Source organism: Microbacterium sp. BDGP8 (assembly GCF_029991045.1).
Classification (GTDB): Bacteria; Actinomycetota; Actinomycetes; order Actinomycetales; family Microbacteriaceae; genus Microbacterium; species Microbacterium plantarum.
This window is the reverse complement of record NZ_CP120712.1, coordinates 852,326-1,081,621: the sequence shown is the minus strand read 5'-3', so window position 1 is coordinate 1,081,621 and position 229,296 is coordinate 852,326. Positions and strand designations below refer to the sequence as shown.

Below are 229,296 nucleotides of genomic sequence, written 5' to 3'. Positions count from 1 at the left end.
GTCGCTGGCTCTGGAGTCGCCTCACGCCACGGTGTGGGCCGTCGATGTCAACGAACGGGCTCTCGACCTGGTGCGACGCAACGCCGCTGATCTGGGACTCGATAACGTCAACGCCGTCCTGCCCGACGATGTTCCCGACGACGTCGTATTCCGGACCATCCGCTCCAACCCGCCGATCCGCGTGGGCAAGAACGAGCTCCACGGGATGCTGCAGCGCTGGATACCCCGTCTGGCTGAACGCAGCGACGCGTGGCTCGTCGTGCAGCGCAACCTCGGTTCGGATTCCCTCCAGCGCTGGCTGGCCGCGACGTTCGACGACGGCTACGGCGTCTCGCGCGCCGCGACCGGACGCGGATTCCGCGTGCTTCGGGTGCGCCGGCACGGCACTCCCCCGACGGGCGCGATCGAACTGCCCTGACCACGGGCCGTCCGGAAACCGCGGCGCTCGGATCAGTCGGCGAGGGTGACCTGCCCCGAGAAGACCAGCGTCGCGGGGCCCGAGAGCAGCACGTGCTCGCCATCGGCCTGCCGCACGATGCGCACGCCCAGCGTTCCGCCCGGCACGTCGACGGTCCAGCGGTCGGGTGCCGCAGCCCCGGCCCAGTGACGCACGGCCAGAGCGGATGCCGCGACCCCGGTGCCGCACGACAGGGTCTCTCCCACGCCGCGCTCGTGGACGCGCATCCGGATGGCCCCGACACCGTTCTGAACGAGCGGCTCGGCCGGAACGACGAACTCGACGTTCGCGCCGGCGGACGGACGAGGCTCGAGGGTGGGCTGTACCGTCAGGTCGAGGCCCTCGAGTTCATCCTCCCCGGCGAGCGCCACGACGACGTGGGGGTTGCCGACGTCGATCCCCTGCCCGGGGCGGGCGACGCCGAGCCCGCGTGCGCGGACGAGAACGTCGCCGTCTTCGGCCCGCCAGGTTCCGAGGTCGACCTCGAAGCCGTTGTCGACCCGGGTGATCGTCTTCACTCCGGCACGCGTGCCGATGCGGAGGCCGGCATCGATCGAGGCGAGGCCGGCGTCGGCGAGGTAGCGCGCGAAGACCCGCGTTCCGTTGCCGCACATCTCGGCCTTCGAGCCGTCGGCGTTGCGGTAGTCCATGAACCACTCAGCGCCGGCGGCAGCGGCATCCGCCCCCTCGGGGATCGCGGCCGAGCGGACGACTCGCAGCAGCCCGTCGGCGCCGATGCCGACATGGCGATCGCAGAGCGCTGCGATCTGCGCGTCGCTCAGGTCGAGGTCGCCGTCCGGGTCGGCCAGGATCACGAAGTCGTTGCCGGTGCCGTGCCCCTTGGTGAACGCGAGAGTCGCCATGAGCCCAGCTTAGGCGGGGCCGCCCGGGCCATCGACGACGAGGCGCTTGCCCGCGGACCACACGGTGAACGGCTCGTAGCCGAGCTCGTCGTAGAAGCCGCGCACCGCCTCGTTCTCAGGCCGCACCATGAGCTGCACCTTCGGACACCCCATGGCCTCGAGCAGGCGCTCGGACTCGGTGACGAGCAGGCGCCCGATGCCGAGCCCCCGGTGAGACCGAGCCGAGGCGAGGTAGTAGAGCCAGCCGCGGTGTCCGTCGTAGCCGGCCATCACGGTGCCGACGACGGCTTCAGCCGTCCCGTCGACAGGCTGATCGACGGCCACGAGGAAGAGTTCGGGCTGCAGGGTGAGTTTCCGCCTGATGTCGGCACGCGGGTCGTTCCAGGGACGGGTGAGACCGGCCTCGTGCCAGAGCCGGATGACGGCTTCTTCATCGGCGAGCGCGAATGCGCGCACGGTGATGCTCACTGTTCCTCCCCTTCCGACCGGGGCGCTGCCTCGCCCGGTCCGGCCACCGCCCCGATGAGGGACGCCGCGTCGACCTCGCGGGCGTCGACCCACCGCACGCTCTCATAGCGCTTGAACCACGAGACCTGCCGGCGCGCGTAGCGCCGCGTGAGGGCCTGCGTCTCGGCGATGGCCTCGTCCTCGCTCAGGTCGCCGCGCAGCTGCGCGAGTGCCTGCGCGTAGCCGATCGCCCGGCCCGCCGTCACACCGCGTTCGAGGCCCTGCCGTCGCAGCGCCTCGACCTCGTCGAGCAGCCCGGCAGCCCACATCCGTTCCACACGCACGTCGAGCAACGGGACGAGCTCGTCGCGCGGTACCGCCGTGCCGATGATCCGCGTCCGCGGCATCCAGAGCACCGGCGCCTCGGGCAGGGCTCCGCCGTGCGTCTGTCCACCCGATGTCAGCACCTCGAGCGCGCGCACGATGCGGCGGCCGTTCCGCGGGTCGATGCGATCGGCCGCCTCCGGGTCGGCCGCGCGCAGGCGCGCGAACAGATGTCCGGCACCGTGTCGCTCGAGTTCGTCCTCGAGAATCGCGCGCAGCCCCTCGTCGCGCGGCGGGAAGCGGAAGTCGAACAGGACGCTCGACGCATACAGCCCGGAACCGCCGACGAGGATCGCGTCGGCTCCGCGGCCGTGGATCGCCGCGATCGTGTGGCGCGCGACTTCCTGGTACCACGCGACCGCGGCGTCCTCGGTGACGGCGAGCGCATCGAACAGGTGGTGCGGGATGCCGCGGCGCTCGGTCTCGGGGAGCTTCGCCGTCCCGATGTCCATGCCGCGGTACAGCTGCATCGCGTCGACGTTGACGACCTCGGCCGGGCGGCCGCGTGCGGCGAGCGCTGCGGCGAGGTCGAGGGAGAGACCCGTTTTGCCGGTGCCCGTCGCCCCGACGACGCCCCACAGGATCGGCGCTCCGGCAGCCTCGCTGCCGCCGGCGCCCGGGCCCGAAGCTGTCGTCACACTCCGACGCGCAGGGACGGCAGTCCCAGCGAGATGGAGCGCGGACCGCCATCCGACGAGGCCGGAGCCGGCACGCCGCACGACTCGGCCAGCGAACGGTCCCACGCGTCGCCGGCTCGGGTACGGCGGACGCGCAGCGGCGAGCCGTCCGTGCTGTCGGCCAGCAGGTGGAAGGGGGCTGCGTGCGTCACCGTCACCGTCACGACATCCCCCGGTCGCGGGGTATCGGAGCCCTCCGGCACCTCGAAGTGCACGAGGCGGTTGTCTTCTGCGCGCCCCGTGAGCCGGTGCGTCTCGGCGCCCTTCTTGCCTTCGGCCGACGAGACCAGCACCTGGACCTCACGGCCGAGCTGCTTCTGGTTCTCCTCGAGCGCGATGCGGTCCTGCAGCGCGACGAGGCGCTCGTAGCGCTCCTGCACGACGGCCTTGGGCACCTGGTCGGGCATCGTCGCGGCGGGTGTGCCCTCGCGGATCGAGTACTGGAAGGTGAATGCGCTCGCGAACCGGGACTGCTCGACCACCCGCAGGGTGTCTTCGAAATCGGCGTCGGTCTCGCCGGGGAACCCGACGATGATGTCGGTCGAGATCGCCGCGTGCGGGATGCGCTCGCGCACGCGGTCGAGGATCCCCAGGAATCTCGAGCTGCGGTACGACCGGCGCATCGCCTTCAGGATGCTGTCGGAGCCCGATTGCAGCGGCATGTGCAGCTGCGGCATGACTGCCGGCGTCTCGGCCATGGCGTCGATGACGTCGTCGGTGAACGCCGCCGGATGCGGACTCGTGAAACGGATGCGCTCGAGGCCGGGGATCTCCCCCGCTGCGCGCAGGAGCTTGCCGAACGCCTGTCGGTCGCCGAACTCGACACCGTAGCTGTTCACGTTCTGGCCGAGGAGGGTGACCTCGATCGCCCCGTCGTCGACCAGCAGACGGATCTCGTTCAGGATGTCGCCGGGACGGCGGTCCTTCTCCTTGCCGCGAAGGTGCGGCACGATGCAGAACGTGCACGTGTTGTTGCATCCGACCGAGATCGACACCCAGCCGCTGTAGACCGAGTCGCGCTTCGTCGGGAGAGTCGAGGGAAAGGTCTCGAGCGATTCGAGGATCTCGAGCTCGGCCTCGCCGTTGTGCCGCGCTCGCTCGAGCAGGCCCGGGAGGGCCCCCATGTTGTGCGTCCCGAAGACGACGTCGACCCACGGCGCCTTCTGCTGGACGGCCGCCTGGTCCATCTGCGCGAGGCATCCGCCGACGGCGATCTGCATACCGTCGTGCTTGTCTTTGCGCGACTTCAGGTGCCCGAGGGTGCCGTAGAGCTTGCCGGCCGCGTTGTCGCGCACCGCGCAGGTGTTGATGACGATGACGTCGGCCTCGGTGCCGGGATCAGCCGGGAGGTATCCGGCGCTCTCGAGCGAACCCGACAGGCGCTCGGAGTCGTGGACGTTCATCTGGCAGCCGAAGGTGCGCACCTCGTACGTGCGCGGGCGGCCGTCGGCGGCGCGCGCCGCGAGCGACGGCGCGATGAGGGTGGGTGCGCTCGAGGGAGTCGACATGATTCCCTCATTCTACGAGCGTGCTCGTGGGGTCGACCCGCGAAGGCCGACCCCACAATCGGTGATGGGCACCGTCAGGGCGCAGTGACCGGACCCGCCGACGCCGTGGCGAACGTCGTGGCCGCGATACCGCCGAGGCCGTCCGCCAGTCCGAGCCGCAGGGCGGCGACCTTGTACTCGGCGGTCGACTCGCCCGACGCCGCCGTGAACGTCGCGTCCGGCGGCGCGTTCGGCTGATCGGGCTGGACATTGACCATCAGCGATACCACCGACGGCAGAGCGTCGACCACGGAACCGAGTGCCGTGATGACTGCGGTCACCGCCGTCGCGAGCGTGCCGCCGAGGGTCGTGAGCGCCCCGGTGATCGTGGTCGAGACGGTGTTCGCAACGGCCGTCGTGAGCGGCGTCGCCAGCCCCGACACGTCCCGGACAAGCTGGCCCACGGTGGTGCCCAGGCCCAACGCGCGTAGGAGGGTGTCGATCGTGCCGCTCAGACCCGCCGCCTCGGCTGTGACCGTCAACGTTGGCGAGGTGCCGTCGATGAGCGCCCCCAACGGCCCCACGAAACCGATGTCAGTCGTCAGCACATTCAGGCCGGGAAGGATGCCGATGCCCGGCGCAGTCACGACGGCTTCGAGCGCGACCGTGACCGTCGCCTCGCGGAGCTCCGCGGTGAGCGCGGCGACGATCTGCGACGACCAGTTGTCCAGCAGGACGCCGGCGCGATCCACGATCGGGTTCAGCACGGCGTCGTTGAGGACGATCTCGGTGTTCGGCGCAGCGTTGTTGAGGGAGGGCAGAAGGGCGTCGAGGTCGACGTCGATCGTGCCCGCCTGCAGGTTGATCGTGACGACCCCGTCGGTGAGCGGCGTGTTCAGCAGCGTGGCGACCGATCCGAGGAGGTCGAGTCCGGTGATCGAGACGTTTCCACCGACCGTCGTGGTGAGGATGCCGGGCAGCCCGGCGTCGACCCCGGCGCCGATGGACGAGCCGATGAGCCCGCCCGGCCCGGTCAGCTGACCGACCACGCCGCCGAGCGTGTTCACGGCGGTGGTGGTCGTGCTGACGAGACTCTGGACGACCGGGGCGTCGAGCTGCAGTCCGAGCCCGGCGATGCCGTAGTCCCGCACGACGGCGCTCGCGGGCGCCGTCTCTCCCCACAGCTGATCGCGCAGCAGCGCGCACCCGTCGACCTGCGAGCTGGCCGCGACCGCGCCGACCTCGAGGTTGGCGTCGGCGATCCCGGTGACGGCCGGGAGGATGCCGCTCAGCCCGACGCGCGCACGTGCGGGCAGGGATGCCGGGGGCGTCGTGTCCGACACGAGCACGGCCCCGGAGTCGTTGACGAGCCCGGACGCACCTGCCACCGAACCGTCGGCGGTCACCCTCGCATACTGGTTCACGGCGCCCAGCGCCGCTCCCGGCAGACCGACGGTGAAGCCGGTCAGGTCGACGTTGATCGCGCTGAGAGCCGTCACGTCGAACGGGTTGGCGTAGACGTACGATTCCGGCGGTGCCGAGCCGAGGTCGATCGCGTTGGACGGTGACACCGTGACGTCGCCCGCGCCGTCGAGGGCGAGGACCATCTGCTCGAGGTCGGCGAGGGGATCCAGGTCGAGCTCGAGGAGCGAACCGCTCAAGAAGCGGCCGGAGGCGACGGAGGCGAATCCTGTGCCGTCGGTGCAGTCGAGCGTGGAAGTGCCGACCTCTCCGTGTACCCACTCCGCCGTGTTCCAGGCGGCCGTCGTCGCCGTGACCGTCATCGGGACACCGACGACGGCCACCGCCGCGATAGCCACTACGGATCGGGTTCGAGTCTTCATGCGCGGGCCTCCCGGCGGTGCAGGCGCAGGGCGAGCCCCGCGGCGAGGAATCCTCCGGCGAGCGCCAGAACGGCGGCCAGAGCGGACAGGTCGCCACCGGTCGCCGGAAGCCCGGGCAGACCAGAGCCGGGAGCCGGTGCCGCCGGGGGCTGCGGTTGCGGCGGGACGGTGTCGTCGATGGCGACAGCCGTCAACACGAGACCGACGTCACCGGTCAGCCCCATCAGGGTCGTGTCGGCGCGGGCTTCGTCGCTGTCCTCGACCCCGATCGTGACAAGAAGGCTCACCGGCTCCGCCGCAGCGAGGTCGGGCAGGTCGAAGGTCGGGCTGGAGAAGCGGTAGTCGTCCGTAGGAGACGCCACTGTCACGGGTGCAGCACCCGATGCGCAGACCGGCGCGTCGGGCAGTCCCGTCCACTCCTCGGCACAGGACTGCACCCCGATCTCGAGGCCCCGCGGGTGCGCGACGAGGTCGCCGTCTTTCCGCAGCTCGAGCGCGAGAGTCGCGGTCGACGCATCCTCCAGTCGTGCCTGCACCTGCCACGCGCGCGTCTCGCCAGGGCTCAGATCTCGGAACTCCGCGGGATAGGGGTCGGCGGCGAGCACGAGGCGTCCGGGGGTACCCGTCTCGGGCACCTCCACGAGGGCCGCGTTCGCGGCGCCCGCCAGCAGGACCGTGCCCGTCATCAGGAGCGCGACGGAGCCCGCGGCAGCCGAGACGACGGCGACGCGATGACCGTGCGACGATGCACGTTTCATGGGTGGTTCTCCTTGTTCAGGTCTCGTGGGCGTCGGTGTCGGCGCGCGTCGGGGTGGGCCAGAGCGCCCAGGCGATCGCAAGCGCGATGGCGACACTGGCCGCGATCATCACGGGCGGCGTCTGCGCCCACAGCACCACCGAGCCGAGTGCGGGCGCGCTCGCGAGCACGCGAGGCGCTTCATCGACGACATAGGTCTGGCTGTCGGCGAACTCGTTGTCGTCTCCCTGGAGCGTCAGCTCGCGCTGGGCCGGCGCGGCCGCGACCTCGTCGATCGCGACGATCCGATGCGTCACCGGCTGCCCGGTGTCGGGGCGAGGCACCGTGACGACGTCACCGATACGCAGGTCCGCGGCATCCGTCAGCTGTGACACCGCAGCCGTTCCGACGGGCATGGTCGGCGACATCGAGCCGGTGACGAAGACGACGATCGAGAGTCCCCACAGCCAGGCGGCGAGAAGCCAGGCGATCGTGACGATGCCGATCACGCCGATCAGCGTGATCACGACATCGCGGATCCGGCCGAGCCGGGAGGGGCCGACGGGATCGGCTCCCCCCGACTCAGTCATGCCGCCGCCGTCTCGAGCCGCCGCAGGCGTCGTCGAGGATGGCGTGCGTGGACATGGGATCAGGACTCCGCCTGGAACTCCCACGCGGGGGCCACGGTCAGCCCCATGTAGTCGTCGATCGTCGTCCCCGGCGCGAGCGTCAGGGGATCGGGGAGCGAGATCTCGAAGCAGTACACCTGAGTACTGCCGGCGTCCTCGAGGAGCGACTGGCCGGCGCTGCCGCCGGTCGTCGCGAGCGGGCCGTCGGCGATGAGGGTCGTGGTCGTCCCTGCGGCGAAGGCGGTCGCATCGCACGTGAAGGCGGCCGTGGCCGTCGCGACGCGCACGTTCAACGCGCCGAAGAGCAGTCCCGCGGTGTCGTTGGTCGTCACGCCTGCCGCCGGAACGGCGGGCTGCAGATCGACGTCGCCGGCGACCGAGCCCGGCGCCGTGCGCAGTGCGACGGCCGCGTAAACGGTGTCGCCCGGAGCAAGGTCGAGGGCATCCGGACCGAAGACGATCTCCCCACCGGGGTTGGCGGGCTCGTTCACCCAGTCCGCTGCCGTGGTGTAGGGCGCGACGGTGTTCTGTTCGACGGAGAACGTCGACGTGCCGACCCCGGGGCCGCCGGCGCCGTCGCCGCCGAAGACCCATTCGGTGTCGGTCCAGGCCGCGAGCGTGGCGGTGACGCCCAGCCCCAGTGCTGCCCCGCCGGCAGCGATGGCGAAGACCTTGCGGCGGGTCGTCCCCCGTGTGGTGGCAGTTTTCATGGTCGGAGTTCCCCTCGTGTCTACCGGCCTCGTGTCAGCCGGATCCGGTGTGATTCGAGGCGACGCTAGGGCGGGGCGACAGCGCCACGACAGCGATCGACCGGCGCCTCAGTGGAGAAATGAGTAGCGCCGCCCCCGCAGGCCGCCGTGGTGCGACCGCGGTGTTCGCGAATCAGTAGAAACTCAGCCCAACCTCAGTAGTCCACGGGGCACCTACCGATAGCCGCGCCAGGATCGTCTGGGTAGGTTGTGAGCGTGAGCCGGATCTCGCTGGGGAGAGGAGCTGAGGCATGGCAGGGTGGGAGCGCCCGGAGGAGTCTCGAAGCGGAGATGACGCAACAGGCGACGTCATCGGAGACGGGAGGCTGCCGGATGCCGTCGCCGGCGCACTCATCAGTGGTCGATCGATCGTCATGGGCGGGCCGCTCGGATCGGGGAAGAGCTTCCTCCGGTCACGCGTCGTCGACGTGCTACAAAGCCGCGGCGTCGATCCCGTCGTCGTCCGAGCGTCAGCGGTGCTCCGTCGCACCTACGCCAATGTGCTCGAGGCGGCATCCGACCCTCGCGCCCTCGCACTCCTCCACGACGGGTCGGCCACGGCCACCCCGATCGTGGTCGTGGACGACGCGCAAGAGCTCGACGCGGTGTCGCTCGCCGCGCTGTTCCGAGCGGTCCATTCGGGGCGTGCGACCGTTCTCATGGCGGTGACCGAGCCTCGCCTCCCCACGAGCAGGACCGACGAGGTCGTCGACGTCATTCACGACCTGTGGCTGTCAGGCTCGGCCGATCGGATCGAACTCTCCCGGCTCTCCCCCCGGGACGCTGACCGGCTCCTGACCGTGTTCGCACCCGGCGACCCGTTCGACAGCGTGACGCGCGCCGCGATCCTGTGGTCGGCAGATGGTTCGCGGCTTCTGCTCCGCGCGCTCGTCGACGCGAGTCTCGCGGCGCTGGCGGAGGACCGTGACCCGATCACAGCCATCGCCGACGGCGCATCCTACGAAACCCTCGCGGCCGCGCTCCACGCCCACGTGCGAGATCTCGATGACGACCAACTGCGTGCGCTCGTCCTCATCGATCGAGCGCCCGGCATCTCCCGCTCCGAGGCGACCCGGCTCGTGTCCGCGTCGGTCGTGAACGAACTGCGGGCATGCGGACTGGTGTACGACGACAACAGCGCAGGTCATCGGCTCAGCGCCAACCGCGTGCTGGCGCGCGCTGCAGCGCGCGCACTCGGCAGACAGCGATCCGAGGCGGTGATCACCGAGGCGCTGGATCGGCTGTTGCGAGACGACGGTCGCTGGTGGAGCGCTCCGCTCGCCCGTCTCCTGGCAGACCGCTGGTTGCGCACCGTCGCGCGTCCCACCGACCTCGACGGCATCTCGCCGGACTTCATCGAGCGCGTGATCCTCGACGCGGCCCGTGAAGCGAACGACGCCGGCGATGCAGCCGACGCCGGCGCTTACGCCGCGTGGATCACGAGCGACGTCGACACACCCGCGATCCGGCTCGAGCACCGTGTCGCGACGGCCAGCCTCGATGACGGGCACGCGGCGCTACCGGTCCTCGACCTCGCCGACAGCGAACGGCGGCGGGCGCACGCACTCGTGACGGTGCGGCCCGCCGATGGTGAACGCGCAGCCGCGGACCGACATCACACCGTTCCCGACGACGCCCTCGTCCGATCCCGCCAGGCCGTCGCCGATCTCCGCCTGCGCGACGCGGTCGTCTTGACCGAGCACGTCCGCCGCAATCCGGCCACATCGCTGCTGCGCGATCGGGTCGATGTCGAGCTTCTCGCCGGCATGGCCCGTGCCTACCTCGGCGAGACCACCGCGATGCGCGAAGCCCTGGACCGCGCACTGCGCCCGTTCGCGTCGGGATCGAACCTCGACGACACCCTCGATCGTCTCGCGGCGCGCTCGTACGACCTCGCGTGCCACACCGTCGCGGGAACCGATGACCGTGAAGCGGTCGACCGACTGAATTTCGAACGCGACATGGCCGTGCGGGCGGGCGGCCCCGCGCTCGCGGCGGCATCGCTCGCGGCCGTCTTGGTAGAGGTCAGACGTGGCCGCGCCCTCGCCGCGCGACGTGAACTGCGCGCGGCCGCCGACCGAGCGCCTCACCTCGGCGGCGAATCATTCACGATGATCGAGCTCGAGACGGCGTACGGCCTCGCTCTGTTCGATCATCCGCGGGAGGCGCGGCAGTTGCTCGGCGCCATCGACGTGTCGTCCTCGGCGAGCCGGATGCTGCGGCAGTCTTTCGCAGCGACGTCGTCGGTCGTCGCCGCAGCCGACGGCAGGCTCAGTGAGGCGCATGCCCATGCCGCAGAAGCCTGGGCGCTCAGCAGCGTGACGGATGCCGTCATGCTTCAGGTCCGGGACGTGCACCGTCTCGCGGTCCTCGGCCACCCTCATGTGGAGCAGACGCTCGACGTGATGCGCGGGACGATCGCGGGTGTCGAGGCCCCGTGCGCGCAGGCGCTGCTGCGCGACGCCGAGTCAGCCGCTGCGGAAGGCGAACGCGCGATGGCCGTGTCTGCCGGTACGCTGCAACGGTTGCGCGCAGCCCTATCCATCCGCGAGGGTCGCGACGTCGCCGCGGTATCCGCACCCCACAGCTCGTCCAAGCTGCTCACGACGCGCGAGCGCGAGATCGCTCACCTGGTCGCAGACGGCTTGTCGAACCGCAGGATCGCCGAGGTCCTCTTCGTGTCCGTGCGGACCGTGGAGTCGCACATCTACCAGGCGCGGGCGAAAGTCAACGCTTCGACGCGACGAGAACTCGCCGCAGCCGTCGCAGGCGAACACAGGCCCGAGAAGCGGCCGACGTCACCGCCCTCGCAAATGAACGCGCGGCGGTGATCGTTCGGATCCGTCAGCCGTCTTGCTCCGAGAGCGCCTGACGAGCTGCATCCAGCGCGACGGACCCGCGGAAGCCCCGGCGCGCGAGTTGCCCGTGCAACCGCCGAAGTGCGACGTCGTGATCGAGCCCCGACATCCCGCGCGCGCGCTGCCGAGCGAACTCGAGCGCGCGCTCGGCTTCGTCGTCGGGCAGCGACGCCATGGCGATGTCGATGACCTCGCGGTCGAGGCCGCGACGAGACAGGGTCTGCGCGATCGCGGTGGCGCCTTGCGCCTTGCGCCCGAGCGCCCCGTCGAGCAGTTGCTCCGCCAGCCGACTGTCATCGAGATAGCCGTTGTCGAGGAAAGCGGCGATGACGGCATCGGCGTCAGCCTCGGCGAGTTCCGCCTCGCGCAGGACGTCGCGAGCCTCGCGCACGGACAGCGACCTGCCGCGCAGGCGTTTGAGCAGCGTGCGCTCGGCACGCGCGCGCACGGCGGCATCGTCCGCGGGGGCTTCGTCAGCGGACCTCACCGCTGCCGGCTCGACGGGAGCCGGTCGAACCGCGGGCGACGGACGGGAAGCAGCTGTTCGCGGTTCGGTGGTCCAGGTGGTGTGCCACTTCTGGCCGTCATCCGGGACGCGCGCGCTTCGCGGGCGAGGCGCCGACGGGGCGGCATCCGCTTGCCCGAAGAGCGGGATGACGGGGGCGAGGCGCTCGGCCTCGCCCCCGTCGTGATCCGTAGCGCTCACGCCGGGCGGCGCGCCGCGAGGTCGTCGCCCTGGACCGGAGCAGGGGCAGCGGGCTGACCGATATCGAGCTTCTGCTTGATCTTGTTCTCGATGTCGGCGGCGATGTCGGCGTTCTTGATCAGGAAGTTGCGGGCGTTCTCCTTGCCCTGACCGAGCTGCTCACCGTCGTACGTGTACCAGGCGCCCGACTTCTTGACGATGCCGTGCTCGACACCGAAGTCGATCAGGCTGCCCTCGCGAGAGATCCCGACGCCGTAGAGGATGTCGAACTCGGCCTGCTTGAACGGCGGCGCCATCTTGTTCTTGACGACCTTGACGCGCGTGCGGTTGCCGACCGCTTCGGTACCGTCCTTCAGCGTCTCGATACGGCGGATGTCGAGGCGAACCGACGCGTAGAACTTCAACGCCTTACCGCCGGCGGTCGTCTCGGGCGAGCCGAAGAAGACACCGATCTTCTCGCGCAGCTGGTTGATGAAGATGGCCGTCGTCTTGGTCTGGTTCAGGCCACCGGTCAGCTTGCGGAGCGCCTGCGACATGAGGCGTGCCTGCAGACCGACGTGAGAGTCGCCCATCTCGCCCTTGATCTCGGCCTCGGGAACGAGCGCAGCGACGGAGTCGATGACGACGAGGTCGATCGCCCCGGAGCGGATCAGCATGTCGGCGATCTCGAGCGCCTGTTCACCTGTGTCGGGCTGCGAGACCAGCAACGCGTCGATGTCGACGCCCAGCTTCTGAGCGTAAGACGGGTCGAGCGCGTGCTCGGCGTCGATGAACGCCGCAATACCGCCCGCACGCTGCGCGTTGGCGATGGCGTGCAGGGTCAGCGTCGTCTTACCCGATGACTCGGGTCCGTAGATCTCGATGATGCGGCCACGCGGGAGACCTCCGATGCCGAGAGCGACGTCGAGGGCGATCGACCCCGTCGGCACGACCTCGACGGGCGCGCGCTCGTCGGAGCCGAGGCGCATGACCGATCCCTTTCCGAACTGACGGTCGATCTGGGCGAGGGCCGATTCGAGGGCCTTCTCGCGGTCAGCGGGTGATGGCATGGCGTGCTCCTTATGCTCGCGTTTCCGACGCCTGTAGGCTGTCGCGCTCCCGGCTCGGTGCCGGGATGCTGCGACAAGGCATGGTGTGTCTCTCGACGCTGTCCACGGTACGGAGGGCCTCCGACATTCGTCGGCTACCGGGCCGTATCCGGGGATCCTCGACGGGATGAACCACCTGTGCAGGACACTACGCCCGTTTCGAACGAATATTCGACGACACGCCGCAACATCCGGTTCAGCATCGAACACGCACGGCGTCGGCGACCGCACGTGGGACCGTCAGCGTTCCCGCGGATCCAGCCGCCCGACCCCGTAACGTCGGGGCTCGGGTACGTCGGCCTCGACGCACAACGCGAGCCATACGGCGCGAGGCGGCTCGCCGTCGGCCAATGCCTGGCGCGCGGTGCGGTCGCCCAGCGGCCCCAGCGCGAGATCGTCGATCAGAGCAGGACCGCGGCCGGCGAACTCCGCCTCGACGGCGCGATCGAATTCACTGCGACGCATCGGACCGCGCGAAGCTCAGTGCAGCGAGAGCTCGGGTGCGATGAGGTCGTTGTCGAGACCCGCGATGTCGTCGGGCACGACATCCGAGAGCACCGGCAGCCCCTCCAGCACGGAGATGCGGTCGCCGACTTCGCGCATGATGCTCGAGATCGGCACGTCGAGGGCTTCGGCCACCGCGGCGAGGATCTCGCTCGATGCTTCCTTCTGACCGCGCTCGACCTCGCTCAGATAGCCGAGCGCGACGCTGGCGCGGCTGGCCACCTGCCGGAGCGTGCGACCCTTCTGCAGGCGGAGGTCACGCAGAACATCGCCGATCTCCTGTCGAACCAAGATCATCTCGGACCCCCTCCTTCGTCGTGGTGCTGGCTTGTCCCGGGTGGACAACGGTATCTCATCAGCACGCCACCCTAGCCCGCACCTGCTGTGGGTCGGATGAGAGTTGACATGCGCTGCTCACGATGACAAGAACCGCGATCGCCGCTCGTCTATTCCGTCACAGCGCGTCGAGCGCCAACCGGATCGCCCGGGCGGTGGCCTCCGCGCGGATCTGCGCACGGTCGCCCCCGAGGTGCAGGCTCTCGACCCGCACACCGAGCGCCGTCGCCACCGCGATGTGCACCGTTCCGACGGGCTGTCCATCAGGTGAGCCCGGTCCCGCAATACCGGTCGTGGCGATGCCGACATCCGCCACTGCATCGCCCGGCCCGAGCGCGGCGCGCGCACCCTCGGCCATCTGACGCGCGACCCGCGGGTGCACCGCCCCATGCGCCTCGAGCAGTGCGCCATCGACGTGGAGCAACCGCTGCTTCAGCTCGGTCGCATAGGCGACGACTCCGCCGCGCACCACCGACGACGCTCCCGAGACCGCGACGAGCTCGGCGACCACGAGTCCGCCTGTCAGCGACTCGGCCACGGCGAGCGTCCACCCCAGCTCGCCGAGTCGCTCGATGAGGCGCTCAGCGTCGGTGCGCCGACCCGGCGAGACGAGTGTCGCCTCGACATCATCCGGGAGGTCGTGGACATGCTCGCGCGCCGTCACGATCCCACTCCGCTCCGTCGCGCGCCGCGGACGGCGGTGATGACGTAATCGATGCCGCTCGCGGCGGTCAGCAGCACGGCGATCCACATCGCGATGCCGTTGACCACGTGGATCCAGTCGCCGACGATCGTCCACAGCGGCAGGAGGGCCAGTGACAGTGCGATCGCCTGTGCGACGGTCTTGAGCTTGCCCATCCATGCCGCGGCGACGACGTGATCGCCCGCGACGATGAGCCGATGCACGGTGATGCCCAGCTCGCGCACGAGCACGACGATGGTGACCGCCCAGGGAAGCTCGCCGAGCATCGAGAGCCCGACGAAGGCCAGGCCGGTCAGAACCTTATCGGCGATCGGATCGAGCAGCTTTCCGAGATCCGTGACGATGCGGTACTTGCGGGCGAGGTACCCATCGATGCCGTCCGTCGCGATCGCGACGATGAAGAGCACGCCGGCCCACCAGCGCAAAGCGCCGTCCGCTCCCCCGTCGACCAGCAGCAGCCAGAGGAAGACGGGGGCGCACAGGATGCGCGCGATCGTGATCGCGTTGGGCAGTTGCCGAGGGATCGCCACGGAGCCGAGCCTATCCGTCAGTCGCGTCCGGTGAGGCCCCAGGCGTCTTCGGAGGCGTCGTCACCGTCGACAACCTCCAGCCCCTCGAACTGCGCTTCGACGGGGTCGACGGCGCCGCCGGCGGGAGCGGCAGCCGCGGGAGCCGGCGGGTCCTCTCCCCGCAGCCGTGCCAGGACGGCCGGCAGCTGGTCGGGGGTGACGAGGACGTCACGCGCCTTCGAACCCTCCGAGGGCCCGACGATCTCGCGAGATTCGAGGAGGTCCATGAGGCGTCCGGCCTTGGCGAACCCGACGCGCAGCTTGCGCTGCAGCATCGACGTCGACCCGAACTGGGTCGACACGATCTGCTCGGCGGCGGCGAGCAGCAGCTCGAGGTCGTCACCGATGTCGGCGTCGATCTCCTTCTTCTCGGCGACCGCGGCCACGTCGGAGCGGTACTCCGGCTGGGCCTGGCCCTTCACGTGTGCGACGACCTTCTCGATCTCCGACTCCGCCACCCACGCGCCCTGCACACGGATGGCCTTCGACGTGCCCATCGGCAGGAAGAGGGCGTCGCCCTGACCGATGAGCCGGTCGGCGCCGGGCTGGTCGAGGATGACGCGGGAGTCCGTGACGCTCGTGACGGCGAACGCGAGCCGTGACGGCACGTTGGCCTTGATGAGGCCCGTCACGACGTCGACCGACGGTCGCTGGGTCGCGAGCACGAGGTGGATGCCGCTGGCGCGTGCGAGCTGGGTGATGCGGACGATCGAGTCCTCGACGTCGCGCGGAGCGACCATCATGAGGTCGGCGAGCTCGTCGACGACGACCAGGAGGTAGGGGTACGGCTTGAGCACGCGCTCGCTGCCCGCCGGGAGCTGGATCTCACCGGCCACGACGGCCTTGTTGAAGTCGTCGATGTGACGGAAGCCGAAAGACGCGAGATCGTCGTACCGCATGTCCATCTCTTTCACGACCCACTGCAGCGCCTCGGCCGCCTTCTTCGGGTTCGTGATGATGGGGGTGATCAGGTGCGGCACGCCGGCGTAGCTCGTGAGCTCGACGCGCTTGGGGTCGATGAGGACCATCCGGACGTCGGTGGGCTTCGCCCGCATCAGCAGGCTCGTGATCATCGAGTTCACGAAGCTCGACTTACCCGATCCGGTCGAACCGGCGACGAGCAGGTGAGGCATCTTCGCGAGGTTCGCGACGACGAATCCGCCGCCGACATCCTTGCCGACGCCGATCGTCATCGGGTGGGTCGACGAGGTCGCGGCGTTCGAGCGCAGCACGTCTCCGAGCGTGACGATCTCGCGGTCGGTGTTGGGGATCTCGACGCCGATCGCGCTCTTCCCGGGGATGGGCGCGAGGATGCGAACCTCGTTCGAGGCGACGGCGTAGGCGATGTTGTTCGTCAGGGCCGTGATCTTCTCGACCTTGGTGCCGGGCCCGACCTCGATCTCGTACTGCGTGACTGTCGGCCCACGCGAGAACCCGGTGACCTTGGCGTCGATCGAGAACTGCTCGAAGACACCGGTGATGGCCCGCACGATCGCGTCGTTCGCCTCGGACCGCGTCTTGGCGGGGGTGCCGGCGCCGAGCGCCGCGACGGCGGGCAGGCGGTACGGCGTCGCCGGGGGCTGACCGTGGAAGTCGCCGCCGAGGCCGGTGAGCCCGGGCAGCTCTTCGATCTCACCGGTGTCGTGGTCATCGCGCACGGCGGTGTCGGCCGGCCGGCCGGAACGGGCGGCCGTGGCCGCCCGCTCGATGACGGAGGGGTCGATGATCTCGGTCGGCGCGTCGGGAAGCGGGGGCGGCGTGGCGACGGCCTGCTCGAATCCGCCGGCGACAGAACCGGCGACGGAGGGGCCGAGAAGCTCGGTGAGGTCCTGCGACGCACTGCCGTCGTCGGGATCCTCCTCGCGGCCGCTCTTGTTGCGACGCCACCACGGCAGCGCGTCTTCGTCCTCGTCGTCGTCCACTTCCGCGGGCGTCGCCTTCTTGCCCTTCTTCGGCGAGAAGGCGACGGTCGGAGCGTCGCCATCGGGGTCGGCGGCCGGACGCTCGGCGCCGAACATCCAGGCGTACAGGTCGCCGAGGCGGCTGCCGATACGGTTCGGCGGCGTCTTGGTGAGGATGAGGATGCTGAGGACCGTGACGAGACCCAGGACGGCCGCAGCCCCGTAGACGGTGAGAATGGTCAGCGGCTCCCCCACGGCCCATCCGAACAACCCGCCCGACGCGCTCAGCTCGAGCGCACCGGCCTTGGGCTCGGGGCGCGTGCCGAAGACATGGCAGAACCCCGCCACAGAGAGGATGAACAGGCCGAAGCCGATGCCGATACGCCCGTTGTTGTTGACCGACGCGGGATGCCGGAACAGCCAGCCCGCGAGGAAGAGCAGCAGCACCGGCATGATGAACGCCTCACGACCGATGAGGAAGCCCACCGTGTAGGCGCTCACGAGCGTGCCGGCCTCGGTTCCGATCATGAACCATTCGACCGCGGCGCCCGCGATCGCGAGCAGCACGAGGAGGAAGGGCAGCCCGTCGCGACGCTGGTCCTTCTCGAGCGTCTCGGGTCCGAATGCACGGAACATTCCGCCCGTGGCGTGGGCGAGCCCCATCCAGGCGCGCGCGATCACCGGAGGCCGGTCGGCCTCGTCGACGTATCGCTTGGGTGTCGGTTCGCTCTTGCGGGCGCGCGAGGTCGAGGTCTTCGCCGGTGCGCGGCGTCCGGAGGGCGCGTTCGTGCTCCTGGCCATTCCTCCACGGTACGCGGGGGTTCCCCCATTACCGCGGAACGACGCGGGTCAGGCCTCGATGACGACCGGGACGATCATCGGGCGACGTCGGAGCGACTGATTCACCCAGCGGCCGATCGTGCGGCGGACGACCTGTGAGAGCGCGTGGTTGTCTCGCGTCCCCGATTGCACGGCCTCCGCGAGCGCAGCCGCGATCTTCGGCTTGACGCCCTCGAACACCGCGTCGTCCTCGGCGACACCACGCGCGTGGATGTCCGGGCCGCTCACGACTCGTCCCGTCTTGCCGTCCACGACGACGATGACCGAGATGAAGCCTTCCTCGCCCAAAATCCGACGGTCCTTGAGATCGGCGTCGGTGATCTCGCCCACGGTCGAGCCGTCGACGTACACGAAGCCGATGTCGAGCTGGCCGACGACCTCCGCGACGCCGTCCTTGAGGTCGACGACGGTACCGTTCTCGGCCAGGATCGTGCGATCCTCCGGAACGCCGGTGTCCTGCGCGAGTTTCGCGTTCGCCATCAGGTGACGGTACTCCCCGTGCACCGGGAGCACGTTGCGCGGCTTGAGGATGTTGTAGCAGTACAGCAGCTCGCCCGCGGCGGCGTGTCCCGACACGTGCACCTTGGCGTTGCCCTTGTGCACGACGTTCGCGCCGAGCTTGGTCAGCCCGTCGATGACGCGGTAGATCGCGTTCTCGTTGCCCGGGATCTGGCTCGACGCCAGGATGACGGTGTCTCCCGGCCCGGGCTCGATCGCGTGCTCGAGGTTGGCCATGCGCGAGAGCACGGCCATCGGCTCGCCCTGGGAGCCCGTCGACATGTAGACGATGCGATCGTCGGGCAGGTCCTTGGCCTTCTTGTAGTCGATGAGCACGCCGTCGGGGACGTTGAGGTACCCCAGGTTCTCGGCGATGGTCATGTTGCGGACCATGCTGCGGCCGAGGAAGGCGACGCGGCGACCGTTCGCGGCCGCGGCATCCACGACCTGCTGCACGCGGTGCACGTGGCTCGAGAAGCTCGCGACGATGACACGGCGCGGCGACTTGCTGATGACCTGGTCGAGAACGGGACCGATGCCGCGCTCGGTCGGCGTGAAGCCGGGGACGTCCGCGTTGGTGGAGTCGACGAGGAACAGGTCGACGCCCTCCTCGCCCAGTCGCGCGAAGGCACGCAGGTCGGTGATGCGGCCGTCGAGCGGGAGCTGATCCATCTTGAAGTCACCCGTCGCGAGGACGAGCCCCGCGGGGGTACGGACGGCGACCGCGAGCGCGTCGGGGATCGAGTGGTTGACCGCGATGAACTCGAGGTCGAACGGACCGACCTGCTCCTCCTGCCCCTCGGTGACCGTCAGGGTGTAGGGGCGGATGCGGTGCTCCTTGAGCTTCGCCTCGATGAGGGCGAGCGTGAGTCCCGAGCCGATGAGGGGGATGTCACCCTTGAGCTTGAGCAGGTAGGGAACCGCCCCGATGTGGTCCTCGTGGCCGTGGGTCAGGACGACACCGACGATGTCGTCGAGGCGATGCTTGATCGGCTCGAAGTCGGGCAGGATCAGGTCGACGCCCGGCTGGTGCTCCTCGGGGAAGAGCACGCCGCAGTCGACGACGAGGAGCTTGCCCTCGTACTCGAAGACGGTCATGTTCCGGCCGACCTCGCCGAGGCCTCCGAGCGGGTACACCCGCAGCGTTCCGGGTTCGAGAGCGGGCGGGCTGAAGACGTTCGTGGGCATTGGCACGCTTCCTCGGGACGCCGACCTATGCGGCATCCTCATTTGTTTTCGTCTAGCGGGTCGTCCCGTGCACCTTGGGCAGGGCACCGCCGGCGGCGGCGTTACGGTCGGGACGGAAGTTGGAGAAGTCGGCGCCGGGGACGCCCGAGACGAGGGCGAGCTCGTCCTCGATGATGGCGGCCTCCCACTCTTCGGGGCCGACGAGGGGCAGCCGCACGCGTGGGCTCGAGATGCGGCCCAGGCCGTGCAGGATGTACTTCGCACTCACGGTGCCCGGGACGTGCGTCATGACGGCGCGCACGAGGGGCTCGAGGCTCTTGTGCGCCGCGGTCGCCGCGGCGAGGTCGCCCCGGTTCACCGCGTCGACGATCGTGCGGTACGGGGTCGCGGTGATGTTCGCCGTGACGCCGATGAGGCCGCTCGCGCCGATGGAGAGGTGCGGCAGCACGTTGGCGTCGTCACCGGAGAAGTACATGAGGTCGGTCTGGTTCAGCACGCGGCTGACCTCGCTGAAGTCGCCCTTCGCGTCCTTGACCGCCAGGATGTTGGGGTGCTTGGCGAGGCGCAGGATCGTCTCGTACTTGATCGGAACACCCGTGCGTCCGGGGATGTCGTAGAGGATGACCGGCAGGTCGGTCGCATCGGCGACGAGGCGGAAGTGCGTCAGGATGCCGGCCTGCGTGGGCTTGTTGTAGTACGGCGTGACGATCATGATGCCGTCGGCGCCGGCCTTCTCGCTGGCCTTGTACAGCTCGATCGCGTGCGCGGTCTCGTTCGAGCCACCGCCCGTGATGATCTTCGCGCGACCGGCGGAGACCGACTTGCCGACCTCGACGAGGCGGAGCTTCTCGGGGTCGGTGAGCGTGCTCGTCTCGCCCGTCGTACCGGTGACGACGATGCCGTCGGCGCCGGCGGTGATGACGTCGTCGATGTGCTTCTCGACGGCGGGCCAGTCGACCTCACCGTCGGCGGTCATGGGAGTGACCAGCGCGACGAGGACCTGTCCGAAGGGATTGCCCGAGTGCGTCATGGTCTCAGGGTATCGGTTCCGCCTTTGCATCGCGTATGACCGACGGGCTGACTCCTGGTCGCCGATACGTTCGCAGGACCGGAGGTGCTGGTGGCGGCATGGCAGCGCCGCGAGGCGACATCCGCCCCGCCGGTCCGACGGATGTATCGCGACTGCGTCAGCGGCGTCGGCGGATCGCGTCGAGACGCGCGAGGACGGCTCGCTCGACGCGGGGCCAGTCGAAGACGACGAGGGCATAGTCGAAGCGCAGAGTCTCGTAGCCGATCGCCGCCGCTTCGGCGTCGCGCACGAGATCCTTGTGCCGCAGCGACGTGCCCTCGTGGTTGAGACGGCCGTCCACCTCTATGATGAGGCACCCCGCGACGAGGAAGTCGACCCGCCCCACGCCCGGGATGAGCACCTGACTCTCGACGGAGATGCCCAGCCGCGAGAGGCGCAGCCGCAGGAGGGACTCGAGCCCGCTGTCGGCATCGGGACGAGCGAGATCGACGAGGTATCGGAAGCGGGCCGGGAGCGCCAGGCGCACCTCCGCCCGGTCTGCGCGCGTGAGCAGGCCGAGCCGCCACGCCGACTCGAACGCCACGAAGAACACCTCCGCACCGAGGCATGAGGCCGCCTGCACGAGCGCGTGGACGAGCGAGACGGCACCGAATGCCGCTGGGTCCCCGTCGTGATGCGTGACGCAGCGGCATCCCGGGTGCGCGTGCACCCGCCCTGCACGCCCGACCCGCACGTGCAGGCGTCCCTGCGGCTCGAGCACCCACACGCCGCGCCGTCGCAACGCCGAAGCGCAGCACACCTCGCCGCCGTGGGCAGCGGCTTCGAGGACAGCCGGCTCGGCATCCGGAACCGCGTAGACACCGTGCCGGACCCTGATGAGCGCGCCCCTCTCGACCGCCCGCGCCAGCTGCAAACGAGTGACGCCTCGCGAGGTCAACCAGCGCGACCGCACGCACCCGCCCATCGCACGGATTCTCGTGGCCAGTTCGTATCCGGTCATTCACCGACGTTCGCCGCGAACGCGATCTCGTCGCTCCGGACATCGGCCGTCTGTGGAGGGAGCGGACCCGCTGCGGACTGGGGAGGAGCGCCGAGCGACCTCGAGTCGGATACAACCGTCGGACTCGCGGTGCAGGATGCGCCTCAGGGGCCGGCCGACGCGACACCAGCCCCGCCGGTCCGACAGATGTATCGCGGGGCGAGGGGCCCCCTAGGGTAGCGGCATGGCGTGGACGACGCGAAGCACCCGCACGACGTACGAGAACCGGTGGATCTCCGTTCGCGAGGACGAGGTGACCGGGCCGGCGGGAGACGGAATCTACGGCGTCGTCGAGATGCGGCATCCGGCCGTCTTCGTCGTGGCCGTCGACGAGCAGGACCGAGTCTGCTTCGTGGAGGTCGACCGCTACACGACGGGGCGTTCGCTCGAGGTGCCGGCGGGCGGGACTGACGGCGAGGAACCGCTCGTGGCTGCGAAGCGCGAACTGCTCGAGGAGACGGGCCTCGTAGCCGCCTCGTGGGAGGCCATCGGCCGGATGAATGCGCTCAACGGCATCGCGGTCGCCCCGGAACACGTCTTTCTCGCGCGCGGCCTCGCCGAGGCGGAGGACGCGGCGTCATCCCAGCGGGAAGAAGGCATCGAGCGCGTCGTGTGGATCCCGTTCGCCGAGGCCGTGCGTCAGGTCGCCGAGGGACGGATCGACGACGGCGAGACGGTCGCGGCGCTCGCGTACGCGGGCATCAGCCTGGGCCGATTCGTCTGAGTCGGTCCCGCGACGTCGCCCTCCGACCCGTCAGGGAGCGACGCGGCCGTTGGCGTTGAATGCCGCATGCGTGAGCGGCATGAGCTCGCGCCAGAAGGTCTCCATCTTCTCGGCGCACATCTCGATCTCGCGCTGCGGGAACGACGGGAAATGCGTTCCCTCGACCTTGGTCCGCAGCGACAGGAAGTTCATCAGCGAACGGGCGTTGACCGTCACGTACATCGACGAGTAGATGTTCAGCGGCAGCACGATGCGTGCGACCTCGCGGGCGACGCCGGCATCCAGCATCAGCCGGTAGGCCTCGTACGCCTGGATCGACGCCTGGCGCGTGCTCTCGTCGACGACGGCGAACTGCTCGTCGGTGCCGGGCAGGAACTCGTACGCGCCCGGCTTGCCGACCTGGTTGAGATTGCGCTCCCGGGCGGGGACGTAGAACACCGGGCGCAGCTCGCGGTAGCGGCCGGACTCCTCGTTGTACGAGGCCATGCGGTGCCGCATGAACTCGCGGAACACGAAGATGGGCGCCTGCACGTAGAAGGTCATCGAGTTGTGTTCGAAGGGCGAGCCGTGGCGGTCGCGCATGAGGTAGTTGATGAGGCCGCGATCGCGACCGGAGGCCTCGGTGCCGGCGGCCGCGGCATCCAGGGTCTGCTCCCCCTGCGTCGACACGCGAGCCGCGAACAGGACGTCCGAGTCGGCGGCACTCGAGCGGATGAGCTCGACCGTCACATCGCTGCGGAACTCGATCTCGGGGCTGGTCGGGGTCTGCTCGGCGTCGCTCACACTCTCAGATTACCCCCGGCGCCCGAGTGCTTCCGGCTCCCCCCGAAGGTCTACTCTGGGCTGTTGTGGAACTCATGGCGGTGGCGGTCGTCCTGGCCTGTCTGTTAGCGGTAACAGGCGGGATCGGAGTCTTCCTGCGGTGGCGCGCCTCACGGCCCTATCCCATCCCGCGTTTTGATGTCGTCGACCCGCGTCGACTCGGCGCCGACCCCGATGCCCTCGGTCGAACGGCGACGCTCCTGCAATTCAGCAGGGAGACCTGCCACCGGTGCCCCGCGGTGCATCGCACGCTCTCGGAGATGGCCCGGGAGACCGACGACGTCGTCCACCTCGACATCGACGTGACCGACCGCCCCGACATCGCGCGTCGATTCCAGATCGCGCAGACGCCCACCACGCTCGTCCTCGACGGACGGGGGGTCGTGCGGACCAGATTCGGCGGCGCACCGCGACGGGATGTCGTGCACCTCGAGATCCTGCGACTGCGGGCCGACTCCGCCTCGGTCTGAGCCCGCCGACGGACCCTGTCAAGACGTTCCGACGGGCGGCCGACCGACTTAGGCTCGACGCGAGCGCACACCGCGCCGTCTCGATACGGCACCCGAGGTGCCATCTGCGAACAGGAGAGTCATGAGCGTCACGAGCGAAGCAACCACCAGCTGGAAGGGCAGCCTCACGGAGGGGTCGGGACAGATCGCCCTCGAGAGCTCGAACCAGGGCCCGTTCGAGGTCAACTGGAAGGCGCGCAGCGAAGGCTCCAGCGCGGTGACCACCCCCGAGGAGCTGATCGCCGCCGCCCACTCCTCCTGCTTCTCGATGGCTCTCTCCCACGCTCTGGCCGAGAACGGCACGCCGCCCGAGTCCGTTGAGACGACGGCATCGGTCACCTTCATCCCGGGCACCGGCATCACCGGCTCGCACCTGAACGTCAACGCCGTGGTCCCGGGCCTGTCGGCCGAGGACTTCGACCGGCTGGCCCAGGAGGCCAAGAGCGGATGCCCCGTCTCAGCCGCCCTCGCGGGCATCGAGATCACCCTCGAGGCGACGCTTGGCTGATCAGGGCTCGGCGGGCCGTGTCGTCGTCGCGGGTGCGTCCGGTCTGATCGGACGCGCCCTCGTCGACGCGCTGCGCGGTGACGGGATCGAGGTCACGCGTCTCGTCCGCCGCTCCCCTGTCGCCGCCGACGAGGTTCAATGGTTCCCCGGAGAGCGCCCGCTCGACCCCGCGGTGCTCGACGGGGCCCGCGCCGTGGTGGGGCTCAACGGCGCGAGCATCGGTCGCTTCCCGTGGACCCGTTCGTACAAGCACGAGCTCGTGTGGTCGCGGCTGCTCCCGACCGAGACGCTCGCAACAGCCGTCCGCGCGCTCGGATCGGATGCGCCGGTGTTCTTGTCGTCATCGGCCGTCGGCTACTACCCGACCCGGCCCGGCGTCCGCATGACCGAGACCGCGCCGCGCGGCGACTCGTTCCTCGCCGATCTGTGCGGGGAGTGGGAGGCGGCTGCACTGACCGCTCGTGAGCACGCGCGCGTGGTCCTCCTGCGGACGGCGCCGGTCGTGCATCCCGAAGGCGTGCTGAAGCCGCTCATGCTGCTGACCCGAGCGGGTCTGTCGGGACCGATCGGTCGAGGCACGCAGGTGTGGCCCTGGATCTCGCTCGTCGACGAGGTCGCAGCCATCCGTCACCTCATCGACGCCGACGTCGCCGGTCCGGTCAACCTCACCGGGCCGACGCGCGCGACGGCCAACGACCTGGGCTTCGCTCTGGCCATGAGGATGAACCGCCCATACCTGGTCCGCGCTCCCGAGTGGGGGCTCCGCCTCGTCCTCGGACGCGATGCGACCGAGGCGCTGCTGACCAACGACACCGACGTGGCTCCAGCGGTCCTGCAGAAGTCGGGCTTCGTCTTCACGCATGAGCGCGTGGAGGACGCTATCCGCGCCGTCGTCCCGCCGCGCTGAATCAGGCGTTCCGCTCGGCTCGCTCGAGGGCGATCGCCGTACGGACCGCCTGTCGTGCGCGCCGGCGGTCGCCGGCGCCGTCGTAGGCGAGGCCCAGCCGGAACCACGCTCGCCAGTCCTCGGGCGCCTGCTCGACCGCTTCTCGGTAGCGCGGGAACAGGGCGTCGGCCTCGGCGCGGTCCGGTCGGCCGCTCGGAGCGAGATCGATGGTCTCCACGGGAAGCGCCGCCTCCTGCTCGAGCCGCTTGCCGAGCCGCGACGCGCTCGCGCCGAACACCAGCTCGCGCCATAACGCCCATGCGGCGATGACCGGAAGGACGATCAGCGCGACGCCCATCGCGATGCCCACGGGCTCGCCGGACATGACGAGCAGCACGGCGCGTTGCGCGACGAAGACGATGTAGATGGCGAGCAGCGCCGCCATGATCAACGCCAGGATGCGGGCGCTCATGCTCCGGTGGCTCGCGCGACCTGACCCGGGACGTCGCCCTCGTCGGTCGGCGCGTTCTCGTTCGTCGCGGCGGGCGGCCGGATCCCGATGTCGATGAAGCTGTCGAGCCCGACGGTGATGCCCCGCGCGTCTCGGGCGGCGTCGAGCGCGATTCGGATGCCGGGCTCATAGGCTCGCGCGGGCTCGATCGTGTCGTGCACGATCGACAGGGCCTCGCCCGGGCCCGAGAGGATCGTCTCCTGGCGGGCGATGACGCCGGGCCGGCGCAGCGAATGGATCGGGACGCTGGCGACCTTCTGTCCGCGGGCGCGCTGGTCCGCGTGGGGCGACTCGACCGGACCGACGCCGGTGCGGGCAGCGGCGATGAGCTCGGCCGTGCGGACTGCGGTACCGCTCGGAGAGTCGACCTTGGTGTCGCGGTGCGCCTCGATGATCTCGATCGAGGGGAAGAGCGAGGCGGCTGCAGCGGCGAGGGCGCTGCCGACGACCGAGCCGAGCGAGAAGTTGGGGATGAAGACGACTCCGACGCCCGCAGCATCCGCAGCGGGGCGGATCTGCGCGATCCGCTCCTGCGACCAGCCCGACGTGCCGACGAGCACATTGAGGCCGCGCTGGATGGCTGCACGCACGACATCCGTCGACACGGCCGGGGTCGAGGCGTCGACGACGAGGTCGGCGCCGTCGAGCTCGTCGAGGCTGCTGCGGCTCGTCAGGACCGCCGAGATCTCGAAGCCCTCCGACGCCTCGATGACGTCTCGGATGATGCCGCCGAGCTTTCCGGTGCCGCCCACGAGGGCCACGCGCGTGGTCATGACCACCAGCCTACGCGGGCGCGAACTGCATGAACGTGTCCCAAGCGAGCTTCACGACGAGGATCGACAGCACGACGAGGAACACGATCCGCACGAAGCCGCTGCCGTTCTTCGTCGCCATGCGAGCGCCGATGAACCCGCCCGTCATGTTCGCCGCCGCCATGACGACGGCGAGCAGCAGGAGGATCTCGCCGTGCACCCCGTAGACGAGGAGCGCTGCGAGATTCGTGGTGAGATTGGCGATCTTGGCGTTGACGCTCGCCTGGAGGAAGCCGTATCCGAGCACGGCGACGAGCAGGATGACGAAGAACGAACCGGTGCCGGGACCGAGGATGCCGTCGTAGAAGCCGACGACGATTCCGATGAGCGCCGAGCGCCACACGATCGCCGCACGCGACTCGTGGCGCGGCTCGTGGTTCAAGCCCATCTTGGGTTTCAGCAGCGTGTAGATCGCGACCGCCACGACCGCGACCAGCACGATCGGCGTCAGCAGTTCCCGCGGGACGTAGCGCGACAGCGCGGCCCCCACGGCCGACCCCCCGAATGCGCCGGCCACAAGCGGCACGAGGAGGACCAGTTGCACGCGGATGCGGCGCAGATAGACCCAGCTGGCCGAGAGCGTGCCCGCGAAGGACGACAGCTTGTTCGTCCCGAGGATGAAGGGCGTCGCGACATCCTTGGGCACGCCGATGACGAGGGCGGGGAGCTGGATCAGCCCTCCCCCGCCGACGACCGCGTCGACCCAGCCGGCCACCCCGGCCGCGACGATGAGGAAGATCAGCGCGGAGACGGAGACGGGAAGCCAGTCGGCGAGCAGAGGACCATCGAGCACCGATCGATTCTCCGGTTCGGTGCGCGCCGCGTCCAATCGGCAGGAGCCGGGCTCGCGCCGCGGATCAGCCGTGCATGTTGCTGAAGAACGCCGTCTTCGCTCGGGTGTAGTCGTCGTAATCGGCCTTGCCCGCGTTCGCAGCCGACAGTCGGCGCTTGAGGTCCTGATAGTGAGCGCTGAGCACGGGGTCGGCACAGAGGGCGTCGCGGAATCGCACCGTCTCGCGCGCCCATGGCGAATCGGAGCGGCGCACGTGCAGGATCACGTCGGCGCCGCGCGCGACGAACAGCCGCTTCTCCCAGACCTCATCGGGAACGTCCTCGGCACCACGCGGGATGTCGCGGCTGACACCGGGAGAATCAGGCCGAGACCCCCACTCGCGACGGAAGCCCACAGGTCCCAGTCGCGCGCTGAGCTCGTCCTCGGCCGGCAGGGGAAGGATGCTGACCTGGAGATCGATGATCGGCTTGGCGTCGAGTCCCGGTACCGCGGTCGACCCGATGTGGTCGAAGCGGGCGGCGTCGACTCCCGGCAGCCCGACGAGAGCGTTGTGGACGCGATCGAGGATCGCCCGCGCCTCGACGGCCCACGCGGGATCATGCGGCTGAAGCTGCGCGGGGTTACGGGGCTCTTCGGCGGGCGCCTCGGCCATCGGCTCAGACGGGAAGGATGTCGGGAAGGCCGGTGCGCAGCTCGACAGGGAGGTGCGAGAGGTCGTTGTGCGAGACCATCGTCCAGGGGCGGCCGGGGCGCTGCGCGAGCACGGTCAGCCCGCAGTGAGCCTGGTTGATCGTCAACCACCGCCAGTCGGGCGCCTGCAGCACCTCGCGCACGAACCAGGCGATGACGAAGTTGTGGGTGATCAGCAGTTCGTGGGCGTCGGGCTTGCGAGCGAGGAACTCCCCCACCGCATCCGCCATCTGCGCTGCGCCCGCCTCGGTCTCGGCCTCGGTGTACGACCCGAAGAAGGGCTCGTAGGCGGCGGGCGTATCGGGCGTCATACCGGTCGGGACGCAGTCGAACAGCAGAGACGACGCCTGCGGAGCCAGGGCCGGCAGGCGCTTGGCGACGGCGCGCGCCGTCTCTTGGGCGCGCTCGAGCGGCGAGTGCCAGACGGCGTCGAGGGGAACGCCGGAGATGCGATCGGCCAGCAGCTCGGCTTGACGGCGTCCACGCGGCGAGAGCGGGCCGTCTTCGAGACCGTGCTCGGCGTCCTGATGCTCTCCGTGGCGCACGAGGTAGAGATACTGCGTCACAGAAGCTCGATTCGAAACGATGAACAGGGCGCCATCCACCCTACGTCACCCCTCCGACAGGCGCTCCGCGGGATCACAGATCGGCTCACTCCACGGCGCGCGCGATCTCCGCGAGGTGCGAGCGACCGAGCCGGGCGCCGACACCCTGCACGAGCTGGTCGACGTGCGCGGGCCGGCTCGCATTGACGATCGGCGCCGTGACGACGCGCTGCGCGAGGAGCCAGGAGACCGCGATCGCTGCCGTCGAGACCGACAGCTCCTCCGAGATGCGGTCGAGCGCCTTCAGCGTCCGGGCGCCGCGACGGTTCATCCATGCGGCGAGCTGCGAGCCGCGCACCGATGACGACAGACCGGAACGATCGCGATGGCTCCCGGTGAGGTAGCCGTGCTCGAGAGCCTGCGAGGGCGTCACCGCGAGGCCCTGGGCGCCGGCGATGAGACGCAGGTCACCGTCGAACTCCGACCGGTGCAGCAGGTTGTAGGGAACATCCAGTGCGGCGAAACGCGGGTATCCCGCGGAGGACAGGATGCGGGCCTCGACGAGCTGCATCGCGGTGTATCCGGCCGCTCCCAGCGCTCCGACCTTCCCGCTCTCGACGAGCCATTCCGCCGTCGCGAGAGTGTCTTCGAGCGCCGTGACGCCGTCGGTCGCGGCATCCAGGTACAGCAGGTCGATGCGATCGATGCCCAGCCGGCCGAGCGACGCCTCCACCGACCGTACGAGATTCACCGAGCCGAGCCCAGGATTGTCGGGGTTGCCCCCCACCCGCACCGTGACGACGATGTCGTCGCGGTTTCCCCGACTGGAGAGCCAGCGGCCGATGATGTGCTCGCTGCGACCCGAGGCGTAGCCGTCGGAGGTGTGCAGGGCGTTGCCGCCGCGCTGCACATAAGCGTCGAGGACGGCGTGGCTCGCTGCGAGATCGATGGTCCACCCGAACTCGGAGCCGCCGAGGATGAGGGGGAAGATCCGCTTGCCGGTCTCGGCCAGGTCGACGCGGATGTCGGCGCCCACGGGCTTGCCGTGCACCGGGATCGGGCTGGAGGGATGCACGGCCGCGGCGGGCGCACCAGCGGCTGCGACCTGAGCCACCCGGTCCCCCGACATCACACACCTCCGTCGACACCGAGGAATCGCGGGGCGCGGCTCCTCGGCGCGCACTTCGAGAGTAGGACACCCCGCACCGGTGGGCGCGTATTGTCGCGAACGGGCCGTGAATTCCAGATAACTGTTTCATCACGGCCGCTCTGGGAACGACGGATGCCCGCCCCCGAGACGGGGACGGGCATCCGGGTGATCAGGAGATTCAGCCTTCGGCGGGAGCCTCGGGGCCCTCGCTCGCAGCGGCCGAGCCGTCCTGGTCAGCGGTCTCTTCGAGAACCGGCTCGAGGGAGAGCTTGCCGCGGTCGTCGATCTTCGTGATGCGCACGAGGATCTTCTGGCCGACGCCCAGGACGTCTTCGACGTTCTCGACGCGCTTGCCGCCGGCGAGCTTGCGGACCTCGCTGACGTGCAGCAGTCCGTCCTTGCCGGGCAGGAGCGAGATGAACGCGCCGAACGTCGCGATCTTCACCACGGTGCCCAGGAACTGCTCGCCGACCTCGGGGTTGGTGGGGTTGGCGATCGCGTTCACGCGGGCACGAGCGGCCTCGGCCGAGGGGCCGTCGGTCGCGCCGATGTAGACGGTGCCGTCCTCCTCGATCGAGATGTCGGCGCCGGTCTCGTCCTGGATCGAGTTGATCGTCTTGCCCTTGGGGCCGATCAGCTCACCGATCTTGTCGACCGGGATCTGGACGCTGATGACGCGCGGGGCGGTCGGTGCCATCTCGTCGGGACTGTCGATCGCGGCGTTGAGGACGCCGAGGATCGTCAGACGAGCCTCCTTGGCCTGGGTCAGCGCGGCCGAGAGCACCGACGACGGGATGCCGTCGAGCTTCGTGTCGAGCTGGATGGCCGTGACGAACTCGCTCGTGCCGGCGACCTTGAAGTCCATGTCGCCGAGCGCGTCCTCGGCGCCGAGGATGTCGGTCAGCGCCGCGTAGCGGGTCTCACCGTCGACCTGGTCGGAGACGAGACCCATCGCGATACCGGCGACCGGGGCGCGCAGGGGCACACCGGCGTTCAGCAGCGAGAGGGTCGAGGCGCACACCGAGCCCATCGAGGTCGAGCCGTTCGACCCGAGGGCCTCGGAGACCTGACGGATCGCGTACGGGAACTCCTCGCGGCTGGGCAGCACCGGCACGAGCGCGCGCTCGGCGAGGAAGCCGTGCCCGATCTCGCGACGCTTCGGGCTGCCGACGCGGCCGGTCTCACCGGTCGAGTAGGGCGGGAAGTTGTAGTGGTGCAGGTAGCGCTTGCTTGTCGTGGGCGACAGCGAGTCGATCTGCTGCTCCATCTTCAGCATGTTCAGCGTGGTGACGCCCAGGATCTGGGTCTCACCGCGCTGGAAGATCGCCGAGCCGTGGACGCGCGGGATGACCTGCACCTCGGCGTCGAGCGGACGGATGTCGGCCAGGCCGCGACCGTCGATGCGGACGCCCTCGCTGAGGATGCGGCCGCGGACGATCTTCTTGGTGACCGACTTGTACGCGGCGGAGAACTCCGCGAGCGCGGACGCCGGGAGCTGCTCGGCCTCGACGGCAGCGGCGACCTCGCCCTTGACGCGGTCCTTGATCGCGTCGTCGGCGTTCTGGCGCTCCTGCTTGTCGGCGATCTGGTAGACGCTCGTCAGCTCGCCGTAGGCGCGCTCGGCGACGAAGTCGTAGACCTCCGGGGCGTACGGCGGGAAGACGGGGTAGACGCCCGGCTCACGCGACGCGGATGCCGCCATCGAAGCCTGCGCCTCGACGAGCTGCTTGATGAAGGGCTTGGCGGCCTCGAGGCCCTGTGCGACGACCTCTTCGCTCGGCTTGACGGCGCCGCCCTTGATGAGGTTCCAGCTGCCCTCGGTCGCCTCGGCCTCGACCATCATGATGGCCACTTCGCCGTCGGGGAGGACCCGGCCGGCGACGGTGAGGTCGAAGACGGCCTCTTCGACGACCTTCTGGTTCGGGAAGACGACCCACTGGTCCTCGTGCTCACCGTGACCGGGAACGAGCGCCAGGCGAACACCGGCGATCGGGCCGGAGAACGGCAGGCCCGAGATCTGCGTCGAAGCGGATGCCGCGTTGATCGCGAGGGCGTCGTAGTACTCGCCGGGTGCGATCGAGAGGACCGTGATGACGATCTGGACCTCGTTGCGCAGGCCGTCGACGAACGACGGGCGCAGCGGGCGGTCGATCAGACGGCAGACGAGGATCGCCTCGGTCGAGGGGCGTCCCTCGCGGCGGAAGAACGAGCCGGGAATCTTGCCGGCGGCGTACGAGCGCTCTTCGACGTCGACGGTGAGCGGGAAGAAGTCGAAGCCTTCGCGCGGGTGCTTTCCGGCGCTGGTGGCCGAGAGGAGCATCGTCTCCTCATCGAGGTAGGCGGCAACGGCGCCCTGCGCCTGCTGTGCCAGGCGTCCGGTCTCGAACCGGACGGTGCGGGTGCCGAAGCGGCCGTTGTCGAGGACGGCTTCGGCTGCGGTGATTTCTGGACCTTCCAAGAGGTCCCTCCTTCTTTGTTTAGACTCGCACGCGCGTTTCGCGCACGAGATCGTGCGAAGGAGCGGGGCAGATATGGGCGCGCGGACGAAACCGCGAGAACCGCCTGCGCTGGTCACCAGTCGAAGATCACCATCTCCGCGATCGGCATTCGATCGGGATGGGAACCCACCACAGGGGACCAGCTTCCTGCCGGATCCGCTCCATGAGCTCAGTGTTGAATTGAGCGGGTGCCGGACGGCAACCTGCCCCAGCCTACCAGCGAGACCCTCGCCTGCGTATCGTGGCCTCATGAGCGAAGCAGACAAGCCCGCGGGCGCGGCATCCGACGATGTGAAGCGCAAGTTCCGCGAGGCGCTCGAAAAGAAGAACGCCCAGCACCGCACCGGAGAGGCACACCTCGACGGCGATTCGTCGGTGCACGCGTCGCACGGTGCCATGACGAAGCGGGAGTTCCGCCGCAAGAGCGGGTGACGCCGAACGGCCGCCCGCGAACGGGGCTCGGATGCTGACGCGTCCGAGCCCCGCCTGTATTTCTCGGGCGCTTCGGGGTGTGTGCAGAGTGGCGGGGCGATGTCGGAGGTTCGTGACAGTATTCGAACATGCATTCGAATGATGGGATCGGTAGCCGGGCAGGCTGCGGGATGGGCAGCGACAGCGATGTCGACGCGCTCGCTCAGCTGGTCGCGGATGCCGAGGGCGTTTCGGATGCCGCGCGAGCCGTGCAGATTCGTGAAGTTCGGGTGCTCGCAGCGGCTGGGCTGCTGGCCGAGAAGCAGGCCGCGGGTGCGTCGGAGAAGGTCAAGGCGCGCGAGATGGCGCTGCGGGGCATCGCCGCGGAACTTGCCGGAGTGTTCGTCACGACCGACCGCACTTTGCAGCGGCGGATCGACGAAGCGCGGGACCTGGTTGAGAACTACCCGGTGACGATGGCGGCCTGGGAAGCCGGGCGCATCGTCCGCGGGCATGTCCGGGTGATTCAGGAGACGGGATGCCTCGTGCCCGCAGAGGGCCGGGCGGAGTTCGAGCGGGTCGCGATCGAGCGGTGCGAGGGCGAGAGGCCCAACCGGGTGCTGGAGACATTGCGGATGCTGGCGGAGCAGATGCACCCGCGGTCGTTCACCGAGCGGCACGAGGAGGCCGCGGCGGGGCGGTGCGTGCGAGTGCAGGTCGGAGCAGACGGGATGTCGGACCTGATCGCGACGCTGCCGACCGTGATCGCCGACGGGATCGTGGACCGGCTCACCCGGCAGGCCCGGGAGATCATCAACGCGCGGGCCCAGGCTGACGGGGCGGGTGGCGGCGCTGACGCTCGAGCCGACGCCCCTGACGCTCGAGCCGAGGCGCCTGGCGTTCGAGCCGACGCGAACGGCGGCTCACCCGGCGCCGACACGACGATTCGCGACGGGTCGTCGTTCGTCGACGATGCCCGCACGATCGATCAGGTCCGCGCCGACGTGTTCTGCGACCTCCTCCTGACTGGATCGCCGGCGCTCGACCCGACTGGCACCGGTGACGGCGGCGGAACGCTCGGGGCGATCCGGGCACACGTGCAAGTCGCCGTGTCCGCGCTGACACTCATGGGGCAAGACGAGGGGCCTGCCGATCTGGCGGGGCGCTCCCCCATCGATGCGAACACCGCACGCGAACTCGCCGGCAACGCGACCTCCTGGGACCGGCTTCTCACCCACCCGGTCACCGGAACCGTCCTCGAATGCGACAGCTACCGGCCCACCGCTGCCATGGTGCGGCTGCTGCGAGCCCGAGACCGGCACTGCCGGTTCCCCGGATGCCGGCAACCCGCCATCCGCTGCGAGATCGACCACACCATCGCCGCATCCGACGGCGGCGCGACGCACGTGTGCAACCTCGCGAACCTCTGCAAGAGACACCACGACGTCAAACACCACACCCGATGGCGAGTACGACAACTCCCCGGCGGAAGGCTGATCTGGACCTCACCCACCGGGCGGGTCTATCGCGAAGACGCACCACCACCCCTCGTCGCATTCACGGTCGCCTTCACGTCCACAGAGCCACCCGGCCCCGGGGCCCCGCCATTCTGAGCGGTCGCGTTCCACCTTCTCCTCGCGGGGCCCGCCGCCCTGCGCGCCGACGAGCCGGTTTCGCCTGCCGTCGAGAATGCCGGTGGCCACGGCATCCGATTTCTCGGATCCGCGGCCACCGGAGATCGGGAACCGTCAGCGCGTCGCGGCCTCGCGGCGGAGGCGAGCGCGCTCTTCCTTCGCCGCGGCCTCCTCGAGGGCGGCGTCACCGAGTCCCTGCGTGTTGACGGCGCCGGTGTCGTTCGACATCCCGTCGTGACCGTGACCGGTGAGCATCGCCTCGTCGAAGGGGCGCTCGCCGCTGAGCACGGCGCGGGCCTGGTCGCGGTCGAACTCGCGGGTCCAGGTTCCGATGAGGATCGTCGCGACCGCGTTCCCGGTGAAGTTGGTCAGCGCGCGACCCTCCGACATGAACCGGTCGATGCCGACGATCACGCCGACGCCGTTGACGAGGTCGGGCCGGTACGCCTGCAGACCGCCGGCGAGGGTCGCGAGGCCGGCGCCGGTGACTCCGGCCGCGCCCTTCGAGGCGATGATCATGAAGACCAGCAGTCCGATCTGCTCGGGGATCGACATCGGAGCGCCCATCCCGGCGGCGATGAACAGCGACGCCATCGTGAGGTAGATGGCCGTCCCATCGAGGTTGAACGAGTATCCCGTGGGGACCGTGATACCCACGACCGGCTTCGAGACGCCGACGTGCTCCATCTTGGCGATCAGGCGGGGCAGCGCGGACTCGCTCGACGAGGTCCCGACGATCAGCAGGTACTCGCGGGCGAGGTACTTCATCAGGCTGAAGATGTTGATCCGCGCCACGGCGTAGAGCAGCGTGCCGAGCACCGCGACGATGAAGACGATGCACGTGATGTAGAACGCGATCATCAGCACACCGAGGCTCACGATGGCGGCGACACCGGTCTTGCCGACCACCGCGGCGATCGCACCGAAGGCGCCGATCGGAGCAAGCCACAGGATCATGCCGAGGATGCGGAAGACCAGCGTCTGCAGGTTCTTCACGGCGCTCATGATCGGGGCGCCCTTCTCGCCGAGTCCCTGCAACGCGAAGCCGACCAGCAGCGCGATGAACAGCACCTGGAGCACGCTCTCACCGGTGAACGCCGAGAAGAACGTGGTCGGGATGATGCCGAGCAGGAAGTCGGTCGTCGACTTCGCCTCGGCCGCCGCCCCGGCGTCGTAGACCGCGCTCTGCATGTTGAGCCCCTCACCCGGGTGGATGATGTTGCCCACGATGAGTCCGATCGCCAAGGCGAAGGTCGACATCACCATGAAGTAGAGCAGCGCGAGACCGCCGATGCGCCCGACCGTCGCGGCCTTCGCGATCGAGCCGACCCCCACGACGATCGTGCAGAAGATGATCGGCGCGATCATCATCTTGATGAGGTTGACGAAGCCCTTGCCGAGCGGCTCGAGACCGACGGCGAAGGAAGGCCATACGAGGCCGACGACCGCGCCCAGCACGACCGCCAGGATGACCGAGACGTAGAGCCACGTGTGCTTGTCCCAGGCCTGCTTGCCTTTCCGGGCGTTGTACCCCGGCAGGCGGAAAGATGATGTGAGAGCCATGGTCTCCTCCAGCTGAACAGTCGTTGTCCGATGCCGACGTCTCTGTCGGTGCGCTCTCAGCGTCCGGCTGTTCCGCCCGGACGCCGATTTATGGTCGTATTGGTCACGGCCTGCGACGTGGCAGCACCCGACGACGACGACGAGAGCGAGAGCGGCATGACAACGCGCACCCGCAGCGCCGCTTCGCTCGTGTTCGTCGCGGTCGCGGTGGCCGTGGCGCTCCTCACCCTGGCGATCGCCGGCATCCTCATCGCCGACGGCCAGCGGTCCGCGCGGTCCGAGGCCGAGCGCGTCACCCAGGCCGTCGCGCAGACCGTCGCCGACTCGGCGCAGGTCGCCGACCTCCTCGCCGCCGGCGACCGCGACCTCGCATCCGCGGAGCTGCAGCCCCAGGTCGAACAGGTGATCGTCGATGCCCGCGTCGACTTCGTCACGATCATGGACCCGAGCGGCATCCGGATCACGCACCGCGACGCCGAGCGGATCGGCGAGCGCTACCTGGGTTCGATCCCCACCACGTCACGCGCGTTGACGGAGGAGTTCACGGGCACCCTCGGCCCCTCGATCCGCACCATCGTGCCCGTGGAGAGCGGCGGCGCCGTCGTCGGGTGGGTCTCTGTCGGCGTGACCATCGGCAGTATCGCGGCGACTCTGGGGCCCCGCATCCTCGTCGTCGTCGGCATCGCGGCCGCGCTCCTGGCGGCTGGTCTCGTCGGAGCCGTCGTCGCGCGTCGGGCGACGCGGCAGGTCACCGGAGACCTGCCCGCCGGCGCCGTCCGCGACGCCGTCTCGTCGTTCGAGTCGCTCCGTACGCTCGGCGAAGCCCTGCGGGCGCAGACCCACGAGCACGGCAACCGCATGCACACCGCCATCGCCCTGCTGGAGCTGGGTCGCACCCCCGAGGCGATCGAGATCCTCGCCGAGACCTCGCGGCAGAGTCAGGTGCTGGTCGACGAGGTCGCGGCCCGCCGCGAGGGCGACCCGACCGTCGGGGCGCTGCTGCTCGGCAAGGCCTCGCAGGCCAAGGAACGCGGCATCCGGTGGCGCTCCCGCATCGAACCCGACGCGCCTCGCTCGGTGCTCTCGCCGGTCGACGCCGTCTCGGTCGTCGGTAATCTCATCGACAATGCGCTCGACGCCGCCGCCGGCGGGCCCGAACCGCGCTGGGTGGAGATCAGGATGACGCGCACCGAGGAGGACGAGCTCGAGATCGCCGTGTCGGACTCGGGAACCGGCGTCCCTCCCGAGCTCCGGCGCCGGATCTTCGAGCACGGCTTCTCCACGAAACCCGCCGGCGCCGAAGGACGTGGTGTCGGTCTCGCCCTCGTCGCAGCGATCGTCGACGACGCCGGCGGTAGCCTCACCCTCGATCACGACCCGACGACGTTCCGCGTCATCCTGCCGAGGAGGGAAACATGATCGGCGTGCTGCTGGTCGACGACGAAGCCCTCACCCTCGACCTCCACCGCCACTACATCGAGCGGCTGGACGGATTCCGGGTCGTCGCCGAGTGCAGCGGCGCACGTGCCGCCCTGCGAGCCCTCCTCGACAGCCCGGCCACGGACGAGATCGACCTCGTGCTTCTGGACATGACGATGCCCGACGGATCGGGACTCGACGTCCTGCGCCATGTGCGCGCGCGAGCCCGGGATGTCGACGTCATCGCGATCACCTCGGTGCGGGATGCCGACGTGGTGCGCCAGGTCGTCGGCCTCGGCGCGGTGCAATATCTCGTGAAGCCTTTCACCTTCGCCGACTTCCAGGAACGGATGTCGCAGTACGCGCGCTACCGCGAGCGCGCGAGCGAGACCACGGGCGCGGCGACCCAGGCCGAGATCGACGCGATGCTGGGGGCGCTGCGCCCGGTCACGGCGCCCGTCCCCAAGGGGCTCTCTCCCGAGACGCTCGAGCGCGTGTCGAACCGGCTCCGCGAGGCCGGAGCCCTGTCCGCCCGCGAGGCTGCGGAGGCGCTCGGGATGTCGCGCGTCGCGGCGCGACGATACCTCGAGCACCTCGCCGACGCCGGCCGCGCCGAACGGGCCCAGCGCTACGGGGCCCCCGGCCGGCCCGAGGCCGAGTACCGCTGGCGCCCCTGACCGCGCGTCGCTCCCGGCGGGGCGGGGCGGGGCGGGGCGGGTCGGGGCGGGCTACTGCTGCGGGAGGGACGAGCGGCGCGGGGCCGTGGGGCCGATGCGCACGTAGGCGGGGAGCTTGGGGGCGACGCCGTCGCCGGCCGTGCGGCCGCGCAGGCGCCGCCACATCCACGGGAGTGCATCGCGACGCAGCCACGTTCCCGGCACGACGGGATCGTCGTCGAGATGGAAGGCCTCGTCGAGCTCGGCGAGCGCCTCGGCGTGCGGCACCCCGAGCGCTTCCGCCGCGCGATAGGCCACGAGCCGATGCCCGCGCGAGCGCAGATGCACCTTGTCGTCGGCCCACAGCTCGAGGCGGGCGAGTTCCGGCACAGCCTCGAGGTCGACCAGGATGGCGCCCGTCCTCGACGCGATCGTTCGCAGCCGGGCGTTGTAGGCGGCGAAGCGCCGCGCGAAGATGCTCGCTGCGGCCCGCCCCGGAAGGAACACCGTGGCGAGCAGCACGTCCGCCCCGGATTCCCGCAACCGCCGGACCGCGATCTCGACCTCGTCGGCGACGCTCGCGACGTCCACCCGGGCCTGCACGAGGTCGTTGGCACCGATGAGCACCGAGACGAGTTCGGGCCGCAGCGCCAGGCACGCCGGAACCTGCTCGTCGACGAGGTGCCGTACCCGTTTGCTGCGCACCGCGAGGTTCGCGTACTGGAAGGCTGCGGTTCCCCCACCGGCTCGCGGCGCCGCCGAGGCGAGCAGCTGAGCGAGACGATCGGCCCATCCCCGGTGCATCCCCGCCGGCATGCGCGACGTGTCGCAGAGCCCCTCGGTGATCGAGTCGCCCAGCGCGACGTAGCGCCGCCACAGCGGGGGTCCGTCGCCCGCGGCGGGCAGCTCGGCGCGCGGCCACACGCGAGCCCGCCGGGCACGGTCGATCGCATGCAGCTCGCCCGCACGCTCGTAGTGGCCGAGCAGGGCATCGCCGAGGCTCTCCCAGGTGCGCCCGGCGACGGCCTCCCGGGCCGCCGCGCCGAACGCGCGCCGCTTCGCCGCGTCCCCCGCCAGGTCGGCGACCCGGCTGCGGAGGTCGTCGGCATCGCCGGGCCGGTAGAGCCACCCGTCGACACTGCTGCGCACCAGGTCGAGCGGGCCGCCGCGACCCGTCGCGACCACCGGTACACCGCTCGCCTGCGCCTCCTGGATGGTCTGGCCGAACGTCTCGCTCTCGCCCGGGTGCACGAAAATGTCGAAGCTGGCCATCACGGTGGCGAGCTCGTCCCCGTGCAGATGGCCGAGGAAGACGGCATCCGGCAAGAGGCTCTCCAGACTCATCCGCGAGGGCCCGTCGCCCACGATGACCAGTCGCACGCCGGGCAGCGAGCTGAGCGCCGCCAGGTCCTCGATCTGCTTCTCGGGGGCGAGCCGCCCGACATATCCGACCACGACGTCGCCGTCGGCCGTTTCCGGAACGACCCGCCCGCGCCACGCCTCGTCGCGGCGGTGGGGCGCGAAGCGGATGCCGTCGACCCCGCGGCCCCAGATCGCGACGCGATCGACACCGAGGTCCTGCAGCTGCCGCCGTGCCGCGTCGGCGGGAGCGAGCGTCAGCGTCGCGCGGCGATGCAGCCGCCGCACGTGAGCAGCCGTGAGCGCCGTGGCGTGGGGCACGCCGTAGCGCTCGGTGTAGGCGATGACATCGGTCTGATAGACGGCGACGCTCGGCAGCCCGAGGCCCTCGGCGGCGAGAAGCCCCTGCCAGCCGAGAAGGAACGGCGATGCGAGGTGCACGACGTCTGGGCGGAACTCTCGCAGCGCCCGCGCGACCGAGACCACGGGCGGGGCCGCCACGCGCACGGCGGGATACCGGGGCATCGGGATCGACCGCACCGCTCGACCCGGAACGGCGAGCGGATGCCGTCGCCCCGCGCCAGGCGCGACGACGAAGGCCTCGTGCCCGCGATGCTCGAGATGCTCGAGCACCCGCAGGACCGAACCGGTCACGCCGTTCATGTGGGGAAGGAAGGACTCGGTGACCACCGCGACTCTCACAAGACCAGGGTGTCGCCGACGGCGCGCCACTGTCTGCTGAACCAGCCGGAATCGCGCACTGTTCACACGATCCTCCGCGCTCGGTCACCTCGCGGACGCCTGACCGTCGCCGTTCCCGCTCCGTTCATCCACGGCTGATAGGGATGCCGCGTGCTCGACGACCTGCTGACCGCGATGTCCGGCGGCCCCTGGCTCCTCGTCGCGGTCTTCGCGCTCGTCCTCCTCGACTCCGTCCTGGTCGTCGTCCCCGGCGAGATCGCGGTGACGGCGGCGGGAGCGCTCGCCGCGTCGACCGGCGATCCCCCGCTGGCGGCCGTCGTCGGTGTCGCCGCATCCGCTGCGTTCTGCGGGGATGCGCTCTGCTACGCCGTGGGGCGTCGGATCGGCCTCCGCCGGTGGCGGTGGATGCGGCACCGGCGCGTGCAGCGCGCGTTCGCGTGGGCGGGGGGTCGGCTGCAGCGGGGAACCGCGACGGTCGTCTTCACCGCCCGCTTCATCCCCTTCGCGCGCCTCGCGGTCAATCTCACCGCGGGCGCCACGCGAATATCGGCCGTGCGCTTCCTCGCCATCGCCGGAGTCGCGGCGACGGCCTGGGCCACCTATCAGAGCGTCATCGGCGCGGCGATCGGCGCGCTCCTGCCCGATGCCCCGCTGCTTGCGGTGCTCCTGTCGGTGGCCGCGGCGCTCGCGCTGGGCGCCGCGATCGATGTGATCACGGCCGCCCTCACGCGGCGCCGCGAGCGGGTCACTCCCCGGCGAGACCGCCGAGCAGGTGACCGAACGACTTGCCCTCGCCCAGGTACGAGGCGGGGTCGAACGGATCCGCGTCCGTGACGGGCGTGCGTGCCACGACGGCCGCAGCGAGCTCCCGTGCGCCGCGCTCGACCCGCGCGCTCAGCGGAGCGACCTCGTCGGCCTTGCTCCCCCAGTCGCTCGACGCCGCGAAGACGCCGGTCGAGACCGGGGCCGCGTGCAGGTACGCGAACAGCGGCCGGATGGCATAGTCGATCGCGAGCGAGTGACGAGCCGTGCCCGCGTTCGCCCCGATGAGCACGGGCTTCCCGGTGAGCGAGTCGGGGTCGAGCACGTCGATGAACGACTTGAACAGCCCGGAGTAGCTCGTCGAGAAGATCGGCGTCACAGCGATGAGCGCGTCGGCCGAGACGACCGAGTTGATCGCCGACTCGAGGGCGGGCGGGGCGAAACCCGTCAGCAGGTTGTTCGTGATGTCGTGCGCGAGATCGCGCAGCTCGATGACGTCCGCTGTCGCGGTGATGTCGGATGCCGTGAGCTCGGCGATCGTCGCCGTCGCGAGCCGGTCGGCGAGCATGCGGGTCGACGACGGGTTCGACAGGCCGGCCGAGACGACCGCGATACGCCGCGCGCTCATCGTGCCGCCGCCACACCGAAGGCCGAACCTGCGGGCGCGGGAGCGTCCTGGTAGGGCGAGGGGCCGCTGAGGTTGTCTCCGCGATTGGCGCGGGGCCGCGCTTCGCGCGCCGGGCCGTCGCCGTACACCTCACGGACGCGCGCGGCGTGCGTCGGGGCGTCGGGCACTGCCGCGCCACGACCCTGCGCGAGCTCCTTCCGAAGCACCGGGACGACCTCGCCGCCCAGGATGTCGAGCTGCTCGAGCACGGTCTTCAGCGGCAGGCCCGCGTGGTCGATGAGGAACAGCTGACGCTGGTAGTCGCCGAACGTCTCGCGCATCGCCGCGTACCGGTCGATGACCTGCTGCGGCGACCCGACGGTGAGGGGCGTCATCTCGCTGAAGTCCTCGAGCGAGGGGCCGTGACCGTAGACGGGGGCGTTGTCGAAGTACGGGCGGAACTTCCGAACGGCATCCTGCGAGTTGGCGCTCATGAACACCTGGCCGCCGAGACCGACGATCGCCTGCTCGGGCGTGCCGTGGCCGTAGTGCGCGAAGCGCTGACGGTACAGGTCGATGAGGCGCTGGTAGTGCTCCTTGGGCCAGAAGATGTTGTTCGCGAAGAAGCCGTCGCCGTAGTAGGCGGCCTGCTCGGCGATCTCGGGGGTGCGGATCGAGCCGTGCCAGACGAACGGAGCGACGCCGTCGAGCGGACGGGGCGTCGAGGTGAAGCCCTGCAGCGGAGTGCGGAACTTGCCCTCCCAGTCGACGACGTCCTCACGCCACAGCTTGTGCAGCAGGGCGTAGTTCTCGATCGCGAGCGGCAGGCCCTGACGGATGTCCTTGCCGAACCACGGGTAGACCGGGCCGGTGTTGCCGCGCCCCATGATGAGGTCGACGCGGCCGCCCGACAGGTGCTGAAGCATCGCGTAGTCCTCGGCGATCTTCACCGGGTCGTTCGTCGTGATGAGCGTCGTGGCCGTGGAGAGGATGAGGCGTTCGGTCTGCGCCGCGATGTAGGCGAGCGTCGTGGTGGGCGACGACGACCAGAACGGCGGGTTGTGGTGCTCGCCGATCGCGTAGACGTCGAGCCCGACATCCTCGGCATGCTTGGCGATGGTCACGGCGGCGCGGATCTTCTCCGCTTCGCTCGGGGTGTGGCCGCTCGTCGGGTCTGCCGTGATGTCGCTCACGGAGAAGATGCCGAACTGCATCCCCGACCAGCCGGTGTTTTCGCTCGTGTGCGTGTTCACGTCGGTCCGCCTTCCCGGATGCCGCGGCATCCGTTTCATGCAAATGAATATAAACCATGCAACGCGGTCGCGCTCGGACTATTCCCCCGGGATAGTGTTTCATCCACGATGACGCATCCCGCCACCGGCACGACCGGAACGCGCCCGAAGCGGCGCGTGCCCTTCTGGGACAACGCCCGCTTCGCCTGTATCGTGCTGGTGGTGCTGGGTCACGCGATCCAGCGCCTGACGTACGACTCCGACATCGCGATGGCGATGTACCTCGTGATCTACGCGTTCCACATGCCCGCGTTCGCGATCATCTCGGGCTACTTCTCCAAGTCCGACCCGCAATCGCGGCGGCAGATGGCCCGCGTCATCACCGACATCCTCGTGCCGTACGTGATCTTCGAGGGACTCTGGACGCTCACGAAGTTCCTCGTCGAGGGCCACGCGAACCCCAACCCGACCCAGCCCTCGTGGACGCTGTGGTTCCTGCTGGCGCTCGGGATCTTCCGCCTGGTCCTGCCCTACCTCGCGCTCCTGCGGTGGCCGCTCCTGTGGGCCTTCGCGATCTCGGTCATCTCGGGGTACCTCCCGAACATCGATTCGACGCTCTCACTGTCGCGAACGCTCGGCTTCCTGCCCTTCTTCGTGCTCGGCTGGTGGCTGCGCGACCGCGACGTCGTCGACCGGTTCGACCTGCTGCGGCGCACCCCGACGACCGTGACGGCGGCCGTCGCGACGCTCGGGCTCGCGGGATGGGCGGCCTGGGCATTCATCGGAACATGGCGCGACATCAACCTCGGAAAGTGGATGTTCTACGACGCGAGCTACTCGGATGCGGGCAGCTCCGAATGGTGGGCGGGAGCCGTGCGGGTCGCCCTGCTGCTCGTGGCGCTCGCCCTCACGGCATCCTTCCTGGCCCTCGTCCCCCGCGGTTCGCACCGCTGGACCCGGCTCGGGCAGTACACGATGTACATCTACCTGCTGCACTCGTTCGTGCTGTACCCGTTCCGGGAGTCGGGCGTGCTGCGAGACGCCGAACCCACGTGGGTGTGGCTGCCGCTCGTCGTCGTCGCGTCGATCCTCATCGCTCTGGGTCTGGCCACGGCTCCGGTTCGACGAGTGTTCCGGCCGCTCGTCGAGCCCCGCCCGGCGTGGCTCTTCCGCGACCCGCAGCTCGCGGGCCGCGAGGGCCGGCGCAGCGACCCGACGGGGTCGCGTCGTCCGCGCGAGGCCGGCGAGGTCATCCCGCGCAACAAACGAGCGGATGCCGCAGAGGGCTCGTAGCCTCACTGCATGAGCGAGCTCTCCCTTCCCGTTCTCGACTTCTCCCAGCTCGACGGCGACGCCGCCGATGTCGCCCGCTTCCGCGACGAGCTGCGCGCCGCGACGCACGACGTCGGCTTCTTCTACCTCACCGGCACCGGCATCCCCGCCGGTCTCGAGGACCGGCTCCACCGCGTCGCGCGCGAGTTCTTCGACCTGCCCGAGGCCGACAAGCTCGCGATCGAGAACGTCAACAGCCCGCACTTCCGCGGCTACACGCGCGTCGGCGGCGAGCTCACGCAGGGCCGGGTCGACTGGCGCGAGCAGATCGACATCGGTCCCGAACGGTCCGCGGTCGACGACCCCGACGCGCCCGACTACGCCCGGCTCATCGGCCCCAACCTGTGGCCGGCCGCGCAGCCCGAGCTGCGCGAGGTCACCGACGCGTGGGGCGCGCACCTCTCCGAGGTCGCGCGGCGCCTGCTCCGCGCCTGGGCCGAGGCCCTCGGCGCCCCCGCGACGTACTTCGACGACCACTTCGGCGAGCCCCAGACCCTGCTGAAGATCGTCCGCTACCCCGGCAAGGACGACCCCACCCCGCAGCAGGGTGTCGGCGCGCACAAGGACTCAGGCGCCTTGACGCTGCTGTGGGTCGAGCCCGGGAAGGGTGGCCTGCAGGTGCAGCGCAACGGCGAATGGGTCGACGCTCCGCCGGTGCCGGGAGCCTTCGTCGTCAACATCGGCGAACTGCTCGAGTACGCGACCGACGGCTATCTCATCGCGACGAACCACCGCGTCGTGTCGCCGCGCTACCCCGACGACCGCATCTCGGTGCCGTTCTTCTTCAACCCCGCCCTCGACGCCCGATTCCCGCTCATCGACCTGCCCGCCGAACTCGCCGCCGAGGCGAGAGGCGTCACGAAGGATCCGACCAACCCGATCCACGGGGTGCACGGCGAGAACGCGCTGAAGTCGCGCCTGCGGGCCCACCCCGACGTCGCCGAGCGCTGGCACGCCGATCTACTCGCCGCGGCCCACCGCTGAGCACACACCGCCGAACACCCGCCGCCGAACACGCACCGTCTCCGCGACAACGCACCAGACGGCGTACGTTCTCGCGGTGAAGGTACGTTCTCGCGGCGCGGGCTCGGGAAAAGCCGAAGGCCGCCCCACACCTGGGACGGCCTTCGCAAGAATGTTTTGCGCGATTGTGCGCGGAGTCGCTCTCCTTAGCGGCGGAGACCGAGGCGCTCGATCAGCGTACGGTAACGCTGGATGTCGAGCTCCTGGAGGTAGCCGAGCAGTCGACGGCGCTGACCGACGAGCAGGAAGAGCCCACGGCGCGAGTGGTGGTCGTGCTTGTGGGTCTTGAGGTGCTCGGTGAGGTCCTTGATGCGCTGCGACATGAGCGCGACCTGCACCTCGGGGGATCCGGTGTCACCGGGGTGCGTCGCGTACTCTTCGATGATCGCCTTCTTGACGTCTGCTTCGAGTGCCATAGATGGGATCCCCTTCCTTCTCATTGCGCGGCGCCCGTCACCCGATGTGCGAGCTCTCTTTATCCGCGGCCGATCGAACGGCAACCGCTCTACTGTACCAGTCATCTAGGCTCGCATGATGCGCCTGCGTCGGGATCACCTCATCGATCTGCGGCCGTTGACCACCTCCCCCGCCTTCGCGCGCATGTGGGTCGGCTCGACCCTCGCCGGCCTCGGCGGGCAGTTGACCATCGTCGCGATCATGCTCCACATGTACGACCTCACGGCGTCGACGTTCGCCGTCGCGATGATCGCGGTCGCCGGGCTCGTGCCGATGATCATCGCCGGCCTCTACGGGGGCATGCTCGCCGACGCGTTCGACCGGCGCCGGGTCGCCATCATCGCGGCATCCGTGACCTTCGTCTCGACGGCCGTCCTGATGGTGCTGACCTGGAGCGGCGGCGAGACGGTCGCGTGGCTCTACGCCATCGCGGTCGTGAACTCTGCTGCCAATTCGGTCGTCATGGCGGCACGGCAGGCGATCGTGCCGCGGCTGATCCCCCGCGAGCTGCTGCCCGCAGCCTCGGCGCTCGGCGGCATCACCATGGGGATCATGGTCTCGGTCGGGCCGGCCGCGGCCGGGCTGCTCGTGGCCTTCACCGGCTACGGCTGGACCTACACGATCGACCTCGTGCTCATGAGCGCCCTCTTCCTCGGCCTCTGGTCGTTGCCCAGCATCCGCCCGGAGGGCGCCGTCGTCCGCCCGGGCCTGCGATCGCTCGCCGACGGCTGGCGCTTCATCAAGCGCGCGAAGAACATCCGGCTGCAGTTCATCCTCGACATCATCGCGATGACGTTCGGTCAGCCCACCGCCCTCTTCCCCGCCGTCGGCGCAGTGCTGCTCGGCGGCGGCGCGATCACGACAGGGCTCCTCACGGCCGCCATCGCCGTCGGCGCGTTCTTCTCGAGCCTGTTCTCGGGACCGATCGCGCGCTATCCCTTGCACGGCCGTGGCATCGAGAGGGCGATCATCGCCTACGGCGTCACGATCGCCCTGTTCGGCGCCGTCCTGCTCGCGGGGTCGTTCGGTGTACTCGCCCCGGGGACCGTAGGCGAGGAGTCCGCGAACGTCGCCCTGATCGCCCTCGCCGGCCTCGCGCTGGCCGGTTCCGGCGCGGCCGACAACGTCAGCTCGATCTACCGCAACACGATGGTGCAGGCCGCCGTCCCCGATGCGATCCGAGGCCGACTGCAGGGCCTGTTCATCGTGGTGGTCGCCGGCGGTCCGAGGCTGGGCGCGCTGTACGCCGGGACGCTCGCGACCGTCACGGCACTGTGGTTCCCGCCACTGTTGGGCGGCTTCATCATCGTCGGTCTGGTGGCGCTCCTCGTGCGCCTCGCCCCCGCGTTCCGCGCCTACGACGCGGCCCACCCGACCCCGTGAGCCGGACGACGCGCCCCCGGAGACACGACGAGGGGCGGATGCCGCAGCATCCGCCCCTCGGAGAGAACCGGGCGATCAGGCCTGGATGGAGCCCTGCAGGTCGAGCTCGATGGTGACGTCCTTGCCGACGAGCACGCCGCCGGTCTCGAGCGCGGCGTTCCAGGTGAGGCCGAACTCCTCGCGGTTGATGACGGTCTTGGCCGTCGCGCCGGCCTTGTAGTTGCCCCACGGGTCGGTGCCGAAGCCGCCGAACTCGACCTCGAAGGTCACCGGCTTGGTGACATCCTTGATGGTGAGGTCGCCGTCGACGAGGAAGTCGCCGCCCTGCTGACGCACGCCGGTCGAGACGAACGTGATGTTGGGGTAGTTCTCGACGTCGAAGAAGTCGGCACTGCGGAGGTGGTTGTCGCGCCCCTCGTCCTTGGTGTTGATCGAGGCGACGTCGACCTTGGCGTCGAGCGTCAGCTCGAGCGGGTTCTCGGGGGCGACGATGGTCGCCTCGGCGACGGCGAAGGTGCCGCGCACCTTCGAGATCATCATGTGGCGGACGCTGAAGCCCACCTCGCTGTGGGAGGCGTCGAGCACCCAGGTGCCAGCCTTGTAACCGGGGATGTCGGTGGTCGTGGTCATGATCGTCCTTCGTCGTAGGTGTCCGGGAGGGCTCCGGCGTACAAGGGGTCGGCAACGCGGCCCGCGCACAGCCTATTCCCGCGAATGTAAATTTCCGGTGCCGAATGGCGACGGGCGGATGCCGCGCTGTGCAGCATCCGCCCGTCGAGCGGTGTCCGTCGGGTCAGCCGACCGCGAGCAGGTCGATGATGAAGATCAGGGTCTTGCCGCCGAGGAAGTGACCGCCGGCGGGGCCGTAGGCCAGGTGCGGCGGGATCACGAGCTCGCGGCGTCCGCCGACCTTCATGCCCGGGATGCCGTCCTGCCACCCCTGGATCAGACCGCGGAGCGGGAACTGGATGCTCTCACCGCGGTTCCACGACGAGTCGAACTCCTCGCCGGAGGTGTACTCGACGCCGACGTAGTGAACGGTGACGGTGTCGCCGGGCTTGGCCTCGGCGCCGTCGCCGACGATCAGGTCGCGAACGACGAGGTCATCGGGCGCGGGCCCCTCGGGGGCGTCGATCTCGGGCTTGGTGCGGTCGTCAGTCATGGTGTCCATCCAACCCGAGGGCGGGGACGGGTGCAACGCGACGCCCACCCGAGCGCACCTCTTGACGCGGCGCGGCGGCGGGAGGATCATGAGGGCAGGCCAACTCAGCGCCCGGGAGACATGCAGGCATCGCCGCAGCACCGGGCGCTGAGTCTTTCCCGGGCGGTGTCGTCCCGGTCGAGGGTCACGGTCGCAGCAGGGCCTGTCGCAGGCGCGTGGCCCGGGCGAGATGCTCGCGCTCGTCGGAGAGCGCCCGATCGTCGCGGCCGGTCAGCGCCCGCTGGCGTGCGGCAGCGAGACGCGTCGCCTCGGCGATGAATGCCCGCATCGTCTCGGTGCGGTCGCCGGGAAGTGTCCGCGCCCAGGCCAGCGCGCGCCTTCGGCCTCCCCCGGTGGCGAGCAGGTCGACCTCGACGGGGGTGAACCAGCCCGCCGCGGCGTAGTCGTCGAGCCGTTCGCGGGTGAGGCGCGCCTCCTCGCGGCGCAGCAGCAGCACGCCGATCACGAACCCGATGAACAGAGGCACCTGGAGCGTCACGTAGAGGGCGAAGAAGTCGGCGAAAGCAGCCGAGCCGTTCCAGAGCGCGTGCAGCAGGATCGCGACGGCGAGGCCGGTCGCCCAGGGCCCGAACACGGCGGCGCCCCGTGCTCCCCGCCGCACGGCGAGTCCGACCGCGAAGCCGGTCGCGGCCGTGAACATGACGTGGGCGAAGGGCGAGAGGATGCCGCGCAGCACGAACGTGACCGACACCTGAGCAAGACCGCCGGTGATCAGGCTGTCGGCGAAGTAGAGGATGTTCTCGGTGAAGGCGAACCCCGCCCCGATCATCGCCCCGTAGACGACGCCGTCGACGGGTCCGTCGAAGTAGCGGCGCCCGAGACGGAGCATGAGGAGGATGCCGAGCCCCTTCGCGATCTCCTCCACGATGGGCGCCTGCACGACGCTCTTCATCGCCTCGAGGAGCGGGTCACGCGCCGGACCGGTGGCGATGGTCACGAGAAGGTCGACGCCGAGCGCGATGACCACCGACGCGACGGCGCCCCACAGCAGCGCGATCCACAGCAGCCGTGGCGGCTCGGGCTCCCAGCGATCGACGATGCGGACGACCCACAGCACTCCCAGCAGCGGCAGCAGCGCGAGCACGGCTCCCACGATCGAGGCGAACCAGCCGAGGAACGACACGAGGTAGGCCGCCAGTCCGAGGAGCAGCACCACGAGGACCGCGCCGACCCAGAGCGCCGCCCAGCCGCCGGGACGCGCCCGAACGGGGACGACGGGCGGCGAGGTCGGCGCGGCCGGGATGGGACCGGGGTGACCGGGCTGCGGCTGCGAGAGAGGCGACGGGAACGACACGCCCCCACCCTAGAGCGCGGGCGGCGTCCGCCCTATGGCGAGGACGTCGCGCCGCGACCGAGTCGTGAGCCGGGTAGCCTGAGAGCATGCGCTTTGCCCACGTGATGACCGCGGGGGCCGACGATCCCCGCCTCGTGCTCGTCGAAGACGACCGGGCCACGTTCGTCGGCGACCTGTTCGCCGGCGCACCCGAACGACTGCAGCAGCTCATCGAGCTCGGCGACGACGGGCTTGCGCGCGTCGCGGACGCGTCGACGAGCGAGGGCGTGGCGTGGCACGACATCACCGGCTCGGCCTTCGCATCGGCCGTTCTGGCCCCGCCGATCGTGCTGGCCGTCGGGCTGAACTACGCGGCGCACTCGAGCGAGCTGGGCCTGAAGGCCGACACCGCGCCCACCGTGTTCACCCTGTGGCCGAACTCGCTCACCGCGCACGACGCAATCACGTCGTGGCCGCGGAGCCTCAGCGAGTCGGTCGACTACGAGGCCGAGCTCGGCGTCATCATCGGCACGGCGGCCAAGGACGTCCCTGCAGACACGGCTCTCGACCACGTCTGGGGCTACACGGTGGTCAACGACATCACCGCGCGCGACATCCAGTTCTCCGAGGCGCAGTGGTCGCGCTGCAAGTCCTTCGACGGGTTCACGCCGACGGGACCCTACGTGGTGACCGCCGACGAGGTCCCCGACCCGCAAGACCTTCACATCTGGGCCGTCGTCGACGGCCAGACGGTGCAGGACGCCTCGACGGGACAGATGATCCGCTCGGTCGCGACGCTTGTCGCGCACCTCTCGACGGCGGCCACGCTCCTGCCCGGCACGCTCATCTCGACCGGCAGCCCGGGCGGCGCCGGCTACTCGCGCGACCCGCAGATCTTCCTGCGCGACCGCTCCGTCGTCACCGTCGGGATCGACGGGATCGGTGAGCTGCGGACGCACTGCCGCATCACGGACTGACCGGGCACCCGCAGCTTCCGCCGACCCGGAGCCCCACCTCGACGCGCACGCTGCGCCGCGCCGAGCCGTCTCCCGGATCGGTCAGCAGCAGGTGGGCGGCGATGCGCCCCATGAGCTCCATCGGCTGGCGCACGGTCGTCAGCGGCGGCGACGACATCCCGGCCGCCTGGATGCCGTCGAAGCCGGCGAGCCGCACATCGCGGGGCACGACGATGCCCCGGGCGTGCAGCACGTCGAGCGCGGCGAGCGCGATCTGATCGGTCGCGCACAGCACCGCTTCGGGGAGCGTGCTCTCGCGTGCTCGTGAGCTCAGCCCCGGGAACACCGGTGCGCGCTCGAGCTCGACGGTGTCGATGATCTCGGCGCGCGCGCCGGGGTGAGAGGCGACGGCATCGAAGAAGGCGGCGCGGCGCTCGTCGGTGTCGAAGCCCGCAGGCGCGTCGATCCACCCGAAGGTGGAGACGCCGTGGACCTCGACGAAATGATCGACGAGCATCCGCTCACCACCAGCGTTGTCGGCGAGGACATGGTGCGCGTCACCCAGCGGCGAGCTCAGCACGGCGACCGGGAGCGTCGACGACACCGAGCCGAGAGACGCGGTCACCGTCGGGCCCGGCAGGATCGCGAGGCCGTCGACCTGCCCCGCCGTGTCGGCGATCTCGGACGCCCCCAGCCCCCCGGTGCTGAGCAGCACCGCGGTGCCGGCCCGCTTGCACTCGAGCACGAAGCCGCGCTGGATCTCATCGACGTAGAGCGGGAACGTCCGGGGAGCGCTCCGGCGGACGTCCTCGTCGGCGTCCCACGCGATCAGGTCGACGTCGAGGTCGAGCTCGGCGAGATCGGTGAGCCCGGGCGGCGTCGGCCGCTCGGGAGCCGCACCCGAGGTCAACCCCGTCTCGACGGGCGGCGCCGATTCGACCAGCAGATCGAACAGATGCAGCCCGAGCACCCCGGTGCGGCCGCGCGCGAGGTTCCGGGCCGAGCCGCTGGGGACGTACCCCAGCTCGCGTGCGACCCGCAACACCATGTCGCGGGTCTCGGTGCGCACCTTGTCGGGGCGCCGGAACGCGAATGAGACCGTCGCGATCGACACCCCGGCACGTTCCGCGACGTCGTAGACCGTGGGTCGTCCGACCACCATGACTACCTCGATTCCCCGGGGAGTCTACCGACGCACCTCACGCCGGCACGATCGACAGTCCGGTCCCCCGCGGGAAGATCGGCTCGTCCGTGTCGCCCGGGACGTCGGTCCGGGAACGGCGCACGGCGTCCATGGATCGCGGGATCTCGACGGGCAGCGTGCCACGTGGCGGCACCGCGCCGGTGAGCGCGGCGAGCACTGCGGCATCCGAGCTGCCGTAGTCGGCGACGATCGCCGAAGCGACGGGAACGAAGGGGGTGAGGACCGCGGGCCGGTCGAGGCCGACGACCAGCACGAGAGGGGCGTGCGTCGCGACACGACCCAGTCGCGACACCAGCCCGGGGCCGAAGTCGAGGGAACCCTGGTGGAACCACTTCTCGAGGAACAGGTCGTCGCGAGGCTCGAAGGGCGCTCCGACACGGACGATCGCGACGTCGGCGTCCTCGGGCCGCTCGACGCGGTCGCCGTACGGGGCGATCGCGGCGTCGCCGACGTTCTCGGCGTAGATCCTCGGGCGGGGCGCCGAACGGATCGGCAGCACCTCGTCGCGGTTCTGCAGAACGGTCAGCGACTCCGCCTGCGCGCGGGTGCCGAGCGCGCGGAAATCGGCGTTGCCGACGATGCGCTCGGCCTCGTCCTCGTCGACGTACGGGTCGTCGAAGAGGCCGAGCCGGAATTTCACGAGCAGGATGCGCCGGGCCGAGACGTCGATGCGCTCGAGCGGCACGGTGCCGGATTCGACGAGGCCGACGAGCAGCTCCGTGCACTCCTCGCCGCCGAACTGGTCGACACCGGCGTCCAGGAGCCGCAGCATCCGCTCGGTCGGGTCGAGCTCCTCGACGCCCCACGCGCGAGCGGGCAGCACCTGGTCCCCGACGTGGTTGTCGTTGACGAGCTCCCAGTCGGTGACGACGACGCCGTCGTAGCCGAGCTCGTCGCGCAGGAGGTCCGTCACGATCTGACGGTTGTAGGCGAATCCGACCTCGGCGATCGGCACGCCGTTCCGTTCGAGTCCGACCGGCATGCCGTAGTACGGCATCATGCCGGCCGTGCCGCGCCGGATCGCCTCGCGGAAGGGCTCGAGGTGATAGTCGAACATGCCGCCCGGGTAGACCTGCTCGCGTCCGTACGGGAAGTGCGCGTCTTCACCGTCGAGCTGCGGCCCGCCGCCCGGGAAGTGCTTCGTCGTGCACGCGACGCTCTCAGCGCCGAGCACGTCGCCCTGGAAGCCGCGCAGGTAGGCGGCGGTGATCTGCGAGACCCGCTCGGCGTCGAAGCCGAACGTCTGGGCCTGACGACCCCAGCGAGCTTCGGTGGGGAGGTCGATCTGCGGGTGCAGCGCCGCCCGGATACCGACCGCGCAGTACTCGCGACGGGCGACGTCGGCGAACTGCTCGATGACCTCGAGGTCGTCGAGCGCGGCGAGCCCCAGCGGCTCCGGCCACTGCGAGAAGGGACCCGCGGAGAAGGCGACGCCGGTGTTCTCGACGAACGCGTGCCGCGGATCGGTGCTGATCGTCACCGGGACGCCGTGCGGCGTGCTCTCGGCGAGTCTCTGCAGGTTGTTGTTCCAGCGAGCGCCCTCACGAGCCGTGCGGATGGCGTGCACGTTGAAGTGCGTCATGTTCTTGCCGACCACGACGTCGGTCGTCGGCGACTTCGAGATGGCGCCCGGTGTCTCGAGGAGCTCGCCATCGGGACCGATCTCGATGACGGTCTGGAACATGAGGCCGATCTTCTCGGCCGGCGACATCCGGCTGAGCAGATCGTCGGTGCGCTCCTCCGGGGTCAGGCGGGGGTCCTCGTAGGGGTCGAGGACGCCGTTGCCGTTGAGGTCGCGGAAACGGGTTCCATCGGGCGCGGTGTGGAATTCGGGTCGCATGAGGTGCTTTCGCTTGTGGGGGGACGGATGCGGCGACGCGGAGGTCGGCGCGTGGGTCACTTCAGACCGGTGGTGGCGACGCCCCGGATGAACCAGCGCTGCAGGAAGACGAACAGCACGATGATGGGCGCGATGACGAGCACGGATCCGGCCAGGAGCAGTCCGTAGTTGGTCGCGTTCTGTCCCGTCGAGTAGAGCGAGAGCGCGACGGGAAGCGTGTACATCTCCTCGGTCTGGGCCGCCACCAGCGGCCAGAGGAAGTTGTTCCAGGAGGCGAGGAACGTCAGGATGCCGAGGGTCGCGAGCGGCGGCCCGCACAGCGGCATCACGATGCGCGAGAAGATGCGCCACTCCCCCGCCCCGTCGAGGCGGGCGGCCTCGAGCAGCGCGTCGGGGATGCCCATGATGAACTGCCGCATGAGGAACACGCCGATGGGGGCGGTGATGAAGGGGAGGATGAGCGCGGGGTAGGTGTTGACGAGCCCGAGCGAGGAGACCATCACGAACAGCGGCACGAAGGTGACGACCCCCGGCACCATGAGCGTCACCATCACGAGGAGGAAGAGCACCTTCTTGCCGGGGAACTCCATCTTCGCCAGGGCATAGCCCACCATCGAGCAGAACACGATGTTGCCGAGGACGGTGACCACCGCGACGATGAGGCTGTTGGCGAAGAAGTGTCCGAAGTCGAGAGGCCCGAACCACTGCGCGAAGTTCTCGCCCGTCGGGTTCTCCGGGAACCACGTCGGCGGGCGGCGCAGAATCTCCCCCTGCGTCTTGACCGATCCGAGCACCATCCACAGGAACGGGATGAGCCAGAGGGTGAGTCCGACGGCCAGCACGGTGTAGGTGATCGCACGCGGACCGAACCGACGGCGGCGGCGCCGCGGAACGGGCGGCGGCGTGACGGTGTCCACCACGGGAGCGGGGATGGTTGTCATCGGGTCAGTCCTTCGAACGGAGCAGTCGGAACTGGAGCAGGCTCAGCAGAGCGATGGCCAGGAACAGGACGTAGCTGGCGGCGGAGGCCAGTCCGTACTCGCCGAAGCCGAACTGCTGGAAGGTGTAGTACGCCACGGACAGGGTCGAGTCGAGCGGCCCGCCCTTGGTCATGACGAACGCCTCCTCGAAGAACTGCAGGTAGCCGACGGAGATGAGGACCGCCCCGAGGAGGATCGTCGGGCGCAGCAGCGGCAGGGTGACCGAGATCAGGCGCCGCCACGATGACGCGCCATCCATCGTCGCCGCCTCGTTGACGTCCTGCGGAACGGCCTGCAGGCCCGCGAGGAAGATCACCATGAGCGTGCCGACGTTGCGCCACACCGCCATCATGATGAGCGAGGGCAGGGCGAAGGCGGGGTCGTTGAGCCAGTTCGGGCCATCGATGCCGACGAGCGCCAGGGCCGAGTTGAGGAGGCCGTCCGGCTGGAGGATGTAGCGCCAGACGACCGCGACCGCGACGATGCTCGTGACGACCGGCGCGTAGAAACCCACCCGGAAGAACGCGACGATGCGGCCGCCGCCGCTGTTGAGGGCGAGCGCGAGGGCGAGCGCCAGCACCATCGTCACGGGGATGCCGACCACGACGAAGACCGCGGTGACCCCGAGGGACGTGATGAAGCGCGGGTCCCCGAAGAGCGTCGCGAACTGGTCGAGCCAGACGAAGTTCACCGCGAACGGCGAGGTGATGTCGCGAGCGGTGAAGTCGGTGAACGACATCGCGAACGACCCGACGATCGGGAAGAGCATGAAGACGGCGAACACGGCGACGAAGGGCAGGCAGAACGCCCAGGCGATGAGTGCCTGACGCTTGCGCAGCCGTGCGTGCAGCCCGTCGGGGCGGGAGGCCCCGCGGCCGGAGTCGGCTCCGGCCGCGGGGAGGGTGGTGGTGGACATCGAGGTCACTCGAGTCCGATCGCGTCGGCGTCGGCCTGCAGCTTCTGCAGCACCGCGGGAACATCCGCTCCGCCGCGACGCAGCTGCTCGAGGGCCTGGTCGCCCTTGGCGGCCACCTGCACCCAGCTGGTCGTCACGGGCGGGGCCTTGGCGGTCTGCAGCTGCTCACCGAAGGTCGTCAGGCTCGCGTCGTCGGCAAGGGCGGGCGCATCCCACGCGGCCTGGAGAGCGGGCAGGTCACCCGTCGTCTCGTAGAACGCCGCCTGAGTCTCCGGCTCGCTGAGCCAGCGGACGAGCTTCCACGCCGACTCGGCGTTCTTGCTCTGGTTGAACACGACGAGGTTCGCGCCGCCGCTGAAGGACACCGACCCGGTGTCGGCGGGCAGGACGGCCGTCGCGTACTTCGAGGCGAAGTCCGCACCTCCGAGCAACTCGAGCTGACCGCGCAGGAACGGCCCCTCGACGACCATCGGCGTGGTTCCGGCCACGAACTCCGCCTCTGTCGCGCCGGCGGAGATGTCGGCGTTCGCGTCGGCGAGCCCCTTGTCGAAGAAGCTCTTGTAGTACTCCAGCCCCTTCGTCATCTCGGGGGTGTCGAGGGTCCAGGCGTCACCGTCGGTGAGCTCGGCACCGGCGGACCACGGCATCCACATGGCGCCCTGGAACGAGTCGTTGCCGCCGGGCATCCGGATGCCGTACTCGGCGCCCGCCTTCTCCTTCATGTCGGCGGCGAGCTGCTGCAGCTCGTCCCACGTCGTCGGAGCCTGGGACCAGCCGGCCTGCTGCGCGAGGTCGGTGCGGTAGTACAGCACGCGCGTATCGACGTACCACGGCACACCGGCGGCGCGGTCGTCGAACTCCGTCGTGCTGAGGGCGCCGGGGAAGAAGCCGTCGGTCGCGATCTCGGCCGGGACGGTGGCGAACGCGTCGCCGAAGTCCGCCATCCACGTCGAGCCCACCATGGCGACGTCGGGGGTGTTCCCACCCGCGATCGCCGTCTGGAACTTGTTGTGCGCCGCGTCCCACGGAATGGCGGTGACGTCGATCTTCACGTCGGGGTTGGCTTCCTGGAACTCCTTGACGAACTCCGGCAGGGCCTCGCCCTCCGCACCCATCGCCCATACGCTGATCGTGCCCGTGGCCGGGCTGTCATCGATCGTCGTGACCTCTGCGGGCCCGGCCGCCGACTCGTCTGCACGGCCGCAGCCGGTCAGGATGAGCGACACCGCAGCGAGGGTGGCGATGCCGCCTGCCACTGTCTTGAACTTCACGTCTTCCTCCTTGAATCGCGGGATCGCCGCGGCGATCAAAGCGCTTAACCATTGCGCTAGCGACGAGTTTAAGCGCTTTGACTGCGCGGACGCAAACGTCCCGAGCGACTCCTGAGGTGGGCAGACGAAGAGCCCCCGCGGACGTTGTCCGCGGGGGCTCTTCGGGACGCGAACTACCGCACGGAGGAGCAGGACTGCGTCTGGCCCCACACCGTCACGGTGTCGGCGCCCTCGACCACGCAGGTCTGATAGATCTCGTTCGCCGCGTTGCCGAAGACCGAGAAGAGGACGATCGCGACGACCACACCGATCACCATGAAGACGGCGCTGATGATGATCGCGGCGAGAGCGAGGCCGTTCTTACGGCCCGCCTTCTTGCTCTGGACGAGCGCCACGATTCCGAGGATGAGACCGACGAGCTGCAGCCCGACGGGAACCAGCGCGAGGATGAACGCGACGATGCCGAGGGTCTTTCCCGGCACCGGGGCGTTCGGGTTCTGGTACGACGCGTCGGAAGACGACGTCGGGTACGCCGGCGGCTGGTAGGCCGGAGGCTGCGGCGCGGACGGGTTGTTCGGGTCGGTCATGGGATCCCCCGGTCGGTCGGAAAGCGATGAACAGCCTCGACGTTATCGACAGCGGGCCCCGCGGCACAAAGCCTTGTCAGCCCGAGACGCTCTCCTCGGCGTCGGCGAGGACGATCGGGATGGCCGCTGTCACGGCCTGCAGACCCGACAGGCGCGCGGGCGAGAGCTGCTTGTCGACCTCTTCGCGCGACATCAGCCCCGCCTCGACGACGAGATCGCCCACGTTGCGGTGCGTCAGCAGCGCGGTCTTGGCCAGGGCCGCTGCCGCGGCGTAGCCGATGAAAGGCGTCAGAGCCGTCACGACACCGACCGAGGACCCGACCATGGCCCCGAGGCGCTCACGGTTCGCCGTGATGCCGTCGACGCAGTTGACGCGGAGCGTCCGCATCGCCCGCCGCATCCAGGTGATCGACTGGAAGATGGAGTGCGCGATGATCGGCTCGAAGGCGTTGAGCTGCAGCTGACCGCCCTCGACCGCCATCGTCACGGTCAGGTCGGCGCCGGCCACCGCGAAGGCGACCTGGTTGACGACCTCGGGGATCACCGGGTTGACCTTGCCGGGCATGATGCTCGACCCCGCCTGCCGGGCCGGCAGATTGATCTCACCGAAGCCAGCCTGGGGTCCGCTCGAGAGCAGCCGCAGGTCGTTGCTGATCTTCGACAGCTTGATCGCGTTGCGCTTCAGCGACGACGAGAACGACATGAACGAGCCGGTGTCGCTGGTCGACTCGACGAGGTCGACGGCGCTCGACAGATCGAGGCCGGTGATCTCGCGCAGATGGCGGACGACAGCGGGGCGGTACTCGGGATGGGTCGTGATGCCGGTGCCGATGGCGGTCGCGCCCATGTTGATCTCGTAGAGCAGCGAGGCGTTCTCGCCGAGGCGGGAGTGATCCTCCCCCAGCGTCGTCGCGAAGCCGTGGAACTCCTGCCCGAGCGTCATCGGGACGGCGTCCTGGAGCTGCGTGCGACCGACCTTGAGGACGTCGTGGAACTCGACGGCCTTCGTGAGGAACGATTCGCGCAGCAGCGCCAGCTCGTCGAGCAGCCCCTCCAGGTCGAGGGCGAGACCGACCTTGATCGCCGTCGGGTAGACGTCGTTCGTGGACTGGCTGCGGTTCGTGTGGTCGATCGGCGACAGGAACGCGTAGTCGCCCTTGGGACGCCCCGCGAGCTCGAGGGCGATGTTGGTGATGACCTCGTTCGCGTTCATGTTCGTCGAGGTGCCGGCACCGCCCTGAACGACGCCGACGACGAACTGGTCGTGGTACTCGCCGTCGATGACGAGCTGAGCGGCACGGTCGATCAGGTCCGCGCGCTCGGCATCGAGCACCCCGATCTCGCGGTTCGCGCGCGCCGACGCCTGCTTGACCATCGCCAGGGCCCGGACGAGGTCGCGATAGACGGAGATCGGCCGCTGCGAGATCGGGAAGTTCTCGAGGGCACGAGCGGTGTGCACGCCCCAATAGGCGTCGGCGGGAATCTCGAGCGAGCCGAGCGAATCGGTCTCGGTGCGGGTGGCGGGAGTGGACGACATCATGCGCTGGTCCTTGTGGGTCTCACGGCGATGGGAGGGACGGTCCCAGCCTAGTCAGCGCTTGCGCGAAAACGCCTCGAGACGCTCCTGCGGCGACAACCGCGCCATGTCGGCGACCCATTCGGCGGAGAAGTACTCGCCGGTCGGAGCCTCGACGACGGGCACGACGGTGTGGGTGATCACCTCGTCGTAGACGTGCACGAGCTGGAACGCCTGGCCGGCGTCCATGCCGTTGACCGCCTGCGGCGGGCGCTGGAGGTTCATCGTGTAACACGTGGCGGAGGCGACGGAGACGGGAATCCCCGCGAAGGTGCCGGACGTGGAGTAATGCAGGTGACCCGCGAGGATGCCGCGCACGTCCGTCCCTGCGATGGTCTCGGCGAGGGCGTCCTGGTCGCGCAGCTCGAGGATGTCAAAGAAGGGCACGTGGCTGGGCAGCGGCGGGTGATGCATCGCGAGGATCGTGCCGTGTGGCGCGGGCTCGGCGAGGATCTCGTGCAGCCAGTCGCGCTGACGCGCGTCGATCTCACCGTGGTGCCAGCCGGGCACCGTGGAGTCGAGGGCGATCAGGCGCAGGCCCGCCAGATCCCAGACCCCGGTCAGCGGTTCCTGCGTCGGGGGCCCGCCGAACAGCCCCACGCGCATCGCGTCGCGCTCGTCGTGGTTGCCGGCCACCCACACGACCGGTGCACCCAGGCGGTCCGCGACGGGCTCGACCGCGTCGCGGAGGCGGCGGTAGGCGTCCGGCTCGCCGAGGTCGGTCAGGTCGCCGGTGAAGACCAGCGCGTCGGGTCGGACGCCGGTGCGCTCGATCGCCGCGAGCGTGGCGTCGAGATTGGCCTCGACGTCGTAGCGCCCGCCGAGCGCGGCCCCGCCCGCCAGGAGGTGGGTGTCGCTGACGTGGACGAGGACGTGCGCCGCGGGCTCGTGACGCCCGAAACGCACGGATGCCGCGCGGTCGCGAGGCTGCGTGGAACCGTCCGACGGCACTGCTGAGGTCATGGCCACAGCCTATTCCGGGGGTCCTACCGTCCCGCCACGATGAGGACGATGCCGCCGAGGACGGCGAGACCGCACAGGGCGAAGGCGCCGTAGGCCGTGACGAGCGCGATCCTCTTCTGCCCCGCCGTCAGCGGATTCTTCTTCGCCGCCTTGGCCGCTGCCTTCGCGTGGCGCCGTGCCTGCTTCTCACTGATGACGGCGATCGCGTCGGTGAACTCCGCGGGAGTCACCACCGGCACCCGGCCCGCGCGCACCAGCATCCGGAGCCCGAGTGCGTAGAAGCCGACGACGAGCACGGCGCCCGTGATGGCCGCCGCGAACACCTGGACGAAGGCGAACCAGTCGATCGAGACGTTCATCGCTCGCCCTCCGTCTGCTCCGAGCCCGAGCTCTTCGCCGCGGCCGCCGCCTTCGCGCGCCGCTGCCGCCGCGTGGGCGGCGGATCGGAGGGCACGTCGACGGCCAGGCCGGAGTCGGCGACCTCGCTCATGGCGTTGCCCGCGTGCACCTCGTTGCGGCGCGAGCGGAGGAACAGCGCCAGCACGATCGCGACGGCGGCGATCGCGTCGATGACGATGCCCACCGGGCCGAGCCACACGACCAGGAGCGCCGCCACGGCGCCGACCGCGCCCGACGCGGGGAGCGTCAGCAGCCAGCCGACGGCGATGCGGCCGACCGTGCCCCAGCGGACCGTCGAGCCGCGGCGTCCGAGTCCGGAGCCGATCACCGAGCCGGATGCGACCTGCGTCGTCGACAGCGCGAAGCCGAGCGCGCTCGAGGCGAGGATCGTCGACGCCGTCGACGCCTCGGCCGAGAAGCCCTGCGCGGGCTTGACGTCGGTGAGCCCCTTGCCGAGGGTACGGATGATGCGCCATCCGCCCATGTAGGTGCCCAGCGCGATCGTGACGGCGCACGCCACGATGACCCACAGCTGCGGTTCGGCGTGCTCGGCGCTCTGCCAGCCGGCCGCGATGAGGGCGAGCGTGATGACGCCCATCGTCTTCTGAGCGTCGTTCGTACCGTGGGCGAGCGCGACGAGCGACGACGTGAAGATCTGGCCCCAGCGGAATCCGTCGCGGCCGTCCGGCTTTCCGTCGTGGCGACGGGTCACGGCGTAGGCGACCTTCGTGACCGTGAAGGCGATGAGGCCGGCCGTGACGGGGGCGATCAGCGCCGGGAGGATGATCTTGCTCAGCACGACGCCGAAGTCGATGGCCATCGCGCCGACGCCCACGAGGGTCGCGCCGATGAGGCCGCCGAAGAGGGCGTGCGACGAGCTCGACGGGAGGCCGAGCAGCCAGGTGAGCATGTTCCACGTGATGGCGCCGATCAACCCCGCGAAGATCAGCGGCAGCAGCGCGGTGGCGGCGAGCTGATCCTCGTGGATGATGCCGTGCGAGACGGTCTTGGCGACCTCCGTGGACAGGAAGGCTCCGACGAGGTTGAGGCCGGCGGCCAGGAGGACGGCGACCTTCGGTTTCAGGGCCCCCGTCGCGATCGGCGTCGCCATCGCGTTGGCGGTGTCGTGGAAGCCGTTGGTGAAGTCGAAGAAGAGTGCCAGTCCGATGACCAGCAGAAGAATGAGTACAGCGGTTTCCACTGTGCGCTCTCTGTGCGTGCGGGCCCGCGAGCGCGGGTCCTCGAGTACGGGTCGGGATGCCGCGGCAGCGGCGGGCGCGAACGAAGAGTTCACCGTCTGTTCAGGGTCCGGCAACCGGACCATCGAATCCTGCCACACCATCGCCGTCACCGTGAATCCGAGCGGCCGGATCAGGCGGCCGCGGCGCTAGCGTGGAACGGTGACCGACACCCGCGACATCCCCACTCCGTCCCCCTCCGACGCGCCGGCGGCCCCCGTTGCAGCCGTGCGCGAGCACCGCCGTACGCACCACGACGACGAGTTCGTCGATCGCTACGAGTGGCTGCGCGAGAAGGAAGCCGGCGAGGTCGTCGCGCACCTCGAGGCCGAGAACGCGTACACCGACGCCCGCACGGCGCACCTGAGCGGGCTGCGCGAGCGGATCTTCGAGGAGATCAAGGGGCGCACCCTCGAGACCGACCTGTCCGTTCCGAGCCGCCGCGGCGACTGGTGGTACTACAGCCGCACGGTCGAGGGCAGCCAGTACGGCATCCACTGCCGCGCTCCCCTGGTCTCACCCGATGACTGGACTCCCCCGCAGCTCGAACCCGGCGTCGACGTCCCCGGCGAGCAGGTGCTGCTCGACGGCAACCTCGAGGCCGAAGGAGCGGAGTTCTTCTCGCTGGGCAGCTTCGAGGTCTCCACCGACGGTTCCCTGCTGCTGTACGGCGTCGATACCGAGGGCGACGAGCGGTACACCCTTCGCCTGCGCGACATCGCCAGCGGCGAGAACCTCGCCGATGAGATCGCCGGCACCTTCGCCGGAGCCTCGCTGTCACCGGACGGCCGGTTCGTCGTCTATTCCACCGTCGACGACGCCTGGCGACCCGACTCGGTCTGGCTGCACGAGATCGGCACCGACACGGCCTCCGACGAACGCCTCTTCCACGAGCCCGACGAACGGTACTGGGTGGGTGCCGGCTTCACGCGCAGCGACCGGTATCTGGTGATCGAGGTCGGCTCGTCGATCACGAGCGAGGAGTTCCTCGTGCCGGCCGACGACCTGCGGGCGGAGCCGCGCTCGGTGTGGCCTCGCCGTGAGGGCGTGGAGTACTCCGTCTCGCACGCGATCGTCGACGGCGCGGATGTGCTCTACGTCCTGCACAACGACGACGCGCTCGACTTCGAGCTCGTGCGGGTCTCGGCCGAAGACCCGATGGGTGCGCGCGAGGTCGTGCTCCCCCACCAGCCGGGACGCCGTCTGGAGGGCCTCTCGACGTTCCGCGACTGGGCGCTGCTCGGCTACCGGCGCGACGGGCTGCAGCGTCTCGGCATCTTCGACTACGCCTCGGGCTCGGTCACCGAGCTCGAGTTCGACGAACCCCTCTACACGGTGGGCTCCGGCGGGAACCCCGAGTGGGCGCCGCCCGTCCTGCGTCTCGGCTACGGCTCATTCGTCACCCCCGGCACCGTCTACGACTACGTCGTCGCGACCGGAGACCTGCTGCTGCGCAAGCGCCAGCCGGTGCTGGGCGGCTACGACCCCGCGGACTACGAGCAGCGACGGGTGTGGGCGACGGCCGATGACGGAACGCGCATCCCGGTCTCGGTCGTCTGGAAGCGGTCGTTCGGAGACCCCGCGGACGGGGCGAGCGGTCAGCCCCGCGCCCTGCATCTGTACGGCTACGGCTCATACGAGCACTCGATCGACCCGGCCATGTCAGTGGCGCGCCTGTCGCTCCTCGACCGCGGCGTCGTATTCGCCGTCGCTCACGTGCGCGGTGGCGGCGAGATGGGGCGGCAATGGTACGAAGACGGGAAGCTGCTGCACAAGCGCAACACCTTCACCGACTTCGTCGCCGTCGCCCGCCACCTCGTCGAGACCGGCTACACCTCGCCCGACCGGATGACCGCCGAGGGCGGATCAGCGGGCGGACTGCTCATGGGCGCCGTGGCCAACCTCGCCCCCGAGCTGTTCGCCGGAATCCTCGCCGCGGTCCCCTTCGTCGACGCGCTGACGACGATCCTCGATCCCTCCCTGCCGCTGACGGTCATCGAGTGGGACGAGTGGGGCGACCCGCTGCACGACCCGGACGTCTACGCGTACATGAAGTCGTACTCGCCGTACGAGAACGTCCGCGAGGACGCGACGTACCCGCGCATCCTCGCGGTCACCTCGCTCAACGACACCCGCGTGATGTACGTCGAGCCCGCCAAGTGGGTCGCCCGCCTGCGCGAGGTCGGTGTCGACGCGTTGCTGAAGTGCGAGATGGTCGCCGGTCACGGCGGCGTGAGCGGCCGGTACAACTCGTGGCGCGAACGCGCCTTCGAGCTCGCCTGGCTGCTCGACGTCGTGGGTCTCGCAGACCAGCGGGCCTGACCCCGCCTCGAGGGATGCCGTCAGAGCTGGCGGCGTCCCTCGAACGCCCGGCCCAGCGTGACCTCGTCGGCGTATTCGAGGTCGCCCCCGACGGGAAGGCCCGATGCCAGGCGCGTGACCCGGATCTCGAGGGTCGTCAGGAGGCGGCTGAGGTAGGTCGCCGTCGCCTCGCCCTCGAGGTTCGGGTTCGTGGCGAGAATGACCTCCTGCACGGTGCCGTCGGCGAGGCGCTGCATGAGCTGCGCGATGCGGAGGTCGTCGGGGCCGACGCCGCCGATGGGGCTGATCGCTCCGCCGAGCACGTGGTAGAGGCCCCGGAACTCACGGGTGCGCTCGATCGCGGCGACGTCCTTGGCGTCCTCGACGACGCAGATGAACGTGCCGTCGCGCCGCGGGTCGCGGCAGATCGCGCAGCGGTCCTGCTCGGACACGTTGCCGCAGATATCGCAGAACCGTACGCGTTCGCGCAGCTCGCCGAGCAGGTGCGAGAGCTTCGAGACGTCGAAGGTCGGGGTCTGCAGGATGTGGAACGCGATGCGCTGCGCCGATTTCGGTCCGATGCCGGGCAGGCGGCCGAATTCGTCGATGAGGTCCTGGACGATGCCGTCGTACATGGCTTAGCCGAATCTCGTGGGTGAGGTGAAGGGTTCTTCGCGGACGAAGGTGGCACCGAGCATCTGGCGCACGACCGCCTCGCCGTATCGCTCGATCCCGCCCCGCGCGGGCGCCGCGTTCGCTCGACCGTTCGAGGGCGCGGCAACGGGGGCGGCAGCGGGCCGTTCGGGACCGGAGCCGTTCCGGTCTGCGGTCGGAGGCGCGGCCGTGGGCCGCTCCACGGCGACCGGCGCGCGCGGGGGCAGCGGCGCGTAGTCGTCGACGGGCGGCGGCGGGTAGTCGCGGTCCTCCTCGTCGATGGGCGGCAGAGGCTCGGGGTACGGGTCGACGTCACCGTCGTGGGGGGCCGTGAGCGTGCGCACGGGCGCCGCGACGGCATCCTCGGGCTCGTCGTCCACCGCGAACTGCGGCGCCGGGTCGCCCTGCGGAATCGGCGCAACCGCCCACTCCGTGACGGGGGCGGCGTAGGAGGAGGAGCCGGAGGGTGACGCGGTTGCGGTCGGGCGGCCGCCCGCCGGCGCCGAGGGGGCACCCGCGGCCCGCTGACCGCCCGGAGCCTGCTGCGACGAGGGCGCCTGCACCGGCTGCCGCTGATCCGTGGAGGGCTGCTGCCGGGGAGCGCCGCCGGGCTGCCCGCCGGCAGGCGGAGGTGTGGGCCCGCCCGGGGCCGGTCCGCCGCCGGGGTCGGAATCGTGACGAGCGACGTACTTCACTCGCACCCCGAGAACGCCGAGGATCGCGCCGCGCAGGTCTTCGCTCGGGCCCTTGCCGGCGTTGAGCTTCTTGAACTGCAGGACGTCGGACTGGCTCTGGAACGAGAGGGTGAGCACGCCGGTCTCGGAGAAGGCGACGGGCGAGGCGACGGAGGCGATCATCCACGAGGTGCGGCTGATCGTCTCGAGACGCTGCAGCACCTCGGGCCAGGCGTCGCGCATCTGCGCGAGCGTCACGGTCGACGGATCGCGCGGTTCCGCCGGGGCCGCGGCCGCCGAGCCGGATGCGGCCGCCGCAGCGCCGGTCGCCGGCGCGGACGGCTGTGCCGTGGGAGCGGGCGAGGCCGCTGCACGGTCGGGCTGCGCGGAGGCCGGAACCTGCGCCGGAGCGGGGGTGACGATGCGTGGCGGGGCTGCGGGCGCGGACGCGGGCGACGAGGCATGCGACGCGGGGGCCGCGGCGACCGGCGCCTGATCGGCTGCGGGAACGCCGTGCTGGGCCGCGGCGAGCACACGCGCGACCAGCAGCTCGAGCTGCAGCCGCGGTGATGTGGCCCCCGACATCTCGTCGAGCGCGGTCACGACGAGATCGGCCGTGCGCGAGAGACGGTCGGTGCCGAAGAGCGCGGCCTGGCGTCCCATCCGTTCGAGCTCTTCGGCGGACACGCCGCGCAGCACGGCGGATGCGCCCTGGCCGGTCGCCGAGACGATGATGAGATCGCGGAGGCGCTCGAGCAGGTCGTCGACGAACCGCCGCGGGTCCTGGCCCGTCTGGATGACGCGGTCGACGGCCGCGAAGGCCGCCCCAGCGTCGACGGCGCCGAACGCCCCGACGACCTCGTCGAGCAGCTCGGCGTGGGTGTAACCGAGCAGGGCGACGGCGCGCTCATACGCGACGGCGCCGTCGTCGGAGCCGGCGATCAGCTGGTCGAGCAGCGACAGCGTGTCGCGCGGCGACCCTCCCCCGGCACGCACGACGAGCGGGAGGACACCGGCTTCGACCTGCACGCCCTCCTGGGCGCAGAGCTGCTCCACGTACTCGAGCATCGCCGCGGGCGCGACGAGACGGAACGGATAGTGGTGCGTGCGCGAGCGGATCGTGCCGATGACCTTCTCGGGCTCGGTCGTCGCGAAGATGAACTTCACGTGGGCCGGCGGCTCCTCGACGAGCTTCAGCAGGGCGTTGAAGCCCTGAGCCGTGACCATGTGCGCCTCGTCGAGGATGAAGATCTTGAAGCGGTCGCGAGCCGGGGCGAAGACGGCGCGCTCGCGCAGGTCGCGAGCATCGTCGACACCGTTGTGGGATGCCGCATCGATCTCGACGACGTCGAGCGATCCACCGCCGCCGCGGCTCAGCTCGACACAGCTGTCGCAGGTGCCGCACGGGGTGTCTGTGGGTCCCTGCGCGCAGTTGAGGCAGCGGGCGAGGATGCGGGCCGAGGTGGTCTTGCCGCAGCCGCGGGGACCGGAGAAGAGGTACGCGTGACCGACGCGGTCGGAGCGGAGCGCCGTCATCAGGGGTTCGGTCACCTGCGACTGGCCGATCATCTCGCCGAACGCTTCGGGACGGTAGCGGCGGTAGAGGGCGGTGGTCACCCAGACAGACTACGGCGTACCGCTGACACCGGCCCTGTCGGCATCCGCCACCGCGGGAACAGCGCGCGCCCGCGCGCGGTTGCACCGGGCATGGAAGCCGCCCGGGTCGACGTCGTCGTGATCGGCGCAGGGCAGGCCGGTCTCTCCGCCGCCTACCATCTGCGGCGTCGCGGGTTCGTCCCGGTCGCCCCCGGAGACGCACCCTCCGATGCGCCCGTGCGAACGTTCGTCGTGCTCGACGCCGAAGACGGCCCCGGCGGCGCCTGGCGGCACCGGTGGGAGTCACTGCGGATGGAGACCGTGAACGGCATCCACGAGCTGCCGGGATTCGCCGTGCCGCCGGCCGATCCGCGGGCTCCGGCACGCACCGTGCTGCCGGCCTACTTCGACGACTACGAGCGCCGCTTCGACCTCCGCGTGCATCGCCCCGTGGAGGTGCGGCGCGTCGAACGCGAAGACGCCGATCCGCGCGGTCGTCTGCGCGTGGTGACGGGCACCGGGTCATGGTCGGCCCGCTGGGTCGTCAACGCCACGGGGACGTGGCGCCGCCCGTTCTGGCCCCGCTACCCGGGAGCCGAGACATTCGCCGGCCGTCAGCTGCACGTACACGACTACGTCTCGGCCGACGAGTTCGCCGGGCAGCGGGTCGTCATCGTGGGCGCCGGGATCTCGGCCATCCAGTTGCTCGACGAGATCTCCCGCGTCGCCGACACCTTCTGGGTGACGCGCGACGAGCTGCGGTGGGATGCCGGCGGGTTCGACACCGCCGCGCGCATCGCGGCCATCGCGGGGGTCGAGGAGCGCGTGCGGCAGGGGCTTCCTCCCGGTAGCGTCATCTCGGTCACCGGCCTGCACTGGAATCGCTGGGCGGAGTCGGCGCAGCAACGCGGCGTGCTCGTGCGGCATCCGATGTTCGAGCGGATCGAGCCGACCGGGGTGCGCATGCCGGACGGCGGTCTTGAGCGCACCGACGCCATCCTGTGGGCGACGGGATTTCGAGCCGACATCCCCCACCTGGCACCGCTGGGCCTGCGGACCGCCGCCGGCGGCATCCGGGTCGCGAACGGGCGGTCGGTCGACGAGCCGCGGCTCTTCCTCATCGGCTACGGCCCGTCGCAGTCGACGGTCGGAGCCAACCGCGCGGGCCGCGACGCCGTCCGCGCGATCATGACCGACGCGACCGCCACGGCCGCCGGGGCACGCGAGGTCGCTGCGCGGGCCTGACCCGCCGTAGACGAGGACCGGATGCCCCGGCGTCCGTCAGGAGTCGGTGCTCACCTGCTGGTCGGCGAAGGTCTGCGCGTAATCATCGACGACGGGGATCTCGCCGGTGATAACGGGGACCTCCGTCGTCACCGTGGGGATGGACGTCGTGACGGTCGCATCCGGGATCGACGCCGACAGCAGCGACCCGTCCTCGCGCCTGGCGTCGGCGAGCTGACGCAGCGACGGCCGCCCCGAGAGCAGCGGGCCCTGACCCGCGAGCGGTATCCGGACGGTCTCTCCGCCCTCGACCCGCACGTCGCGTCCGCGGACGGAGAATTCGACCGCGTCGCCGGGGCCGGCGGCGACCGTCATCGCATCGGCCGTGAGCGTGATGTCGAGGCGCGTGCCCTGCCAGTGCAGCGTGTACTCCAGCGAGGGCCAGTCACGCGGCAGACGCGGGTCGAAGCTCAAGGCGCCGTAATGGTCGCGCATGCCGCCGAAGCCCGACACGAGGGCGGTCCACACACCGCCGGCGGAGGCGACGTGCACTCCGTCCGACGCGTTGCTGTGGAGATCGCCGAGGTCGACGTAGATCGACTCGAGGAAATACTCCAGCGCGAGGTCCTGGTATCCGACCTCGGCCGCGAGGATCGACTGCACCACACCCGACAGAGTCGAGTCGCCGGTCGTGAGCGGGTCGTAGTACTCGAAGTCGGCCAGCTTCTCCTCGTCGGTGAAGTGGTTGCCCTGGAGGAACAGCGCGAGCACCACGTCCGCCTGCTTGAGCACCTGGTAGCGGTAGATCACGAGCGGGTGGAAGTGCAGCAGCAGCGGACGTTGGCTGTCGGGGGTGTTCTCGAGGTCCCACACCTCGCGTTCGAGGAAGACCGCGTCCTGAGGATGGATGCGCAGCGACTCGCTGAACGGGATGAGCAGCGCTTCGGCCGCCCGCTCCCACCCGTCGGCCTCGGCCGGGTCGAGGTCGAGGCGCTCGGTGAGGGCACGGTACGCCTCCGGCGCCTGCTCGGCCATGTCGCGGACCGTGCGCGCCGCGAAACGCAGGTTGAACCGCGCCATCACGTTCGTGAACAGGTTGTCGTTCACGACCGTCGTGTACTCGTCGGGGCCGGTGACGCCGTGGATGTGGAACGACTCGGCGTCACCGTTCTCGCTGAAACGCCAGAACCCGAGCGTGGACCACAGCCGCGCCGTCTCGACGGCGATGTCGACCGCCTCGCGGTAGAGGAAGTCGACGTCACCGGTCGCCCGCACGTACTTCGCGAGGGCGAAGCTGACGTCGGCGTTGATGTGGTACTGCGCGGTGCCGGCGGCGTAGTAGGCCGACGCCTCTTCGCCGTTGATGGTGCGCCAGGGGAACAGGGCGCCCGCCTCGTTGAGCTGCCGGGCGCGGCGGCGTGCGGCCGGCAGCATCAGGTAGCGCATGCGCAGCGCGTTCCGGGCCCAGAGGGGCGTCGTGTAGGCGAGGAACGGCAGGACGTAGACCTCGGTGTCCCAGAAGTAGTGTCCGCTGTACCCCGAACCCGTCACACCCTTGGCGGGGACCCCCTGCCCGTCGGCGCGGGCGGCCGCCTGCGCGAGCTGGAACAGGCACCACCGGGTCGCCTGCTGCAGGTCCTCGTGGCCGCCGATACGGACGTCGGAGCGGCGCCAGAAGTCGGCGCACCACGCCGCCTGCCGCTCGAACTGGACCTCGACGCCCTCCTCGCGAACCCGGTCGAGCACGCGACGGCTCCGCTCGACGAGCTCGCGGGCGGGCACGCCGCGCGAGGTGTGGTAGCTGACGAGCTTGGTCACGGTGATCGGAACGCCCCGGCGCGCGTTGACGCGGAAGACGTTCTTGGCGATGTCGGGTTCGACGAGTCGCCGTGTCGAGAACTCGTTCTCGGTCTCGATCAGATGATCGGCGACGACCGACACCGTCATGCCCGAGTTGGACGACTTGTACGACAGCACCGACCGGCCGTCCTCGTCCTGCCAGTACTCCTGGGGCTGGAGGACGCGTTCCTCGATCTTCTCGGTCTTGCGCGGGTCGAAACCGGGAGCAGCACGGCCCGGCGCCGAGCCGCCGTAGACGTCCTCGCCGTCCTGGCGGTTGACGATCTGGCTGCTCACCGACACCGGAGCGTCGGAGTTGAGCACCGTCACCGTCAGCCGCATGATCGCCAGGTGCTTCTGCTCGAACGACACGAGGCGCTCGAAGTCGACCTGCACTTCCTTGCCGCTGGGGGTGACCCACAGCAGCTTGCGCGTGAGGACGCCGGTGCGCATGTCGAGCACCCGCTCGTAGTCGCGGATGTCGGCGATGTCGAGCGAGAGCGGCTCGTCGTCGACGTAGACGCGCATGACCTTCGCGTCCGGCGCGTTGATGATCGTCTGACCGACCTCGGCGAAGCCGAAGGCCTGTTCGGCGTGGCGGATCGGGAAGATCTCGTGAAAACCGTTGATGAAGGTGCCGTGCTCGTGCGCGTATCGCCCCTCGGGGTGATTGCCGCGCAGCCCGAGGTAGCCGTTGCCCACGGCGAAGAGCGTCTCGGTGACGCCGATGTCCTCGACCGAGAACCTTCTCTCGACGAGACGCCAGGGGTCGACGGGGAAGCGATCGCGATCGATCATGATGGCCTTCCGGAGGACGGGTTCCCGCTGCTGGAGGCGGGCGATGCGGGCGGGTGTAGACGTGATCAGACGAAGGCGTCGAGGTCGTCGACGACGACGTGGGCTCCGAGCGCACGCAGCGCATCGGCGCCGGCACCGCGATCGACGCCGACCACGAGAGCGTAGCCTGCCGCGACGGCCGACTCGACACCCGAGTGGGCGTCCTCGATGGCGACGGAGCGGGCCGGGTCGACGCCGAGCATGCGCGCCCCCTCGGCGAAGACGTCGGGCGCGGGCTTGGAGGGCAGATGACGCTCTTCCGCGACGACGCCGTCCATGACGACGGGGAACCTCTCGAGCAGGCCCGCGACGGCGAGGACCTCGCGCGCGTTCTTCGAGCTCGAGACGACCGCGATGGGGGTCCCGGCTGCCTGGAGCTTGTCGACCAGGGCGAGCGATCCCGGGTAGGGCGCGATGCCTTCGGACCGCAGGACGCGCTCGAACACGGCGTTCTTGCGATTGCCGATGCCGCAGATCGTGTCCGCTGACGGGTCGTCGCTCGGATCGCCCCACGGCACCTCGACGTCACGCGAGCGCAGCAGGCTCGCGACGCCGTCGTACCGCTTCTTGCCGTCGAGGTGGCGGAAGTAGTCGTCGGCGGTGTACGCCGGTGTGATGCCCCAGGCGCTGAAGAGCTCGGTGAACATCGTCTGCCAGGCGTGCATGTGCACGTCGGCGGTCGGAGTGAGCACGCCGTCGAGGTCGAACAGGACGCCGTCGTAGGTGGTCAGGTCGGGAAGCTCAGCCGAGGTCACGGAACCAGCGTAATGAGTCGGGCAGTCACTCCGTCACGGCGATGGTCTGCCGGGCGATCTCCAGCTCCTCGTTGGTCGGGACGACCAGGACCTCGACGCGCGAGGCGTCCGTGGAGATCCGGCGGATGCCGCGCCCGCGCTGCTCGTTGCGGGCCGGATCGATCGCGATCCCGGCGAACCCGAGCGTCTCGAGTGCCGCGGCACGCACCTGCGGAGAGTTCTCGCCCACGCCCGCGGTGAAGGAGATGACGTCGACCCCGCCGAGCTCCGCGAGGTACGCGCCGGCGTAGGCGCGCAGCCGGTGGGCGTAGACCTCGAACGCGAGCGTGGCCGCCTCGTCGCCGCGGGCGACGCCCTCCTCGATGTCGCGCATGTCGGAGACCCCGGCGAGGCCGAGCATTCCGCTGCGCTTGTTGAGGAGGTCGTCGAGCTGCGGGATGGTCATCTCGGCGCGTCGGGCGAGGTGGAAGATCACCGCGGGGTCGATGTCGCCCGAGCGCGTGCCCATGACGAGGCCCTCGAGGGGCGTCATCCCCATCGACGTGTCGACCGAACGACCGCCGTCGATCGCCGTGACGGATGCGCCGTTGCCGAGGTGGAACACGATCTGGCGCAGCTCGGCGAGCGGTCGCCCGAGGTGAGCGGCCGCGGCTTCGGAGACGAACTTGTGGGAGGTGCCGTGGAAGCCGTAGCGGCGGACGCGGTGGGCCTCGGCCAGCGCGGTGTCGATCGCGTAGGTGTAGGCGGCAGGTGGCATCGTCTGGTGGAAGGCGGTGTCGAAGACCGCGACGTGCGGCAGGTCGGCGAAGGCCGCCTTCGCCGCGCGGATGCCCTGCAGCGCACCGGGGTTGTGCAGCGGCGCGAGCACCGACAGCTCGTCGATGTTGATCTCGACGAGAGGCGTGATGAGCGTGGGCTCGAAGAACCGCGCGCCACCGTGGACGACACGGTGGCCGACGGCGACGGGCGGATGCTGCTCGAGCGACGGGCCGTTCTCGGCGAACGCGTCGAGCATGAGCTGGAAGCCGGCCGTGTGGTCGGCGATCGGCAGCTCGCGCTCGGAAGTGGCGTCGGTGGCGGTCACGGCAGGCTCGCCGGCAGCGGCGGGCGGGAAGAACACGGTGTGCTTGACCCGGCCCTGCTCCTGCCCGATGCGCTCGACGAGACCCGATGCGTGAGGGATGCCGGTCTCGGCGTCGATCAGCTGGTACTTGAACGACGACGAACCGCTGTTGATGACGAGCACGATGCTCATGCGGATGCCCCTCCCTGGGCCTGGATCGCGGTGATCGCGATCGTGTTGACGATGTCTTCGACGAGGGCTCCGCGGGAGAGGTCGTTGATGGGCTTGTTCAGGCCCTGCAGGACGGGGCCGATCGCGACGGCACCGGCCGACCGCTGGACGGCCTTGTAGGTGTTGTTGCCCGTGTTCAGGTCGGGGAAGACGAACACCGTCGCCTTGCCTGCGACGGACGACCCGGGCATCTTCTTGGCCGCGACGGCGGCGTCGGTCGCCGCGTCGTACTGGATGGGGCCTTCGACCAGCAGCTCGGGAGCGCGATCGCGGACGAGGGCGGTGGCCGCGCGCACCTTGTCGACGTCGGCGCCGGTCCCCGACTCCCCCGTCGAGTACGACAGCATCGCCACGCGCGGGTCGATGCCGAACTGGCGGGCCGTCTCGGCCGACGACACGGCGATGTCGGCGAGCTGCTCGCTCGTGGGGTCGGGGATGACGGCGCAGTCGCCGTAGACGAGGACGCGGTCGGCGAGCGCCATGAGGAAGACGCTCGAGACGACCGAGACGCCCGGCTTCGTCTTGATGATCTCAAAGGCCGGACGGATCGTGTGCGCCGTCGTGTGCGCGGCACCCGAGACCATCCCGTCGGCGAGACCGAGGTGCACCATGAGCGTGCCGAAGTACGACACGTCGGTGACCGTGTCGGCCGCCTGGCCGTACGTCATGCCCTTGTGCGCGCGGAGGCGCTCGTACTCGCGGGCGAACTTGTCGACGTGCACGGCGTCGAAGGGAGAGAGGATCTCCGCTCCGCGCAGGTCGAGACCGAGCTCGAGCGCGCGCGAGCGCACCTCGATCTCCTCTCCCAGCAGCGTGATGTCGGCGATGCCGCGGGCGAGCACGATCGAGGCCGCGTGCAGCACGCGATCATCGTCGGCTTCGGGGAGGACGATGCGGCGGCGGTCGGTGCGGGCCCGCTCGACCAGGCCGTAGGCGAACATCAGCGGGGTCACGACGGTCGAGCGTGCGAGCCCGAGTGCCTCGGTGAGCTCATTGGTGTCGATGTGCCGCTCGAACAGGGCCGCCGCCGCCTCGTAGTGGCGCCGGGAATCGGCCGCGAGGCGCCCGCGGGTACCCATGATGCGGGCTGCGGTCTCGTAGGTGTCGAGGTCGGTCGCGATGATCGGCAGCGTCTCGCCGACGCCGTCGATCAGACGGTCGACCGCCTCGGGCAGGGGGAATCCGCCGTTGATGACGATCGCCGAGAGCGAGGGGAAGGTCCCCGACCCGTGCGCGAGCAGGGTGGCGAGCAGAACCTCGGCACGATCGGAGGGGATGACCACGACCGAGCGCTCGCTGAGCCTCGGCAGCACGTTGACCATCGACATCGCACCGATGACGACCCCGAGCACCTCGCGCCCCAGGAGGTCGGCGTCGCCCTTGACGAGCGACCCCTCGACGGCGGCGAGGACGGTGCTCACCGACGGCGAGACGAGGAAGCGGTCCTCCGGCACGGCCCAGACCGGGACGTTCTGCGGTACCGCACCGCGCACGGCCTCGACGATCTCGTCGAGACGATCGCCGTCGGCACGGTTGGCGACGACGGCGAAGAGCTCGGCGCGGTCGCCCCGCAGCTCGGCGACGGCCAGCGAAGCGATCTGCCCCATCTCGTCGGGGGTGCGTGCCGGGGCCGAGCCGAGCTTCTCGCCGCCGCCCTGGCCTGCTCGGCCGCCGAGCACCAGCAGGACCGGCGCCCCGAGGTTCACGGCGATGCGACCGTTGTAGCTCAGCTCGGCGGGAGAACCGACATCCGTGTAGTCGCTGCCCATGATGACGACGGCGTCGCACTTGGCCTCGACCGACTTGTAACGCTCGACGATGCGGGAGAGCGCACCGTCGGGGTCGCGCCGCATGTCGTCGTAGGTGACCCCGATGCACTCGTCATACGCGAGGTCGACGCCGTCGTGGTCGAGCAGCATCTCGAGGACGTAGTCGCGTTCCTCCGTCGACCGGGCGATCGGCCGGAAGACTCCGACGCGAGGCGCGACGCGGCTGAACGCCTCGAGCACCCCCAGCGCGATGATCGACTTCGCGGAATGGCCTTCTGCGGACGTGATGTAGATGCTCTGAGCCACGGGTTCAGCCTAAGAGGGAGAGGCCTGACCACGAGCCGTGAATATCCCCACGGGTCGTGGCGGCGGGTGCCGCAGGCCACGACGGTGGGGGAAAAGTAAGACTCTCCGCGAACCCGGCAGAGCCCGGTTACCCTTGCTACGTTTCCGTCCTGGGGGAGTTGGCCTGGATGCCGCCTCGCGGAGAGCTGTCACCATCCTAACCCGGAACCTGAGTCCTCCCGTCACCGGGGACGGTTAGGCTCTCGCCAGATGGGCGCGACGCGGCGGGGCACGCGGCGCCGAGAACGAGGGGATCGCATGACCAACGACGGCACCCAGGCGGCTTTCGGCCCGGACCGGTTCGCCGCCACCACCGAGGCGATCTCGGCGAGCATCGCCCGCGTCATCGACGGCAAGCCCGAGGCGGTGCGCTCCGCGCTCGTGTGCCTCCTCGCCGAGGGGCACCTCCTCATCGAGGACGTGCCCGGGGTCGGCAAGACGATGCTCGCGCGGGCGCTCGCCGCGACGGTGGATGCCACGGTGCGCCGCATCCAGTTCACCCCGGATCTGCTCCCCGGCGACGTCACGGGCGTGAGCGTCTTCAACCAGGCCGATCGCGAGTTCGAGTTCAAGCAGGGGGCGATCTTCGCCCACATCGTCATCGCCGACGAGATCAACCGCTCCTCCCCCAAGACGCAGTCGGCGCTGCTCGAGGCGATGGAGGAGCGTCAGGTGACGGTCGACGGCCGAACCCACGCGCTGCCCGCGCCGTTCCTGGTGGTCGCGACGCAGAACCCTCTCGAGATGGAGGGCACCTACGCCCTGCCCGAGGCGCAGCGCGACCGCTTCATGATGCGGATCTCGATGGGCTATCCCGATGCCGCCTCCGAGGCGCGGATGCTACGCCAGCGCGACACCGTCAACCCGCTCTCGTCGCTCGCTCCGGTCATCACCGCACGCGAGGTGCAGGATCTCATCGCGTGGGCCCGCAGCCTGCACGTCTCACCCGCTGTCGAGGAATACGCGGTCGCGATCGCGCGGGCGACCCGCGACCACCGCGACCTGCGCCTCGGGGCCAGTCCGCGAGCCACGCTGCAGCTGGTCCGCGCCGCGAAGGTGTGGGCAGCGCTCGACGGGCGCCCCTTCGTCATCCCGGACGACATCGTCGCCCTGCTGCAGCCGGTCTTCGCTCACCGACTCATCCCGGCACGCACGACCGGCGCCTCCCGCGGCAAGAGCGGTGCCGAGGTGGTCGAGGCCGCGCTCGCCGACATCGCCGCGACGGTGCCGGTGCCTCTCCCGGTCCGCTGAGCCCGCCATGTCCGCTTCTCCCGCCCCGGCTCGACGCCGGCTGCACCCGCTGGGACGCGTTCTCCGACGGATGTGGCCGCTGACGCCGCGCGGGGTCGGCGCGGTCGTCATCGGCATCGCCGCCATCGTCTGCGCCCACGCCTTCGGCGTCGTGGAGCTGGTGTACGTCGGCGTGCTGCTGCTCCTGATCGTCGCGCTCGGGTGGGTGTCGCTGTGGTTCGTGCACCGCTACGGGGAGGTATCGCGCTCGTTCTCCCCCGACGTCGCCGCGGTCGGAACCGAGAGCGTCGTCACGGTGCACGCGACGGCGCGCGGCGGTCTGTCCGGCGCGATCGCACGATGGACCGACATCCTGCCCGAAGGCGTGGAGGGCGAGGCCTCCGGGATCCTGGCCGGCGCCGCAGCCCTCGACCACGTCCGGCTGACCTACCGCATCCGGGGCACGCGACGGGGCATCCGCGACGTGGGACCGTTCTCGATCGTCGTCACCGATCCGTTCGGGTTCACGCGTCGCAATGTGCGGGCGGGTGGCGTGGAGCCGATCACGGTCGCGCCGGCGACGGTGACGCTGCCTCCCCTGACGGAGTACCCCGGCGAGGCAGGCGGCAGCCTCCACACCGCGACCCATCAGCTGGGCGAGGGCGCCGACAACCTCATCCCCCGGGCCTACGCCCCCGGCGACTCGATGCGGCGCATCAACTGGCGTGCCAGCGCGCACCACGACGAGCTGATGGTGCGTCAGGAGGAACAGGAATCCACCCCGGAGGCGACCGTCGTGCTCGATCGCGCGGCGGCGCGCTGGGCTCCCGCCGCGTCGCGACCGGGCGAGGACCCGACGTTCGAGGCCGCGGTGACCGCCACGATCTCGGCCGCCGCCCGTCTCGCCCGCGAAGGCTACGACGTCACCGTCATCGACACGGATGCGCGCCCCATCGGCGCACCCGTCCCGGCGGGAGACATCGTCGCGGTCGAGCAGCTCGCCCTCGACCTCGCGACGATCGTCACCGGATCGGACGACCGTCTGGCCTCGCTCCCCCGCTTCTTCGCGGGCACCGTCGCCGGTCCCGTCGTGGTCGTGTCGGCGCGGGTCACCGCCGCCGATGCCGAGGCCCTGGCACCATTGGTCGCTCACAGCGCGCTCCCCGTGCTGCTGGCCGCCGATTCCTCGGACGACGCCCTCGAGCGGGCGTCCGCGGCCGGCTGGCGGGCCGCCGCCCTCTCCGCCGACGGCGACCTCACCGAGACCTGGCGCGCCGCGACCGAATGGGGGACGGCTCGTGCCCGCTGATCCGTCACGCCGGTTCTGGCGCCGCCCGGCGACGATGCCCGCGCGCGGTGAGCTGACTCGAACCGGTGACGTGCGCCTGGCGACGGCCCTCCTCGTCGCCATCATCGCGGCGATCCTTCCGCTGCTGCGCGTCGTCGCCGCCGGCACGTGGCTCGTCGTCGCGGTCACGGTGGCCGCGGCCGTGCTGCTGGTCGGCATCGGATTGCGACGACTTCGCACGCCCGCCGTCGTCGTGACTCTGACCGAACTGGTGGCCGCCGGCGCGCTCGTCACCGCGGTGTACTTCGGCGACACCGCGTTGCTGCTGGTGATCCCGACGCCCGGAACGTTCGCCGAGGTGCCCTCTCTCGTGGCGGGCGCGAGCGACCAGATCATCAACGGCATCGCGCCGCTCTCGGCGGAGCGGCCACTGTCAGCCCTGGCCGTGACCGGTGTCGCGGCTCTCACGGTGCTGCTCGACCACACCGTCATCACTGCGCGGATGCCCGTGCTGGCGGCCATCGCTCTCGTCGCGGTATGGCTGATCCCCGCCCTGTCCGTCCCTTCCGCCGTCGACCTGGTCGGGTTCGTCGTCTTCGCCGCCGCGCTGCTGCTGCTCATCCGCGCCGAGACCCGGTCTCGCGAGCGCGCCCTCGCCCGATCCGTCGCCGCTGCGGAGAAACCGCGCGGTGAGGCGGCCTCCGCCGCGCGTCCGCGCCGCGCGGGAGCGGTGCTCGCCGCCGGCCTGGCCGTGACCGCGATCGTCGCAACCGTCATCGTCGTCCCGGAACTCCCCCGCCCGGCGCCCCGCATCGGAGTCGGCACGGGGCCCGCCACGACCATCAATGCCAGCCTCGAGCTCGGCGACGACCTGCGACGCCCCACGGACGTCGAGGTGCTGACGACGCGCACCAACGCGCCGAGCATGCCGTACCTGCGGGCGGCGACGCTCTCTCGCTTCGATGGCCGGGTGTGGGAGCCCGACCGCGACGAGACCACACCGCTCACCCCCGAGGCGCTCGGTCCCGTCGTCGCCGACCCCGACATCCGTGTGACGGAGTACCAGACCACCGTCAGCATCACCCAGCTCTCCTCCGCCTGGCTGCCGGTTCCCGGCCCGGCCGTGCGCGTCGATGACCTCTCGGGCGCGTGGGAGGCGATGCCATCGAACCGCACGGTCATCGCAGGAGACGCCGTCACGCAGGGCCAGGAATACGTCACGACGACGCACGTCGTGCGACCGACCCTGGAGCAGATCCAGGCGGCCGGGACCACGATCGACGGCCTCCCCGAGACGGTCAGCGAACTGCCCGCCGAGATGCCCGCCTCGATCGAGCGGACGGCGCGCGAGGTGACCGCGACGGCGGAGAACGACTTCGACCGGCTCGCCGCCCTCCAGCGCTGGTTCCGCAGTGGGGAGTTCACGTACTCGCTCGACGCTCCGGTCTCCGACGGGTTCGACGGATCAGGCGTCGATGCGATCGCCGACTTCCTCGAGGTCCGCAGCGGCTACTGCGTGCACTTCGCCTCGGCGTTCGCCGTCATGGCGCGGACACTCGGCATGCCTTCCCGCATCGTCGTCGGATACCTGCCGGGGACGCTGACCGGCCGGGTCGCCGACGGCGAGAGCGTCGCGACGGTGCTCAGCTCGCAGCTGCACGCGTGGCCGGAGGTGTATTTCGCCGGCATCGGCTGGGTGCCGTTCGAGCCCACCAACAGCCTCGGGACCCCCGCCACCTACACGCGATCCACTCAGCCGGTGCCTGACGACGGCGGGCAGGACGTGCCTCCGGCGCCCGCGCCGCAGCAGACGGCGACGGTCGCGCCGGACGGCGTGCCCACACCGACGCCGACCGCCTCGACGGGGACGGGAGCGGGCTCCGGGACGTCGCCCCTCTCGCTCGTGCTGCCCTACGGCGGAGTCGCCCTCGGCTTCGCGGCCCTCGTGCTGCTGCCGGCCCTCCTCGGAGCGGCGCGGCGGCGGTGGCAGGCGACGGCGGCTGAACGCGGCGATGTGCTGGCCGCGTGGCGCATCGTCCGCGAGAGCGCTCGCGACGTCGGCCTGCGCGTGGACGACGCCGAGAGCCCCCGTGCCCTCGGCATCCGGCTGGCGGCGGTGCCGACGGTTCCCGCGAACAGGGTCGAGGCCCTCGTCGCCGCGGTCGAACGCGCGAGCTACGGCGTTCCCGGCAGCGAACGCGACGCGGAGATCGGCCGCGCCGCGGCATCCGACGCCCTCGCCGTCCGCCGCGGGCTGCTCGCGTCCGTCTCGACGCCGCGGCGCATCGGCGCCGTCCTGCTCCCCCGCGCCCTCGTTCACGCCTGACCTACCCGCTACGCGCGCCCCGTGCACGCCGATGGGGCGCACTTCCTGAGGTCGAGCGCAGAAGAAGCTGCGCCGGATGCCGGAAAGTGCGCCCCATCGCGGGTGGGCGCGAGCGTCAGGCCCGGACGGAGGGCTCCAGCTCGTCGGCGCTGTCGTCGGCGAACGGGTCGCCCGAGCGCTCCGCGTCGTACAGCTCGCGGTCGAGGATGCCCTCTCGCTTGGCGACGATCGTCGGCACGAGCGCCTGGCCTGCGACGTTGACCGCGGTGCGCCCCATGTCGAGGATCGGGTCGATCGCCAGCAGCAGGCCGACGCCCTCGAGCGGCAGGCCCAGGGTCGTGAGCGTCAGTGTGAGCATGACGGTCGCGCCGGTCGTACCCGCCGTCGCCGCCGAGCCGACCACCGACACCACCACGATGAGCAGGTACTGCACCGCGTTGAGCTCCAGGCCGAAGAACTGCGCGACGAAGATCGCGGCGATCGCCGGGTAGATCGCGGCGCAGCCGTCCATCTTGGTCGTCGCCCCGAACGGCACGGCGAACGAGGCGTACTCGCGCGGGACACCGAGGTTGCGCTCCGTGACGCGCTGCGTGAGCGGCAGCGTGCCGATCGAGGAACGCGAGACGAACGCGAGCTGCACGGCGGGCCAGACACCCGAGAAGTACTGCCGGATCGACAGGCCGTGGGTCTTCAGCAGCACCGGGTACACCACGAACAGCACGAGCGCGAGGCCGATGTAGATCGCCACGGCGAACCAGAGCAGCGTCGTGAGCTTCTCCCAGCCGTAGGTGACGACAGCGGATCCGATGAGGCCGAGGGTGCCGATCGGGGCGATGCGGATGATCCACCAGAGCACCCGCTGGACGACCTTCAGGGCCGACTCGGTGAACGACACGAACGCCTCGGCGCGCTTGCCGAGCTTGAGGGCGGCGATGCCGATCGCGACCGAGATCACGATGATCTGGAGCACGTTGTACCCGACGCTCGAGCTCGCGGCACCCGTCTCGGGGTTGATCGAGGTCGACACCGACAGACCGAGGAAGTTCTGCGGGATGAGGCCCGTGAGGAAGCTCCACCACGAGCCGACGCTCGAGGGGACGTCGGGCGTGAGCTCACCGGCGTCGACACGCGCGCCGGGCTGGATCGTGACGCCCAGCACGATGCCGATCGTCACGGCGATCAGCGCGGTGATCCCGAACCAGAGCAGCGTCTGGCCCGCCAGGCGCGCGGCGTTCGTGACGTTGCGCAGCTGCGTGATCGAGGCGACGATCGCGAGGAAGATCAGCGGCACGACCGCCGTGCGCAGCAGTGTGACGTAGCCGCTGCCGATCGTCGACAGCGTCGCGGCGAGCCCGTTCGGGTTGCCCTCGGCATCGGGCCCGAGCTGACGTGCCAGCAGGCCGAGGAGGACGCCCGCGACGAGGGCGATCGTGATCTGGAAGCCGAACGAGCGGTAGAAGGGCTTCTTCCGCTTCGCCGGGGCGGCGGCGTTCTTCGAGGTGGCAGAACTCATGGTGGTGCTCCTGAGAGGGATGACGTCGCGATGGCGACCCACCGACGCTAAACCCGATTCGAGGTCGTCGGGGCCATATGACCCTCCGTGACACCCGCTGACTCCGACACGCCGTCGCTTTCGGGACACGGCCGCTCTGATGTCTGCCGGAGTCGGCAGCGGGGCGGTCCGGGCCGTCGCCGCCACCCCAGAATGAGCGCATGATCCGTGATCTCGACCGTCTCCTCACCCCGCCGACGCCCGCCGCCGCGCTGGCTCTCGAGGCGGTGAGCCGGTGGTCCTCGCCCGCGCTCGTGGACCACGGCATCCGGTCGTGGGCCTGGGCGCGGCTGCGCGCCGAGGCGCTCGGGCTCGACCACGACCCCGAACTGCTGTTCGTCGCCGCAATGCTCCACGACCTCGGCGTGACGCCGGCGTTCGACGCGCACGAGGTGGCGTTCGAATCGGCCGGCGGGGCGGCGGGGTGGCTCTTCGCGGCCGGTGCGGGGTGGCCCCCGGAGCGGCGCGAACGCGTGCGCGAGGTCATCGAGCGGCACATGTGGCTGAGCGTCGACCCGGCACTCGACCCCGAGGGTCACCTGCTGGAGGTCGCGACGAGCCTCGACGTCTCAGGAGTCGCGCCGGAGCTGTGGGATGCCGAGACCCTGCGGGCGGTCACCGAGCGGCATCCGCGTCGAGACTTCACCGCGCAGTTCGCGGGATGCATCCACGCGCAGGCGCGCCGCAAGCCCGGCACCGCCGCGGCCCGGCTTGACGCGTCGGAGCGCATCAGCGAGGGCGGGCGGGTGTGGGACGGCATCCTGGCATGACGAAGGGCGCCACCCGGATGAGTGGCGCCCTTCGTTGTGGCGGAAGTGACAGGATTTGAACCTGCGAGGCGAGTTACCCCGCCTACATGGATTCCAGCCATGCTCCTTAGGCCGCTCGGACACACTTCCGTCGTCGAGTTTATCAGTCCCCGGCGGGCTCTTCCGCCGCGTCGGTCTCGAGCCGCGGAGCTAGGCTCGTGATGTGACTGATTCCTCTCTCGTCCTGGTCGCCAACGCGGGTGACAGCACCATCAGCGTGTTCCGTCTCGACGGCGACGCCCTCGAACGACTCTTCGTCGCCGAAGGCCTCACCGGAACCGGCACCTTCGCCATCGACGGCGAGCGCGACCTCGTCTACGCCGGGGTCAAGGGCGCGTCCTCGGACGAGCCTGCTGCGATCGTCACGCTCACGCTCGATCGCGGCACGGGCGAGCTCACCCCCCTCTCGCGGTTCGCGCTTCCGGACGGGTCGGTCAGCTACATCGCGCTCACCCGCGGGGGCACGGCGCTGCTCGCTGCGTCGTACGGCGGCGACTACGGCCTCGTCGCCCCGATCACCGACGGCGTGATCGGCGACCCTACCGGCCGCGTCGAGTTCGCCAAGCTCCACTCGGTGCTGCCCTCCTCCGACGGCCGCTTCGCCTACTTCGTCTCGCTCGGCGACGACCTCGTCGGGCAGTTCGCGCTCGGCGACGACCTGACGCTGACTCCGGTCGGCTCGGGCACCGCCGCAGCGCCCGCCGGCAGCGGCCCCCGCCATCTCGTGCTCAACAGCGCCGAGGACGCTGTCTACGTCATGACCGAGTACTCCGGCGAGGTGCTGCACTACATCCGCGATCTGGAGACGGGCGGCCTGCAGCTGCACTCCCGGGCCAACGCGGTCGACCCGGCCGCCGGGCTCGTGCGCGGTGAGATCGGCGGTGACCCCGTCGCCAACCACGCCGTCTGGGGCGCCGACATCCACTTCGGCGCGGACGAGCAGTACCTCTGGACCTCGGAGCGCTCGACGAGCACGCTGGGCGCCGCACCCGTCGCCGAGGACGGCACCGTGCAGGACGTCGCGTCCTTCATCCCCACCGAGCCGCAGCCGCGCGGATTCGTCCTCTCCCCCGCCGGCGACCGCCTGATCGCGGCGGGCGAGAAGTCGCGCACGGTCTCGCTCTACGCCGTCGACGGTGCCGAGCTGACGCTGCTCGAGCAGGCCGAGACCGGCGCGGGCGCGAACTGGGTCCGCTTCGCCTGACCCGCGGCGCCCCGGGTACCGTGGATGAGGTGGCCCTCTCCTCTCGCACCGCTCCCCGTACCCCGCGCCCGAGCATTGAGCTCGAGGTGGTCGGAACCGAACGCGTCTCGGCGCACCTGGTGCGCGTGACCCTCGGCGGCGAGGGCTTCGCTGCGTTCCAGAACCGGCCCGAGACCGATAAGTACGTCAAGCTGAAATTCACGACCCCCGCGCCCGAGTCGGCGCCGGTCACTCGGACGTACACCGTCCGTCGGGTGGATGCCGTCGCCGGCACGCTCTCGATCGACTTCGTCGTCCACGGCGACGAGGGCCTCGCCGGACCGTGGGCGGCGCGCGCGCAGGTGGGCGACCGGATCGAGCTGATGGGACCGGGCGGCGGCTACGCCCCGGATGCCGCGGCCGACTTCCACCTCTTCGCCGGTGATCTGTCGGCCGCTCCGGCCATCGCGGCGACGCTCGAGGCCCTGCCGTCGGATGCGGTCGGACACGCGTTCATCGAGGTGGAGTCCGACGATGCGATCCTCGCCCTCGAGGCGCCCGCCGGGGTAGAGGTTGAGTGGATCGTCGACCCCACCCACGATCCCGAGGCTCTCGCCGCCGTCGTGCGGCAGTACGACTGGCCGGCGGGCGACGTGCAGGTCTTCGCCCACGGCGAGCGCGAGTCGATGAAGGCTCTGCGACGCGTGCTCTTCGACGAGCGCGGACTCGACCGCGGCCGGGTCTCGCTGTCGGGCTACTGGGCCCGTGGGCGCAACGAGGACCGGTTCCAGGCGGAGAAGCGCGAGCCCATCGGCCAGATCCTCTGACCAACCCGGTCTCTACAAACCTGCGGGAATGCCGGGGCCGGTTCCAACGGTTCACCTCCCCATGACCACTGTGGGAATCATCGGAGCAGGACACATCGGAAGCGCTCTCGCCGAAGGGCTGGTCGCACGCGGCTACGACGTCGTGATCGCCAATTCGCGCGAGCCTGAGACGCTCAGCGACCTCGTCGCGCGGCTCGGCGAGCGCGCACGGGCGGCGACCGCGCAGGAAGCTGCCGAGGCGGCGGATTGGGCCGTCGTGACGGTGCCGCTGAAGGCACTCGAAGACGTCCCCGCCGAACCGCTCGCCGGCAAGATCGTGCTCGACACGAACAACTACTACTGGGAGCGCGACGGCCGCATCGCCGAGCTCGAGGAGAAGCGCACCACGACCTCCGAGATGGCCCAGCGGCACTTCGCCGAGTCGAAGGTCGTGAAGGCGTTCAACCACATCCCCGCCGCCGACATCAACGCCGGAGGCTCCCCCGCCGGCACCCCCGACCGTCGAGCGCTCGCGACCGCGAGCGACCACCCGGATGCCGTCGCGCACGTCACCGCGCTCTACGACGAGTTCGGCTTCGACACCGTCGACATCGGTTCGCTCGCCGAGAGCTGGCGCGTCGAGCGCGACCAGCCCGCCTACGTCGTCCGGCAGAACGCCGACGAGCTGCGCGCCAACCTCGCCCGCGCCCAGCGCTGATCGAAGCGTCGCAACGCCCACGCGGGCCTGTTCGAGCGGATCACCATCCCATCGAACCCGGGATGCCCTTGAACGGGCCCGCGAGGTTCGACGTCACCCAGCCGCCGTAGAAGCCGCCGGGCTGAGGCACGACGACCTCGCCGTCGACCGTGCACCGGTCCATCCCTCCCGCATAGACGGCGACGCGGCCGACGAGCTCCTCATAACCCGGCGACGGGTTCGGGTACCCCCACGCGGCGCGCTCGCGTACCGCCGTGCCGCGCACGACATCGAAGTACTCGGCTGCGCCCTTGAACTCGCAGTACGAGCTGCCTGCCGCCGGGACCAGCGAGCCGGGCACGAACGCTGCGGCCGGCAGGTAGTACACGGGCGGATGGCTCGTCTCGAGCACCCGCACCACGTCGTCGGTGTCGACGATCGTGACAGCGGCGAAGTCGATCGTCACGCGCGAGTGAACGCGTTCGAGGCGGGGCGGACGGGGATAGTCCCAGACGGACTCCTGTCCGGGACCGACAGGATCGGGAGTGGGGCGGCGCATGCCCGACAGGTTACGCGCGGCGAGCGACATCCCGGCTGCGAGACCGCTCACCGCGGCGCGAGCGCAGCGAACGGATGCCGCGGGCGACGAGGCGCCATCCGACCAGAAGCGCGAGCAGCGTCAGCGTCGCGACGATCACGAACGGCAGCGCCGTCCCCTGACCCGACACGGCGCGAAGCAGCATCCCGCTGACGACAGTGACCGCCCACACGACGAGACCCGTCGGCACGATCCCGGTCGGCGATCGCCATGCCCGCACGGCCACCCACGCCACCAGCAGGCCGGCGAGGAACGGCCACGAGGTCTGCCAGAGGCCTGCGAGCACATCGGAGTCATGGCTCGCCCGGCCCGTCGCCGCGAACGCCACCACGAGGACGGCATCGAGCAGGAAGGCGAGGACGGACGCACGGATCATGTCCCCATCCTCTCCCGCCACAGCGGTGTCGGCCGCCCTCGATAGCGTCGCAGGCGTGCGACTGCTCCTCCTCTCCCTGCATCCCGGCGCGCTGAGCTCGTTCCTCGACGGCTGTGACCGTCCGGGCCCGATCGTGTACATCGACGACGCGCAGGCGGCGTTCCGCGATGCGCCCTTCGTCGCCGCCGAACGCGAGGCGGTGAGCTCGTGCGGCCGCGACGTGATCGACGCGACGCTGCGAGACACCGCCCCCGAGGACGCGGACCGTCTGCTCTCGCGTGCGGGGGCGGTGTACGTCGCCGGCGGAAGCACCTTCGCTCTGCTCGAAGCCCTGCGGATCTCCGGCAACGACGACGTCCTCGTCGACCACGTCCGGCGCGGGCTCCCGTACATCGGACTCAGTGCCGGATCGATCGTGGCGGGACCGGATGTGACGCCCGCATCGCTCATGGACGATCCTGCCGACGGTCCCGCGCTCGAGAACCACGAAGGGCTCGGCCTGATCGATGTCACGCCGATTCCCCACGCCGACGGAGCACTGCCGCCCTACCCGCCGGAACTGATCCGCCGCACCATCGACACCTACGGACCGGACTTCGCGCTCCTCGCGCTACGCGACGATCAGGCGCTGCTCGTCGAGGACGGCAGCGCCACGGTGATCGCCTCGCGCTGAACCCGCGCATCCCATGCTTCGCCCAGCATCCGCTCCTTCCTAGACTCGGAAGGCGTCCGCCGCGCCTGCTCCGGACGAGAGAACAGATCCGAGGCCCATGTCTTCTCCCGATGCGACGGCGGCGACGGCCGCATTCCGCGCCGCCCGCGACTTCCTGCTCGACAACGCGCACTCCCCCGAGGCAGCCCACGCCGGGTTCAGCTGGCCCGACGTCGGTGACCACTTCAACTGGGCCGTCGACTGGTTCGACGCCATCGCCTCGGGCAACGACCGCATCGCCCTGCACGTCGTCGACGAGGACGGCAGCGAGACGCGGGTCACGTACGACGAGATGCGTCGTCGCTCCAACCGCGTCGCCAACTGGCTCACGGGCCTGGGCGTCGGGCACGGCGATGCCGTCATGCTCATGCTCGGCAACCGTGTCGAGCTGTGGGAGGCGATGCTGGCGATCCTCAAGATCGGTGCCGTCATCCTGCCGACCTCCGTCGTGCTGGGCGCCGACGACCTCCTCGAGCGCGTCGACCGCGCCGACATCCGCGCCGTCCTCGCTGACCCGGTCGACGCTGCCAAGTTCGACGGGATCGCGGGCGGCTTCGAGCGCATCGTCGTGGGTGGCGAGCGTCCGGGATGGCACTCGTTCGCGGACGCGGCCGACGCCGACGACGCGGCACCCGGTGTCGTCGTGGCCTCCGACGATCCGGCCATCGTCTACTTCACCTCCGGCACCACGTCGCGACCCAAGATGGTCGTGCACACGCACGTGAGCTATCCGGTGGGTCACCTGTCGACGACGTACTGGATCGGCGTCCGTCCCGGCGACATCCACATGACGATCAGCGCCCCCGGCTGGGGCAAGCACGCGTGGAGTCTGTTCTTCGCGCCGTGGATCGCCGAGGCGACGATCTTCGTCTACAACTACTCCCGCTTCGACGCCGCACGCCTGGTCGATCAGCTCGACCGCAACGACGTGAACACCTTCTGCGCCCCGCCGACGGTCTGGCGCATGCTGATTCAGGCCGACCTCGAGAAGCGCCCCCGCGCACTGCGCGAGCTTCTCTCGGCGGGCGAGCCCCTCAACCCCGAGGTGATCGACACGATCCAGCGCTGGTGGGGACTGCAGATCCGCGACGGCTACGGGCAGACCGAGCTGACGGCGGTCATCGGCAACACCCCGGGAGTCGCCGTCAAGCCCGGCGCGATGGGACGCCCGCTCCCGGGCAACGACATCGTGCTGATCGACCCGCTCACCGGACGCATCGGAGATGAGGGCGAGATCTGCCTGCCGACCGCGCCGACCCGTCCGCTCAACCTCATGCCCGGCTACCTCGGCGAGCCCGAGCGCACCGCCCGGGTCGACCACGACGGCTATTACCACACGAGCGATGTCGCCGTCCGCGACGCCGACGGACAGCTGACGTTCGTCGGACGCACCGACGACGTCTTCAAGGCCAGCGACTTCAAGGTCTCGCCCTTCGAGGTGGAGTCGATCCTGTTGACGCACCCCGCGGTGGCCGAGGCGGGCGTCGTCGGGGCGCCCGACGCCGTACGGCTCAACATCGTGAAGGCGTACGTGGCGCTCGCGGCATCCTGGGAGGAATCCGCCGAGACCGCGCGGGCGATCCTCGCGCACGCCCGCGAGCACATGCCGCCGTACATGCGGGTGCGCCGTGTCGAGTTCTTCGAGCTGCCCAAGACGATCTCGGGCAAGATCCGCCGGGTCGAGCTGCGCGAGCGCGAGGTGGCCGCGGCGGATGCCGGCGAGCGCGTGACGACCGAGTGGCGCGAGTCGGACTTCCCCGACCTCAAGGGCTGAAGCGCGGGTCGCCTGCCGCTCAGGCGAGCCATTCGCAACCCCTGGCACGCGCACAGGCGGCGGGAGAAGACTGAGGGTGTCCCGACAGCCTCAGCAGAAGGAGCCCCCGTGCCGCAGAACATCGCCGAACAGATCGTCGCTCAGCTGATGGATGCGAGGGTGAAGCGGATCTACGGCATCGTCGGCGACTCGCTCAACCCGATCGTCGACGCGGTGCGACGAACCGGAGGCGCGGCGGAGGGCGGGATCGACTGGATCCACGTCCGCCACGAGGAGGCCGCCGCGTTCGCCGCCGCCGCTGACGCCGAGCTCACCGGCGAGCTGGCGGTGTGCGCGGGCAGCTGCGGTCCCGGCAACCTGCACCTGATCAACGGACTGTTCGACGCGCAGCGATCGGGTGTGCCGGTGCTCGCGATCGCCAGCCACATCCCGAGCCTGCAGATCGGGTCGGGGTACTTCCAGGAGACGCATCCCGAGCGCCTCTTCACCGAGTGCAGCGACTACTGCGAGATGATCCTGACGCCCGAGCAGTCGCCGCGCGTCGTGAACTCCGCGATCCGTCACGCCACCGCGGGGTCGTCCGTCTCGGTGATCGTGCTGCCCGGTGACCTCGCCGAGTTGCACTCGACCGGCGAGTTCCCGCCATTCGTCGCCGCTCGCCCCGGTCGCATCGCGCCGGACGAGCGTAGCGTCGCCGACCTCGCGGCCGCCATCGACAAGGCCGAGAAGATCGCGATCTTCGCGGGCGAGGGCGTACGCGACGCCCGCGAGGAGGTCATCGCGTTCGCCGAGCACCTGCAGGCACCGATGGGGCACTCGCTGCGCGGCAAGCAGTGGATCCAGTACGACAACCGGTTCGACGTGGGCATGTCGGGTCTGCTCGGCTACGGCGCCATCGACCACGCGATGCACGAGGTCGATCTCCTCCTCATGGTGGGCACCGACTTCCCCTACGACCAGTTCCTCCCCGACGGCGCGAAGACCGTCATCGCGCAGATCGACGTCGATGCCCAGCGGCTCGGACGTCGAGCGGGCGTGACGCATCCCATCCACGGCGATGTCGGCCTCACCCTCGCGGCCCTGCGCGCACGGACCGCTGCGAAGACCGACGACACGTTCCTCGAACACACGCTCAAGCGGTATCGGAAGGCGATGAAGGACTCGGTGGCGGCGTACACCGACTCGGATGCGCAGCCGATCCATCCCGAGCGCGCCATGTCGGTCATCGACCGGGTCGCGGCATCCGACGCCGTCTTCACCGCCGACACCGGCATGGGCAACGTCTGGCAGGCCCGCTATGTCACTCCCGGGCCCGAGCGCCGTCTGCTGGCGTCGTGGCGGCACGGGTCGATGGCCAACGCCCTCCCCCATGCCTTCGGAGCGCAGATGGCGTATCCCGACCGGCAGGTCATCGCGATCGCGGGCGACGGCGGACTCTCCATGCTCCTCGGTGAGCTCATCACCGTCGCCGCCTACGACCTGCCGCTGAACGTCTTCGTCTTCAACAACTCGACGCTCGGGATGGTCAAGGCCGAGATGCTCGTCGCCGGCTTCCCCGACTTCGGCGTCGACGTGCCGATGGTGGACTTCGCCGCCGTCGGGCGCGCGCTCGGGTTCCACGCGCAGCGCGTGACCGACCCGGCAGACCTCGAGGTCGCCGCCTCCGCCGCCCTCGCGCACCGCGGTCCGTCCATCGTCGACATCGTCACCGACCCCGATGCCCTCTCGATGCCGGCGTCGATCACCGCCGAGCAGGTCGCGGGCTTCGGGATGTCGATGGCGAAGATGGTGCTCGGCGCGAAGGACTCCGGGGGCATCGGCGCGGTGCTCGAGACGGCGAAGTCGAACATCAAGCACATCCGCAGCCTCTGATCCCCGCCGGCCCGCGCCCGCCCCGCCCCGCCCGTGTCCGCCGATACATTCGTCGGAGGCGCGGGGCTGGTGTCGTCTCGCCGCTTCCGCGAGACGACACCAGCCCCGCCGGTCCGACGGATGTATCGCCTCAGGCGAGGTCGGCGGGGAGCGGGAAGCGCAGCACGGCGGCCACGGGTGCGCCGTCGGGCAGATCAGTGCTGCGGACGGCCCGCACCCGGCCTCCCGAGCGCAGGACGCGCGCGGCGATCTCGTCGAGGATCGCGTAGGTGCTCGGCCCGGCGTCGGGCGCGCGGGTGATGTGCCCGGCCTCGTCGATGACGCCCTCATGCTCGAAGGCCAGGTCGAACAGCAGCTCGTCGACGGCGGCGGTGCTCGCGGCGACGGCGGCCTCGCGGACGGATGAGGTCGCGAGCCCCTGCGCCCGGAGCGAGCCGAATCGCTCACGCCACTGCGCGAGCTCATCCTGCTCGTGGGCGTCGAGGATGTCGCGCGCCGCCTGTTCGAGATCGGCGCTCGAGAGCGAGTCCGGGTGCGCGTCGATGCCGCGCTCCAGCAGCAGGCGGTGGGTGTTGACCGCGCGGTAGGCCGGCTCGAGGTCCTGGGATGCGGCGAGGATCAGCGGAACGTCGGCGGGAACGACGCGCACGACGGCGTCCTGGATGATTCGGCTGAACTTCTCGCGCTCGATGCGGTCGCCCGTCGTCCCCTGCGGCCTCGGCATGTCGCGCTGGCCGTCGGTCGTGGTGTGCTCGAGCGCGGCCCACAGGTCGTCGGGAAGCTCGAGTCGACGCTCGGTGAGCCCCAGATCGGGCCCGAGTTCGCTGAGGCGGCCGCCCTCGCGCGACACCTGGATGACGAATGCTCGACGCGGGAACGACACGGCGCGCAGCAGCTGACCGGCGTCGAAGCGGTCGCCGACCGATGCGCGCGCCTCGAGGCGGCTCGGCAGACGGAACGCCTCGACGCGGCCCGGGGATGCGAGCACCACCGTCGAACGCGACTGGCTCTGCCAGAACTCTTCGTCGTCGAGCAGCGCGCGCAGCGATGCGAGCACCGCGTCACGATCGGCGTCGTCGACCTCGGCCTCGGCCAGTTGTCGGGCCGCCTCGTCGATGCCCTCGCGCAGCTGGAGCTGCGCGTGATGCCGATCCGTGGGGATCGGCGACGACGGGGCCACGATCGTCACGCTCGCGGGGTGGCGGGCGCCGATGAGGTCGAGCAGGGATGCGGTCTCAGGAAGATCGGATGCCAACATCGTCTCAGGGTAGGCAGACGACCGCGCGCGGCGTCGAGGGGTTGCATCCAGCCGTGGATGCCGTTAGGTCGTGAACCCGGCGAGACCCGATCAGGCGAGGAACTCCCACGGGTCGAAGGTCTCGATCGGGATGACGCGCACGCGCGGCAGCGGGGCATCGAACGCGTGCACGTCGTACTCGAGGTCGAAGAACTCGACGCCGGGGATCGCCGTCAGCTCGCTGCTGCGGAACTCGGAGAACGCGAGCACGCCCACGCGTCGGTCGGGCCCGGTCAGGGCGGCCACCTCGGCGACGAAGTCACGGTCGTGACTGACGAGCACGACGTCATCGGTCCGCTCCTTCAGCGCCGCGAGCGTGCGCTGGATGGCGATGTCGACGACCTTCTCGTCAGCGTCGCCCGACAGGGGAACCGGCTTGTAGCCGAGCGCCAGCAGAGCCTGCACGAACGACATCGGGAGGTGATTGCTGGCGTTGAGGAAGAACAGGCCGCGCGCCGGCTGCTTCCACTGCTCGTCGACGAACTGCAGCAGCCGGTCCCAGCGGGGGCGCTCGTCCGGCAGCGGGCGACGGCCGAGGATCGACTGACCGAGCGTCGCGTCGATGTTCTCGCCGTCCACGAGCAGCCACGTCACGCGTTCGGTCATGAGGTCCCCTGTCTGCGGATGTCCTCTGAGAACGCTATCAAGCCAGTTCAGCCCTCGGGCGCGAGCGTGACCCGCGCCAGCCGGTCATCACCGGCCGCCGCGTTCCCGCGGCCGTCGGTGTTGTTCGTGAGCAGCCAGAGTTCGTCGCCCGCGACGACGGCATCCCGGACGCGGCCGAGCTCACCCGGCCAGAGCGCGACCGGCTCGCCGACGAGAGCGCCCGCTTCGACGTCGATCTCCCAGACGCGTTCGCCGCGCAGGCCCGCGACGAAGAGCGTGTTGCCGCGCGCCGCGACGCCGCTCGGGCTCGCCTCCTCGGGCGTCCAGGTGATCAGGGGCGCGATGAAGCGCTCGTCATCCGATTCGCCCTCCACGACGGGCCAACCGTAGTTGCCGCCCGCCTCGATGCGGTTGAGCTCGTCGAAACGGTCCTGTCCGAACTCGCTCGCCCACAGGATGCCGTCCTGGGTCCACGCGAGACCCTGCACGTTGCGGTGTCCGAGGGAGTACACCTCCGACCCGAGAGGGTTGCCCGGGGCGGGCTCTCCCTCCGGCGTCAGCCGCAGGATCTTCCCCGCCAGCGAAGCGGGGTCCTGCGCGGCGTCGGACTCTCCCGCATCTCCCGTGGCGACGTAGAGCATGCCGTCCGGCCCGAAGGCGATGCGCCCGCCGTTGTGAACGCGGTCGCGCGGAATGCCGTCGATGACGACCTCCGCACCGCCGAGCCGGCGGTCGCCGGCCTCACCCTCCAGCTGCATCCGCACGACGCGATTGTCGTCAGCCGTCGTCACGTAGGCGTAGAGCAGCGCATCGTCCTCGCCCTCGCGGACCGCGATGCCGAGAAGACCACCCTCGCCGACCGCGGCGGTGAGGTCGATCTCGCCGACGACGCGCGCGAGCCCGTCCGCGTCCACCTCGAGGACAGCACCGTCGTCGCGCTGGCTCACCAGCTGCGTCCCGTCGTCGAGGACGACGACCGACCACGGCACCTCGAACTGGGTGACGACGTCGATCGGACTGCCGGTCGGGCGCCACCAGCCGGGAGAGGCATCGACCGGCGCGGTCGACGTCTCGCCGGGAGTGGGCGTCGCCTCGTGGTCCGGAGGCCGCCGGTCGGCCACGCCGGTGCATGCGGAGAGCAGCAGTGTCGAGGCGAGCAGGGCGCCGACCACGGCCGCCGGCCGAGACCGGCGAGCAGGGATGCCGGTTCCCGTCGAGCGCGTCATCGTTCCAGGCTACGGGCCGGTGAGGATCGCGGCTGCGTCCTGCGCCCATCCGAGCGCCACGGCAGGGCTCGCGAGCGTGGTGGCGTCGTCGGCGCGCGCGAGCACCGTGATGACGACCGGCGCGGCGCCCTCGCGTTCGAGGTACCACGATCCGGCGAGCACCCCGACCGAGCTGCCGCCCTTGAACGCGACGAACGTCCACTCGTCCCCGAACGCGAGACCGGGATTGGCCGACAGGATGTCGCGGACCGGCGCTCCCGCCTCGGTTCGCGCCCGCTCCTGCAGCGCCTCGTGGGCCGCGGCCAGATCGTCGGGGGTCGCGAACCAGTCGGCGCCGTCGCGCCATCCCGGAGTCGCCGCGGATGCGGCGGAGAGGTCGGGCACACCCGCGGGGAGCCGCTCGATGACGGAGCGACGCGCCTCGGGATCGTCACCCGCTCCACCCCACAGTGCGCGGAGGTCGGGGTCGCCGAACAGGAGCCAGAAGAGCTCGCGCGTGGTGAGGAACGGCGTGTTCGCGCCCGGGTCTGCATGCCCCATCGAGACCATCGCCGATTCGACGGCATCGCGCCCGACGGCACGGATGAGCATGTCGGTCGCGGTGTTGTCGCTGATCGCGATCATCTTCTCCGCGGCCTCGCGCACGGTCACCTTCGCGCCGTCGGGACGGTCCTGCAGCTCGCCGCTGGGGAGGCTCCGCACTTCGGCGTCGACGACCAGCTCGTCATCCCAGGTGAGCCGGCCGGCCGCGACGGCGTCGACGACGGCTCCGAGCACCCACAGCTTGAAGACGGATCCGATGGGTCCGGCCGCCTGATCGCCGCCCTCGTAGAGCACCTCGCCGTCGACCTCGCGGACCTGAACGCCGACAGTGAAGGCGGCCTCGTCGATCTGTTGCGTGAGCTCATCCCACGAGGCCGCGGGAGTCCGCTCGGGCTGCGGCGGGGCGAAGAGGAGCATCGCGATGCGGGCGTCGGGGGTCACCGAGATCGACATGTCGTACGTCACCTGCTCGGACTCGATGGTCACGCGGGCCTGGGTCTCGACGCCGTCGTACGCCACGGCCGTCCACGGGGCCGCGGCCTGCATCTGCGTGAACACCTTCTGCAGTTCGGCGGGCGCCAGCTGCTCGAGCGCCGCGTCATCGAAGTGCGTCTCGATGTCGCCGGCATCGGTGGTCTCATCGCCGTTGATCTCGTCCATCACCCAGCGGACCTGCTCGCCGACCGGCGTGGCGGGAATCTCCACCGAAGCGGCAGACGAGGCCGATGCGTCGTCGGGTGCGGGGTCGGCCGCGCAGCCCACGAGGACTGCGGCGGTCGCAGCCGCGACGGCCACGGTAGCCGAGCGCCGTCTGGGGGCACGGGCGGACGAACGGGTCGAAGGGGTATCGATGGGGGAACTCACGCATCCAGCTTGGCGTCGTGCGCCTCCGGCCACCTCCCCCCACAGGAGGAGATCGCACCGGCGTTCACGCTCGCCGCGGCATTCGCCGGCTTCGGGGATCCGACGGTGCCGTTCATCGACGCTCGCCACCGGCGCCATCACTGCGGCGGGAGCGGCAGCTCTCGGTCGGGATCCCAGTCCTCGGTCCACCCGAGTTCGGTGAACAGGCCGTCCAACAGCATCGCCGTGAAACCCCAGACGAGGAACTCTCCGGCATCCTGACGCACGATGAAGCCCGGTCCCCGCCATTCGGCGCCGTCGCGGCGCAGCACCGTGACACCGCGGTTCGCCGGCGCGAGCAGGTCGGCCACCGGCGCTCGGAACACCGCCGCCGACTCCGCTACGTCGACGACGCGAACGGGTGACGGGCGGCGCCACCAGGCGAGCACGGGCGTGACGAGGTGGCGGGAGTACTCCAGCGGCAGCGGCGGAAGCGGGCCGAGCACCTCCACCCCGGCGGTGTCGAGGCCCGTCTCCTCCCGCGCCTCGCGCAGCGCCGCGGCGACGACGTCCTCGTCACCGGGATCCACCCGTCCGCCCGGCAGCGCCACCTGTCCCGGGTGCGATCGGAGCGTGGCCGCGCGGGCGAGCAGCAGGACATCGAGATCACGCGAGAGAGCAGCTTCGGGCGCATGGTCGCTCGGACGGTCGTCGAGAATGCCGAAGAGCACGAGCACGGCGGCGGCACGGGTGCCCGGAGCGGCCTCGGACCCATCGAGCAGCCCGCCCCCGGCGAACCCGGGCCGTGCGGCACGCGCCGCGAGCGCGGCGAGCTGTTCGCGCGCACCGGTCGCGGGCGTCTCGAGGGGCATGACCTCAGGCTACCGAGCCGTCAGTCGCGGCGGCCGAACACGCCCGCCAACAGGACGTGCAGCAACGGCAGCGCCGACAGCCCCATGAGCACCGTTCCGAGGGTCTCGTCGTCGGGGCGCAGGAGCACTCCCCCGACCAGCAGTCCCGCGAAGAGGATCCCCGAGACCGCGCGTCGTCCCAGTCGTTCCAGGCGCGACATGCGCCGTTCGAGCCTGCCGCTGTCGAACCCGAGGTTCCCGTCCTCGAGATGCGTGATGAGCCCGTCGAGCCGCTGCGGCAGGCGCATCGTGACGTCGGCGAGGCCCATGGCACGCCGCGCCATGTCGCGCATAAGATCTCCGCGTTCCTCGCGGAGCAGCCGAGCCGCGTACGGCTCCACCGCGTCCCAGAGGTTGAAAGCGGGGTCGATCGAGGTGCACACACCCGACGTGAGCGAGGCGGCCCGGATGACGAGCAGGAAGTTCTCCGGCAGCTGGAAGGGCAACGCGCGGGCGAGCTCGCCGAACTCCCCCGCAAAGTCGCGGAACTCGCGCGGATCGACCTCCTTCAGCTCCGCGAAGCCCATGCCGCCGAAGCGTGCGAACAGCTGCGTCATGGCGCGCTCGAGCTCGCGGACGTCGGCCGAGGGCAGCAGCGCGCCCACCTGCGACATCCCGGCAACGAGCCCGCGGCCGTCGCGAGCCGCGGCCGCGACGAGCACCGTGCGCAGCGCCTCCCGCGTCGAGGGCGATATCTCGCCCATCATCCCGAAGTCGATGAACGTCAGCAGCCAGTCGGGCCGGTCGTCGCGGCGCTGGTCGGACGGCACCGGCGTGACGAAGACGTTCCCCGGGTGAGGGTCGGCGTGGAAGAACCCGAACCCGAAGAACTGGTCGAACATCACGGAGGCGAACACGCTCGCCACCTCGTGAGGATCGATGCCCGCGGCCCGGAGACCGTCGACGTCGGTGACCTTGATCGCGGTGACGTCGGCGAGCGTCAGGACCCGCGACGTCGAGCGCTCCCAGGCGATCTCGGGAACGGCGACCCGGGGGTTGTCGGCGAACTTCTCCCGAAAGCGTTCGGCATTGGCCGCCTCGTGCCGGTAGTCGATCTCCTCGAGGCTCGTGACGGCGAACTCCTCGACGAGCGCGGGCATGTCCGCGCGGCGCGAGACGAGGCGGATGCGGCGGAGCCATCGGGCGATACGTCGCAGCGCAGCCAGGTCGACGTCGACGATCGTCTGGATGCCGGGGCGCTGCACCTTCACGATGACATCGGTGAACCCCGCGTCGGCGGCCTGCTCCGGCGTCAGCCGGGCGCGATGCGCCTGACCGAGGGATGCCGCGGCCACCGGCTGTTCGTCGAACGACGCGTAGGCGTCGCGCAGCGGCATCCCCAGCTCCGCCTCCGCGGCCGCGCGGATCTGGTCGAAGGGCACCGGCGGCACCTCGTCCTGCAGGCCGGCGAGCTCGGTCGTGATCTCGGGAGGCAGGACGTCGAGCCGGGACGACATGAACTGCCCGACCTTGATCATGAGCCCGCCGAGCTCGACCGCGAGCGCATGGAAACGACGGGCCAGTCGGCGCAGTCGCGCGGTCCGACCCCGTTCGGCGAGGCGCTCGAGGCCGAAGCGGGGCAGGACGATCTCGAACCACCACGTCTGCACGAGTGCGCGCGCGGCGAACCGCAGGATGCGGCGGTAGCGCGAACGCGCGCGCGCATCACCCGGCACCGAAGGGATGCCGGGTGATGCGACGCGATGCGGGTCGGCCGAGGCCACCCGCGTCAGGCCTGCGCGAGCAGGGCGTACAGCTTGCGACGCGCGTCGTCGAGGATCTCGACGGCCTGCTGGACCTGCTCGGGCGATCCGCTGCGGCCGACCTGGGCGGCGGCCTGCGCGAGCTCGACGCCTGCCTTGGGCAGTGCCGTCACGCGGCTGTGGTCGCGGCTCGTGCCCTCCCACGGCGCCGACTTCTCGCCCGCCTCGCCCGCCGCTGCGCGGCCGGCCTCGGTGAGGGAGTAAGTCTTGCGTCCGTTGGACTCCTGGGCGCTGACGAGGCCCTCGTCGGCGAGCAGCTGGAGGGTCGGGTACACCGAGCCGGCGCTGGGCTTCCAGGACCCGCCGCTGCGCTCCTCGATCTCGTGGATGATCTGGTAGCCGTGCATGGGCTGCTCGGCGAGGAGGGCGAGCACGGCGGCGCGGACGTCGCCGCGTCCGACCCGGGTGTTCACCTTCTGCTCGAAGGTCGACTTCAACTGGTCGAACGCTTCGAACACGTTGCTTCCGAGATCGGAGACGTTGAATCCGCCGCGACCTCCGAAGATGTTGTCACGGCCGCCGAAACCGCCGGTGGGGAATGTTCCGCTCATGCTGACCTCCCGGTCGTCGATACGTTAGCGATACCTGACGATATATCGTTACCGCCACCGACGACAGGGTTCGCATGGAATACCCAGCCTCACTCGCCGAGGTCGACGATCTCGTCCGCGTGCGCCGCGATCCACTCCATGAGAGGCATCATCCGCTCCATCAGCTCGTCGCCACGTTCGGTCAGCGAGTACTCGACGCGGGGCGGGACCTCGGGGTACGCGGTGCGGTTGACGATGCCGTCGGATTCGAGCGTTCGCAGCGTTGAGGCGAGCATCTTCTCGCTGATGCCCGTGACCGAGCGACGCAGCTCACCCCATCGGGCGGTGCCGTCCGTCAGAGCCATCAGGACGAGCACACCCCATTTGCTCATGACGTGGTCGAGTACGACTCGCGTCGGGCAGTTCTCCGTGAACACCTGATCGGATGTCGCCCGGATCTGCGCGAAACTCACTGCCATGTAGGTAGCTTACCGAAAAGTGGGTACCCATCGTCTGGAATGTTGGCCCGCCCCGGAACGGTTGACCCGAGCATCACCCGATCGAAAGGATCACCGATGACCATCCTCATCACCGGAGCGAGCGGACAGCTCGGCCGCCTCGTCGTCGACGCCCTGCTCGCCCGCGGCGCCGCCCCTGACACCGTCGTCGCGGGAGCGCGCGACGTCGCGAAGATCGCCGATCTGGCGGACCGCGGGGTGCGCACCGCCCGCGTCGACTACGACGACCCGGCCTCGCTGCGCGAAGCGCTCGCGAACGTCGACAGCGTCCTGCTGATCTCGGCGTCCGAGCCGGGCAGGCGCTTCGCGGGCCACAAGAACGTCATCGACGCTGCCGCCGCGGCAGGCGTCTCTAAGCTCGTCTACACCAGCGCCCCGAAGGCGACGACCTTCGAGTGGGCCCTCGGCGCCGAGCACAAGGCGACCGAGGAGGCCATCGCGGCCAGCGGCGTTCCTGCCGTCGTGGTGCGCAACAACTGGTACATCGAGAACTACGTGCCCGACGTCCAGCGCGCCGCCGAGAGCGGTGTCATCGCGGCATCCGTCGGCGACGGCCGGATCGCACCGGCCTCGCGCGCAGACTTCGCCGAGGGCGCGGCCGTCGTCCTCCTCGAGGACGGCCACCTCGGCGAAACGTACGAGTTCGCCGGAGACACCCGTATCGGGTACGACGCGATCGCCGCCGCGGCCTCCGAGGTGCTCGGTCGCGACGTGACGTACGCCCGCGTCTCGACGGACGACCATGTCGCCGCCCTCGAGAGCGCCGGACTCGACGCCGGCACTGCGCAGTTCGTCGCCGGGATCGACACCGGCATCCGCGACGGCGTTCTCGACGTGGACGACCACACCCTCTCGCGCCTCATCGGGCGACCGACGACGTCGTTCGCCGACGGGCTTCGCGCCGCGCTGGCCTGAGCCGCGACATACCGGCGCGCACCGACCTCGGGGGCGGTGCGCGCCGGCTCTGCGGGCCTCAGTTCAAGGGACGCGTGGACGGCGGGATGACCCCGTTGGCGTACAGCTGCTGGGCGACATCCTGCAGCGCCGTCAGAGCGACCCGCTGTGTCGTCGGGCCGTAGGAGATGCGGGCGACGCCGAGATCCTCGTACTCCGCCGCGGTCAGCGCACCGGGAAGCCCGATGACGCTGAGCTTGCGCTCACCCAGACCCTCCACGAGGCGCCGGGTGATGTCGGCGTCGAGGATGCCCGGGACGAACACCAGGTCGGCGCCGGCGTCGAGATACGCGCAACCGCGCTCGATCGCGTCGGCGATCGACTCCTCGGTCGACCGGTCGCCCGCGCGCACGAAGGCGTCGGTGCGGGCATTGAGGGCGAACCGGACGCCCTCGGCCTCCCCCGCCCGGACGATGGCCTCGACCGCGCGGACCGAGTCCGCCAGCGGCTGCAGGCGGTCTTCGACGTTCGCACCCACGATGCCCACGCCGATGGCCCGGCGCGTCGTCTCACCGGGGTCGCCGAAGCCCGCGTCGAGGTCGGCCGACACCGGGACGTCGCCCGCCACCGCGACGATGCGGCCCACCATGTCGAGCACGATCTCGAGCGGGATGTCGGTGCCGTCCTCGTATCCGAAGGATGCCGCGATCGAGTGACCGGCCGTAGCGATCGCACGGGTCTCCGGCAGAGCCAGGATGGCCTCGGCCGACACGACGTCCCACACGTTCACCACCCGCAGGATCTCGGGGGCGGCATGGAGGGCGGACAGGGTCTGGGCTCGCTCAGCGGGAGTGCTCATGTCGCTCACGCTAATCGTGCGGGGCAGCCGGAGGGCATATGTTGCGCGGATCGACGGCACGTGTCATCGGGCCGCGCCTCAGCCCTGGCGCCCCTTGAAGCGCGGGTTGAGCTTGTTGATGACGTACACGCGGCCACGGCGGCGCACGACCTGCGCGCCGGGCTGGTTCTTCAGCGACTTGATGGATGCGCGAACCTTCACGATGACCTCCTATTGAGAACTGTTATCAACAACAAGGTACGGTGGAGGATCGATCGCCACAACTCGAGCCGGAGAGAACACCGTGACCACTCACCTCGCCGTCACCGGCGTCTGCAGCGCCGAACGCCGTCGTTACGCCCGTCTGTGCGTCATCGCCGGGCGCCACCGCTCCCTCCGCGTCGTCGATCTCGCCAGCGACGCCGACCCCGCTCACGTCCACGCCACCGTGCACGGCATGCCGTCGCTCTGCGTGCTCGATGCCCGCCACGCGATCGACGACCTGCGCGACGAGGCGCCGCTGCGTCGGGCCGTCCCGCACGGAGACGGGCGAGCCGACGTCGGCGCACGCGCGCGGTTGGCGGCGCAGCTGATCGAGGCGGCGAGCGCCGTCGTGATCGTCAACTGGGAACGGATGCCGACGGCCGACCTCTCGATCCTCATGGCGCTCGCGTCGCACCTGGCGCCGACCGCCCGCATCCGGCTCAGCCGCGGCGTCGTCGACGACCTCTCCGCGCTCGGTTTCGGCACCACCCTCCCCCTGCGGGACGCGGGCGACCGCGCCGGATGGACGCGTGCCCTCAACGGCGAGCACGATCCGTTCCTCACCGATCGGCGCGTCGCCACGATGCGCTACGAGCAGTTGCGCCCGTTCCACCCCGGCAGGCTCGTGCTGGCTCTCGATCTGCTCGATTCCGGCTCGTGCGGACTGGTCGTGCGATCGGTCGGGGTCTGCCGTCTCGCGACGCGAGCCGCCACCCCAGCCCGATGGGAGCAGGCGGGTTCGGCCATGTGGATCGATCCGATCGAGGCGGGTCACGGGCTGGACGACGTCGGCCAGGACATCGCCCTGACGGGCATCGACCTCAACACCGCCGCTGTGCGGCACGTCCTGGATGCCGCCGTGCTCGACGACGCCGAGCTGTCGGCGGGCCCGATGGCCTGGCGACGGCTGCCCGACCCCCTGCCCGAATGGAACGTGGCGGTCGGGTCCGAGGACCCGACCGCCGACTGAGCCGCTGGGTGCGGTTCAGACCCGTCCGCGACGATGCGCGCGCCGGCGGATCGCCGTGAGAAGCGCACCGCCCACCAGGAGCACGAGAGCGATCCCGGTCACAGTGGCGGTCGTCGAGGCTTCCCCGCCGGTCGCAGCGAGATCGCGACGTGAGCCGGTCCCGTCACCCGCGCCCGCCGCCTCGGGGTCGGCCGCGCCGGTGCCGCCGGACGGAGCATTACCCGCGCCACCGCCGGTGTCGCCGCCGCCCGTGCCGCCGCCCGCGCCCGGGTCCGACCCTCCGCCCGAGCCGTCGCCGGGGTTCTCGGGCTCGGCCGCGGCGATGACCGTGAACAGCGACACCCGCGAGTCGTCGACGGCGCCGAACGGATCGCTCGTGCGCACGTACCACCCCCGCTCACCCTCCTCCGCGAGCGGCCATGCGGCCGAGAGGATCGAGCCGCTCGCGACGTCCGAGAACGTCGCGATCTCGGTGTCCCCCAGAACCTCCGCCGAGAAGGCGTCGGTGCCGAGCGTTCGCGTGCCGGGCTCGATGCGCAGCTGGTCGTACGTCAGCGCGAACTCCTGCTGCGAGTAGTCGCCCGCCCCCGCCGGGCCGAGCAAGCTCGGCTCGTCGGAGTTGTACACGTCGAGCGAGGGCGAGTAGGTGCGCACGAGCATCTGCCGGCCCTCGTTGTCGAAGTGCAGGAGACGCAGGAACCCGAGACCGCCCTCCGGGAGACCCTGATAGTCGAACAGCATCGAGTACACCGTGCGGTCCAGGGCGCCGTCACCGTCGTCGTCGAATCCGTCCTCGCGCAGGAACGCGTCGTGGTAGTGACCCGAGAAGACCATGCGGACGTTCGGGTTCGTCGCGACGACCTCGTCCATCACCCGCTGCGGGATCGCCCCGAGCCCGCCCGTGGTGAGGATGAACTCGTGCTGCGCGATGATCGCGACGCGGTCGGGGTACTGCGCGAGCACCTCGTTCATCCAGGCGATCGAGGCGTCACCGGGAAGCCACCCGGTGTAGAGCATCAGGAAGTCGATGCCGCCCGCCGAGATGAGGTCGTAGTGACCGCGGTTGTCCTCGAAGCTGCCGCCGTACCAGGGGTTGCCGGCATAGCGGTCCGCGCCGAAGTACGCACCGTAGTTCGAGTAGTCCTCGAGGTGGTGGCCCACATCGTGGTTGCCGGCCAGCACGCCGTACGGCAGCCCGGCCTCGTCGAGGCGGCGGTACTCGGGGTCGGCCCGCTCCCACTGCTCCATCACGTCGTAGTCGTCGATGATGTCGCCGGTGTGGAAGAGGTACTGCAGGTTCAGCTCGTCGCGCCGATCGAGCAGGTACGAGTGGATCGCCTGCTGGTGGCGGTAGGGCTCACCCGGCATGGTGTTCTCGTTGTAGTACTGCGTGTCGGACTCCCAGGCCAGAGTGAAGTCGTAGTCGCTGCGCGGCACATCGGCGACGTTGTGCGGCGTGACCGGAGTCGTCCGGTCGGAGCGGTCCGCGCCCGCGAAGCCCTCCGAGTGCTGGACGAGCATCCGCACCACCCGGCCCGCGCCGTCCGACGCGGCGAAGGCGTAGTCGTCGACCGCGACGACGGCGTCGAGCGAGAACGACTCGTCATCGGCCGCGCTCACGTGGCGATCGACCTCGTCCCAACCCGACCCGTCGGCTCGCTGGACGTAGAGGATGACCGTCGCCCCCGCGTCGGCGTGACCCGACCACGTCGAGCGGACGTCCGAGCCGGCGTCGGCATCGGTGACCGCGACGTCGAACGACTGGTACGGGAACGCCCGGTCGCTCGTGATCTCCTCCGAGACGCCGTCAACGGCGGCGAGGGTGCGCAGCTCGTCGGCCGTCAGCTGCTCGGCCTCGGCGCGGTCGACCGCCCGAGCGTCCTGCACGGTGCCGGACTGCGCGCTGACGTCGCCGTCGGACAGATCGAGCCGGCGCCCCTCGAGGAAGCTCACGTCGAGTACGTCGCCCGTCGGGTCCTCGACCTTCGCCTGCAGGGTCACATCACCCGCTGCGACCTCGGCCCCTTCGGCCGGGGCGAGGACACCGGCGCTCGGCTGCTCCTCATAGGTCGTGAAGGCGGCCGTCCACGTGTCGGTGTTCCCCACGTGGTCGGTCGCGGTGATCTCGACGCGGTGATCCCCGGCCGCGAGGTCGACGGACGACGTCTCGTGAGGCAGCGCGATCTCGACGCCGTCGAGCCGGGCGACGGTGCTCGCGACGCCCGATCCCGCGTCGGCGACCTCGGCGTCGATGACGATGGGCCCCTGATAGGCGGTGCCGTCGACGATCTGCGAGGTGACGACGGGAGCGGTGTTGTCGACCGTCACCGTCCGCGAGAGGGTCGTCTCGCCGTCGGTGGCCGCCACGACGGCGGCACCGTCGGCGCGGGCGGTCGTGTCCCACGAGGCCGAGAGAGCGGCGAACGCGTCGTCGGGCAGCGCGAAGCGCGCCTCGTAGTAGTCGAGCTTGCCGGTGGCCGCCCCCGTGTCGGTGACGCTGTCTCCCATCCGCAGGACCGCCGCGGGATCGTCGTACCCGATGGGCGTGAGCGTCCGCCCGTCGGGCAGGACCAGGCGCAGACCCCGGATCTCGAAGTCGTCGTTGTTCTCGGCGAGGTCGATCTCGGGCGCCTTCTTGGTACCGGCCCACACGCTCACGACGAGCTCGTCACCGCGGACGACGTACTCGACCGGCACCGGGGTCACGATGGTCTCCCACCCCTGCGTGCCGATCTCGAAGATGTTGAGGACGTCGTCGCCGATGCGCACGCCGTTCTTGAAGTAGTAGTTGACGTTCGTCGTGTCGAAGACGAAGCGCGGCTGGTCCTCCAGGGTGGGGGTGGTCTCCACGGCCGCGCCGTCGATCGTCAGCTCGATCGGGCTCGGGTACGCGTCGCCCGCGGCGACGATCTCGGTCGTTCCCGAAACGAACCGGCCGTCCTCGAGGTTGAGTCGGACCGGGTTGGTGTCGACCCCGGCCACCGGAACGCGACGGGTCGACGTCGAGGTGGAGTTCGTGCCGTCGCTCGCGGTGATCGTGTACTCGTACCAGCTCTTGCCGATGAGGTCGGCGGCGTTGACCACGAACGTCACCGAGCCGTCGCCGGCGTCGAGGAGGTTGATGCGCGCCGGAGCGGGGTCGACGTCGTTGGCGAGCTGCAGTGTCACGGTCCGCGCCAGGACGTCGTCGGTCACGGTCGCGGTGATGGCGAAGTCGGTGCCCGGCTGGATCTCGGCGGCGGTGCCGTCGACGATCGTCGGCGCCTGCGTGTCGGGCGCAACGATCATGAGACCGCCGGGAACCTGGTCTGGCTGCACGGCACCCGGCGATGCCGGGGCGAGGTCGACGATCCGCTGCGTCGCGACATCCGCTCCGACGGTGTAACGGATCCCCTGGTCGGCGACGGTGTCATCGGCGCCGTCGAGGTTGTACAGCGCGGTGCTGACGTGACGGCCGCTGTTGGTCTCGATCGCGACGCCCCGAGGCGAGCCGTTCGCCATCCCGGCCGAAGAGATCTCGACGAGGCTCTCCCCCGCGACGAGCCGCGAGCCGAAGTGGTCGTTGAAGTCGGCGGCGGTCAGGGCGTCGTTGGCGCCGTTCTTGATCCACAGCACGAGCGTCTCGCCGGCCGGGATCACGACGTCACCGGGAACAGCCGGCCAGACGCTCGACGAGCCCTCGACGGGGTAGAGGTAATCGATCGTGTAGTCGGAGAAGTCGATCGGATCGCTCGAGGCGTTGTAGACCTCGATGAACTCGAAGGCGTCGGAGCCCGCGACGTTCGCCGAGTCCGGCAGCAGCTCGGTGATCTGCAGCGGCGCGGTGACGACGCTCGGGTCGGGCTTCGGGTCGAAACCGGGCTGTCCCCCGGGCTCCTCTCCCGCGGGCGGGGTGATGGCCTCGGGCGCCACGACGCCCGGGGTGGCCGGGGCCGGCTCGGCGAGGATGTCGGTGCCGCCGTCGACGCGCTCAGCGGGCAGGCGGAAGTGCGCCGATTGCCCGGCTGCCGTCGCGGTGCGCCCGTAGGTCGACCATCCGACGGTCTCGTCGTTCTGGAGGATGCGGATGCCGCGCGGCGCGCTGTTGGCCATGCCGGCCTGCCCCGTCACGCGTACGACGGGGGTGCCGTCGTCGGCGCCCCAGTGAGCGCGGAACTCGTCGATCGAGTGCGCGAAGGAATCCACGCTCCCCGCGGTGTAGCTCAGCCAGAAGACCACGGTTCCGCCGGCGGGGACCACGACCGGATCGGCCACGGTGAGCGGCACGTCGCGGGCCCGGTCGGCACCGTCGACGTACGTGTAGGCGAACGAGAAGCCCGCCGCCGCCAGATCGAGGTCGGTCGCGCCGCGGTTGTGGACCTCGAAGAACTCGTAGTCGTCGACCCCGACGTTGTCGGGGGCGATCTCGGTGACGATGAGCGCGCCGGATGCCGCGTCGGCCGCCGTCGGCACGAGAGCGGTGGGCGATGCGAGCGCGGGCGCCGCGAGCGCGAGCGAGAGGGCTCCGGCGGCGAGCGTCGCCGTCGTCGCGATGGTCAGGAAACGGGCGCGTGGGCGCTCAGCGGGCATGACAAGCCACCTTCGGTGCAAGAGGGATGCCGCCGACCGTAGGGACCGCGCACGATCACGGAGTGAACGATCCCTCCCCGCGAGGTGTCCGCCCGGTGACGCGCCACGTCATCTCGATGTGCTAATCGCGCGTGGCGTTCACCGGCTGTTCACGGATCGGTGGTGCGCTGGACGGGTGTCGAACCTCGCCGCCGTGTTCGCGGTGTTCCTGCGCCTCGGACTGACATCCTTCGGCGGCCCGATCGCGCACCTCGGCTACTTCCGCGACGAGTTCGTCGAGCGCCGGCGATGGATCGGCGATCGGACCTACGGCGAACTCGTGGCCCTGTGCCAGTTCCTGCCCGGGCCCGCCTCGAGTCAGGTGGGGTTCGCGATCGGCCTGCGCCGCGCGGGACTCGCGGGCGCGGTCGCGGCCTTCGCCGCATTCACCCTGCCCTCCGCCGCACTCATGGTCTGGGCGGCGAGCGGAATCGGGGCCGTGACCGGCACCATCGCGACCGGAGTCGTCGACGGGCTCAAGGTGGTCGCGGTGGCCGTCGTCGCACACGCCGTCTGGGGCATGGCGAGAAGCCTCGCACCCGACCGACCGCGCGGGACGATCGCGATCACGGCAGCCGTCGGGGTCGCACTGGTGGGCGGGCCGTTCGCCCAGTTGGGGGCGATCGCCCTCGGCGCCCTCGCGGGGATCCTGTGGCTGGGCGAGGGGTTCCCCGACTCGGATGACGCCGCCGACGCGGACGCCCTTCCGAGCGCGAGCACCCGTGTCGGGGTCACCGCGCTCGTGATCCTGACCGGCCTCCTCGTCGCGAGCCCGATCGCGGCTCGGGTGACGGGAGACGGCTCGCTCGCACTGTTCGACGCCTTCCTGCGCTCGGGCGTGCTCGTGTTCGGCGGCGGCCACGTGGTGCTCCCCCTTCTCGAGAGCGCCGTCGTCGGCCCGGGCTGGGTGGATGCCGGGACGTTCCTGGCCGGCTATGGTGCGGCGCAGGCCCTGCCCGGTCCGCTGTTCGCCTTCTCGGCCTATCTCGGGGCGCTCGCGAGCGTCGGCCCGGGTGGCGTGGCCGGGGCCATGATCGCGCTCGTCGCGATCTTCCTGCCCGGCTTCCTGCTGCTCCTCGGTGCGCTGCCCGTGTGGGCCGTCGTGCGGCGCTGGTCCCGGGCACGAGGCCTGGTCCGCGGAGCGAGCGCCGCGGTCGTCGGCATCCTCGGCGCCGCCCTCTACGACCCGGTGTTCACGACGTCGGTCACCCGCGTCGACCAGTTCGCGCTCGCCCTCGTCTGTTTCGGGCTGCTGACGCTCTGGCGCTGCCCGGCCTGGGTGGTCGTGATGCTGGGCGCCGGCGTGGGGGCGACGACGGCAGCGCTGATCAACGGCTGACGAGCGACGGTGCGGAGTGGGCTCCACCCGATGTCCGGGCCTGTTCCTCCGCGCGTTCACGTCGCTCGATCACGACGTTGACGACCCCGAGCACGAGGACGAGGACCGCGGCGATCGTCGGCAGGAGCATCGCCAGCCGGACATCACCCGCCTCCGCGATCGCGCCGGTCGCGGCTGACGCGAGCGCTTGCGCCAGCGTCAGCGCCGATCCGAGGAGCGTCATCGTGGTCGCCGACCGGCCGACGGGGCTGCGGTGTCCCGCGATGCTGAACAGCGTCACGAGCGTCGGTCCGACGCCGAGCCCCATCAGCAGCAGCATGACGATGACCGCGCCCAGCGAGTCCGAAGCGGCGTAGCCGCCCGCCGAGACGGCCAGCACGGCGGCGAAGACGAGCCAGCGGTGACGCAGGGCGAAGCCCGACGGCAGGAGCACCACCGCGAGGGCGAGGGCGGCCGAGCCGATTCCCATGAGGCCGTAGAGCAGCCCGGCCTCGACGTCGTCGCCGGCGGTTTGCGCGAACGCGGTGAGCGAGGTCAGCGTCGCTCCGAAGAAGAGTCCCACGCCGAAGGTGCCCGCGACCAGGACGAGGACGCGCCCGCGCAGCACCTGCGCGATCGGCGCCCGCTCCTCGCTCTCACCGGGGTCGAGGGCGGTCGCGGCGATCCGCCCGCTGGGGTGGAGGGCGAAGGCGGTGACGAACACGAGGCTGAGAGCTGCGGCGATCGCGATCGGGGCCCAGGGCGCGATGACGGCCGCGAGGATGCCGACGAGGAACGGGCCGATCACGAACGCCGTCTCGTCGGCCGCCGACTCGTACGACATGACGCGCGAGAGCGTGCGTGGCCGGTGCTCGGCACCGAGGCGCGCCCGGATGATGCCCATCAGCCGGCTGCGCGACATGGCTGCCGCTTGCGGAGCGCTCAGGCCGATCGCCGCGGCGGCGGTCAGGATGAGCGGGTCGGGTGATCCGGCGGTGACGACGATCGGGAACACCCCGAGCAGGATGCCGTTGAGGATGCCGAGTGGAACGAGCACCCGCCGCTGCCCGAACCGGTCGACGGCGTCGCCGATCACCGGGCCGGCGATGACGACGCCGATGCCGACGGCGGCCGACGTGAGCCCGCCGAGCCCCACCGACCCGGTCGCAGAGACGACGAGGGTGAGGACACCGACGACCATCATCGCGAAGGGAAGCCGGGCGATGAACGCGATCGGGAAGAACGCCCAACCCGTGTGGCGGATCAGGGAACGATCATTCGACGTCATGCATGCCTCCGAGCAGTCAGCTCGTTCTCACGTGCCGCCTTGCTCCGTCAGCAGGTAGTTGCATCGCTTCGTCCGGGCCGGCGCCGCGGACTGCTCGATTCTACCGGCGGAACAGCTCCTCGGCCACGAGCGAGAGATCGTGCAGGTCGGAGACCCCGGCGAGTTCGCGCGCCGAGTGCATCGAGAGGATCGGGATCCCCACGTCGACGGTGCGGATGCCGAGCCGCGTGGCGGTGATCGGCCCGATCGTCGACCCGCAGGGCACGCCGTTGTTCGACACGAACTCCTGGCTGCGCACGCCCGCCGCGTCGCACCAGCCGTTCCATGCGGCGGCCCCGACGCCGTCCGTCGCGTACCGCTGGTTGGCGTTGATCTTCAGGATCGGCCCCGATCCGAGCACCGGCAGTACGACGGGGTCGTGCTTGTGGGCATAGTTCGGGTGCACCGAGTGCCCGACGTCGCTCGAGACGCACCAGGATGCCGCCAGGGCGCGCATCCCCTCCTCGCGATCGGCACCGAGGCCGAGCTGGATGCGCTCGATGACATCGGCGAGGAAGGGACCGGCCGCACCCGAGCGGGTCGCCGACCCGACCTCCTCGTGGTCGAAGACGGCGAGCATCGCGATGTGCCCGGCGTCGAAGCCTCCGGCGGCTCGCTCCAGCGCGACGACTCCGGCATGGACGGAGGCGAGGTCATCCAGCCGACCGGCCGCGAAGAAGACGTCCCCCGCGCCGAAGACCGAGCCCCGGGCGGCATCGGCCGTCACAACGTCGTAGCCGCGGATGCGGGCGGCATCCACTCCCGCCTCGCGGGCGAGCTCGCCGAGCAGGTCGGCGGAGTCGGCGGACCCGAGCCCCCACACCGGCTGCGTCTGCGTCTGCTTATCGAGGGCGAGGTGGTCGTTCGCCTCGCGGTCGAGGTGGATGGCGAGCTGCGGCAGGCGGAGGAGCGGGCCCGTCGCGGTGAGCACCGCGGTGCCGTCGTCGAGCACGAGGCGGCCGGCCAGCCGCAGCTCGCGGTCGAGCCACGAGTTGAGCAGCGGTCCGCCGTAGACCTCGACCCCGGCTTGCAGCCAGCCGAGCCGGCCGGTGGTGGGGCGGGGCTTGAGCTTGAAGGCGGGCGAGTCGCTGTGCGCGCCGAACACCCGGACGGGCGTCACCGCGGTCGCCGCTGCCGGCACGATCCACGCGAGCACGGCTCCGTCGCGCACCACGAGGTAGCGCCCGCCCGGTTGTTCCGGCCACTGCTCGTCTTCCGCCAGCGCGGTGAAACCGGCTGCGGTGAGGCGTCGCGCCACCTCGGCAGCGGCATGGAAGCTCGACGGCGACGCGGCGACGAACTCGGCGAGGTCGTCGGCGTGGGAGCGGGCGGCGGCGGTGACGGCGGACACGGTGACTCCTGGATCGTTGAGGGGCTCCCTCGATCGTAGGCGCACCCGCCGCCGCGGCCCGGGCTCAGCCGTTGGCATCGGTGCGCATCGGCGGGCACTCCGATCCCGGCGTGGTCGCCAACTCGAAATGCCACGGCTCGTTGCCGTAGGTCTGGCAGATGCCGAACTCCGAGCCGTACGAGATCAGCCAGTACTGCGCGTCGACCGGCCCGATGTCGATGGCGTCGCCGCTGACGTGACGCGACTGCTCGGGGGTGGCGACGTAGGCGCGGGCGGTCTCCTCCCCCACCGAAGCGATGCGGTCGTCGAGGAGCCACTGCTGATACCCCGCGCTGCGCCATCCGCTCGTCACGCCCAGGCGGATGCCGTCGTCCGCGGCACGCGCCTCGGCAGCGCGCATCGCCGCCAGCAGCTCCGGGTCGATGCGCGAGATGGCCGGCAGGTCGTCATCCCACAGACTCACCTGCACGCCGTCGTCGATGTACCCGTCGTCGGCCGACGGCGTGAAGACCGCGCCCGGGAAGACCGGCGGCATCGGCGGCAGCTGAAGACCCGATGAACCGGCGAGCGCACCGATGGCGGAGGCGCCGAGGGCGACCGCACCCGCGACGGCAACCGCGCCGAGGGCGAGGCGGCGACGGCGAACACGACGGGATGTGCGCGCTCGCGGGCGCGGCGGCACGAAAGTCACCCGCCGTCCGGATTCGGTCGTCGGCAGCGCGAGCGGGCGGGTCGGAACCGGGGCGGAGGAAGTGCTCATGCTCCCAGTGGACGAGAGCGGATGTTGCACCGGTGTCGCCGATTCCGCATACGCCCGCGATACATGCGCCCGCCTATCCTGAGGCCATGCGTGTGCTGATCGTCGAGGACGAGCTCTTCCTCGCCGAGGCGATCCGCGACGGCCTCCGCCTCGAGGCCATCTCGGCCGGCCTCGCCGCCGACGGCGATACCGCGCTCGAGCAGCTGGCGATCACCGCGTACGACGTGGTCGTGCTCGACCGCGACATCCCCGGCCCGAACGGTGACGAGATCGCGCGCCACCTCTCCCAGCAGACCGGGGCGCCCCGCATCCTCATGCTGACCGCGGCCGATCGGCTGGACGACAAGGCGTCGGGCTTCGAGTCCGGTGCCGACGACTACCTGACCAAGCCGTTCGCGATGCGCGAGCTCGTGCTGCGACTGCGTGCGCTGGCGCGGCGCTCGGCCAGCTCCGCTCCCCCGATCCGCGAGTTCGGCGGCGTGAGGCTCGATCCCTTCCGCCGCGAGGTCTACCGCGATGGACGGTACATCGCGCTGACACGCAAGCAGTTCGCCGTGCTCGAGGTGCTCCTCAGCGCCGGCGGTGGTGTCATCAGCGCCGAGGCGCTGCTCGAACGCGCCTGGGACGAGAACGCGGACCCGTTCACGAACGCGGTCCGCATCACGATCTCCACGCTCCGCAAACGGCTCGGCGAGCCCTGGGTCATCGAGACCGTGCCGGGTGTCGGATACCGGATGTCGGAACCCGCGCTGTGATCGCCCGCCGCCGCGGGCTCTCCCTGCGGGTCTCACTCACCCTCAGCTACGCCGGGTTCCTGGTCGTCGCGGGCGCGGTGCTCTTCGGCGTCGGGCTGCTGGCCCTGCGGTTCGTGCCGAGCGGCGACCTGTTCAGCCAGTCGACGGGCGGGTGGGCGCCCGGACGCGGCGACCTCACCGACGTCTTCGTCAAGTACGCGTGGTGGGCTCTGGCCGCCCTCCTCGTCGTCGGACTCGTCGGCGGCTGGTTCCTCGCGGGGTGGATGCTCGCGCCGCTCGGACGGGTCACCGAAGTAGTCGGCCGGGCCGATGCCGGAACGCTTCACCGCCGAATCGCGCTGCGCGGACGCCGGAACGAGCTGACCGACCTCGCCGACGCCTTCGACGACATGCTCGACCGGATCGAACGCGCTGTCGCAGAGGAATCGCGGTTCGCGGCGAACGCGTCGCACGAGCTGCGCACCCCGCATGCCGTCATCCGGACGATCATCGAGGTGGCGCGCGCCGATCCGGGCGGCCGCGACGTCGACCTCGTCCTGAGCAGGGTCGCCGAGACGAACGAGCGGGCGATCGCCACGACGGAGGCCCTGCTCGACCTCGCGCGCGCCGGACGATCCGGCCTCGACTTCGCGCCGGTCGACCTCGCAGCCCTGGTCGAGCAGGTCGTCGCAGACGCACGCGACGGCGCGGATGAGGCGGCCCGTGGAGGGTCACCGAGCATCCGCGAGGAGCGGGGGCCGGCCACGGCGCGCGGGAACGCCGCCCTCCTCCGGCAGCTGGTGTCGAACCTCGTCGCCAATGCCCTCATCCACAACCTCCCGGACGGGGCCGAGGTCGCCGTACGCACCCGGACGGCACCCGATGGCTCAGCGCTGCTCGAGATCGCCAACACCGGTCCCGACCTCGATCCGGCTCGCGTCGCAACGCTCACGGAGCCGTTCGTGCGCGCGGGAGACCGGACCCGCGCGGCATCCGACCGGGGGATCGGTCTCGGACTGACGATCGTCTCGGCCATCGTCCGCAGCCATCGCGGCGATCTGCGGATCACCCCGCGTGAGGGCGGGGGCCTGATCGTCCGCGTGACACTGCCCGGCGCCTGACAGCGCCTAGGCCGTCTCGGCCCGGCTCTGACACTCGATGCACGCGGGAGCGTAGGGCACCGCTTCCAGGCGTGCCGGCGCGATCGCGCGGCCGCATCCGACGCAGCGCCCGTACGAGCCCGCGTCGACGCGATCCAGGGCCTCGGTGATCAGGGTGATCGTGGCGCGGTGCGATGCGGCGGTCTGATATGCCACCGGGTCGACGGAAGGAACCGCGCGCGGCTCGATATCCTGCAGCAGCTCGCGGCGTTCGGCGAGCAGCGCTTCGAGGCGCATTCGAACGTCGCTCGACGTCGCGTCGGCGGTCTTTTCCATTTTTCTTCCGTTCTGATTTTTCTGGTGCGCGAAAAACCCCGGTCTCAAGCCTGCAAGGGCGAAACAACGGGGCGGTGACCACCCACCATAGCCAGTCCGCACAGAAAAGCAAGCTGCGCCGAGGCGGCCCGAAAAGCGGATTTGACTTCTTTTTCTTCCGGGCTATGGTCGGGAGTCACACGCCAGCCACGAGGGGAAGCGAGTTCTCATGTCGACCAAGACACCACGCACACGAGGCGACAAAAAGGCGCCGCAATTGTCGTTGAAAGAAAAACGCGCGGCCAAGCGCGAGAAGCAGGAGGACGGCGCGTTCCTGAAGCCCCGCAAGGGGTCCTCCCGCTGACACCGCGAGCGCGCATGCGGGATATCCCTTGGCGCATCTCGAATCGATTCGATACACTGATTGACGGCGGCGCTCCGGCGCCGCCGTTGTCGTGCCCGCATCTTCTCGAAGGCCACCGCGATGTCCCGCACCCTCACCACCGGCAGCCCCTGGCGCGTCATCCTCGCGTTCTCGGTGCCTCTCCTGATCGGCAACGTGGTGCAGCAGATGTACCACATCGTCGATGCGGTCGTGGTCGGGCGCTGGCTCGGCGTCGACTCTCTCGCCGCCGTCGGCGCGACCGGCTCGATGCTGTTCCTGCTCATCGGGTTCGCGTGGGGACTCACCTCCGGATTCGCGATCCCGACGGCGCAGGCCTTCGGCGCGGGCGATCACGCCGCGGTCCGCCGGTCGGTCGCGGCCGGCGCCACGCTGACCGCGATGACGAGCGTCGTCCTCACCGTCGTGGCTCCGTTCCTGTCGCGTCCCCTGCTCGAACTGCTGCAGACTCCCCCCGAGCTCCTCGATGATGCGACGACCTTCGCCGTCGTCAGCTTCCTCGGCGCCGGGGCGACGATGTTCTTCAACTACCTGGCGGCGATCATCCGCGCGATCGGCGACTCCCGCACTCCGCTGATCTTCCTGACGGTGGCATGCGTCTTCAACGTCGTGCTCGTCGTGCTGATGGTCGGGCCGCTCGGATGGGGCGTCGGTGGCGCCGCCCTGGCGACGGTCGTGTCGCAGGCGTTGTCGGTCGGGCTGTGCCTCGACTACATCCGCCGCCGCATCCCGGTCCTGCGCATGCGGCGCGCCGACTGGCGCATCACGCGCGCCGACCTCGCCCTGCACCTGCGACTCGGACTGCCGATGGGTTTCCAGGCGTCGATCATCGCGATCGGCACGCTCGCGGTGCAGGTGCGCCTGAACGAGCTCGGCGCCGACGCCGTCGCCGCCTACACGACCGCTTCACGCGTCGACGGGCTCGCGATCGCTCTGCTGCAGTCGCTGGGACTCGCCGTCTCGATGTTCGTCGCGCAGAACTACGGCGGTGGACGTCCCGACCGCATCCGCCAGGGCGTCGCACAGGCGACGTGGATGGCCGTGATCGGCGCTGTCGGACTCGGCGCGGTGCTCATCACTCTCGGGGCGCCGCTCGTCCGCCTGTTCGTCGGTGACGGCTCGGACGACGTGGTCTCGCTCGCCGCCCTCATGCTGATCATCAACGGCGCGACCTATACGGCGCTGGGCGTCCTGTTCGTGCTCCGCGGGGCGCTGCAGGGCCTCGGCCACACTCTCGTGCCGACCATCACCGGAATCGTCGAGCTCTTCATGCGCGCCGGAGCCGCTGTCGTGCTCGGCGCGCTCATCGGTTTCGCGGGGGTCGCGTGGAGCAACCCCCTCGCCTGGCTCGGTGCCACCGCCATCCTGATCCCGGCCTACCTGCGAGCGCGTCGCGAACTCGCGAGCATGCCGGTCGCACGCGCGGATCACATCAGCGCGGCCACGACTCCCGTTCCGGTCGTCGGCCCCGCGAGCGGATCGATGGTCGTCGATGCGGTGGTCACGCAGCCGGTCCCCGTCGTCCCGGCCCGGCGACGCCGGCGTACGGTCGCCGCAGCGCTGCGCCGCAGCCGCGGCTGACCCCCGGGTGACCTGCGGATCAGCTCGCGGATGAACCGGGGCGTGATGCCCGGCGTGGCGTCCGCTTGACGGGGGCGGCTGCCGCCGCGGGCTCTTCGGCGCGCGGCTCCACGGCGGGCTCCGCGGGAGCGTCCGTCACCGGAGCCTTCCGGCTGCGGGGTGCCCGCTTCGGCCGAGTGGGCGCCTCGGCATCGGCCCCGGCTTCGGCTTCGGCTTCGGTATCGGCTTCATCCGACGGTGTCTTCGGAGCGGCGGCCCGGCTCCGCGAAGCGCGCTTCGGCCGAACCGGGGCGTCGGTCGAAGGCTCGGTCTCAGCCGGAACGGACTCGGCGACGGGCTCGACGTCAGCCGCGGGGGCGGACGCCGCATCGGTGCTCGGAGCCGGCGCAGCCTCGTCCGTCTGCGTCTCCGTCGACGCGTCGGCGTCCGTCGCGCGCTTCGCGGCGGTGCGGGCACCGGTTCTGCGAGGGGTCCGGGTCTTCGACTCGCCGCTCGCCGACGTCGTCTCCGCTTCGGACTTCGCGCTCGTCTTCGCCGCTGTCCTCCCGCCGGTCTTCTTCCCGGCCCGGCCCGCAGCGGGCGCCTCATCCGTGACCGGAGCGGCGTCAGCCGAAACCGCCGGCTCGTCAGTGCTCGCGACGTCCGACGTCTCGGTCGCGTCGGATGCCGGCGCGGGCTCGATAGTTGCCACGCCGGCCGCCGTCTCCGTGCTCTCCGACGGCGCTGCGGACGCTGCGGCGTTGCCGCGCGCCGCCGACGAGACCGCGTCGAGAGCCGCATCCAGGGCTGCGCCCAGCGTGAGCTGCTCGATCATCGGACGGCGGTTGCGCGGCGTCGATCCGCTCGTCGGTTCTGCCGGAGGCATCGCCCGCGAGCCCTCGTCACGCGCCTCGGCGGCGACCTCCGGGGCCGGCGGCTCAGCGTCCTGCGCGGCGCTCTTGGCGCGGGACGGCTTGCGCCGCGAGCGACCGCCGGTCGTCCCGGCTTCGGCCTCGCCGCGAGCGTCGCCGCGCCCCTTCGCGGACGCATCCGCAGGGGTGTCGTCGGAGCCCTTCACGCCCGCTGCGTCCTTCGGGCGAAGCGACATCCCGCCCGGCTTCGACTCGATCGTGAACAGCCCCACCGCCCGCACGAGATCCGAGAGTTTCGCGTAACCCCAGTTGCGGGGGTCGAAGTCGGGCTGCTGCTTGCGCATGAGCTGCCCCACCGTCCCGAGGTCGGACCAGCCGTCATCGGCGGAAGCCGTCTCGACGGCGCTCCGGAGGAGAGCCACGAGGCGCGCATCGCCGCGCAGCGCCGCGGACGTCCAGCGCTCAGCCGTCGTCGAGCGGGCGGCATCCTTCTCGTCGACGACTCCGAGCACCTCGAGGTAGGTGAACTGATCGCAGGCGTTGCGGAAGGCCTCGGGCGTCTTCCGCTCGCCGAAGCCGTAGACGGTCACACCCTCCTCGCGGATGCGCGAGGCGAGGCGCGTGAAGTCGCTGTCGCTCGAGACGATGCAGAACCCCTGGAATCGGCGCGTGTACAGCAGGTCCATCGCGTCGATGATCAGCGCACTGTCGGTCGCGTTCTTGCCCGTCGTGTTGTCGAACTGCTGCATCGGCTGGATGACGTGCTCGCTCGCGGCATCCTTCCATCCGCGCAGCTGCGACTTGGTCCAGTCGCCGTACACGCGCTTGACCGAGGCGGTGCCGTAGGTGGCGATCTCGGCGAGTACTCCGCCGATCCGCGATGGCGAGACGTTGTCGGCATCGACGAGGACGGCGAGGAGATCGCTCTGCTGAGGCATACCTCCAGCATGTCATTGACGGCGGGCCGGAGCACTGTCAAGCCGCTCCCGCCGCTCCCGCGCCCGCCGTAGCGTGAGGTCCGATGACACTCGAACGCCAGCCCCCGCTGCACCGTCCGACCGTCTCGGTCGTGATCCCGGTGAAAGACGATGCTGTGATGCTGCGGCGGTGTCTGCGCGCTCTCGCCCAGCAGTCCGAACAGCCCGATGAGATCGTCGTCGTCGACAACGGTTCACGCGACGACTCCGCCGAGGTCGCGCGAGCCGCGGGTGCACGGGTCGTCGAGTGCGTGACCGCCGGCATCCCGGCGGCGGCCGCCACCGGCTACGACCATGCGACCGGCGATCTCGTGCTGCGCCTGGACGCCGATTCGCTTCCGGATCCGACGTGGGTCGCGGACTTCCGTCGCGACTTCGCCCAGCGGCCTGACGTCGATGTCCTGACCGGCGCCGCGCACTTCGTCGACGGGCCCCGCGCCCTGCGGGTACCGCTCGCAGCGACGTACCTGGGACTCTATGCACTGCTGGGCTTCGCCGCTCTCGGCCACCTGCCGTTGTTCGGCTCCAACCTCGCCTTCCGTCGCGCGGCCTGGCGCAGCGTACGGACGGAGGTCCACCGCGGCGACGCAGAGGTGCACGACGACTTCGACCTCGCGTTCCACCTCGGCGGGCGACACCGCATCGCGTACTCGCGCCGTGCCGACATGGGGATCTCGATGCGACCCTTCGACGACGGGCGAGCCTTCCGCACGCGTATCGCCCGCGGCTTCCGCACCGTCCTCACCCACTGGCCGGACGAGCTGCCGCACCGCCGCGTCGCCCGGCGGCTCCGCCGCGCGCAGCGCGTGGCCCCGGAGCACCCGGCCTCGGCGCTGTCCGCGCAGGTCAGCCCATGACGGTCTCGACGGGCACGGCTGCGGCGATGCCGCGCATGTTCGGTCCCGACGAGATGCATCCTCACGACCTCCACGTCGCGACCTGGAACATCCGGCGCCGCATCGACGGCCCCACCTGGCCCCCGAACGACCGTTGGTCGGTGCGCGGCCGGCGCCTGGCCACGGTGCTCCACGCCGACCCGCCCGCCATCCTCGGAACGCAGGAGGCGATGCCCGATCAGGCCGACCTGGTGCGCGCCTCGCTCGGCACGGCCTACCGCTTCGTCGGTCATGGCCGGGGCGCCGACGGCCGCGGCGAAGGCTGCCCGATCTTCTTCGACAGCGACCGGCTGCAGCTCACCGGTCACGAGCAGCTCGCTCTCTCCGAGACGCCCGAGGTCGCGGGATCGATGTCGTGGGGCAATCCCGTGCCGCGGGTGGTGGTCCGGGCCGCCTTCCGCGATCGGGTCACCGGCAGCGGCCTGACCGTTCTCAACACCCATCTCGACGTGTTCTCCGCGCGGTCACGGCTGCGCTCGGCATGGCTCCTGCACGACCTCGCCGCCGAGACCGCGGGCCCGGTGGTCGTCATGGGCGACATGAACGCCGGGCCGGGTTCGGCACCTCTCGCGGCGTTGTTCAGCAGCGACCTGGTGGATGCGTGGCATGCGGCGGAGGTCCGGACGACCCCGCTCTGGGACACCTACGGCGGATATCACCCACCGCGCGTGCGGAAAGGCCCGATCGACTGGATCGCGGTCGACCGGCGCACCCGCGTCATGCGCGCCGCGGTCGACACCCGGACGAGCGACGGCGCCGCGCCCTCCGATCACCTCGGGATGCACATCCTCCTCCGCCTGAGCAGGGAGCAGTCGTGAGCCGGCCCGTCATGATCGACAACTTCCTCCGACCGCCCCGCACCACGAGCGCTGTCGCCGCGGACGCGGTGCGGCTGTGCGGCGTCCTCAGCATCGTGGTCGCGGTGCTGTGGTTCGAGCCCACGGACGCCGGCATCCTCGCCTTCGCCCTTCCCGCACTCGTCGCACCGCGGTTCGTCGGCGTCCGTCCCGCATTCGACATCGTGTGCGGCATCACGGTCCTGGTGGCGGCGTGGAGCAACGTCGTCGATCTGTATCGCAGCGTCCCACCGTGGGACATCCCCGTGCATCTCGTTTGCACGGGCGTCCTCGCAGCGCTCGCCTACATCGCGGCGGCTCGGGTCTCGATCGTGCCGCTTCCCGGCGCCGCGGGCTTCCGGCGGCGGACCGGCCTCATCAACACGACGGCGTTCGGTCTCGCCTTCGCCGCCCTCTGGGAGATCGTGGAGTGGGTCGGCAAGGCGTTCGTCGACACCATCCTCGTGACCTACGACGACACGATCGGCGACATGGCCGTCGGTGGACTCGGCGCGCTGATCGCCGGCATCCTCGTGGCCCGCGTGCGGCTGACAGTCGAGCGCACGCCCGCGGCGGGCAGCGACGCCGACCACGACGCCGCGGGCGTCACGCCCTCCCGGTGAGGATGAGGTTCCAGTAGACCCAGGGCAGCACGCGCCGGTCGAAGAACCACGACAGCGCGCTCTCGCGGTACATGCGGCGGAAGAAGGGGATCGTCGGCATGAGATCGCCGGTGGGCCCGAACTCGGCCCACACGACGCTCGAACGCGACACCGTCATCGGGCATACGCCGTAGCCGTCGTACCGCGCACGGGGTTCGCCACCCGAGGCGACGGCCGCGAGGTTCTTCGCGAGCACCATGGTCTGCTTGCGCAGCGCTCCCCCGCTCTTCGAGTTCGTCGTCGCGGCGGCGTCACCGATGGCCCACACGTTGCCGAAGCGCGTGTGGCGGAGGGTCTCGGGGTCGACGTCGACGAACCCGTCCGCATCGCCGTCCGCTGCCAGGCCCGAGGCGCGGATCCAGTCGGGCGCCGACTGCGGCGGCACCACGTTGACGAGATCGAACCGGAGGCGTTCGATGCCGGAGGGCGAGCCGATGACGACTTCGGAAGCCGCGGCATCCACCTCGATCAACGCGCTCTGCGTCCGCAGCTCGATGCCGTAACGGTCGATCGCCCGCTGGATCTCGTGGTCGAAGGCCGGGATGCCGAACACGGTGCTCTCCGGCACGACGAGGACGACTCTGATGTCGTCGAGCACACCGGTGCGCTGCCAGTAATCGCACGCCTGGTACATGGGTTTCTGCGAGGCACCCGCACACGAGGCGGGGCCTGCGGGCTGCGTGAAGACGACGGTGCCCTGCCGCAGATCGCGCAGGCGCAGCGACGTGCGCGCCGCGAGGTCGCCCTCGTAGTGCGTGGTGACGTCGCCCGTGCCGATCGACTCGGCGAGGCCCGGAACGCTCGCCCAGTCCTTCTGCATCCCGGGGCTGAGGACGAGGTGGTCGTAGCCGATCTCGTCGCCCGAGATCAGGCGGACGACCGATCGACGCGGGTCGACCGAGACGACGGCATCCTGGATCCACCGGACGCCGTCGGGGATGACGCTGCGCTGTGGCCGGACCGTCTCGCTGATGCGCGCGGTGCCGCCGGCGACGTGCGAGAACAGCGGCTGATACTCGTGGACGTCCTTCGGCTCGATCAGCGCGATGTCGTCGAGTCCGCGCCGCTGCAATCGAGCCGCGGCGGACACCCCGCCGTTGCCGCCGCCGACCACGACGATCCGGTGATGCGCGTTGTGCGACCGGGTCGCTCGGGGATCGGATGCTGCGTCTGCCGTCGCCATGCGACCACGGTAGGTGGCAGGCGCGGAACGACCGAGGTGCTTGCGTCGCGCGACGGCGGGGTCTAGAGCGTCTCGGTGATGTAGATGAGCACGAAGATCGCGAGAGACCCGACGGCGAGGATGCCCATCGCGACGGCCAGCCGCCGATTGCGGACGGGGGCATCGGCCGACGACCGGGCGGCGACGACCATCATCGCCCAGCCGACGACCGCGAAGATGATGCCGACCGCGGGCAACGCCGTCTGCAGCTGGAATGCCAGCACGTAGAGCACGATCGCGACCGCGGCCAGGACGCCCGCGGGCACGAGCCACCGCGAGGCCGATCCGTGCCGGAAGCTGGCCTGATTGGTGAGATCGGTGGGATCGGGCCGGGGGTGGCGGTCCGGCATCTGCTCTGGTCCGTGGGGCTCGTTGCGCTTGTCGACCATGTCGTCCTCCCGTTCGCCCCCACGGTATGCGCTCCCCGCGCCCCCGCCGACCCCCTTGCGCATCACGCGCCGAGCACGCACCGTCCGCGCGAGAACGCACCCTGCACGGTGCGCTTTCGGCGCGACGGTGCGTACTCGCGCAGCACAGCCGGCGCGGGCGGGTCAGCGGGCGAGGGCGACCATCTCGGCACTCCGGTCCCAGAGCTCGCGGGCGAGGTCGGCGTCGGTCGCATTGCGGTGGGAGCGGGTCGGACGGTCGTTCTCGTAGTAGGCGCCGGGCACCCAGTCACGGTTGGGGATGCCGTCGGCGAGGAAGACCAGTCGAGCGCCGCCCTCGTCGGTGGTCGTGAGCAGGCGCCGGGCGAGTGGGTTGTGGTAGACCCAGCGGAGCGGGCCGGGAACGTTCGCGGCGAACTGCGTCGCGACGACGCCGGGGTGGAACGCGGCCGCCGAGATGCCCTGTTCGCCGAACCGGGTCTGGAGTTCCCGCGTGAACAGGATGTCGGCGAGCTTGGCGTTGCCGTAGGCGATGCGTCCCGAGTAGTGCTTCGCCGCGTTCAGGTCGGTGACGTCGAACCGTGAGAACAGGCGAGCCGCCACACTCGCCGTCTGGATGACGGATGCCTCGCTCTCGATGAGCCGCTCGAGCAGCAGGTTCGTCAGCAGGAACCCGGCGAGGTGATTGACCTGGAAGGTCTGCTCGTAGCCGTCGACGGTGAGGGCACGCGGGCCGAAGATGCCGCCGGCGTTGTTGGCGAGCACGTCGATGCGCGGATACGCCTCGAGCAGCTCGTCGGAGAGCCGACGCACCTGCGCGAGCTCGGCGTAGTCGGCCAGGTGGTAGGGCGCGCCGAGCTCGCTGGCGAGAGCCCGCGTCTTCTCCGGCGAACGCCCGACGAGCACGACCCGGTGCCCTTCTCGCGCGAGGCGCCGCGCCGCGGCCGCCCCGATTCCGTCGCTGGCTCCCGTGATGACGATCGTGCGCATGCCCGCAGTCTCGCAGGCTCCGGCCGGTCGGCGGCAGTGCTGGCGCATCCGACCCCGGTGTGTCAACGGCTTCTCCCCCGGTTCCGCCGGCGGAAGGATCGCGGCAACCGAAGCACAACGGAAGGAGCCGGCATGGCTCAGGAACTGTCGAAGGGCGACCGCGTCAGCTGGGACACCTCCCAAGGGCGGACGCAGGGGAAGATCGTCGAGAAGAAGGAGAAGGACTTCCAGTTCGCGGGTCAGAAGTTCACAGCATCCGCCGACGACCCCGCCTTCATCGTCGAGTCGGAGAAGAGCGGCGACCAGGCGGCCCACAAGCGTTCGGCGCTGCGCAAGCTCAGCGATTGAGCGGCTGCCACCCCGCAGCGCGACGAGAGGCCCCTCCGCCGAACGGAGGGGCCTCTCGTCGTAGCCGTCAGCGTCGAGGTCAGTTCTCGATGTCGCCGCGCCAGGCTCCGGTCTCGGTGCCGCGCGACTCGATGAACTCCTTGAAGCGCGTGAGGTCCTTCTTCACGGCGTGGTCGTCGATGCCGATGGCCGCGCCGACCGACTCGACGAAGCCCTCGGGCTTCCAGTCCAGCTGAACCGTGACGCGGGTCTCGTTGTCGCTGAGCTTGTGGAAGGTCACGACACCGGCGTGCTCGTCCTTGCCGCCGACGCTGTTCCAGGCGACACGCTCGTCGGGGTGCTGCTCGGTGATCTTCGCGGTGAACTCGCGCTCAGCCCCGCCGATCTTGACCTTCCAGTGGGTCGTGCCGTCGTCGAGCTGGGTGACCGACTCGACGAAGCTGAGGAAGTGCGGGAACGACTCGAACTGCGTCCACTGGTTGTAGGCGACGGAGACGGGAACGTCGACGTCGATGGTCTCGATGATGCGAGCCATGGGCGGCTCCTTTCGTTTCGATTGCGGGGCTGTCACCATGCTTCGCCGTCACCGGCGCCATCGCGACCGACTTGCGACCTCGACGGTCGGCTGGTAGGCCAGGGGCGGAGTCAGTCGAGTCCGCGTACCGGCACCCCGAGCCATTCGGCCAGGTCGCGGATCTCCGCCTCGACCATCTCGCGCTCCTCGCTCTCCCAGGGCACGAGCTCGTGCAGCGCCGCGACGACGAGGTTCTCCTTCGGTTTGTCGAGCGCCGCGTCGAGGAGGCCGATGAACCGGTCGCCGCAGAGGATGGGATGCGCGAAGTAGCCGTAGACGCGCTGCGCCTTCGGCACGAACTGCTCGAGCTTGTAGGTGAAATCGAAGGCCTCGACCAGTCGCGGCCGGTCAAACAGCATTCCGTCGTACGGATTGAGGATCGCCACCCTCCCGCCGGGGTCGTCGTCGATGGCTTCGAGCGCCCGCGGGTCGACCCGCCACTTCCACGTGCTGCCCTCGACGGAGGCCGGCTCGCCGGCCATCCCGACCCCCGACCACGACGACTTCTGCCGCGCGAGCCCCGCGCCCTGCAGGCGGCGCTCGTCGAGGATCGCCCCCGCCTCGTCGTAGGTCAGGTCAGCGGGCTCGGGACCACGCGCCCGCTCGGCGACATCCCAGCGGCGCAGCCGACCGGCACGCCCCACGACCGCGACCTCGCCGAGGCGCTCGAGCAGGTCGAGCATGCGCGGCACCTGGTTGTCGCTGTACCAGCCGCTGTCGTTGCCGGCGGGCACGGCGGCGGTGTCGGGGATGTCGGCCGCCAGCAGCGGTCCGTCCGTGCGCAGGCGCGCCAGCACGTCGGCCCGGAACGCGCTGTTGGCCTCGAGCCACGCCGCGGTGCTCTCGCGCACAGGACGCATCCGCATCCGCACGCGCATCGCGGGCAGCATGCTCGCGGGGTGGAACGATCCGGCGTACTCGAAGAGGTGTCGGTCGTCTTCGACGGCCTTCGTCAGCTGCCCCGGCTCATATCCCCAGCCGATCCTCGCCCACGGGATGGCCTGCTCGCTGGGCGCGATGACGGCCGTCGGGTCGATCTTGATGGCGCCGATCTGCTCGGCCACCTCGACGACGTCGCCGGGACGGTCTGCCTCGAGCAGCTGCGCCCGCACGATGACGCGGCGCGCCTGCTCGCGCGTGAGCCGATGCGGTTCCATGCGATGACGCTACCGCCGACCCCCGACCGCGACGCTCAGAAGCGGGCGACCCACTCGGGAACGGTCGCCGTCGCCGGGCCGAGCAGGACGTCGTCGAACAGGCGAAGGTCCTCGTAGGCCTCGAGGTTCAGCAGAGCGGTGCGGGCCCCGGCTTCCGCCGCCACCGCGACGAGGGATGCCGCGGGCGTGACCGCCCCCGACGTCCCGATCACCCAGAACTGCTCGCACAGCGCCACCGCGTCGAAGATGTCGTCGAGCCCATATACCGCCTCACCGAACCAGACCACGTCGGGGCGGAGCGCTCGGGCTCCGCACACGGGGCAGGGCGGCCCGTCGGCGAGGTCGCCGTGCCACCGCATCCGCTCTCCGCACGCCTCGCAGAGCGCCGACTCGAGCTCGCCGTGGATGTGGCTGACGCGCACCGACCCGGCACGCTCGTGCAGATCGTCGATGTTCTGCGTGACGATGAGCACATCGCCCGGGCGCCGTGCTTCGAGGTCGGCGAGCGCGATATGCGCCGCATTGGGCTCCGCGGCGGCCGCCGCGCGACGACGCTCGTCGTAGAACGCGTGGACGAGAGCCGGGTCGGCCGCATAGCCCTCGGGAGTCGCGACATCCTCGATGCGGTGGTCCTCCCAGAGTCCGTCGGCGGCGCGGAACGTACGGATGCCCGACTCGGCGGAGATACCGGCCCCCGTGAGGACGACGATTCGCGCCACCGTCAGCGCCGCGCCGTCAGGTCGGGGGCGAGAGCCTCGCGCTCGTCGAAGACGAAGCACTCTCCGTTCCAGTGCGCACCGCCCGCGTGCTCGAAGTAGCCGAGGATCCCGCCCTCGAGCTGGTAGGCGTCGACCCCCTCCTCGCGCAGGACGATCGCCGCCTTCTCGCAGCGAATACCTCCCGTGCAGAAGCTGACGACCGTCTTATCGGCGAGCTGGTCGCGATGCGCGGCCGCAGCATCCGGGAACTGGGTGAACCGTTCGATCCGCCAGTCGACGGCGCCCACGAAGGTGCCGTAGTCGACCTCGAACGCGTTGCGGGTGTCGAGCAGCACGATCTCGCGGCCGGTGTCGTCGTGGCCCTGGTCGAGCCAGCGCCGTAGGTCGTCGGGCGACACGCTGGGCGCGCGTTCGGCGGCGGGGCGGATCGCGGGGCGGTCCATGCGGATGATCTCGCGCTTGACCTTCACGAGCATCCGGCCGAACGGCTGTTCGTCGGACCAGCTCTCCTTGGCCGTCAGCGCTGCGAAGCGCTCGTCGGCGCACAGGTCGTCGAGGAAGCCTCGGACATCGCTCTCCGGACCGGCGAGGAACAGGTTGATCCCCTCCTCGGCCAGCAGGATCGTGCCCTTGAGCCCCGCGCCCGCGGCACGCTCGCGCAGCACCTCGCGCAGTTCGGCGGGGTCGGCGATGTGCGTGAAGAGATACGCCGAGACGTTGAGAACGGATGCCACGCCTCCAGCCTACGAAACGCGCGGCCGCACACGGATCGGGCGCAGTTCCCGATCTTCGCCGCAGAAGAATCTGCGCGCGATGCCGAGAACTGCGCCCGAAGCCGAAGCCGGAACGGCCCGAGGGGGGTCAGTTCACCTCGGAGGGGTGGGCGCTCACGCGGCCCGAGCCGTCGCCCGGGTCGAGCGCCGAGATCGCGTCGACCTGCGCCGTGGTGAGCTCGAAGTCGAACAGCGATGCGTTCTCGACCATGCGCTCGCGGCTGACCGTCTTGGGGAAGACGATGAAGCCACGCTGCAGGTGCCAGCGCAGCACGACCTGAGCCGGGCTCTTGCCGTGCGCGGCGGCTGCCTCGGCGACGGGCTCGGCGCCGAACAGGTCGTACTTGCCCTGACCGAGCGGACCCCACGACTCGATGCGCACGCCCTTGTCGGTCGCCCAGTCGACGACATCCTTCTGCTGGTAGGCCGGGTGCAGCTCGATCTGGTTGACGGCGGGGAGCACACCGGTCTCGGCGTGGATCTTCTCGAGGTGCTCGACGAGGTGGTTCGAGACGCCGATCGAGCGGGCGTGGCCCGCGTCGCGCAGCTCGATGAGCTTCTGCCACGCGTTGACGTAGTTGCCGTTGGCGGGGGCCGGCCAGTGCACGAGGTAGAGGTCGACGTGGTCGAGCCCGAGCTTCTCGAGGCTCTCGGAGAGTGCCTTGCGGGGCTCATCGCCGCCCTGGCGGTCGTTCCACAGCTTGGTCGTGATGAACAGCTCGTCACGCGGGATGCCGCTCGCGGCGATGGCGCGGCCGACGCCCTCCTCGTTGCCGTAGATCGCGGCGGTGTCGATGTGGCGGTAGCCCGCCTCGAAGGCCTCGGAGACGAGACGCTCGGTCTCGGCCGGGTCGACCTTGAAGACGCCGTAGCCGAGCTGCGGGATCTCGAAGCCGGAGTTGAGTGACACGTTCGGAACGTGGATCTGATCTGCCATGAGTCCACCCTACGAGCGCGCTCCGACCGCGTCGCCGGGATTGACGCGGGGCGCTCCGAGGGGCATGGCAGCACTCAGCCGGCGAGCGCGTGCAGGGCGTCGCCGGTGAGGCGCTGCGTCGTCCATTCCGTCATGGGCTCGGCTCCGATCGAGCGGTAGAACGCGATCGAGGGGGCGTTCCAGTCGAGGACGGTCCACTCGAGCCGTGAGTACCCGCGCTCGACGCAGACCTCGGCGAGCGAGGCGATCAGCGCCTTGCCGTAGCCGGTGCCGCGCTGCGATTCGTCGACGAAGAGGTCTTCGAGCCAGATGCCGTGGCGTCCCGTCCAGGTCGAATAGGTCAGGAACCAGATCGCGATGCCCATGATCGCGCCGTCGCGCTCGACCACGTGGCAGAAGGCGCGGGGCTCTGTTCCGAACAGCGTCTCGGTGAGCATCTCGGCGGTGTTCTCGACGGCATCCGGTTCGCGCTCGTAGACGGCGAGGGCGTGGATGCAGGCGAGGATGCCGGTCTCGTCACCGGGGCGGGCGGCGCGCAGGACAGCGCCGCCGGTAAGGTCGCGCGGGGTCATCCCGCCAGCGTATCGAGCGTGGCGTCCGCCGCCACGCCGCGCCAACTCCTCACTTTCGGGCGTTGCCCGCACCGGACGGCCCGGGATGCCCGCGATGGCCGCCGAGACGACCTCCGACCATGAGGAGTTAGCGCGAGCGTCGGGAATCACCCGACGAGCGGGCCGCCGTGCCGCCAGTACCCGAGGAACGAGATGCGCTCCTTCGGCATGCCGACCTCGGCGGTCAGGAACCGGCGGATGCCGGTGACGACGCCCGACTCGCCGGCGAGCCACACGCCGTAGCCCGGGTCGGCCGCGGCGGCGGCACCGTGCTCCGCGGCCCAGGACCGCACCGCCGTGGAGAGGGCGTCGTCGCCGGCGCGGTGCTCGACACGCGTCACGAGGGCACGGTCGGCGATCGATCGCGTGACGAGGTCGTCGGCGGGGTCCGCCGCGCCGACGATCACGTGCGGCTGCGCCTCCTCCGGCAGCGAGTCGACGATGTTCCGCAGGGCGGGGAAAGCCGTCTCGTCGCCCACGAGGAGGAAACGGCTCGCCTCGCCCGGCGTCCAATGGATGCCGTATCCCGTCCATCCCATCCGCACGTCGGGTCCCGTGATGACGAGCGGGTCGCCGGGGCGGGCGGCCAGGGCCCATGCCGAGGCGGGGCCGACGGGCTCGTGCAGGAAGAAGTCGACGTCGATCTCGCGTTCGGCGACGCGAATCGCCGACGGCGTATAGGTGCGCAGCACGTTGCGGTCGTCCTCGTCGAGCGCCTTCCACCGGGCGTACCAGTCGGAGGGGTGCGGGGTCGGCTCGTCGAGCAGGCCGAACTCGGCGAGCCCCGGGTGTGGGCGCCCGGGCATCGGCAACACGATCTTGATGCGCTGGTCGAGCCCCCACGGCGCGAAGTTCGCCAGCGCCTCCCCGCGAAGGGTGATGCGGATGAAGCCGGGGCTCAGTCTCGCCACGGCGGCGACCTCGACGACGAAGGCGCTGTACGCCCAGGGACGCTCAAGGCTCACGGTGCTTCCTCCCCCGTCACTGCCCTGGGCCGACGCGCGCGCAGCGGCACGACGAGCGGCCCACCCGTGACCGGATCATCGACGACGACGTTCGCGAGCCCGAAGACCTCCTGCACCCGCTCGCTCGTGATCACCTCCGCCGGGGGTCCCTCCGCGAGGATGCGCCCGTCTCGCATCGCGACGATGCGGCTCGCGTACCGGGCGGCGTGGTTCAGGTCGTGGAGCACCGCGACGATCGTACGGCCCCGCTCGTTCAGCTCGGCGAAGAGCTCCATCAGGTCGACCTGGTGGGCCATATCAAGGAACGTCGTCGGCTCGTCGAGCAGCAGCAGGTCCGTCTGCTGCGCCAGGACCATTGCGACCCAGACGCGCTGCCGCTGGCCGCCCGAGAGGGCCTCGACCGCGCGCGAGGCGAGCTGCGTCGTCCCGGTCGCCGCCAGCGCCTCGTCGACGGCCGCATCATCGGCGGCCGACCACTGCCGGAAGAGGTTCTGGTGCGGATAGCGCCCGCGTCCGACGAGCTCGCGTACGGTGATGCCCTCGGGCGCGATCGCCGATTGCGGCAGCAGACCCAGTCGGCGGGCGACCTCCTTCGCGGGCAGCTCGGTGATCGCGCGCCCGTCGAGCACGATGTTCCCCGCACGCGGCGCGAGCAGGCGCGACACGCCGCGCAGAAGAGTGGATTTGCCGCAGGCGTTGGGCCCGATGATGACGGTGAACGACCCGGGCTCGATTCGTACCGACAGATCGCGGACGATCTCGGCGCCGTCGTAGGCGAGGGTCACGGACTCGGCGGCGAGCGATGTCGCCGAAGGGAACGGGTCAGGCACGGCGGCGGACCTCCAGCACGATCATGAGGACGAGGTAGGCGCCGCCGAGCGAGACGGTGACGACGCCGACGGGAAGCGGAGCGGGCAGCACGTGCTGCGCGATGAGGTCGGAGGCGATCAGCAGCACGGCGCCGATCAGGGCGGAGAGCCCGAGCGACAGGTGCGGAGTGCGCGCGATGAGGCGCCCCACCTGCGGCGCGGCCAGCGCGACGAAGGCGATGGGACCGCCGACGGTCGTCGCGGCCGCGACCAGCACGACCCCGACCAGCAGCGCGAGCGTGCGAACGAGCTGCGGTCGGGCGCCGGTGGCGGCAGCGAGGTCGTCACCGAGCTCGAGCTGACGCAGCCGCGGTACGAGCGCGAACGACAGGGCGACGAACGGCACCGCACACGCGAGTGCACCGGCCACCGCCGGAGCCGTGACGCCGTTGAGACTGCCTGCGCCCCAGGCCGAGGCGAACATCGCGGTCTCGAGCTCGATCTGCAGCAGCATCCAGGTGTTGAGCGACGCGAGCATCGCCGAGACGCCGATGCCGACGACGATGAGGCGGAACCCCTGCAACCCGCCGCGCCAGGCGAGCGCCCAGATCGCGACCGCGGTGCCGAGAGCACCGATCAGCGAGCCGCCCACGAGCACCGGCCAGCTCGACGACACCAGAACGAGCGCGGCGAGCATCCCGGTGAACGCTCCGCTCGACAGCCCCAGGATGTCGGGGCTCGCGAGCGGATTGCGGGTGACGGTCTGGAAGAGCGCCCCCGCGATCCCGAGGATAGCCCCCACGCCGAGGGCTCCGAGCGCTCGCGGCAGCCGCCACTCGCGGACGACGGTCTGCACGAGCGCATCGTCGCTCGCGCCGGCCAGCGCCGCGATGACATCGCCCGGCGCGACGGGGAACGTACCGGCGCCGAGGGCGACGACCAGCAGGACGCCCGCGACCACGAGAGCAGCCATCCCGACGACGACGCTGCGCAGGCGGACGGGAACGTGCAGTCCACCGACCCGCAGGCGCAGCATCCGCGGCCCGCCGCTCACAGTGCGCTCGCCCGGCGTCGGCGCGCGAGCGCGATGAGGATCGGAGCTCCCACGAACGCCGTGACGATGCCGGCCGGCAGTTCCGCGGGCGCGATGAGCACGCGCCCCACGACGTCCGCGGCGAGCACGACGACCGGGGCGAGCAGGGCGCTGACGGCGAGGATCACCCGGTGATCGGCACCGAACAGCCAGCGTGCGATGTGCGGCACCATGAGCCCGACGAACGAGATCGGCCCCGCCAGTGCCGTCGCCGCCCCGGCCAGGAGGGTCACCGCGACGGTGACGCCGATCCGGATGCCGGCGAGGTTCGCCCCCTGCGCCCGAGCGACGTCATCGCCCAGTGCGACGGCGTTGAGTCCGGCGCCGAGCACGAGCGCCAGGACGAGCCCGAGCGCGATGAAGGGCGCGACCGGCACGATGGTGTCCCAGCCGCGACCCAGGAGCGACCCGGCGTTCCAGCTGCGCATCGCGTCGAAGGCGTCGGGATCGCTGAGCACGATGCCCGTCGTGATGCCCGACAGCACGGCACCGAGCGCGACACCCGCGAGCGTGAGCCGGATCGGTCCCGCCGCCCCGCGCCCGCCCGAGCCGATCAGGTAGACGGCGACCGTAACGACGAGTGCGCCGACGAACGCGAACCAGACCGCTCCCGACGTCGCGTGGACGCCGAGGACCGCCATTCCGAGCGCGACCGCGAGAGCGGCGCCGGCGTTGACTCCGAGGATGCCGGGATCAGCGAGCGGATTACGCGTGAAGGCCTGCATCAACGCTCCGGCGACACCGAGGGCAGCACCCGCGATAAGCCCCACGACCGTCCGCGGAACGCGGAGCTCGGCGACGACGAACGTCGCCTCGGGCGAGCCCTCGCCGCGCAGCACCCCGATGACGGTGTCGAGTGACAGCGGATTCGCCCCGACGGCCAGGGATGCCGCGACGACGAGCACCAGGGCCAGGGCGATCGCGGCCCCCGCCGCCGCGCGTCCGGCTCTCGAGCTCACCGCCCGTCGAGGAAGCGCTCGATGTCGCTCAGCACGCTCTGGGCGCCGCGCGGACCGACACCGGCCACCCAGGTGCTCGTGTCGACGAGGGTCACCGACGGGAAGGCATTCGCGTTCTGGGTGATCGCCGCCGGAACCGCCGATGCGTCGGTCGTGTCGGATGCCGTGACGAAGACGGCGTCCGCACGCGCGTCGAGGACGTTCTCGGGAGAGATGTCGGCCTGCAGTCCGTCGGCCCAGTCGTGCGCGGGCGTCGTGTAGCCGACGCACTCGAGCAGGCTGCCCGCGAACGAGACGGGTCCGTACAGGCTGAGGGTCGTCTCGTCGCGGGGGCGGATGACCTGTGCCGTCTTGCCGGCGAGATCGTGGGCTTCGCCGATTTCGGCGCAGCGGTCGTCGACGGCGGCGATCTGCGCCGCGACCTCATCCTCGCGCCCGAGCGCCTCGCCGATCAGCTCCGCGTTGTCACGCCACGGGTCCGCCTGCGTCGCGATGAAGACTGTCGGGGCGATCGCGGACAGCTGGTCGTACAGCTTCGAGTGACGCGCCTCGGTTCCGAGGATGAGATCGGGCTTGAGCGCGGCGATCGCCTCGAGGTCGGGCTCGGGTACCGTGCCGACCGGTTGAACGCCATCGACGCCGAGGTAGGCGGGGATCCCCGCGACGTTACTCGCGACCGCGGCTCCGACCGGCGTGATGCCGACGGAGACCGCGGTGTCGAGTTCGAGGGGCTCGAGGGTCACGACGCGCTGGGGCTGCTCGGGAATCTCGGTGACGCCGCGGGCGTGCTCGACGGAGCGAGCCGCGGCGCTGGCCTCAGGGGCGACGTCGGCCGCAGAGGGCTGCGCCGCACATCCGGCCACGACGAGGGCCGCGGCGGCCGAGATGGCGACGGCGCTCAGGGCGCGCCGAAGGGGACGAGACAGCATGTGGGGGCCTTCCCTCGGGTCGATCTCGCGGCGAGCGCGATGAGGCAAGGCAACCCTAACAAAAACGGTCAGTCGGCTGTGAGGGCCGCCTCGATCGGGGTGTCGCCGCCCGTGAACTCGATCATGCGTCCGGCCGTCGAGGGCTCGGCGAGGACGGCTGCGATGACCGCCGCGACATCGCCGCGGGGAACGGACTCCTCGCCCGAGCCGCCCACCGTGATCTTGCCGGTCGGCTCGTCGAGCGTCAGGCCGCTCGGCGCGACGATCGTCCAGTCCAGCCCGCTCTCGCGCAGGTGCGCGTCGGCCTCCGCCTTCGCCTCGGCGTAGGCGTAGAAGGAGTCGTCCTCGGGCACGCCGTGATCCGGTCCCGCACCGAAGTACGACACCATGACGTAGCGGCGCACGCCGGCTGCCGCGGCGGCGTCGATCGAGCGGATGGCCGCGTCGCGGTCGACGGCCCAGGTTCGGGCGGCATCCCCTCCTCCGGCTCCGGCAGCCCAGACGACCGCGTCGTTGCCGCTGAGCAGGTTCGTCAGCTGGTCGACGTCGAAGGACTCGACGTCGGCGACGAGTGGCGTGGCACCGGTCGCGGCGACGTCGGCCTCGTGATCGCGGTTGCGGATGACGGCGGTGACGGTGTCACCGCGCTCGGCGAGGATCGGCTCCAGGCGGAGCGCGACCTTGCCGTGGCCTCCGATGATCAGGATGCGGGACATGGGTGTTCCTTTCGTCGGGGGGGGTGTGGATCGGATGCGGCTGCGCCGGCTCTTCGGCCGGCGCGTCAGCCGCGGAAATCGTCGGGATCGATGTCGTCGAGGAACTCGCGGAACTCCGCGACGCGCTGCTCGGCCGCCTCGGGAGTCTCGGCCCCCTCCGGCGCTTCGCTCACGGTATCGGGGATGCCCGCCTCGGCGAGCACGTCGTCGGCGACGAAGATCGGCGCCCCGGCACGCGAGGCGAGCGCGATCGCGTCGGAGGGGCGGGCATCGACCACCCGAGATCCGGTGAGGGCCGTGACCGTCACCTCGGCGTAGAAGGTGCCGTCGTCGATGCGGGTGACCTCGACACGGTCGACGGTCGCGTCCGTCGCGTCGAGCAGGCGGATCATGAGGTCGTGCGCGAGGGGACGCGGGGGCGAGACCCCTTCGACCGCGACGAGGATCGACGTCGCCTCCTGCGAACCGATCCAGACCGGCAGCACCCGATCCGACAGCGCGTCGACGGGCTTGAGCAGGATGACGTGCTGCTGAGCGGGATCGAGCGCGACCCCGAGAACGCGGACCTGGACCATGACACCTCCCGGGGTCGGTTTCGCCCAGCCTATGCACGGGGGAATGCGAACGGGGCCACGGGCGTTGCGGGTTGACATGCAGCGTTTCGGCACTCTCTCGTTCGGTCACTACGGTCCCCTGGGCGGCGGTCGCGAGCTCACCGCCGGTGATTCGCTGCGTCAGGCCATCGACCTCGCGCAGGGAATGGACGACCTCGGCGCCGTGGGCGCCTACTTCCGCGTGCACCACTTCGCACGGCAGCAGGCGTCGCCGATGCCGCTGCTGGCCGCGATCGCCGCGACGACGAAGAACATCGAGATCGGCACCGGCGTCATCGACATGCGGTACGAGAACCCGCTCTACCTCGCCGAGGAGGCCGCGGCCGTCGACCTGATCTCCGACGGGCGACTCGCGCTCGGCGTGAGCCGCGGGTCACCCGAGACCGTCGTCCGCGGGTACGAGGCGTTCGGGTACACCGGCTCGCAGGATCCGCGCGGCGCCGACATCGCACGCGAGCACTTCGACACCTTCCTCCGCGCCATCGAGGGCGAAGGACTCGCCGAGCGCGACCCGAACAGTCCCTTCGGCGGCGGGAACGGGATGCAGCGGATCGAGCCCCACTCCTCCGGACTCCGCTCCCGCATCTGGTGGGGCGCCGGCACGACCGAGACCGCTGAGTGGGCCGGACGCAAGGGTGTGCACCTGATGTCGTCGACGCTCCTCACCGAGGCGGACGGTACGCCGTTCGACATCCTGCAGGCCCGACAGCTCGATGCGTTCCGCGCCGCGTGGCGCGAAGCCGGGCATCCCGGTGAGCCCCGCACGTCGGTCAGCCGCTCGGTCTTCCCGATCACGACCGCCGAGGACGAGCTGTACTTCGGCGGCAGCAACGACCAGGACGGCATCGGTTACATCGACGGCATGCGCTCGACCTTCGGCAAGACGTACGCCGCGGCGCCCGACGTCCTCGTCGAGCAGCTGCTGCAGGATGCCGCGGTCATGAGCGCCGACACCCTCATGCTGACGATCCCGTCGCAGCTGGGCGTCGAGTTCAACCTGCGCATCGTCGAGTCGTTCGCGAAGTACGTCGCTCCCGCGCTCGGCTGGAAGTCGGCACCCGCCACCGTCTGACCGCCTAGGCTCGGCGGCGTGACGAAGCTCGACGTCCATCCATCTGCACAGCTCGCGATCGCGTCGGGCGCGGTCGTACTCGCGGGACTCGACGTCGCGTCCGGCCTGATCGCGGTGCGAGATGACGAGGCGTATCTCGCTATCGCGGTGTCCGCTGGCCTTCGTCTCTTCGCGGCGCTGTGCGTCGTCGTCGCGCTGGTTGCGGCGTTCCTGACCCCCAAACGGCGGGGCGTGCAGATCGCCGGGGTTCTCGCGGTGGCGGTGGTTGCGATCGCCGTGGTACTCATCGGCGAACACCTCGCCCGCGAAGCGAGCGCCTTCATCCCCTGACCTGACACAGCCCAGCCAGCCGTTAGCGTTGAGCGCGAGCGCCGCTGACCGGCGCACGGGTGCCGCGACCGCGGCACCGCCCGCCCCCGAAGCGAAGGCGCCGCCATGATCATCGAGCTCGTCCGTATCGACCCGACGGGAGCCGACCGCGAGGAACTGATCGCGTTCATGACCGGCGAGGTGTTCCCGTTCCACGTCGGAACCCGGCCGACGCGCGAGCAGGTCGAGGACGGCATCGCCGCGGGACGGTTCCGCGACGACGACAACGACTCGTTCTGGATCGACCATGTCGAGCACGGCCGCATCGGGTTCTTCCGCCTCGAGGAGATCAGCGACGGCGCACCGCTGTTCGATCTCCGGCTGGCGTCGGCGTGGCGGGGCCGCGGCCTCGCGAAAGACGTGCTGGCGACGGCGGCAGACCACGTGTTCACGACGATGCCCGACGTCGACCGCTTCGAGGGGCAGACCCGCGAGGACAATCGCGCGATGCGCCGCGTCTTCGATGCGTGCGGCTGGGTCCAGGAGGCCTACTACCGCGAGGGATGGCCCGTCGAGGGGGCCGAACCGCTGGGATCGGTGGCGTACAGCATCCTCCGCCGCGACTGGGAGACGGGCGAGGTCACGCCACTGCGCTGGTCTTAGCTCCGGCCGAGTACGCACCATGGCGGCGAGAATGGAGGGATGACGCAGCACCGCCGCACCATCATCGACCGTGACGGCGTCTCGCTCACGGTGACCGAGGCGGGAGGGTCGGGTTCCGCGGTCCTGCTGCTGCACGGGTTGGCGGGCAGCTCGCGCGAGCTCATGCCCACGGCGGACGCGCTCACCGACCGGCATCGCGTGCTGCTGCTCGACCAACGCGGTCATGGCTGCAGCACGCGGCGACCCGACGATCTCTCCCGCGACGCCTTCGTTGCGGATGCCGTCGCCGTGATCGAGCGGTTCGCGCCGGACGAGCGGGTGGCGCTGGTCGGACAGTCGATGGGCGCGCACACCGCGTTCCTCACCGCGAGCCGTCATTCCGACCTGGTGAGCCGGCTCGTCATGCTGGAGGGACACCCGGCGGGAAGCGCCGATCCTCAGGATGCCGCCGACCTCGGCGCCTTCTTCGCCTCGTGGCCGACCCCGTTCGCCGACGCTGCCGCCGCGCGGGCCTTCCTGGGCGACTCGCCGCTCGTCGACGCCTGGGTCGCCGACCTCGAGAAGACGCCGTCGGGATTGCGGCCGCGCTTCGACGCGGACGTCATGCAGGCCGTGATCACCGCGGTGCACGAGCCGCGATGGCCCGAGTGGGAGAGCCTCACGGTGCCGACGACCGCCGTCTTCGCCCACCGCGGCATGTTCTCCCCCGAGCAACAGGCCGAGCTTGTCCGCCGACGCCCCGGCACCCGCATCCTGCCTCTCCCCGACGGCACCCACGACGCACATCTCGACGCATTCCCCGCTTGGCTCGCCGTGCTGCGTGAGGCGCTTGCCTGACGTAGCTCGGCCGAGTACGCACCATGGCGCCGAGAGCGCACCGTCGCGGGTGCGTTCTCGCCGCGACGGTGCGTGCTCGCCGCTCGCACGGGCCCGAAAGGGTACAACCACGGCGGGAGTGGGCGAAAGAGCGAACGTGATCCCGCGGGCGCGGCCATAACCTGTCGTCCGCCCCCGGGTGCCCACCGGCACCTGTTCCAGCGAAGAAAGAAGAAGCACCATGCTCTGGACGATCCTCGGCCTCATCCTCGTCGGACTGATCGCCGGCTTCATCGCACGCGCCGTCATCCCCGGCAAGCAGAACATCGGCATCCTGATGACCATCGTGCTCGGCATCGTCGGCTCGTTCGTCGGCGGATTCCTCGGATTCCTCATCTTCAACCACAGCCCCGAGGGCGGCTTCCTGCAGCCCTCCGGCATCATCGGCTCGATCATCGGCGCCATCATCGTGCTCGGCATCTACGTCGCCGTCTCGCGCCGCGGCTCGACCCGCACGCGCTGACACCGCTGCGCACGCGCACCGCGCCAACTCCTCAGATTCGGCGACCCCCTCCCCTGGCGGGGGCTCGGCACCGCATGGCGGGTCGGATTCTGAGGAGTTGGCGCGTCGTCGTTGGACCGGAATACGAACTCGCCCCCACACCTTGAACCCAACATGAGCACGATCGGAAACAGCGACCTCTCCGTCTTCCCCCTCGCCCTCGGCGGCAATGTCTTCGGCTGGACCGCCGACCGCGACGCGTCGTTCGCGATCCTCGACGCTTTCGTCGAGGGAGGCGGCAACTTCGTCGACACCGCCGATTCCTACAGCGCCTGGGCGCCCGGCCACAGCGGCGGCGAGAGCGAGACGATCATCGGCGAATGGCTCGCCGCGCGCAGCCGCCCCGAGGTCGTCGTGGCGACCAAGGTCAGCCAGCATCCCGACTTCCGCGGTCTGTCCGCCTCGAACGTCCGCGCTGCCGCGGAGGCATCGCTGAAGCGCCTGGGCGTCGACGCGATCGACCTCTACTACGCCCACTTCGACGACGAGGAGACCCCTCTCGAAGAGACGGTCGGCGCGTTCGGCCAGCTCGTCGCCGACGGCCTCGTCCGCCACATCGCCGTGTCGAACTACACCGCCGAGCGCATCGAGGAGTGGCTGCGCATCGCCGACGAGACCGGCGTCGCCCGCCCCGTGGCCATCCAGCCCCACTACAACCTCGTGCACCGCAACGAGGTCGAAGACACGATCGTGCCGATCGCCGAGCGCGAGAACCTCAGCCTCGTCCCCTACTTCGCTCTAGCGAAGGGCTTCCTGACCGGCAAGTACCGGTCGACAGACGCCTCGGGGCACGACACCCCGCGCGCCGAGGGCGCCGCCGTGTATGCGACGCCGCAGGGCCTGCAGATCATCGAGACGCTCGAGCGCATCGGCGCCGCACACGACGTATCGATCGCCTCGGCCGCTCTCGCGTGGCTGCGCTCGCAGCCGACCGTCGTCGCGCCGATCGCGAGCGCCTCGCGCCTCGAGCAGGTGCAGGGCCTGCTCGACGGCGGACGCGTCGAGCTCACGGCCGACGAGATCGCCGAGCTCACCCGCGTCTCGACGTGGAGCCCGGAGGCCTGATCGGCAGCATCCGTAGCTCGGAGAATCACGCGAACCTCGGAGCCCTGCGCACGCGGGCTCCGAGGTTCGTCGTATGCTCCGACGTTCGCGTCGACGCGCGCTCATCGCCGCAGGTCGACCGCAGTGGAGTCGCGGGCATGCAGCGAGGGCAGCACGTGGGTGCGCTGAACGGGTCGCGCGGCCCCGCCGGCCAATCGCGCCGTCACCGCCTCGACCGCGAGCCTGCCGATGTGCTGCTTCGGCGGCCGCCGAGCCGTGATGGCGGGCTCGGCGCTCGCAGCGACCTCGTCGTCGTAGGCGATGATCGCGAGGTCGTCGGGCATGGACCACCCGAGGTCGCGCGCCTGCTGCTGCACGAGGACTGCCTGAGGGTCGGAGTGGACGAGCAGCGCGGTCGTCCTGCTCCGGCGGCACTCGGCGAGCAGGTCCGCCACGACGCTCTCGCGCGTTGCGGCGTCGAGCTCGTCGAGGGAGAGATCGCGGTCGATCGTCGGGACGAGCCCGTCGTTCTCGATGGCACGCCGCCAGCCGCGTCGCAACGGGGGTGATGTCGGCGAACCGGCCGATGTCACGAAGCCCACGCGGACGTGTCCGCGCGCCGAAAGATGGGCGGCGGCCAGCGATCCTCCGAAGTCGTGGTCGGTCGTCACCCACTCCAACCGGGTGAGCGCGAGGTGCGAGGGAGCGCTGCGCTCCGCCAGGACGACGGGGATCGGCAACGCGTCGAGCCAGTGCAGCAACGCCGCGCCGTCGGCTCCGAGCGTCTCGGGCGCCACGATGAGCCCGTGAAGATCGCCCATGTCGAGCAGCGACGAGATCTGACGGCGTTGGTCGTGCACCGAATAGCTCGCCCCCCGCAGGATGAGCTGCACGCCCGCATCCGTCGCCGCAGCACGGGCACCGATCACGATTTGCGGCCAATAGTAGGTCAGCGACGGGACCACCATTCCCACCCGGAACAGAGTCGGACGTCTGCCGCCCACCCCGAGCGGTACCGAGGTGTCGAGGCGGCTGCGCAGAGTGGCTCCGCCATGCACCCGCGTGAGCAGCCCGCGGTCGGCGAGGTAACCGATGTCGCGGCGGATCGTGAGTTCCGCGACTCCGAAGCGGCGAGCGAGATCGGCGACACGGACCGAGCCCGCGTACCGGAGCTCGTCGAGGATCCGCTCGCGGCGCGACACCGCGAATCTCGCCCCCGTCGGCTCCTCCACGCCACCCACCATAGCGATCGCCTCGGTTCGAGTGTGTTCGAACGCGATCGGATGCCTCGCCTCGATGGCGCCCGGGTGGTTCCCTCGAAGCATCCCCACTGGACCTTCACCGACGAGGAATCCACCGATGACGAAGATGTCATGGGCTCGGGCGTTCGCGCCCGTCGCCGCCGCTCTCATCACGACGACCGGACTGGTCGTCCCCGCAACCGCGGCGAACGCCGTACCCCTCTCGTCCGTCGCAGCGGATGCCGCCACGGCGACCTCCGGCGCTTCCGAGCTGCCCACGCTCACCTATGACGACGTCGCAGAATGGGCCGAGCTGCTCGTGGACGGCGAGGACGTCGAGCGCGATGCATCGGGCTCGCCGTTCAACACATTCGGCGGCTTCGGCTCGGTGTCGTGCAACAACACCTCGAACCTCCTCCTCGATTACAAGGAGGAGCACCCGGACGTCTATTGGCGCATCCTGCGGATGCTGTTCGACCCGGTGGAGGGCGCGGGTCTGAAGCACATCAAGGTCGAGCTCGGCGCGGACAACAACACCTCGTCGGGAACCGAGCCCGCCACGAAGCGCTCCGCCGACGAACCCGCCAACGTGCTGCGCGGCGCCGGCTTCCACTTCATCGCCGACGCGCAGTCGATCAACCCGGACGTCGAGGTCGAGGCCCTCCGCTGGGGCGAGCCGTCGTGGACGAAGGCCGAGCCCGACCTGCGATACCAGTGGTACAAGGAGACGATCGACGCCGCCTACGACACCTACGGCGTCGAGTTCGACTACCTGAGTCCGTCGCAGAACGAGGTCCACGCGAACTACATCGGCTCCGAGCTCGCTTGGACCGTCGACTTCGCGAAGCGCCTCGAGGCCGACGCGCAGGCGGAGGGTGCTCGCTACGACTACGGGAACATCAAGATCGTCGCTCTCGACTCCTACCGCAACGTCGGTCAGGTCTCGCGAGCCATCCTCGCCAGCCCCGAGGCGCTCGAGCAGGTCGATGCGATCGGCTACCACTACGACATCTCCGGTGATCCGGCGCTGACCCGCCTGAACAAGGAGTTCGGGATGGAGGTGCTCTACTCGGAGGGCGTCGCGCCGATGATCGACCCCGAGTACCGCGTGCAGGCCGACCCCGCGCGCGGCGGCATCGGGGGCACCGTCGGCGCCGTCGACATCGCCGACCGGTTCATCAACGCCTACCGGTGGAGCGGCTCGAGCGCCGACCCCGGACACATGACGACGTTCCTCTTCCAGCCCGCCGTCAGCGCGCTGTACGAGGGCTCGCAGTACTCCCCGAAGCACCTCATCCGGGCGTCCGACCCGTGGTCGGGCTACTACGAGGGCGGTGTCGGCATCGCACTGGTGCGGCACTTCACGCAGTTCATGGACGAGGGCTGGGAGTACATCGAAGGCGCCTCGGGCGGCGACGGGCAGAAGGGCGACGGCGGAACCGTCGTCGACACCTCGACCCGCACAGCCCTGACGCTGCGCACGCCCGCAGCCGACGTCGCCGCGGGCGAAGATCTCGAGTTCAGCCAGGTGCATGCCAACAACACCTCACGCGTCCGGAACTTCGAGGTGAAGGTCGCGAACCTCGACACCGACGACGACACCCCGCTGTACGTGTGGGAGACCACGGGACCGGATGCCGGCGACGCGTTCGACGCGGACTGGTTCCAGAACACCGGAAAGGTCGTCCCGGTGCGCACCGAGACGACGGACGGGGTGGAGTACGACGTCTACCGGGTGCAGGTGCAGCCGTACTCGATCCTCACGCTCGCGACGCAGCAGCACGGCATCCATGACGCCGCGACCGACTACGAAAGCGGCCAGTACGCCGCCACGGTGACCGACGACGTCCTGCCGCTCCCCTACACCGACGACTTCGAGTACGCCGACTACGCCGTTCAGGACGTCGGCGGCGTCCCGATGGACTACGTCACCCGCCGGGGCGGGTCGCCCCGCTACACCGCCGACCAGAACGGCGCCTTCGAGGTCATCGGCACGGATGCCGGCAACGTGATGCATCAGGCGATTCACGCCGACAACCGCGGCTACACCTGGAACGTCTGGGGCGACGGCTCGCAGCGCAACCCCTCCACCACGACGCCGGCGACGGTATTGGGCGACCACACCTGGACGAACTACACCGCGAAGATCGACTTCCGCCTCGACGGTGTGGTGCGTGACGCATCGCTGGCGAACTTCGCGGGCCTCGGGGTGCGGCAGACGACCACCGAGGGCACCGGCGCGGACCTCGCGACCTACACCGCTCGCGTGCACGCCGACGGAACGTGGGAGCTGCGCAAGCTCGGCCAGAACGTCGCGACCGGCACCATCTTCATGTTCGACGCCGATGCGTGGCACGAGCTCGAGGTCGAGGCCCGCGAGAACGTCATCACCGTCCGCCTCGACGGTCAGCAGCTCGGCACCTACGCCGACACCACGCCGAACCCGACGATGGCCGGGCGCGTCTCGATCGTGAGCGGCTACTACAACACCCAGTTCGACGACCTCGCGATCAGCCCCATCGAGGATCTGTCGTGGCACGCCGTGAAGGTCGATGACGCCGACGCGCGCATCGCGTACCCGCAGGGCTCGTCGTTCACGCAGGCCGGCTATGCCCACTACAACCGCACGCAGCACGTCGTCGCCGCGGGCCGCTCGTTCGCCTTCGACCTCGAGGGCACCGGCTTCAACCTCAACGGCGCGACCGGCGCCTCGGTCCTCTCGATCATGATCGATGATCAGCCGGCACGCTCCGTCACCGTCTCGGGCATCGGCAACCGCCAGACCTCGGCATGGGTGCGCGGACTCGAGGACGCTCCGCACCGCGTCACGGTGCAGGTCGTCTCGGGAACCTTCAGCCTCGACAGCATCGACTTGCTCGTCGGCGGATCGAGCGGTGGCACGGCCGACCCCGAGCTGCGGCCGGTCGAGGTCCTGACGGCGCTTCCCCGCCTGTCGACCGCCCCCACGGCGGTCCCGGGGCTGCCCGACACCGTGCGCGCTCGCAGCGAGGCCGGCGGCGAGATCGACGCCCCGGTGACGTGGAGCACGACTCCCGCGCAGTTCGGCACCGCCTACGATCTCGTGAAGGTCGACGGTGTGTTCCGCGACAACCCGGCACTGGCGGTCAGCGCCTACGTCGAGGTGGTGCCCGCCGGCATCCGCTACTTCGTCGATGCCAACGCCCCCACCGATGCGCCGTCGTATCCCGCGGTTCGGGATGCCGCGGCCGACACTCTGCGCAACACCGCCGCCGACGCCGCCTACTCGGCGAGCGCCGGATGGGGCCGGGTCGGATCGGCGTCGGCGAAGGGCCGTCTGAATCAGACGCCGTACGACAAGACCCGCGAGACCGGCTGGTACAGCGCGAACGCGGCGACCCCCCTCGTCTACCGCTTCGCCCTGGAGGCGGGCGAATACGACATCGCGACCGGCCACACCGAGTGGTGGAACCCCGGCTCGGGGCGCAGCCGGGTCGTGACGGGTACGGTCGAGTACACCGCGGGCGGCGAGACCGTGCAGGTGCCGATCGGCAACCACACCTTCGCCAACGGCAGCATCGGCCAGAGCGCTGTACTGCGAGGTGGATTCACTCTCGACGCAGCGACCGACGTGACGGTGCGGATCAGCGGAACCGGCGGAACGGAGGCCCCGGCCCTCAGCTGGATCGGCATCTCCGACCACACCGAGACGGCCGATCGCACCGAGCTCGCCGCGGCGTTGGCCGAAGCGACGACGGCGCCGCGGCAGGCCTACACCCCCGAGACCTGGCAGGCATTGCGCGACCAGGGCCTCGCGGCCAAGGCCGTTCACGACGACCCGACGGCGACGCAGGAGCAGGTGGATGCCGCGACCGCGGCGCTGCGCGCGACGATCGACGCCCTCGTCGAGGTCGCCTACCTGGCACTGCCCGACTACCGCGTCGCCGTGGTGGCAGGCGAGGAGCTCGATCTCCCCGACACGGTCGAGCTGGCGACGCGCAGCGGTGCGACGCAGGAGGTCCCCGTGCAGTGGCAGGAGACGCCGACCGCCGAGACGCCCTACGCGGTCGTCCCGGTCGCAGGTCGCGCCGGTCAGACCGGTCAGACACCGGTGACGCTCCAGCTCGAGGTCGTGCCGGACGGCGTCGTTGCCTTCGTCGACGCGGCATCCACGCAGGGCGCCGCCGACCCCGAGGCGCCGGGGGCGTCACCCGCCTTCGATGCTGTCGCCGAGCTCCGCGGCGACGCGCTCATCGGCGACGTCCCCGATCAGGTCTTCGACGACGAGACCGGGTGGGGGCTGCGCAACCCGATCGGGTCGGGCGAGAGCTATGTCGGCCTCCGCGCCCGCGGCACCGGCGTCTACGACAAGAGCCGCACCACCGGGTGGTGGGCGAGCTCAGGCGGATCGGTCGACTACGGCTTCACCCTCCCCGCCGGCTCGTACGAGCTGACCAGCGGGTACCAGGAATGGTGGAGCGTGACGCGCCAGGTCGCACCGAGCGTCGAGATCGGCGGCGAGCGGATCTCCGGCGATCGGGTGAACCTGTCGGGATCGACCCCCCAGGGCACCTCGACGATCGCGTTCACGCTCGACGAGGAGACCGTCGTCGACTTCCGGGCCGCGCGCGGCACCGGGACCGCGGACCCCGTGCTCAGCTGGATCGCCATCGCCGATGTCACGGCGCCCGGCGCACCCTCCGGCGTCGCGGCCGAGGCGACGTCGACGACGACCGCGACGGTGTCGTGGCAGGCACCGGCGGGTGCCGGTACCCGGTACGACGGTTTCCGTGTCTTCGTGGGCGACGCGGCCGAGCCGGTGTGCGAGGTGGCATCGGATGTCACCACCTGCGAGGTGACCGGGCTGACCGCGGGCAGCACCTCCGACGTCTCCGTCGTCTCTTTCGACGCCGATGCCGAGAGCGAGCGCGCCACGGTGAGCCTCGTCCTGCCCGAGGTGCCGGCCGACGACGCCCGCTCGGTACCCGGCAAGGCGGTGCTGAGCTCGGACGACGGCTGGGACACGGGCCTGAGGGACGGGACGTTCCGGGTCACCATGAACCTCTGGTGGGGTCAGAACGGTTCGCTGTTCAAGCTCTACCGCGACGGCGAGCTGGTCGGGTCGGTGCCGTTGGAGATCGCGAGCGGCCCGAGCGCACAGCAGGCGGTCGTCGACATCGCGGGACTGCCGAACGGCACCTACCGGTTCACCGGTGAGCTGGTGAACTCGCGCGGGACGACGGCGACGGCACCGCTGACGGTGACCGTGACCGACGCCTCCCCCGGCTCGCCCGTGCTCTCTCACGACAACCACGACGGCGACGGCAGCTACACCGTGCGCGCCGACATGTGGTGGGGCACGAACGCGACCTCGTACCGGTTCCTCGAGAACGACGTCGAGGTTGCCGCGGGAGACCTCGCGTCCGCCAGCCCACGAGCCCAGATGGCGACGCTCGCGGTGTCGGGCAAGACCCCCGGGCGGTACCGGTACGTCGTCGAGTTCATCAACGCGGCGGGCACGACGGTGAGCAGGCCGCTCGTGGTGACCGTGCGGTAGCGGCATCCGTAGCTCGGAGAATCACGCGAACCTCGGAGCCCCGCGCACGCGGGCTCCGAGGTTCGTGGCTTTCTCCGAGGTTCGCCGGCCGAAGTGCTCGACGGCGTGAGCAAAACGACAAAATTCACGGTGTGGTAGGACCACACCGGTTTTCCGTGTTTAATGAGTCCTATGAGCACCGCGACCGTCGGATACAGCGCCATCTCGAGCTACTCCCGCGTGGAGATCCTGCACCTCATCCAGGAGCAGCCCCGCCGGACGATCCTCGAGCTCCAAGAGGCCACCGACCTGCACCCCAACACCATCCGCGAGCACCTGGCACGCCTGATCTCCGACGGGTTCATCGTGGCCGAGAAGGAGCACCGCACCACCCGCGGCCGCCCCCGCGTGCTCTACAGCGCCGCTGACGGCGACGCGACCCGTAGCGCCATCCAGCGCCGCAAGGTGCGGGATGCCGCGCAGCGCGGCGACCTCATGCGCCGCGTCCTGACCCTCGACGTGCCGGACGTGCTCGAGACCCGCGCCCTGCACCAGATCGATGCCCTCGTCGAGGAGCTCGAGGACGAGGGCTTCGACCCGATCATCGACGACGCCGCGCTGACCGTCGACCTCACCCCGTGCGCCCACGCGACGGCGCAGGCGGATCACCGCGAGGTGCTGTGCAGCGTGCACTTGAGCCTGCTGCAGGGTGTGCTCACCGAGGCGGGCGGACCGCTCGCTGTAGATGGCATGCGCTCCTCGTGCGACCCGTCGGTGTGCATCATCCAGCTGCTGCACGCAGCGACCACCCACGACTGACCCCGATCGGGCTGGGCACGGCACCCGAGCCCGGCGTCAGACCCCGGCGGCCGCGATCAGGATCGCCGCCGTCGAGCGCGCGTGCGCGGTGTCGTGATCGCGCTCGCGCAGCCGCATCGCCAGGTCTCCGCTGACGACGAGAAGCAGCCGCTCCGCAAGCTCGTCCGCGGCGGCGCCGGCGACGGGACGCGCGAGCGCCGTCAGCCGCGCCCGCATGCCCTCGGTGTCGGCGCGGACAGCGGATGCCACCTCCGGCGGCGGGTCGGCATACTCCGCGGCCGCCCCGAGGAAGGCGCACCAGCGCGACCCGCGTGGCTCGTCGCGGAACGCCGCCAGCGCGTCGAACACCGCCAGCAGGCGCTCCACGTCGTCGGCGCTGCGCGCCACAGCGGCATCCCACGTCTCCAGCCACACCCGCTGCCGCCGCTCGAGCGCCGCCGCGAGCACCGCCTCTTTGCTGGGGAACCCGCGGTAGAGCGTCGCCGCCGACACGCCAGCACGCGCGATCACCGCATCGATCGGCGTCGCGGCGATGCCCTGCGTGAAGAAGAGGTCCTCGGCGGCGTCGAGGATGCGTTCCTCCGTGCGCGGCCGCATTCCCATGCCAGCACTCTATGCTCGGTAAAGTGAAACGGTCGTTTTTGTTTTGGCGGTGGCCCCTCGTCGCTTCGGGTGTCGCGCTCATCGCGGCGACCTACGGCCTCGTGCGCCTAGCCTTCGGACTCCATCTGCCCGATATGAGCGACGACCTCGGGATAGACACCGGCGCGGCCGGCCTCATCTCGGCGGCGGGCTCGATCTCGTACGCGGTCGCCGCGGTGATCGGGTTCCTCGCCGCCGAGCGCCATCCCCGGCTCCTCGTGATCGCAGCGACCCTCACCGCAGGCGGCGGCGCCGTCGGGATCGCCGTGGCGACGGATGCCGCGACCTGCGCCCCCGCGGCGGCGATCGCCTCGGCCGGGGCCGGGCTCGCCTCCCCCGCCCTCGTGCGCCTGGTCGCTCGCACCTTCGCCGAGCATGAGTCGAGCACGCCGCAGGCGATCGTCAACGCCGGAACCGGCCCGGGCCTCGTGGCTGCCGGAGCAATCCCCCTGATTCTCACCGCCGATTGGCGCATGTGCTGGATGATCGCGGCCGTCGCCACCGCGGTGGCGGGGATCGCCGTCCTCATCACCGACCGCGCGCGCGAAAGCGCACCGGTCGACACGCGCGCGAACCGGCCCGCCATCCTCCCGCCGCGCGAATGGTGGGCGGCGCATCGGTCCGCGGTCGCGGCATCCGTCCTCCTCGGGGTCGGCGCGTCCGCGATCTGGAACTACGGCCGTACCGTCCTGGTCGAGGCGGGAGCATCGGAGGCGCAGTCGGTGACGTCCTGGATCCTGCTCGGATGCGGCGGCGCCGCCGTCATCGTCACGTCGCGGCTTCTGCGCGGGCTGCAGCCGCGCGCCCTCTGGCTGATCGGCGCGAGCCTCATCAGCGTGTCGACGCTGGCGATCGGCGCTGCCCCGGCCCAGGGCACGCTCTCCGCCGCAGCGTGCGCCGTGTTCGGGTGGGCGTACGTCACGGCGTCGGGGGCCCTCATCGGATGGACGACGCAGATCGATGCTGCCCACGCGGCAGCCGGCACAGCCCTGCTGTTCGTGACCTTCATGGTCGGCCAGGCGCTCGGAGCGGCGGTTCTCGGCGCCCTGCTCCCCCTCGTCGGGCCCGTGACCGGGTTCGCCGCCGCGGCCGCTCTGGGCATCGCCGGCGGCGCGAGCCTGATCGCACCGGCCCGCCGCGAGGCGACCGCACCCCGCGTCTGAGCCTCGACCTCGGCCTAGCCGCCGATGGCGTTCATGCCGCGCGCAGGCTGCAGGAAGGCGGGGTCGTCGATTGCGTGACCGGCCTTCTTACCCGCGATGCAGTTGCGCAGCACCTGATCGATCCGGTCGGCACGGCCCTCGGGCGTCATCTCCGAGCGGAGAACCGGGAGCAGGTCGTACTCGTCGATCGAGAAGAGGCAGTTGCGCAGCTGACCGTCGGCCGTCAGCCGCATCCGGTCGCACGCACCGCAGAACGGCGCCGTCACCGACGCGATGACGCCGACCGTGTGCGGGCCGCCGTCGAGGCGCCATCGCTCGGCGGGCGCACCGCCACGCCCGGGGACGGGCTCGAGACTCCAGCGCGCGGACAGCGCCTCGAGGATCTCCTCTCGGGTGACCATGGTGGACCGGTCCCACGTGTGCCCGGCATCGAGCGGCATCTGCTCGATGAAGCGCATCTGGGCGTCGTGCTCGACGGCGAAGGCCACGAGGTCGGCGAGCTCGTCGTCATTGACGCCGCGCATGGCCACCGCATTGATCTTCAGGGGGCGGAGCCCGGATGCCTGCGCGGCGCGCACGCCGTCGAGCACGTCGTCGAGACGGTCGCGACGCGTGAGGTTGCGGAACCGTTCACGGTCGAGGGTGTCGAGCGAGATGTTCAGGCGAGCCAGCCCGGCGGCGACGAGGTCGGGCAGCACCTGAGGCAGCCGGATGCCGTTGGTGGTCATGGCGATCTCGATCGGGCCGTCGGATGACTCGATCGCCGCGAGCCGCCGCACGATCTCGACGAGGTCCGTCCGCAGCAGCGGCTCGCCGCCCGTGAGCCGGAAGGTCGTGATGCCCGCCGCAGCCGCGACGGTGGCGATCTCGACGATCTCGTCGAGGGTGAGGATGCTCTGCCGAGCGAGCCACTCGTTGCCCTGCTCGGGCATGCAGTACGTGCAGCGCAGCGAGCAGCGGTCGGTCAGCGATATGCGCAGGTCGCGGTGGACCCGGGCGAATCTGTCGACGAGCGGCTCCCCCATGGGTCGAGCGTAAGCGGCTCCGGTGCACCCGCGGGTCGATCCCGCCCGATCGGCCCGCGTCGGCTGTGGTCTGACAGCACCTTGATAAGTGGTCAGACCACGCGTAGCATTATTCCCGGCCGCCCCTGAGACCGGGGAAAACCACACTCGATACCTTCAGCCTGTCGAAACCTTCGCCTCCCGAAAGGCACCTCCCGATGGACTTCCTCGATCCGCTCCTGCTGGCCCGCTGGCAGTTCGGTCTGACGACGCTTTACCACTACCTCTTCGTGCCGCTGACCCTCGGGATGGCTCTCGTCGTGGCGATCTTCCAGTCGGTGTGGCACCGCACCGGCAACGTGAAGTGGCTGCACCTGACGCGCCTGTTCGGCAAGATCTTCCTCATCAACTTCGCGATGGGCGTCGTCACGGGCATCGTGCAGGAGTTCCAGTTCGGCATGAACTGGTCGGCCTACTCGCGTTTCGTCGGCGACATCTTCGGCGCACCGCTGGCCTTCGAGGGCCTCCTCGCCTTCTTCTTCGAGGCGACCTTCATCGGCCTGTGGATCTTCGGCTGGGACAAGCTCCCGAAGGCGCTTCACCTGTTCTCCATCTGGATGGTCGTGCTGGGCTCGACCCTGTCGGCCTACTTCATCCTCGCGGCCAACGCGTTCATGCAGAACCCGGTGGGGTATCAGATGGCCGCCGACGGCGGCCGCGCCGAGCTCATCGACTTCGGGGCGGTCCTCACCAACCCGATCGTGCTGGCCGCCTTCCCGCACACGATCTTCGCCGCGTGGATGTTCGCCGCCGCCGTGGTCATCGCGGTCGCCGCCTGGCACCTCTCTCGCGCGCAGCACATCGAGACGATGCGTCCCGCGCTCCGCTTCGGCATGTGGGGCATGATCGTCTCGTTCGTCGGCGTCGCCCTCTCGGGCGATCAGCTGAGCCTCGTGATGGTGGCGACGCAGCCCATGAAGATGGCCGCGGCCGAAGCCATGTTCAACAGTGCCTGCGGCGCGGATGCATCCTTCTCGATCTTCTCCATCGGAACGCCCGATGGCACCGAGGAGATCTGGTCGCTGCGCGTGCCGTACCTGCTGTCGTTCCTCTCGACCCACAGCTTCGACGGGTGCGTCGAAGGGCTCAACGACCTGCAGGCCCAGTACACCGAGACCTTCGGTGCGGGCGTCGATTACCGCCCGATCGTCTGGGTCACCTACTGGTCGTTCCGCTGGATGATCGGCCTCGGCGGTGTCGCCACCCTCATCTCGGTCGCCGGCCTCTGGCTGACCCGCAAGAAGGCTCAGCGTCCCGTGGCCCGCTGGATGTGGAAGGTCGCGATCTGGTCCGCGCCCCTCCCCCTCCTCGGCAGCCTCGTCGGCTGGGTCTTCACCGAGATGGGCCGCCAGCCCTGGATCGTCTTCAGCCTGATGCTGACCGAGGACGGCGTCTCACCGAACGTCCCCGGCTGGACGGTCCTGATCTCGCTGATCGCGTTCACCGCGGTCTACGCCTCGCTCGCCGTCGTCGAGTTCGGCCTCATCCGCAAGGCCGCACAGAAGGGCCCCGACCCGCTGCCCGAGCCGGGCTCGCCCGAAGCCGAGAACCCCTCGGCGTCCCACACGCAGACCACCGTCTACTGAGGAGCACGACATGGATCTCGCATACGTCTGGTTCTTCATCGTCGGAGTCCTGTTCGTGGGCTACTTCGTCCTCGACGGGTTCGACTTCGGTGTCGGGATGTCGCTGCCCTTCCTCGGGAAGGACAACGTCTCACGGCGCCAGATCATCAACACGATCGGTCCGGTCTGGGACCTCAACGAGACCTGGGTCATCGTCGCGGGCGCGTGCCTCTTCGCGGCCTTCCCGGAGTGGTACGCGACCCTCTTCAGCGGGTTCTACCTGCCACTGCTGCTGATCCTCATCGCCCTGATCCTGCGCGGGGTCTCGTTCGAGTACCGCCACCAGCGCGATGATGCCACCTGGCGCAAGCGCTTCGACCTCATGATCGTCGTGGGCTCGGCGCTCCCCGCCTTCCTCTGGGGCGTCGCGGTCGCCAACATCGTTCAGGGCGTGCCGATCGACGCCGACAAGGAGTTCACCGGCACCCTGTTCACGCTGCTGAACCCCTACGGCCTGCTCGGCGGGGTCGTGACGCTCCTGCTGTTCTTCACGCACGGCGTCTACTTCGTCGCTCTCAAGACCGACGGTGACGTCCGCGAGCAGGCCCGCCGGCTCGCGACGAAGTCGGGACTGCTGACCCTCGTCGCGGCGGCCGTCTTCCTCGCCTGGACCGTGCTGTCGGCCATGGGGGCCCAGGCGCCGCTGCTGCCGCTGGTGTTCGTGACGGCCACCGTCGCCGCGGTCATGCTGATCGGGGCCATTCTCGCCAACGCGACCGGGCGTGAGGGTTGGGCCTTCGCGGGAGGTGCGGGAACCGTGATGTTCGCCGTCCTGACGCTGTGGCTCTCGCTCTTCCCGAACGTCATGCCGTCGTCGACGGATCCCGCATGGAACCTCACGATCGAGAACGCGTCGTCGACGGATTACACGCTGACGATCATGACCTGGGCGGCCGTGATCTTCCTGCCCCTCGTGGTCCTCTACCAGGGCTGGACGTACTGGGTCTTCCGCAAGCGCGTGACCCGGGCACGCATCGAAGAGGCCGAGCTCGTCACCCACTGACCGAGTGACGGGATGCCTCGGATCCGCGCTATCGCGCCGGACCCGAGGCATCCCGGTCCCGGGGTAAGGCAGGATCGAAGGGTGAGCATGGACGACCCCGAGGCGCCCGCGCGCTCGAGCGGACGACCCGTCGATCCGCGGCTGCTGCGCTACGCCCGCACCTCGCGCCTCTTCTTCGTCGCGATCGGCGCGATCGGCCTCGCCCAGACCGCCGTCGTCGTCGGGTTCGCCTGGCTGACCACGCAAGCGATCGTCGGAGCCATCGGCGGGATGCCGGTAGCCGACCTCATGCGCGTCCTCGCCGCCCTCGCCGCCGTCGTCGCCGCGCGCGCCGGGCTCCTCTGGCTGCGCGAGGGCGTCTCTGCTCGCGCCGCCGCCCGGGTGCGCAGCGAGCTGCGCGGCGGGCTCACCTCGGCCGTCGGCCGCCTCGGCCCTGGCTGGCTCGCGAACCGCAACTCTGCTCAGCTCGCGGTGACCGCGGGCCGCGGCCTCGACGCGCTCGACGCCTACTTCGGCCGCTACCTGCCGCAACTCGTCCTGACGGTCATCGCGACCCCGGTGCTCATCGCCGTCATCTGGTGGAGCGACTGGATCTCGGGCGTGACGGTCCTGCTCACGATGCCGTTGATCCCGCTGTTCATGGTGCTGATCGGACTCGCCACCCGCGCGGTGCAACGCGCGCAGTGGCAGACCCTCCGCCAGCTCGCAGCCCGCTTCGCCGACACCGTCCGCGGACTCTCGACCCTCACGGTGTTCGGCCGGCAGCACCGCGCCGCGTCATCGATCGAACGGGTGACCGAGAACTACCGCATCGAGACGATGCGCGTGCTGCGGGTGTCGTTCCTGTCGGGCTTCGCGCTGGAGTTCCTCGCGTCGATCTCCGTCGCGATCGTGGCGGTGTCGATCGGCTTCCGGCTCATCGACGGCTCGCTCGCCCTGTCTGTCGGACTCTTCGTGCTGCTACTGGCCCCCGAGGCCTACCTTCCGCTTCGTCAGGTCGGGGTCCAGTTCCACGCCGCCGCAGAGGGTGTCGCGGCCACCGACGACGTCTTCGAGGTACTCGACGCGGCGCGCGCGCTGCCGCCGCAGGATGCCGCGAGCTCAGCGTCGACGACGGACGCCGCGACGAGCGTCGCGGCGGAGCGCGGCATCCTCCGCGCCCGTGAGCTCCGGGTGCGTCGCGGCGATTCGCTGCTCGCACCCGTGTCGTTCACGGCGAGGCCGGGCACGATCACGCTCCTGTCCGGGCCGAGCGGCGCGGGCAAGTCGAGCGTCTTCGCCGCGCTGCGCGGCGTCGCCCCGTTCGAAGGGGAGCTGACCCTCGACGGCGAGCAGGTTCCGCCGCCGGCGTCGTGGCTCGCCTGGGCCGGACAGGACGCGGGGCTGATCGCCGGCACCGTCGCCGAGAACGTCACGCTCGGCGCTTCGACGGACCGCGTCGCCGGGCCCGCGGGTGAGCGCGCCGTCGTCCGCGCGCTCACAGCCGCCGGCGCCGCTGACCTCGACCCGGCGCTCGAGCTCGGCGTGCGCGGCGCGGGCCTCTCCGGCGGGCAGGCGCAGCGCGTCGCGGTCGCCCGGGCTCTCTTCCGGCACGTGAACAGCGGTGCGCCGGTGGTCGCGCTCGACGAGCCGAGCGCCGCACTCGACGCCGAGACCGAGGCCGCGCTCTGGCAGAGCCTCCGCCGTGTCGCTGACGACGGCGCGACTGTCCTGCTCGTCTCGCACCGGGAGTCTGCCCGGTCGATCGCCGACGTCCTCGTCGACGTACGACCCCGATTGGAGGTGACGGCATGACCACGACGTCCGAGGTGCTTCGCGGCGCGATGCCCCCGCCGCGACGGTTCTGGCGCGCCCTCGCGACCGGGTTCGCCACGGAGGCCTCGGCCGTCGCGCTCCTCGCGTGCAGCGCGTGGCTCATCGTCCGCGCGAGCGAGCAGCCCGCGGTGATGTACGTGATGGCGGCCGTCGTCGGGGTGCGGGCGTTCGCGATCTCGCGTGCCGTCTTCCGCTACCTCGAGCGCCTCACGTCGCACGATGCGGCGCTGCGTCAGCTCGCAACGACGCGGACCGACCTCGTCCGACGCCTGATCCCGCTCGCACCCGACGGGCTCGGCCGCATCCGCCGCGGATCCGCGCTCTCCGCCCTCGTCGACGACGTCGACGACCTGCAGAACCTGCCGCTGCGAGTGGTGGAGCCGCTCGTGGCCTCGGCCACCGTCGCTCTCGCCGCCGTCGTCTTCGTCGCGACCGTCTCGTGGCCGGCCGGGCTCACCCTGCTCGGCTGCCTCGTCGTCGCCGCGGCGGCGGCCACCGGCTGGGGCTGGGTCGCGGGTGCTCGCGCGGAGCGCACGATCGCCCCGCTCCGCGCCCGGCTCGCCGACGCCGTCGCCGACCATCTCGGAAGCCTCGACGTGCTGCTGGCGTACGGGGCCGAAGAGCAGAGCCGTCGCCGTGTCGAGGCAGCGGACGCCGACCTCCGACGTGCGGTCGTCCGCCGCGCCGGTGCGCAGGCCGGAAGCGCAGCCATCGTCTCGCTCGCCGCGGGCGCCGCATCGATCCTCGCCGTCATCGTCACCGCCCCGGATGCCACCGCCCTCGGCGGTCCGTGGCTGGCCGTCGCCGTCCTCGTGCCGATGGCCGTGTTCGAGGTCTTCCAGACGGTTCCGCTCGCAGCGGCATCCTGGCGTCAGGTGCACGCGTCGGCGGAACGGATCGCCGAGACCGTGCCCGGCGACATCCCATCGGGACTCGTTGCGAGCAGCGTCGCACCCACGGGTGTCGCGCCCGCGCTCGGCGACGGCCTGCACCTCCGCGACGTGTCGGTGACGTGGCCCGGAGCCGATCGGCCGGCCCTCGCGGGCGTCGACCTGGATGTCCGCCCGGGTGAACGCCTGCTCGTCGTCGGCTCGAGCGGTGCGGGCAAGTCGACGCTCGCGCATGCCCTTGTGCGCTTCCTCGACGTCGATGGGAGCTACCGGATCGGGCGCACAGACGTGACCGGCCTCTCCCCCGACGACGTGCGCCTGACGGTGGGACTGTGCGAGCAGCAGCCGATGCTCTTCGACGAGGACATCCGCCAGAACCTCCTGTTCGCCCGCGACACCGCGACCGACGCCGAGTTGGAGGCCGTGCTCGAACGCGTCGGCCTGGGCGGCTGGCTGCGCGAGCGCGGCGGTCTCGACGCTCGCGTCGGCGAGCACGGCGCGCTCGTGTCGGGCGGCCAGGCGCAGCGCATCGCGCTCGCTCGTGCGCTGCTGCACGGCTTCCCCGTGCTCGTGCTCGACGAGCCGACGGCCGGGGTCGACCCCGCGGCATCCGACGCGCTGATGCGCGATCTGCTCTCGGCCGTCGACGAGGAGCGCGCCGTCGTGCTCATCTCGCACGTCCGGGTGCCGAGTGCGCTCGTCGACCGCACGGTCCGCATCTCCGACGGGCGCCTGCTCGCCGGCTGACGCGCGGCCCCCACCCCGCGCCCACCCGCCCCCCCACACCCCGCGCGGTCCCATTTCGGCCGGGAAACCCGCCCCCAAACCCGGCCCAACGGGGACCTCGGCGAGCCGCGTGACCGGGCCTCAGCGGTCGAGGTCGATGCCGAACGCCTGCGCGCCGGGCGAGGAGGGCAGGCGCTCGAACCCCAGGCGGTCGTAGAAGGCGAGCGCCCCGTCGTTGGCCGCCGACGCGACCAGGTGCAGACGGATGACGCCCGACGCGCGGAGCTGCTCCGACACCCGGTCGATCAGCCGTCGCCCCCACCCCTGCCCCTGGGCCGCGGGCAGCAGGTCGATGTGCAGGTGCGCGGGATAGGTCGCGGCGAGCGGCTCGGCTCCGGGGCGTCGACCGTAGGCGTATCGCAGCGTCCCCGCCTGCCGCGAGGTGTCATCGGGCGAGGGCACGGGCCAGCGGTCAGCGAACCGCGGCCACCAGTCGCCGCGGAACCACTCCTCGAAGGCATCGGTGTCCGGCGTCGCGACGACGTAGCCGATCGCCCGGTCCTCGTCATCGGCCACGACGAAGGCGGAGTCGGGATGCCGCTCGGCGTAGGGCAGCACGAAGATCGCTCCCCAGATGTCGTCGTCGTCGAAGAGTCCGGTGGCATCGGAGCCGTGGTCGGCGGTCCGCAGACAGATCTCGCTCAGCGCGGCGTCATCGCCGGGCCGGACGGCGCGCATGTGGGGCATTCCCCCATCGTGCCACTCAGTCCCATGTGATCGCGGCGGTCGGCAGCGAGAGCTGCACGAGGCCGCCCGCGCCGAGGTCCGCGGCCAGATCCACCGGGATGTCGACCGCCGCCGGCGGATCGGAGACGATCACCCGGACTCCGCCGACGGTGGGCTCGAGCCGAACGACGCGAGCCCGCCACACGACGCGGTCGGCGTCCGACGGCGCAGCCCCCGACCGCGCGAGCCCGTCGCCGGCCGCGACCCCCTCGAGCCGGACGTCGCTCGGGCGGAACAGAGCGGCAGCGGCACCACCGTCCGCGCCGGGCCGGGGCACCGCGAGGGTGCCGGCCTGCCAGACCGTGTCATCGCCCTGGCCGACCACGTTGCCGACGACACGGTTCACTCCCGCGATGGCAGCACCGAACGCCGTGGCGGGGGTCCGCAGCACCTCTCGGACGGCGCCGCTCTGGGTCACGAGTCCCGCTTCGAGCACCACCAGCCGATCGGCCACCGCCGCCGCATCGAGGGCGTCGTGGCTGACGATCACGGCCGTCGCCCCGGCAGCCCGCAGCTGTTCGCCGAGCATCGCCCGCAGTGACGCGGCCGTCGCCGGATCGAGCGCCGTGAACGGCTCGTCGAGCAGGATGACGCGGGGCCGCGCCGCGAGCGCGCGGGCGAGGGCGACGCGCTGCTGCTGCCCCCCGGAGAGCTCCCGGGGATGCCGGCCGCCGACCCCGGCGAGCCCGACCCGCTCGAGCCATTCGTCGGCGATGAGGCGCGCCCGGCGTGCCGGCTCTTTGCGAGAGCGGAGCCCGAAGGCCACGTTCTCGCGCGCCGAGAGGTGCGGGAAGAGGCCGGGGTCCTGACGCAGCATCACGATGCCGCGGTGCTGCGGCGCCACGCGCCTGCGGGGGCTCGCGACCTCGTCGTCGTCGACGCGGATCGATCCCGCGTCGAGCGGCACGAGGCCCGCGATCGCCTCGAGCACCGTCGTCTTCCCCGCGCCGCTCGGCCCCATGACCGCGACGACCTCCCCCGGTTCGGCGACGAGGTCGACGGTCACGGTGAGGCCGGGCCGCTGCACCCGGACGCGTGCCGTGAGCCGGGCACTCATCGGGCACCGCCCGGCCGCCAGGCCCGCACGAGCAGAAGCGCGGCGATCGCGGTGATGAGCAGGAGGAGCGACAGTGCCACAGCCGTGCCCTCCGACACCCCGGCACCGTTGAACGCCGTGTAGATCGCCAGCGGCATCGTCTGCGTGACGCCGGGCGCGTTGCCGGCGAACAGTGCGGTGGCGCCGAACTCGCCGAGGGCGCGGGCGAAGCACAGCACGGTCCCTGCGATGAGCCCGGGCGCTGCGAGCGGCAGGGTGACCCGGAACAGGATGCGCCACCGTCCCGCCCCGAGCGCGGCGGCGGTCTGCTCGTACCCGACTCCCGTGGCGCGAAGTGCGCCCTCGAGCGCGAGCACGAGGAAGGGCAGAGCGACGAAAGTCTGCGCGATCACGACAGCCACGGTGGTGAACGGGATGCGGATGCCGGCTTCGCCGAGCATCGCGCCCAGCCAGCCGGTCCGCCCGAACAGGAACAGCAGGGCGACGCCGCCGACCATGGGGGGCAGCACGAGCGGGACCGTCACGATGGCTCGCAGCACCGCCGCTCCGCGGGCGCCTGCCCGGGCGATCGTCAGGGCGAGCGGAACGCCGAGCACGATGCACGCAGCGGTGGCCGCGAGCGCGGTCTGCAGCGAGAGCGCGAGCGCCGCGCCGGCCTCGGGCGACGTGACGTCGGTCCACACCGTCGTGGGGTCGACGCGGCCCACCAGGGCGGCCAGCGGGACCACGAGCAGCGCGAGCCCGACGACCGCCGGCACGAGAAGGACGCGCGGCACATACCCCGGCGCGCTGCGGCGCGTCGTCCGGTGACCGCCGGCCCCACCGCCGCTCACGGCGCCCCGAAGCCGAGACGGCGCAGCACCGTCTGGCCGTCTTCGGACAGCACGTAGGCGACGAACTCCGCGGCGGCCTCGGGCGACCGCGCGTCGGCGAGCGCCGCGATCGGATACCGGTTGACGACTCGCTCGGCGCCGGCGACCTCCACCGTCTCGACATCGCCGGTGAGGGCGGCATCCGTGACGTAGACGAGGCCGGCATCGGCCTCGCCGCCCGCGACCTTCGTCAGCACCGCGGTGACGTTCTGCTCGTAGCTGTCGACGCTCGGAGTGACACCGGCGTCGCGGAGAAGCGTCTCCGAGGCCGCGCCGCACGGCACCGCCTGTGCGCACAGCACGACGGTGCGGTCGGCGTCGGCGAGGTCTGCCAGGCCGGTGATCGAACCGGGGTTCCCGGCCGGCACCACGAGGGTGAGCCGGTTCGTCGCGAAGACGTCCGGGGCGGCGGCGAGCCCGGCGTCGACGACCTTCTGCATGTTCGCCTCGTCGGCCGAGGCGAACACGTCGCCGGGGGCTCCCTCGATCAGCTGCGTCGCGAGCGTCGACGACCCGTCGTAGCTGATGGGCGAGATCGTGACGGAGGGATGCCGCTGCTCGAACTGCGACGCCAGCTCGTCGAATCCCGTCTTCAGCGACGCGGCAGCGAAGACGGTGACCTCGCCCGAGACCTCGGATTCCGCGGCGCCCGGCCCCGACTCCGCGACGCCGCCCGCGGCGCACCCGCTCAGGAGGAGCATGACAGCCGCGAGGGCGGCGACGGTGATTCGTCGTGTGCGCACGGCTCAGTCCTTCGGAGTCTCGACCACGACCGTCGTGGCCTTCACGACCGCGACCGCGAGCGATCCGGGTTCGAGCTCGAGTTCGCGCGCCGCCTCGGCCGACATGAGCGACACGATGCGGTGCGGTCCCGACTGCACGTCGACCTGGGCCATCACCCCGTCGATCTGCACGCGGGTGACAAGGCCGACGAAGCGGTTGCGGGCGCTCGAGAGTCGGTCGGAGGGGTCCGCCGCGGCGGAAGCGAGCTCGACCGCGTGCGCGGCGAGCGCGTCGCCGGGCACCCTCGCCGGGCTGTCACCCGAGACCGGAAGGACACCCTGCTCGATCCAGCGGCGCACGGTGTCGTCGCTGACTCCGAGCAGGCGGGCCGCCTCCGAGATGCGATACGTCGTCATGGGCCGAACATACCCGCAACTGCGGAAGAGGGGGGCCGAATCCGCCGCATCCGCGGATGCTCGCCCGGGTCCCACCCGCGCCCGCCCCAGGTACCCCTATGCGCGTCTAGCCTGATCCCATGACCCTGCCGCCCCTCGTCGATCCCGCCGAGACCCTGTCGAATCGTGAGCGCGAGCGCACCGCGAGGCATGCCGTCCTCGCGGGCCTGGGCGACCAGGGTCAGCGACGGCTGGCGGCGGCCCGCGTCGCGGTCGTCGGCGCCGGCGGTCTCGGCTCGCCGGTGATCCTCGCCCTCGCCGCCGCCGGGGTCGGGACGATCACCGTCATCGACGACGACGTGGTCGAGTACGCCAATCTCCAGCGGCAGGTGATCCATCGCGTCGACGACGTCGGCGCACCGAAGGTCGCCTCCGCGGTCCGAGCCGCCACCGCGTTGTCGCCCGAGACCCGGATCGAGACGCGCCGCGAGCGGCTGGATGCCGATAACGCGTCGCGTCTGCTGGCGGGGAGCGACCTCGTCATCGACGGCACCGACACGTTCGAGACCCGCACCGTCGTGGCCGCGGCATGCGCGGCACTCGGGCTGCCGCTCGTCTGGGGCGTCATCCAGGAGTTCCACGCGCAGGTCACCGTCTTCTGGACCGCGCCGCCGGCAGGCGTTCCGGCCGTCGGCCTCGACGACCTCTACCCCGCGGGCAGCGCGGACGACCTGCCGACGTGCGCCGAGGTGGGCGTGCTCGGGTCCCTCTGCATGACGGTGGGCGGGATGCTCGCGACCGAGGCGATCAAGCTCATCACCGGGGTCGGCGAACCGCTCCTCGGCCGGCTGGCCGTCGTCGATGCCCTCACCGGCGCCCAGCGCGAGGTCCCGCTGCGCGCGGCGTCGAGTGCGGCGTCCCCGGCCGCGGTTCCTCCGCCCCCTGCAGAGCCGAGACGGACCGCGGCACCCGAGGTCGATCTCGAGCAGCTCCGAGCGCAGCAGTCCGTCGGCGCGGTGGTGCTCGATGTGCGGGAGCCCCACGAGACGGCGACCGGTGTGCTGCCCGGCTCGGTGCTGGTACCGCTCGGCGAGCTTCTCGCTGATCCGAGCCTCGCCGGTGCCGACCGGGTCGTGGTGGTGTGCGCGCACGGCATCCGCGCCCATCGCGCTGCGGATGCCCTCCGGGGCCGCGGTGTCGCGGCATCCGTGCTCGCGGGCGGGCTCGCACGGTGGCAGTCGTGAGCGGCGGGCTGCGCACCGTCGAGGATCAGCTCGCGGACGTCCTCGCCGCCGTCCGCCCGCTGCCGACCCGCACGGCCGGGCTCGCCGACGGCGCCGGCTGCGTCTTGCGCGAGGCTGCGATCGCGCGCGGGGGGATCCCCGACTTCGACAACTCGGCGATGGACGGCTTCGCGGTGCGCTTCGACGATGTCGCGACGGCGTCCGCCGAGCGTCCCGTCGACCTCGCGGTCATCGCCGATCTGCCGGCGGGCACGGCGGACGATCCGCATCTGACCCCCGGCGAGGCCGCACGCATCATGACGGGCTCCCCGGTGCCCAGCAGCGCCGACACCATCGTGCCGTTCGAAGACACCGCGGGCGGCCTCGATGATTCGCTGACGACCGCACGCGTGCTCACCGCCCCCGCGAGGCGGGGCATGTTCGTCCGGCGCGCACACGACGACATCCGCCCCGGCGACACGGTGCTGGACGCCGGGACGCTGCTCGGCCCGCGGCAGCTGGCGGCCCTCGCCGCCGCCGACATCGCCCGGGTCACCATCTCGGAGTCCCCGCGCGTCGTCGTCATCTCGACCGGCAGCGAGCTCGTCGAGCCCGGCTTCCCACGCATCCGAGGACAGATCCCCGAGTCGAACGGCCTGCTGCTCGAAGCGCTCAGCCGTCAGGCGGGCGGTACGGTCATCCGCCGCGTGCACGTCGACGACGGCGGCGCCGCCTTCCGGCACGAGATCGCCGCGGCCACGACCGGCGGATCCCGAGCGGACGTCGTCATCACCTCGGGCGGGGTGAGCGCGGGCGCCTACGAGGTCGTCAAGACCGAACTGGGCGACGCGCTGCGTTTCTCGCGGGTGGCGATGCAGCCGGGCAAGCCGCAGGCCTTCGGGGTCCTGCCGTCGGGAACGCTCGTCTTCGGCCTGCCGGGCAACCCGGTGAGTGCGGCGGTGTCGTTCGAGGTGTTCGTGCGCCCTGCCCTGCTCGCCCTCCAGGGCCGCTCCGACCTGCGGCGGCCGGCGTTCCGGCTTCCCGCGGCCGAGTCCTGGCGCACGCCACCGGGTCGCCGGCAGTACCTGCCCGCGGTGGTCGACCGCACCGACCCTGCAGGATGGTCCGTGCGCCCGGCGACACCGGGCGGCTCGGGCTCGCACCTCGCGGGCGCACTAGCCCTCGCCGAGGCGTATGCGGTCGTCCCGGAGGAGACGGCCGTCGTCGAGCCCGGCGACCTCATCGACGTCGTGCTGCTGGAAGGATGAGGGCATGAGCTTCACACACCTCGACGACGCCGGTCACGCCCGCATGGTCGACGTCACCGCGAAGCAGCCGACCGTCCGCGCGGCGACTGCTCGCGGATTCGTCCGCTGCTCGCCCGAGGTGGTCGCAGCGCTGCGCGACGGCGCCGTGCCGAAGGGCGACGTCCTCGCCGTCGCACGCATCGCCGGCATCCAGGCTGCGAAGCGCACCCCCGAGCTGCTTCCGCTGGCGCATGTGATCGGCGTGCACGGCGTCGTCGTCGACCTCGACATCACCGACGACGGCATCGAGATCGAGGCGACCGCACGCACCGCCGACCGCACCGGCGTCGAGATGGAGGCGCTCACCTCGGTCTCGGTCGCCGCCCTCGCCGTGGTCGACATGGTGAAGGGCCTCGATAAGGCGACCTCGATCGAGAACATCCGCATCACCGCGAAATCCGGCGGCCGCAGCGGCGACTGGCGACGTTCCGGCGAGGACGCCTGATGGCCCGCGTGCGCTACTTCGCCGCCGCCGCTGAACGCGCCGGCCGGAACGAAGAGCATCGCTCCGAGACGACCCTCGGCGCCCTGCGCGACGCGTTGTCGCGCGAGATCACTGGGCTGGCGGCCATCCTGCCGAAGTGCGCCGTGCTCGTCGACGGCGCACGCGTCGCCGACACCACCGAGATCGGCCCCGACGTCACCGTCGACATCCTGCCGCCCTTCGCGGGCGGCTGAGACGGCCCGGGTTCGACGCCATCAGCCGCCGATCCCCTTCCACGCCGTCGTGCCATCGGCCTCGATCTGCTGCTTCCAGATCGGCAGCTCGCGTTTGATCGCCTCGATCAGCTCGCGGCAGACGTCGAACGCGTCGCCCCGGTGCGCCGTGCCCACCGCGATGACGACCGCGGCGTCCCCCACCGCGAGGTCGCCGATGCGGTGACTGACCGCGACGATGCCGTCACGGTCGCCGAGGGCCGCCTCGGCGATGGCTCGGAGCGTCGCCTCGGCATCGGGATGTGCCTCGTAGTGCAGCGCGGCGACCGTGCCCGCGGCATCCGGGTCGTGGTCGCGCACGGTGCCGACGAAGCTCGTCACCGCTCCGACGGCGGATGAATCGACGGCCTCGAGGTGCTGGGAGACGTCGAGAGGCTCCGCGGTGATGCGGGCGATGCGGATCTCGCCCATCAGTGATCGTGCCCGTCGAGCTGGGCGACGACGTGCCCGGCGATTCCCGTCACCACGTCCATGCCGGATGCCACGGCGCGCGGCGACCCCGGCAGGTTCACGATGAGCGTTCGGCCGGCCACCCCGGCACGTCCGCGTGAGAGCACCGCAGTGGGCGTCTCGGCGACACCGCGGCGTCGCAGCTCTTCGGCCACGCCGGGCAGCTCGCGCTCGATGACCTCGCCGGTACCCTCGGGAGTCTCGTCGCGCGGTGCCACGCCGGTGCCGCCCGTCGTGACGATCAGGCGTGCTCCGTCGGCGATCGCGACGCGCAGCGCCTCGGCGACGGGGGCGGCTCCGTCGGCGACGACCACCGCATCGCCACACTCCCACCCCGCGGCGCGCAAGGCCTCGACGGCGACCGGGCCGGCCGCATCCGGACGCTCGCCGCGCGCTGAGCGGTCGGAGACGGTTATGACGACGGCGGAGCGGCTCATGACCCCACCCTAGAAGCGTCCGCGCCCGCGGGGGCGGTGTCATCGTCGGCGTGGGTGTTCTCGACGGCGATCCGCCCCTCTTCGACCTTCCCCTCGGCCATCTCCGTGATGCGCGTGGCCATCGCCGTGAAGATGAGCCCGTGGAACGGCAGCACACCGAGCCAATACAGCCGCCCGGCCAGTCCGCGCGGGAAGAAGATCGCGCGCTGCTCATAGCGGGCACCACCATCCCGCGGTGCGACTTTGAGCTCGAGCCAGGCCTCCCCCGGCACCCGCATCTCGGCACGCAGCCGCAGCAGGCGGCCCTCCTCGACGGCCTCGACGCGCCAGAAGTCGATCGCATCCCCCACCCGCACCTTTCCCCGGCTGCGGCGGCCGCGCGCGAGGCCGATGCCGCCGACGAGACGGTCCATCCAGCCGCGGATCTCCCACAGCGCGCGAGCCGAGTACCAGCCGTTCGTCCCGCCGATGCCGGCGATCACCTCCCACAGTCGCTCTGGCGACGCGCTCGTTTCGGCGGAGCGCTCGTCGGTGAACACGGTGCGGCCCGCCCATTCGGGGTCGCTCGGCAGCGGATCGCTCGGCGCGCCGAGCACGTCGGCGTCCTGCCAGCTCGTCTCGACCTCGTCGGCGTCCACCCGGCCCAGCGCCAGCCGCACGCTCGTCCGGTACGACGTCAGGCCGCCCTCGGGCTGCGGGATGATGTCGTCGATGTCATGGTCGTCCATGACGCACTCGTTCTGAAGCGACGCGATGAGCGGGCGGGCGATGGCGCGCGGCACCGGCGTCACGAGGTTGACCCAGTGGGAGGCCAGCCCGGGCGTCAGCACCGGCAGGGCCGCGATCGCGCGCTGCCGCAGGCCCGCCTCGAGGGCATAGCCGTTCATCATCTGTCCGTACCGCAAGACGTCGGGACCGCCGATGTCGACGGCACGGTTCAGCTCAGGATCGACGCGGGCTGCGCCGAGCAGATAGTGCAGGACGTCTCGCACGGCGATCGGCTGGATGCGGTTGCGCACCCACTTCGGCGCCGGCATGTACGGCAGCACATCGGTGAGATGACGCACCATCTCGAACGACGCCGACCCCGACCCGATGACGACCCCCGCCTGCAGCACGAGGGTGGGCACGCCGGACTTCAGCAGAATCTCGCCGACCTCCACGCGCGAGCGCAGGTGCGGCGAGAGCTCCGCATCGGAGGGGTGCAGGCCACCGAGATAGACGATGCGCTTCACGGATGCCGCCGCCGCGGCGTCAGCGACCGTGCGGGCGGCCCGCTCGTCGGCCGCCTCGAACCCGGCCCCCGCTCCCATCGAATGGATGAGGTAGTAGACGACATCCACGTCGTCGACAGCCTCGGCGACGGCATCCGCGTCGTCCGCCGAGCCGCCCACGATCTCGACGGCGTCTCCCCACGGGAAGCTGGCGACCCGCTCGGGCGTCCGTGCCAGCACGCGCACGCGGTACCCCGCCGCGACGAGGCGAGGCACCAGCCGTCCGCCGATGTACCCGGTGGCGCCGAGGACGAGGGCTCGCGGGGCGGATCCGTCCGGTCGGGGCTGCGCCTGCAGCTCGGGCTCGTGTCCGGTGGGTGCGGTCAGCTCGGTCATGATCAGACGGTAGGCGTCCGTCGGCCCCGTCCGACACGACTTGACACGTGACGGATGGACGGTCGCCGGCCGGGCGTACGGGCCGTTCGCCTCACGCGCGCGCGATAGGCGGCGACGCACCGGACCGCAACGCCCGTCCCCGAGGTTGCGCACGACCCCGCATCGGGGTCTACGCTCCCGTGAGCGAAGGACAGTCGTCTGGCGACCCGAGCCCGGCGGCGCTGCCGGAGGAGAATCGAATATGTCACGCACGCGCACCAAGCGGCCTGCCCGCCGACGTCTCGAGGTCGACGACGTCATCGTCGTCGAACGCAAGAAGGTACGCACCGCGATCTCGGGCACCGTCGTCGGCAACTTCATGGAGTGGTTCGACTTCGGGATCTACGGCTACCTCGCCGTGACCCTGACGGTGGTGTTCGCCGAGGACATCCCCGACCCCTGGGGCCTTCTCGTGACGCTCCTCGGCTTCGCCGTGTCGTTCCTCGTGCGTCCCCTCGGCGGGATCGTGCTCGGCCCGCTCGGCGATCGGATCGGGCGCCAGAAGGTCCTGTTCCTGACGATGGCGATGATGGCGACCGCGACCGCGCTCATCGGACTGCTGCCGACGTCTGCGCAGATCGGTGTCTGGGCTGTCGTCCCCCTGTATGTGCTGAAGATGGTGCAGGGCTTCTCGACCGGCGGCGAGTACGCCGGGGCGTCGACGTATGTGACCGAGTTCTCCCCCGACCGCTCGCGCGGTTTCTGGGCATCATGGCTCGACGTCGGCTCGTACGTCGGCTTCGCCGCCGGCGCTACGGTCGTCGCGCTGACCACCCTCATCACGCAGGGGCTCTGGGGCCCCGACGCGATGGTCGACGGCGGCTGGCGCATTCCGTTCCTCGTCGCCATCCCGCTCGGCATCGTCGCCATCTGGTTCCGCCTGCGCATCCCCGAGACCCCGGCATTCGAGCAGGAGTCGGAGTCGGCCGCGGCGCCCAGCAAGGACGACCCGATGGCTCGTCACGGCATCGGCGGCATCCTGCGCCACCACTGGCGGACGATCCTGGTCGCCGTGGCGATCGTCGCCGCGACCAACACGGCCGGCTACGCGCTGACCAGCTACATGCCGACCTACCTCGAGAAGGAGGTCGGACTCTCGAACCTCTCGGCCGCGGTGGCGACCGTGCCGGTGCTGATCGTCATGTCGGCGACGCTGCCGTTCGTCGGGCGCCTCAGCGACCGGTTCGGCCGGCGTCGCATCTACGCTTTCGCGATCGGCGCGTCCCTCGTCCTGACGATCCCCGCCTTCGCCGTCATGCAGATCGGCGAGCTGTGGGCCGTGTTCATTGCGCTGGGCATCATCGCGGTACCGGTCGCACTGTTCGTCGCGATCTCGGCGAGCGCCCTGCCGGCGCTGTTCCCCACCGCGACCCGCTTCGGCGCGATGGGCATCGCGTACAACCTGGCGGTGTCGCTCTTCGGCGGTACGACGCCGCTGTTCAGCCAGGCGCTCATCGAGTGGACGGGCAACACCTACATGCCCGCGTTCTACATCATGTTCTTCTCGGCGCTCGCGGCCGTCGCGCTCTTCGCGATGCGCGAGACGGCGCAGCGGCCGCTGCTCGGGTCGGTGCCGACGGTCGAGACGATCGCCGAGGCCGAGGCGCTCGTCGCCGGGCAGGACGACGATCCGCGCATCGACACCTCGACGATGCCACTCGACATCATCCGTCCCTGAGACGCCCGCGTCCCGGGCGCGCCGTCAGCGCCGTCCGGTGCTCAGCGCCGTCCGGTGCTCAGCGCCGTCCGGTGCCGAAGATTCCCCGGATGACGCCGGTCAGCACCTCCTGGGCCGCGCGCGAGCCGAGGATCTGCTCCGCCGGCGTTCTCCGGCGCGAGCGCGTGTTCGAGGTCATGCTGCGCAGCATCCGGTCGTCGTCGCGTCGCTCCTTCGCCTCGTCGGCCGCGGCCTGCTTCCGGATGGCGGCGAGCTGCTTCGCGTAGGCGGCGTCGGCCTTCGCCCGCAGCTTCGCGGCGTCCTGCTCTGCCTTGCGGCGCGCGGCCTCGGCCTCGGCCGCATCGAGAGCCGCCTGCGCGGCGTTCATGCGAGCGGTGAGGATCTCGCGCGCCGACTCGCGATCGACCGCCTCGGCGTAACGCGGCCGGATCTCGGATGCCGCCACCCGGGCCTGGACGTCCTCCACCGCTGCCGGCGACATCGACGCCTGCGGCGCACGGAGCCGTGTCCACGCGACGGGGGTGGGCGCACCCTTCTCGTTCATGACGGTGACGATGGCCTCGCCGGTGCCGAGCTCCTGCAGAACCCGCTCCAGGTCGTAGCCCGATCGCGGGTAGGTGCCCACACTCGCGCGCAGCGCCTTGACGTCATCCGGGGTGAAGGCACGAAGCGCGTGCTGTACGCGCGAGCCGAGCTGCGCCAGCACATCGGACGGCACGTCCTTGGGTGTCTGCGTGACGAAGAAGACGCCGACACCCTTCGACCGGATGAGGCGGACCGTCTGCACCACCGCGGCGAGGAAGTCCTTCGACGCGTCGCGGAACAGCAGATGCGCCTCGTCGAAGAAGAACACGAGCTCCGGCTTGTCGACGTCACCCACCTCGGGCAGCACCTCGAACAGCTCCGCGAGCAGGTACATCAGGAAGGTCGAGTAGAGCACCGGGCGGTCGGCCACACCGGGCACCTCGAGGAGGGTGACGATGCCCTCGCCTCCGTCCGTGGTCCGCATCAGGTCTCGGACGTCGAACTCCGGTTCGCCGAAGAACACGTCCGCCCCGGCGTCGGCGAAGGTGATGAGTTCGCGAAGGATGACGCCCGCCGTCGCCTTGGAGAGTCCGCCGAGCTCCGCGAGCTCGGCTTTGCCGTCATCGCTCGTGAGGTAGGTCAGCACCGCCCGCAGATCGGCGAGGTCGACGAGAGCCAGGCCGTTCGCGTCGGCGTAGTGGAAGACGAGACCGAGACTCGACTCCTGCGTCGCGTTGAGTCCGAGCACGCGGCTCAGCAGCAGCGGGCCGAAGCCGGAGACGGTCGCGCGCACCGGCGTTCCCGACCCGCGGCCGCCGAGCGCCAGGAACTCGGTCGCGAAAGAACGCGGCGACCAGTCCTGCCCGATCGCGCTCGTTCGCGAGAGGAGCTTCTCGCTCGGCTCGCCCGCCGAGGCAAGACCCGAGAGATCGCCCTTGATGTCGGCCGCGAACACCGGCACGCCGTTGGCGGCGAGCTGCTCCACGAGAACCTGCAGCGTGCGGGTCTTGCCGGTGCCAGTGGCGCCGGCAACGAGACCGTGACGATTCGTCATCGCCAGCGGGATCCGCACGAGCGCATCACGCTGCGGCTCGCCGTTCAGGAGCGCCCCGAGCTCGAGGACGGGACCGTCGAACGTGTAGCCCCGGCGGATGTCGTCGACCTCGGATCCGTCGAGCGGAACCGCCGCCCCGGAGGGCTCGGCTTCCCCGGCCGCCGACGGCTCGGGTTCGCCGGTCGGAGTCGACGGCGCCGCGTCCCCGGCCGGGGCCGACCCGGCTCGCGCGGCAGCTGCCTCGGCGGCGGCCAGGGCGGCTCGAGCTCGGGCGGCGACGAGCGCGGCCTCAGCGGCTTCCGCTTCCGCACGCAGTCGTGCGAGATCGGCTGCGGCGATCGCGTCGTCGGAGGGCATGGCCGGGTCGTCGGGCGAGACGCTCATGCCGGCGAGCCTAGCCCCGCCGCTCTCGCACGGCGCGGCGCTCGCGTTCGAGCTGCTCGGTGAACATGGCGGCCACGATCAGGGCGACGCCGGCGCCCAGCAGCATCCCACCGACGGTGTCGGAGAGCCAGTGAGCGTGCACGACCGTACGGCTGAGCGCCATCAGCAGGGTCCACACGATTCCGACGAACGCGACCCAGACGCGCGGGAAGAGGATGATCGCGACGATCGCGATCGTGGCCGCATTTGCCGTATGCCCCGAGGGATATGAGCCCGCATCCGTCGTCACGAGGATGTCTTCGGGTCTCGACCGATCGACGAGGTTCTTGATCAGCTGGACCACGAGCGCGCTCAGCGCCGACGCCACGAGGAAATAGCCCGCAGCCCAGGGCCGTCGCAGCAGGACCAGAGCCACGGCGACCGCGATCGGGATCGCGAAGACGCCGACCCACGTGCCGCCGATCCGGTTCATCACGAGCCCGAACACCAGGCCGACCGCGCCCGGGTCGGCCGGCAGCGTCTCGTTCCACCACCGGTCGATCGCGAAGGGCTGGCCGAGCTGCGTGAACAGCCACCATCCCAGCAGCGCACCGGCCACCACCAGCACGAAGCCAATGGCGGCGCGGCGCGGCCAGAGTCGGCGGGGGTCGGTCGGCGGAGCGTCGTTCATCCGTCCATTGTGTCGACGGCGGCGGATTCGACCCCGCCCCTTGCGCTGAGAGCAGCGATCAGGGAGAGAGCTGCGGCACGCTGCGCGGCCGCACGACGAGCCACAGCGAGAGGACCGCCACCACGGCGCACCCCGCCATCACCGAGGCCATCGTCGTCGCGGTGATGCCCGAGCCGCCCGAGATCCACGCCGCGAGCGGCGAGATGAAGCCGGCGACGCCGAAGTTGACGGCGCCGATCAGGGATGCCGCGGTCCCGGCGGCTCGGCCGTGACGGTCGAGAGCGAGCACCTGAACGCAGGGGAAGGTGAAACCGCACGCCGTGATGAAGAAGAACAGCGGCACGACCGTGCCCCACAGGCCCAGCCCCAGCTGGTCGGTGACGATGATGGTGGCCCCCGCGATGACGAGCACGGCGGTCGAGACCGCCATGACCCACTGCGGGCCGAAGCGGGCGGCGAGCCGCGACGCCGTCTGCACGCCCAGCACGACTCCGAGGGAGTTGACGGCGAACAGGACGCCGTACTGCTGCGGATCGAAGCCGTAGGTCTGCTGGAAGAGGAACGACGACGACGACAGGTACGAGAACAGTCCGCTGAAGGTCATGCCGCCGATGATCAGCACGCCGATGAAGATGCGATCGCTCAGGACGCTGCGGTAGCGCTGCCAGACCGTGGCGGAACCGCTGTCGCGGCGGCGCGCTTTGGGCAGGGTCTCGGGCACGAGGAAGAGCGAGGCGATCAGCATCACCGCGCCGTACGCGGCGAGCACGACGAAGATGCCGCGCCAGGGCATGACCGTCAGCAGGCCCGAGCCGACGAGCGGGGCGGCGACCGGGGCGACACCGGAGACCAGGGCGAGTCGGCTGAGCATCACCACGAGCCGGCGTCCACCGAAGAGGTCGCGCACGATCGCCATCGCGACGACACCGCCCGCCGCGGCGCCGATCCCCATGAAGACCCGGGCGGTGCTCAGCAGCTCGAGGGTCGGGGCGATGGCGGCGGCCGTGCTCGAGAGCACGTGGAGCGCGGTCACGCACAGCAGCGGGACCCGGCGCCCCAGCTTGTCGCTGAGCGGGCCGACGATGAGCTGGCCCAGCGCGAAGCCGACCATCGTTCCGGTGAGCGTCAGCTGAATCGCCGCCGCCGTCGTCTGGAAGTCGGCCTCCAGCGCGGGGAAGGCGGGCAGGTAGAGGTCGATCGTGAAGGGCCCGAGCGCCGTCAGCGCGCCGAGCAGGATGATGTAGATGACGCGGCGTGAGGTCGGGATCGCGTCACCCGGATGCAGCATGATGGGCGCGGTAGCCGGGTTCGAGCCCAGCGTGCGGATCGCCCCGGTGGCGGAGGAGGAATGATGGGGAGGAGTTTCGGGCACGTCTTCTTCGTTTCGTGGCAGCAGCGTTTTTGAGCGACCTTCTATCGTAACCCGCCGCCGCTCCGCGTCGTTCGCGCCTCTCAGCCGATTCACCATTCACGCGCATAGGCTGGCTCCGCGCCGCGCGCGCTCCGACACTCCCCTTGCCCCCGAACCGAGGTCACAGCAATGACTCCGTCCGCCGACAAGCGAACGAGCGGCAATCCTGCCGCCCAGGCCCAGATCAACCTCACCGTCAAGCAGCAGCGCGAGCAGCAGAAGCAGGCCAAGCTCGCCGAGTACCAGAAGCAGCTGGCGAAGCGACGTCGCAGCAAGCTGACGTGGTGGGTCGTCGGCTCGACCGCCGCGGTCGCCGTGGTGGGCCTCATCGCCGCGTCGGTCATCCTCGCGCCTCGGCCCGTCACGTACGAGGCCGGCAACAGCACGGGTCGCGAGATCCCCGGCGTCGAGACGTTCCAGAACATCACGACGCACGTGGAGGGCACCGTCGAGTACCCGCAGAACCCGCCGGCCGGTGGCGAGCACAACCCGTACTGGCTCAACTGCGGCGTCTACACCGAGCCGCAGGCGAACGAGAACGCGGTCCACTCGATGGAGCACGGCGCCGTCTGGATCACGTACGACCCGGCCCAGGTATCGGATGCCGACATCGAGACCCTCGAGGGCTACATGCCGAGCACGTACGCGCTGCTGACGCCGTACCCCGACATGGACACCCCCATCGCCGTGAGCGCCTGGAACGCGCAGCTGAAGGTCGACTCGGCCGACGACGAGCGCATCCGCGACTTCTTCACCGAGTACTGGCGCAGCCAGAACGTCCCCGAGCCGAACGCGATCTGCTCGGGCGCGATCGACGGCCCCGGCAAGGCGTGACGGACGACGTCACGGCGGAGACGGGCGCGCAGATCCCCGTCCCGTCATCCACCGGCCTGCGCTCGTGGGCGGTGCTCCTCATCGTCCTCGCGGTCGCGGGCTCGGCATTCGCGGTAGGACGTTTCTCCGCCTTCGGCACCTCCCCGTCGGTTCCCGGCGGCTCCTCCCCCGAGGCCGGGTTCGCCCGTGACATGCAGGTGCACCACACGCAGGCGATCGAGATGGCGATGACGATCTATCGCAAGACCGAGGATGAGGGCATCCGCACGCTTGCGTTCGATATCGCCACCGCACAGGCGGGCCAGCGCGGCGAGTTCTACGACTGGCTCGTCCAGTGGGGGCTGCCGCAGGCATCCACCGCGCCCCTCATGCAGTGGATGGTCGGGCACCCCGCTCACAACCACGGGACTCAGGCGCAGCAGCCGAGCGACGAAGAGCTCCGCGCCCAGATGGGCATGGCCACGCCCGCTCAGCTGGCGCAGCTGGATGCCGAGACCGGGGTCGCCGCCGACTGCACGTTCCTCGGCCTCATGATCCGGCACCACGAGGGCGCGATCCCCATGGCGCAGGCTCTCGTCGACCTCGGCAGCGACCCGCGGGCCGTCCAGGTCGCCGGCGGCGTCATCGAGACGCAGAGCGCCGAGATCGACCTGATGCGCTCGATCCAGCAAAGACTGGGGTGCGAGGGCTGACAGCCCCCGCACCCCAGCGGCATCCGATCCTGCCGATCAGCCCTTCGTCGCACCTGCCAGCAGGCCGCGCACGAAGAAGCGCTGCAGGGCGAAGAACACGATCAGCGGCACGATGATCGAGATGAAGGTTCCCGCCGACTGCAGGAACCAGCGGTTGCCCCACGTGCCCGACAGCGAGTTGAGCGCCTGCGTGATCGGCAGCGCGCCCGGCGACGCGAAGATCGTCGCGACCAGCAGGTCGTTCCACACCCACAGGAACTGGAAGATCGCGAACGATGCGATGGCCGGGGCTGCCAGCGGGACGATGATGCGGAAGAAGACCTGCCCGTGGCCGGCGCCGTCGACCCGCGCCGCTTCGATGATCTCGCCCGGGATCTCGGCGATGAAGTTGTGCAGCATGAAAGTCGCCAGCGGCAGGGCGAAGATCGCGTGGGCGATCCAGACGCGGGCGAAGCTGTACTGCACCTCGTTCAGGCCGAAGCCGGGGAAGATGGGCACGTCGTTGATCGTCAGGCCCTCCGAGAAGAGGCTGAGCAGCGGAACCAGGGCCATCTGCAGGGGCACGATCTGCAGTGCGAAGACGAACACGAACAGCGCACTGCGGCCCTTGAAGTCGATCCAGGCGAACGCGTAGGCGGCGAGGGCTGCCATCACGATGGGGAACACCGTCGCGGGGATGGTGATCGCGAGCGAGTTGATGAACGCCGACGCGAGCGTCGTGGACGTCCCTCCCGACGTCAGCGCCTCGGCGTAGTTGTCGAGGGTGAACTCGGGATTGGTGAAGACGGTCCACCAGCCGGTGGACTGGGTGTCGGCACCGGGTCGGAACGACGTCACGAACAGGCCGAACGTCGGGATCGTCCAGAAGACGGCGATGATGACGGCCGCGATGGTCGCGCCCTTCGACGTCAGCTTCTTGTGGGCGATCGCCTCGTTGCGGCGGGTGTCGCGCGCCACTTGGCGCTTGGTGCGGGTGTCGACGGGCGCGGCCGGGGCTGCAACGGTCATCAGCGGATCTCCCTCTGCTTGGCCATCGATCGGGCGTTGTAGATGATCAGCGGCAGGACGAACAGGAACAGCACGACAGCGAGCGCGGACGAGTGCCCGTAGCTCTGGAATCGCTGCTGCTGGTTGACCATCTCGAAGCCGAGCACGGTCGTCTCATCGCGACCGCCGGTCATGACCGCCACGATGTCGTACACCTTGAGCGACGCGATCGTGATGGTCGTGAGGACCACGATGAGCGACGACCGGATGCCGGGCACCGTGACGTTGCGGAACCGCTGCCAGGCATTGGTCCCGTCCAGCTGCGCCGCCTCGAGCTGCTCGGTCGGCACCGCCTTGATCGCGGCCGACAGAATCACCATGGCGAATCCGGTCTGGGTCCAGATGAAGACCACCAGGAGCATGAGGGTGTTGATGACCGGCTTGATGGCGAGCCACTGGATCGGATCGCCGCCGAATGCCGTGACGATCGCGTTGAGCAGGCCGACCTGCTCCCCCTGGCGGGCGTCGTACATGAACTTCCAGATGATGCCGGCGCCGACGAACGAGATCGCGACGGGCATGAACACCAGGACCTTCAGGACCTTCTCGCCGCGGGCACGATCGATGAACACCGCGTACGCCAGGCCGATGGCGACGGAGATCGTGGGAGCGAGGAGCGCCCACAGGATCGTGTTGACGACCGAGGCCGTGCCCGTCGGGTTCGTGAACACCCAGAAGTAGTTCTCCAGGCCCACGAACTGCTCGCCCGACTTGTCGTAGAACGACTTGAAGATCGTGGCGATCGCGGGGTAGATCAGTCCGAGCGCCAGCATGATGCTGGCCGGGGCCATGAAGAGGATGAGCTGGAACAGATAGCCCGCGCCCTGACGCGACCGGAAGTCCGCGAAGAAGAGCAGCGCACCGACGAGCAGCGCGATCGCGACGACGTAGAGGACGGCGTTGGCGTAGGGCCGCAGCAGCAGGAAGGCGAGCACCGGGATGACCAGGCACGCGACGAGCCGCATGATGAAGTAGCCGCGACCCGGGCGGGGCGCGTACTCGATGAGCACCAGGATGATGCCCACGACGAGCCCGAACACGGCCAGGATGACGGGGATCTGGATGAGCGGGTTCATCGCGCCCAACCAGAGGAAGAAGCTGTTGAGCGAGAACCCGATCGTGATGCGCGACGATTCCTCGCTCGATCCGGTGAAGATCAGCAGCAGGAGGATGGCGACGATCAGGGCGAATCCGGCGGCGACGATGATCCGAGTGATCGACCGCCCCTTCGGATCGGTGGCATGCGTGGTGGTGGGAGGTTCGGTGTCGACGGGTCTGTCGACGGTCGTCTGCGACATGTGGATCCCCTTCTGAGTACAGCGGCGTACCCGGGCGGTACGGACGGGAGGAGCGGGGCCGGGCTTGTGCAGCCCGACCCCGCTCGGCTCAACCGATCGTCAGGCGACGATCAGTTCTCGTAACCGGCCTGGATGTCGGACAGGACCGTCTCGGTGTCCTTACCGTCGATCCAGTCGACCATGCCCTTCCAGAACGAGCCCGAGCCCACCGTGGACGGCATCAGGTCGGATGCGTCGAAACGGAAGACCGTGGTCTCGTCCTGCAGCGTCGTCATGGCTTCCTGGAGGAACTCGCTCGAGGCGAGCGAGGGGTCGGCGTTCTTGTTCGCCGAGATCACGCCGCCGAGCTTGACGCGCGCGTCAGCGAACTCGGGCGAGGCCATGAACTCGAGAACCTTCTGCGTCGACTCGTCGTCCGAGAACGCGGCGACGAACTCGCCGCCGCCCTCGACCTGGAGCTCGCCTTCGGTGTACCCCGGCGTCAGGAACGCGTAGACGTCACCGTCGGGAGCGACCTCGGGGGTCGCGCCGTCGGCGGTCTGCACGTCGAGGAAGTTCGCCGACAGGAACGAGGCCTGGTGCGTGAGGGCGCAGTCACCGCTGGCGACAGCCGCGGCCACGTCGCCGAACGCGGTCGAGTTGATGCTCTTGACGTCGCCGTAGCCCGCGTTGACGTACTCGGGGTTGAGCAGGATCTCGCCCACCGCGTCGAACGCGGACTTGATCTGCGGGTCGGTGAACTTCACGTCACCGGCCACCCACTGGTCGTACACGTCGGGGCCGGCCTGGCGCAGGACGAGGTCCTCCACCCAGTCGGTGCCCGGCCAGCCCGAGGCGGCGTCGGAGGCGAAGCCGGCGCACCACGCGGGACCGCCGGTCGTCTGCACGATCTTGTCGGTGAGAGCGATCATCTCGTCCCACGTCTTGGGAATCTCGACGCCCCACTCGGCGAACTGCTTCGGCGAGTACCAGACGTAACCCTTCAGGTTCGCGAGCATGGGTGCCGCGTAGAAGGTGTCGTCGAACGTGCCGTACTGCTTCCAGTCGGGCGACCAGTTCTCGTCGACCGCGCTCTCGACCGCCTCAGTCGCGGGCAGCACCTTGCCGGTCTCGACGAGCGTCTTCAGCAGGCCGGGCTGCGGGACGATCGCGATGTCGGGGGCGTCGCCACCGGTCACCTTGGTGACGATGTTGCCCTCGAACGACTTGTCGCCGGTGTACTCCACCTTGATACCGGTGTCCTCGGTGAACTGCGCGAACGACTCGTTGAGTGCGTCAGCCTCACCACCGGTGATGCCGCCCGAGATGCGGACGGTCGTCTTCGCGTCGCCGCCGCCCTCGCCGCCGCCTTCGCCGCCACCTTCGGCGCACCCAGCCAGCACCAGTGCTGCCGCGCCCATGAGGGCGACGGGGGCAAGAAGACGGTATCGCTGTGACAATGCCATGTACTTCTCCTCTATCGGGATCATCGTTCACCCAGAGGAGCCTTGTCCGCATCCATTGGGGAACCGATTCCAGGACAACCTACTGTCCTGCGGAGTCCGGCACAACCAGCGGAATATCACGGATTGACAACCATCCCATGTGGTAATAAGCGAGGCCGTGGGAGCGCTCACACTCGAGGCGCCTGGAACCGGTTCCCGGTCGCGGTCGAAACCGCTACGCTCTGGTGGGAGTCCCCCGGCAGGTCTCCCCGAACGGACGAGGAGGTCCCATGAGCACCATCGCCGACGTGGCCACCCGTGCAGGGGTGTCGAAAGCGACGGCGAGCCGCGCCCTCACCGGACGCGGGTACGTGTCCGACGAGACCCGCAGGCGCGTCGCTGCCGCAGCACAGGAGCTGTCGTATGTCGCGCACTCGTCGGCGATGAGCCTCGCGACCGGTCGCACGCAGACCGTCGGCGTCGTCATGCCCCACGTCAGCCGATGGTTCTTCGGAGAGGTTCTCGAGGGCATTCAGGCGGCTCTCCTGGAGCACGGCCTCGACCTGACCCTGTACGACGCTCGCCCGGGGACGGAGACGCGGCGCCGGGTGTTCGAGGACTTCCTGGCCCGTCGGCGCTTCGACGGTGTCATCGCGGTGGGCCTCGAACCTGCCGAGAGCGAGCTGGGCGCACTGCTGGCGCTGGGAAAGCCAGTCGTCAGCGTCATCGGCACCGAGGGCGACACCAGCCTCGTCACGCTCGACGACGCGCACGCCACCGCTCTCGCGACCGCGCACCTCGTCGAGCTGGGGCATCGCCGCATCGCGTTCCTCGGTGGCACCGACTCCACGCACTGGCCTCACGTCGAGTCCGAGCGATACGCCGGCTACGAGTCGGAGATGCGTCGCGCCGGTCTCGCCGACGAGATCTCGCGGGTGCCGGCCGAGCTCTCGATGCCAGCCGGGTACGCTGCCGCGGTCGACCTGCTGAGCGACCCCGCCGCCCGACCCACGGGCATCGTTGCGGCCTGTGACGACGTCGCGATCGGAGCGATCATCGCCGCCCGCCGCCTCGGCATCCTCGTCCCGTCGTCGCTGAGCGTCGTCGGCATCGACGATCACGTCAATGCCGAGATGTTCGCCCTGACGACGTTGCGACAGGTCCCCCACGAGCAGGGCCGGGCCGCCGTCGAGCTGCTCCTGCGCCACATCGAGGACCCCGAGGCCGACACCGTGACGATGCGGATCAAGCCGCGCATGGTGGTCCGGGGGACGACAGCGGGAGCACCTGGACACAGCTCCGTCGCCGTCCGCGACTCGACCCTCTCCCGCCGGGACTGAGTCCGGCGCAGACGACGACGGCCCCGGATGCAGCATCCGGGGCCGTCGTGCTGCTCTCGAGTGAGAGCGGGGAATTACTTGAGGGTGACCGTCGCGCCGGCCTCTTCGAGAGCGGCCTTCGCCTTCTCGGCGGTCTCCTTGTTCGCGCCCTCGAGGACGGCCTTGGGAGCACCGTCGACGACAGCCTTGGCCTCGCCGAGGCCCAGCGAGGTGAGCTCGCGGACCGTCTTGATGACCTGGATCTTCTTGTCGCCGGCAGCCTCGAGGATGACGTCGAACGAGTCCTTCTCCTCCTCGGCCTCAGCGGCACCAGCGCCACCAGCGGCGCCGGCAACGGCGACGGGGGCAGCAGCGGTGACGTCGAACTTCTCCTCGAACGCCTTCACGAACTCGCTGAGCTCGACGAGGGTCAGGCCGGCGAACTGCTCGAGCAGCTCCTCGGTGGAAAGCTTCGCCATGATGTATCTCCTAGATAGATGGGGTTGGTGTAAGAGCTCGCCTGTCGCTCACGCGGCGTCGGCGGTCTCCAGCTTTTCGCGAAGCGCGTCGATGGTGGCGGCAGCCTTGCCCATCGTCGCCTTCATCATGCCCGCGGCCTTGGCCAGCAGAACCTCGCGGCTCTCGAGCGAGGCGTACTTGTTGACCTCGTCGGCGGTGAGGGCGTTGCCCTCGAAGATGCCGCCCTTGATGACGAGGAGCGGGTTGGCCTTGGCGAAGTCACGCAGAGCCTTGGCGGTGGCGACGAAGTCGCCGTGCACGAACGCCACGGCCGAGGGACCCTTGAGGTCCTCGTCGAGCGCCGTGATCCCCGCGTTGTTCGCGGCGATCTTGGTCAGCGTGTTCTTCACCACGGCGTAGTTCGCGTCCTGACGGATGCTGTTGCGCAGCTGCTTGAGCTGGGCCACCGTCAGACCGCGGTACTCGGTCAGCAGAACGGCAGTCGAGTCCTCGAATGACTTCGTGAGCTCGGCGACCGATGCGTCCTTCTGCACCATGGTCACTCCTTGATGTGTGCCTGACGCCCCGCGGTGGCGGAGCGCCGGCCTCGACCAGCCCCGGACATGACAAAAGCTCCGGCGCAGAGGCACGGAGCTCGTTTCCCGAAGGAGAAGTTCAGTGTCACCTGCGCGGGCCCCTGCAGTGCAGAGCTTCGATCACGAGTGCGCTCACGCGCACACCGATGACCAGCGGTCTTTGGCTTACCCCCACCATACCCCCACACCCCCATCCCCCAAATCCCCCCACCCCCGCGCCGAGCGCACGGCATCCCGCCCACTGCACGGCACCGCTACGCAGCGTGCCCGTGCACTCGGCGCGAGCTCGTTCGCTCGGCGCCGGCCGCGAGTTCTGCACATCTGGGGGCGGGGTGGGGGTGTCCACACATGGGTGGGGGGATGGGGTGGGGTGTGGGGGTGGGGGTGAGCATGGGCGGGATGCGCAGACGACGAGGACCGGATGAGGTGCGGGCATTGCTCCACCGCCGACGCGACCTGCTCGTGGCGGGTGAGAGCGAACGCTCGATCGACCGCTCGGTGCGGGACGGCATCCGGGTGCACGTGCGACGCGGCTGGTACGTCGACCGCGCCGCGTTCGATGAGCTCTACGCCGAGGACGCGCATCTGCTCCATGTGATGGCGGTCGCGCACGAGGTCCGGGGCCACGCGGTCGTCTCGCACGAGTCCGCCGGGGTCCTGCACGGCCTCGATCTCTATCGCCTCCGGCCGACCCGCGTCCACCTCACGACGGCCCCGGGCGCCCGGGTCTCCAGCGGCCCCGATGCATTCCGCCACTGCGCGCCTCTCGATGCGCATGACGTCGTCGAGGTGAACGGCATCCGCTGCACCTCCCTGGCGCGGACGGTCTTCGACGTCGCGCGCACCATGACTCCCGAGGCGGCGCTCGTCATGGCCGACCGCGCGGAACGGATCTGGTGCGACCGCACGGGCCGCTCCCCCGACGACTGGCGGATGGCGATGTCCGCTCGGATCGCCGAGGCGGGCGCGGCGCGAGGGATCAGGCGGGCTCGATGGGTGGTGGGCTTCGCCGACGGCCGGGCCGAGTCGACCCTGGAAAGCGTGAGCCGGTTCCGGTTGCACCAACTCGGCTTCCGGTCGGTTCGGCTACAGGTGCCGATCGCTGGCCCGCGCGGTGCGGGCTGGTACCGCGTCGACTTCGGCCTCGACGACGCCGATGCCTGGGGCGAATGCGACGGCGTCGGCAAGTACCTCGACCCGGAGCTCCGCTCAGCCCGCTCGGCAGAGAGGACGGTCCTCGACGAGAAGCGCCGCGAAGACTGGATCCGGGGTACGACCGGGCGCCGCCTCGTGCGCTGGGAACCTCGTCACGTCACCTCCCCGTCAACCCTCGCCGCCCACCTCAGGGCATTCAACATCCACCCTCCCCGTTGAGCGCACGGCTTGCCGCCGAATGACCGCGACATCTACGCACCGATGCCGTGCAATCGATGGGATGCCGTGCACTCGACGCCTACGCGTGAGGTGGGGTGGGGCGGGGGCACGCCGAGGGGCAAGGGCGGGGAGGGAGGGCGGGCGGGGTTAGGGTCTAATGCGTGTCACCCGAACTCGCTGCTCGCATCGTCGCGGACTCGCGCGACCGCGTGGCGTGGATCCGGGCTCGCTCGCGGGGCATCACGGCGACGGACGTCGCGGCGCTGACGAGCCCGAAGGCGATTGCGCGCGCCGCCGACGCCAAGCTCATGGGCTCGGGGTTCTCCGGCAACGCGTACACCGACCACGGTCGCCGCCGCGAACCGGAGATCGCCGCCTGGGTCGCTGCGACGCACGGCATCCAGCCCTCGTCCGCGCTCTTCCACGCCGTGGTCGAGAAGCGACACCTCGCCACGCCCGACGGCGTGATGGTGGATGCCGACGGCCGTGTCACCCTCGCCGAGATCAAGACCACGAACAAGAGCTGGCGCTCGATCCCCCGCACCTATCTGCGTCAGGTGTGGTGGCAGCAGCACGTCCTCGGCGCCGAGCGCACCCTCGTGGTGTGGGAGCAGCACGACGACTTCGTCCCCATCGACGACGAGCCGCGCTGCGCGTGGGTCGACCGCGATGAGCGCGAGATCCGATCACTCGTGAATCTCGCGACCGATCTCATCGACGAGCTGTACCGCCGCACGATGCAGCGGCGCGCGGCGGAAGCGCCGCGGATCGTCGCATCGCGCCCGCGCGAACCCTTTCGAGCCCTCGCCCTCAGCGACTGACCGGCCTCTCGTCACGGGCGGGGCGATCACGCCAGCGGCGTGACCACCTTGGCCTCGGCATCCCAGAGGCGCAGTCCGGTCAGTTCACCCTCGAGGGTCGGCGCCCCGACGATGCCGAGCGCGCGTCCGATCTGCTCCGCCGTCATCCGGCGCGCCAGGGTGATGTGGGGTGTCCATCGGTCTGCCGCGGTGACGGCGTAGCGCACCGGCGGCGGTCCGATGAGGTCGACGATGCGGGCGTGAAACCTCAGCAGCGCGGCCGTCATGACGAGGGGCCGGGCCAGGACGAACCTCTCCCCCGCAGCGAACACCACCGCGCCACCGAGCCGGCACTCCACCGGCAGGGCGTCACCGAGACGCGCCAGTTCGCGCCCAGCATCCGTCGACAGGTCGTCGCGCACCGCGAGAGTCACGTGGGGGCGGTTCGATTCCGAGGGATGCCGCCCCGCGCTGGGCAGGTCGGCTTCGATGAGCCGCTGCCAATCGGCCCGCACGGCCACCTCGATGCGGGTATCGGGAAGCGCCTCCACACTGAACACGTCCCCATCCTCGTCGCAGCGAAGCGCGCGCGGGAATAGTTGACGTAACTCAACGATTGAACATATAGTTGACCGATCTCAACGGTTGACTTTCGTCAACCAGTTACGCCGCCCCGCGGCTACCGAAATACCGTCCGCCGACGATCCGCGCCAACGCAGCCGCGTCCGTCCGAATCCCAGGAGGACTCATGTCCGCTTCCGCATCCACTCAACCCGAGGGGAAGAACATGTCGCGCCGCGGCGTGCTCGAGGCCCTTTCGGGCCTTCTGCTCGGCATGTTCGTGTCGATGCTCGCCTCGACCGTCGTCTCGACCTCGCTGCCGGTCATCATCCACGATCTCGAGGGCACCCAGGCCGCGTTCACGTGGGTCGTCACGGCGACTCTGCTGACGACCGCGATCTCGACCCCGATCTGGGGAAAGCTCGCCGACCTCACCAACCGCAAGGTGCTGTACCAGCTCGCGATCGTCATCTTCGTGCTGGCGACCGCTGCTGCCGGCTTCTCGCAGTCCCCCGAGATGCTGATCGCGTTCCGCGCGGTGCAGGGCATCGGCGCCGGTGGCCTCGCCGCCCTCAGCCAGGTGCTGATGGCCGACATCATCAGCCCGCGCGAGCGCGGCCGCTACATGGGCCTGTTCGGCGCCGTCATGGCCGTCGCCACGATCGGCGGCCCGCTGCTCGGCGGCGTCATCACCGATGCCTGGGGCTGGCGCTGGAACTTCTTCGTCGCCCTCCCCGTCGCCGTCGCCGCCCTGCTGATCGTGCAGCGCACGCTCCACATCCCCGCGCACCCGCGCAAGGAGACGCGCATCGACTACCTCGGCATCGTGCTGCTGTCGGCATCCGTCTCCCTGCTGCTGATCTGGGTGACGCTCGCGGGCGACTCGTTCGAATGGATGAGCGTCGAGACCCTCCTGATGGTCGGTGGCGCCGTCATCGGCGCGGTGCTCTTCGTGATCACCGAGCTCAAGGTGCGCGAGCCGCTCGTGCCCCTCACGCTCTTCCGCAACCTGACCTTCACCCTCTCGGTGATCGCCTCGATCGCGACGGGCATCGCCATGTTCGGCGCCTCGGTGTTCCTCAGCCAGTACATGCAGCTCGCCCGTGGAGCCACCCCCACCGAGGCCGGCCTCATGACCATCCCGATGATCGGCGGACTGCTCGTCGCCTCGATCGGCGTGGGCGCGCTGATCACGCGGACCGGCCGCTGGAAGCCGTTCCTCATCGTCGGCGCACTGCTGCTGATCGGCGGAGCGAGCCTGCTCTCCACGATCCACTACGACACCGACTTCACGCTCGTCTCGATCTACATGGCGATGCTGGGCGCGGGCATCGGCATGACGATGCAGAACCTCGTGCTCGTCGTGCAGAACACCTCTCGCCCCACCGAGATCGGCGTCGCGAGCTCGGGCGTGACGTTCTTCCGGAGCCTCGGCGGCACGATCGGCGTCTCCGTCATGGGGGCGGCGCTCGCCTCGCAGGTCACCACGCTCGTCAGCGATCGGAAGGACGACATCCAGGCCGCGCTGGTGTCTCTCGGCGACCAGGCCCCGACCTGGGCCGCACAGCTGCAGTCGGACACGCTCCCCCAGGTCTCGGCGATGCCCGAAGCGCTGCGGATCGTCTTCGAGGACATCTACGCCACCGGCATCTCGCACTCGTTCCTCATCGCCGTGCCGTTCGCGGTCCTGAGCCTGATCGCGATCGTGTTCCTGCCGAACAAGCCGCTGACGACGATGACCACCACCGAGCGTCTGCAGGCCGGCGAGGCCGACCTGGCCACCGTGTCGGTTCCGGAAGGCATGAACGCCCTCACCGCGACCGGCGCCGTCCACACGGATGCCGCAGACTCCGACGCCCCGGTCGACGCGGAGACGCGCCGCTCGGCTCGATAGGGTGATCGGGATGACCGCGCGAGAGTCCGCCGAGTCCCGGGGGTGCACCACCCCCGGGACTCCCGGCCCGTGGGGATCGGTCTTCGACGACGAGCGCACCGCGGCCGTCCGAGCGCTCGAGCTCGAGTTCGGTGAGCTGTTCACGCACGTCCGGCGGCTGTTCGCCGAGAACGCCGACCGGCTGAGCCCGGGAATGCTCCCGGGCGCGTACAAGGTGTTCACGACGATCGCGCGCCGTGGCGAGATCACGCTCTCCGCCCTCGCCGAGACGCTCCACTCCGACAAGGGCCAGATCAGCCGCACGGTCCGCGAGCTCGAGGAGCTCCAGCTCGTGCAGCGCACGCCCGACCCCGCCGACGGCCGCTCGAGCCTGCTCTCGGCCACCCCCGACGGCATCCGCCGGCTCGACGCCGTCCGCGCGCCGCGCGAGAACTCGCTGCTGACCGCGCTCGAGTCGTGGCACGTCGACGACATCCGCGAGCTCACCCGGCTGCTCCACGCCCTGTCGTCATCCGAGACGCCCGACTGAACGCCCTCGCTCCCGCTTCCGGCGACGCCGAGCTTCTCCCTCCGGTGACCGCGGCGTAACACGGTCGAGACAATCTCACGATTGACTGAGATCGACCGAGCATCATCGCCGCCGACGCCGCGGTGTGAGGAAGGAGCGACGGATGAGATTCCGGCCGCTGCGCACAGCAACCGCCTCCCAGCCGACGACGCCGGCCGAGGCGACGCCCGAGACGATGCGAGCGGTCGTGTTCGATGAACCCGGCGCGCCCGAGGTTCTCCGCGTGACCGATGTCCCGGTGCCCTCTCCCGCCCTGAGCGAAGTGCTCGTGCGAGTGGTGGCCGCCGGTGTGAACCCCATCGACACCAAGACGCGGCTGGGACGCGGTGTGGCAGGACTCATCGATCGCTGGCCGAGCACCCTCGGCTTCGACTTCAGCGGCGTGGTCATCGCGAGCCCCTACGAGACCCACGAGCTGCAGCCCGGCACCGAGGTGTTCGGCATGCTACCGTTCCCCCGCTCGGGTGGCAGCTACGCGGAGTACGCCGTCGTGCCCTCGTTGTCCGTCGCCCGAAAGCCCGCGAGCCTGTCGCATGTGGAGGCGGCGGGGGTTCCCCTCGCCGCGCTCACCGCTTGGGGGCTGGTGGTCGAGACCGCCCACGCGCACGAGGGACAGCGAATGCTGATCCACGCCGGATCGGGCGGGGTCGGTCACTTCGCTGTGCAGCTCGCCGCGTACTTCGGCGCACAGGTGACCGCCACCGGCTCGGACCGCAACCTGCCCTGGCTGCGCGAGCTCGGCGCTTCGGTCGCGATCGACTACGCGACGACGCGCTTCGAGGACGTCGTCGGCGAGATGGATGTCGTCATCGACCTCGTGGGCAACGTGCACGACGACACCGGTTCCCGCTCGCTCGGGGTGCTGCGTCCGGGCGGTCTGTACGTCATGGTCCCGACCGGCGGATGGCCGGGGTACGCCGAGGCTGCCGCAGCGGCGGGCGTACGCGCGACCGGGTACAAGGTGATCCCCGACGGCAGCGTGCTGGCCACCCTCGGCCGCCTGCTCGACTCGGGCGCCATCCAGGTCTTCGTCGACAGCGTCCACGACCTCGCCGATGTCGCCGCCGCTCACATCGAGGTCGAGCGGGGTCACTCCCGCGGAAAGGTCGTCCTCACGGTCGCGGAGTCCTGAGTCCCTCCCCGCCCGGCGGCCGGGTTTCGCCGAGCGCGCACCCTCGCGCCCACGACGCACCGTCATAGCGACACTCTCGCGACGAGCGTGCACTCTCGGCGAAGCGAGCTCGGGCTCACGCGACGGGCTCGAGCACGCGCCGGGCTTCTGCGACGATCTCCTCGGCGACCGCGTCGAGGAGCGGCGAAGCGAGGTTCCACTGCTGCCAGTACAGCGGCACGACGATGTCGTCTCCCCCGAGCCGCACCAGCTCGCCCCGTTCCACGTGCACGCGTGACTGCAGTGTCGGCAGGAGCGCCCACCCGAGGCCGAGCAGCACGGCGGTCGCGAAGTCCTGGGATGCCGGGACGCGGTGCCGCGGCGGTGCGTCGGCAGCCACACCCGCGCCGCGCAGCCACCGGGTCTGCAGCTCGTCGCGGCGGTCGAAGTCCACGACCGGCGCCGACGCGAGTCCGGCGCGATCGGGTCCTGCGCCCACGCCCGCCTCCGCGAACCATCGCCTCGCGAAGGCGGGCGTTGCGACCGCCTCGTACCGCAACGCGCCGAGCGCCGACACCCGGCATCCCGCCACCGGAACCCGCCGAGAGGTCACCGCGCCCACGACCGTTCCGCTCTCGAGCAGGCCGGCGGTGAAGTCCTGATCGTCGCGATGCAGGTCGAACACGACATCCCGTGCGGACGCGACCCGGGCCAGCGGCGGCAGGAACCACGTCGCGAGCGAGTCGGCGTTGACCGCGAGCGGAACGCTCGTGGCCTCTTCGTCGGCCCCCTCGAACGCGTCGCGCTCGAGCAGGGCGAGCTGGCGGGCGTAGCGCACGAAGCGGTGCGCCGCCTCGGTCGCGCGCGCAGGCTTCGACCGCACGAGCAGAACCTGGCCGGCGACGCGCTCCAGAGCCCGCACCCGCTGGCTCACGGCGGATGGCGTGATGTGCAGACGACGCGCGGCGGCATCCAGGCTCCCCTCGTCGAGGATCACCGCGAGGGTCTCGACCAGCTCGACCGGAACGCGCATCTTCAGCTGTGCTTCATCGACTGCAGATCCATGAACTGGACTGTACCGACCTGCGACCCTAGCGTCGACTCGTGCTCTCCGCTTCCCTCTCGGGCCTCGGCCTCGGCCTGTCGCTCATCGTCGCCATCGGCGCGCAGAACCTGTTCGTGCTGCGGCAGGGCATCCGGCGGGAATACGTTCTACTCGTCGCGACCATCTGCGCCGTATCCGACGCCGTGCTGATCGTCGCGGGGGTGACCGGCCTCGGCCTCGTGGTGGCGGGCCTGCCGTGGCTGGTGCCCGTCGTGCGGTGGGCCGGCGCGGCGTTCCTCCTCGCCTACGGCCTCCTCGCTGCTCGTCGTGCCTGGCGCCCCAGCGGGCAAGCTCTCGACGCGCAGGCGGCGACCGAGCGCCCCGCGCCGGCCCGCCGCGCCGCCGTCGCGCTCACGTGCCTCGCGCTGACCTGGCTGAACCCCCACGTCTACCTCGACACCGTCTTCCTCCTCGGGAGCATCGCCGCGACCCACGGCGACGACCGCGTCTGGTTCGCTGTCGGCGCTGTGACGGCGAGCGTCGTCTGGTTCTTCGCGCTCGCGTTCGGAGCGCGCCTCCTCGGGCGCGTGCTCGCGACCCCGGGCGCGTGGCGCGTGCTCGACGGGCTCGTCGCCCTGGTCATGATCCTCCTCGCCGTGAGCCTCGTCTGGCCGTGAGGCAGGATGAGGGGATGCGAAGCGTTCACGTGGTCGTCGAGGGCCGTGTCCAGGGCGTCGGATATCGCTACAGCCTGCTGCTCGAAGCTGATAGGCGCGGCGTCGCCGGCTGGGTGCGCAACCGTAGCGACGGCACCGTCGAGGCTGCCCTGGAAGGCACGGATGACGCTGTCGACGCGGTGCTCGCCTGGATGGCGGAGGGCCCTCCCGGGGCGCGGGTCGACGCGGCGCGGGTCACCGACGCGGTGCGCATCGGCTCGATGGGCTTCGAGGTTCGCGACACCCAGTGACCGAAGCCGCGGCACCGCGCCGGCGCCGCGACCGGCCTCACGACGCCGGCAGCCCGGCGGCGAGCTCGCGCAGCACGTCTCCCGCGTTGTCTCGCGTGGCGAGACCTGCGGCCTGGCCCGCCCACAGCGACGAGAGCTCCGGGTCACCCCCGGCGGCGGCGCGGAAGACTCCCGTGAGCCAGTTCTGCGCCGGGAATGGCGCGATCACCCCCGCGGACTCGATGTGGCGGACGGCGCGATTCGGGATGCCGCGCGCGAGGCGCCCGCTCATCGCACGCGTGAGCACCGTCGAGGTGTCCTGCGCCCCGGCGATCGCGGCGCGATGGCCCTCGGATGCGGCCGACTGCCGCGTCCGGAGGAAGGCGGTCCCGACCTGCACCCCCGAGGCCCCCAGGGCGAACGCTGCGGCGACGCCGCGCCGGTCGGCAACGCCGCCCGCGGCGACCACCGGCACGGACACGGCGTCGACGACCTGCGGCACGAGAGCGAAGGTCCCCACGAGGGAATCCTCCGGCGCCCCGAGGAACGAAACGCGGTGACCCGCGGCCTCGGCGCCGCTCGCGACGATGACGTCTCCGCCGCCGGCCTCGAGCGCCCGCGCCTCGGCGACCGTCGTGGCGGTCCCCATCACGCGGATGCCCAGCCGATGCGCGTCTTCCACGACCGCCGACGCGGGCACGCCGAACACCACGCTCAGGACCGCGGGTCGTGCCTCCCAGATCGCAGCGAGCTGCTCCTCGAGCGGCGGCAGGAAGCGCTCCGGCAGCTCGGGTACGGCCGCGCCCGCGACTGCGTAGAGCGGCCGCAGCGCGTCGCGCGACGGCGCGGCATCCACTCCGTGCGGCGTGACCTCGTCGCCGAGCGGCAGCCACAGGTTGAGAGCGAACGGGCGAGCCGTGCGCTCTCGGATCGACGCGACGGTCTCGCGGATCCGCGTGCCGTCGTACCCGTAGAGCCCGAACGACCCGAGTCCACCTCCCTCACTGACCGCGGCCGTCAGCGCCGCGGACGACAGACCCCCGAAGGGGCCGAGCACGATGGGCAGATCGATTCCGAGGACATCGGTGAGGGAATGCCGCATGAGCCGACGCTAGCGCGATCCGGGCGAGCCCGGAACGACGAACGGGGCCTCACCCGAAGGTGAGACCCCGTTCATGCGAATCGCGATCAGACGAGCGCGTTGACGTCCAGCGGGATGCCGGGGCCGAACGTGGTCGACACGGCGCCCTTCTGGATGTAACGACCCTTGGCGCTCGAGGGCTTCAGACGGACGATCTCCTCGACCGCCGCGTTGAAGTTCTCTTCGAGCTGCTCGGCCGAGAACGACGCCTTGCCGACGACGAAGTGCACGTTGGCGTGCTTGTCGACACGGAACTCGATCTTTCCGCCCTTGATCTCCTCGACGGCCTTGGCCGGGTTGGGGGTCACGGTGCCGGTCTTCGGGTTGGGCATGAGGCCTCGGGGACCGAGGACCTTGCCCAGGCGGCCGACCTGGCCCATGAGCTCGGGCGTCGAGACGGCCGAGTCGAAAGCGGTCCAGCCGCCGGCGACCTTCTCGATGAGCTCGGCGCCACCGACCTCGTCAGCGCCAGCGGCGATGGCGGCCTCAGCGGCCGGGCCCGTCGCGAAGACGATGACGCGAGCGGTCTTGCCCGTGCCGTGGGGCAGGATGACCGTGCCACGGACCATCTGGTCCGCCTTGCGCGGGTCGACAGCGAGCTTCAGCGCGACCTCGACGGTCGAGTCGAACTTCTTCGAACCGGTGTCCTTCGCCAGAGCGACGGCCTCGGTGGAGCTGTAGAACTTGTCGCGGTCGATCTTCGCCGCGGCTGCTTCGTAAACCTTGGACTTAGCCATTGTGTTCTCCCCCTCAGCTCTCGACCGTGATGCCCATGGAACGGGCGGTGCCGGCGATGATCAGCGAGGCGGCCTCGATGTCATTGGCGTTCAGGTCGGGCATCTTGGCCTCGGCGATCTCGCGGACCTGGTCCTTCGTGAGCTTCGCGACCTTGGTCGTGTGAGGCGTGGCCGAACCCTTGGCGACTCCGGCGGCCTTCTTGATGAGCTCCGCGGCGGGCGGGGTCTTCAGGATGAACGTGAAGCTGCGGTCCTCGTAGACGGTGATCTCCACGGGGATGACGTTGCCGCGCTGCGACTCGGTCGCGGCGTTGTACGCCTTGCAGAACTCCATGATGTTGACGCCATGCTGACCGAGCGCGGGGCCGATCGGCGGCGCCGGGTTGGCTGCTCCGGCGTTGATCTGAAGCTTGATCAGGCCGGTCACCTTCTTCTTCGGTGCCATTCGTTTTCCTTTCGTCGAGCGGATGCCGGCGGCATCCCTCTCCCGCACGCCCGGCATCTCCGAGCGGCGGTTGTGTCATGCAGGCGCACAAGCGCCCGCAAACTCCCCAAGCTTACCGCATCCTCGGCTTCGAGGATGCTGGCGAGGGCGGCACCGGGACGACGAAGCGCCCCGGCCGCCGGGTGGCGGACGGGCGCTCGTCGACGTGATGTCGCGTTACTGCTTGGTGACCTGGTCGAACGAGAGCTCGACGGGCGTCTCGCGCTCGAAGAGCGACACGAGCACCGTGAGCTTGCCGCTCTCGGGCTTGATCTCGCTGATCGAGCCGGGAAGGCCGGCGAACGAGCCCTCCTTGATCGTGATGGTCTCGCCGATCTCGAAGTCGACCTCGGTGACGACGCTGCGCGTGGGGGCGGCGACGCCCTTGGCCGCGCCGGCCTTGGCGGGAGCCGCTTCCTTGACCTCGACGAGCGACTTCAGCATGTTGAACGCCTCGTCGAAGCGCAGCGGCGTGGGGTTGTGGGCGTTGCCCACGAAGCCCGTGACACCGGGGGTGTGGCGGACGACCGACCAGGTGTCTTCGGTGAGCTCCATGCGGACGAGCACGTAGCCGGGGATCCGGACGCGCGTGACCATCTTGCGCTGACCGTTCTTGATCTCGACGACGTCCTCCATCGGGACCTCGACCTGGTAGATGTCTTCCTCGACCTCGAGCGTCGACTTGCGCTGCTCGATGTTGGCCTTCACCTTGCGCTCGAACCCGGCGTAGGAGTGAATGACGTACCACTTGCCCGGCAGCATGCGCAGCTCGGTACGGAACGCCTCGTACGGGTCTTCGTCGTCGCCGACGGAGATCTCGATGCCGGCGGCGGCCTCGAACTCGGAGAGGTAGTCGACGGCCTCCTCGGAGACCTCGACGTCGGGCTCGGGACCGTCGTAGGGCTCGACCTCGTCGGCCGCCTCAGCGGCCTGCTCGGCGATCTCCTCCTCGAGGGAGTCGGTCAGGACCTCCGCGGCGGCTTCGGCCTCGGCGGTCTCGTCGATCTCGAGCGCGTCGTTCACGACGGCGTCGGCCTCGGGGTCGTCGATCTCCACACCGTCGAGGTCGGTGTCGTCCTGCTCGGCCTCATCGTCCACGACGTGGACAGCGGCGTGCTCGGCGGCGTCGGAGGCGCGCTCCTGGCCTGCCAGCACGTTGCCCTCCTGGGCTTCGTCGTCCTCGCTGGACTGCTCGGCGGCCGTGGCCCAATCGACGTCGTCGGGGATGCGTTCTGACACTGCGTTCTCTTCCATCGGTTGTCGGGATGCCTGGCTGGCAGGCATTCGCGGGTCGTGCGGGCTGGGCCCGTCGATCAGCCCGGGACGCCGAAGACGACGGTCGTGATCCAGACGAACAGGACGTCGAGGCCGTAGACGAGCGCCATCATGACGACGACGAATCCGAGGACCACTGCCGTGAACTTCACGAGCTCCTGGCGGGTCGGGGTGACGACCTTGCGGAGTTCGGCGAACACCTGGCGGATGAAGATGATGATCCGCGCGAAGATGTTGGGCTTCTTCTCGCGGGGCGCGCCACCTGCGGCGACGACTTCGCCACCCTCTTGGACCATCGAACCCACCTGATACCTTCCGTGTGCCGGCTGACGCCGACGCGCAGGGCGGACAGGAATCGAACCTGCAACCTGCGGTTTTGGAGACCGCTGCTCTGCCAATTGAGCTACCGCCCTAGAGATCCTTCGGACCCCGGGGTCTACGCCCGCATTCCTCCACGGCCGTCGAGTCTTCGACGCTTGGGCATGGCGAAAGAATGCAGATTTCGACTGCTCCTCTCAGTGTACGTCATGACCGCCGGGGTCGCGAACGTCGGCGCGATTTCGGCACGGGCTCCTCCCTCGGCGGGACGTGCGACGAGTCACCCATAGGGGTACGTAGGTTCGATGGAAATGTCTGAGGTGGATGCCAGGATGGGAACATGAAAACGAACTGCGGCGGAAGGCTCAGGGGCGGCGCTGCCGCGGATGCGTCGCCGCACGCCGAGGCGTTCTCCGTGTTCGCGGACGCGCTCGACCAGGTTCATGCGGCTGATGTTTCGCGGGTTCGGGCGTTGGCGGAGCTGGGGCGGTCGGCTCTGCGTGAGGCGCGCCGTGACGGCGTGCGAGGCATGGCGTCGGACATGGAGCTGCGGTCGGTGGCAGCCGAAGCGGCCGGGATGGCGCGACTCACCGACCGCAGGTTGCAGGGCGAGATCGACCACGCGATGACCGTCATCGACGACTACCCCGCGGTGTTCGAGGCGTGGGTGCAGCGGCGGATCGAACGCGGACACGTCGATGTCGTCGTGAAGGTTGGTGCGGGAGTGCCTGCGGAGGTCCGGGAGTCGTTCGCGGAAGCCGCTATTGGGGTGTGCGAGCGGGATGTGCCCTCTCGGGTGCGGGGTGCGCTGGACGCGTTGGGGGCCCGGCTTCACCCGCAGACGTTCACGGACCGACACAAGACCGCCGCCGCCGAACGGTGCGTGCGGGTGTTCCACGGGACGGACGGGATGTCGAACCTCGTCGCCAACCTTCCGACGGTCATCGCCGCGGGGATGCTCGACCGACTCACGCAGATGGGACAGTCCGTGAAGGATGCCCGTGCTGATGGGGCAGGGGAGGGCGCGGGTGCTGCCGGGCCGGCGGATGCCGCGGAGGTGGCTGAGCCCGCCGACACGCGAACCATGGACCAACTGCGGGCCGACATCCTCGGCGACCTGGTGCTCGGCGGGGCGCCGGTGGTCGACCCCACGTACGGGATCGATCGGGCTGGTGGGCTCGGGGCGATCCGCGCGCGGGTTCAGGTGGCGGTCACCGCCGAGACGCTGATGGGTAAGGACGAGAACCCCGCCGAAGCCGTCGGGGCCGGGCTCGTCGATGCCGACACCGTGCGGCAGCTCGCCGGGCAGGTGTCGGAGTGGGACCGGCTCTTCATCGACCCCGTCACCCGCACCCCGGTCGAGATCGACACCTACCGGCCCACGGCTTCGATGAAGAAGCTCTTAATGGCGCGCGATCAGCACTGCCGGTTCCCCGGATGCCGGCGGGCCGCGATCCGCTGCGAACTCGACCACACCATCGATTACGCCCTGGGTGGGCATACCCACATCTTCAATCTCGCCCACCTGTGCCAGCGACACCACTCCATGAAGCAATTCACCAAGTGGGAAGTCCGACAGCTCGGCGGCGGGGTTCTCGAATGGACCTCACCCCTCGGCCGGGTCTACCGCGAAGACGTCCCCATACCCGCCGTCTGCTTCACGATAGACACCGCCGACCCGCCGCGCTCCCGCGCCGGAACGGGCGAACCGCCACCCTTCTGAACCCGGTCAGGTCGCCATTCCGACCCCGTCGAGCCGCCCTTCACCCGACGGCGATCTCACGCGCCGATTCTGGACGCGAATCAGAAATGCGCCCTTACCGGGAACTGTTACGCTCTGCTGTCGCACCGAGGACGCCATCGGTGGTGCTTACCCGAGACGAAATCAGGCGGATGAATACCGGACGATCCCAGCAGTTCCAGGTCGACCTTCGCGGCATCGTCGACCTCCTGAGTCGACACATCTACTCGGGTCCTCGCGTCTTCCTGCGAGAGCTGATGCAGAACGCCTGCGACGCGATCACCGCTCGGGCAGAGTTCGAAGCGAGCACATCCCCCGCCGGGATGCCGCGCCAGTCGAGCGGCATCCGCATCACCCCGCTCAGCGACCGCAGTGACGAGTTCATCGTGCGCGACGACGGCATCGGGCTCACCGCCTCAGAGGTGACGGACCTCCTCGCGACGGTCGGCCGCAGCTCGAAGCGCGACATCTTCGACCTGCCCAGGAGCGACTTCCTGGGGCAGTTCGGCATCGGACTGCTGTCGTGCTTCATGGTGGCCGAGACGATCGTCATCCGATCGCGGAGCGCGCGCGGGGGCGACGCCGTCGAATGGCAGGGCAACGCCGACGGCACGTTCACGGTGCGGACGATTCCCGATGACCTCCCGGTCGGCACGAGCGTGCACCTGCGGCCGAGCCCCGGCCAGCGCGATCTCCTCAGCACGCCCGCGACGGTCGAGCTGGCCGAGACGTTCGGCGAGTTCCTCCCCATCCCGGTGCGCGTCGACCTTCCCGGCGGCGGCGAGCAGCTGACGACCCGCACGCCTCCCTTCCGTGCCGCCACGACCGGCATCGACGAGGCGGCGCGCTGGGCCTACGGGCGCGATCTGCTCGGCCAGGACCCGTTCGACGCGATTCCCCTGCACGTCCCGGGAACCGACACCGTCGGAACCGCGTACGTCCTCCCCTACGCTCCCCCGCCCGGCGCCCGGCAGGCCACCCGCGTCTACCTCGGCCGGATGCTGCTGAACGAGAACGCCGACGACATCCTGCCCGACTGGGCCTTCTTCGTCCGAGCCGTGATCGACTCCACAGCGCTCAGCCCGACCGCGAGCCGAGAGGCGCTGGTCGAAGACGAGGCTCTCGAGCACACACGCCAAGAGCTCGGAGCCGCGATCCGGCGCTGGGTGCTCGACCTCGGCCTGACCGAACCGCACCGTCTCGCGCAATTCGTCGCGGTTCACGAAGTCGCTCTCAAGTCGCTCGTGCGTCATGACGACGAGCTCGCCGCCTTCATCGTGCGTTGGCTGAGCGTCGAGACCACGCACGGCCGGATGCGCGTCGGCGACCTGATCGGCCGCTTCCCCCACCTTCGATACGTCGAGACGGTCGACGAGTACCGCCAGATCGCCGGCATCGCCGACCCGCGGCAGCCGCTCGTCAACGGCGGATATCTGTTCGACGCCGAACTGGTGCGCCTGCTCCCGCTCGTGTTCGACGGCGTCACGGTCGAGCACGTCGACCTCGCTGAGGAACTCGACCGGCTCGATCCGCCCCCGCTCGACGACCGCGCCCGCGTCCTCGCACTGGAGGAGCGCGCGAGCTCCGCCCTGTCGGCTGTCGGCTGCACCGTCGCGGTGCGTTCTCTCGACGCCGCCGAGATCCCGGCGGTCTACCTCGCAGGCGCCGAAGCGCTGCGCGCGATCGACCGTGGCCGCGCCCGATCGGTGGGCAGCCCGCTGTGGGGAAGCGTCATGGACCGCATCGACGCGACCGCCGAGAAGCTGCGCCCGGCGTCGCCCGAGAGCGCGTCCGAGGGCGTTCGGCTGTGCCTGAACTGGCAGAACTCGGTCGTGCGCTCGCTCCTGGACATCCCCGACGACCTCGCCTTCGCACGCACGGTCCACCTCCTCTACGTCCAGGCGCTCCTCGCCGCGCAGCGCCCCCTCAGCGGCGACGACCGCGCGCTCATGATGGGCGCGCTCCATGCGCTCGTCGAGCTCTCCGCGCGCCCTGCGTCCTGACCGCATCGCGCGCCTCGGCCCCCACGAAAGGACAGCATGACCAGCGACCGCATCCTCGAACTGTTCGAGCAGATCGACCGCACCCCGGTCGGCATCGAAGAGCGAGCCCTCATCAACGAGGCCATCGCCCTCGCCGTCGAGGCAGGCGACGAGCCCCTGGAGTACCGGGCCCGGATGCGGCTGACCTCGTCCGCCTGCATGAGCGGCGACACCGAGGCGATGCTGACCTCCTTCGCGTGGTGCCTCGGCAAGCATGACGACGACCCCGAGCGCTTCCCCGCCGACCTCGGCGACGAGACCGCCGACCTCATGTGGCAGTTCAAGTGGATGGCCGACAGCCTGGCCGCATCCCCGGCGTTCGACCGCGAACAGATCTCCGCCGTGCTCGAAGACATGGAGAACCACTACCGCGCCGCCGGGCTCGGTCAGAGCGGCGTCCTCATGGCCCGCTTCGAGAACGCGTGGATGGCCGGCCGCCTCGACGAGGCCGAGCAGCTGCGCACCAAGCTCGAGACGACACCCCGCGACAGCCACAGCCACTGCGAAGCGTGCGTCCGCAGCGTCGTCGCCGGATACCTCATCGACACCGACCGCGAAGACGAGGCGATCCGCCTCGTCGAGGAGCTCGTCGAGGGCGACTTCTCATGCGGTGAAGAGCCGGAGCACGCGCTCGCCCGGTCGCTCGTGCCGTACCTGCACGCGGGCGAATACGACAAGGCACGCCTCGCTCACCTGCGCAGCTACCGCCTGGCGAAGGACAACGCGGACAACCTCGCCATCGTCGCCGACAACATCGTCTTCTGCGCCATCACCGGCAACGAGGCACGGGCGCTCTCGCTGGTCGAACGCCACCTCGACTGGCTCGCGCACGACGCGCTCGGCGTCGACGGGCATCTCTCCGCCCTCACCGCCTTCGCGATCGCCCTGGAAGCGGTCAGCGCCGCGGGTCACGCCGACACCATCGTGCGCGGCGCCGACTCCGAGCGGCTTCGTGCCTTCTTCGGCGACCACGACGGCCCGTGGCGTGCCGCCGAGCTGGCCGCGGTGATGCGTTCGGAGGCCGAGCGGATCGCCGGCGAGTTCGATCGCCGCGACGGCACCGACGGTCACCGCCGACGCCTCGACCGGGCCTGGGCCGTCGGGCAGGAGCGCTATTCGCTCCCCCTCAGCGCCGAGCCCCTGCTCCCCCGGGTCGCCCCCGTGGCCGCACGGTCGGCCGAAGAGCTCGTCCAGCGGGCTATCGACCTCGGCGACTACGGAGCCTCGGAAGCGCTGGCTGCGGCGGATGCCGCACTCCCCGGCGCGACCCTCGAGCAGCGCGCCAAGCTCCACTCGGCGCGCATCGCCGCTCTTGTCGCGCGCGACGACCTCGAGGGCGCCCAGGCGGCTCTGCAGGACCGTCTCGACGCCCTCCGCGCCGCCGGCCGCGACGCGGAGGCCCAGGTCGAAGAGCGCGCCGGGCTCGCGCTCTTCGGACGCGGCACCCCCGACGACCTCGAGACGCTTCGCGCGGTCCTCGCCGACGGCGAGAGCCTGCCGCCGCGCCTGCACGCGATCGTGGAGGTCGTACTCGGCATGGCTGTCGCCGAGAGCGACCCGGAGACGGCCCGCGAGCTCTTCAACGACGCGCGCGACCGCGAGGCCGCGCTCGGCGACGACGACCTGCGCCGCATCGTCGCGCTCGCGCGTGCGTCATTCCAGGGCGCCATCGGCGCGTTCGACGAGTGCGACGCGACGATCGCCGCCGCGCTCGAGAGCCCCGCAGTCGGCGCCGGCGCACGAGCCCGGCTGCTCGGGCTGCGCGCTCGCATGCGCGGTGGCCAGGAGCGGTTCCTCGACGGCGTGACCGACGCCGACGAGCTCTGCCGCATCCTCGTCGAGCTCGACGCGCGCAGCGTCCTCGCCGGGGCATACGTGCTCGCGGCCGCCCTGAACGAGGACGCCGGCGCTCCCGGCGAGGCGGTCGCGCGCTACCGGTTCGCCGAGCGCGCCGCGACCGAGAACGGCGACTCCGTGACCGCGGTGCAGTACCGCCTCGCGCGGGCACTGCTCGCATCCGGCTCTGCCGACGAGGCCGCCGAGCTGCTGGTGAACGTCTACTCCGACGAGACCGACCGCGACGAGCCTGCGGCCTCTCGCGCCCAGACGCTCATGCTGCTGGCCCGCGCCTTCGAAGACGCCGGCGAACCCGGCCGTGCCGTCGGCGCCTGGGATTTCGCCGCCGAGCTGTTCGACGAGGGAGAGGCCCCGGTGGGTCGCGCCAACGCCCTCCTGTCGCACGGACGCCTGCTGCACCGGTTCGGAGAGTTCGACGACGCCCTCGCCTCGCTCGAGACGGCGGTCGCGATCGCGCGCACCGAGCCCGACCAGGGCGGCCTGCTGGCCGAAGCGCGCCACTCGGAGGGCCAGGTCCGGGCCGCCCGCGGCGAACCCGAGGCGCTGACGGCCCTCGATGAGGCTCGCCAGATCGCGTCCGGTCTCGGCGCCCCCTGGCTCGTCGCCGACATCACCGACTCGCGAGCCCGCGCGCTGGCGATGCTCGGGCAGGCGGACGAGGCGGTCGCCACCGCCCTCCAGGCCGCCGACGCGTTCGCCGAGGTGGGCGATACGGCGTCTGCAGGCGCATCCGAACTCTTCGCCGCACGTGTCCTCACGCAGAACGAGCGGGCCGCCGATGCCGTCCCGCTCTACCGCTCGGTCATGGAGCGTGCCGCAGAGATCCCGCCGCTGCTCCAGGTCGCCGCGGGCGAGCTGGGTGACGTCTACGAGACCCTCGGCCGCCCCGCCGAAGCCGCCGAGGTGCGTGCTCTCCTCGACGCCTGAGCCCGATCACCTACGACCCCGATCACCTACGACGAAGGGCGCGCCGATCCACTCGGCGCGCCCTTCGTGTTGCTCCGTGGGCTCTCGCGACGGGTCAGGCGCCCGTGCGGATGAGCTTCTTGTTCACGAACTCGTCGGCGGCGAGGAGCCCGAGCTCGCGAGACGTGCCGCTGCGCTTGACGCCGCCGAACGGCAGCCCGGCCTCGTCAGCGAGCACGAGGTTGATGTAGACCATTCCCGCGTCGATCGCATCGGCCACACGCTCAGCCTGCTCGGCATCCGTCGTGAACACGTACGACCCGAGCCCGAACGGGGTGTCGTTGGCGAGTTCGATCGCCTCGGCCTCGTCCGCGACCCGGTAGACCACGCCGACGGGACCGAAGAACTCCTCGCGGTAGGCATCCATCTCCGGTGTCACGCCGGTCAGGACCGTTCCCGGGTAGAACGCGCCGTCGCGGCGTCCGCCGGTCACGAGGGTCGCCCCCTGCGCCACGGCTCGGTCGACCTGCTCCGCCAGCCGCTCCGCCGCCGTGAGCGACGACAGCGGTCCGAGGACCGTATCGTCGGCGAACGGATCGCCGACCTTCGCGTCGGCCAGCGCCGCGGCGAACTTCTCGACGAAGGCGTCGTAGAGTCCATCGACCACGATGAACCGCTTCGCGCCGTTGCACGACTGGCCCACGTTGTCGAGGCGCGCCTCGGCGGCCGCCGACACCGCGGCATCCAGATCGTCGGTCGAGAGCAGGATGAAGGGGTCCGACCCACCGAGCTCGAGCGCAACCTTCTTCAGGTTGCGACCGGCGATCTCGGCGACCGCCGATCCGGCGCGCTCCGATCCGGTCACCGAGACGCCCTGCACGCGGCGGTCGGCGATCACATCGGCGGCCTGCTCGTTGCTCAGGTACAGGTTCGTGTAGACCCCGGCCGGGAAGCCCGCGTCGCGGTAGATCGCGTCGATCGCTGCGGCGGACTCGGGGCACTGCGGCGCGTGCTTGAGCAGGATGGTGTTCCCGACCGCGATGTTCGGCGCCGCGAAACGGGCTACCTGGTAGTACGGGAAGTTCCACGGCATGATCCCGAGCAGCACGCCGAGCGGGCTGCGACGGATGACCGCCGCACCCTCCCCCTCGATCGGGATCGGGGTGTCGCCGGTGATCTCGTCGATGTGGTCGGCGTAGTACGCGGTGATGTCGGCGGCGAAATCGACCTCGCCCTCCGCCGCGGCGAGCGGCTTGCCCATCTCGCGCACGATGATGGCGGCCAGCTCGTCGCGGCGCTCGCGGTGCAGCTCGGCCACGCGGCGCAGACGCTCGGCCCGATCGGCCGGCGCGACGACGCGCGACCACGTGCGGTAGGCCGCGTCCGCCGCGGCCAGGGCGCGCTCGACGTCCTCGTCGGTCGCGGGGTCGTACGTCGCCAGGGTCTCGCCGGTGGCGGGGTTGGTCACGGCATACGTGCTCATCGGTTCTCCTTCGTCTCGTCAGTCGGCGGGGATCAGGGTGTACTTCGTCGAGAGGTATTCGTGGATGCCCTCGAGTCCGCCCTCGCGCCCGATTCCCGACTGCTTCACACCACCGAACGGGGCCGCCGCGTTCGAGACGACTCCGACGTTCAGGCCCATCATGCCGGTCTCGAGGCGATCGATCATCCGGTGGCCGCGCGCGAGATCCTGCGTGAACACGTACGACACCAGTCCGTACTCGGTGTCGTTGGCCAGGCGCACGGCCTCGTCCTCGTCGGAGAAGGTCGCGATCGCCAGGACGGGTCCGAAGATCTCCTCGCGCAGGATGTCGCTGCCCGCGGCGACCTCGGTCACGACCGTGGGCTCGAAGAACGTCCCCTCCCCGTCGATCGCCGAGCCGCCCGTGCGCACCGTGGCGCCCCGCGCGACGGCGTCCTCGACGAGCGCGCCGGTCTTCGCGACCGCCTTCTCGTCGATGAGGGGCCCGATCTGCACACCGTCCTCGGTACCGCGACCGATCTTCATCGCCGAGACGCGCTCGGTGAGCCGGTCGGCGAACTCGTCGGCGATCGACTCGTGCACGATGAAGCGGTTGGCCGCGGTGCAGGCCTGCCCGATGTTGCGGAACTTCGCGAGCATCGCGCCCTCCACCGCCTTGTCGAGGTCGGCGTCGTCGAACACGACGAACGGGGCGTTGCCGCCGAGCTCCATCGAGACCCGCAGCACCCCTTCCGCCGCCTGCTCGATGAGCTTGCGCCCGACCGGGGTCGAGCCGGTGAACGAGAGCTTCCGAAGCCGGGGGTCGGCGATGATGGGCGCGGCGACCTCGCTCGAGCGCGTCGCGTTGACGACGTTGACGACGCCCGCCGGGAGGCCCGCCTCCTGCAGGATCTGGACGAACAACGTCGTGGTGAGCGGCGTGAGCGCCGCGGGCTTGACCACGACGGTGCACCCGGCCGCAAGCGCCGGAGCGATCTTGCGGGTCGCCATCGCGAGCGGGAAGTTCCACGGCGTGATGAAGAACGACGGGCCGACGGGACGCTGCGAGACGACCATGCGGCCGGTCCCCTCAGGGTTCAGGCCGTAGCGGCCCGAGATGCGCACCGCCTCCTCGCTGAACCACCGCAGGAACTCACCGCCGTAGACGACCTCGCCGCGCGCCTCGGCGAGGGGCTTGCCCATCTCGAGCGTCATCAGCAGCGCCAGGTCCTCCTTGCGCTCCTGCACGAGGTCGAACGCGCGGCGCAGGATGTCGCTGCGCACGCGCGGCGCAGTGGCGGCCCACTCCTCCTGCGCCGCGACGGCGGCGTCGAGGGCGCGGATGCCGTCCGCCGGCGAGGCGTCGGCGATCTCGATGAGCGTGCGGCCGGTCGAGGGGTCGGTGACCGGGAAGGTCGCGCCGCCCTCGGCATCCACCCACTCGCCACCGATGAAGAGGCCGCGTTCGATCCCCGCCAGCAGTCGTGTCTCGTTCTCGTGCGTCATCGCGCCTCTCCTCTCGCGCGCCGGCTCACCGGCGCATCCTTGGTCAAAGTCTCGCCCCGGAAGAACGCGGGGCGCTTCACGGCCTGCCACACCATCACGACGACGCCGACGAGGATGACTCCCACGCCGAGGATGAACACCAGGCCGATGCCGCCGATCTGCGATCCGCTGCCGTACGCGGGATCCATCGTGTCGATGAGCGTCGTGACGAACAGCACCGCCAGGATGACGCCGCCCACGAGCGGGAAGAGGAACGTGAAGAAGACGTTCCGTACCGAGTCGAACCACTGGCGCCGGAAGTACCAGACGCAGGCGAACGCCGTCAGGCCGTAGTAGAAGCAGATCATCATGCCGAGCGCGAGGATGGTGTCCCACAGCACGTTCTCGCTGACGATGCGCATGACGACGTAGAAGCCCGAGGCGACGATCGCCGAGACGATCGTGGCGTAGCCGGGCGTGAAGAACCGGGGGCTCACCTTCGCGAAGCTCTCGGGGAGGGCCCCGTAGTGGCCCATCGCGAGCAGTGTGCGCGCCGGCCCGACGAAGGTCGACTGCAGCGACGACGCGGAGCTGGTGAGCACCGCGAGCGAGACGAGGAACGCCAGCGGGCCGAGGATCGGTCCCGAGAGGTGGAAGAAGACGTTCTCCTGGATGTCTTCGTTGCCGAGTCCGAGCTCGCCCGTGCCGACGCCCGCGAACATGATCATCGCGATCGCGAGCAGCAGGTAGAGAGCGACGATCATGACGACCGTGATCGTGGCGGCGCGCCCCGGCGTGCGCTCGGGGTCCTTCGTCTCCTCGTTCATCGTCAGGGTGACGTCCCAGCCCCAGAAGATGAAGATCGACAGCGACAGCCCGGCGGCGAAGGCGCTGAACGTCGGTACCGCGAAGGGGTTGAACCACGACCAGTCGAACGCCGTGGCATCGAAGGCGTTGCCCGAGACGGCCTCGACGATCGCCGCGATCGCGAACAGCACGAGGACGACGACCTGGAAGGCGACGAGTCCGTACTGCAGCTTCTGCGTCGTCTGCATGTCGCGGTACGAGATGAAGGTCGCGGCGGCGACGAACAGGACGCAGACGAGGACGTTGATCCAGACCACGGAGGCGAGGCCGGCAATCGACTCCTGTCCGGTGAGCTGGGCGATCAGCAGGAAGAGGAAGTCGACGGCGACCCCCGCGAGGTTCGAGAGCACGAGGATCGTGGCGGCGACGAGCCCCCAGCCGGCCATCCACCCGATCCACGGGCCGAAGGCGCGCGTCGCCCACGTGAAGCTCGTACCCGAGTCGGGCATGCGGTTGTTGAGCTCGCGGTATCCGAAGGCGACGAGCAGCATCGGGATGAAGCCGACGAGCACGATCGCCGGCACCTGAGTGCCCACGACGGATGCCGTCGGCCCGACCGCCGCGGTGAAGGTGTAGGCCGGGGCGATGCAGGAGATGCCGATGACGACTGCTCCGATGAGGCCGACCGTTCCGGCGCTCAGCCCCTTCCGGGAGATGCCGCCGGTGACGGGGTCGCCCGCGGGCACCCCCGTCTGTTCTGCTCGGGTCATGCGCTCGCTCCTTCGCGGTCGCTGCGGGTGCGGGGCACCACGATCATGGGGGCGGTGACGACGCGCAGCATGCGCGCCGCCGTGGAGCCGAGGAAGAGCCGTCGCGGCTGCGCGAGACGGCTGGAGCCGACGATGACGGCCTCGCCGGCCTCCCATTCGAGGTGCGACACGGCGTCCTCGATGCCGTCGCCGGCCGCGACCACGGCGGTGACCTCGGCCTCGGCCGGAAGAGCTCCGCGGACCTCGTCCAGGACCTCCTGCGCGTGGTTCTGACCGACCGTGCGGATGGCCCCGGTGTCGAGGCCCGCGGGCAGGTCGAGGGCGACGAGCGAGAGCAGCCGCACCGGCGCCGCGGTCGCCGCGGCGAGCCGGATGGTCGCCTCGACGAGGAGCTCGGTGCCCTCGCGCTCCCCCACGGCGGCGGTCAGGCGCGTGATGCCGGTCTCGACCGGAACCCGGCGCGCGCCGCGCGGAACCAGGGCGACCGGCACGTCGGACGAGTGCACGAGCTCGGTCGTCGTCGTGCCGAGCCGGTGCCGGCCCCGATTGCCGCCGTCGGCGGCCCCGACGACGATGAGCGAGGCCCCCAGCTCGTCGGCGGTGTCGATGAGCCCCGCCGCGACCGACTCGCCGTAGCGGACGTGGGCGCGGTGCGACACACCCTCGGCAACCTCCGCGGCGCCCTCCCGCAGCCAGCCGGCGGCCTGCTCGCGCAGCAGCCGCTCGTAGCCGGCATCCGGCGGGACGATCCCCGGCTTCTGGGCGGGGAGCACGAGCACGAGGTGGAGCGCGGCCCCGGATGCCGTCGCGAGGCGACTCGCGAAGGCCACGGCATCCCGCCCCGCCTTGGTCGCGGTGTATCCGACGACGATGCGGCCGCCGGACGCCGAGCGGCTCATGCGCGGTCCGCTTCGAGGATCTCGTCGGCGACGCGGTGGCCCATGCGGATCGCTCCGTCGACGTGCTGGTAGCCGAGTCCGGCGAGATCGCTGCACGCGACGTGCAGCGGTGCGACGAGCTCGAGCTGCTCAGCGCCGTAACGGGTCAGGCCGCCGAGGTCGAAGCTCGCGGCGTAGGCGCCGCGCGTCCACTCCTCGCTGCCCCAGTCGCTCTCGTAGTAGACGATCGGGTTCTTCGCCTCGGGTCCGTAGTAGTGCGAGAGCGACTCGAGGATGCGCTCGCGCCGCTCGTCCGCGGAGAGGCGGAAGAGGTCGTCGGCGTTCTGGTCGGACACGAACCCGACGAGCGTGCCCCGCTCGTCGCCGTGGTTGGTGTTGTCGTACGCCTCGTGCGACAGCTCGTACGGGCTGAAGGCGGTGCCCGACAGCCCCTGCTCGCGCCAGAACGGCCGGTCGTAGACGGCGTGCACCTTGATGACGAAGCCCATCGAGAAGTGCTGGTGCATCTGGTGCTTCAGACGCGGCAGCGGCGGCGAGAACGAGATGCGGTTGTAGAGCACCGGCGCCAGAGCGAGCACGACGTGGCGTGCCCGCACCGTGACCTCGTCGGTGCGGACGACCGCACCCGCGTCGGAGTACTCGATCGAGCGCACCGGCTGGCCCAGCAGGACGTCCTCGCCCAGCCGCTCCGCGAGGCGCAGCGGCACCTGCTGCAGACCTCCGACGACGCGCTTGTCGAGGATGAAGTCCGCATCGACCAGGTGCGAGTACGAGCCCGCCGACGCCGCCATGAGCAGCGACTGGAGCAGCGAGAAGGTGTGCGTCGGCTTGGTGAGCATCGCCGATCCCGTGGCGAAGGCGAGGTTGCGCACCGCCTCGTCGTCATCGGTCTGCTGACGCAGCCACGCGTCCCACGAGATGCGGTCCCACTCGGCCGCCTTCTCGTGCGCCCACGGCCGGTCGGGGTCGATCTCGGCGACCATCTCGTCCAGCCGCGCGGTGATCTCGTCGATGACGCGCTCGGTCTCCGGCGCCACCGGGAACATCTCGCCGCGGAAGCGCCGCGCCTGCCCGTCCGGACCGACGTACACGCTGTCGCCGTCGCGATACCGCGTGTACGTCTCGAGTCCGAGGTCGGCGAGCGTGTCGATCAGCGCGTGCTGGTCGGGCGAGACCCACTGTCCGCCGAGCTCGAGCATGGCGCCGTCGATCTCGTCGGTCCACAGGCGTCCGCCGACGCGGTCGCGCGCCTCGAGCACGACGACCGACAGCCCGGCCTTCCTCAGGTCGTTCGCGGCCGTCAGTCCGGCCGCGCCGGCTCCGACGATCGCGACGTCGCGGGTGATCTCAGTCATTTCCGACTCCTTCGTTGGCAGAACCCGTGACCGGGGCGACACTCTCCCGGTCGAGCCGACGGGCGCGCAGGTTGCGGCGCACGAGCGGCCAGAACACCAGTAGTACACCGGTGGCGATGAGACTCGTCCACACCTGCGAACGCCCCGACTCGGTCGTGAGCATGACCACCACGACGGCGGCGATCGCGACGATCAGGAAGATGTTGAGCCACGGGTGCAGCCACATCTTCAGCTTGAGCGCGGCCACCTCCTCGGGCGTCATCCGCTGACGCAGGCGCAGCTGGGTGAGGGCGATGAAGACGTACACGAAGAGCGCGACGAGGCCGGCCGAGTTCATGATGAAGTCGAAGATGCCCGACCCCGGCGTGAGGAAGTTCACGAGCGTCGCGATGAGCCCGCCGATGGTCGAGGCCAGCAGCGCCATCACGGGAACGCCGTTGCGCGAGCGCCGCGCGACGACCTTCGGGGCGAAGCCCTTGTCGGCCAGCGCCGAGAACATCCGCGAGGCCGAGTACAGGCCCGAGTTGAGGACCGAGATGACGGCCGTGAAGATCACGAGCTGCATGATGACGTCGGCCCCGGGGATGCCGAAGCGCGACAGCGCGACCGTGAACGGCGCGTTCGCGACATCCGTCGGCGCCGGCAGCTCATCCCAGGGCACGACGGTGACGATCACGAGCACCGACCCGACGAAGAACAGCAGGATGCGCCAGATGATCGTGCTGGTCGCCTGCCGGATGCCCTTGGCGGGATCGACGGATTCGGCCGACGCCATGACGGCGATCTCGGTGCCGAAGTACGAGAAGATCACGAGGGCAACGCCGGTGAAGGCGACGCCGATGCCGTTGGGGGCGAACCCGCCGTGCTCCCACAGGTTGGGGACGGCGAAGGTCGCCTGCGGCCACAGCCCGAGGGCGAAGAGGATGCCGGCGCCGAGGAACACGACGATAGCGAGCACCTTGATGCTGGCCAGCCAGAACTCGACCTCGCCGAACGTGCGGACCGAGATGACGTTCGTGCCGACGAAGACCGCGAGCAGGATCAGCGACCAGCCCCAGGAGGGGATGACCGGGAACCAGGTGTGCATCGTCTCGCCGCCGAGCACCGCCTCGTAGGCGAGCACGCCGACCCAGAAGTACCAGTAGAGCCAGCCGACGAGATAGGCAGCCCAGTCACCGAGCCCGACGCGGGCGTACTCCATGAACGAGCCGATCGCCGGACGCGACGCCGCCATCTCGCCGAGCATGCGCATCGCGAGGAAGACCAGCAGACCGCCCAGCAGGTACGACAGGACCGCGGCCGGCCCGACCGTGCGGATGACGTTGCCGGATCCGACGAACAGGCTCGCGCCGATGATGCCGCCGAGAGTGATCATCGTGACGTGGCGCGACCGCAGCTTGTTCGAACGCGCCTTCGTCACCGCCCCGAGCCCCGCGGACGTCTCGGGCGAGACCGGGTTCTCCCAGCCGCTGGAGCTCGGGGCCGCCACGCTCAGGCCCGCCCGAGAGCCGCGGCGATGACGTCGAGACCGTCGTCGAGCAGCTCGTCGCCGATCGAGAGCGGCGGAAGGAACCGGATCACGTTGCCGTAGGTGCCGCACGTGAGGACGATGACGCCCTCCGCGATGCACGCCTTGGCGATCGCCGAGGTCAGCGCGGCGTCGGGGGCGCCGGTGGCGGGGTCGACGAACTCGGCGGCGATCATCGCGCCGAGCCCGCGCACATCCCCGATGCGGGGGTCGCTCTCGCGCATCGCGTTGAGACGAGCTGTCAGGCGCGCCCCGATCTGCTGAGCGCGCTCGATCAGGCCGTCGTTCTCAAAGGCGTCGATCGCGGCGAGGGCCGCCGCGCAGGCGACGGGGTTGCCGCCGTACGTGCCGCCCAGGCCACCGGGGTGCGAGGCGTCCATGAGGTCGGCGCGGCCGGTGACGGCCGCGAGCGGCAGGCCCGCCGCGATGCCCTTCGCCGTCGTGATCAGGTCGGGGACGATGCCGAAGTGCTCGCTCGCGAACATCGCACCGGTGCGGGCGAAGCCGGTCTGGACTTCGTCGGCGATGAACACGACGCCGTTCTCGCGGCACCAGTCGGCGACCGCCGGCAGGAACCCGTCGGCGGGGACGATGAACCCGCCCTCGCCCTGGATGGGCTCGATGATGACGGCGGCGAGGTTGTCGGCTCCGATCTGCTTCTCGATCTGCGAGATCGCGCGGGCCGCGGCATCCGGGCCCGACAGTCCGTCGCGGAACGGATACGACAGCGGCGCACGGTAGACCTCGGGGGCGAAGGGCCCGAATCCGCTCTTGTAGGGCATCGACTTCGCGGTGAGCGCCATCGTGAGGTTCGTGCGGCCGTGGTAGCCGTGGTCGAAGGCGACGACCGCCTGACGGCCGGTCGCCTTGCGTGCGATCTTCACGGCGTTCTCGACCGCTTCGGCGCCCGAGTTGAACAGCGCGGTCTTCTTCTCGTGGTCGCCGGGGGTGAGCCGGTTGAGGGCTTCGGCGACGGCGACGTACGACTCGTACGGCGAGATCATGAAGCAGGTGTGGGTGAACTGCGCGACCTGCGCCTGCACAGCGGCGACGACGGCGGGATGCGCGTTGCCGACCGAGGTCACGGCGATGCCCGAGCCGAGGTCGATGAGCGAGTTCCCGTCGGCGTCGACGATGACTCCGCCACCCGCGGCGACGGCATGGATCGGCGCGGTGTGGCCGACACCGGCCGGGACGGCGGCTGCCTTGCGTGCCAGCAGCTCCTCGGAGCGGGGTCCGGGGATCGCGGTGACGACACGGCGCTCCTGCGGGAGGGTCGGGCCGCCGAGGGGGATGGTCGGCGTCGAGGTCGTGGTGCTCATTCCGCGACAGTAAGACGCGCATCGCGCAACCCGCATTCACCGGGTTGTACAGTGATGCCACCTCTTATCGCCAGCACGTACAGGATGCCGATGCCCGCCGCCGCTCCCCCGTCACCGACGATCCGCGCCCTGCTGGCCCGGCGTGAACTCGATCTGCGCCTCGCGACGCCTGCCGACGACGACGCCAACCTCGACGCGCCGGTGCGCTGGGTGCACAGCTCCGATCTTGCCGACCCCACCCCCTTCCTCTCGGAGGACGTCGTCCTGCTCACCACGGGCACCCAGTTCGCCGGGGACTCCGATGCGGAGGCGGAGGCGGAGGCCTACGTCGGCCGCCTGCGGGCGCGCGGTGTCCGCGGGCTCGGCTTCGGCACGGAGGTGGTCCGCGACGGCATCCCCGATTCCCTCCGGCTCGCCTGCACGACGGCAGGCATGCCGCTGTTCGAGGTGCCGTATCGGACCCCGTTCATCGCCGTCGCCCGAGCCGCCGCGGAAGCCATCGCCGCGCAGGCGTACGCTCGGCGCAGCTGGGCGCTCGACGCGCAGCGCGCCCTCGCGATCGCCGCCCTGCGGCCCGACGGGTTCGACGCGACGCTGGCCGAGCTCGCGCGCCAGCTCGGCGCGTGGGTCGGCCTCTACGACGCCTCGGGGACGCTGACGCACGAGCACTCCTCCGCCGGGTCCGCGGTCGACGGCGATCTGCGCGGGGCCGTCGGGGCAGAGGCTGCGGCACTGCTGCGACGGGGAGGGGGAACTGGCGCGGCGATGCGGTTGGCGGGCCATCCGGTGACGCTGCAGACGCTCGGCTCGGGGGGTCAGCGCGGCGTCCTCGTCACTGCCGGCGCCGAACTCGACCAGGACGCCCGCGCCGTCGTCACCGCCGTCGTCGCGACGACGGGCCTCGCTCTCGAGCAGCGCCGGATGACCGCGGGCGCGTGGAGCGGGCTGCGCGCTGCGCTCGTCGACCTCCTCGCCGACGGGCACCTCGCCCTCGCACGGAAGGTGGCGACCGATGCCTGGGGCGGCTTCCCCGCCGCGCCCTACGTCGTCGCGGTGGCGGATGCGCACGCGCCGACCGGCGCGCGCGAAGTGCTCGACAATCACGCCGCAGGCGGCCGGCTGTTCTACGGTCGCGACGAGGACGGCGTGCTCCTCATCGTCGGGACGAACGAACGGCACCTGCTCGACGAGATCGCCGCGCGGCTGTCGTGGCGACTCGGGACCGCGGCGGCCACGACCGACGACGACGTGACGGCGGCCCGCGACCGGGCCCGGCTCGCGCGCGACCGCGGGCGTCCGGGTGCCGTCACCGATGTCGTCGATGCTCCAGGCGACCTGCTCGACGATCTCGCGACGGCGCCCGCTCGCGCCCGCGCCGGAGCCGAGCTCACCCCGCTGCGCACCCACGATGCACGTCACGGCACGGCGCTCGAGGCGACGCTCGTCGCCTGGCTCGACCACGACGGCGCTCACGAGTCGACGGCGCGCGCCCTCGGCGTGCATCGACACACCGTCCGCACGCGCATCGCCCTGGCCCAGCGCCTGCTCGGCCGCGACCTGTCGAGCTTCGCCGACCGCGCCGCCGTCTGGACGGCCCTCCGCCTCTCCCCCTGACCCCGTGCTCAAGCCCCGAGATTGTCGGAGAGGACCTCGAGCACCTGCGCGCGCACGGCGCTCGCGCCGCCGGGCAGGCGCGCGGCCACCTCGTCGGCGAGAGCCTCGACGAACAGCGCGTGCGCGGCCCGCGACGTGTGCTCGAGCTCATCGCGGAAGCTCGTCCCCGCCGGCGCGATGACGAGCGCGTGCGTGGCTCGTTCGACGAGCGGGGATGCCGCGAACGAGGTGATCGCGATGACGACGGCTCCCCCGGTCGCGGCCGCCGCCGCGGCCCGCAGACTCGCCTCGTTCGCGCCCGAGCCGCTCACGACGATGCAGACGTCACGACTGCCGAGCTGCCGAGCGGAGATCTGCTGCGCGATGACGTCGGCGATCACCTCGGCGGGCCGCCCCACGGCGGTCAGGCGCATCGCGAGATCGCTCGCGACCGGCGACGAGAGTCCGTTGGCGACGACCAGCAGCCTGCCGGCGCCGACCACAGCCGTCACCGCTCGCTCGACCTCGTCAGCCTCGAGCAGGCTCGTCGACGCCGGCAGCGACGCCGCGGCTCGATCGATCGACCTGCGCACGCGCCCGAGCGCCCCGTCGCCGTGGTGGGATGGCGCCGGCGCGGCCGCTCCGAGTTCGGCGGCGAGCGCGACCCGCAGCTGCGGATAGCCGCGGAACCCGAACGTCTGACAGGCGCGGACCACCGACGAACGCGCGACCCCCGCACGGTCGGCCAGCTGCTGCGCGGTGAGTTCGACCACGACCTCGGGCGCGTCGAGGATCACGTCCGCGACGCGGCGCTCGGTCGGCTGCAGCCCGTTGCGGAGCGCCTGGATGCGCACGGTCGGCGGAGCGTTACCGGACACGTGCGCCCTCCATGATCCGTCGGCGGATGCGGCCCGAGATGCCGTCGATCGTCATCGTGACGACGATCACGACGATCAGCAGCATCCCCACCGTCGACCACTCACGGTACTGGGTGTAGGTCGTCAGCATGTCGCCGATCCCGCCGACTCCGATGAGCCCGAGGACGGCCGACGAGCGCACGTTGATCTCGAAGCGGTAGAGCCAGAACGACAGGAACACCGGGGTCGCTTGCGGCCACACGCCCCATCGCAGCACCTGCGCCGGGCTGCCCCCGGCCGCGCGCGCCGCTTCGATGGGTCCGGCGGGGACGGCTTCAACGGCTTCGTACCCCCACTTGCCGAGGGTGCCGATGCCGTTCACCGCGAGGGCGAGCGCCCCCGTGAGCGGCGTGAGCCCGGTCATCGAGAGGATGATGATCGCGAAGATGATCTCGGGAACGGCGCGAATCGTCGAGAACACGAACCGCAGGATCGAGCGCAGCCATGCCGGACCGAACCCTCGGGCCGCCACCAGGCTGAGCGGTGTTGCCACGATGACCCCGAGCACGGTCCCGACCCACGCCATCTGAACGCTCTGCCAGGTCTGCCACAGAGCGTCCGGCAGCTTCTCCCACGTCGGCGACGAGAACATGAGCCAGCCGTAGCGCACGAGCTCGGCGGGCAGGTCAGCCAGCCGCGACCAGGTGATGTCCACCGACCAGAAGGCCAGGATGACGACGATCGTCACGGCGGCGGCGACCACGGTGCGCACCCGTCGACGCGGGCGGGAGGGCACGGCCGGCGCTGACGTGCGTCGCGGATCGGCGAGAACGGGAGCGGTCATGCGAGCCTCCGTCGCAGGGCGGAGCTGGCGGCGTCGATGACGAGCACGACGACGAGGATCTCCAGGATGATGAGCGACAGCTGGTCGTACCGGTAGAAGGTGCGCACGGCGTCGATGATGAGGCCCATGCCGCCGGCGCCGACGAGCCCCAGGACGGTCGACGCGCGGACGTTGAGCTCGAGGACGTACAGCGTCTGCGCCGCGAACGCGGGCCAGGTGTCGGGCAGGGCGAGGGCACGATTGATCTGAAGCTGCGTCCCGCCCGCGGCGCGGCCCGCTTCGAGGGGCCCCGTGTCCATCGCGTCGATCTGCTCGGAGACCAGCTTCACGATGATGCCGACGTTGAAGATCACGAGGGCGAGGATGCCGGGCAGCGCGCCGACCCCGACCATCGCCACCAGGATCGCCGCCGACAGCAGGTCGGGAACGCTCCGGACGATGTTGAGCATCGCGCGGACCGCACCCCGCAGCACCGGGCGCGGGTTGGTCGGCCGAGCCGCCCACAGACTCAGCGGCAGCGAGAGCGCGGCCCCCACCGCGGTGCCGATCACCGCCATCTGGAGCGTCTCCAGCAGCGGGGCGACGGTCCGCGGGAAGAACGTCCAGTCCGGCTGCAGCAACCCGAGCACCTTGTCGGCGCCGTGCTGCCAGTTGCGCGCGATGCCCGACAGGTCGAGGCCGACGCCGATGCCGGGGAGGCAGGTGACCACCGTGATCGCGGTGACGATCCCCGCGACCAGCCACGGCACCGCACGTCCGCGGGGTCGCGGCGGGACGACGAGTGCGGGCGCGCTCATGCGTCGAGCCGGTCCTCGGCCGTCAGCGATCGCCCGTAGATGCCGGCGAAGTCCGCGTCGGAGGCATCCGCTGCCGGGCCGTCGTAGACGACCTCGCCCGCCCGCATCCCGATCAGTCGCACGCCGTAGGTGCGCGCCAGGTCGAGCAGGTGCAGGTTCACCAGCACCGTGATGCCGAGCTCGGTGTTGATGCGCTGGAGGTCTTTCATGACCCCGTGCGCCGTGGGCGGATCGAGGCTCGCGACCGGCTCGTCGGCCAGGACGATGCGCGGCTGCTGCGCGAGGGCGCGGGCGATCGCGACGCGCTGCTGCTGACCTCCCGAGAGAGCGGCGGCGCGATCCCAGACCCGCGGCAGCATCCCCACGCGCTCGAGCGCCTCGAAGGCGAGGCGGCGGTCGTCGGACCGGTAGGCGCCCAGCAGGGTGCGCCACACCGGGGTATGGGCGAGGCGACCGACGAGGACGTTGTTGAGCACGCTCGTGCGACCGGCGAGGTTGAAGCCCTGGAACACCATGCCGATGTCGCCGCGCAGGCGACGCAGCTCGCGCCCACGCGCCGTGTCGACGCGCACGCCGCCGACCTCGAGCACGCCCGAGGTCACGGGGACGAGGCCGTTGATCGTGCGGATGAGGGTCGACTTGCCCGATCCCGACAGCCCGACGACGGCGACCATCTCGCCCGCACCGATCTCGAGCGAGACCCCGCGCAGGCCGAGAGTGCCGTTCGGGTAGCGCACCGTGACGTCGTGCAGCCGGATGCCCGACGGCGATGCCGGGGCCGCGGCCCCGGCATCGCGTGCAGTGGTGTCGGTCACTGCAGTCCGAGCGCCTGCGCGGCGCGTGCGACGACGTCGAGCGACGAGGCGTCGGCGGGTGCGAGCTTCGTGATCGAGTAGATGCTCTGCAGCACCTCCGAGCCCTCGGCGGTGTTCGAGAAGTCCTCCAGCGCGGTCGCGATGCGCTCGCGCAGCTCGGGCGAGAGGTCCGAGCTCAGCGCGACACCGTCGTTCGGGATCTCCTCGGTCATCGCGAACACGACGACCTTCTGCCCGACGTCCGGGGTGTCCTTCTTCACGATCGTGCGCGCGTCCCAGAAGCTGAACCCGACTTCGGCGTCACCGTTGTACACGGCGAGCACGGACGCGTCGTTCGCGGTCACGGGCAGCTGATCGATGTCGCTGTCGGTGTCGAGCCCGGCCTCCTGCAGCGCGAGGATCGGGTAGATGTAGCCGGCGGGCGACCCGGGTCCGAGCACGGCGACCTTCGCGCCCTTCACCTTGGTGATCGAGTCGAGGCCCGCGGGACCCGTCATCGCGTCGGCGCCGTTGCAGAAGAGCATCCCGTCGCGCTCGACGGGAGCGTCGTCGCAGTACTTGTCGGGGTTGTTCGTCATGAACTGCGCGGGGTAGCTGATGTTGCCGTTGCGCTCGGTCTGCAGCACGACGTCAGCGCCGTACATGTCGTTGGCCTGCCACAGCTGCAGCGACGGGAGGAAGCCGATCTGCGCCTGGCCGGCGCCCATCGCCTCGACGGCGGCCTGATAGTCCTTCGAGACCACACCGGTGACCTCGATGCCGAGCTCGTCGCTCAGGTAGTCGGTGAGCGGAGCCGCGGTCTCGACGAGCCCGTTCTGGTCCTGCGAGGGGACGAGCGCGAGCACGAGCGACGTCGGGTCGGCGGCGGCCTCAGGGGTGTCACCGGCGGCGGGCGAGCCCGCGCAGCCGGCGAGGGTGATGGCGGCGATGGCGCTGACGGCGGCCGCGGCGAGAAGTCGGGTGGTGCGCATGAGTGGATGTCCTTCGGGTGAGGGGTGGGAAAGGAGTGGTGTGAGAGGGGTACGGAGTCAGGGGGCGGATGCCGCGGCCCACGCTTCGATGCGCGGCAGCAGTTCGGTGAGCGTGTCGGCGTGGAAGGTCGGGGATGCCGCGGCATCCGTCCACGGACCGACGAGCGCGGTGTCCTGTCCGCGCCGGTGCGCGGGCTCGAGGTCGTTGCGCCAGATGTCGCCGACCGCGAGCACCCGGCGGTCACGGACCTCGGGCGCGTCGAGCAGCCGTTCGAGTCCGGCGGGCTTGCCCGCGTCGGTGACGATGCGCGCGAAGGCGTCGCCGAGCCCCAGCGCGTCGAGGGTCTCCGCGACGCGGGTCGCCGGGGCATTGGTGACGAGGACGCACTCGGCCGGCAGGCGTTCGGCGACCGCGGCGAGCCCGACCGGCGCCTCGACGGGAGCGAGATCGGTGCCCAGCAGTGCGCGGCTGTCGAGGTAGGCACGCGACAGCGCCTCGGCCCCGACCCCCGCGTCCTCGGCCACGAGCCGGATCACGTCGTACGCGTCGAGCGGCGCCCCAGCACCGGACGGTCGGCCGCGCAGCCCGTCGTCGACCCGGGCGAGGAACCGGTCGGGATCGCCGGAGGCAGCGGCGGCAGCACGCGCGTAGGCGAGCACCGGCCCGTCGCCGAGGGCGACGGTTCCGTCGAAATCGAAGATGATGAGAGCAGGGTTCGGCACGGATCGGACTTTCTGAGTGGACGCTTCGTCCATCGTTAGGTGCACACGTGGACACAAATCCCACAGTCGATGAACTGCGGATGAACGAGATCCGACGACTCGATGCGGCGGCCGCGACCGCCGCGCGCGGCGACGCCGGGCAGGCGTTCGACGCGGTGCCCTGGCTCTCGCGATCGATAGCCCAGGATGCGGCATCCGGTCGCTTCGCACGCTGGTCGCGGTCGACCATCGTCGACGAGAACGTCGGTGCGCCCGTGCTCGACCGTGCGGTCTTCGACCGGCTGCACGATCTCGCCGGCGAGCCGAGTGCCTGGCCGGTCGGGAACGCGGGCCTCCTTCACGTGTACGGCTACCTGCTCTCGCTGACGCCGACGCCGTACGGCCTGAAGCGCGAACGGTGGCTCGGCCCCGAGCTCGCCCGCGCGTTCGGGCTCGCCGACGCTGCGTTCGCGCCCTGGGCGGACGGGCCGACGCTGCTCGAACGGGTGACGGACGCGGCGACGAGCCTGCTCCGCTCCCCCGCGGCGGCGCGGTCCGAGGCCGGCGGCGAGTACCTCACCGTGCTGTCGGCAACCGCCGGTGCCGCCGCGCTCGTGTACGCGCGTGTCACCGACGACGGCATCCGCCTGGTGACGACCTTCCCCGCCGCCGACGCCGCCGCTCTCCTGACCTCGATCGACGCTGCTCCGCCCGCCCCCGGCACCCCCTACCGCCCCCGGTGGAACGCCGCCCCCTGACCCGAGTCGACGGGGTGCTTCAGGAGGGGGCGTGTGCCTCCAGGAACGCGTAGAGATCAGTCGTGTCGACGCCCGGGAAGGCGCCGGTCGGCAGAGTCGCCAGCAGCGTGCGCGGGGTCTTCACGTTCGGCCACGCGGCGGCACGCCACCGCTCCTCGAGGTCGGCCGGCGCACGTCGGCAGCACACGTCGACCGAGTGCCGTGACACCCCGCGATGGGGTGTGTCGCGCCCGAGGAACCACTTCGTGTCATCGAACCGCACGCCGACGCTGACCGAGTGCGCGCCCTCGCTCGAATGCTCGACGCGAGCCGTGCACCAATAGGTCCCGTTGCCGGTGTCGGTGTACTGGTAGTACGGGTTGAAGCGGTCATCGACGTCGAAGACCGCGCGGCTCGTCCACTCCCGGCAGCACAGCTGCCCCTCGATGGCGCCGAGGCGGTCGGTCGGGAAGTCGACGTCGTCGTTCTCGTACGCCTTCGTGATCGTCCCCGACTCGTGAACCTTGAGGAAGTGCACAGCGATGCCCAGGTGCTCGGTCGCGAGGTTCGTGAAGCGGTGCGCGGCGGTCTCGTACGACACCGAGTACGCATCGCGCAGGTCTTCGATCGAGATCGCACGCCGCTCCTTCGCCTCGCGCAGGGCGGGCGCAGCATCCGCCTCGGGGATCAGCAGCGCACCGGTCAGGTAGTTCGTCTCCACCCGCTGCCGGAGGAACTCGTCGTAGCTGGCCGGCTCGGTGTGACCGAGGATGCGGCTCGACAGCGCCTGCAGCACGGCGGTCCGCGGATCGGCGGGGGTCGCAGCGGCGAGGCGGCTCGACAGGTACAGCCGCCCATGGGCGAGGTCGGCGACGCTTCTGGTCGTCTGCGGCAGATCCGCGACGTAATGGATGCTGAAGCCGAGATGCCCCGCGATGTCGCTCGCGGTGCGCTGCGTCAACGGCCCGCCCGGGTGCCCGACCGCCGCCAGCAGCTCCCGCGCCTGCTGCTCGAGCTCGGGGAAGTAGTTGTTCTGGGTCCGCATCAGGCGCCGCAGGGCGACGTTGGCGCGCCGCGCCTCTTCGGGGGTCGCGGCGCGCTCGTCGTGCAGCCGCTCGATCTCGCCCTGCAGCGTGAGAAGGGCGCGCAGCACCTCGTCGGGCACGGCGCGCGGGATGCGGAACGGCGTGATCCCGGCGCTCCGGAACGTCGGCCCCGCCATCGCGCGGGCGACCTCGATCTCCAGGGCGGCACGGGGATCCAGCTCCTCGGACTCGAGGAGCGCATCGAGCGAGGTGCCGAGGGCGCGCGCGATCGTGCGGAGGAGCGAGAGCTTCGGCTCGCGGCGACCGTTCTCGATCATCGAGAGCTGGCTCGGCGCACGCCCGACGGCAGCGGCGAGGTCGTCGAGGGTCATCCCTCGTCCGGTGCGGATCTGCCGGATGCGCCGGCCGATCGTGAAGGCGTCCATGTCCTCATCGTCGAGCGCCACGCCCGCGGCGGCGACGGCGTCCTTGCGCGTCATGGCGGGATTCTGTCACGAAAGCAGAAGATCGGCCGATCTTCTCCTCGAACCCGGCGGTGCTGCGCCCGATAGTTCGCCCACAGTGGTCTCCACGACGGGCAGAGCCGCCCGTTCTGACGAAGGAGACCGAGATGACCACGATTCCCGCTCCGGGTCCGCTGCGGCCCGGCGACCAGGTTCAGACCGCTGCCGAGCTCGAGGAGCTGTGGCAGACCGACCCCCGCTGGGACGGCATCGAGCGCACGTACCGCGCAGACGACGTCATCCGGCTGCGTGGCTCCGTCCGTGAGGAGGCCACCCTCGCCCGCCGGGGTGCCGAGTCGCTGTGGAACCTCCTCCACACCGAGGAGTACGTCCGCGCCCTCGGGGCCTACACGGGCGGCCAGGCCGTCCAGCAGGTGCGCGCCGGCCTGAAGGCGATCTACCTGTCCGGCTGGCAGGTCGCCGCCGACGCGAACCTCGCCGGGCAGACATACCCCGACCAGAGCCTGTATCCCGCCAACTCCGTGCCCGCCGTCGTGCGGCGCATCTCGAACGCGCTGCTGCGACAGGACCAGATCGAGCACGCCGAGGGCGGCCGCACCCGCGACTGGCTCGCCCCGATCGTCGCCGACGGCGAGGCGGGGTTCGGCGGTCCGTTGAACGCCTACGAGCTCGCGGCATCCCTCATCGCCGCTGGTGCCGCCGGCACGCACTGGGAGGATCAGCTCGCGAGTGAGAAGAAGTGCGGCCACCTCGGCGGCAAGGTGCTGGTGCCGACCGCTCAGCACATCCGCACGCTCAATGCCGCGCGGCTCGCCGGGGATGTCGCGGGCGTGCCTGCGATCGTGATCGCGCGGACCGACGCGCTGGGCGCCGACCTCATCACGAGCGACGTCGACGAGCGCGACCGCCCCTTCCTCACCGGCGAGCGCACGAGCGAGGGCTTCTACCGCACCCGCGCCGGGATCGACCCCGTCATCGCGCGCGGCCTCGCGTTCGCGCCCTACGCAGACCTGCTGTGGGTCGAGACCGGCGAGCCCGACATCGAGCTGGCCCGCGAGTTCGCCGCAGCCGTCCACGCGGAGCATCCCGGCAAGCTGCTCGCGTACAACTGCTCGCCGAGCTTCAACTGGAAGCGGCACCTCAGCGACGCGCAGATCGCGACGTTCCAGGCGGAGCTGGCCGAGCTGGGCTACCGGTTCCAGTTCATCACCCTGGCCGGATTCCACGCCCTCAACCACTCGATGTTCGACCTCGCCCGTGGCTACGCCGACCGTGCAATGAGCGCGTACGTCGAGCTGCAACAGGCGGAGTTCGACGCCGAGGCGCACGGCTACACCGCCACCCGCCACCAGCGCGAAGCCGGCACCGGCTACTTCGACGCCCTCTCGACGGCGCTCAACCCCGACAGCGCCACCCTCGCCCTGGCCGGATCGACCGAGGCATCCCAGTTCTGACCCGAGCGTCACAGATCACAGGAGACGAGACCATGACCATCACAGAGACTCAGAGCCGGCGGCGCACCTGGACGGGGCCCGTACCCGTGCAGACGCACGAACCCGCGATCGAGGTGCGCGGCGAGATGCACCCGCGCTTCGACGAGATCCTCACGCCCGACGCGCTCGACTTCGTCACGGCGCTGCACGACCGCTTCGCGGGGCGACGGCACGACCGCCTCGCCGACCGGATGCGGCGCCGCTTCGAGATCGGCAACGGGGCCGACCCATCGTTCCGCAGCGACACCGCGCACATCCGCGAGGACGACTCGTGGCGCGTCGCGGGTGCGGGCCCGGGCCTCGAGGACCGCCGCGTCGAGATCACGGGACCCACCGATCCCAAGATGACGATCAACGCCCTGAATTCGGGCGCCCGCGTGTGGCTCGCCGACCAGGAGGACGCCACCTCGCCAACCTGGCGCAACGTCATCGGCGGGCAGCTGTCGCTGCGCGACGCGATCCGCGGTGAGCTGGAGCACACCGGTCCCGATGGGCGGCGCTACACCGTCACCGCCGAGCGCACGCCGACGATCGTCATGCGCCCGCGCGGCTGGCACCTCACCGAGAAGCACCTCGCCTACACCGACCGCACAGGGCGCATCCTCGACGCATCCGGGTCACTCGTCGACTTCGGGCTCTATGCGTTCCACAACGCCGTCCGGCTCGTCGAGAGCGGCCGGGGACCGTACTTCTACCTCGCCAAGCTCGAATCCAGCGCCGAGGCGCAGCTGTGGGACGACGTCTTCGCGTTCACGGAGCGCCGGCTCGGACTGGCCCACGGCACCATCCGGGCGACCGTGCTGATCGAGACGCTGCCGGCGGCGTTCGAGATGGACGAGATCCTCTTCGCTCTCCGCGACCACTGCGCGGGCCTGAACGCCGGACGGTGGGACTACATCTTCTCGATGATCAAGAACTACCGCGGGCGCGGAGCCCGGTTCGTGCTGCCCGACCGCAGCGCGGTCACGATGACGGTGCCGTTCATGCGGGCCTACACCGAGCTGCTCGTGAAGACCTGCCACCGCCGGGGCGCGCACGCGATCGGCGGGATGAGCGCCTTCATCCCCAACCGGCGGAACCCCGAGGTCACGCGCGCCGCGTTCGAAAAGGTCGCCGCCGACAAGCGTCGCGAGGCCGGCGACGGTTTCGACGGCACGTGGGTCGCGCACCCCGACCTCATCCCGATCGCGCGCGCCGAGTTCGACGCCGTGCTCGGCGACCGCCCGAATCAGCTCGACCGGCAGCGCGACGACGTCGAGGTCGTAGCATCCGAACTCATCGACTGCCACATCGGCCTGCCGATCACGACCGCCGGTGTGCGCGCGAACGTGTCCGTCGCCGTGCGCTACCTCGAGGCCTGGCTGCGCGGGATCGGCGCCGTCGCGATCGATGACCTGATGGAGGATGCCGCCACAGCCGAGATCAGCCGCTCGCAGATCTGGCAGTGGATCCACCAGGACCGCACGACGGATGACGGCACGCCGATCACCCGCGCCTGGGTCGACGAACTGGTCGACGACGTCATCGCCGAGGTCGAGCGCCCCGACGGCGCCCGCTTCGACGATGCCGCGGCCCTGTTCCGCGAGGTCGCGCTCGGCTCCGAGTTCCCCGCGTTCCTGACCCTCCCCGCCTACGCGAAGTACCTCTGAGCCGCCTCCCCTAGCCCCCGTCGGGGCTGGGGGGAGGTCAGGGGGCAGGAGGGGGATCAGAGCCGGAGGGGCGGGGCGGGTCCGGAAGTCGGTGCCGACGATGCGCTGACAGCCGTCGAGCTCGACGGTCACAGTGAGAGGCGCGCCGCCCGCGGCGGCCGTGACGTCCGGGTGGACGACGACGAAACGGGATGCCGTCTCGGAGCAGTGCGCGCCCGCACGCGTCGCGCAGCCGGCCGCCGTCGCCTCGTGCAGTTCGACGCGCCCCGCCCCCGAGAACGTGCGGTCGACGACTTCGAGCCGAGCCAGAGCGGCGAGAGGTTCGTCCTCCTTGGGTCCGCCGCACGCCGTCAGGGGGAACGACATCGGCACGAAGCGTCCCGCCGCATCGGTCGCCCAGATCGCGCGGAACCCGTACCCGACGGCGGGGCACACCGCTGCCGGCCCAGGATCGCTGGGCGCCGCCATCGCGTCGAGGAATTCCGTGAGGTCGCCCTCGTAGCGCCGCACTTCGTTGCCGGCGATGACGCCGTCGGCATCCTCGCGCGTCACGCCGTTGGCGCACTCCAGCACCGCGATGACCTCGAAGTCCTCAGGAACGAGACCGGCGCCGGGAAGCGGATTGAGGATCGGGTCCGGGCACGACATCGTGTCGGACACGGTCGCCACCTCGCGGACAGGCGGCGGTCCGAGCGGGATCGACGCGCACCCCGCCAGAAGCAATAGCGTGGCCGAGCCCGTGGCCGAGCCCGTGGCCAGCGCCACCCGCATCCGCATCCCCGCTGCCCTCCCCTGCCCTGTTGCTTCCGTTCCCTCCCACGCTACGACAGCGCCCGCTCCCGCACGTGACGACCCCATAACGAGGGCTTCGGGTCAGGGAAGCAGGCCGCGCTCGAGGGCCAGGGTCACGGCGCGGGTTCGGCTGTCGACGCCGAGCTTGTCGTAGACCCGCAACAGGTGCGTCTTGACGGTCGACTCGCCGATCCCGAGCTGCACCGCGATCTGCCTGTTGCCGTGCCCCGCGGCGACGAGGCGCAGCACGTCCGTCTCGCGCGGAGTGAGAGCGGATGCCGCCGGCTCGGGCTGCCGCATCCGTTCCACCAGACGCACCGCGACGGCCGGCGAGAGAGCCGACTGGCCGGCGGCGACCGACCGGATTCCCGCCACGATCTCCTCGCGTGGAGCCGCCTTCAGCAGATAGCCGCTGGCTCCGGCCTCGATGGCGGCGAGGATCTGGTCGTCGCTCTCGTAGGTCGTGAGGATGAGCACGCGCGGCCCCGCGGCCCCATCGCGCGCCGCCACGATACGAGCCGTGGCTGCGACGCCGTCGAGCACCGGCATCCGGAGGTCCATGAGGATGACGTCGGGATGCGCCTCGGTGGCGAGCCGGACGGCCTCGTCGCCGTCGGCGGCCTCCGCGATCACCTCGAACCCGGGCTCGTCGGCGAGCAGACCGACCAGCCCCGCCCGGACGATCGGGTGGTCGTCGACGATGAGCAGACGGATCATGCGCGCACCGCCGCGCCAGCGCTCGGCACAGGCGACCCGGGCAGCCGAACGGAGAGCGTCGTCCCCGAACCCGCGACGGCCGTGATCTCGAGGTTCCCCCCGGCGAGTGCGACTCGCTCGCTCATGCCGTCGAGACCGTACCCGGTGCGCGGAGACGAGACGTCGAACCCGCGCCCGTCGTCCTCGACGACCAGTCGCAGGGCGCCGTCGTCCTCGCGCGTGAGCGCCACCGTGACCCGCGCGGCTCCCGCGTGCTTGCGCACGTTGGCCAGCGCCTCCTGCAGGCAGCGCAGCGCGACGACCTGCGTCTCGCGATCGGCCCCGGAAGCCGTGTCGACGACGGAGATCTCGAGCCCGGTGTCGGCGCGGAAGCGTTCGGCGAGCCGCTCCACCGCAGCGCCGAGCACGGGGTCGTCGGGGACGGCGGCGGTGCGCGCGACGATCGCACGGGCCTCGCCAAGCGCGTCGCGAGCGGCCACCTCGAGGCGCTCGACCGCGGTCGCGGCGCCGCCTGCATCCCCCGCGCGCGAACGCCGCCCGGCCTGTTCGGCGAGCATGACGATTCCCGCGAGGGTCTGCGCGAGGGTGTCGTGGATCTCGCGGGCCAGATGCTCCCGCTCGTCGGCCGCGCCCTTGTCGCGGCTGAGCGCCTCGACCTGCTGCTGCGCCCGGGAGAGCTCGTCGAGCAGGCGCGCGCGCTCGGTGCCGTATGCGGCGATCGCTGAGATCCACCACCCCATCGCGATCGAGAACGCAACCGAGAGCACCGCGACGGCAGCTGCCTCCAGCAGCGCGTCGGGAGCGAAACCGAAGCCGCCGGCATACCCGACGAGCATCCCGGCGCCGACCGAAAGCGATCCCACGACACCATCACGGCGCAACGGAGCGAAGATCCACACCAGCGGATACACGATGACCTGCATCGTCGCGAGCGAGACCTCGCCGAACGTCATCGCTGCGATCGAGACCGTCACGACGGCGAGGAACACCGCGAAGCGCCGGGGATCCTCCGCGCCGGCGGAGGGCCGCGCGATCAGATACGCCGCGAGCAGGAGCACCAGGCCCGCGACCGCCCACGGCAGCCGGTCCGTCTCTCCCGCGGCTGCGAGGATGCCCACGCCGAGGGCGAGCACGACACCGACGGCGACATCCACCCAGCTGCGACTGATCACGCTCCCATCCTGCCCCTCAGCGGATGCGCGAGCGGATGCGGGCCGCCGCGAGCACCGCGAACGCCACGGCCACGACAGCGAGCACGACCGCCGCGACCCAGACCGGGACCGTCGCCGACCCCACCTGCAGGTCGAGCCCGTAGATGCGGCTGAGCTCCTCGACCGCGCCCGGCGCCCCGCCCGCGAGGCGATCGAGTGGATCGGCGGCGAACTCGCGCCGCACGAGCATCGCCGACTGCGCGAACGGGAGCACGCCGACGGCATCCCGAACGGCGTCGGGGAACGAGCCGACGGGGATGTACGCACCCGCGACGAAGCCGGTCAGGGTTCCCACGAGGGTCGACAGTCCCGAGTACGACCCGCTCGTGCGAAGGAACGACACCACGAACGCCCAGAGCGCCGTGTAGGCGGCCACCGAGAGCACGGTCCACAGCACGATGCGGATGATCTGCCCGGCGTCGGGGAGCGTCCGCCCGGTGAGCCCGAGGTAGGCCAGCGCGACGGCGAGCACGATCAGCGTGGTGATCAAACCGATGATGAACGCCGACCCGAGGTAACCGAGCACGAGCTGCGCGCGGCGCACCGGCGAGACGAGGAAGTCGCGGAACCGTCCGGACGCGGCATCCTCGACGAACGTCGACAGCGCGCCGAGCGGCGTCGTGACGGCGGCGACGGCCACGACCCCGGCGAACATCCACGAGTCGACGAAGTCGCGGGCGGCGTCGGCATCGAACCCCGGAGTCGTGGCGAGCGAGTCCACCTGCATCTGGCCGAGGAACAGGGCGTAGAGCAGGAAGACAACGAGGGCCCCGGTGAGCGCGAAGAAGACCCCGAGCGGGTCTCGGTAGAACAGTCGGAGGTTGCGCCCGACATACGCCTGCACGGTCTTCATCGTGTCGCCTCCCCCGTCGACGTCCCATCGGTGGCCGCCTGCCCGGTCAGGGTGAGGAAGACGTCGTCCATCCGGCCATGACGGAACTCGAAGTCGAGCACCGCGTCGCCCCGTTCGGCGAGGATGCGGCGGGCCTCGGCGGCATCCGCCACCGCGATGCGCTCGTCGCCGTCGGCCGTGACGAGCGACAGGATGCTGGAGCTGTAACGCGCACGCAGCTGCGCCGGAGTGCCGTCGGCGACGATCCGCCCGCGATCGATGATGCAGACCTGGTCGGCCTCTTCCGTCTCCTCGAGGTAATGCGTCGTGAGGAACACGGTGAGACCGGCGCGCTCGCGCAGCTCATGGATCGTCCGCCACACCATCTGCCGGCTCGCGGGATCGAGTCCCGTCGTCGGCTCGTCGAGGAAGACGATCTCCGGGTCGTGGAGCAGCGCGCGGGCGATGTCGGCGCGGCGACGCTGCCCGCCCGAGAGCCGGCCGTAGCGACGGTCGATGAACTCGCCCAGGTCGATGATCTCGGCGAGGCGGTCGATGCGGTCGCGGATCGCCGCCGTCGAGCCGAGGTACGGACGCGCCCGCACCGTCAGGTTCTCGCGCACGGTGAGGGCGGAATCGAGGAGCGAGTCCTGGAAGACGACGCCGATCGCGCGGCGCACGGCGTCACCGTCGGAGCGCACGTCGTGACCGGCGACCTCGAGCTGCCCCGCATCCGGCTCGATCACAGTCGTGAGAGCGCTGATCGTCGTGGACTTGCCGGCCCCATTCGTCCCGAGGAACGCGAACACGCCCCCGGCGGGCACCTCGAAGCTCACGTCGTCGACGGCCGTCACGTCGCCGTATCTCTTGGTCAGGCCGCGCACGACGGTCGGTGCGCTCGCTCTCGTGGTCATGCCTCCAGCGTGCCGGTTCCGTCGCCGGCGCGGGAGAGGTCATCCGGTCGATCCCCGTCCACCATTCGGTGGACCACGCCGCTACTCTCGAAGGGTGACCGAACGCGCACCGCTGTCCCGCAAGCTCTCCGCCATCGCCGAGTCGGCGACCCTCAAGGTCGACGCCAAGGCCAAGGCCCTGCAGGCCGCCGGCCGGCCGGTCATCTCGTACGCCGCGGGCGAGCCCGACTTCTCGACGCCGCAGTTCATCGTCGAGGCCGCTCAGCACGCCCTCGCCGACCCGGCCAACTACCGGTACACCCCCGCCGCCGGCCTCCCCGTGCTGCGCGAGGCGATCGCCGCCAAGACGCTGCGCGACTCGGGCCTCGAGGTCCAGCCCTCGCAGGTCATCGTGACCAACGGCGGCAAGCAGTCGGTGTACCAGGCCTTCCAGACGGTCGTGAACCCCGGCGACGAGGTGCTGCTGCCCGCGCCGTACTGGACCACCTATCCCGAAGCGATCGCCCTGGCCGACGGCATCCCGGTCGAGGTCTTCGCCGGCGCAGACCAGGAGTACAAGGTCACCGTCGAGCAGCTCGAGGCCGCGCGCACCGAGCGCACCACCGTGCTCGTCTTCGTCTCGCCCTCCAACCCGACGGGGTCGGTGTACACGCCCGAGGAGACCGCGGCGATCGGCCAGTGGGCTCTCGAGCACGGCATCTGGGTCATCAGCGACGAGATCTACCAGAACCTCGTCTACGAAGGCGCCCGCGCGGTCTCGATCGTCGAGGCCGTACCCGAGCTCGCGGGTCAGACGATCCTGGTCAACGGCGTCGCCAAGACCTACGCCATGACCGGATGGCGCGTGGGCTGGATGGTCGGCCCCGCCGACGCCATGAAGCTCGCCGGAAACCTGCAGTCGCACCTCAGCTCCAACGTCAACAACGTCGCGCAGCGCGCGGCTCTCGCCGCACTCACCGGCCCGCAGACCGAGGCCGAGGAGATGCGCTTGGCCTTCGACCGTCGGCGCCGGCTCATCGTCGAGGAGCTCGCGAGGATCCCCGGCGTCGAGGTCCCCAACCCCCTCGGGGCGTTCTACGTCTACCCCGACGTCACCGGACTCCTCGGACGCTCCTGGGGCGGCGCCGAGGCGAACACGAGCCTCGAGCTCGCCGACCTGATCCTCGAGCAGGCCGAGGTCGCCGTCGTGCCTGGCGAGGCTTTCGGCCCCTCGGGCTACCTGCGCCTGTCGTACGCGCTCGGTGACGAGCAGCTGCTCGAGGGCATCCAGCGCCTCCAGCGCCTCTTCTCCTAACCCCTCCTTCTCCCTCCCCCTCCCACCCCGTCGACTCGCCAGAAACGGCGGGTCCTGACGCGCTCGCACCCGCCGTTTGTGGCGAGTCGACGGGATGGGTGTTGGGTCCTGCACATGGGCGGCGGGGCGGGAGTTCTCCCGAAACGGCGGGCGGGGGCCTCGGCACCAAGGGCAGGCGACGGATGCTGGCGGCATGCGACGCACTCCGCTGCCCGCCGAACTCCCGACGGGCTTCGTCACCGAGACGGCCCGGGAACACGGCGTCACCGCGGGTCGACTGCGGGCTCGTGATCTGACGAGCCCCCTCCACGGCACGCGGGCGCGCGGGCCTCTGAACGACCTCGACATGCTCCGGCTGATCGGCGAGCGAGTACCCGGTCATGCCTTCTTCTGCGGGCCCACCGCCGCTGCGGTGCACCGGATGCCGTTACCCGCGGTCCTCCGAGACGCCGCGGCGGCCCGCCCGCACCTCGCCGTCGCTCTCCCGGCCAACCGGGTCCGCCGCCCCGAGGTGGTCGGCCGCGCGCTGGCTGTGCGTCCGGACGACATCGCCTGCGTGGACGGCATCCGCCTCACGACCATCGAGCGTACGTGGGTCGACCTCGCCGGCGCGGTCTCGCTGGGCGCCCTCGTGGCCGCGGGTGACGCACTGATCAGCCGACGTGGGCCGCGCACGACGATCGACGCTCTGGGGCTCGCTCACGCGAGGGCGGGCCGCAGCCGCGGCGCAGTGCGGCGCGCTGAGGCCCTGACCCTGCTCGACGACGGCGCGGAGTCGCCGCGCGAGTCGGAGCTGCGGGTTCTGCTCGTGCGGGCCGGACTCCCCCGCCCCGAGACGAACGTGGTCATCCGCGACGGGTGGCGCTTCGTCGCGCGGGTGGATCTGCTGTACCGCGATGCCCGGCTCGTCCTCGAGTACGACGGCGACTACCATCGCGATTCCTCGCAGTGGAGCCGGGATCAGTCACGACGCGCCGAGCTCGAGTCGCTCGGCTACCGCGTCACGGTCGTGACGGCCCGAGACTTCGATGACCCCGGTGCCCTCGTCCGCCGCATCCGCCGTCTGCTGTCAGCCCGCTGACCCGCGCCCACCCCCAACCCACGCCGTCGAGTCGCCAGGAATTGCGGATGCCGACGCCCGCCCATCCGCGTTCTCTGGCGAGTCGACGGCTGAGGAACCGGGTTAGAGCTCGACGCCGACGAGGACGGGCTCGGGCTGCAGGATGAGGCCGAACTCCGCCTGCACGCGCTGCTGGACGAACCGCGCGAGTGCGGCGAGCTCCTCGGCCGTCGCTCCCCCGCGGTTGGTGAGCGCGAGGGCGTGCTTGGTCGACAGGCCGGCTCGCGATCCGGGCAGCGAGAAACCCTTGCCGATACCGGCGTGCTCGATGAGCCAGGCCGCGCTCACCTTGACGTCCGGCTCGGCCACCTCACCCGTCGGCGAGACGCCGTAGTACTCGTTCAACGGGATCACCCGGTCGGTCACTGGGTCGGGTGCCACCGGCCAGCGCGGGCAGGCGTCGGGCAGCGTCCGAGCGAAGGCGGCGGTCACCACGGCGTTCTGGAAGAACGACCCGGCGCTCCACGTGTCGGGGTCGGCGTCGTCGAGCACCATCCCCTTGCTGGCCCGTACGGACAGCACGGTCTCGCGCACCCAGCGCAGCGACACCGTCGCCTCCGGGTCGAGCCCCAGGGCGCCGCGCAGCTGCGGCCCGCTGATCGCGAATTCGCCGTGCCCGACGCGGTCGAGCTCGAGCGTGATCGACAGGATGACCGCGGAACGCGCCGCGACCGATCCGTGGTGATGCTTCAGCACCGAGGTGCGGAAGCCGAGGCCCAGCTCGGATGCCGGCACGACACTGACCTCGCCGGTCGACTCGTCGAGCAGCTCGACCTCGACGAGGGTCTGCACGACCTCCTGACCGTAGGCGCCGATGTTCTGAACGGGAGCTGCCCCCGCGGTGCCCGGAATGCCCGACATCGCGGCGATCCCGCCGAGACCGGCCGCGACGGCGTACTCGACGAGGTCGTCCCACGAGTGACCGGCCTGCACCTTCAGACGCGCGCGCCCGGGATGCGGCGACGGCAGCTCTTCGATCCCGGTCGTGCGCACGGCGACGACGGTGCCGTCGAACGGCTCGTCACCCACCAGCAGGTTCGACCCGCCTCCGACGACCAGCCAGGGCTCACCGGCCGTCCACAGCTCGCGCATCGTGGCGACGAGCTCGTCCGCCGTGCGCACCTCGACCAGGCGGTCGGGCACGGCGCCCGCGCGCAGCGTGGTCAGCTCCGCGAGGGGTCGCGGTTCGATCTCGGCCACGGTCACTCTGCGGTGCGCACGCGCACTTGCGCCTTGCCGAGCACGACGGTGCCGTCGTGGCTGACGGTCAGGTCGATGCGTGCGACGCCCTCATCGACGGCGCCCACCATCGCGACGACGGTGAGAGTCGCGCCGGTCTCAGCATCGACGACGACAGGGCGGGTGAAACGCACGCCGTACTCGACGATGCGGCCGCTGTCGCCGAGCCACTCCACGATCGTCTCGACGGCCAGCCCCATCGTCAGCATTCCGTGGGCGAGCACACCGGGCAGGCCGACGCGTGCCGCGACGTCGTCGCGGTAGTGGATGGGATTGAAGTCGCCCGATGCCCCGGCATACCGTACGAGCGACTCGCGCGTGAGCTCGACGGTGCGTTCGGCGACGACGGACCCGACAGTCAGATCGCTCATGCGTCCTCTCCCCCGACCAGCAGCACGGAGACGGCGGTCACGACGTGGTCACCGGCGACGTCGCGGATATCCGCCTCGCTCGTCACCATCGCCCCCTTGCCGAAGGCACGGATGCCGGTGACGGTGAGCTGCGCGGTGAGCTCATCGCCCGCGACGATCGGGCGCGTGTAGCGGAATCGCTGCTCGGCGTGCACCGTCCGCTCGAGGGCGATGCCCGAGTCGGCCTCGCCCAGGAGCTGCTGCAGCGTGAGGTCCTGGATCACCATGGCGAAAGTCGGCGGAGCGACCACGTCGGTGTAACCCAGCGCACGTGCCGCTTCGGGGTCGGTGTGCTGCGGATCGGTCGCGAAGACGGCGCGGGCGAACTCGCGCACCTTTTCGCGACCCACGAGGTACGGGGCGGTCGGCGCGAAGGCGCGGTCGACCAGATCGGGGTTCACGGACACCGTCCGATTCTACCGGTGGCCCCCCGACGGCTGCGCGGCCCGCTTCGTCGCGCGTGCCGCCCGGTGCGCCTTCACGGCGCGGATCGCCATCTGCGACGCGATGAAGGTGAGGAACACGGCGAAGAGGATGTTGGCCGTCAGCGGGTTCAGCAGCGTCGCGATCCACGCCCCCAGCGCCGTGGTTGTACACGCGGCGAGCCCGACGACGAGGGCCGCGACGAGGTCGACGTTGCGTCGCCGAGCGTTGCCGACGGTTCCCGAGATCGCGGTCGGGATCATCATCAGGAGCGAGGTGCCCTTCGCGATGAGGTCGCTCGTGCCGAAGAGGAACATCAGCGCCGGAACGACGATCACGCCTCCGCCCACACCGAGCAGGCCGGCCATGATCCCCGTGAACAGCCCGAGCCCGGCGAGCCCGATACCGACGCCCCAGTTCAGCTCGAGTACCGCGTCACGCGAGGGCACCACGATGAAGAGCATCACGATGACCACGACGAGGAACCCGACGAAGCCCCACCGCAGCGCGTTCTGCGGGATCTTGGCCAGCAGCCAGCTGCCGATCTGTGCGCCGATCACGGCACCCGCGGCGAGGATGATGGCCGGGACCCAGGCGACGGATCCGGTGAGGGCGTAGGAGATGACGCCGACCGAGGCCGTGGGGACGATCGCGGCGAGGGAGGTTCCGGCAGCCAGCCGCTGGTCGAATCCGAGCAGCAGCACCAGGAGCGGGACGATGACCGTTCCGCCGCCGACGCCGAACAGTCCCGACAATAGGCCGGCCGCGAGCCCGACCCCGGCACACGCCAGATAGAACCGCGAGCTCCGGCGCGCACCACGCTCGACCATCACTGCTCGACGTAATCGTCGATGAGCCAGCCGGAGCCACCCGGAACGAGCGTGTAAAGCGCTGAGAAGCTCGCGGGAACGGGGTTCTCGAGCGGAGCACCGGCGGCGTCCGCCGTCTGCGTGAAGGTCTCGACGGTTTCCACGTAGATGGTGTCTCCTTCTCGGGTCGTCGAGATGAAGCTCACCTCGTAGTCCTCGACCGAGTTGTTGAACTCGCGGGCCGCCTGGGCGAAGTCCGCGCAGTCGGACAGCCCGCCGCTCGCGAGGAACTCGGGAGTCAGGATGGCCTGGTAGGCCGCGCAGTCCATCTCGTCCCATGCGTCGTCGTACGCGTCGACGATGTCTTCGGCCGCCCGCAGATCGGCCCCCTGGACCGCAGTCGCACCGGGGCGATCGCTGCTCGGATCCAGGATCCCCACGATGAAGCGCGGAATGAACACGGCGGCGAGGACGACGAGCCCGACGAGGACGACGCCGAGCGCGACGAAGACGATCCAGAGCCGGGAACGGCGCGCAGGCGCTGCGTCGGTTTCGCCGACGGCGCCGGTCACGGCCGCTGTCGCGATCGACGGATGCGCGCCGGGATACACCGGCGCGAACCCTCCCGGCGACGGCGGGATCGGCGGCAGCGCGTCGGTCGGCGACGCCGTGTCGGATGCCGCGACCCCGTGCTGGCTCTCGGCGAGGGAGGCCTCCGTCACGGCCGGCGGTTCTTCGGGCTGAGACTCGGCCTCCGGCTCGGGCTCGACGGGGGCGTGTGTGTGCTCGGTCCACCGCGAGCCGTCCCACCATCGCAGTGCGCCGTGCCCGTCGTCGTACCAGCCCGGAGGCGTCGAACCGCTCAACTCTGCCTTCTCTCGCGTCGGGCGCAGATCCGCCTCGTTCAGACTACCGATCGGCCGAGACCGGCCGGCCGCCCGCGGCATCATCGGCCGCGCCGAGCTCGGCGACCGAATCCGGCTGCTCCGTCGCCGCCTGCTCGAACTGCGATTGGTACAGACGCCAGTAGGCGCCCTGAGCCGCGATCAGCTCGTCGTGCGAGCCCTTCTCGACGATGTCGCCGTGCTCCATCACGAGGATGAGGTCGGCATCGCGAATCGTCGACAGCCGATGCGCGATGACGAAGGAGGTCCGCCCCTCGCGCAGCGCCGACATGGCCTGCTGCAGCAGCAGCTCGGTTCGGGTGTCGACGGAGCTCGTCGCCTCGTCGAGGATGAGCACCGCGGGCTGCGCCACGAACGCGCGCGCGATCGTGATGAGCTGCTTCTCGCCGGCCGAGACGTTCGCGGCATCCTCGTCGAGGACGGTGTCGTACCCGTCGGGCAGCGAATGCACGAAGCGGTCGACACGCGTCGCGATCGCCGCCTCGACGATCTCGTCGTCGGTCGCGCTCTCGCGGCCGTAGCGGATGTTGTCGCGGATCGTGCCGGCGAAGAGCCAGGGGTCTTGCAGCACCATCCCGGTGCGCGAGCGCACGTCGTCTCGGGACAGCTCGGAGATGTCCTGACCGTCGAGGAGGATACGGCCGCCGTCGAGCTCGTAGAAACGCATGAGGAGATTGACGAGCGTGGTCTTGCCGGCCCCGGTCGGACCGACGATGGCGACCGTCTGGCCCGGCTCGACGCGGAAGGTCAGGTCGGTGATGAGGGGCTTCTCGGGAGAATAGGCGAAGCGGACATGCTCGAACTCGATCACGCCGCGGCCTCCGCGCGCCGGCTCGACATCGGGAGCGTCGGGGTCCTGCTCGTCCTCGTCGAGGAGCTCGAACACCCGCTCAGCGGAAGCCGTGCCCGACTGCACGACGGCGGCCATGCCGCCGAGCTCAGACAGCGGCTGGGTGAACTGCTGCGAGTACTGGATGAACGCCTGCACGTCGCCGAGTCGCAGCTGGCCCGAGGCGACCATCAGACCGCCGAGGACCGCGATGCCGACGTACGTGAGGTTCCCGATGAAGGTCATGCCCGGCATGATGAGGCCCGAGAGGAACTGCGCCTTGAAGGCCGCTTCGAAGAGCTCGTCGTTCTCGGCCTCGAACTTCTCGCGGGCGTCTCGTTCGCGACCGTACACGCGGACGAGGGCGTGCCCCGAGAACGACTCCTCGACACGAGCGTTCAACCGGCCGACCTTGCGCCACTGCACCGCGAAGGCCTTCTGCGACCGCGGCCCGATGACACCGAAGATCACGGCCATGAGCGGCAGCGAGACGAGCGCCACGAGCGCCAGCTGCCACGAGATCGAGAACATCATGAACAGCACGCCGACCACCGTCAGCACGCTCGTGAGCGCGGTCGAGAGGGACTGCTGCATCGTCTGCGTGATGTTGTCGATGTCGTTCGTGACCCGCGAGATCAGCTCGCCGCGCTGGACCCGGTCGAAGTACGACAACGGCAGCCGGTTGATCTTCGCCTCGACCGACTCGCGCAGACGCCACATCGTCCGCACCATGATGATGTTGATCACGAAGCCCTGCAGCCAGGTCAGCACGGCGGAGCCGACGTAGATCGCGAGGACGGTGACGACCACCCACTTCAGCCGGTCGAAGTCGACGCCCGCGCCCACCTGGAAGTTCTGCATCGCCCCGACGATGTTGGCGACATCCGTCTGCCCTGCGGCGTTGAGCGCCGCGACGACGTCCTCCTGGCTCGTACCCGGGGGGAATTGCGAGCCGAGGTTCGCGGAGACGACGCCCTCGAAGATGAGGTTGGTGGCATCGCCGAGCACGCGCGGGGCGAGGACGGCGAGAACCACGCCGACCGCACCGAGAACCGTCATGAGACCGAACACGAGGGCATAGGGGCGCAGCAGACCGATCATCCGCAGGAAGCTCGGCCCGAACTTCGCCGCCTTGCCGGGAGCGACACTGTCCCAGCTGCCGGAGTTCTGACGAGCCTGTTCCGCGAGCTCGAGCTCGGCGCGCTCCTCGTCGGTGAGGTTCTCGGCGCTCATGCGTCCACTCCCAGCT

The 229,296-nt window shown here is 70.6% G+C and carries 211 protein-coding genes, 2 tRNA genes and 1 other RNA gene (2 of these 214 only partly in view); 75 read left to right on the top strand and 139 right to left on the bottom strand.

Annotation, left to right across the window (positions count from 1 at the left end):
* Window positions 1-418: the 3' portion of a methyltransferase gene (locus P6897_RS05100; RefSeq protein WP_112613779.1), read on the top strand. Its footprint begins 224 nt before the window's first position; only the last 418 of its 642 coding nucleotides appear in the window; the start codon falls outside the window, past its left edge; it ends in the stop codon at window positions 416-418.
* Window positions 419-450: 32 nt separating this feature from the next.
* Here the strand turns inward: P6897_RS05100 and dapF are convergent, their stop codons facing one another.
* From dapF to P6897_RS05060, 8 genes are all read right to left on the bottom strand, one after another.
* Window positions 451-1,320 carry a diaminopimelate epimerase gene (gene dapF / locus P6897_RS05095; RefSeq protein ID WP_274177558.1) on the bottom strand — a complete coding sequence of 290 codons (870 nt, stop codon included), beginning with the start codon at window positions 1,318-1,320 and terminating at the stop codon, window positions 451-453.
* 9 nt (window positions 1,321-1,329) lie between these two features.
* A complete protein-coding gene (locus P6897_RS05090; RefSeq protein ID WP_282502295.1) occupies window positions 1,330-1,788 on the bottom strand; it encodes a GNAT family acetyltransferase in 459 nt (152 codons plus the stop codon).
* On the bottom strand, window positions 1,785-2,789 hold the full coding sequence (gene miaA / locus P6897_RS05085) for a tRNA (adenosine(37)-N6)-dimethylallyltransferase MiaA (RefSeq protein WP_282502294.1): 1,005 nt from the start codon (window positions 2,787-2,789) through the stop codon (window positions 1,785-1,787). Before miaA ends, P6897_RS05090 begins: the two co-directional genes overlap by 4 nt.
* Window positions 2,786-4,336: a tRNA (N6-isopentenyl adenosine(37)-C2)-methylthiotransferase MiaB gene (gene miaB, locus P6897_RS05080; protein WP_282502293.1), complete on the bottom strand. Its 1,551-nt coding sequence runs from the start codon at window positions 4,334-4,336 to the stop codon at window positions 2,786-2,788. The genes miaA and miaB overlap by 4 nt, the downstream gene beginning before the upstream one ends.
* A gap of 74 nt (window positions 4,337-4,410) precedes the next feature.
* Entirely contained in the window at window positions 4,411-6,159 is a 1,749-nt protein-coding gene (locus P6897_RS05075) for a choice-of-anchor G family protein (protein WP_282502292.1), read from the bottom strand.
* Complete coding sequence (locus P6897_RS05070; protein WP_282502291.1) at window positions 6,156-6,917, bottom strand: hypothetical protein; 762 nt, start codon at window positions 6,915-6,917, stop codon at window positions 6,156-6,158. The genes P6897_RS05075 and P6897_RS05070 overlap by 4 nt, the downstream gene beginning before the upstream one ends.
* A 16-nt stretch (window positions 6,918-6,933) precedes the next feature.
* A complete protein-coding gene (locus tag P6897_RS05065) occupies window positions 6,934-7,485 on the bottom strand; it encodes a signal peptidase I (RefSeq protein ID WP_282502290.1) in 552 nt (183 codons plus the stop codon).
* Between the two features lie 59 nt (window positions 7,486-7,544).
* On the bottom strand, window positions 7,545-8,234 hold the full coding sequence (locus P6897_RS05060) for a SipW-dependent-type signal peptide-containing protein (protein WP_282502289.1): 690 nt from the start codon (window positions 8,232-8,234) through the stop codon (window positions 7,545-7,547).
* 290 nt (window positions 8,235-8,524) lie between these two features.
* Here P6897_RS05060 and P6897_RS05055 point away from each other — a divergent pair, with 290 nt between their 5' ends.
* Window positions 8,525-11,104 carry a LuxR C-terminal-related transcriptional regulator gene (locus tag P6897_RS05055; protein WP_282502288.1) on the top strand — a complete coding sequence of 860 codons (2,580 nt, stop codon included), beginning with the start codon at window positions 8,525-8,527 and terminating at the stop codon, window positions 11,102-11,104.
* Between the two features lie 13 nt (window positions 11,105-11,117).
* On the opposite strand, the gene P6897_RS05050 is transcribed toward P6897_RS05055, so the two are convergent.
* From P6897_RS05050 to P6897_RS05005, 10 genes are all read right to left on the bottom strand, one after another.
* Window positions 11,118-11,837 (bottom strand): regulatory protein RecX, encoded by a 720-nt coding sequence (locus P6897_RS05050; protein WP_282502287.1) that lies wholly within the window; start codon window positions 11,835-11,837, stop codon window positions 11,118-11,120.
* Window positions 11,834-12,886, bottom strand: coding sequence for a recombinase RecA (recA, locus tag P6897_RS05045; RefSeq protein ID WP_274177548.1), 1,053 nt, complete (start codon window positions 12,884-12,886; stop codon window positions 11,834-11,836). Before recA ends, P6897_RS05050 begins: the two co-directional genes overlap by 4 nt.
* A 279-nt stretch (window positions 12,887-13,165) precedes the next feature.
* Window positions 13,166-13,390 (bottom strand): DUF3046 domain-containing protein, encoded by a 225-nt coding sequence (locus tag P6897_RS05040; RefSeq protein WP_112613755.1) that lies wholly within the window; start codon window positions 13,388-13,390, stop codon window positions 13,166-13,168.
* A 15-nt stretch (window positions 13,391-13,405) separates the two neighbouring features.
* A complete protein-coding gene (locus P6897_RS05035) occupies window positions 13,406-13,726 on the bottom strand; it encodes a helix-turn-helix transcriptional regulator (protein WP_112613753.1) in 321 nt (106 codons plus the stop codon).
* Between the two features lie 157 nt (window positions 13,727-13,883).
* Entirely contained in the window at window positions 13,884-14,429 is a 546-nt protein-coding gene (locus tag P6897_RS05030; RefSeq protein WP_114587978.1) for a CinA family protein, read from the bottom strand.
* Entirely contained in the window at window positions 14,426-14,998 is a 573-nt protein-coding gene (gene pgsA, locus P6897_RS05025) for a CDP-diacylglycerol--glycerol-3-phosphate 3-phosphatidyltransferase (protein WP_282502286.1), read from the bottom strand. Before pgsA ends, P6897_RS05030 begins: the two co-directional genes overlap by 4 nt.
* Before the next feature lie 17 nt (window positions 14,999-15,015).
* Window positions 15,016-17,739 (bottom strand): DNA translocase FtsK, encoded by a 2,724-nt coding sequence (locus P6897_RS05020; protein WP_282502285.1) that lies wholly within the window; start codon window positions 17,737-17,739, stop codon window positions 15,016-15,018.
* Between the two features lie 48 nt (window positions 17,740-17,787).
* On the bottom strand, window positions 17,788-19,464 hold the full coding sequence (locus P6897_RS05015) for a ribonuclease J (protein ID WP_269266686.1): 1,677 nt from the start codon (window positions 19,462-19,464) through the stop codon (window positions 17,788-17,790).
* A gap of 52 nt (window positions 19,465-19,516) precedes the next feature.
* Window positions 19,517-20,494 carry a 4-hydroxy-tetrahydrodipicolinate synthase gene (dapA, locus tag P6897_RS05010; protein WP_112613743.1) on the bottom strand — a complete coding sequence of 326 codons (978 nt, stop codon included), beginning with the start codon at window positions 20,492-20,494 and terminating at the stop codon, window positions 19,517-19,519.
* Window positions 20,495-20,651: 157 nt separating this feature from the next.
* Entirely contained in the window at window positions 20,652-21,494 is an 843-nt protein-coding gene (locus tag P6897_RS05005; protein WP_282502284.1) for a type IV toxin-antitoxin system AbiEi family antitoxin domain-containing protein, read from the bottom strand.
* A gap of 223 nt (window positions 21,495-21,717) precedes the next feature.
* Between P6897_RS05005 and P6897_RS05000 the strand changes: the two genes are divergently transcribed.
* Window positions 21,718-22,257: an NUDIX hydrolase gene (locus P6897_RS05000; protein WP_282502283.1), complete on the top strand. Its 540-nt coding sequence runs from the start codon at window positions 21,718-21,720 to the stop codon at window positions 22,255-22,257.
* Window positions 22,258-22,287: 30 nt separating this feature from the next.
* Here P6897_RS05000 and thyX read toward each other — a convergent pair whose 3' ends face one another.
* Window positions 22,288-23,040, bottom strand: coding sequence for an FAD-dependent thymidylate synthase (thyX, locus tag P6897_RS04995; protein ID WP_282502281.1), 753 nt, complete (start codon window positions 23,038-23,040; stop codon window positions 22,288-22,290).
* 74 nt (window positions 23,041-23,114) lie between these two features.
* Here thyX and P6897_RS04990 point away from each other — a divergent pair, with 74 nt between their 5' ends.
* The 3 genes from P6897_RS04990 to P6897_RS04980 all read left to right on the top strand — a co-directional run bounded on the left by P6897_RS04990 (window position 23,115) and on the right by P6897_RS04980 (window position 25,003).
* Window positions 23,115-23,549, top strand: coding sequence for a thioredoxin family protein (locus P6897_RS04990; RefSeq protein WP_181574138.1), 435 nt, complete (start codon window positions 23,115-23,117; stop codon window positions 23,547-23,549).
* A 121-nt stretch (window positions 23,550-23,670) separates the two neighbouring features.
* Window positions 23,671-24,096 carry an OsmC family peroxiredoxin gene (locus tag P6897_RS04985; RefSeq protein ID WP_023951786.1) on the top strand — a complete coding sequence of 142 codons (426 nt, stop codon included), beginning with the start codon at window positions 23,671-23,673 and terminating at the stop codon, window positions 24,094-24,096.
* On the top strand, window positions 24,089-25,003 hold the full coding sequence (locus P6897_RS04980) for a TIGR01777 family oxidoreductase (RefSeq protein WP_114587983.1): 915 nt from the start codon (window positions 24,089-24,091) through the stop codon (window positions 25,001-25,003). Before P6897_RS04985 ends, P6897_RS04980 begins: the two co-directional genes overlap by 8 nt.
* A gap of 1 nt (window position 25,004) precedes the next feature.
* Here P6897_RS04980 and P6897_RS04975 read toward each other — a convergent pair whose 3' ends face one another.
* The 7 genes from P6897_RS04975 to P6897_RS04945 all read right to left on the bottom strand — a co-directional run bounded on the left by P6897_RS04975 (window position 25,005) and on the right by P6897_RS04945 (window position 31,941).
* Window positions 25,005-25,454, bottom strand: a complete 450-nt coding sequence (locus P6897_RS04975; RefSeq protein WP_282502280.1) for a tetratricopeptide repeat protein — start codon at window positions 25,452-25,454, stop codon at window positions 25,005-25,007.
* Window positions 25,451-26,266: a 4-hydroxy-tetrahydrodipicolinate reductase gene (dapB, locus tag P6897_RS04970; protein ID WP_282502279.1), complete on the bottom strand. Its 816-nt coding sequence runs from the start codon at window positions 26,264-26,266 to the stop codon at window positions 25,451-25,453. Before dapB ends, P6897_RS04975 begins: the two co-directional genes overlap by 4 nt.
* A gap of 10 nt (window positions 26,267-26,276) precedes the next feature.
* Window positions 26,277-27,098: a TSUP family transporter gene (locus P6897_RS04965; protein ID WP_112615043.1), complete on the bottom strand. Its 822-nt coding sequence runs from the start codon at window positions 27,096-27,098 to the stop codon at window positions 26,277-26,279.
* Window positions 27,099-27,162: 64 nt separating this feature from the next.
* On the bottom strand, window positions 27,163-27,750 hold the full coding sequence (locus P6897_RS04960; RefSeq protein WP_282502278.1) for a GrpB family protein: 588 nt from the start codon (window positions 27,748-27,750) through the stop codon (window positions 27,163-27,165).
* A 4-nt stretch (window positions 27,751-27,754) separates the two neighbouring features.
* Window positions 27,755-28,354, bottom strand: a complete 600-nt coding sequence (locus tag P6897_RS04955; protein ID WP_112613727.1) for a histidine phosphatase family protein — start codon at window positions 28,352-28,354, stop codon at window positions 27,755-27,757.
* 85 nt (window positions 28,355-28,439) lie between these two features.
* Window positions 28,440-29,447, bottom strand: a complete 1,008-nt coding sequence (locus P6897_RS04950) for an aldo/keto reductase (RefSeq protein WP_240309668.1) — start codon at window positions 29,445-29,447, stop codon at window positions 28,440-28,442.
* Window positions 29,448-29,661: 214 nt separating this feature from the next.
* Window positions 29,662-31,941, bottom strand: coding sequence for a polyribonucleotide nucleotidyltransferase (locus P6897_RS04945; protein ID WP_112613723.1), 2,280 nt, complete (start codon window positions 31,939-31,941; stop codon window positions 29,662-29,664).
* A gap of 289 nt (window positions 31,942-32,230) precedes the next feature.
* On the opposite strand from P6897_RS04945, the gene P6897_RS04940 reads away from it, so the two are divergent.
* Both P6897_RS04940 and P6897_RS04935 read left to right on the top strand, forming a co-directional pair.
* Window positions 32,231-32,413: a DUF5302 domain-containing protein gene (locus P6897_RS04940; RefSeq protein WP_036304634.1), complete on the top strand. Its 183-nt coding sequence runs from the start codon at window positions 32,231-32,233 to the stop codon at window positions 32,411-32,413.
* Between the two features lie 170 nt (window positions 32,414-32,583).
* The gene (locus P6897_RS04935) at window positions 32,584-34,005 is read left to right on the top strand and encodes an HNH endonuclease signature motif containing protein (RefSeq protein ID WP_282502276.1); all 1,422 of its coding nucleotides are present in this window, start codon (window positions 32,584-32,586) and stop codon (window positions 34,003-34,005) included.
* 135 nt (window positions 34,006-34,140) lie between these two features.
* Here P6897_RS04935 and P6897_RS04930 read toward each other — a convergent pair whose 3' ends face one another.
* Window positions 34,141-35,589 (bottom strand): cation:dicarboxylase symporter family transporter, encoded by a 1,449-nt coding sequence (locus P6897_RS04930; protein WP_112613717.1) that lies wholly within the window; start codon window positions 35,587-35,589, stop codon window positions 34,141-34,143.
* 117 nt (window positions 35,590-35,706) lie between these two features.
* Between P6897_RS04930 and P6897_RS04925 the strand changes: the two genes are divergently transcribed.
* Together P6897_RS04925 and P6897_RS04920 are read left to right on the top strand one after the other, a co-directional pair.
* Window positions 35,707-37,008 carry an ATP-binding protein gene (locus P6897_RS04925; RefSeq protein ID WP_337994940.1) on the top strand — a complete coding sequence of 434 codons (1,302 nt, stop codon included), beginning with the start codon at window positions 35,707-35,709 and terminating at the stop codon, window positions 37,006-37,008.
* The gene (locus P6897_RS04920; RefSeq protein WP_282502275.1) at window positions 37,005-37,685 is read left to right on the top strand and encodes a response regulator; all 681 of its coding nucleotides are present in this window, start codon (window positions 37,005-37,007) and stop codon (window positions 37,683-37,685) included. Before P6897_RS04925 ends, P6897_RS04920 begins: the two co-directional genes overlap by 4 nt.
* A gap of 51 nt (window positions 37,686-37,736) precedes the next feature.
* On the opposite strand, the gene P6897_RS04915 is transcribed toward P6897_RS04920, so the two are convergent.
* A complete protein-coding gene (locus tag P6897_RS04915) occupies window positions 37,737-39,713 on the bottom strand; it encodes a glycosyltransferase (protein WP_282502274.1) in 1,977 nt (658 codons plus the stop codon).
* Window positions 39,714-39,875: 162 nt separating this feature from the next.
* Between P6897_RS04915 and P6897_RS04910 the strand changes: the two genes are divergently transcribed.
* A complete protein-coding gene (locus tag P6897_RS04910) occupies window positions 39,876-40,559 on the top strand; it encodes a VTT domain-containing protein (protein ID WP_282502273.1) in 684 nt (227 codons plus the stop codon).
* Here P6897_RS04910 and P6897_RS04905 read toward each other — a convergent pair.
* Window positions 40,471-41,115: an FMN reductase gene (locus P6897_RS04905; RefSeq protein WP_112613709.1), complete on the bottom strand. Its 645-nt coding sequence runs from the start codon at window positions 41,113-41,115 to the stop codon at window positions 40,471-40,473. The two genes, P6897_RS04910 and P6897_RS04905, sit on opposite strands and share 89 nt — an antisense overlap.
* Window positions 41,112-42,308: an LLM class flavin-dependent oxidoreductase gene (locus tag P6897_RS04900; RefSeq protein WP_274178014.1), complete on the bottom strand. Its 1,197-nt coding sequence runs from the start codon at window positions 42,306-42,308 to the stop codon at window positions 41,112-41,114. Before P6897_RS04900 ends, P6897_RS04905 begins: the two co-directional genes overlap by 4 nt.
* Window positions 42,309-42,455: 147 nt before the next feature.
* Between P6897_RS04900 and P6897_RS04895 the strand changes: the two genes are divergently transcribed.
* Entirely contained in the window at window positions 42,456-43,619 is a 1,164-nt protein-coding gene (locus P6897_RS04895) for an acyltransferase family protein (protein WP_282502272.1), read from the top strand.
* Between the two features lie 9 nt (window positions 43,620-43,628).
* A complete protein-coding gene (locus tag P6897_RS04890) occupies window positions 43,629-44,642 on the top strand; it encodes a 2-oxoglutarate and iron-dependent oxygenase domain-containing protein (protein WP_282502271.1) in 1,014 nt (337 codons plus the stop codon).
* 185 nt (window positions 44,643-44,827) lie between these two features.
* Here the strand turns inward: P6897_RS04890 and rpsO are convergent, their stop codons facing one another.
* Window positions 44,828-45,097: a 30S ribosomal protein S15 gene (rpsO, locus tag P6897_RS04885; RefSeq protein WP_023951820.1), complete on the bottom strand. Its 270-nt coding sequence runs from the start codon at window positions 45,095-45,097 to the stop codon at window positions 44,828-44,830.
* Between the two features lie 118 nt (window positions 45,098-45,215).
* Between rpsO and P6897_RS04880 the strand changes: the two genes are divergently transcribed.
* Complete coding sequence (locus P6897_RS04880; protein WP_282502557.1) at window positions 45,216-46,520, top strand: MFS transporter; 1,305 nt, start codon at window positions 45,216-45,218, stop codon at window positions 46,518-46,520.
* Between the two features lie 75 nt (window positions 46,521-46,595).
* Here P6897_RS04880 and P6897_RS04875 read toward each other — a convergent pair whose 3' ends face one another.
* From P6897_RS04875 to P6897_RS04865, 3 genes are all read right to left on the bottom strand, one after another.
* Complete coding sequence (locus P6897_RS04875) at window positions 46,596-47,150, bottom strand: YceI family protein (RefSeq protein ID WP_112613703.1); 555 nt, start codon at window positions 47,148-47,150, stop codon at window positions 46,596-46,598.
* Window positions 47,151-47,313: 163 nt separating this feature from the next.
* A complete protein-coding gene (locus P6897_RS04870; protein WP_023951826.1) occupies window positions 47,314-47,682 on the bottom strand; it encodes an FKBP-type peptidyl-prolyl cis-trans isomerase in 369 nt (122 codons plus the stop codon).
* A 184-nt stretch (window positions 47,683-47,866) separates the two neighbouring features.
* Window positions 47,867-49,036, bottom strand: a complete 1,170-nt coding sequence (locus P6897_RS04865; protein WP_112613701.1) for a PrsW family intramembrane metalloprotease — start codon at window positions 49,034-49,036, stop codon at window positions 47,867-47,869.
* An 86-nt stretch (window positions 49,037-49,122) separates the two neighbouring features.
* Here P6897_RS04865 and P6897_RS04860 point away from each other — a divergent pair, with 86 nt between their 5' ends.
* Window positions 49,123-49,992 carry a fumarylacetoacetate hydrolase family protein gene (locus P6897_RS04860; protein ID WP_112613699.1) on the top strand — a complete coding sequence of 290 codons (870 nt, stop codon included), beginning with the start codon at window positions 49,123-49,125 and terminating at the stop codon, window positions 49,990-49,992.
* Here the strand turns inward: P6897_RS04860 and P6897_RS04855 are convergent.
* From P6897_RS04855 to P6897_RS04810, 10 genes are all read right to left on the bottom strand, one after another.
* A complete protein-coding gene (locus P6897_RS04855) occupies window positions 49,982-51,133 on the bottom strand; it encodes a LacI family DNA-binding transcriptional regulator (protein ID WP_282502270.1) in 1,152 nt (383 codons plus the stop codon). The two genes, P6897_RS04860 and P6897_RS04855, sit on opposite strands and share 11 nt — an antisense overlap.
* Window positions 51,134-51,170: 37 nt before the next feature.
* Window positions 51,171-53,015, bottom strand: a complete 1,845-nt coding sequence (locus P6897_RS04850) for a glycoside hydrolase family 3 N-terminal domain-containing protein (RefSeq protein WP_282502269.1) — start codon at window positions 53,013-53,015, stop codon at window positions 51,171-51,173.
* Window positions 53,016-53,071: 56 nt separating this feature from the next.
* Window positions 53,072-53,956, bottom strand: a complete 885-nt coding sequence (locus P6897_RS04845) for a carbohydrate ABC transporter permease (RefSeq protein ID WP_282502268.1) — start codon at window positions 53,954-53,956, stop codon at window positions 53,072-53,074.
* A gap of 4 nt (window positions 53,957-53,960) precedes the next feature.
* Window positions 53,961-54,911: a sugar ABC transporter permease gene (locus tag P6897_RS04840; RefSeq protein WP_112615035.1), complete on the bottom strand. Its 951-nt coding sequence runs from the start codon at window positions 54,909-54,911 to the stop codon at window positions 53,961-53,963.
* Window positions 54,912-54,916: 5 nt separating this feature from the next.
* Window positions 54,917-56,182 (bottom strand): sugar ABC transporter substrate-binding protein, encoded by a 1,266-nt coding sequence (locus P6897_RS04835; RefSeq protein ID WP_269266712.1) that lies wholly within the window; start codon window positions 56,180-56,182, stop codon window positions 54,917-54,919.
* 173 nt (window positions 56,183-56,355) lie between these two features.
* The gene (locus tag P6897_RS04830; RefSeq protein ID WP_112613691.1) at window positions 56,356-56,769 is read right to left on the bottom strand and encodes a DUF4190 domain-containing protein; all 414 of its coding nucleotides are present in this window, start codon (window positions 56,767-56,769) and stop codon (window positions 56,356-56,358) included.
* Between the two features lie 76 nt (window positions 56,770-56,845).
* Window positions 56,846-58,306: an aspartate ammonia-lyase gene (locus P6897_RS04825; RefSeq protein ID WP_112615031.1), complete on the bottom strand. Its 1,461-nt coding sequence runs from the start codon at window positions 58,304-58,306 to the stop codon at window positions 56,846-56,848.
* Window positions 58,307-58,360: 54 nt separating this feature from the next.
* Window positions 58,361-59,308 (bottom strand): phosphodiesterase, encoded by a 948-nt coding sequence (locus tag P6897_RS04820; RefSeq protein ID WP_282502267.1) that lies wholly within the window; start codon window positions 59,306-59,308, stop codon window positions 58,361-58,363.
* Window positions 59,309-59,331: 23 nt separating this feature from the next.
* Window positions 59,332-59,667, bottom strand: coding sequence for a peptidase (locus P6897_RS04815; RefSeq protein ID WP_112613687.1), 336 nt, complete (start codon window positions 59,665-59,667; stop codon window positions 59,332-59,334).
* Entirely contained in the window at window positions 59,664-60,908 is a 1,245-nt protein-coding gene (locus P6897_RS04810; protein ID WP_274177524.1) for an inorganic phosphate transporter, read from the bottom strand. Before P6897_RS04810 ends, P6897_RS04815 begins: the two co-directional genes overlap by 4 nt.
* A gap of 265 nt (window positions 60,909-61,173) precedes the next feature.
* Here P6897_RS04810 and P6897_RS04805 point away from each other — a divergent pair, with 265 nt between their 5' ends.
* Entirely contained in the window at window positions 61,174-63,267 is a 2,094-nt protein-coding gene (locus tag P6897_RS04805) for a S9 family peptidase (protein ID WP_282502556.1), read from the top strand.
* A 20-nt stretch (window positions 63,268-63,287) separates the two neighbouring features.
* Here the strand turns inward: P6897_RS04805 and recR are convergent, their stop codons facing one another.
* Together recR and P6897_RS04795 are read right to left on the bottom strand one after the other, a co-directional pair.
* Window positions 63,288-63,881, bottom strand: a complete 594-nt coding sequence (gene recR, locus P6897_RS04800; RefSeq protein WP_112613685.1) for a recombination mediator RecR — start codon at window positions 63,879-63,881, stop codon at window positions 63,288-63,290.
* A gap of 3 nt (window positions 63,882-63,884) precedes the next feature.
* Entirely contained in the window at window positions 63,885-66,191 is a 2,307-nt protein-coding gene (locus P6897_RS04795) for a DNA polymerase III subunit gamma and tau (protein ID WP_282502266.1), read from the bottom strand.
* A 90-nt stretch (window positions 66,192-66,281) separates the two neighbouring features.
* Here P6897_RS04795 and P6897_RS04790 point away from each other — a divergent pair, with 90 nt between their 5' ends.
* Entirely contained in the window at window positions 66,282-67,415 is a 1,134-nt protein-coding gene (locus P6897_RS04790; RefSeq protein ID WP_282502265.1) for an NAD(P)-binding domain-containing protein, read from the top strand.
* 36 nt (window positions 67,416-67,451) lie between these two features.
* On the opposite strand, the gene P6897_RS04785 is transcribed toward P6897_RS04790, so the two are convergent.
* The 5 genes from P6897_RS04785 to ffs all read right to left on the bottom strand — a co-directional run bounded on the left by P6897_RS04785 (window position 67,452) and on the right by ffs (window position 74,384).
* Window positions 67,452-70,031 carry a glycosyl hydrolase family 65 protein gene (locus tag P6897_RS04785; protein ID WP_112613679.1) on the bottom strand — a complete coding sequence of 860 codons (2,580 nt, stop codon included), beginning with the start codon at window positions 70,029-70,031 and terminating at the stop codon, window positions 67,452-67,454.
* Window positions 70,032-70,096: 65 nt separating this feature from the next.
* Window positions 70,097-70,825: an HAD-IA family hydrolase gene (locus tag P6897_RS04780; protein ID WP_114588030.1), complete on the bottom strand. Its 729-nt coding sequence runs from the start codon at window positions 70,823-70,825 to the stop codon at window positions 70,097-70,099.
* 25 nt (window positions 70,826-70,850) lie between these two features.
* Entirely contained in the window at window positions 70,851-72,080 is a 1,230-nt protein-coding gene (locus tag P6897_RS04775) for an acetate kinase (protein WP_282502264.1), read from the bottom strand.
* The gene (pta, locus tag P6897_RS04770) at window positions 72,077-74,194 is read right to left on the bottom strand and encodes a phosphate acetyltransferase (RefSeq protein ID WP_282502262.1); all 2,118 of its coding nucleotides are present in this window, start codon (window positions 74,192-74,194) and stop codon (window positions 72,077-72,079) included. The genes P6897_RS04775 and pta overlap by 4 nt, the downstream gene beginning before the upstream one ends.
* 93 nt (window positions 74,195-74,287) lie before the next feature.
* Window positions 74,288-74,384: signal recognition particle sRNA small type (gene ffs, locus P6897_RS04765), an RNA gene on the bottom strand.
* 107 nt (window positions 74,385-74,491) lie between these two features.
* Here ffs and P6897_RS04760 point away from each other — a divergent pair.
* Genes P6897_RS04760 through P6897_RS04750 form a run of 3 tightly spaced genes read left to right on the top strand, consistent with a single transcriptional unit; the run spans window position 74,492 to window position 79,077 of the window.
* Window positions 74,492-75,484: a MoxR family ATPase gene (locus P6897_RS04760; protein ID WP_282502260.1), complete on the top strand. Its 993-nt coding sequence runs from the start codon at window positions 74,492-74,494 to the stop codon at window positions 75,482-75,484.
* Window positions 75,485-75,491: 7 nt separating this feature from the next.
* Entirely contained in the window at window positions 75,492-76,772 is a 1,281-nt protein-coding gene (locus P6897_RS04755) for a DUF58 domain-containing protein (RefSeq protein ID WP_282502259.1), read from the top strand.
* A complete protein-coding gene (locus P6897_RS04750) occupies window positions 76,762-79,077 on the top strand; it encodes a DUF3488 and transglutaminase-like domain-containing protein (protein WP_282502258.1) in 2,316 nt (771 codons plus the stop codon). Before P6897_RS04755 ends, P6897_RS04750 begins: the two co-directional genes overlap by 11 nt.
* 115 nt (window positions 79,078-79,192) lie before the next feature.
* Here the strand turns inward: P6897_RS04750 and P6897_RS04745 are convergent, their stop codons facing one another.
* A complete protein-coding gene (locus P6897_RS04745) occupies window positions 79,193-80,590 on the bottom strand; it encodes a dicarboxylate/amino acid:cation symporter (protein ID WP_269266728.1) in 1,398 nt (465 codons plus the stop codon).
* Window positions 80,591-80,790: 200 nt separating this feature from the next.
* Between P6897_RS04745 and P6897_RS04740 the strand changes: the two genes are divergently transcribed.
* Window positions 80,791-81,399, top strand: a complete 609-nt coding sequence (locus P6897_RS04740) for an HD domain-containing protein (protein ID WP_282502257.1) — start codon at window positions 80,791-80,793, stop codon at window positions 81,397-81,399.
* A gap of 37 nt (window positions 81,400-81,436) precedes the next feature.
* Here P6897_RS04740 and P6897_RS04735 read toward each other — a convergent pair.
* Window positions 81,437-81,528, bottom strand: a tRNA-Ser gene (locus tag P6897_RS04735).
* A gap of 73 nt (window positions 81,529-81,601) precedes the next feature.
* On the opposite strand from P6897_RS04735, the gene P6897_RS04730 reads away from it, so the two are divergent.
* The 3 genes from P6897_RS04730 (at window position 81,602) to P6897_RS04720 (ending at window position 84,145) form a co-directional block, all read left to right on the top strand.
* On the top strand, window positions 81,602-82,642 hold the full coding sequence (locus P6897_RS04730; protein ID WP_282502256.1) for a beta-propeller fold lactonase family protein: 1,041 nt from the start codon (window positions 81,602-81,604) through the stop codon (window positions 82,640-82,642).
* 29 nt (window positions 82,643-82,671) lie between these two features.
* On the top strand, window positions 82,672-83,448 hold the full coding sequence (locus P6897_RS04725) for a siderophore-interacting protein (RefSeq protein WP_282502255.1): 777 nt from the start codon (window positions 82,672-82,674) through the stop codon (window positions 83,446-83,448).
* A 61-nt stretch (window positions 83,449-83,509) separates the two neighbouring features.
* Window positions 83,510-84,145 carry an NAD(P)-binding domain-containing protein gene (locus P6897_RS04720; RefSeq protein ID WP_282502254.1) on the top strand — a complete coding sequence of 212 codons (636 nt, stop codon included), beginning with the start codon at window positions 83,510-83,512 and terminating at the stop codon, window positions 84,143-84,145.
* 40 nt (window positions 84,146-84,185) lie between these two features.
* Here the strand turns inward: P6897_RS04720 and P6897_RS04715 are convergent, their stop codons facing one another.
* Both P6897_RS04715 and P6897_RS04710 read right to left on the bottom strand, forming a co-directional pair.
* Window positions 84,186-84,683, bottom strand: coding sequence for a DUF427 domain-containing protein (locus P6897_RS04715; protein WP_112615023.1), 498 nt, complete (start codon window positions 84,681-84,683; stop codon window positions 84,186-84,188).
* Window positions 84,684-84,693: 10 nt separating this feature from the next.
* On the bottom strand, window positions 84,694-85,098 hold the full coding sequence (locus P6897_RS04710; RefSeq protein WP_269266736.1) for a DUF3054 domain-containing protein: 405 nt from the start codon (window positions 85,096-85,098) through the stop codon (window positions 84,694-84,696).
* A 55-nt stretch (window positions 85,099-85,153) separates the two neighbouring features.
* Between P6897_RS04710 and P6897_RS04705 the strand changes: the two genes are divergently transcribed.
* The 3 genes from P6897_RS04705 (at window position 85,154) to P6897_RS04695 (ending at window position 89,456) form a co-directional block, all read left to right on the top strand.
* Window positions 85,154-85,771: a Type 1 glutamine amidotransferase-like domain-containing protein gene (locus P6897_RS04705; RefSeq protein ID WP_274177512.1), complete on the top strand. Its 618-nt coding sequence runs from the start codon at window positions 85,154-85,156 to the stop codon at window positions 85,769-85,771.
* Between the two features lie 97 nt (window positions 85,772-85,868).
* On the top strand, window positions 85,869-87,584 hold the full coding sequence (locus P6897_RS04700; protein ID WP_282502253.1) for an AMP-binding protein: 1,716 nt from the start codon (window positions 85,869-85,871) through the stop codon (window positions 87,582-87,584).
* A gap of 108 nt (window positions 87,585-87,692) precedes the next feature.
* Entirely contained in the window at window positions 87,693-89,456 is a 1,764-nt protein-coding gene (locus P6897_RS04695) for a thiamine pyrophosphate-dependent enzyme (RefSeq protein WP_282502252.1), read from the top strand.
* 130 nt (window positions 89,457-89,586) lie between these two features.
* Here P6897_RS04695 and P6897_RS04690 read toward each other — a convergent pair whose 3' ends face one another.
* The 8 genes from P6897_RS04690 to P6897_RS04655 all read right to left on the bottom strand — a co-directional run bounded on the left by P6897_RS04690 (window position 89,587) and on the right by P6897_RS04655 (window position 97,654).
* Entirely contained in the window at window positions 89,587-90,714 is a 1,128-nt protein-coding gene (locus tag P6897_RS04690) for a hypothetical protein (protein ID WP_282502251.1), read from the bottom strand.
* A 90-nt stretch (window positions 90,715-90,804) separates the two neighbouring features.
* Window positions 90,805-91,359 carry an NYN domain-containing protein gene (locus tag P6897_RS04685; RefSeq protein WP_282502250.1) on the bottom strand — a complete coding sequence of 185 codons (555 nt, stop codon included), beginning with the start codon at window positions 91,357-91,359 and terminating at the stop codon, window positions 90,805-90,807.
* Between the two features lie 47 nt (window positions 91,360-91,406).
* Window positions 91,407-92,585: a PQQ-dependent sugar dehydrogenase gene (locus P6897_RS04680; protein ID WP_282502249.1), complete on the bottom strand. Its 1,179-nt coding sequence runs from the start codon at window positions 92,583-92,585 to the stop codon at window positions 91,407-91,409.
* A 9-nt stretch (window positions 92,586-92,594) separates the two neighbouring features.
* Entirely contained in the window at window positions 92,595-93,923 is a 1,329-nt protein-coding gene (locus P6897_RS04675) for a Cpe/LpqF family protein (RefSeq protein ID WP_282502248.1), read from the bottom strand.
* A gap of 206 nt (window positions 93,924-94,129) precedes the next feature.
* Window positions 94,130-94,843, bottom strand: a complete 714-nt coding sequence (locus P6897_RS04670) for a CoA pyrophosphatase (protein ID WP_282502247.1) — start codon at window positions 94,841-94,843, stop codon at window positions 94,130-94,132.
* A gap of 20 nt (window positions 94,844-94,863) precedes the next feature.
* Window positions 94,864-96,558 (bottom strand): AarF/UbiB family protein, encoded by a 1,695-nt coding sequence (locus P6897_RS04665; RefSeq protein ID WP_282502246.1) that lies wholly within the window; start codon window positions 96,556-96,558, stop codon window positions 94,864-94,866.
* A gap of 53 nt (window positions 96,559-96,611) precedes the next feature.
* Window positions 96,612-97,196, bottom strand: coding sequence for a PadR family transcriptional regulator (locus P6897_RS04660; protein ID WP_282502245.1), 585 nt, complete (start codon window positions 97,194-97,196; stop codon window positions 96,612-96,614).
* Between the two features lie 89 nt (window positions 97,197-97,285).
* Entirely contained in the window at window positions 97,286-97,654 is a 369-nt protein-coding gene (locus P6897_RS04655) for a helix-turn-helix domain-containing protein (RefSeq protein WP_282502244.1), read from the bottom strand.
* Window positions 97,655-97,750: 96 nt separating this feature from the next.
* On the opposite strand from P6897_RS04655, the gene P6897_RS04650 reads away from it, so the two are divergent.
* Window positions 97,751-98,608 (top strand): SDR family oxidoreductase, encoded by an 858-nt coding sequence (locus tag P6897_RS04650; protein ID WP_282502243.1) that lies wholly within the window; start codon window positions 97,751-97,753, stop codon window positions 98,606-98,608.
* A gap of 58 nt (window positions 98,609-98,666) precedes the next feature.
* Here the strand turns inward: P6897_RS04650 and P6897_RS04645 are convergent, their stop codons facing one another.
* Complete coding sequence (locus tag P6897_RS04645) at window positions 98,667-99,446, bottom strand: isocitrate lyase/phosphoenolpyruvate mutase family protein (protein WP_282502242.1); 780 nt, start codon at window positions 99,444-99,446, stop codon at window positions 98,667-98,669.
* Between the two features lie 78 nt (window positions 99,447-99,524).
* A complete protein-coding gene (gene ykgO, locus P6897_RS04640; RefSeq protein WP_023951906.1) occupies window positions 99,525-99,647 on the bottom strand; it encodes a type B 50S ribosomal protein L36 in 123 nt (40 codons plus the stop codon).
* A gap of 82 nt (window positions 99,648-99,729) precedes the next feature.
* On the opposite strand from ykgO, the gene P6897_RS04635 reads away from it, so the two are divergent.
* On the top strand, window positions 99,730-100,659 hold the full coding sequence (locus tag P6897_RS04635) for a GTP-binding protein (RefSeq protein WP_282502240.1): 930 nt from the start codon (window positions 99,730-99,732) through the stop codon (window positions 100,657-100,659).
* A 15-nt stretch (window positions 100,660-100,674) separates the two neighbouring features.
* Here P6897_RS04635 and P6897_RS04630 read toward each other — a convergent pair whose 3' ends face one another.
* Complete coding sequence (locus P6897_RS04630) at window positions 100,675-105,228, bottom strand: lamin tail domain-containing protein (protein ID WP_282502239.1); 4,554 nt, start codon at window positions 105,226-105,228, stop codon at window positions 100,675-100,677.
* Window positions 105,229-105,403: 175 nt separating this feature from the next.
* Between P6897_RS04630 and chrA the strand changes: the two genes are divergently transcribed.
* Window positions 105,404-106,606: a chromate efflux transporter gene (chrA, locus tag P6897_RS04625; RefSeq protein ID WP_282502238.1), complete on the top strand. Its 1,203-nt coding sequence runs from the start codon at window positions 105,404-105,406 to the stop codon at window positions 106,604-106,606.
* Here chrA and P6897_RS04620 read toward each other — a convergent pair.
* From P6897_RS04620 to P6897_RS04610, 3 genes are all read right to left on the bottom strand, one after another.
* Entirely contained in the window at window positions 106,596-107,873 is a 1,278-nt protein-coding gene (locus tag P6897_RS04620) for an MFS transporter (protein ID WP_282502237.1), read from the bottom strand. The two genes, chrA and P6897_RS04620, sit on opposite strands and share 11 nt — an antisense overlap.
* 100 nt (window positions 107,874-107,973) lie before the next feature.
* Entirely contained in the window at window positions 107,974-109,263 is a 1,290-nt protein-coding gene (locus tag P6897_RS04615; RefSeq protein WP_282502236.1) for a M18 family aminopeptidase, read from the bottom strand.
* Between the two features lie 64 nt (window positions 109,264-109,327).
* Window positions 109,328-110,023 carry a M15 family metallopeptidase gene (locus P6897_RS04610; RefSeq protein ID WP_282502235.1) on the bottom strand — a complete coding sequence of 232 codons (696 nt, stop codon included), beginning with the start codon at window positions 110,021-110,023 and terminating at the stop codon, window positions 109,328-109,330.
* Between the two features lie 86 nt (window positions 110,024-110,109).
* Between P6897_RS04610 and P6897_RS04605 the strand changes: the two genes are divergently transcribed.
* Both P6897_RS04605 and P6897_RS04600 read left to right on the top strand, forming a co-directional pair.
* Window positions 110,110-110,778, top strand: a complete 669-nt coding sequence (locus P6897_RS04605) for a response regulator transcription factor (protein ID WP_282502234.1) — start codon at window positions 110,110-110,112, stop codon at window positions 110,776-110,778.
* Window positions 110,775-111,878, top strand: a complete 1,104-nt coding sequence (locus P6897_RS04600) for a HAMP domain-containing sensor histidine kinase (protein WP_323987379.1) — start codon at window positions 110,775-110,777, stop codon at window positions 111,876-111,878. The genes P6897_RS04605 and P6897_RS04600 overlap by 4 nt, the downstream gene beginning before the upstream one ends.
* Window positions 111,879-111,884: 6 nt before the next feature.
* Here the strand turns inward: P6897_RS04600 and P6897_RS04595 are convergent, their stop codons facing one another.
* Entirely contained in the window at window positions 111,885-112,154 is a 270-nt protein-coding gene (locus P6897_RS04595; RefSeq protein WP_282502233.1) for a TraR/DksA family transcriptional regulator, read from the bottom strand.
* 247 nt (window positions 112,155-112,401) lie between these two features.
* Between P6897_RS04595 and P6897_RS04590 the strand changes: the two genes are divergently transcribed.
* Both P6897_RS04590 and P6897_RS04585 read left to right on the top strand, forming a co-directional pair.
* Window positions 112,402-112,536: a hypothetical protein gene (locus P6897_RS04590; protein ID WP_274177495.1), complete on the top strand. Its 135-nt coding sequence runs from the start codon at window positions 112,402-112,404 to the stop codon at window positions 112,534-112,536.
* Between the two features lie 120 nt (window positions 112,537-112,656).
* Window positions 112,657-114,156 (top strand): MATE family efflux transporter, encoded by a 1,500-nt coding sequence (locus P6897_RS04585; protein ID WP_282502232.1) that lies wholly within the window; start codon window positions 112,657-112,659, stop codon window positions 114,154-114,156.
* A gap of 19 nt (window positions 114,157-114,175) precedes the next feature.
* On the opposite strand, the gene P6897_RS04580 is transcribed toward P6897_RS04585, so the two are convergent.
* A complete protein-coding gene (locus P6897_RS04580; RefSeq protein WP_282502231.1) occupies window positions 114,176-115,945 on the bottom strand; it encodes an NYN domain-containing protein in 1,770 nt (589 codons plus the stop codon).
* Between the two features lie 83 nt (window positions 115,946-116,028).
* On the opposite strand from P6897_RS04580, the gene P6897_RS04575 reads away from it, so the two are divergent.
* From P6897_RS04575 to P6897_RS04565, 3 genes are read left to right on the top strand one after another with little or no spacing between them, the layout of a single operon-like run.
* On the top strand, window positions 116,029-116,841 hold the full coding sequence (locus P6897_RS04575; RefSeq protein WP_282502230.1) for a glycosyltransferase family 2 protein: 813 nt from the start codon (window positions 116,029-116,031) through the stop codon (window positions 116,839-116,841).
* Window positions 116,838-117,698 (top strand): endonuclease/exonuclease/phosphatase family protein, encoded by an 861-nt coding sequence (locus P6897_RS04570; RefSeq protein ID WP_282502229.1) that lies wholly within the window; start codon window positions 116,838-116,840, stop codon window positions 117,696-117,698. Before P6897_RS04575 ends, P6897_RS04570 begins: the two co-directional genes overlap by 4 nt.
* A complete protein-coding gene (locus tag P6897_RS04565) occupies window positions 117,695-118,339 on the top strand; it encodes a hypothetical protein (RefSeq protein ID WP_282502228.1) in 645 nt (214 codons plus the stop codon). The genes P6897_RS04570 and P6897_RS04565 overlap by 4 nt, the downstream gene beginning before the upstream one ends.
* Here P6897_RS04565 and P6897_RS04560 read toward each other — a convergent pair.
* The 3 genes from P6897_RS04560 to P6897_RS04550 form a co-directional block, all read right to left on the bottom strand.
* Window positions 118,323-119,561 (bottom strand): FAD/NAD(P)-binding oxidoreductase, encoded by a 1,239-nt coding sequence (locus P6897_RS04560; protein WP_282502227.1) that lies wholly within the window; start codon window positions 119,559-119,561, stop codon window positions 118,323-118,325. The two genes, P6897_RS04565 and P6897_RS04560, sit on opposite strands and share 17 nt — an antisense overlap.
* 62 nt (window positions 119,562-119,623) lie before the next feature.
* On the bottom strand, window positions 119,624-119,989 hold the full coding sequence (locus P6897_RS04555) for a hypothetical protein (protein ID WP_269267484.1): 366 nt from the start codon (window positions 119,987-119,989) through the stop codon (window positions 119,624-119,626).
* A gap of 162 nt (window positions 119,990-120,151) precedes the next feature.
* The gene (locus tag P6897_RS04550; protein WP_282502226.1) at window positions 120,152-120,976 is read right to left on the bottom strand and encodes an SDR family NAD(P)-dependent oxidoreductase; all 825 of its coding nucleotides are present in this window, start codon (window positions 120,974-120,976) and stop codon (window positions 120,152-120,154) included.
* Window positions 120,977-121,108: 132 nt separating this feature from the next.
* Here P6897_RS04550 and P6897_RS04545 point away from each other — a divergent pair, with 132 nt between their 5' ends.
* Window positions 121,109-121,324 carry a DUF2945 domain-containing protein gene (locus tag P6897_RS04545; RefSeq protein ID WP_282502225.1) on the top strand — a complete coding sequence of 72 codons (216 nt, stop codon included), beginning with the start codon at window positions 121,109-121,111 and terminating at the stop codon, window positions 121,322-121,324.
* A 79-nt stretch (window positions 121,325-121,403) separates the two neighbouring features.
* On the opposite strand, the gene P6897_RS04540 is transcribed toward P6897_RS04545, so the two are convergent.
* The 13 genes from P6897_RS04540 to P6897_RS04480 form a co-directional block, all read right to left on the bottom strand.
* Window positions 121,404-121,859 (bottom strand): SRPBCC family protein, encoded by a 456-nt coding sequence (locus P6897_RS04540; RefSeq protein ID WP_023951935.1) that lies wholly within the window; start codon window positions 121,857-121,859, stop codon window positions 121,404-121,406.
* Window positions 121,860-121,969: 110 nt separating this feature from the next.
* The gene (locus tag P6897_RS04535; protein ID WP_282502224.1) at window positions 121,970-123,055 is read right to left on the bottom strand and encodes a crosslink repair DNA glycosylase YcaQ family protein; all 1,086 of its coding nucleotides are present in this window, start codon (window positions 123,053-123,055) and stop codon (window positions 121,970-121,972) included.
* Window positions 123,056-123,090: 35 nt separating this feature from the next.
* Window positions 123,091-123,774 carry an NAD-dependent deacylase gene (locus tag P6897_RS04530; protein ID WP_282502223.1) on the bottom strand — a complete coding sequence of 228 codons (684 nt, stop codon included), beginning with the start codon at window positions 123,772-123,774 and terminating at the stop codon, window positions 123,091-123,093.
* Window positions 123,775-123,776: 2 nt separating this feature from the next.
* On the bottom strand, window positions 123,777-124,508 hold the full coding sequence (locus tag P6897_RS04525) for a sulfurtransferase (protein ID WP_282502221.1): 732 nt from the start codon (window positions 124,506-124,508) through the stop codon (window positions 123,777-123,779).
* 127 nt (window positions 124,509-124,635) lie between these two features.
* Window positions 124,636-125,484 (bottom strand): aldo/keto reductase, encoded by an 849-nt coding sequence (locus P6897_RS04520; RefSeq protein WP_282502220.1) that lies wholly within the window; start codon window positions 125,482-125,484, stop codon window positions 124,636-124,638.
* Window positions 125,485-125,558: 74 nt separating this feature from the next.
* Window positions 125,559-126,056 carry a GNAT family N-acetyltransferase gene (locus P6897_RS04515; RefSeq protein WP_282502219.1) on the bottom strand — a complete coding sequence of 166 codons (498 nt, stop codon included), beginning with the start codon at window positions 126,054-126,056 and terminating at the stop codon, window positions 125,559-125,561.
* A gap of 146 nt (window positions 126,057-126,202) precedes the next feature.
* Window positions 126,203-127,060: a siderophore-interacting protein gene (locus P6897_RS04510; protein ID WP_274177482.1), complete on the bottom strand. Its 858-nt coding sequence runs from the start codon at window positions 127,058-127,060 to the stop codon at window positions 126,203-126,205.
* Window positions 127,057-127,890 carry an ABC transporter ATP-binding protein gene (locus P6897_RS04505; protein ID WP_282502218.1) on the bottom strand — a complete coding sequence of 278 codons (834 nt, stop codon included), beginning with the start codon at window positions 127,888-127,890 and terminating at the stop codon, window positions 127,057-127,059. Before P6897_RS04505 ends, P6897_RS04510 begins: the two co-directional genes overlap by 4 nt.
* Window positions 127,883-128,923, bottom strand: coding sequence for an iron chelate uptake ABC transporter family permease subunit (locus tag P6897_RS04500; protein ID WP_274177480.1), 1,041 nt, complete (start codon window positions 128,921-128,923; stop codon window positions 127,883-127,885). The genes P6897_RS04505 and P6897_RS04500 overlap by 8 nt, the downstream gene beginning before the upstream one ends.
* Entirely contained in the window at window positions 128,920-129,921 is a 1,002-nt protein-coding gene (locus tag P6897_RS04495; protein ID WP_282502217.1) for an iron chelate uptake ABC transporter family permease subunit, read from the bottom strand. The genes P6897_RS04500 and P6897_RS04495 overlap by 4 nt, the downstream gene beginning before the upstream one ends.
* Complete coding sequence (locus P6897_RS04490) at window positions 129,918-130,850, bottom strand: iron-siderophore ABC transporter substrate-binding protein (protein ID WP_282502216.1); 933 nt, start codon at window positions 130,848-130,850, stop codon at window positions 129,918-129,920. Before P6897_RS04490 ends, P6897_RS04495 begins: the two co-directional genes overlap by 4 nt.
* A 68-nt stretch (window positions 130,851-130,918) precedes the next feature.
* Window positions 130,919-131,566, bottom strand: a complete 648-nt coding sequence (locus P6897_RS04485) for an NAD(P)H-binding protein (RefSeq protein ID WP_274177477.1) — start codon at window positions 131,564-131,566, stop codon at window positions 130,919-130,921.
* Window positions 131,567-131,631: 65 nt separating this feature from the next.
* Complete coding sequence (locus P6897_RS04480; RefSeq protein WP_023951957.1) at window positions 131,632-132,141, bottom strand: bifunctional nuclease family protein; 510 nt, start codon at window positions 132,139-132,141, stop codon at window positions 131,632-131,634.
* A 76-nt stretch (window positions 132,142-132,217) separates the two neighbouring features.
* Here P6897_RS04480 and P6897_RS04475 point away from each other — a divergent pair, with 76 nt between their 5' ends.
* The 6 genes from P6897_RS04475 (at window position 132,218) to P6897_RS04450 (ending at window position 136,667) form a co-directional block, all read left to right on the top strand.
* A complete protein-coding gene (locus P6897_RS04475) occupies window positions 132,218-133,252 on the top strand; it encodes an LLM class flavin-dependent oxidoreductase (RefSeq protein ID WP_269267469.1) in 1,035 nt (344 codons plus the stop codon).
* A gap of 18 nt (window positions 133,253-133,270) precedes the next feature.
* The gene (locus tag P6897_RS04470) at window positions 133,271-133,582 is read left to right on the top strand and encodes a hypothetical protein (RefSeq protein ID WP_282502215.1); all 312 of its coding nucleotides are present in this window, start codon (window positions 133,271-133,273) and stop codon (window positions 133,580-133,582) included.
* Window positions 133,583-133,687: 105 nt separating this feature from the next.
* Window positions 133,688-134,224 (top strand): GNAT family protein, encoded by a 537-nt coding sequence (locus tag P6897_RS04465; RefSeq protein ID WP_274177474.1) that lies wholly within the window; start codon window positions 133,688-133,690, stop codon window positions 134,222-134,224.
* 39 nt (window positions 134,225-134,263) lie between these two features.
* Window positions 134,264-135,061 (top strand): alpha/beta hydrolase, encoded by a 798-nt coding sequence (locus P6897_RS04460; RefSeq protein WP_274177473.1) that lies wholly within the window; start codon window positions 134,264-134,266, stop codon window positions 135,059-135,061.
* A 220-nt stretch (window positions 135,062-135,281) separates the two neighbouring features.
* Window positions 135,282-135,563, top strand: a complete 282-nt coding sequence (locus P6897_RS04455; RefSeq protein ID WP_023951967.1) for a GlsB/YeaQ/YmgE family stress response membrane protein — start codon at window positions 135,282-135,284, stop codon at window positions 135,561-135,563.
* Between the two features lie 153 nt (window positions 135,564-135,716).
* The gene (locus P6897_RS04450) at window positions 135,717-136,667 is read left to right on the top strand and encodes an aldo/keto reductase (protein ID WP_282502214.1); all 951 of its coding nucleotides are present in this window, start codon (window positions 135,717-135,719) and stop codon (window positions 136,665-136,667) included.
* 101 nt (window positions 136,668-136,768) lie between these two features.
* Here the strand turns inward: P6897_RS04450 and P6897_RS04445 are convergent, their stop codons facing one another.
* A complete protein-coding gene (locus P6897_RS04445) occupies window positions 136,769-137,890 on the bottom strand; it encodes a substrate-binding domain-containing protein (RefSeq protein WP_282502213.1) in 1,122 nt (373 codons plus the stop codon).
* A gap of 115 nt (window positions 137,891-138,005) precedes the next feature.
* Between P6897_RS04445 and P6897_RS04440 the strand changes: the two genes are divergently transcribed.
* Window positions 138,006-143,423, top strand: coding sequence for an Ig-like domain-containing protein (locus P6897_RS04440; protein ID WP_282502212.1), 5,418 nt, complete (start codon window positions 138,006-138,008; stop codon window positions 143,421-143,423).
* Window positions 143,424-143,594: 171 nt separating this feature from the next.
* Window positions 143,595-144,221 carry a winged helix-turn-helix transcriptional regulator gene (locus P6897_RS04435; protein ID WP_112613567.1) on the top strand — a complete coding sequence of 209 codons (627 nt, stop codon included), beginning with the start codon at window positions 143,595-143,597 and terminating at the stop codon, window positions 144,219-144,221.
* A gap of 36 nt (window positions 144,222-144,257) precedes the next feature.
* On the opposite strand, the gene P6897_RS04430 is transcribed toward P6897_RS04435, so the two are convergent.
* The gene (locus P6897_RS04430) at window positions 144,258-144,824 is read right to left on the bottom strand and encodes a TetR/AcrR family transcriptional regulator (RefSeq protein ID WP_274177469.1); all 567 of its coding nucleotides are present in this window, start codon (window positions 144,822-144,824) and stop codon (window positions 144,258-144,260) included.
* Window positions 144,825-144,862: 38 nt separating this feature from the next.
* Here P6897_RS04430 and P6897_RS04425 point away from each other — a divergent pair, with 38 nt between their 5' ends.
* Window positions 144,863-146,026: an MFS transporter gene (locus tag P6897_RS04425; protein WP_282502211.1), complete on the top strand. Its 1,164-nt coding sequence runs from the start codon at window positions 144,863-144,865 to the stop codon at window positions 146,024-146,026.
* A gap of 14 nt (window positions 146,027-146,040) precedes the next feature.
* On the opposite strand, the gene moaA is transcribed toward P6897_RS04425, so the two are convergent.
* On the bottom strand, window positions 146,041-147,051 hold the full coding sequence (moaA, locus tag P6897_RS04420; RefSeq protein WP_112613561.1) for a GTP 3',8-cyclase MoaA: 1,011 nt from the start codon (window positions 147,049-147,051) through the stop codon (window positions 146,041-146,043).
* Between the two features lie 197 nt (window positions 147,052-147,248).
* Between moaA and P6897_RS04415 the strand changes: the two genes are divergently transcribed.
* The 4 genes from P6897_RS04415 to cydC all read left to right on the top strand — a co-directional run bounded on the left by P6897_RS04415 (window position 147,249) and on the right by cydC (window position 153,170).
* A complete protein-coding gene (locus tag P6897_RS04415) occupies window positions 147,249-148,676 on the top strand; it encodes a cytochrome ubiquinol oxidase subunit I (RefSeq protein ID WP_112613559.1) in 1,428 nt (475 codons plus the stop codon).
* A gap of 10 nt (window positions 148,677-148,686) precedes the next feature.
* Window positions 148,687-149,718 carry a cytochrome d ubiquinol oxidase subunit II gene (gene cydB / locus P6897_RS04410; protein WP_282502210.1) on the top strand — a complete coding sequence of 344 codons (1,032 nt, stop codon included), beginning with the start codon at window positions 148,687-148,689 and terminating at the stop codon, window positions 149,716-149,718.
* Window positions 149,719-149,805: 87 nt separating this feature from the next.
* A complete protein-coding gene (gene cydD / locus P6897_RS04405) occupies window positions 149,806-151,512 on the top strand; it encodes a thiol reductant ABC exporter subunit CydD (RefSeq protein ID WP_274178010.1) in 1,707 nt (568 codons plus the stop codon).
* Window positions 151,509-153,170, top strand: coding sequence for a thiol reductant ABC exporter subunit CydC (gene cydC, locus P6897_RS04400; RefSeq protein ID WP_282502209.1), 1,662 nt, complete (start codon window positions 151,509-151,511; stop codon window positions 153,168-153,170). Before cydD ends, cydC begins: the two co-directional genes overlap by 4 nt.
* Before the next feature lie 120 nt (window positions 153,171-153,290).
* Here the strand turns inward: cydC and P6897_RS04395 are convergent, their stop codons facing one another.
* Genes P6897_RS04395 through P6897_RS04375 form a run of 5 tightly spaced genes read right to left on the bottom strand, consistent with a single transcriptional unit; the run spans window position 153,291 to window position 157,003 of the window.
* Window positions 153,291-153,896 carry a GNAT family N-acetyltransferase gene (locus P6897_RS04395; protein ID WP_282502208.1) on the bottom strand — a complete coding sequence of 202 codons (606 nt, stop codon included), beginning with the start codon at window positions 153,894-153,896 and terminating at the stop codon, window positions 153,291-153,293.
* A gap of 16 nt (window positions 153,897-153,912) precedes the next feature.
* Entirely contained in the window at window positions 153,913-154,992 is a 1,080-nt protein-coding gene (locus P6897_RS04390) for an ATP-binding cassette domain-containing protein (protein ID WP_282502207.1), read from the bottom strand.
* Window positions 154,989-155,768 carry an ABC transporter permease gene (locus P6897_RS04385; protein ID WP_282502206.1) on the bottom strand — a complete coding sequence of 260 codons (780 nt, stop codon included), beginning with the start codon at window positions 155,766-155,768 and terminating at the stop codon, window positions 154,989-154,991. The genes P6897_RS04390 and P6897_RS04385 overlap by 4 nt, the downstream gene beginning before the upstream one ends.
* A gap of 53 nt (window positions 155,769-155,821) precedes the next feature.
* Entirely contained in the window at window positions 155,822-156,607 is a 786-nt protein-coding gene (modA, locus tag P6897_RS04380) for a molybdate ABC transporter substrate-binding protein (protein ID WP_282502205.1), read from the bottom strand.
* 3 nt (window positions 156,608-156,610) lie between these two features.
* A complete protein-coding gene (locus tag P6897_RS04375; RefSeq protein ID WP_112613545.1) occupies window positions 156,611-157,003 on the bottom strand; it encodes a TOBE domain-containing protein in 393 nt (130 codons plus the stop codon).
* Between the two features lie 119 nt (window positions 157,004-157,122).
* On the opposite strand from P6897_RS04375, the gene P6897_RS04370 reads away from it, so the two are divergent.
* From P6897_RS04370 to P6897_RS04355, 4 genes are read left to right on the top strand one after another with little or no spacing between them, the layout of a single operon-like run.
* Window positions 157,123-158,226, top strand: a complete 1,104-nt coding sequence (locus P6897_RS04370) for a ThiF family adenylyltransferase (protein WP_282502204.1) — start codon at window positions 157,123-157,125, stop codon at window positions 158,224-158,226.
* A complete protein-coding gene (gene glp, locus P6897_RS04365) occupies window positions 158,214-159,473 on the top strand; it encodes a gephyrin-like molybdotransferase Glp (protein ID WP_348997234.1) in 1,260 nt (419 codons plus the stop codon). Before P6897_RS04370 ends, glp begins: the two co-directional genes overlap by 13 nt.
* Window positions 159,474-159,477: 4 nt before the next feature.
* Complete coding sequence (gene moaC, locus P6897_RS04360; RefSeq protein ID WP_282502203.1) at window positions 159,478-159,957, top strand: cyclic pyranopterin monophosphate synthase MoaC; 480 nt, start codon at window positions 159,478-159,480, stop codon at window positions 159,955-159,957.
* Entirely contained in the window at window positions 159,957-160,190 is a 234-nt protein-coding gene (locus tag P6897_RS04355; RefSeq protein ID WP_282502202.1) for a MoaD/ThiS family protein, read from the top strand. Before moaC ends, P6897_RS04355 begins: the two co-directional genes overlap by 1 nt.
* A gap of 21 nt (window positions 160,191-160,211) precedes the next feature.
* Here P6897_RS04355 and P6897_RS04350 read toward each other — a convergent pair whose 3' ends face one another.
* From P6897_RS04350 to P6897_RS04340, 3 genes are read right to left on the bottom strand one after another with little or no spacing between them, the layout of a single operon-like run.
* On the bottom strand, window positions 160,212-160,640 hold the full coding sequence (locus P6897_RS04350; RefSeq protein ID WP_282502201.1) for a molybdenum cofactor biosynthesis protein MoaE: 429 nt from the start codon (window positions 160,638-160,640) through the stop codon (window positions 160,212-160,214).
* The gene (locus P6897_RS04345) at window positions 160,640-161,116 is read right to left on the bottom strand and encodes a MogA/MoaB family molybdenum cofactor biosynthesis protein (protein ID WP_282502200.1); all 477 of its coding nucleotides are present in this window, start codon (window positions 161,114-161,116) and stop codon (window positions 160,640-160,642) included. Before P6897_RS04345 ends, P6897_RS04350 begins: the two co-directional genes overlap by 1 nt.
* A complete protein-coding gene (locus P6897_RS04340) occupies window positions 161,113-162,726 on the bottom strand; it encodes an SDR family oxidoreductase (RefSeq protein WP_282502199.1) in 1,614 nt (537 codons plus the stop codon). The genes P6897_RS04345 and P6897_RS04340 overlap by 4 nt, the downstream gene beginning before the upstream one ends.
* Window positions 162,727-162,967: 241 nt before the next feature.
* Between P6897_RS04340 and P6897_RS04335 the strand changes: the two genes are divergently transcribed.
* Window positions 162,968-164,443 carry an MFS transporter gene (locus P6897_RS04335; protein WP_282502198.1) on the top strand — a complete coding sequence of 492 codons (1,476 nt, stop codon included), beginning with the start codon at window positions 162,968-162,970 and terminating at the stop codon, window positions 164,441-164,443.
* Between the two features lie 58 nt (window positions 164,444-164,501).
* On the opposite strand, the gene P6897_RS04330 is transcribed toward P6897_RS04335, so the two are convergent.
* The 3 genes from P6897_RS04330 to P6897_RS04320 are packed head-to-tail and all read right to left on the bottom strand — an operon-like array spanning window position 164,502 to window position 168,364.
* Window positions 164,502-166,379: a helicase HerA-like domain-containing protein gene (locus tag P6897_RS04330; RefSeq protein WP_282502553.1), complete on the bottom strand. Its 1,878-nt coding sequence runs from the start codon at window positions 166,377-166,379 to the stop codon at window positions 164,502-164,504.
* Between the two features lie 37 nt (window positions 166,380-166,416).
* Window positions 166,417-167,076 (bottom strand): phosphatase PAP2 family protein, encoded by a 660-nt coding sequence (locus P6897_RS04325; RefSeq protein WP_282502197.1) that lies wholly within the window; start codon window positions 167,074-167,076, stop codon window positions 166,417-166,419.
* Between the two features lie 58 nt (window positions 167,077-167,134).
* Window positions 167,135-168,364, bottom strand: coding sequence for a multidrug effflux MFS transporter (locus P6897_RS04320; protein WP_282502552.1), 1,230 nt, complete (start codon window positions 168,362-168,364; stop codon window positions 167,135-167,137).
* Between the two features lie 252 nt (window positions 168,365-168,616).
* Between P6897_RS04320 and P6897_RS04315 the strand changes: the two genes are divergently transcribed.
* Both P6897_RS04315 and P6897_RS04310 read left to right on the top strand, forming a co-directional pair.
* Window positions 168,617-169,321 (top strand): DUF3105 domain-containing protein, encoded by a 705-nt coding sequence (locus tag P6897_RS04315; protein ID WP_112613535.1) that lies wholly within the window; start codon window positions 168,617-168,619, stop codon window positions 169,319-169,321.
* On the top strand, window positions 169,318-170,013 hold the full coding sequence (locus tag P6897_RS04310) for a DUF305 domain-containing protein (RefSeq protein WP_348997233.1): 696 nt from the start codon (window positions 169,318-169,320) through the stop codon (window positions 170,011-170,013). The genes P6897_RS04315 and P6897_RS04310 overlap by 4 nt, the downstream gene beginning before the upstream one ends.
* A gap of 36 nt (window positions 170,014-170,049) precedes the next feature.
* On the opposite strand, the gene P6897_RS04305 is transcribed toward P6897_RS04310, so the two are convergent.
* From P6897_RS04305 to P6897_RS04295, 3 genes are all read right to left on the bottom strand, one after another.
* Window positions 170,050-171,021: a carbohydrate ABC transporter permease gene (locus P6897_RS04305; protein WP_112613533.1), complete on the bottom strand. Its 972-nt coding sequence runs from the start codon at window positions 171,019-171,021 to the stop codon at window positions 170,050-170,052.
* Window positions 171,021-172,358, bottom strand: a complete 1,338-nt coding sequence (locus tag P6897_RS04300) for a sugar ABC transporter permease (protein ID WP_112613531.1) — start codon at window positions 172,356-172,358, stop codon at window positions 171,021-171,023. The genes P6897_RS04305 and P6897_RS04300 overlap by 1 nt, the downstream gene beginning before the upstream one ends.
* A 110-nt stretch (window positions 172,359-172,468) precedes the next feature.
* Window positions 172,469-173,803, bottom strand: a complete 1,335-nt coding sequence (locus tag P6897_RS04295; RefSeq protein WP_282502195.1) for an extracellular solute-binding protein — start codon at window positions 173,801-173,803, stop codon at window positions 172,469-172,471.
* 269 nt (window positions 173,804-174,072) lie between these two features.
* Between P6897_RS04295 and P6897_RS04290 the strand changes: the two genes are divergently transcribed.
* Window positions 174,073-175,122, top strand: coding sequence for a LacI family DNA-binding transcriptional regulator (locus tag P6897_RS04290; RefSeq protein ID WP_282502194.1), 1,050 nt, complete (start codon window positions 174,073-174,075; stop codon window positions 175,120-175,122).
* Window positions 175,123-175,196: 74 nt separating this feature from the next.
* Here P6897_RS04290 and rplL read toward each other — a convergent pair whose 3' ends face one another.
* Window positions 175,197-175,580, bottom strand: coding sequence for a 50S ribosomal protein L7/L12 (rplL, locus tag P6897_RS04285; RefSeq protein WP_023952029.1), 384 nt, complete (start codon window positions 175,578-175,580; stop codon window positions 175,197-175,199).
* Between the two features lie 48 nt (window positions 175,581-175,628).
* Window positions 175,629-176,117 carry a 50S ribosomal protein L10 gene (rplJ, locus tag P6897_RS04280; protein WP_112613525.1) on the bottom strand — a complete coding sequence of 163 codons (489 nt, stop codon included), beginning with the start codon at window positions 176,115-176,117 and terminating at the stop codon, window positions 175,629-175,631.
* A gap of 438 nt (window positions 176,118-176,555) precedes the next feature.
* Between rplJ and P6897_RS04275 the strand changes: the two genes are divergently transcribed.
* Both P6897_RS04275 and P6897_RS04270 read left to right on the top strand, forming a co-directional pair.
* A complete protein-coding gene (locus P6897_RS04275; protein ID WP_282502193.1) occupies window positions 176,556-177,530 on the top strand; it encodes a hypothetical protein in 975 nt (324 codons plus the stop codon).
* A gap of 161 nt (window positions 177,531-177,691) precedes the next feature.
* Window positions 177,692-178,351, top strand: a complete 660-nt coding sequence (locus P6897_RS04270; protein WP_112616890.1) for a YqaJ viral recombinase family protein — start codon at window positions 177,692-177,694, stop codon at window positions 178,349-178,351.
* A gap of 26 nt (window positions 178,352-178,377) precedes the next feature.
* Here P6897_RS04270 and P6897_RS04265 read toward each other — a convergent pair whose 3' ends face one another.
* The gene (locus P6897_RS04265) at window positions 178,378-178,890 is read right to left on the bottom strand and encodes a 2'-5' RNA ligase family protein (protein ID WP_269267439.1); all 513 of its coding nucleotides are present in this window, start codon (window positions 178,888-178,890) and stop codon (window positions 178,378-178,380) included.
* 188 nt (window positions 178,891-179,078) lie between these two features.
* Between P6897_RS04265 and P6897_RS04260 the strand changes: the two genes are divergently transcribed.
* From P6897_RS04260 to P6897_RS04250, 3 genes are all read left to right on the top strand, one after another.
* Window positions 179,079-180,785 carry an MDR family MFS transporter gene (locus P6897_RS04260; protein WP_282502192.1) on the top strand — a complete coding sequence of 569 codons (1,707 nt, stop codon included), beginning with the start codon at window positions 179,079-179,081 and terminating at the stop codon, window positions 180,783-180,785.
* Window positions 180,786-180,795: 10 nt separating this feature from the next.
* Window positions 180,796-181,314, top strand: coding sequence for a MarR family transcriptional regulator (locus P6897_RS04255; protein WP_112616995.1), 519 nt, complete (start codon window positions 180,796-180,798; stop codon window positions 181,312-181,314).
* A gap of 142 nt (window positions 181,315-181,456) precedes the next feature.
* Window positions 181,457-182,485 carry an NADP-dependent oxidoreductase gene (locus P6897_RS04250; protein ID WP_274177448.1) on the top strand — a complete coding sequence of 343 codons (1,029 nt, stop codon included), beginning with the start codon at window positions 181,457-181,459 and terminating at the stop codon, window positions 182,483-182,485.
* Between the two features lie 115 nt (window positions 182,486-182,600).
* Here P6897_RS04250 and P6897_RS04245 read toward each other — a convergent pair whose 3' ends face one another.
* The gene (locus tag P6897_RS04245; RefSeq protein WP_282502191.1) at window positions 182,601-183,497 is read right to left on the bottom strand and encodes a LysR family transcriptional regulator ArgP; all 897 of its coding nucleotides are present in this window, start codon (window positions 183,495-183,497) and stop codon (window positions 182,601-182,603) included.
* Window positions 183,498-183,568: 71 nt separating this feature from the next.
* Here P6897_RS04245 and P6897_RS04240 point away from each other — a divergent pair, with 71 nt between their 5' ends.
* Together P6897_RS04240 and P6897_RS04235 are read left to right on the top strand one after the other, a co-directional pair.
* The gene (locus P6897_RS04240; protein WP_282502190.1) at window positions 183,569-184,186 is read left to right on the top strand and encodes a LysE/ArgO family amino acid transporter; all 618 of its coding nucleotides are present in this window, start codon (window positions 183,569-183,571) and stop codon (window positions 184,184-184,186) included.
* 14 nt (window positions 184,187-184,200) lie between these two features.
* The gene (locus P6897_RS04235; protein WP_282502189.1) at window positions 184,201-184,476 is read left to right on the top strand and encodes an acylphosphatase; all 276 of its coding nucleotides are present in this window, start codon (window positions 184,201-184,203) and stop codon (window positions 184,474-184,476) included.
* A 37-nt stretch (window positions 184,477-184,513) separates the two neighbouring features.
* On the opposite strand, the gene P6897_RS04230 is transcribed toward P6897_RS04235, so the two are convergent.
* From P6897_RS04230 to P6897_RS04205, 6 genes are all read right to left on the bottom strand, one after another.
* On the bottom strand, window positions 184,514-185,557 hold the full coding sequence (locus P6897_RS04230) for a nitronate monooxygenase family protein (RefSeq protein WP_282502188.1): 1,044 nt from the start codon (window positions 185,555-185,557) through the stop codon (window positions 184,514-184,516).
* Between the two features lie 86 nt (window positions 185,558-185,643).
* Window positions 185,644-186,333: a 50S ribosomal protein L1 gene (rplA, locus tag P6897_RS04225; protein ID WP_112616874.1), complete on the bottom strand. Its 690-nt coding sequence runs from the start codon at window positions 186,331-186,333 to the stop codon at window positions 185,644-185,646.
* A 13-nt stretch (window positions 186,334-186,346) separates the two neighbouring features.
* Window positions 186,347-186,778 (bottom strand): 50S ribosomal protein L11, encoded by a 432-nt coding sequence (rplK, locus tag P6897_RS04220; RefSeq protein ID WP_023952050.1) that lies wholly within the window; start codon window positions 186,776-186,778, stop codon window positions 186,347-186,349.
* A gap of 216 nt (window positions 186,779-186,994) precedes the next feature.
* Complete coding sequence (gene nusG / locus P6897_RS04215; protein WP_181574192.1) at window positions 186,995-188,056, bottom strand: transcription termination/antitermination protein NusG; 1,062 nt, start codon at window positions 188,054-188,056, stop codon at window positions 186,995-186,997.
* A 74-nt stretch (window positions 188,057-188,130) separates the two neighbouring features.
* Window positions 188,131-188,388 (bottom strand): preprotein translocase subunit SecE, encoded by a 258-nt coding sequence (secE, locus tag P6897_RS04210; RefSeq protein ID WP_114588099.1) that lies wholly within the window; start codon window positions 188,386-188,388, stop codon window positions 188,131-188,133.
* Between the two features lie 44 nt (window positions 188,389-188,432).
* Window positions 188,433-188,505 (bottom strand) — tRNA-Trp (locus P6897_RS04205).
* Between the two features lie 245 nt (window positions 188,506-188,750).
* On the opposite strand from P6897_RS04205, the gene P6897_RS04200 reads away from it, so the two are divergent.
* The 3 genes from P6897_RS04200 (at window position 188,751) to P6897_RS04190 (ending at window position 194,977) form a co-directional block, all read left to right on the top strand.
* Window positions 188,751-190,133, top strand: coding sequence for an HNH endonuclease signature motif containing protein (locus tag P6897_RS04200; RefSeq protein ID WP_282502187.1), 1,383 nt, complete (start codon window positions 188,751-188,753; stop codon window positions 190,131-190,133).
* A gap of 170 nt (window positions 190,134-190,303) precedes the next feature.
* Window positions 190,304-192,154 (top strand): HSP90 family protein, encoded by a 1,851-nt coding sequence (locus tag P6897_RS04195; RefSeq protein WP_282502186.1) that lies wholly within the window; start codon window positions 190,304-190,306, stop codon window positions 192,152-192,154.
* 36 nt (window positions 192,155-192,190) lie between these two features.
* Window positions 192,191-194,977 carry a hypothetical protein gene (locus P6897_RS04190; protein ID WP_282502185.1) on the top strand — a complete coding sequence of 929 codons (2,787 nt, stop codon included), beginning with the start codon at window positions 192,191-192,193 and terminating at the stop codon, window positions 194,975-194,977.
* Window positions 194,978-195,071: 94 nt separating this feature from the next.
* On the opposite strand, the gene P6897_RS04185 is transcribed toward P6897_RS04190, so the two are convergent.
* From P6897_RS04185 to gabT, 7 genes are read right to left on the bottom strand one after another with little or no spacing between them, the layout of a single operon-like run.
* Window positions 195,072-196,439: an NAD-dependent succinate-semialdehyde dehydrogenase gene (locus P6897_RS04185; protein ID WP_282502183.1), complete on the bottom strand. Its 1,368-nt coding sequence runs from the start codon at window positions 196,437-196,439 to the stop codon at window positions 195,072-195,074.
* An 18-nt stretch (window positions 196,440-196,457) separates the two neighbouring features.
* Window positions 196,458-197,924: an NAD-dependent succinate-semialdehyde dehydrogenase gene (locus P6897_RS04180; RefSeq protein ID WP_274178527.1), complete on the bottom strand. Its 1,467-nt coding sequence runs from the start codon at window positions 197,922-197,924 to the stop codon at window positions 196,458-196,460.
* Window positions 197,921-199,480, bottom strand: coding sequence for an APC family permease (locus P6897_RS04175; RefSeq protein WP_274178526.1), 1,560 nt, complete (start codon window positions 199,478-199,480; stop codon window positions 197,921-197,923). The genes P6897_RS04180 and P6897_RS04175 overlap by 4 nt, the downstream gene beginning before the upstream one ends.
* Entirely contained in the window at window positions 199,477-200,379 is a 903-nt protein-coding gene (locus P6897_RS04170; protein WP_274178525.1) for a universal stress protein, read from the bottom strand. Before P6897_RS04170 ends, P6897_RS04175 begins: the two co-directional genes overlap by 4 nt.
* Complete coding sequence (locus P6897_RS04165; protein ID WP_274178524.1) at window positions 200,376-201,734, bottom strand: NAD(P)/FAD-dependent oxidoreductase; 1,359 nt, start codon at window positions 201,732-201,734, stop codon at window positions 200,376-200,378. Before P6897_RS04165 ends, P6897_RS04170 begins: the two co-directional genes overlap by 4 nt.
* The gene (locus P6897_RS04160; RefSeq protein ID WP_274178523.1) at window positions 201,727-203,223 is read right to left on the bottom strand and encodes an amino acid permease; all 1,497 of its coding nucleotides are present in this window, start codon (window positions 203,221-203,223) and stop codon (window positions 201,727-201,729) included. The genes P6897_RS04165 and P6897_RS04160 overlap by 8 nt, the downstream gene beginning before the upstream one ends.
* 2 nt (window positions 203,224-203,225) lie before the next feature.
* The gene (gene gabT / locus P6897_RS04155; protein ID WP_282502182.1) at window positions 203,226-204,584 is read right to left on the bottom strand and encodes a 4-aminobutyrate--2-oxoglutarate transaminase; all 1,359 of its coding nucleotides are present in this window, start codon (window positions 204,582-204,584) and stop codon (window positions 203,226-203,228) included.
* 90 nt (window positions 204,585-204,674) lie between these two features.
* On the opposite strand from gabT, the gene P6897_RS04150 reads away from it, so the two are divergent.
* Window positions 204,675-206,198, top strand: a complete 1,524-nt coding sequence (locus P6897_RS04150; protein WP_274178521.1) for a PucR family transcriptional regulator — start codon at window positions 204,675-204,677, stop codon at window positions 206,196-206,198.
* 8 nt (window positions 206,199-206,206) lie between these two features.
* Here P6897_RS04150 and P6897_RS04145 read toward each other — a convergent pair whose 3' ends face one another.
* The 6 genes from P6897_RS04145 to P6897_RS04120 are packed head-to-tail and all read right to left on the bottom strand — an operon-like array spanning window position 206,207 to window position 211,184.
* Entirely contained in the window at window positions 206,207-207,055 is an 849-nt protein-coding gene (locus P6897_RS04145) for a MurR/RpiR family transcriptional regulator (RefSeq protein WP_282502180.1), read from the bottom strand.
* A complete protein-coding gene (gene phnE / locus P6897_RS04140; RefSeq protein ID WP_112616846.1) occupies window positions 207,045-207,878 on the bottom strand; it encodes a phosphonate ABC transporter, permease protein PhnE in 834 nt (277 codons plus the stop codon). The genes P6897_RS04145 and phnE (P6897_RS04140) overlap by 11 nt, the downstream gene beginning before the upstream one ends.
* On the bottom strand, window positions 207,875-208,675 hold the full coding sequence (gene phnE, locus P6897_RS04135) for a phosphonate ABC transporter, permease protein PhnE (RefSeq protein ID WP_114588108.1): 801 nt from the start codon (window positions 208,673-208,675) through the stop codon (window positions 207,875-207,877). The genes phnE (P6897_RS04140) and phnE (P6897_RS04135) overlap by 4 nt, the downstream gene beginning before the upstream one ends.
* The gene (gene phnC, locus P6897_RS04130; RefSeq protein WP_112616842.1) at window positions 208,672-209,490 is read right to left on the bottom strand and encodes a phosphonate ABC transporter ATP-binding protein; all 819 of its coding nucleotides are present in this window, start codon (window positions 209,488-209,490) and stop codon (window positions 208,672-208,674) included. The genes phnE (P6897_RS04135) and phnC overlap by 4 nt, the downstream gene beginning before the upstream one ends.
* Window positions 209,487-210,461, bottom strand: a complete 975-nt coding sequence (phnD, locus tag P6897_RS04125) for a phosphate/phosphite/phosphonate ABC transporter substrate-binding protein (protein WP_112616840.1) — start codon at window positions 210,459-210,461, stop codon at window positions 209,487-209,489. The genes phnC and phnD overlap by 4 nt, the downstream gene beginning before the upstream one ends.
* 57 nt (window positions 210,462-210,518) lie before the next feature.
* A complete protein-coding gene (locus P6897_RS04120; RefSeq protein WP_282502179.1) occupies window positions 210,519-211,184 on the bottom strand; it encodes an HAD family hydrolase in 666 nt (221 codons plus the stop codon).
* A gap of 80 nt (window positions 211,185-211,264) precedes the next feature.
* Between P6897_RS04120 and P6897_RS04115 the strand changes: the two genes are divergently transcribed.
* Window positions 211,265-211,921, top strand: coding sequence for an amino acid deaminase (locus P6897_RS04115; protein ID WP_274178519.1), 657 nt, complete (start codon window positions 211,265-211,267; stop codon window positions 211,919-211,921).
* Between the two features lie 19 nt (window positions 211,922-211,940).
* On the opposite strand, the gene P6897_RS04110 is transcribed toward P6897_RS04115, so the two are convergent.
* Entirely contained in the window at window positions 211,941-213,371 is a 1,431-nt protein-coding gene (locus P6897_RS04110) for a helix-turn-helix domain-containing protein (protein WP_282502550.1), read from the bottom strand.
* 185 nt (window positions 213,372-213,556) lie between these two features.
* Between P6897_RS04110 and aceA the strand changes: the two genes are divergently transcribed.
* Together aceA and aceB are read left to right on the top strand one after the other, a co-directional pair.
* A complete protein-coding gene (gene aceA, locus P6897_RS04105) occupies window positions 213,557-214,864 on the top strand; it encodes an isocitrate lyase (protein WP_114588110.1) in 1,308 nt (435 codons plus the stop codon).
* Between the two features lie 125 nt (window positions 214,865-214,989).
* On the top strand, window positions 214,990-216,552 hold the full coding sequence (aceB, locus tag P6897_RS04100; protein WP_282502549.1) for a malate synthase A: 1,563 nt from the start codon (window positions 214,990-214,992) through the stop codon (window positions 216,550-216,552).
* A gap of 873 nt (window positions 216,553-217,425) precedes the next feature.
* On the opposite strand, the gene P6897_RS04095 is transcribed toward aceB, so the two are convergent.
* From P6897_RS04095 to P6897_RS04080, 4 genes are read right to left on the bottom strand one after another with little or no spacing between them, the layout of a single operon-like run.
* Window positions 217,426-218,061, bottom strand: a complete 636-nt coding sequence (locus P6897_RS04095) for a response regulator transcription factor (RefSeq protein WP_112616828.1) — start codon at window positions 218,059-218,061, stop codon at window positions 217,426-217,428.
* Window positions 218,058-219,233 carry a sensor histidine kinase gene (locus P6897_RS04090; protein ID WP_274178516.1) on the bottom strand — a complete coding sequence of 392 codons (1,176 nt, stop codon included), beginning with the start codon at window positions 219,231-219,233 and terminating at the stop codon, window positions 218,058-218,060. The genes P6897_RS04095 and P6897_RS04090 overlap by 4 nt, the downstream gene beginning before the upstream one ends.
* A 16-nt stretch (window positions 219,234-219,249) precedes the next feature.
* Entirely contained in the window at window positions 219,250-220,125 is an 876-nt protein-coding gene (locus tag P6897_RS04085) for an ABC transporter permease (protein WP_282502178.1), read from the bottom strand.
* A complete protein-coding gene (locus P6897_RS04080) occupies window positions 220,122-221,018 on the bottom strand; it encodes an ABC transporter ATP-binding protein (protein WP_282502176.1) in 897 nt (298 codons plus the stop codon). The genes P6897_RS04085 and P6897_RS04080 overlap by 4 nt, the downstream gene beginning before the upstream one ends.
* A 94-nt stretch (window positions 221,019-221,112) precedes the next feature.
* Between P6897_RS04080 and P6897_RS04075 the strand changes: the two genes are divergently transcribed.
* Window positions 221,113-222,312 (top strand): pyridoxal phosphate-dependent aminotransferase, encoded by a 1,200-nt coding sequence (locus P6897_RS04075; RefSeq protein WP_274178513.1) that lies wholly within the window; start codon window positions 221,113-221,115, stop codon window positions 222,310-222,312.
* A gap of 193 nt (window positions 222,313-222,505) precedes the next feature.
* Window positions 222,506-223,393: a DUF559 domain-containing protein gene (locus P6897_RS04070; RefSeq protein WP_269267407.1), complete on the top strand. Its 888-nt coding sequence runs from the start codon at window positions 222,506-222,508 to the stop codon at window positions 223,391-223,393.
* 102 nt (window positions 223,394-223,495) lie between these two features.
* On the opposite strand, the gene P6897_RS04065 is transcribed toward P6897_RS04070, so the two are convergent.
* The 7 genes in view from P6897_RS04065 to P6897_RS04035 are tightly spaced (at most 43 nt apart) and all read right to left on the bottom strand, a layout consistent with a single transcriptional unit that may run on beyond the window.
* Window positions 223,496-224,632, bottom strand: coding sequence for a UDP-N-acetylmuramate dehydrogenase (locus P6897_RS04065; protein ID WP_282502174.1), 1,137 nt, complete (start codon window positions 224,630-224,632; stop codon window positions 223,496-223,498).
* 2 nt (window positions 224,633-224,634) lie between these two features.
* The gene (locus tag P6897_RS04060) at window positions 224,635-225,042 is read right to left on the bottom strand and encodes a MaoC/PaaZ C-terminal domain-containing protein (protein ID WP_282502173.1); all 408 of its coding nucleotides are present in this window, start codon (window positions 225,040-225,042) and stop codon (window positions 224,635-224,637) included.
* Complete coding sequence (locus P6897_RS04055) at window positions 225,039-225,488, bottom strand: MaoC family dehydratase N-terminal domain-containing protein (protein WP_274178511.1); 450 nt, start codon at window positions 225,486-225,488, stop codon at window positions 225,039-225,041. The genes P6897_RS04060 and P6897_RS04055 overlap by 4 nt, the downstream gene beginning before the upstream one ends.
* Before the next feature lie 9 nt (window positions 225,489-225,497).
* Window positions 225,498-226,334, bottom strand: coding sequence for a sulfite exporter TauE/SafE family protein (locus P6897_RS04050; RefSeq protein WP_282502548.1), 837 nt, complete (start codon window positions 226,332-226,334; stop codon window positions 225,498-225,500).
* A complete protein-coding gene (locus tag P6897_RS04045) occupies window positions 226,334-227,179 on the bottom strand; it encodes a DUF2510 domain-containing protein (RefSeq protein ID WP_258524636.1) in 846 nt (281 codons plus the stop codon). The genes P6897_RS04050 and P6897_RS04045 overlap by 1 nt, the downstream gene beginning before the upstream one ends.
* Window positions 227,180-227,222: 43 nt before the next feature.
* Complete coding sequence (locus P6897_RS04040; RefSeq protein ID WP_274178510.1) at window positions 227,223-229,280, bottom strand: ABC transporter ATP-binding protein; 2,058 nt, start codon at window positions 229,278-229,280, stop codon at window positions 227,223-227,225.
* A protein-coding gene (locus P6897_RS04035; RefSeq protein WP_282502172.1) for an ABC transporter ATP-binding protein crosses the window boundary here: on the bottom strand, window positions 229,277-229,296 show its 3' portion. The gene runs 1,708 nt beyond the window's last position; only the last 20 of its 1,728 coding nucleotides appear in the window; the start codon falls outside the window, past its right edge — the gene reads right to left on this strand; the stop codon is at window positions 229,277-229,279. The genes P6897_RS04040 and P6897_RS04035 overlap by 4 nt, the downstream gene beginning before the upstream one ends.

Coding starts and splice junctions, on each gene's coding strand:
- dapF (WP_274177558.1), bottom strand. CDS start 1,320: ATGGCGACTCTCGCGTTCACCAAGGGGCACGGCACCGGCAACGACTTC.
- miaB (WP_282502293.1), bottom strand. CDS start 4,336: ATGTCGACTCCCTCGAGCGCACCCACCCTCATCGCGCCGTCGCTCGCG.
- P6897_RS05075 (WP_282502292.1), bottom strand. CDS start 6,159: ATGAAGACTCGAACCCGATCCGTAGTGGCTATCGCGGCGGTGGCCGTC.
- P6897_RS05070 (WP_282502291.1), bottom strand. CDS start 6,917: ATGAAACGTGCATCGTCGCACGGTCATCGCGTCGCCGTCGTCTCGGCT.
- P6897_RS05065 (WP_282502290.1), bottom strand. CDS start 7,485: ATGACTGAGTCGGGGGGAGCCGATCCCGTCGGCCCCTCCCGGCTCGGC.
- P6897_RS05060 (WP_282502289.1), bottom strand. CDS start 8,234: ATGAAAACTGCCACCACACGGGGGACGACCCGCCGCAAGGTCTTCGCC.
- P6897_RS05055 (WP_282502288.1), top strand. CDS start 8,525: ATGGCAGGGTGGGAGCGCCCGGAGGAGTCTCGAAGCGGAGATGACGCA.
- recA (WP_274177548.1), bottom strand. CDS start 12,886: ATGCCATCACCCGCTGACCGCGAGAAGGCCCTCGAATCGGCCCTCGCC.
- P6897_RS05040 (WP_112613755.1), bottom strand. CDS start 13,390: ATGCGTCGCAGTGAATTCGATCGCGCCGTCGAGGCGGAGTTCGCCGGC.
- P6897_RS05035 (WP_112613753.1), bottom strand. CDS start 13,726: ATGATCTTGGTTCGACAGGAGATCGGCGATGTTCTGCGTGACCTCCGC.
- P6897_RS05020 (WP_282502285.1), bottom strand. CDS start 17,739: ATGGCCAGGAGCACGAACGCGCCCTCCGGACGCCGCGCACCGGCGAAG.
- P6897_RS05015 (WP_269266686.1), bottom strand. CDS start 19,464: ATGCCCACGAACGTCTTCAGCCCGCCCGCTCTCGAACCCGGAACGCTG.
- dapA (WP_112613743.1), bottom strand. CDS start 20,494: ATGACGCACTCGGGCAATCCCTTCGGACAGGTCCTCGTCGCGCTGGTC.
- P6897_RS05005 (WP_282502284.1), bottom strand. CDS start 21,494: ATGACCGGATACGAACTGGCCACGAGAATCCGTGCGATGGGCGGGTGC.
- P6897_RS05000 (WP_282502283.1), top strand. CDS start 21,718: ATGGCGTGGACGACGCGAAGCACCCGCACGACGTACGAGAACCGGTGG.
- P6897_RS04990 (WP_181574138.1), top strand. CDS start 23,115: ATGGCGGTGGCGGTCGTCCTGGCCTGTCTGTTAGCGGTAACAGGCGGG.
- P6897_RS04985 (WP_023951786.1), top strand. CDS start 23,671: ATGAGCGTCACGAGCGAAGCAACCACCAGCTGGAAGGGCAGCCTCACG.
- P6897_RS04975 (WP_282502280.1), bottom strand. CDS start 25,454: ATGAGCGCCCGCATCCTGGCGTTGATCATGGCGGCGCTGCTCGCCATC.
- dapB (WP_282502279.1), bottom strand. CDS start 26,266: ATGACCACGCGCGTGGCCCTCGTGGGCGGCACCGGAAAGCTCGGCGGC.
- P6897_RS04960 (WP_282502278.1), bottom strand. CDS start 27,750: ATGGCCGAGGCGCCCGCCGAAGAGCCCCGTAACCCCGCGCAGCTTCAG.
- P6897_RS04940 (WP_036304634.1), top strand. CDS start 32,231: ATGAGCGAAGCAGACAAGCCCGCGGGCGCGGCATCCGACGATGTGAAG.
- P6897_RS04935 (WP_282502276.1), top strand. CDS start 32,584: ATGGGCAGCGACAGCGATGTCGACGCGCTCGCTCAGCTGGTCGCGGAT.
- P6897_RS04930 (WP_112613717.1), bottom strand. CDS start 35,589: ATGGCTCTCACATCATCTTTCCGCCTGCCGGGGTACAACGCCCGGAAA.
- P6897_RS04920 (WP_282502275.1), top strand. CDS start 37,005: ATGATCGGCGTGCTGCTGGTCGACGACGAAGCCCTCACCCTCGACCTC.
- P6897_RS04905 (WP_112613709.1), bottom strand. CDS start 41,115: ATGAGCGCGCGGCGTATCGCGGTCGTCTCGGCCGGCCTGTCGAACCCG.
- P6897_RS04900 (WP_274178014.1), bottom strand. CDS start 42,308: ATGCAGTTCGGCATCTTCTCCGTGAGCGACATCACGGCAGACCCGACG.
- P6897_RS04895 (WP_282502272.1), top strand. CDS start 42,456: ATGACGCATCCCGCCACCGGCACGACCGGAACGCGCCCGAAGCGGCGC.
- P6897_RS04890 (WP_282502271.1), top strand. CDS start 43,629: ATGAGCGAGCTCTCCCTTCCCGTTCTCGACTTCTCCCAGCTCGACGGC.
- rpsO (WP_023951820.1), bottom strand. CDS start 45,097: ATGGCACTCGAAGCAGACGTCAAGAAGGCGATCATCGAAGAGTACGCG.
- P6897_RS04880 (WP_282502557.1), top strand. CDS start 45,216: ATGCGCCTGCGTCGGGATCACCTCATCGATCTGCGGCCGTTGACCACC.
- P6897_RS04875 (WP_112613703.1), bottom strand. CDS start 47,150: ATGACCACGACCACCGACATCCCCGGTTACAAGGCTGGCACCTGGGTG.
- P6897_RS04870 (WP_023951826.1), bottom strand. CDS start 47,682: ATGACTGACGACCGCACCAAGCCCGAGATCGACGCCCCCGAGGGGCCC.
- P6897_RS04860 (WP_112613699.1), top strand. CDS start 49,123: ATGCGCTTTGCCCACGTGATGACCGCGGGGGCCGACGATCCCCGCCTC.
- P6897_RS04855 (WP_282502270.1), bottom strand. CDS start 51,133: ATGGTGGTCGGACGACCCACGGTCTACGACGTCGCGGAACGTGCCGGG.
- P6897_RS04850 (WP_282502269.1), bottom strand. CDS start 53,015: ATGCGACCCGAATTCCACACCGCGCCCGATGGAACCCGTTTCCGCGAC.
- P6897_RS04845 (WP_282502268.1), bottom strand. CDS start 53,956: ATGACAACCATCCCCGCTCCCGTGGTGGACACCGTCACGCCGCCGCCC.
- P6897_RS04840 (WP_112615035.1), bottom strand. CDS start 54,911: ATGTCCACCACCACCCTCCCCGCGGCCGGAGCCGACTCCGGCCGCGGG.
- P6897_RS04830 (WP_112613691.1), bottom strand. CDS start 56,769: ATGACCGACCCGAACAACCCGTCCGCGCCGCAGCCTCCGGCCTACCAG.
- P6897_RS04825 (WP_112615031.1), bottom strand. CDS start 58,306: ATGTCGTCCACTCCCGCCACCCGCACCGAGACCGATTCGCTCGGCTCG.
- P6897_RS04820 (WP_282502267.1), bottom strand. CDS start 59,308: ATGACCTCAGCAGTGCCGTCGGACGGTTCCACGCAGCCTCGCGACCGC.
- P6897_RS04815 (WP_112613687.1), bottom strand. CDS start 59,667: ATGAACGTCTCGATCGACTGGTTCGCCTTCGTCCAGGTGTTCGCGGCG.
- recR (WP_112613685.1), bottom strand. CDS start 63,881: ATGTACGACGGCATCGTCCAGGACCTCATCGACGAATTCGGCCGCCTG.
- P6897_RS04790 (WP_282502265.1), top strand. CDS start 66,282: ATGGAAGCCGCCCGGGTCGACGTCGTCGTGATCGGCGCAGGGCAGGCC.
- P6897_RS04785 (WP_112613679.1), bottom strand. CDS start 70,031: ATGATCGATCGCGATCGCTTCCCCGTCGACCCCTGGCGTCTCGTCGAG.
- P6897_RS04775 (WP_282502264.1), bottom strand. CDS start 72,080: ATGAGCATCGTGCTCGTCATCAACAGCGGTTCGTCGTCGTTCAAGTAC.
- P6897_RS04760 (WP_282502260.1), top strand. CDS start 74,492: ATGACCAACGACGGCACCCAGGCGGCTTTCGGCCCGGACCGGTTCGCC.
- P6897_RS04755 (WP_282502259.1), top strand. CDS start 75,492: ATGTCCGCTTCTCCCGCCCCGGCTCGACGCCGGCTGCACCCGCTGGGA.
- P6897_RS04745 (WP_269266728.1), bottom strand. CDS start 80,590: ATGAGTTCTGCCACCTCGAAGAACGCCGCCGCCCCGGCGAAGCGGAAG.
- P6897_RS04740 (WP_282502257.1), top strand. CDS start 80,791: ATGATCCGTGATCTCGACCGTCTCCTCACCCCGCCGACGCCCGCCGCC.
- P6897_RS04720 (WP_282502254.1), top strand. CDS start 83,510: ATGACCACTGTGGGAATCATCGGAGCAGGACACATCGGAAGCGCTCTC.
- P6897_RS04715 (WP_112615023.1), bottom strand. CDS start 84,683: ATGCGCCGCCCCACTCCCGATCCTGTCGGTCCCGGACAGGAGTCCGTC.
- P6897_RS04710 (WP_269266736.1), bottom strand. CDS start 85,098: ATGATCCGTGCGTCCGTCCTCGCCTTCCTGCTCGATGCCGTCCTCGTG.
- P6897_RS04700 (WP_282502253.1), top strand. CDS start 85,869: ATGTCTTCTCCCGATGCGACGGCGGCGACGGCCGCATTCCGCGCCGCC.
- P6897_RS04690 (WP_282502251.1), bottom strand. CDS start 90,714: ATGTTGGCATCCGATCTTCCTGAGACCGCATCCCTGCTCGACCTCATC.
- P6897_RS04685 (WP_282502250.1), bottom strand. CDS start 91,359: ATGACCGAACGCGTGACGTGGCTGCTCGTGGACGGCGAGAACATCGAC.
- P6897_RS04680 (WP_282502249.1), bottom strand. CDS start 92,585: ATGACGCGCTCGACGGGAACCGGCATCCCTGCTCGCCGGTCTCGGCCG.
- P6897_RS04670 (WP_282502247.1), bottom strand. CDS start 94,843: ATGCCCCTCGAGACGCCCGCGACCGGTGCGCGCGAACAGCTCGCCGCG.
- P6897_RS04660 (WP_282502245.1), bottom strand. CDS start 97,196: ATGAGCGGAACATTCCCCACCGGCGGTTTCGGCGGCCGTGACAACATC.
- P6897_RS04655 (WP_282502244.1), bottom strand. CDS start 97,654: ATGGCAGTGAGTTTCGCGCAGATCCGGGCGACATCCGATCAGGTGTTC.
- P6897_RS04650 (WP_282502243.1), top strand. CDS start 97,751: ATGACCATCCTCATCACCGGAGCGAGCGGACAGCTCGGCCGCCTCGTC.
- P6897_RS04645 (WP_282502242.1), bottom strand. CDS start 99,446: ATGAGCACTCCCGCTGAGCGAGCCCAGACCCTGTCCGCCCTCCATGCC.
- P6897_RS04630 (WP_282502239.1), bottom strand. CDS start 105,228: ATGCCCGCTGAGCGCCCACGCGCCCGTTTCCTGACCATCGCGACGACG.
- P6897_RS04620 (WP_282502237.1), bottom strand. CDS start 107,873: ATGACGTCGAATGATCGTTCCCTGATCCGCCACACGGGTTGGGCGTTC.
- P6897_RS04610 (WP_282502235.1), bottom strand. CDS start 110,023: ATGAGCACTTCCTCCGCCCCGGTTCCGACCCGCCCGCTCGCGCTGCCG.
- P6897_RS04605 (WP_282502234.1), top strand. CDS start 110,110: ATGCGTGTGCTGATCGTCGAGGACGAGCTCTTCCTCGCCGAGGCGATC.
- P6897_RS04595 (WP_282502233.1), bottom strand. CDS start 112,154: ATGCGCCTCGAAGCGCTGCTCGCCGAACGCCGCGAGCTGCTGCAGGAT.
- P6897_RS04590 (WP_274177495.1), top strand. CDS start 112,402: ATGTCGACCAAGACACCACGCACACGAGGCGACAAAAAGGCGCCGCAA.
- P6897_RS04585 (WP_282502232.1), top strand. CDS start 112,657: ATGTCCCGCACCCTCACCACCGGCAGCCCCTGGCGCGTCATCCTCGCG.
- P6897_RS04580 (WP_282502231.1), bottom strand. CDS start 115,945: ATGCCTCAGCAGAGCGATCTCCTCGCCGTCCTCGTCGATGCCGACAAC.
- P6897_RS04575 (WP_282502230.1), top strand. CDS start 116,029: ATGACACTCGAACGCCAGCCCCCGCTGCACCGTCCGACCGTCTCGGTC.
- P6897_RS04570 (WP_282502229.1), top strand. CDS start 116,838: ATGACGGTCTCGACGGGCACGGCTGCGGCGATGCCGCGCATGTTCGGT.
- P6897_RS04560 (WP_282502227.1), bottom strand. CDS start 119,561: ATGGCGACGGCAGACGCAGCATCCGATCCCCGAGCGACCCGGTCGCAC.
- P6897_RS04555 (WP_269267484.1), bottom strand. CDS start 119,989: ATGGTCGACAAGCGCAACGAGCCCCACGGACCAGAGCAGATGCCGGAC.
- P6897_RS04550 (WP_282502226.1), bottom strand. CDS start 120,976: ATGCGCACGATCGTCATCACGGGAGCCAGCGACGGAATCGGGGCGGCC.
- P6897_RS04545 (WP_282502225.1), top strand. CDS start 121,109: ATGGCTCAGGAACTGTCGAAGGGCGACCGCGTCAGCTGGGACACCTCC.
- P6897_RS04540 (WP_023951935.1), bottom strand. CDS start 121,859: ATGGCTCGCATCATCGAGACCATCGACGTCGACGTTCCCGTCTCCGTC.
- P6897_RS04535 (WP_282502224.1), bottom strand. CDS start 123,055: ATGGAACCGCATCGGCTCACGCGCGAGCAGGCGCGCCGCGTCATCGTG.
- P6897_RS04520 (WP_282502220.1), bottom strand. CDS start 125,484: ATGGCAGATCAGATCCACGTTCCGAACGTGTCACTCAACTCCGGCTTC.
- P6897_RS04515 (WP_282502219.1), bottom strand. CDS start 126,056: ATGACCCCGCGCGACCTTACCGGCGGCGCTGTCCTGCGCGCCGCCCGC.
- P6897_RS04490 (WP_282502216.1), bottom strand. CDS start 130,850: ATGCTGTCTCGTCCCCTTCGGCGCGCCCTGAGCGCCGTCGCCATCTCG.
- P6897_RS04485 (WP_274177477.1), bottom strand. CDS start 131,566: ATGTCCCGCATCCTGATCATCGGAGGCCACGGCAAGGTCGCGCTCCGC.
- P6897_RS04480 (WP_023951957.1), bottom strand. CDS start 132,141: ATGGTCCAGGTCCGCGTTCTCGGGGTCGCGCTCGATCCCGCTCAGCAG.
- P6897_RS04475 (WP_269267469.1), top strand. CDS start 132,218: ATGCAGCGTTTCGGCACTCTCTCGTTCGGTCACTACGGTCCCCTGGGC.
- P6897_RS04465 (WP_274177474.1), top strand. CDS start 133,688: ATGATCATCGAGCTCGTCCGTATCGACCCGACGGGAGCCGACCGCGAG.
- P6897_RS04460 (WP_274177473.1), top strand. CDS start 134,264: ATGACGCAGCACCGCCGCACCATCATCGACCGTGACGGCGTCTCGCTC.
- P6897_RS04455 (WP_023951967.1), top strand. CDS start 135,282: ATGCTCTGGACGATCCTCGGCCTCATCCTCGTCGGACTGATCGCCGGC.
- P6897_RS04450 (WP_282502214.1), top strand. CDS start 135,717: ATGAGCACGATCGGAAACAGCGACCTCTCCGTCTTCCCCCTCGCCCTC.
- P6897_RS04445 (WP_282502213.1), bottom strand. CDS start 137,890: ATGGTGGGTGGCGTGGAGGAGCCGACGGGGGCGAGATTCGCGGTGTCG.
- P6897_RS04440 (WP_282502212.1), top strand. CDS start 138,006: ATGACGAAGATGTCATGGGCTCGGGCGTTCGCGCCCGTCGCCGCCGCT.
- P6897_RS04435 (WP_112613567.1), top strand. CDS start 143,595: ATGAGCACCGCGACCGTCGGATACAGCGCCATCTCGAGCTACTCCCGC.
- P6897_RS04430 (WP_274177469.1), bottom strand. CDS start 144,824: ATGGGAATGCGGCCGCGCACGGAGGAACGCATCCTCGACGCCGCCGAG.
- moaA (WP_112613561.1), bottom strand. CDS start 147,051: ATGGGGGAGCCGCTCGTCGACAGATTCGCCCGGGTCCACCGCGACCTG.
- P6897_RS04415 (WP_112613559.1), top strand. CDS start 147,249: ATGGACTTCCTCGATCCGCTCCTGCTGGCCCGCTGGCAGTTCGGTCTG.
- cydB (WP_282502210.1), top strand. CDS start 148,687: ATGGATCTCGCATACGTCTGGTTCTTCATCGTCGGAGTCCTGTTCGTG.
- cydD (WP_274178010.1), top strand. CDS start 149,806: ATGGACGACCCCGAGGCGCCCGCGCGCTCGAGCGGACGACCCGTCGAT.
- cydC (WP_282502209.1), top strand. CDS start 151,509: ATGACCACGACGTCCGAGGTGCTTCGCGGCGCGATGCCCCCGCCGCGA.
- P6897_RS04395 (WP_282502208.1), bottom strand. CDS start 153,896: ATGCCCCACATGCGCGCCGTCCGGCCCGGCGATGACGCCGCGCTGAGC.
- P6897_RS04390 (WP_282502207.1), bottom strand. CDS start 154,992: ATGAGTGCCCGGCTCACGGCACGCGTCCGGGTGCAGCGGCCCGGCCTC.
- P6897_RS04375 (WP_112613545.1), bottom strand. CDS start 157,003: ATGACGACGTATCGCATCTCGGAGGCGGCCCGCCTGCTCGGAGTCAGC.
- P6897_RS04370 (WP_282502204.1), top strand. CDS start 157,123: ATGACCCTGCCGCCCCTCGTCGATCCCGCCGAGACCCTGTCGAATCGT.
- moaC (WP_282502203.1), top strand. CDS start 159,478: ATGAGCTTCACACACCTCGACGACGCCGGTCACGCCCGCATGGTCGAC.
- P6897_RS04355 (WP_282502202.1), top strand. CDS start 159,957: ATGGCCCGCGTGCGCTACTTCGCCGCCGCCGCTGAACGCGCCGGCCGG.
- P6897_RS04350 (WP_282502201.1), bottom strand. CDS start 160,640: ATGGGCGAGATCCGCATCGCCCGCATCACCGCGGAGCCTCTCGACGTC.
- P6897_RS04345 (WP_282502200.1), bottom strand. CDS start 161,116: ATGAGCCGCTCCGCCGTCGTCATAACCGTCTCCGACCGCTCAGCGCGC.
- P6897_RS04340 (WP_282502199.1), bottom strand. CDS start 162,726: ATGACCGAGCTGACCGCACCCACCGGACACGAGCCCGAGCTGCAGGCG.
- P6897_RS04335 (WP_282502198.1), top strand. CDS start 162,968: ATGTCACGCACGCGCACCAAGCGGCCTGCCCGCCGACGTCTCGAGGTC.
- P6897_RS04330 (WP_282502553.1), bottom strand. CDS start 166,379: ATGCCCTCCGACGACGCGATCGCCGCAGCCGATCTCGCACGACTGCGT.
- P6897_RS04325 (WP_282502197.1), bottom strand. CDS start 167,076: ATGAACGACGCTCCGCCGACCGACCCCCGCCGACTCTGGCCGCGCCGC.
- P6897_RS04320 (WP_282502552.1), bottom strand. CDS start 168,364: ATGCTGCATCCGGGTGACGCGATCCCGACCTCACGCCGCGTCATCTAC.
- P6897_RS04315 (WP_112613535.1), top strand. CDS start 168,617: ATGACTCCGTCCGCCGACAAGCGAACGAGCGGCAATCCTGCCGCCCAG.
- P6897_RS04305 (WP_112613533.1), bottom strand. CDS start 171,021: ATGACCGTTGCAGCCCCGGCCGCGCCCGTCGACACCCGCACCAAGCGC.
- P6897_RS04300 (WP_112613531.1), bottom strand. CDS start 172,358: ATGTCGCAGACGACCGTCGACAGACCCGTCGACACCGAACCTCCCACC.
- P6897_RS04295 (WP_282502195.1), bottom strand. CDS start 173,803: ATGGCATTGTCACAGCGATACCGTCTTCTTGCCCCCGTCGCCCTCATG.
- P6897_RS04290 (WP_282502194.1), top strand. CDS start 174,073: ATGAGCACCATCGCCGACGTGGCCACCCGTGCAGGGGTGTCGAAAGCG.
- rplL (WP_023952029.1), bottom strand. CDS start 175,580: ATGGCGAAGCTTTCCACCGAGGAGCTGCTCGAGCAGTTCGCCGGCCTG.
- rplJ (WP_112613525.1), bottom strand. CDS start 176,117: ATGGTGCAGAAGGACGCATCGGTCGCCGAGCTCACGAAGTCATTCGAG.
- P6897_RS04275 (WP_282502193.1), top strand. CDS start 176,556: ATGCGCAGACGACGAGGACCGGATGAGGTGCGGGCATTGCTCCACCGC.
- P6897_RS04260 (WP_282502192.1), top strand. CDS start 179,079: ATGTCCGCTTCCGCATCCACTCAACCCGAGGGGAAGAACATGTCGCGC.
- P6897_RS04255 (WP_112616995.1), top strand. CDS start 180,796: ATGACCGCGCGAGAGTCCGCCGAGTCCCGGGGGTGCACCACCCCCGGG.
- P6897_RS04250 (WP_274177448.1), top strand. CDS start 181,457: ATGAGATTCCGGCCGCTGCGCACAGCAACCGCCTCCCAGCCGACGACG.
- P6897_RS04245 (WP_282502191.1), bottom strand. CDS start 183,497: ATGCGCGTTCCGGTCGAGCTGGTCGAGACCCTCGCGGTGATCCTCGAC.
- P6897_RS04235 (WP_282502189.1), top strand. CDS start 184,201: ATGCGAAGCGTTCACGTGGTCGTCGAGGGCCGTGTCCAGGGCGTCGGA.
- P6897_RS04230 (WP_282502188.1), bottom strand. CDS start 185,557: ATGCGGCATTCCCTCACCGATGTCCTCGGAATCGATCTGCCCATCGTG.
- rplA (WP_112616874.1), bottom strand. CDS start 186,333: ATGGCTAAGTCCAAGGTTTACGAAGCAGCCGCGGCGAAGATCGACCGC.
- rplK (WP_023952050.1), bottom strand. CDS start 186,778: ATGGCACCGAAGAAGAAGGTGACCGGCCTGATCAAGCTTCAGATCAAC.
- secE (WP_114588099.1), bottom strand. CDS start 188,388: ATGGTCCAAGAGGGTGGCGAAGTCGTCGCCGCAGGTGGCGCGCCCCGC.
- P6897_RS04200 (WP_282502187.1), top strand. CDS start 188,751: ATGAAAACGAACTGCGGCGGAAGGCTCAGGGGCGGCGCTGCCGCGGAT.
- P6897_RS04195 (WP_282502186.1), top strand. CDS start 190,304: ATGAATACCGGACGATCCCAGCAGTTCCAGGTCGACCTTCGCGGCATC.
- P6897_RS04190 (WP_282502185.1), top strand. CDS start 192,191: ATGACCAGCGACCGCATCCTCGAACTGTTCGAGCAGATCGACCGCACC.
- P6897_RS04185 (WP_282502183.1), bottom strand. CDS start 196,439: ATGAGCACGTATGCCGTGACCAACCCCGCCACCGGCGAGACCCTGGCG.
- P6897_RS04180 (WP_274178527.1), bottom strand. CDS start 197,924: ATGACGCACGAGAACGAGACACGACTGCTGGCGGGGATCGAACGCGGC.
- P6897_RS04175 (WP_274178526.1), bottom strand. CDS start 199,480: ATGACCCGAGCAGAACAGACGGGGGTGCCCGCGGGCGACCCCGTCACC.
- P6897_RS04170 (WP_274178525.1), bottom strand. CDS start 200,379: ATGAGCCGCTCGGCGTCCGGCGGCCGCATCGTCGTCGGATACACCGCG.
- P6897_RS04165 (WP_274178524.1), bottom strand. CDS start 201,734: ATGACTGAGATCACCCGCGACGTCGCGATCGTCGGAGCCGGCGCGGCC.
- gabT (WP_282502182.1), bottom strand. CDS start 204,584: ATGAGCACCACGACCTCGACGCCGACCATCCCCCTCGGCGGCCCGACC.
- P6897_RS04150 (WP_274178521.1), top strand. CDS start 204,675: ATGCCCGCCGCCGCTCCCCCGTCACCGACGATCCGCGCCCTGCTGGCC.
- phnE (WP_112616846.1), bottom strand. CDS start 207,878: ATGACCGCTCCCGTTCTCGCCGATCCGCGACGCACGTCAGCGCCGGCC.
- phnE (WP_114588108.1), bottom strand. CDS start 208,675: ATGAGCGCGCCCGCACTCGTCGTCCCGCCGCGACCCCGCGGACGTGCG.
- phnD (WP_112616840.1), bottom strand. CDS start 210,461: ATGCGCACCACCCGACTTCTCGCCGCGGCCGCCGTCAGCGCCATCGCC.
- P6897_RS04115 (WP_274178519.1), top strand. CDS start 211,265: ATGAACGAGATCCGACGACTCGATGCGGCGGCCGCGACCGCCGCGCGC.
- P6897_RS04110 (WP_282502550.1), bottom strand. CDS start 213,371: ATGGACGCCTTCACGATCGGCCGGCGCATCCGGCAGATCCGCACCGGA.
- aceA (WP_114588110.1), top strand. CDS start 213,557: ATGACCACGATTCCCGCTCCGGGTCCGCTGCGGCCCGGCGACCAGGTT.
- aceB (WP_282502549.1), top strand. CDS start 214,990: ATGCACCCGCGCTTCGACGAGATCCTCACGCCCGACGCGCTCGACTTC.
- P6897_RS04095 (WP_112616828.1), bottom strand. CDS start 218,061: ATGATCCGTCTGCTCATCGTCGACGACCACCCGATCGTCCGGGCGGGG.
- P6897_RS04085 (WP_282502178.1), bottom strand. CDS start 220,125: ATGAAGACCGTGCAGGCGTATGTCGGGCGCAACCTCCGACTGTTCTAC.
- P6897_RS04080 (WP_282502176.1), bottom strand. CDS start 221,018: ATGACCACGAGAGCGAGCGCACCGACCGTCGTGCGCGGCCTGACCAAG.
- P6897_RS04070 (WP_269267407.1), top strand. CDS start 222,506: ATGCGACGCACTCCGCTGCCCGCCGAACTCCCGACGGGCTTCGTCACC.
- P6897_RS04060 (WP_282502173.1), bottom strand. CDS start 225,042: ATGAGCGATCTGACTGTCGGGTCCGTCGTCGCCGAACGCACCGTCGAG.
- P6897_RS04050 (WP_282502548.1), bottom strand. CDS start 226,334: ATGGTCGAGCGTGGTGCGCGCCGGAGCTCGCGGTTCTATCTGGCGTGT.
- P6897_RS04040 (WP_274178510.1), bottom strand. CDS start 229,280: ATGAGCGCCGAGAACCTCACCGACGAGGAGCGCGCCGAGCTCGAGCTC.